General features: G+C 47.0%; 132 protein-coding genes, 1 other RNA gene and 1 riboswitch (1 of these 134 running past the window's edge). Of the genes, 61 read left to right on the forward strand and 72 right to left on the reverse strand.

From position 1 onward, the window contains the following. A protein-coding gene (locus AWU77_RS14995) for an Ig-like domain-containing protein (RefSeq protein WP_062064941.1) crosses the window boundary here: on the reverse strand, positions 1–4163 show its 5' portion. It extends 322 nt beyond the left edge of the window; the window shows 4163 of its 4485 coding nt (coding positions 1–4163); its start codon is at positions 4161–4163; its stop codon lies off the left edge, out of view. Between the two features lie 510 nt (positions 4164–4673). Between AWU77_RS14995 and AWU77_RS15000 the strand changes: the two genes are divergently transcribed. The 5 genes from AWU77_RS15000 to AWU77_RS15020 all read left to right on the forward strand — a co-directional run bounded on the left by AWU77_RS15000 (position 4674) and on the right by AWU77_RS15020 (position 13302). Beyond that, the gene (locus AWU77_RS15000; RefSeq protein ID WP_062064943.1) at positions 4674–7421 is read left to right on the forward strand and encodes a TonB-dependent receptor; all 2748 of its coding nucleotides are present in this window, start codon (positions 4674–4676) and stop codon (positions 7419–7421) included. Between the two features lie 115 nt (positions 7422–7536). Beyond that, a complete protein-coding gene (locus AWU77_RS15005; protein ID WP_062064946.1) occupies positions 7537–9090 on the forward strand; it encodes a tryptophan halogenase family protein in 1554 nt (517 codons plus the stop codon). 37 nt (positions 9091–9127) lie between these two features. Further along, a complete protein-coding gene (locus AWU77_RS15010) occupies positions 9128–9889 on the forward strand; it encodes a SapC family protein (protein ID WP_062064948.1) in 762 nt (253 codons plus the stop codon). Beyond that, complete coding sequence (locus tag AWU77_RS15015; RefSeq protein WP_238582457.1) at positions 9876–10922, forward strand: SMP-30/gluconolactonase/LRE family protein; 1047 nt, start codon at positions 9876–9878, stop codon at positions 10920–10922. Before AWU77_RS15010 ends, AWU77_RS15015 begins: the two co-directional genes overlap by 14 nt. A 67-nt stretch (positions 10923–10989) precedes the next feature. Next, positions 10990–13302: a beta-galactosidase gene (locus tag AWU77_RS15020; RefSeq protein WP_062064950.1), complete on the forward strand. Its 2313-nt coding sequence runs from the start codon at positions 10990–10992 to the stop codon at positions 13300–13302. A gap of 222 nt (positions 13303–13524) precedes the next feature. On the opposite strand, the gene AWU77_RS15025 is transcribed toward AWU77_RS15020, so the two are convergent. The 6 genes from AWU77_RS15025 to AWU77_RS15050 form a co-directional block, all read right to left on the reverse strand. After that, complete coding sequence (locus AWU77_RS15025) at positions 13525–14133, reverse strand: GntR family transcriptional regulator (protein WP_062064952.1); 609 nt, start codon at positions 14131–14133, stop codon at positions 13525–13527. A gap of 170 nt (positions 14134–14303) precedes the next feature. Beyond that, the gene (aldA, locus tag AWU77_RS15030) at positions 14304–15749 is read right to left on the reverse strand and encodes an aldehyde dehydrogenase (protein ID WP_062064954.1); all 1446 of its coding nucleotides are present in this window, start codon (positions 15747–15749) and stop codon (positions 14304–14306) included. Between the two features lie 5 nt (positions 15750–15754). After that, positions 15755–16519: an SDR family oxidoreductase gene (locus AWU77_RS15035; RefSeq protein WP_062064956.1), complete on the reverse strand. Its 765-nt coding sequence runs from the start codon at positions 16517–16519 to the stop codon at positions 15755–15757. Positions 16520–16527: 8 nt separating this feature from the next. After that, positions 16528–17547, reverse strand: coding sequence for a zinc-binding dehydrogenase (locus tag AWU77_RS15040; protein WP_062064958.1), 1020 nt, complete (start codon positions 17545–17547; stop codon positions 16528–16530). Positions 17548–17560: 13 nt separating this feature from the next. Beyond that, positions 17561–18700, reverse strand: a complete 1140-nt coding sequence (locus AWU77_RS15045; RefSeq protein WP_062064960.1) for a mandelate racemase/muconate lactonizing enzyme family protein — start codon at positions 18698–18700, stop codon at positions 17561–17563. Positions 18701–18941: 241 nt separating this feature from the next. Beyond that, on the reverse strand, positions 18942–20519 hold the full coding sequence (locus AWU77_RS15050; RefSeq protein ID WP_062064962.1) for an MFS transporter: 1578 nt from the start codon (positions 20517–20519) through the stop codon (positions 18942–18944). A 293-nt stretch (positions 20520–20812) separates the two neighbouring features. Between AWU77_RS15050 and AWU77_RS15055 the strand changes: the two genes are divergently transcribed. Next, on the forward strand, positions 20813–22954 hold the full coding sequence (locus tag AWU77_RS15055; protein ID WP_062064965.1) for a cellulase family glycosylhydrolase: 2142 nt from the start codon (positions 20813–20815) through the stop codon (positions 22952–22954). Positions 22955–23007: 53 nt separating this feature from the next. Here AWU77_RS15055 and AWU77_RS15060 read toward each other — a convergent pair whose 3' ends face one another. Next, positions 23008–23841, reverse strand: a complete 834-nt coding sequence (locus tag AWU77_RS15060; RefSeq protein ID WP_152625369.1) for a hypothetical protein — start codon at positions 23839–23841, stop codon at positions 23008–23010. Between the two features lie 296 nt (positions 23842–24137). Here AWU77_RS15060 and AWU77_RS15065 point away from each other — a divergent pair, with 296 nt between their 5' ends. The 7 genes from AWU77_RS15065 to AWU77_RS15095 all read left to right on the forward strand — a co-directional run bounded on the left by AWU77_RS15065 (position 24138) and on the right by AWU77_RS15095 (position 35307). After that, a complete protein-coding gene (locus AWU77_RS15065) occupies positions 24138–25076 on the forward strand; it encodes a sugar kinase (RefSeq protein ID WP_062064969.1) in 939 nt (312 codons plus the stop codon). Positions 25077–25322: 246 nt separating this feature from the next. Continuing rightward, positions 25323–26753 (forward strand): carbohydrate-binding protein, encoded by a 1431-nt coding sequence (locus tag AWU77_RS15070; protein ID WP_062064972.1) that lies wholly within the window; start codon positions 25323–25325, stop codon positions 26751–26753. A gap of 206 nt (positions 26754–26959) precedes the next feature. Next, positions 26960–28129, forward strand: a complete 1170-nt coding sequence (locus AWU77_RS15075; protein WP_062064974.1) for a cytochrome P450 — start codon at positions 26960–26962, stop codon at positions 28127–28129. 51 nt (positions 28130–28180) lie between these two features. Further along, entirely contained in the window at positions 28181–28489 is a 309-nt protein-coding gene (locus AWU77_RS15080; protein ID WP_062064976.1) for a 2Fe-2S iron-sulfur cluster-binding protein, read from the forward strand. 53 nt (positions 28490–28542) lie between these two features. Beyond that, entirely contained in the window at positions 28543–29802 is a 1260-nt protein-coding gene (locus tag AWU77_RS15085; protein WP_062064978.1) for an NAD(P)/FAD-dependent oxidoreductase, read from the forward strand. Positions 29803–30134: 332 nt separating this feature from the next. Beyond that, entirely contained in the window at positions 30135–33434 is a 3300-nt protein-coding gene (locus AWU77_RS15090; protein ID WP_062064980.1) for a carbohydrate-binding protein, read from the forward strand. 136 nt (positions 33435–33570) lie between these two features. Next, the gene (locus tag AWU77_RS15095; protein WP_193747546.1) at positions 33571–35307 is read left to right on the forward strand and encodes a carbohydrate-binding protein; all 1737 of its coding nucleotides are present in this window, start codon (positions 33571–33573) and stop codon (positions 35305–35307) included. Between the two features lie 313 nt (positions 35308–35620). On the opposite strand, the gene AWU77_RS15100 is transcribed toward AWU77_RS15095, so the two are convergent. The 3 genes from AWU77_RS15100 to AWU77_RS15110 all read right to left on the reverse strand — a co-directional run bounded on the left by AWU77_RS15100 (position 35621) and on the right by AWU77_RS15110 (position 40091). After that, complete coding sequence (locus tag AWU77_RS15100) at positions 35621–37075, reverse strand: sulfatase (RefSeq protein ID WP_062064984.1); 1455 nt, start codon at positions 37073–37075, stop codon at positions 35621–35623. 40 nt (positions 37076–37115) lie between these two features. Continuing rightward, positions 37116–38540 (reverse strand): sulfatase-like hydrolase/transferase, encoded by a 1425-nt coding sequence (locus AWU77_RS15105; protein WP_062064986.1) that lies wholly within the window; start codon positions 38538–38540, stop codon positions 37116–37118. Between the two features lie 195 nt (positions 38541–38735). Further along, positions 38736–40091, reverse strand: a complete 1356-nt coding sequence (locus AWU77_RS15110; protein ID WP_152625370.1) for a helix-turn-helix transcriptional regulator — start codon at positions 40089–40091, stop codon at positions 38736–38738. A gap of 162 nt (positions 40092–40253) precedes the next feature. On the opposite strand from AWU77_RS15110, the gene AWU77_RS15115 reads away from it, so the two are divergent. Continuing rightward, a complete protein-coding gene (locus tag AWU77_RS15115; protein WP_062064990.1) occupies positions 40254–42491 on the forward strand; it encodes a tetratricopeptide repeat protein in 2238 nt (745 codons plus the stop codon). Positions 42492–42586: 95 nt separating this feature from the next. Here AWU77_RS15115 and AWU77_RS15120 read toward each other — a convergent pair whose 3' ends face one another. The 6 genes from AWU77_RS15120 to AWU77_RS15145 all read right to left on the reverse strand — a co-directional run bounded on the left by AWU77_RS15120 (position 42587) and on the right by AWU77_RS15145 (position 54500). Continuing rightward, positions 42587–44377, reverse strand: a complete 1791-nt coding sequence (locus AWU77_RS15120; RefSeq protein WP_062064993.1) for a carbohydrate-binding protein — start codon at positions 44375–44377, stop codon at positions 42587–42589. Between the two features lie 83 nt (positions 44378–44460). Beyond that, entirely contained in the window at positions 44461–45891 is a 1431-nt protein-coding gene (locus AWU77_RS15125) for a carbohydrate-binding protein (protein ID WP_062064997.1), read from the reverse strand. A 260-nt stretch (positions 45892–46151) separates the two neighbouring features. Next, positions 46152–48509, reverse strand: coding sequence for an alkaline phosphatase D family protein (locus AWU77_RS15130; protein WP_062064999.1), 2358 nt, complete (start codon positions 48507–48509; stop codon positions 46152–46154). 118 nt (positions 48510–48627) lie between these two features. Then, positions 48628–50826 (reverse strand): glycoside hydrolase family 3 C-terminal domain-containing protein, encoded by a 2199-nt coding sequence (locus tag AWU77_RS15135; protein WP_062065000.1) that lies wholly within the window; start codon positions 50824–50826, stop codon positions 48628–48630. A 93-nt stretch (positions 50827–50919) separates the two neighbouring features. Then, a complete protein-coding gene (locus AWU77_RS15140) occupies positions 50920–53322 on the reverse strand; it encodes a beta-galactosidase (RefSeq protein ID WP_238582459.1) in 2403 nt (800 codons plus the stop codon). A gap of 311 nt (positions 53323–53633) precedes the next feature. After that, positions 53634–54500 (reverse strand): helix-turn-helix transcriptional regulator, encoded by an 867-nt coding sequence (locus AWU77_RS15145; protein ID WP_062065004.1) that lies wholly within the window; start codon positions 54498–54500, stop codon positions 53634–53636. Positions 54501–54679: 179 nt separating this feature from the next. Here AWU77_RS15145 and AWU77_RS15150 point away from each other — a divergent pair, with 179 nt between their 5' ends. The 3 genes from AWU77_RS15150 (at position 54680) to AWU77_RS15160 (ending at position 58274) form a co-directional block, all read left to right on the forward strand. Then, positions 54680–55795, forward strand: a complete 1116-nt coding sequence (locus AWU77_RS15150) for a Zn-dependent alcohol dehydrogenase (protein WP_062065006.1) — start codon at positions 54680–54682, stop codon at positions 55793–55795. Between the two features lie 5 nt (positions 55796–55800). Further along, positions 55801–56607, forward strand: a complete 807-nt coding sequence (locus AWU77_RS15155; RefSeq protein ID WP_062065008.1) for an alpha/beta hydrolase family protein — start codon at positions 55801–55803, stop codon at positions 56605–56607. A 146-nt stretch (positions 56608–56753) separates the two neighbouring features. Continuing rightward, positions 56754–58274, forward strand: a complete 1521-nt coding sequence (locus AWU77_RS15160) for a tryptophan halogenase family protein (protein WP_062065010.1) — start codon at positions 56754–56756, stop codon at positions 58272–58274. A gap of 46 nt (positions 58275–58320) precedes the next feature. On the opposite strand, the gene AWU77_RS15165 is transcribed toward AWU77_RS15160, so the two are convergent. The 12 genes from AWU77_RS15165 to AWU77_RS15220 all read right to left on the reverse strand — a co-directional run bounded on the left by AWU77_RS15165 (position 58321) and on the right by AWU77_RS15220 (position 74348). Then, positions 58321–59916 (reverse strand): tryptophan halogenase family protein, encoded by a 1596-nt coding sequence (locus AWU77_RS15165; protein WP_238582461.1) that lies wholly within the window; start codon positions 59914–59916, stop codon positions 58321–58323. 185 nt (positions 59917–60101) lie between these two features. After that, on the reverse strand, positions 60102–63938 hold the full coding sequence (locus tag AWU77_RS15170) for a TonB-dependent receptor domain-containing protein (protein WP_084618473.1): 3837 nt from the start codon (positions 63936–63938) through the stop codon (positions 60102–60104). A gap of 280 nt (positions 63939–64218) precedes the next feature. Continuing rightward, on the reverse strand, positions 64219–65253 hold the full coding sequence (gene galE / locus AWU77_RS15175; protein WP_062065012.1) for a UDP-glucose 4-epimerase GalE: 1035 nt from the start codon (positions 65251–65253) through the stop codon (positions 64219–64221). Between the two features lie 31 nt (positions 65254–65284). After that, positions 65285–65599, reverse strand: a complete 315-nt coding sequence (locus AWU77_RS15180) for a hypothetical protein (protein WP_152625371.1) — start codon at positions 65597–65599, stop codon at positions 65285–65287. A 37-nt stretch (positions 65600–65636) separates the two neighbouring features. Then, on the reverse strand, positions 65637–66506 hold the full coding sequence (locus AWU77_RS15185; protein ID WP_062065014.1) for a hypothetical protein: 870 nt from the start codon (positions 66504–66506) through the stop codon (positions 65637–65639). A gap of 209 nt (positions 66507–66715) precedes the next feature. Continuing rightward, the gene (locus AWU77_RS15190) at positions 66716–67810 is read right to left on the reverse strand and encodes a family 43 glycosylhydrolase (protein ID WP_062065015.1); all 1095 of its coding nucleotides are present in this window, start codon (positions 67808–67810) and stop codon (positions 66716–66718) included. A 73-nt stretch (positions 67811–67883) separates the two neighbouring features. Further along, on the reverse strand, positions 67884–68813 hold the full coding sequence (locus AWU77_RS15195; protein WP_062065016.1) for a 2-dehydro-3-deoxygalactonokinase: 930 nt from the start codon (positions 68811–68813) through the stop codon (positions 67884–67886). A gap of 51 nt (positions 68814–68864) precedes the next feature. After that, positions 68865–70022, reverse strand: coding sequence for a galactokinase (gene galK / locus AWU77_RS15200; RefSeq protein WP_062065019.1), 1158 nt, complete (start codon positions 70020–70022; stop codon positions 68865–68867). 13 nt (positions 70023–70035) lie between these two features. Further along, positions 70036–71088, reverse strand: coding sequence for a UDP-glucose--hexose-1-phosphate uridylyltransferase (locus AWU77_RS15205; RefSeq protein ID WP_062065021.1), 1053 nt, complete (start codon positions 71086–71088; stop codon positions 70036–70038). A 276-nt stretch (positions 71089–71364) separates the two neighbouring features. Further along, the gene (locus tag AWU77_RS15210; protein ID WP_062065023.1) at positions 71365–72231 is read right to left on the reverse strand and encodes a hypothetical protein; all 867 of its coding nucleotides are present in this window, start codon (positions 72229–72231) and stop codon (positions 71365–71367) included. Between the two features lie 174 nt (positions 72232–72405). Then, positions 72406–73485 carry a hypothetical protein gene (locus AWU77_RS15215; protein ID WP_062065026.1) on the reverse strand — a complete coding sequence of 360 codons (1080 nt, stop codon included), beginning with the start codon at positions 73483–73485 and terminating at the stop codon, positions 72406–72408. 98 nt (positions 73486–73583) lie between these two features. Continuing rightward, positions 73584–74348 (reverse strand): phytanoyl-CoA dioxygenase family protein, encoded by a 765-nt coding sequence (locus AWU77_RS15220; protein WP_062065029.1) that lies wholly within the window; start codon positions 74346–74348, stop codon positions 73584–73586. 280 nt (positions 74349–74628) lie between these two features. On the opposite strand from AWU77_RS15220, the gene AWU77_RS15225 reads away from it, so the two are divergent. Together AWU77_RS15225 and AWU77_RS15230 are read left to right on the forward strand one after the other, a co-directional pair. Continuing rightward, positions 74629–75399, forward strand: a complete 771-nt coding sequence (locus AWU77_RS15225) for an IclR family transcriptional regulator (protein WP_062065032.1) — start codon at positions 74629–74631, stop codon at positions 75397–75399. Between the two features lie 151 nt (positions 75400–75550). Further along, on the forward strand, positions 75551–78673 hold the full coding sequence (locus AWU77_RS15230) for an FG-GAP-like repeat-containing protein (protein WP_238582463.1): 3123 nt from the start codon (positions 75551–75553) through the stop codon (positions 78671–78673). Positions 78674–79002: 329 nt separating this feature from the next. On the opposite strand, the gene ytfE is transcribed toward AWU77_RS15230, so the two are convergent. Then, positions 79003–79683 (reverse strand): iron-sulfur cluster repair protein YtfE, encoded by a 681-nt coding sequence (gene ytfE / locus AWU77_RS15235; protein ID WP_062065035.1) that lies wholly within the window; start codon positions 79681–79683, stop codon positions 79003–79005. A gap of 172 nt (positions 79684–79855) precedes the next feature. On the opposite strand from ytfE, the gene AWU77_RS15240 reads away from it, so the two are divergent. Together AWU77_RS15240 and AWU77_RS15245 are read left to right on the forward strand one after the other, a co-directional pair. Next, positions 79856–81040 carry an NnrS family protein gene (locus AWU77_RS15240; RefSeq protein ID WP_062065288.1) on the forward strand — a complete coding sequence of 395 codons (1185 nt, stop codon included), beginning with the start codon at positions 79856–79858 and terminating at the stop codon, positions 81038–81040. A gap of 11 nt (positions 81041–81051) precedes the next feature. Further along, positions 81052–81489 carry an Rrf2 family transcriptional regulator gene (locus AWU77_RS15245; protein ID WP_062065039.1) on the forward strand — a complete coding sequence of 146 codons (438 nt, stop codon included), beginning with the start codon at positions 81052–81054 and terminating at the stop codon, positions 81487–81489. A gap of 19 nt (positions 81490–81508) precedes the next feature. On the opposite strand, the gene AWU77_RS15250 is transcribed toward AWU77_RS15245, so the two are convergent. Beyond that, positions 81509–83380, reverse strand: a complete 1872-nt coding sequence (locus tag AWU77_RS15250; protein WP_062065043.1) for a histidine kinase — start codon at positions 83378–83380, stop codon at positions 81509–81511. A 145-nt stretch (positions 83381–83525) separates the two neighbouring features. Between AWU77_RS15250 and AWU77_RS15255 the strand changes: the two genes are divergently transcribed. The 6 genes from AWU77_RS15255 to AWU77_RS15280 all read left to right on the forward strand — a co-directional run bounded on the left by AWU77_RS15255 (position 83526) and on the right by AWU77_RS15280 (position 91903). Then, positions 83526–84014, forward strand: a complete 489-nt coding sequence (locus AWU77_RS15255) for an HPP family protein (RefSeq protein ID WP_062065046.1) — start codon at positions 83526–83528, stop codon at positions 84012–84014. Positions 84015–84352: 338 nt separating this feature from the next. Continuing rightward, a complete protein-coding gene (locus AWU77_RS15260; protein WP_062065049.1) occupies positions 84353–88075 on the forward strand; it encodes a nitrate reductase subunit alpha in 3723 nt (1240 codons plus the stop codon). Positions 88076–88141: 66 nt separating this feature from the next. Next, positions 88142–89677 carry a nitrate reductase subunit beta gene (gene narH, locus AWU77_RS15265; RefSeq protein ID WP_062065052.1) on the forward strand — a complete coding sequence of 512 codons (1536 nt, stop codon included), beginning with the start codon at positions 88142–88144 and terminating at the stop codon, positions 89675–89677. Positions 89678–89682: 5 nt separating this feature from the next. Further along, on the forward strand, positions 89683–90417 hold the full coding sequence (gene narJ / locus AWU77_RS15270) for a nitrate reductase molybdenum cofactor assembly chaperone (protein ID WP_062065054.1): 735 nt from the start codon (positions 89683–89685) through the stop codon (positions 90415–90417). Positions 90418–90428: 11 nt separating this feature from the next. Further along, positions 90429–91118, forward strand: a complete 690-nt coding sequence (gene narI / locus AWU77_RS15275) for a respiratory nitrate reductase subunit gamma (RefSeq protein ID WP_062065057.1) — start codon at positions 90429–90431, stop codon at positions 91116–91118. A gap of 17 nt (positions 91119–91135) precedes the next feature. Beyond that, positions 91136–91903, forward strand: a complete 768-nt coding sequence (locus tag AWU77_RS15280) for a peptidylprolyl isomerase (RefSeq protein WP_062065060.1) — start codon at positions 91136–91138, stop codon at positions 91901–91903. 143 nt (positions 91904–92046) lie between these two features. Here AWU77_RS15280 and AWU77_RS15285 read toward each other — a convergent pair whose 3' ends face one another. Further along, positions 92047–92430, reverse strand: coding sequence for a hypothetical protein (locus AWU77_RS15285; protein ID WP_062065063.1), 384 nt, complete (start codon positions 92428–92430; stop codon positions 92047–92049). Positions 92431–92651: 221 nt separating this feature from the next. On the opposite strand from AWU77_RS15285, the gene nrdG reads away from it, so the two are divergent. Both nrdG and nrdD read left to right on the forward strand, forming a co-directional pair. Then, entirely contained in the window at positions 92652–93119 is a 468-nt protein-coding gene (gene nrdG, locus AWU77_RS15290; RefSeq protein WP_062065066.1) for an anaerobic ribonucleoside-triphosphate reductase activating protein, read from the forward strand. A 37-nt stretch (positions 93120–93156) separates the two neighbouring features. After that, the gene (gene nrdD / locus AWU77_RS15295; protein ID WP_062065069.1) at positions 93157–95001 is read left to right on the forward strand and encodes an anaerobic ribonucleoside-triphosphate reductase; all 1845 of its coding nucleotides are present in this window, start codon (positions 93157–93159) and stop codon (positions 94999–95001) included. A gap of 63 nt (positions 95002–95064) precedes the next feature. Here nrdD and AWU77_RS15300 read toward each other — a convergent pair whose 3' ends face one another. Then, positions 95065–95580: an SCP2 domain-containing protein gene (locus AWU77_RS15300; protein ID WP_062065073.1), complete on the reverse strand. Its 516-nt coding sequence runs from the start codon at positions 95578–95580 to the stop codon at positions 95065–95067. Positions 95581–95667: 87 nt separating this feature from the next. Here AWU77_RS15300 and AWU77_RS15305 point away from each other — a divergent pair, with 87 nt between their 5' ends. The 9 genes from AWU77_RS15305 to AWU77_RS15345 all read left to right on the forward strand — a co-directional run bounded on the left by AWU77_RS15305 (position 95668) and on the right by AWU77_RS15345 (position 102569). Then, positions 95668–96675 carry a peptidase U32 family protein gene (locus AWU77_RS15305; protein ID WP_062065077.1) on the forward strand — a complete coding sequence of 336 codons (1008 nt, stop codon included), beginning with the start codon at positions 95668–95670 and terminating at the stop codon, positions 96673–96675. 18 nt (positions 96676–96693) lie between these two features. Beyond that, positions 96694–97587 (forward strand): U32 family peptidase, encoded by an 894-nt coding sequence (locus tag AWU77_RS15310; protein WP_062065080.1) that lies wholly within the window; start codon positions 96694–96696, stop codon positions 97585–97587. Between the two features lie 249 nt (positions 97588–97836). Continuing rightward, positions 97837–99096 carry a nitrate/nitrite transporter gene (locus tag AWU77_RS15315; RefSeq protein ID WP_062065083.1) on the forward strand — a complete coding sequence of 420 codons (1260 nt, stop codon included), beginning with the start codon at positions 97837–97839 and terminating at the stop codon, positions 99094–99096. 104 nt (positions 99097–99200) lie between these two features. Continuing rightward, positions 99201–99593 (forward strand): putative zinc-binding protein, encoded by a 393-nt coding sequence (locus tag AWU77_RS15320; RefSeq protein ID WP_062065086.1) that lies wholly within the window; start codon positions 99201–99203, stop codon positions 99591–99593. 56 nt (positions 99594–99649) lie between these two features. Beyond that, a riboswitch (molybdenum cofactor riboswitch) is annotated at positions 99650–99769 on the forward strand. Next, complete coding sequence (moaA, locus tag AWU77_RS15325) at positions 99758–100744, forward strand: GTP 3',8-cyclase MoaA (protein ID WP_062065089.1); 987 nt, start codon at positions 99758–99760, stop codon at positions 100742–100744. It overlaps the preceding riboswitch by 12 nt. A gap of 27 nt (positions 100745–100771) precedes the next feature. Then, on the forward strand, positions 100772–101317 hold the full coding sequence (gene moaB / locus AWU77_RS15330; RefSeq protein WP_062065092.1) for a molybdenum cofactor biosynthesis protein B: 546 nt from the start codon (positions 100772–100774) through the stop codon (positions 101315–101317). A 14-nt stretch (positions 101318–101331) separates the two neighbouring features. Continuing rightward, on the forward strand, positions 101332–101847 hold the full coding sequence (moaC, locus tag AWU77_RS15335; RefSeq protein WP_062065095.1) for a cyclic pyranopterin monophosphate synthase MoaC: 516 nt from the start codon (positions 101332–101334) through the stop codon (positions 101845–101847). Continuing rightward, a complete protein-coding gene (locus tag AWU77_RS15340) occupies positions 101840–102088 on the forward strand; it encodes a MoaD/ThiS family protein (protein ID WP_062065098.1) in 249 nt (82 codons plus the stop codon). The genes moaC and AWU77_RS15340 overlap by 8 nt, the downstream gene beginning before the upstream one ends. A 10-nt stretch (positions 102089–102098) precedes the next feature. Next, positions 102099–102569, forward strand: a complete 471-nt coding sequence (locus AWU77_RS15345; RefSeq protein ID WP_062065101.1) for a molybdenum cofactor biosynthesis protein MoaE — start codon at positions 102099–102101, stop codon at positions 102567–102569. Between the two features lie 12 nt (positions 102570–102581). Here the strand turns inward: AWU77_RS15345 and AWU77_RS15350 are convergent, their stop codons facing one another. The 3 genes from AWU77_RS15350 to narL are packed head-to-tail and all read right to left on the reverse strand — an operon-like array spanning position 102582 to position 105259. Then, complete coding sequence (locus AWU77_RS15350; RefSeq protein WP_062065105.1) at positions 102582–103319, reverse strand: sulfite exporter TauE/SafE family protein; 738 nt, start codon at positions 103317–103319, stop codon at positions 102582–102584. A gap of 18 nt (positions 103320–103337) precedes the next feature. Beyond that, positions 103338–104594: a gephyrin-like molybdotransferase Glp gene (gene glp / locus AWU77_RS15355; RefSeq protein ID WP_062065110.1), complete on the reverse strand. Its 1257-nt coding sequence runs from the start codon at positions 104592–104594 to the stop codon at positions 103338–103340. Between the two features lie 20 nt (positions 104595–104614). Further along, positions 104615–105259, reverse strand: a complete 645-nt coding sequence (gene narL / locus AWU77_RS15360; protein WP_062065113.1) for a two-component system response regulator NarL — start codon at positions 105257–105259, stop codon at positions 104615–104617. A 233-nt stretch (positions 105260–105492) separates the two neighbouring features. On the opposite strand from narL, the gene AWU77_RS15365 reads away from it, so the two are divergent. Beyond that, positions 105493–107109 carry a hypothetical protein gene (locus AWU77_RS15365; RefSeq protein ID WP_062065117.1) on the forward strand — a complete coding sequence of 539 codons (1617 nt, stop codon included), beginning with the start codon at positions 105493–105495 and terminating at the stop codon, positions 107107–107109. Positions 107110–107254: 145 nt separating this feature from the next. On the opposite strand, the gene hemN is transcribed toward AWU77_RS15365, so the two are convergent. Next, on the reverse strand, positions 107255–108646 hold the full coding sequence (gene hemN / locus AWU77_RS15370) for an oxygen-independent coproporphyrinogen III oxidase (protein WP_062065120.1): 1392 nt from the start codon (positions 108644–108646) through the stop codon (positions 107255–107257). 286 nt (positions 108647–108932) lie between these two features. Between hemN and mutS the strand changes: the two genes are divergently transcribed. From mutS to AWU77_RS15385, 3 genes are all read left to right on the forward strand, one after another. Next, positions 108933–111578: a DNA mismatch repair protein MutS gene (mutS, locus tag AWU77_RS15375; protein ID WP_062065122.1), complete on the forward strand. Its 2646-nt coding sequence runs from the start codon at positions 108933–108935 to the stop codon at positions 111576–111578. A 183-nt stretch (positions 111579–111761) separates the two neighbouring features. Further along, a complete protein-coding gene (gene fdxA / locus AWU77_RS15380) occupies positions 111762–112085 on the forward strand; it encodes a ferredoxin FdxA (protein ID WP_040391760.1) in 324 nt (107 codons plus the stop codon). 249 nt (positions 112086–112334) lie between these two features. Then, positions 112335–112643 carry a PilZ domain-containing protein gene (locus AWU77_RS15385; protein WP_062065124.1) on the forward strand — a complete coding sequence of 103 codons (309 nt, stop codon included), beginning with the start codon at positions 112335–112337 and terminating at the stop codon, positions 112641–112643. A 54-nt stretch (positions 112644–112697) separates the two neighbouring features. On the opposite strand, the gene AWU77_RS15390 is transcribed toward AWU77_RS15385, so the two are convergent. Then, entirely contained in the window at positions 112698–113435 is a 738-nt protein-coding gene (locus AWU77_RS15390; RefSeq protein WP_084618477.1) for a VacJ family lipoprotein, read from the reverse strand. Positions 113436–113798: 363 nt separating this feature from the next. Here AWU77_RS15390 and AWU77_RS15395 point away from each other — a divergent pair, with 363 nt between their 5' ends. From AWU77_RS15395 to AWU77_RS15405, 3 genes are all read left to right on the forward strand, one after another. Further along, entirely contained in the window at positions 113799–115472 is a 1674-nt protein-coding gene (locus AWU77_RS15395; protein ID WP_062065130.1) for a hypothetical protein, read from the forward strand. Between the two features lie 106 nt (positions 115473–115578). Further along, on the forward strand, positions 115579–118284 hold the full coding sequence (locus AWU77_RS15400) for a TonB-dependent receptor domain-containing protein (RefSeq protein WP_062065132.1): 2706 nt from the start codon (positions 115579–115581) through the stop codon (positions 118282–118284). 330 nt (positions 118285–118614) lie between these two features. Continuing rightward, the gene (locus tag AWU77_RS15405) at positions 118615–119340 is read left to right on the forward strand and encodes a hypothetical protein (RefSeq protein ID WP_062065135.1); all 726 of its coding nucleotides are present in this window, start codon (positions 118615–118617) and stop codon (positions 119338–119340) included. A 77-nt stretch (positions 119341–119417) separates the two neighbouring features. Here AWU77_RS15405 and AWU77_RS15410 read toward each other — a convergent pair whose 3' ends face one another. The 19 genes from AWU77_RS15410 to ffs all read right to left on the reverse strand — a co-directional run bounded on the left by AWU77_RS15410 (position 119418) and on the right by ffs (position 141023). After that, entirely contained in the window at positions 119418–119864 is a 447-nt protein-coding gene (locus AWU77_RS15410) for a hypothetical protein (protein ID WP_062065138.1), read from the reverse strand. Between the two features lie 109 nt (positions 119865–119973). After that, entirely contained in the window at positions 119974–120900 is a 927-nt protein-coding gene (locus AWU77_RS15415; RefSeq protein WP_062065141.1) for a porin, read from the reverse strand. A 295-nt stretch (positions 120901–121195) separates the two neighbouring features. Then, the gene (locus AWU77_RS15420; protein WP_062065145.1) at positions 121196–121936 is read right to left on the reverse strand and encodes a DUF2063 domain-containing protein; all 741 of its coding nucleotides are present in this window, start codon (positions 121934–121936) and stop codon (positions 121196–121198) included. Further along, the gene (locus AWU77_RS15425; protein WP_062065148.1) at positions 121933–122790 is read right to left on the reverse strand and encodes a DUF692 domain-containing protein; all 858 of its coding nucleotides are present in this window, start codon (positions 122788–122790) and stop codon (positions 121933–121935) included. Before AWU77_RS15425 ends, AWU77_RS15420 begins: the two co-directional genes overlap by 4 nt. Beyond that, positions 122790–123320, reverse strand: coding sequence for a hypothetical protein (locus AWU77_RS20935; RefSeq protein ID WP_307126021.1), 531 nt, complete (start codon positions 123318–123320; stop codon positions 122790–122792). Before AWU77_RS20935 ends, AWU77_RS15425 begins: the two co-directional genes overlap by 1 nt. Further along, positions 123307–127269, reverse strand: coding sequence for an ATP-dependent RNA helicase HrpA (gene hrpA, locus AWU77_RS15435; protein WP_062065151.1), 3963 nt, complete (start codon positions 127267–127269; stop codon positions 123307–123309). Before hrpA ends, AWU77_RS20935 begins: the two co-directional genes overlap by 14 nt. A 117-nt stretch (positions 127270–127386) precedes the next feature. Next, a complete protein-coding gene (locus AWU77_RS15440) occupies positions 127387–128403 on the reverse strand; it encodes a cupin-like domain-containing protein (protein WP_062065154.1) in 1017 nt (338 codons plus the stop codon). Between the two features lie 240 nt (positions 128404–128643). Beyond that, positions 128644–131559, reverse strand: coding sequence for a TonB-dependent receptor (locus AWU77_RS15445; RefSeq protein ID WP_062065158.1), 2916 nt, complete (start codon positions 131557–131559; stop codon positions 128644–128646). A 479-nt stretch (positions 131560–132038) separates the two neighbouring features. Then, the gene (locus tag AWU77_RS15450) at positions 132039–132506 is read right to left on the reverse strand and encodes a Dps family protein (RefSeq protein WP_062065161.1); all 468 of its coding nucleotides are present in this window, start codon (positions 132504–132506) and stop codon (positions 132039–132041) included. Between the two features lie 142 nt (positions 132507–132648). Next, positions 132649–133059, reverse strand: a complete 411-nt coding sequence (locus tag AWU77_RS15455; protein WP_062065164.1) for a GNAT family N-acetyltransferase — start codon at positions 133057–133059, stop codon at positions 132649–132651. Positions 133060–133124: 65 nt separating this feature from the next. After that, entirely contained in the window at positions 133125–135134 is a 2010-nt protein-coding gene (locus AWU77_RS15460) for a VWA domain-containing protein (protein ID WP_062065168.1), read from the reverse strand. A gap of 192 nt (positions 135135–135326) precedes the next feature. After that, positions 135327–135812 (reverse strand): hypothetical protein, encoded by a 486-nt coding sequence (locus tag AWU77_RS15465; protein ID WP_238582474.1) that lies wholly within the window; start codon positions 135810–135812, stop codon positions 135327–135329. A 49-nt stretch (positions 135813–135861) separates the two neighbouring features. After that, entirely contained in the window at positions 135862–136305 is a 444-nt protein-coding gene (locus AWU77_RS15470; RefSeq protein WP_062065173.1) for a YcgN family cysteine cluster protein, read from the reverse strand. Between the two features lie 33 nt (positions 136306–136338). After that, positions 136339–136635, reverse strand: a complete 297-nt coding sequence (locus tag AWU77_RS15475) for a YcgL domain-containing protein (protein WP_062065175.1) — start codon at positions 136633–136635, stop codon at positions 136339–136341. Positions 136636–136652: 17 nt separating this feature from the next. Continuing rightward, positions 136653–137804 (reverse strand): ribonuclease D, encoded by a 1152-nt coding sequence (gene rnd / locus AWU77_RS15480; protein ID WP_062065178.1) that lies wholly within the window; start codon positions 137802–137804, stop codon positions 136653–136655. A 5-nt stretch (positions 137805–137809) separates the two neighbouring features. Continuing rightward, a complete protein-coding gene (gene recR / locus AWU77_RS15485; RefSeq protein ID WP_062065181.1) occupies positions 137810–138403 on the reverse strand; it encodes a recombination mediator RecR in 594 nt (197 codons plus the stop codon). Between the two features lie 47 nt (positions 138404–138450). Continuing rightward, complete coding sequence (locus AWU77_RS15490) at positions 138451–138771, reverse strand: YbaB/EbfC family nucleoid-associated protein (protein ID WP_062065184.1); 321 nt, start codon at positions 138769–138771, stop codon at positions 138451–138453. 22 nt (positions 138772–138793) lie between these two features. Continuing rightward, positions 138794–140752 carry a DNA polymerase III subunit gamma/tau gene (dnaX, locus tag AWU77_RS15495; RefSeq protein ID WP_062065294.1) on the reverse strand — a complete coding sequence of 653 codons (1959 nt, stop codon included), beginning with the start codon at positions 140750–140752 and terminating at the stop codon, positions 138794–138796. Positions 140753–140927: 175 nt separating this feature from the next. Then, positions 140928–141023, reverse strand: an RNA gene (ffs, locus tag AWU77_RS15500) — signal recognition particle sRNA small type. Between the two features lie 276 nt (positions 141024–141299). Between ffs and tpx the strand changes: the two genes are divergently transcribed. Continuing rightward, complete coding sequence (gene tpx, locus AWU77_RS15505) at positions 141300–141797, forward strand: thiol peroxidase (protein ID WP_062065187.1); 498 nt, start codon at positions 141300–141302, stop codon at positions 141795–141797. Between the two features lie 60 nt (positions 141798–141857). On the opposite strand, the gene AWU77_RS20525 is transcribed toward tpx, so the two are convergent. After that, complete coding sequence (locus AWU77_RS20525) at positions 141858–142022, reverse strand: hypothetical protein (RefSeq protein ID WP_193747547.1); 165 nt, start codon at positions 142020–142022, stop codon at positions 141858–141860. A 36-nt stretch (positions 142023–142058) separates the two neighbouring features. Between AWU77_RS20525 and AWU77_RS15510 the strand changes: the two genes are divergently transcribed. Genes AWU77_RS15510 through AWU77_RS15520 form a run of 3 tightly spaced genes read left to right on the forward strand, consistent with a single transcriptional unit; the run spans position 142059 to position 146442 of the window. Then, on the forward strand, positions 142059–143522 hold the full coding sequence (locus tag AWU77_RS15510; protein WP_062065190.1) for a PAS domain S-box protein: 1464 nt from the start codon (positions 142059–142061) through the stop codon (positions 143520–143522). Beyond that, a complete protein-coding gene (locus tag AWU77_RS15515; protein ID WP_062065192.1) occupies positions 143515–143946 on the forward strand; it encodes a response regulator in 432 nt (143 codons plus the stop codon). The genes AWU77_RS15510 and AWU77_RS15515 overlap by 8 nt, the downstream gene beginning before the upstream one ends. 27 nt (positions 143947–143973) lie before the next feature. Next, complete coding sequence (locus AWU77_RS15520) at positions 143974–146442, forward strand: EAL domain-containing protein (protein WP_062065194.1); 2469 nt, start codon at positions 143974–143976, stop codon at positions 146440–146442. Here AWU77_RS15520 and AWU77_RS15525 read toward each other — a convergent pair. After that, entirely contained in the window at positions 146439–147356 is a 918-nt protein-coding gene (locus AWU77_RS15525; protein WP_062065196.1) for a LysR family transcriptional regulator, read from the reverse strand. The two genes, AWU77_RS15520 and AWU77_RS15525, sit on opposite strands and share 4 nt — an antisense overlap. A 262-nt stretch (positions 147357–147618) precedes the next feature. Between AWU77_RS15525 and metE the strand changes: the two genes are divergently transcribed. Together metE and AWU77_RS15535 are read left to right on the forward strand one after the other, a co-directional pair. Continuing rightward, the gene (gene metE, locus AWU77_RS15530; RefSeq protein ID WP_062065198.1) at positions 147619–150039 is read left to right on the forward strand and encodes a 5-methyltetrahydropteroyltriglutamate--homocysteine S-methyltransferase; all 2421 of its coding nucleotides are present in this window, start codon (positions 147619–147621) and stop codon (positions 150037–150039) included. Between the two features lie 146 nt (positions 150040–150185). Further along, positions 150186–152567 carry a TonB-dependent siderophore receptor gene (locus tag AWU77_RS15535; protein ID WP_062065200.1) on the forward strand — a complete coding sequence of 794 codons (2382 nt, stop codon included), beginning with the start codon at positions 150186–150188 and terminating at the stop codon, positions 152565–152567. Between the two features lie 48 nt (positions 152568–152615). On the opposite strand, the gene AWU77_RS15540 is transcribed toward AWU77_RS15535, so the two are convergent. The 4 genes from AWU77_RS15540 to AWU77_RS15555 all read right to left on the reverse strand — a co-directional run bounded on the left by AWU77_RS15540 (position 152616) and on the right by AWU77_RS15555 (position 160466). Beyond that, positions 152616–154610, reverse strand: coding sequence for a TonB-dependent siderophore receptor (locus tag AWU77_RS15540; RefSeq protein WP_193747548.1), 1995 nt, complete (start codon positions 154608–154610; stop codon positions 152616–152618). A gap of 132 nt (positions 154611–154742) precedes the next feature. Further along, positions 154743–157202, reverse strand: coding sequence for an EAL domain-containing protein (locus AWU77_RS15545; RefSeq protein WP_062065206.1), 2460 nt, complete (start codon positions 157200–157202; stop codon positions 154743–154745). Next, the gene (locus AWU77_RS15550; protein ID WP_062065209.1) at positions 157199–159910 is read right to left on the reverse strand and encodes a response regulator; all 2712 of its coding nucleotides are present in this window, start codon (positions 159908–159910) and stop codon (positions 157199–157201) included. The genes AWU77_RS15545 and AWU77_RS15550 overlap by 4 nt, the downstream gene beginning before the upstream one ends. Before the next feature lies 1 nt (position 159911). Beyond that, positions 159912–160466 (reverse strand): YfiR family protein, encoded by a 555-nt coding sequence (locus AWU77_RS15555; protein ID WP_193747549.1) that lies wholly within the window; start codon positions 160464–160466, stop codon positions 159912–159914. Between the two features lie 262 nt (positions 160467–160728). On the opposite strand from AWU77_RS15555, the gene AWU77_RS15560 reads away from it, so the two are divergent. Then, positions 160729–161583: a 6-carboxytetrahydropterin synthase gene (locus AWU77_RS15560; protein ID WP_062065216.1), complete on the forward strand. Its 855-nt coding sequence runs from the start codon at positions 160729–160731 to the stop codon at positions 161581–161583. A gap of 109 nt (positions 161584–161692) precedes the next feature. Here the strand turns inward: AWU77_RS15560 and AWU77_RS15565 are convergent, their stop codons facing one another. Beyond that, positions 161693–162061 carry a DUF6164 family protein gene (locus tag AWU77_RS15565; protein ID WP_062065297.1) on the reverse strand — a complete coding sequence of 123 codons (369 nt, stop codon included), beginning with the start codon at positions 162059–162061 and terminating at the stop codon, positions 161693–161695. Between the two features lie 163 nt (positions 162062–162224). Here AWU77_RS15565 and AWU77_RS15570 point away from each other — a divergent pair, with 163 nt between their 5' ends. The 5 genes from AWU77_RS15570 to AWU77_RS15590 all read left to right on the forward strand — a co-directional run bounded on the left by AWU77_RS15570 (position 162225) and on the right by AWU77_RS15590 (position 167060). Beyond that, positions 162225–163355 (forward strand): ABC transporter permease, encoded by a 1131-nt coding sequence (locus AWU77_RS15570; protein ID WP_062065219.1) that lies wholly within the window; start codon positions 162225–162227, stop codon positions 163353–163355. Between the two features lie 2 nt (positions 163356–163357). Next, positions 163358–164125, forward strand: coding sequence for an ABC transporter ATP-binding protein (locus tag AWU77_RS15575; protein ID WP_062065222.1), 768 nt, complete (start codon positions 163358–163360; stop codon positions 164123–164125). Next, a complete protein-coding gene (locus AWU77_RS15580) occupies positions 164125–165129 on the forward strand; it encodes an MlaD family protein (RefSeq protein WP_062065225.1) in 1005 nt (334 codons plus the stop codon). Before AWU77_RS15575 ends, AWU77_RS15580 begins: the two co-directional genes overlap by 1 nt. Position 165130: 1 nt before the next feature. Beyond that, positions 165131–165715 (forward strand): membrane integrity-associated transporter subunit PqiC, encoded by a 585-nt coding sequence (locus AWU77_RS15585; RefSeq protein ID WP_062065228.1) that lies wholly within the window; start codon positions 165131–165133, stop codon positions 165713–165715. 172 nt (positions 165716–165887) lie between these two features. After that, positions 165888–167060, forward strand: coding sequence for an MFS transporter (locus tag AWU77_RS15590; RefSeq protein WP_062065231.1), 1173 nt, complete (start codon positions 165888–165890; stop codon positions 167058–167060). Positions 167061–167151: 91 nt separating this feature from the next. Here the strand turns inward: AWU77_RS15590 and purU are convergent, their stop codons facing one another. Genes purU through AWU77_RS15605 form a run of 3 tightly spaced genes read right to left on the reverse strand, consistent with a single transcriptional unit; the run spans position 167152 to position 168560 of the window. Continuing rightward, the gene (gene purU, locus AWU77_RS15595; protein ID WP_062065234.1) at positions 167152–168012 is read right to left on the reverse strand and encodes a formyltetrahydrofolate deformylase; all 861 of its coding nucleotides are present in this window, start codon (positions 168010–168012) and stop codon (positions 167152–167154) included. 42 nt (positions 168013–168054) lie between these two features. Then, on the reverse strand, positions 168055–168309 hold the full coding sequence (locus AWU77_RS15600; protein WP_062065239.1) for a Txe/YoeB family addiction module toxin: 255 nt from the start codon (positions 168307–168309) through the stop codon (positions 168055–168057). Further along, positions 168306–168560 carry a type II toxin-antitoxin system Phd/YefM family antitoxin gene (locus AWU77_RS15605; protein WP_062065242.1) on the reverse strand — a complete coding sequence of 85 codons (255 nt, stop codon included), beginning with the start codon at positions 168558–168560 and terminating at the stop codon, positions 168306–168308. The genes AWU77_RS15600 and AWU77_RS15605 overlap by 4 nt, the downstream gene beginning before the upstream one ends. 240 nt (positions 168561–168800) lie before the next feature. On the opposite strand from AWU77_RS15605, the gene AWU77_RS15610 reads away from it, so the two are divergent. Beyond that, on the forward strand, positions 168801–169292 hold the full coding sequence (locus tag AWU77_RS15610) for a hypothetical protein (protein ID WP_062065245.1): 492 nt from the start codon (positions 168801–168803) through the stop codon (positions 169290–169292). Positions 169293–169308: 16 nt separating this feature from the next. Continuing rightward, positions 169309–170100: a peptidoglycan-binding protein gene (locus tag AWU77_RS15615; protein WP_062065248.1), complete on the forward strand. Its 792-nt coding sequence runs from the start codon at positions 169309–169311 to the stop codon at positions 170098–170100. A gap of 114 nt (positions 170101–170214) precedes the next feature. Here the strand turns inward: AWU77_RS15615 and ilvE are convergent, their stop codons facing one another. Beyond that, on the reverse strand, positions 170215–171111 hold the full coding sequence (gene ilvE / locus AWU77_RS15620; protein WP_084618480.1) for a branched-chain-amino-acid transaminase: 897 nt from the start codon (positions 171109–171111) through the stop codon (positions 170215–170217). Beyond that, a complete protein-coding gene (locus tag AWU77_RS15625; protein WP_062065252.1) occupies positions 171104–171895 on the reverse strand; it encodes a PhzF family phenazine biosynthesis protein in 792 nt (263 codons plus the stop codon). Before AWU77_RS15625 ends, ilvE begins: the two co-directional genes overlap by 8 nt. Positions 171896–172209: 314 nt before the next feature. On the opposite strand from AWU77_RS15625, the gene AWU77_RS15630 reads away from it, so the two are divergent. Then, positions 172210–173607: a PLP-dependent aminotransferase family protein gene (locus AWU77_RS15630; RefSeq protein WP_062065255.1), complete on the forward strand. Its 1398-nt coding sequence runs from the start codon at positions 172210–172212 to the stop codon at positions 173605–173607. A gap of 29 nt (positions 173608–173636) precedes the next feature. On the opposite strand, the gene AWU77_RS15635 is transcribed toward AWU77_RS15630, so the two are convergent. The 3 genes from AWU77_RS15635 to AWU77_RS15645 form a co-directional block, all read right to left on the reverse strand. Then, on the reverse strand, positions 173637–180965 hold the full coding sequence (locus AWU77_RS15635) for an Ig-like domain-containing protein (protein WP_193747550.1): 7329 nt from the start codon (positions 180963–180965) through the stop codon (positions 173637–173639). Between the two features lie 245 nt (positions 180966–181210). After that, positions 181211–181846, reverse strand: coding sequence for a phage tail protein (locus AWU77_RS15640; RefSeq protein ID WP_062065261.1), 636 nt, complete (start codon positions 181844–181846; stop codon positions 181211–181213). A 288-nt stretch (positions 181847–182134) separates the two neighbouring features. After that, entirely contained in the window at positions 182135–182617 is a 483-nt protein-coding gene (locus AWU77_RS15645) for a GNAT family N-acetyltransferase (RefSeq protein WP_062065264.1), read from the reverse strand. A 430-nt stretch (positions 182618–183047) separates the two neighbouring features. On the opposite strand from AWU77_RS15645, the gene AWU77_RS15650 reads away from it, so the two are divergent. Further along, positions 183048–185081, forward strand: coding sequence for a nucleoside hydrolase-like domain-containing protein (locus AWU77_RS15650; RefSeq protein WP_238582467.1), 2034 nt, complete (start codon positions 183048–183050; stop codon positions 185079–185081). Positions 185082–185137 lie beyond the last annotated feature (56 nt).

The following is a 185137-nucleotide window of genomic DNA, read 5'->3' on the forward strand; positions in this document are numbered from 1 at the left end:
CCCGCCGCAGTGGTGTACTTTTGGAAGCCCTGATAGGTTCCGCCAGTTGCGATGTACGACTCAGCCTGCATCACTACCGGTACTGCCGCTGGCGCCGAACTTGAAGCACGCGATGAAAAGGAAGGAGTAGCGACTGCCACTTGAGTGAACTCAATGCGATCTGCATTCCATTCCCAAGTCGATGCGGTAGTGCCCGCCGAGATAATGCGCACACTGTGCGTACCGGCACTTAATTGCACGCCACTCGCTACCACTAACTTGGCAAACACATCCCAATTGTTGTTATTGGCAACGGTTTTTTTCGCGACTGACACACCGTCAATCAACACCTCTATAGCACCACCGTCTTGTGTGGTACCCAGGAAGGCATCAATGCTATAGGTGCCCGCACTGGTGACATTCACGGTGTAATCGGCCCAATCGCCACGTTGATTGTAGTTAATAGCCCCTACTCCAGCTGCCGTTGTGTATTTTTGGAAGCCTTGATAGACACCGCCCGTCGCGGTATATGCTTCAGCCTCCAACACCAACTTCAAGCCACCCGTTGCCACACTGGATGCAACCGACGAGCTTGAAGATACAGGTGTGGATGAGCGCGATGATAAACTCAATGGAGCCGAAGACGGCAATGACGATGACAGCGGCGTTGATGAACGTGAAGAAGATGCTGGTGTCGATGCAGCAATTGACGATGCACCACCAGTCGTTGCTTTCAAAATACGATAGCCAATCTTATCCAGATTCCACTGATACGCACCGCCAGCTCCCACACTGATCAAGCGCAGCGTATGAGTACCTGCAGAGTTAATCTGCAGACCATTGGTCACTACCGTAGTCACGTGCTGATCCCAATTGCCATTGTTGGGCAAGGAGGAACGGCCATTGGAAATACCATCCACCAGGAACTCCACACCCGCACCATCCAGAGGTGTACCGGTTGCCAATACCAATTGATAAATACCCGCCTGCGCAAAGTTAATATCAAACTCCACCCAGTCGCCGGTTTGGTTATCGTTGATATTGCCAGCACCAGTAGTGCTTTTCACAAAACCGCCATAGGCTCCACCGGTGCGATTAAAAGCTTCGGCTTCGATGTAGGTCAGTGTGGTATTGGAGGCAACAACTTCCACTTGGGTTTTACCGCTAAAGCCACCGTCGTTACTGCGCCCGGTAATCTCGGCCACACCCAACCCAACACCTTTTACCAATCCAGTACTGCTCACAGTCGCGACTGCGGTATTACTGGAGGTCCAAGTGACCGACTTATCACTGGCATCAGCCGGAGTGAAACTGGTCTGGATTTGTAGGCTGTCATTTTGTGGGATCAAGGTGCTCGCGGGCGATATGGCCATCCCGGTCAATAACTTGGCTTTCACCTGAATGTTTGCCGTGCCCACTATGTTGTTAGCGACCGTTTTTGCGGTAATGGTGACATTGCCTGCCTTAAGGCCAGTGACCACCCCTTGGGCATCCACAGTTGCAATGGTGGTATTAGAACTGCTCCAAGTCACTTTACGGTTAGGCGCATGAATTGGCGTAACTGCCGCGCTTAGCTGTTTGCTCGCGCCTATATAAAGAGGGTTAGGCAAACCCACCACAGAAACTGCAGCAGGCACCAACTGGCTGACAGATACCGAAGCCGTAGCAGTTAATGCACCGTCCACTGTTTTTGCGGTGATAGTGGCAGAACCTGGCTTGTTACCGGTCACCAAACCATTTTGATCAACACTGGCCACACTGGGGTTAGATGAAACCCAAATGACGTTTTGGTTGGAGGCATTAGCCGGGCTAACACTTGGTTGAAGCGCTACCGATTGAGTCACCAACAGATTGCTGACGCTGGTTTGGCTCAGGCTCAAGCCAGTAACGGGCGTGCATGGGCTACAAGCTGCAGGAATACTACGGGTAACCTGAGTATCCATATCCCACACCTGCAGGCTCACCGCCGCGACTTCACCCTGGGCAATTGTCGTTAACTGAATGTTGTTATTGCCGCTTGCGCTTAAATAACTCACATCAAACGGAATCTCCAAGGTTGCCATGGAGCGCCCGCTTCTTCTTGACTCATCGCCGCGCCAATCGGTTTTCACCGGCACTGTATTACCGTTAATTTTAAGCGATACGCGACTGTCGGAAGAACCTGTCGCTATGCCGTTATTCATAAAGAAAGCACCAGTCACACGCAGTTGCGCTTCACCTTTAGCCGGTTTAGGCACACCGTTCACCTGGGTATTCACACTGGCAGCCGCAACGCGGTAGGGGGCATTGGCAGTCAGTGGTTCAGCTGGGTATTTTTTCTCTTTGCTGTTAAGTGTTGGGGTTGGATTATTGGTGTATTCAATATCCAAAATCACCGTTGCATCTGCGCCAATAGTGATGTTTTTAGGCAGACTGGTCAGAGTGGCATCAGCCAGAATTGGCTTACCTACACCGTTGGCTGGATTGCTATCATCATCAATGGCCTCGTCTAAATACAAGTGGCGCATTTTGATGCTCTTGATCGCATTACCGGTAATGCCCGCAAAATTCATATCAACAGTGGTCGCCTGAGCTTCCAAACTATTCAAAATGACATATATGTGTTTGCCCTTCACATAGGCATCCACTTGAATGTCGCGGTCACTGGCATAGGTATCTACACGGGTGCCGTCAACGTCACGCCACAATTCATACCATTTAATGGAAGGGTTAAAGTTCCAGGTACAGTTGGTATAAGCCGTAGGTGTTTCGGTACAGGTTGAGTAATCGCGATCCAACAGACTTTGGCCGTAAGGATGGGTTTTATCCTCATCGCCCCACTCACCCTTAACCACGATGAACGGCATGGACAAAGTAATGTAATCAGGGCGCTCCATAAATTGCATCATCATCTGCGAGAAAGGCTTGAGCACTTCCCAACGCATACGCTGACGATCCAGCTTGGTGATATCGGTGCCGGTAATATTGCCGTATTCCGACACAACAACTTCTTTATGCTCACCAAGCATTTTCATGTCGTACCATTCCATCAAATCCATTACGCCTTCCGTTTGAAAGCCGGTGCGCAATGCACCATTTTTGCTGGAGGCGCCATCCCAAGCGGACCAGTCATACAAGTGGATGGAGTAAAAATCCATGTTTTTACCGGCGGCATCCATAAAGCCTTTCCAGATGTAATCCCACTGGTACCAATCAGAACTCGGGCTTGGGCCATTGAGTGACATAGTGGGCGATTTATTGAAGCTGTTGATACGGATAGCATTCTTAATCGCTTCACTGCCCGCATCTGTGCCATAAAACATATTCAATAGCGCATCACCACGATTGCGCGGCGAACCTGTTGCGGTTGCATCGCCTTTTTCCAAATCGTGCAGACCCCAGGTCATACCGCCGATTTTGGGCGCCTTATTGCCCAGCTTGGCGCGTACGGTATCGGCGACCACGTTGTGGAACTCAAACAAGTCTTCCCAAGTAGAGAGATGCCCCTCGTGACTGGGCACATTCATCAACATATCGGGTTCGTTGACTACCTCCCAATATTTGGGCATAGGAATAGCCGTAGGATCATTCTCGTATTGCACAAAAAATTTATTTAAAAATTCCGCATACCATTCTGCTGCATCTTGTGCGGTGCGTGGTCGCCACGGAGTTTCACTGGTCAAGCCACCACCAAACCATGAATAGGAGCTCCAGTTAGGGTAAGCAGGTCTGGGTTGCGAGCCCATAATCAACGAAGAGGTGCGCCCAAAATATTCCTGTGCATCGGCGTATTTGGTATCCAAATTTTCTTTGTATTGCGCAGAAAGGCTAGTCAACTGTGCCAGATTAGGTTTGTTCGCATAACCAAACGGAAATGGGCTGGGTGTATCGGTAGAGCGCGCCTTATCACCACCGGTTTGGCCAAAATAGTACATAGACAAACCGTTATCGCGACCAAAGGTCACACCCAGACTCATGAGGTAATCGAGCTTGTCTTTTTCTCCCAGGAAATCATTTTCCATTGGGCTGGCATGAATTGTAATGCGTCGCTCGCGTCCAAAATCAGAGACGCCATTGACCGAGTGTTTAATATTCGCGTTGATATCAACCTTAACGTTTTGCGCCAATGCTAAAGTCGCCATGCTACTTAAAACCCCAGTAGTAATGGCGGCAACAGCAAGGCGGAGTTTATGTTGTTTAAACATAATTGCCTCTTTGATGAAATGATAATTATCGTTATTGGGAAAAAACAAAAAAACTGAAGAACATATTATTGTTATGAATAGTTGGCCAAGACGATTCTGATTAACGCGAACCCCAAGCCCCTGCTGGTGAAGCTGTGCCAGTAGCAGAAATAGAATATTACTCCGATATTTTTTGCATTAACACAACTTTGTTAACATTTTACAGTTAATCTTTATCTTTCATTACACTCTACCCACCCTCTACACGCGAACGGATACTCCACCCACATCGCCGCCCTAGCCATGCGCTATCACACCGCTCCACAACCCGACATTTTGTTAACATTTAATGTTTGACATTAAAAAGAAGTAGGCAGATGATGCCTGCGCAAGGCAAGAAGCGGCAATCAGGCTTTTCAAGCTTTAGCAAGCCGCCCTTACTTTCACATCAACCATAAGGCCCATTTTGATTCGAGCATAAACAAAACAGGTCAATAAAGAAAAAATGAAAGACCATTAGGAGAGTGTTGTATGGCGATGATTATTCAAGACCGCTTCAAACTTAAAGTACTTTCAGCTGCAGTGATCGCAGCATCCAGCATCAATATTTATGCGCAAAATTCCGGCGCTGTCGAAGAAGTTGTAGTAACCGGGATTAGAAGCTCGCTCACCGGCGCAATGGAAACCAAGCGCCAAGCCAGCGGCGTAGTAGATGCCATCAGTGCCGAAGACATAGGTAAATTTCCCGACACTAACCTCGCTGAATCTTTACAACGCATTACCGGTGTATCCATCGACCGGAGCAACAATGAGGGTAACCAAGTGACCGTTCGGGGCTTCGGCCCCAGTTTTAACTTGGTGACTTTAAATGGCCGTCAAATGCCTAACTCATCCGCTTTGGACAGCACACCAATTTCGCGCAGTTTTAATTTCCGTGAAATTGCAGCAGAAAGTGTTTCCGGCGTAGAGGTGTATAAAACCGGCAAAGCAAACGTAGCCTCAGGTGGATTGGGCGCAACCATTAATTTGAAAACTGCCAAGCCATTTGATTTTAATGAATTGGTTGCTCACGCGAGCGTGAAAGGTGTAATCGAGCCCACTGTTGAAACTGGTGATGAAGTAACACCGGAAATTTCCGGCATGATTAGCAATACCTTTGCCGATGGAAAGTTTGGTGTACTCGCGTCTTATTCCTACGCCGAACGTAACTTCCATGTCGATCGCATCGGCACCCAAAATGGTTGGAGCCGCGGCTACCCCGGCCAACAAAATCCTGACACCAGCGCTATTGATACTGATCGCAACCCCACTAAAGCGACATGGCGCATTCCCACTGTCGATTTGGAAAATGCCAATTACGAACGCACCCGTCAAAATGGCCAACTCGTATTGCAATTTGCCCCAATCGACAACCTGACCACGACCGTTGATTACACCATGTCGCGCCTTGAAGAAGACGGCGCGATGAACCGTATGAGCTTTTGGTTTGATAATGTACAAACCGGTAAAGCCGATGCCAATGGCACCATCATTAACCCGGCGCGCAACAACGATGAGTTGAACTTTTGGGCTTGGGAGTATGGTTTTAACACTGAAAATGATTCCTTCGGTGTAAATGTAGAGTGGGACGTTAACGATCAATTATCTTTCACTCTGGACGCACATGACTCCACATCTCATGCAAACCCGGGCGCACAACCTGCTGAGCGCATCGCCAATACCAAAAACCCTTTTGGCGCAGTGGATATAGCAGCGGATTTCTCTGGCAAATTGCCCAGCGTTTCCTATGACGACTCAGGCTTAGCTGGCGGCGCATATAACAAAGCCAATATTGTCGGCGACCTGTATCAAGAGCGCGGTCATGAACTGGAAAATAATATTCAGCAAGTTCAATTGCACGGCGTTTGGAAAAATGCAGATGCAGGTGCACTCTCTGCAATTAATTTTGGTCTAGCGCAAACACAAAACACCGTAGATGTAAAAGATATTTACAGCGCGAACTTTGCATTAAGCGGTATGGACCTGAGCAATCTAAATCTCAGTTTTGATAAAGGCGACATCGGCTTTGAATATGTACCTGTATTTAGTGCCAATGAGTTTATTGATTTGGTGTATGCACAAAATCTGAACAACCCAATGAACTACGGCACTAACGGCTTAGAGGAAGATACCAGCGCACTTTATCTATCATTTGATTTTGATGCGGAATTTAACCAAATGCCGGTTAAAGCCAATGTTGGCCTGCGCTACGAAGAAACCGATGTTAGCTCCTACACCATCACTAAACCAGTGGTAGGTTTTAACTGGGTATCGCCACTGGAGATGTCGAAGATATACGCTGATACCGAACAGTCGGACACACTCAAAGGTAATTACGACAATTTTTTACCTAACTTCGATTTAAGTCTAAATGTAACAGATGATCTGGTAACACGCTTCTCGTACAGCAAAACTATTGCGCGCAGCAATATCGATGCAATGTATCCAGGCACTGACTTGGTTACTCACTTATCAACCGGCCCATTCAAAGCCAATCAAGGTAACCCAGGTTTATTACCATTCGAATCTGAAAATCTCGATTTATCACTTGAGTGGTACTACGGTGAAGGCAGTTATGTATCTGGCGGTTACTTCCGCAAGAAAGTGGATAACTTTATTGCTGTAGGCCAAGAAAATCGCATCATCAGCAGCCCCAATGGCCCGCTGACTAACCCCAGTGCCAATCCGCGCCCCGGTTGCCCGGGCGGCTCAGTGGCCAACCCAACTCCAGCCTGTACATCGCAACCTGGCGATCAAGCAATTGTCTGGGAAGTTTCCACACCAAAAAACCTGAATGACTCTTTGGTTGATGGTTGGGAATTTAATGTGCAGCACATGTTTGGCGAATCAGGCTTCGGCACCATTGTTAACTACACCATGGTAGATAGCGATGACAGTTACGATGTCTACAGTTTGGAAAATGACTTGGCGCTGCAAGGCTTAAGCGATTCCGCTAACTTTGTCGGTTTCTACGAGAAAAATGGTTTCCAAATTCGTATTGCCTACAACTGGCGCGACAAGTTCCTCTTGGCTTCTGGTACTGAACCTACCTTTACTGCGGCCTATGATCAAATTGATATCAACGCAAGTTATGAAATCAATGAGAATCTATCCGTGTTTATTGAAGGTTTGAATGTAACCGATGAAGCAACCCATCGTTACGGCCGCTGGACTAATCAAATCAAAGATTACGAGCAATACGGTTCTCGTTACAACGTAGGTGTGCGTGCGAAATTCTAATTGTCAGTGTTTAACACCCAATTATGATTGAGCATAAAAGAGGTCGCCTAGTATCGGCGACCTTTTTTTTAACAACAGAACAGATCAAGCGGATAATAAAAATAGCGGTGCAAATATGACAACAGCCATAAAATCCATTGTCATTGTGGGTGGTGGTGCAGCCGGTTGGATTACCGCTGGCACACTTGCAGCCAAAATACGCAGCCAGCATAGCGAAGGCATACAAATTAGCCTCGTAGAATCACCCAAAACACCCATCATTGGCGTCGGTGAAGGAACCTGGCCCACTATGCGAAACACCTTAAAAAAAATGGGTGTACGTGAGACAGATTTCATTCGAGAATGTAATGTCTCCTTTAAACAGGGTGCGAAATTTGTACATTGGTGTACCGGACAAGAAGACGATTTTTATTATCACCCTTTAGTATTGCCGCAAGGCTTTTCCGAAATTAATCTTGCGCCCCACTGGTTAGCTAATCCACAGAATCAATCTTTCTCCAACGCGGTCTGCGTGCAGGAAACCCTTTGTGAAGCAGGCTTGGCACCGAAATTAATTACCACACCGGAATATGCCGCCGTTGCAAACTACGCCTACCATCTGGATGCAGGTGCATTTGCCGAATTTTTGAGAAAACACTGTACAACCAATCTGGGTGTCACCCATTTATTGGCTGATGTTATTCATGTAAATACCGCCAACAATGGCGACATAAGCTCAATTACTACAGACACACAAGGCGATATTGCAGGCGATTTATTTATTGACTGCAGTGGATTTAATTCACTATTGCTGGGCAAACACTACGAAGTGCCGTTTATATCCTGCAAAGATGTTCTTTTTATCGACACAGCCTTGGCAGTCCACCTGCCCTATGAAAACGACCAAAGCCCAATCGCCTCACATACCATTTCTACCGCACAGGATTCCGGTTGGATTTGGGATATAGGCCTGCCAACTAGGCGCGGTATAGGCCATGTATTTTCCAGTGCACACACCAGCACAGAGCAGGCCGAAGAAAAGTTGCATCAATACATCAGGCAACAATCCTCCAATAGCGAGCACCTTTCGGTGCGAAAAATCCCCATAACACCTGGATACAGAGCAAAATTTTGGGAGAAAAACTGTGTCGCTGTGGGCTTATCCGCAGGGTTTCTTGAACCGTTGGAAGCATCGGCATTGGTACTAATCGAGATATCCGCCGCGATGATTGCCGACCAACTACCAACAACACGCACTGCGATGGACATCATTGCAAAACGATTTAATGAAACTTTTTTATATCGCTGGCAACGCATCATTGATTTTTTGAAATTGCATTACACCCTCAGCAAACGTGACGACAGTGATTTTTGGCGAGACAATCGATGCTTAAGTAGCATCCCAGAAAGCTTGCAAGAGTTAATGATTTTGTGGCGCTACCAACCGCCCTGGCATATGGATTTTGATCGCGCGGCTGAGGTATTCCCCGCTGCCAGCTATCAATATTTACTGTACGGAATGGGCTACACAACAGAAGCCAGCACTCTAGGTATGTCGCAACACAATCAACAATTAGCGCAAGTGTTATTCAACAAAAATGCAACGTTGGCGCAACAACTCAAAAGCCAACTTCCCAGCAACAGAGCGCTTATTAACAAAATAAAAGAATATGGATTACAGCCCGTTTAATTTGGACTCTATAATCCAATTAGGATAGCGAGAAGATATGAGCACCTCTATTGAAATACTGAGTCACCAAACACACGCGCAATTGAAAGTGATTACAGAGCATGGCGCAGAATACGGTGAAAATATTAATAACATTCCGGTATTGATCCATGAGCTAAAAAACTTGGCCCAGGAATACCCACTGTGTTTTATGAAAGACCCAGACACAGGTCAGTTTAATCTATATGCCCTGTTAGGCTTCGCGCCTGAAGAGAATCTTTATTTAGATCAACACCAATGGAACGCCAATTACATTCCGCTCCATATCCAACGTCAGCCATTTATTGTTGGGCGTTGCCATGCTACTGAGAATACCCAAGCACCCAACACAGAACACGACAGTGGTTTTATTAGCATCAACACTCAGAGCAAACGTATTAGCCACACACAAGGAGAGTCGCTTTTTAATAGCGACGGAACACCCACCGCTTATTTAAATTCCATCAATGAATTACTGAGTCAATTAACACCCAGTGAAACCATGACAAAAGTATTTATTGCACAGCTATTAAACCATCAGTTGCTGGAATCGGCGCGCATTAACATCGCGCTTAATGACGGATCAAGTTTTAGTTACGAAGGTATCTATACCATCAACACCGATAGATTGAATGGTTTAAGTGAAGTGGAAATAAACCGGTTACAAGAGCAACATTTTTTGGCTCCCATAAAATTTATTATCCAATCCTTACAGCAATTACAACGTCTAATTGATTTTAAAAATAATCGCCTGCAAGGATCAACACATGAAACAGCTTAATGTAATTGCAATACTTTTCTTGATGACCTGCACTATTGCTGCTTGCACGACAAAAAAATGGGATAAAAGTGAAGGTCACTTAGCGCCAGAACTCAACCAAGCGATAGGATCCATTGAGATTATTAATCCCCGTGCTCTGCAGCTGATCGACCCAACGAAAAAAATCCTTATTCGTGCCGATGGATTTCGCTGGACTGAAGGGCCGTTTTGGGTTGATGAATTGCAAGCATTGCTATTCTCAGATATTCCCAACAATCGCATTATGCAATATCAACCCGGCATAGGAACTCGCCTTTATTTAGAGCCCGCTGGTGCAACTGCACTCTTTCCTGGCGATGACAATGGTGGTTCCAACGGATTGCTGCTCAACAACAAAAATGAATTAATTCTATTGCAACAAGGCGACCGACGCGTCGCACTTATGGCTACTCCATTAAATCACCCTGCCCCAAAGTACAAAAGTATTGCCAGTGAATTTCAAGGAAAACGGCTCAACAGCCCTAACGATGCCGTATTCAGCCGCAGCGGAAATTTATACTTTACCGACCCTCCCTACGGCTTGGCAGGCGGCATGACCGACCAACGTAAAACTCTAGAATTTCAAGGAATTTATAAAGTTACCTCATCGGGAGAACTGGCACTACTGGATGATCAAGTGAAATTTCCCAACGGTATTGGCCTCTCAACAGATCAGAAGACTTTATACATAGGCGTATCCGATCCGGAGCATCCCCATTGGTTAGCCTACGATCTGGATGAGCAGGGAAACACACGGAACAAACGTGTTTTTTATGATGCGAGTGAATTCAAAAATAATGCCAAACACCAAGGCGTTCCCGACGGCATGGCGACACATTCATCCGGCGTTTTATTTGCGACAGGCCCCGGTGGCGTGTGGGTCTTTTCTCCGGCGGGTGAAGTACTCGCCAAAATTCACACTGAAAAACTCACCGCCAATTGCACACTTTCCAGCGATGAAAAAACTTTGTTTATTACCGCCCACGACACCTTAATGAGCCTGTCATTAAAATAGTGCAGCTCTCCGATATTCAACAAATTTGCAAATATAAGACGTGACAACAAAAAAAGAGGAGATAAATATGAAAACAAATCAACTACGTTTAATCAAGCAGATGCTTGCTGGCACTCTGGCGGGGTTGTCACTCGGCTGCGTCGCCAATCAAAATTCGCCACTAGGTAGCATTGAAAACTTTGATAGCTTTTCGCTGAATAAAGCTGTGGAAAATAACGTCAAGGCAAGCTTAATAGAGGGGCAAGAGAAAAAATATGGCAAGGCATTAAAACTGGTATTCGAGCCGCGCGAGGAATCCACAATTGAGCTACCTACTCCCGCGCAAGGTTATTGGAATTGGGATTACGCAGGTGATTTAAATCTGGCACTGGATGTTACCAATCCAGGCAGTCAATCATTTCAATTTTGGCTGACATTAATGGATGCAAAAGGCCGCAAACAAGAGCGCAGCGCAGTGATTGATGCAGGTCAATCAGCTCGTTTTTATGCCCCTTTAACCGGGCGTGTTGCCAATGCACAAACCGGTATGCGCGAAACCCCACCAGCATGGCAAACCAGCGAAGAAAAGTTAGCCTGGCGCTCAGGCGATCGCGATTTTGATTTCACTCAAGTCACTAAAATTATTTTCAAAGCCTACGCCCAGTTTGAAACCAACACCCTAATTGTGGACAACCTTCAGCTGCGTGTTAATCCCGCCCAAGATCCGGAATATCTGGTAGGGATAGTCGATAAATTTGGCCAAGCCGCCAAAAAAAATTACCCCACTAAAATTCATTCTGAAAAAGAACTAAAAGCCGCTGCCGATGCGGAACTGGCTGCACTGGCCAACGCCAAACAACCGGAAGACAGATCGCGTTTTGGTGGCTGGAGCAAAGGCCCTAAATTGGAAGGCACAGGCTATTTCCGCACTGCAAAAGTGGATGGCCGCTGGTGGATGGTAGACCCGGAAGGCTATTTGTTTTTTTCCAGCGCTATCGCCAATGTGCGCATGGCCAACCTTGAAACCATCACCGGTTACGATTTCAACGATGCCAGCGTGCGCAAAATAGATCCTGAGGAATTAACCCCGGAAGACTCGCGCGATATTATTCCAGTCGGCAAAAAATCGTTGAATTCCCGCTTTCTTGCATCGCCCTTGCGCCGTGAAATGTTTGAATGGCTGCCCCCCTACGATCACGAACTTGGCGAACACTATGGTTACCGACGCACAGTGCACCAAGGCGTATTGGAACAGGGTGAAGTCTACAGTTTTTACAAGGCCAATCTGGAGCGCCGCTACGGCCAAAGCTCACCCAATTCCTACATAAAAACCTGGCGCGATGTCACTTTGGATCGCATGGTGGATTGGGGCTTCACCTCATTTGGCAATTGGATTGATCCGATGTTTTACGACAATCAACGCATGCCATTTTTTGCCAACGGTTGGATTATTGGCGACTTTAAAGTGATCTATTCCGGACAAGATTATTGGTCACCACTACCCGATGTTTATGATCCTGAATTTAAACGTCGCGCACATTTGACCATCAAACAAATTGGTCGCGAAGTAAAAAATACCCCCTGGTGTGTTGGTGTTTTTGTTGATAATGAAAAAGGCTGGGGTTCGATGAAAAATGACCGAGCTCACTTCGGCGCTGTCTATTACGCACTCAGCAGATCTGCCGATGAAAGTCCTGCTAAAAAACAGTTCACCCAATTACTCACTAAAAAATACGGTGATATAGCGGCGCTTAACCAAGCCTGGGGAACAAAGATTGATTCATGGTCAAGTTTTGCAACTGGCATCACTATGGACAAGTTGAATGATGCTTCTCGCGCAGATTTTTCTATGCTCTACGCCGACTATGCAGAAACTTATTTCCGTATTGTCAGCAGCGAAATTAAAGACGCCCTGCCCAACCATATGTATATGGGCGTGAGAATCGCCGCCGAATGGGGTATGCCGGTTGAAGTGGTCGCCGCCGCAAAAAAATACAGCGATGTATTGAGCTTTAATAATTATCGCGAAGGCATGCACCCGGATACTTGGGCGTTTTTGAAAGACTTGGATTTCCCCACCATCATCGGCGAGTACCACATAGGCTCAACATCGGATACAGATTTCTATCACCCTGGTTTAGTCATTGCCGCCAACCAAACCGACCGCGCAAAAATGTATGAAAACTACATGAATAGCGTAATCGACAACCCTTACATGGTCGGCGCGCATTGGTTCCAATACATTGATGACCCAGTCACCGGCCGCGCCTACGATGGTGAAAATTACAATGTAGGCTGGGTAAGTAATACCGACATTCCCTATCAACCCATGGTGGATGCAGCCAAGCGGGTGAATAAATCACTCTATAAACGTCGCAGTAAAATCGCGCCCATTCAATAATTACTGGAACTCCTTACGGTAATAAAAACGCCAGACCCACGACTGACTCAATAATCGAACTTGAGTAAGTTGTGAGTCTGGCGTTTTATGACCAGCGGTCATCGGCAATATTCAACTAAACACTTAAACAAACCAAAAAAAACCCGAGCTCAAAGTGCCACCTGTTATCAGGTAAGAGGCAATTTAAGCTCAGGTAGTTTTTAATTTATTAGCTAGTTTAACTTAGCGAATATTCGCTTTAAGCGCGGCAGTGGCTTCGCGAATATTGTCTTTGCGCAGTGCATCACTTATCGCTCTATGCTCATTAACACAATCCACTGGCTTGGTGATACGTTTGTAGTTCATCCGCATGCGCAAAATGATAGGTTGCCACAAGTTAACCAGTTCCTCACCGCCCGCTTTCATCACCAGATAGCGATGAAAGTCCATGTCAGCCTTTGTCACTTCTGTGTAATCTTCGTTATCAAATGCATCTTGGAGGCGATCCAGAATTGCATCAATTTCGGCAAAATCTGCCTCCTGCAACTTGCCTTTCAAGCTTTTTACTGCATGAAGCTCAATCTTGGTGCGGATGTCGATCATCAGCTCCTGCAGTTCTGGTGAGAGCACGCTATTCACCGACACACCGCAATTATTTTTGGCGACCAATAAACCTTCTTTGGTGAGTTGCAGCAATACATCGCGAACCGGGCCGCGTGAGACACCAAAGCGCTCCGCTAGCGCGACTTCATTTAATTTAGCATTGGGCGGCATATCGCCAGCAATAATGTCTGATCTGATTTGATCCGCAATTTGATCCCGAACCGGAATGATTTTTTTTGTTTCTTTCATGATTTGGGTGACCTTTCGCAAATAGCCTTATTGGATAGTGATATAAGGCTAAGCTATTTGCAGACATTAGACAATAATCTGAACAAATAACAATGGGTAGATATGACCATTTGTTTCCAAAAAGCACATCTACCCATTGAGCCCGGCCATTATATACGGCAGGTTAACGACTAGTATTTCTCACTTAAATAAACTGTTTTCTTTTCCAAATATTGTTCCAAACCATACTTGCCATCTTCGCCGCCAGCACCGCTCATCTTCCAACCATTATGGAAACCCTGATGCTGCTCGCCAATGCCGCGATTGACATAGACCTCACCTACTTCCATTTCTGCAATAGAACGATGGATATAATTCAGGCTCTGGGTAAATAAATAGGCCGACAGACCATATTCACTGTCATTGGTGTAAGCGATGGCCTCATCGATACTGCTGATTTTCACGATTGGTAATATGGGGCCAAAGGTTTCTTCATGAACCAAAACATTATCTTGTTTAACATTAACCAGAACCGTAGGCTCGTACCAATTGCCCTGCTCAAAACCGGGCACTACCGCAGGTTTACCGCCACAGGCTAATTCCGCCCCCTGCGCCAAACCCTGTTTTACCAAGCCATCAATCTGCTCGATTTCACGGCGATTAACCTTGGGGCCCATTTGCGTTGCAGGGTTCATTGGGTCGCCCACCACCAAGGCCTTCACCTTGGGTACAAACTTGGCGACAAACGCGTCGTATACCTTTTCATGCACATAGAGACGCTCGGCACAGGTACAAACTTGTCCGCAGTTGGCAAAACGCGCCCAGAGCGCCTCTTCAGCGGCCAATTCCAGATCTGCATCTTCCATCACGATAAAGGGGGCTTTTCCGCCCAACTCCAACATGACAGGGGTTAAATGCTGCGCACTGGCCTTGTAAATGATTTGTCCGGCACGAGTACTACCAGTCATGGTAATTAAACGGGTGATGGGGCTTTCACATAGGTGCTGCCCTACTACCGAACCAGAGCCATTCACAATATTTAATACACCAGCAGGAATGCCGACATCATTGGCAATACGACCCAGCTCCAATGTTGTTAAAGGCGTTTCCTGAGTCGGCTTAATAACAATGGTGTTGCCTGTTATTAACGCAGGGCCAATTTTGCGGCCTGCCAATGCCAGTGGAAAATTCCAGGCAGTAATCGCCACCACAACACCGCGCGGCACTTTGTGGATATAAATTTTTTCATTGGGTTTATCGGAAGGCAAAATATCGCCTTCAATGGTGAGTGCATTGTCGCAGGCGTATTCAATAAATGTGGCCGTTGCAGTTACTTCACCGCGCGCCACATCGAGCAACTTGCCCTGCTCTTGCACCAACATAGTGGCAAGCAATTCAGTTTCATTGCGAATGGCCTGTGCAAACTTACGTAGCAATGTTGCACGCGCACGCGCCGTAAGGGCAGCCCACGGCTTTTGTGCTGCCTGCGCAGCCTCTAATGCGTCTTGTGCATCTTCTTTGCAGCCTTCCGGGATACGGCCAATTTCAGCACCCGTGCTTGGGCTGTAAACAACAATATGCCCAGCGGCTTTTGATGGCACATATTGGCCATTAATAAAATTGAGATCATTTTTCATCGTGTTTATCTCCCCATCCAGCCGCCGTCAACCAACACGGTGCTGCCGTTCATATAGTTAGATGCGCTTGATGCCAAAAAGACAACCGGACCTTTAAAGTCTTCCGGCGTGCCCCAGCGGCCTTGCGGAATACGACTAAGAATAGACGCAGAACGATCTTTGTCATTGCGCAAGGCTTCAGTGTTATCGGTAGAGATATAACCGGGCGCAATGGCGTTCACATTAATCCCGTGCGATGCCCACTCATTCGACAGCGCCATCACCAACTGGCCTAAAGCACCTTTACTTGCGGCATAGCCAGGCACAGTCACGCCACCTTGATAGGTTAACAATGAAGCGGTGAAAATAATTTTTCCGCTTTTGCGCGCAAGCATGGTTTTACCAATTTCACGGCTCAAAATAAATTGTGAATTCAGGTTTACATTAATCACCTGATCCCAGTATTCATCGCTGTGTTCGGCCGCAGGTGCACGCAAAATTGTACCGGCGTTATTGACCAGAATATCAATCACCGGATGCTCTGCTTTTACTTTTTCAATAAAGGCATAAAGACTGTCGCGATTAGCAAAATCACATTGATAAGCACTGAATTTTTTTCCGGTAGCCGTTACCGCTTTTTCAATCTCTGAGCCTTGCAACTCCAGTGATGCCGAGACACCAATAATATCTGCACCCGCTTCTGCCAGGGCCACCGCCATTGCTTTACCAATACCGCGTTTGCAGCCAGTGACCAAAGCGACTTTACCGTTTAAGCTAAATTGTTCCAACATAATCGTGATTACTCCGCGCAAGACACAAGGGCTTTCATACCAGCAGGATTGTTATCCATGCTCGCAAAAGCGCTGCCAATGTTGTTCAAGCTAGATACCGAACTAATGAATGGCTCCAGCTTGACTTTACCGGATGCAACCAATTCAATGGCCATATCAAAATCAGCCGCCTCGTAAACGCGTGCGCCCACTAACTCAAGTTCTTTCCAGAAGAATTGGAACAGATCCACTTCAGGCTTTTGCGAGTGAATCGCCACCATACAAATACGACCGCGCACAGAGGCAATCTTGGTCATAGCTTCAATCGCCGCTTTCACACCAGACACTTCAAACACAACATCTGCGCCCTTGCCGTTGGTCCACTCTTTGACTGCTGCATCTAAATCTTGCTCAAGCGGATTAACGGTTTTAATACCATTTTTCTGGGCAAATTCATTGCGCACCTGATTCACTTCCGAAATCATGACCTCAGCGCCAACACTTTTTGCCACCAGTGCAACCAACTGACCAATGGGGCCGCCACCAATAACAACTGCTTTTTCACCAGCCTTTAAACGCGCACGGGAAATATCGTGCACCGCTACAGAAAGTGGCTCAATCAGCGCGCCTTGTTTTAAGTCGATATTCTCAGGCAGTTTGTGCAAAGTGCGCGCTTTTACAGTCCATGAATTTTGGAAAGCGCCTGGGCTATCGATACCCATAAATTTTAATTTGTGGCACACATGGCTGTGGCCTGCAGTGCACGCAGGGCACTCGCCACAATAATCGAGCGGGCGCACCACAACGCGATCGCCAATAGCAAAACCTTTTACATTGGCTCCCATCTCAACAATGGTGCCCGACATTTCATGGCCGATAATTTGCGGCGGTGCAACGCGCTGATCCATAACACCGTGATAAATGTGCATGTCTGTTCCACAAATACCTACAAACCCTACTTGCAAACGCACTTCATCCGCAGCAGGAGCAACCATTTGACCTTCAACAACCTGAAAGCCTTTATTACCAACATATTGAGCAGCTAACATAATTTCGATCCCCTCAGGATTGTTTGATTAAATGTGGACGTAGTAATTTTTCATCAAATGTCACACCGGTTCCCGGCTCATCGGAAGCAACCGCAAGACCATCGGCGATCACAATTGGACGCGTGGTGTAAGCATCTATAGGAAAGGAGTGAACTTCGAGATATCCCGCATGTGGCTGGGAAGACATCAGCGACACATGCAACTCATGCATACCGTGACTGCAAACAGGCAAGTTGTGTGCGTAGGCTAGCTCGGCGACTTTTAACCACCCGGTGATGCCACCAATATTGGATGCATCTGGCTGCAAGAAACCTAATTTGGCTTGTCTGATGGCATAGGTAAATTCATGAATGGTGTGCAGGTTTTCACCCATCGCCAAAGCGATGTTAATGCTGTCCGCAATGCGGGCATAACCTTCATAGTCATCGGGAATGGTTGGCTCTTCAAACCAGGTGATATCGTACTGCTCTATCGCCCGGCCAAAACGAATAGCTTTTTCAACGGTCATTGAGTAATTGGCATCGACCATAAAGGTGGTGTGTTTACCAATTAATTCGCGCACCGCAGCAACGCGCGCAACATCTTCTTTGTAATTGTCTTTACCGACTTTAATTTTTACCGCGTTAAAACCGCGATCCAAATAACTATCGATATTCTTCAACAGTTTTTGTTCGCTGAAATTCAAATCAATACCGCCCGCATAGCAACGGGTTTTATTACTCGCGGCGCCCGCCAATTTCCACAACGGTAAATTCAGACGCTTGCAGCGAATATCCCACAGGGCGATATCGACCGCAGAAATAGCGAAACTAACCAAACCGCCGCGACCCACATAGTGCAGGTGCCAACCCAAATCTTCCCAAATTGCATGAATATCCGATGCATCACGACCAATCAGCATTGGCTTTAGCTCATCATCCAAAAGTGAGTAAATGGCGCGTCCGCCCTTGCCGCCGGTATAGGTGTAACCAACACCTTCGGTGCCATCCTGACAATAGATGCGGCACACCAGCAATTCAAAACAGGTGTGATCGCCGTGTTTTGCATCGGATAACACCTCGGCCAATGGCACTTGGTAGTATTCAACTTTGACGGCTTTGATATGTGTTGCAGAGAGTTCGTTGTGACTCACGCAAGAAATTGTATTTAGCATAGACCTATCCCGATGCATTTGTTTATTGTTAACAATCTACACTCAGGATAAACACTTGTAAAGGAGAAAAGTCTGATAATTTCAAAAGTGGGATACGGAAATGCAATAACGATAAAAAAGCACTAAAGCGCGAGGTAATACTTACCAATACGGCCAGATGGCGGCACTTTTTGCCTACATCTGGCGAGCGATAAGAGACTAAACAGAAGAGATAAAACAGCGGCGATCAATAACCAGGGTTTTATTTGACGGCGACAAGTTGACTCTCGATTTCCTCCAAACTTTTCCCTTTGGTTTCCGGCACCATTTTTAGAACAAAAATAGCACCCAACACGCAAAAGCAGGTATAGATCAAAAATGTGACCGCAACACCCTGAGCCTCTATCTGCCACGGGAACAATGTAGGCACCAATACGCCACCAAAGAGTGTACAGACCAGCGCACAAGCAGGAATGGCAACACCCCTGATGCGCGTAGGAAATATTTCGGAAAACAAAATCCACATGACTGGGCCTAAGGAAAAGTTAAATGCCGCCACAAAACTAATTAATCCAATAAACACCAGCACTCCCTGCATATGCGCAGCCGTATTCAGCAAATCAACCTGCAATGAACCCAGCGCTGCAGACCCTAAATGGGTCACTAATGCCCGTTTAAATTCCAGATCACTGGCATACTCAACCCCAAACATAGGAGCCAATAGTGACGTATCAATCCGATCAGCGAAGGCTGCGACAGATTCTGCGCTCAACATATAAGTCGCACCTGCAAAACAATAAGCCACCACACCCATGCTCACAGCAGCCCAGACCGAACCCCAAAGCAAAATAGGACGGCGCCCCATGCGATCAATCATCACCAGCGCCAGGAAGGTAAAAAATAACCCTATAGCACCAACCCATACGGTTTGCTGGAAAGCGCTGGCATCGCCCCCACCCACCTGCGAAAAAATAAATGGCATATAACCTAAAACAGCATTCATACCGCATAGAGATTGCAACATGGCCGCACCAGCACCAATAAAAAGCGCGATACGCAACCTGGATTTAAACAACAAACCCAACTGCTCACTTACACTCAGCGAATGCTCAGCACCTTTTAAGTTGTCACAAATCTGATTAAATTGCTGGGCAACCATCTCAGCAGGTGCAATTTTGGCAATTACCGCTTCCGCCTTATGCTTCTTACCATTCATCACCAACCAACGCGGGCTCTCCGGAATAAAAAAGAGCAATAAAAACCAGACCAACGCAGGCAAAATTTCTAACCCTAACATCCAACGCCAACTGGTTAACTCGGTTAAACCAATCCAATTTGCCCAAGCGGGCTGCGAACTAATTACGGTCACTATGTAGAAATTTAATAGCTGCGCGATAAAAATCCCCACCACAATATTCATTTGATTCAGTCCCACCAACTTGCCACGCAAGTCTGGCGGGGCAATCTCACCAATGTACATTGATGCCAGCGTGAGCGATGCAAAAGCTAAACCGCCCAAAAAGCGCGCAGCAAAAAGCGTCTCAAAACTAACGGCAAATGCCGACCCCAACGCGGAAATTAAATACAACGCAGCAATGACTAATAAGGTGTTTTTCCGCCCAAAGCGCTCACAAAAATAACCCGCGCATAGCAACGCAACAATTGACCCCAACCCCGTAGCACCACCGACAATGGCACCCACTTGAAAGGCCGTTAAACTAAATTCAGCAATAATGTATTTAATGGTGCCGGAGATCAGGGCTATATCCAGGCCAAATACAAATCCACCCAGAGCCACAATAAAGGAAAAGAAAAATGCGTTTCTATTTGCTCTCTGCATATCTAATTACCACTCAATAGTTATTATTTGAACTGATCGCCCAGCCCATCAATACCGACAAAACCAAGCCTATTGCAAGGCTATCGCCACCTTTCAATAGAACAACTGCAATTACTCTGGTGCATCCAGGGCAGATCTGCAGAACACACACCACTTAAATAGAAACCCTGACTCAAGTGTAACACGCGCCATTTTTGTTAACAATTAAATATATACATTTATATGGAGTACTGTTAACCTTCGCAATGCAGCCAATCAGTTGGCCAAATAAACATAACCATTGCAGGTGTGATATGAAATTCACTCAACTAATTAGCATCGCAACCTATACCCTTATTTTGGGCGGCTGTGGCGGTGGCGGTGGCGGTGGCGGAACATCAACCCCCCCAGCATCAAGCAAAGCCAGTGTCAGCCCCACAAAATCGTCCACCGCCGTTAGCAGTTTAGTCGCAAGTAGCAGCACTAGCCTGTCGAGCACACCGAACAGCTCAGTCGCTTCAACTGACAGCAGACCGAAAATCAGTTTCAATAGAGACATCAAACATATTGTTGGCGGTATCGACAGCTTTGACCGGCGCAAATTCATCACCATTCACTCGTCCAATACCGAAGCCGATTGGTTTGGTTCAAACGCCCAAAGTTTGGGAGCCCCCAACGCCTCACCTGACCTGATTACCGAAGTCATGGACGGCTATGATGTGTATTTCGGCCGCGATACCGGCGGCATTACCTGGCAACTCGGTGAACTCAATCAAGACCCCGCTCGCCCGGGTTTTGTCAGCGAGAGTCACGCACAAACCAAAGGTGGCGACGCACGCTGGGTGTATAGCAACAATGCCAACAGCACCAAAATTCGTCAGTTTGAAAACCGGCTAACGGATATGATTATAGGGGCACAGCAACACCCCTTCTGGCCAGATGGCAAAACTACCCGCAAAGGCTGGGCACTCTCACAGACCGATACCCCAAGTGAACCTTTTGGAACTGCCACTGGCCACTACATGGGGCAGTATCTCGCGAAATACTTTAATAAAGGCGCAGGCGATTTATATGGTCAACCTAAGCCGCTCTATGTTGAGGTTATGAATGAACCTCTTTATGACCTGGTGGATGCTAGTGCATCACCAGTGCCAGTAGAAAAAGTATTCCAGTTTCACAACACAGTGGCGGCAGAAATTCGAAAGACCAATAGCGATGTTTTAATTGGCGGCTACACAGTGGCCTTTCCCGATTACGATAAAAATGACTTTCAACAATGGCTAAACCGCGACAAAGTTTTTATTGATCTGGCCGGTGCCAATATGGACTTTTACTCAATCCATCTCTATGACTTTCCGGCGCACAATAATCGCGAGAAATATCGTCGCGGCAGCAACGTCGAGGCAACCCTCGATCTGCTCGAGCAATATGACACGATTAAATTTGGCAAGATCAAGCCCTTAGTGATATCGGAATATGGCGCCAGCATTCACTCCATGTTTTCTGATCCCTGGACCCCACAGCGCGACGGATTACGCCTGATTGCATTTAACGGTCTATTGATGAGTTTTCTTGAACGCCCCAACAATATTGCTAAAACGATTCCGTTTCTGCCGATAAAAGCCGAATGGGGCCGCGTTAATGGCATACCCTACAATGACCGCCTTATGCGTCAACGTAAAGAGGCACCCGGCGAAACTGGTGACGAATGGGTTTTCACTGACATGATCAAGTTTTATCAATTGTGGTCAGACGTAAAAGGAACACGTATTGATATTACCTCTAGCGATCCCGATCTGGTCGTCAATGCTTATGCCGACAATAAGCGGGTGTATCTCATCATTAACAATTTGGAATTTAACGCGCAAGAATTCACACTGAATGATTATTCATTAAATAATCCTGCCTTTGCCAATGCGACGATTAAACACTTACATCTGGATAGCCAAAACGCGCCTGTCTTAAGCGAAACGGTTAGCGACAAGTTTCCAGATTCGTTAAGCATTGGTGCTAGTGGCACCATGATCATTTCCATGAACTATGAAAGTGCAGTAGTAATCGATCAAACTAAAGTTGAACAGAAAACATATGCAACAAATTATTTGCAGGCAATTAAAACCAATAGTCCCCTTAACTTTGCGATAAACGGCATCACTCCAGCAGCATTTGGAGAAGCCACGTTACGTTTGGGCATAGGCAGGGATCACGGAAAGTCATTGCAGCCTAAAGTGATCATTAATGGCACCGAAGTAACTGTGCCAAAAGATTATCGCGGCTATGATCAATATCACCAAGGCAAAGGGCGGGAAAACTTTTTTGGTGTAATTGAGATCCCCGTACCCTATTCAACCCTCAAAGCTAACAATCAGATTGAGGTGACCTTTGCAGATGATGGCGGCCACATAAGTTCAGCGGCATTAAGAGCGTTTCACTACAGCCGAAACTTCACCCACTAAACATTCTCTGTCGTGCCGTTTGCCATACTCACCCGAGTATGGCTTTTTTATTTTTACTGATTATTTTTTACGGAAACATCAATTGTCTTGGCAATTTCTGGCAATGGTGCAAAGTAGTATTCGTAGGCAGAATTTAAATTTGCATTTAACGGATTGTTGAGCGAAAACATTCTTCGCTTACTCAACTGTATAAACTTCAAGCTGGCTAAAAATTTTTTATCCCATAGCGTCTGTAAACTTTTATCCTTATAGGCAGCCAGCAACCCCTGTTCAATTCTGGCTTTTAATATCTTATTCTGCACGCTAACGAAAAAAAATCGTGGCAACTTATAATAAAAATAAAAACTGTCATCAATAGTCAGATGCAAACCTGAATTGTTATGCAGATACTCATTCATAATCTGGCTAGCCCCCAAACAAAATAAATCCGCCCGGCCAGAGGCAACCATACGAAATGAGCTTTTGTAAGCTGGCACCTCGATTGTTTTAAATCCGTTGGCATGCAAAATTTTTGTATCAGCCCACTTAATACCCTGCAAAATACGGTACTGCTTGAGCTCATCAGAAGTCTTCGCCGTTGCCACTGCTTGGGCCACACCCGGATTGACAAAACATACCCTATAACTCAAAACCCCTAAATCGATGGGAAACTCTATGTAAGTAATAGCAGAGCGCTCGACCCCATCATAACTATCTTCAATAACTAAATTAGGGTACTCATTACTTGCAATCGCTTGTTTGGCTCTAAGCCGATTAACACCCTTAGGCAAAGGCTGAAGTTCATAGTCACCATAGCTAGCGCGAGTTTTTTCAAGGACCAAGGTCAGTAGCTCAATCGTATAGTTTTCGTATTGATCTACAGGGGTGCTGGGGACACGATAATTCACAACCTGCATGCCCAAGCAGCCGCAAGAGACCCCCACTCCCGAAAAGAATAGAATTCCGATTATATGGCGCAGATGTAAGCACACAATCCCTCTCCCGCTGAATTCGCTGTTAACCGGCAATATCTCTTATACACAAGAGTAGATCATTGTTCACTAAACGGGTAAGCATCGCCTGGGTACTACAATTCTTTCCAATATGCACCCAGGCCGCATTTTGTCAACATTTTACATAAAACCGATACATCTATAGAATAGAAAGCAACCCCTTAACCCTGTCCCAAATAAGCGAATATGCGATGAAACGAATTGTGATTATTGGCGAAAGCATGCTGGAACTAAGCCCCGCTAGCCCAGATTTATGGCAACAATCATTTGCGGGGGATGTGCACAGTTTGGCGGTATATTTAAAACGCTGCGCGCCTGAAGCAATACAAGTATCGTTCATGAGTGCGGTCGGGGTAGACGCCGCCAGCACCAAACTAATCTCCAGCCTGCAGCAAGAGGATATAGATACCTCTTTGATCTATAAGCACCCAAGTAAAACCTTGGGGCTCTATATGATCAACAATACCCCCAGTGGCGAGCGTAGTTTTCAATATTGGCGCAATGACTCAGCGGCAAAACAGGTCATGCATTTACATCAGGCGCAAGTTTCCGCTGCGACTTTCACAGTTCCCGATCAAGTGTTTTTTTCCGGCATTTCTCTGGCCATATTAGAAAAAAATAGCCGCACCCTTTTTTGGGATTTTATTCACCACCTGAAAAAAAAGGGCACACAAGTCATTTTTGACCCTAACTATCGCGCAAAATTATGGGATTCTATTGAGGATTGTAAAGCCCAATACGAACTCGCTTTTCATGCAAGCAATTTGGTTTTACCGAGCTTGGAGGATTTCACCAATCTTTATCAGCTAGACTCCGCAATCGCGGTTAGCAAATTTTTAAGTGCTTATGATATTGATGAAATTATTATTAAAGATGGCCCTGCTCCTATTATTTATCAGTCAAGCCAAGAACAATTGGAAGTTGCTATTGAGCCCGTCACTCAGGTTATAGATACAACTGCAGCAGGTGATTCTTTTAATGGCAGCTATCTAGCGGCGCGCGCACGCGGGCTAAACCCCGAAAATGCCATTCGTTTTGCAGCAAAAATATCTGCACTGGTGATTCAACACAAGGGAGCCATTCTCAATCGCGAACTCTTTATGCACCACCTCAGCAAATCAACTCATTAACATCGCCTTTTACGCTACTTTTTCACCTCACACTCAAGCAAACAAGCTCCAGTTCCGCTGGAGCTTTTACTAAGCAGATCACAAATAAAATAATTATAGAACCGAATAATTTTTTTAATTCTAATCCTTGCGAACAGCAACACAAAATAATTCTATCATCAGCATAGACTCAATCTGTTAGCGGATTCCGCTACACCTATTCAAACGCACCCATCTACTGTCAGCTCTAGCTAAAAGGAGATAAACATGAATAAAATAAAATTTTGTTTTTCTATTTCTGCATTATTGTTTTCAAGCACATTATTGGCACAGGATCAGTGCAACACTACAAGCGAGTGTAAAAACACCTACGGCAGCTCTGCGACAGATTGTGCCAACAGCAAATCCAGCCTTAGTATTTGCATGTGCGGCACACTGCGCTGCGACAGTTTTGGTCAACCTACTATCAGCTACATCAATGTCCCAGCCAAAATTCAGGCAGAAGATTTTTTAACAGCATTTGATACAACACCCGGCAATCAAGGCGGGCAAGGGCAATCCGGCAATGTCGATATTCAAATAACAAGCGATACTGGCGGTGGCCTCAACGTCGGTTGGATTAATAGTGGGGAATGGCTGGAATACCCCATCAATATCACTAGTGCAGGTGAATACCAACTTCACCTCCGCATTGCATCACCCAACGCTTCCGGCGCACTCAGTATTGATATTGATGGCGCGCTACTTGGTAGCACACTAACTATTCCAAACACAGGCGGATGGCAAAGCTGGCAAACAATCAGTTCGGCTAAAAAAAGCCTAACCGCAGGAAAAAAAATGCTGCGTTTAAATATGCTCACAGGTGGATTCAACATCAATTGGGTCGATATTAAAAAAGTAGAACCAGACACCAACAATCCACCAGTGGATCATGTCATTCTCGGAAAATTTAATACAACCAAGGATTTATTACTCGCACACTTCGATCAAAAACCTGATCTAGATGATGTGCACGCAGTTGCTGCCCTTGCCACCATGTTGCACGACTCACGCTTTAATAATGTGAAATACCATGCAGTAGCTGGAACTATCGGCACTCAAGGTGGCCGCTATATAGATGCACCACAACTTTTTAACTTAGCGTTTGGAAGCAATTGGTCTAACGCTTCTACCAACTGGAATGCTGCCGTTAATAACGTCACGCAAAAAGCCTTGGCAACATTGAATGCCGGCGGCGACATTTGGGTACAAGAAGCGGGTCAATCGGATTTTACCGCCGATGTACTCAGAGCCATTCAGCAGGCTAACCCCGGCATAAATTTAAAAACGCGCTTTCATGTTGTTCAACACAGCAACTGGAACGAAGATAAAACAACACCCGCCGATTTAACCTATGTGAAAAATACTGCGCAATACAACAAAATTGCAGACGGCAATTCAACGGGTAACGGCACACCGGGATTTAACACCAAAGACGGTAGTGATTGGCAGAGAGCAAAAGCCGATGTTGGCGTAGGCAATATCTGGAGTGAAGCGCAACGAGTTGCGGATGCAAACAACAATATCAGCGGATACGAAAACCCCTCAATTAAAGCCGGTGGTTTTGATTTTTCCGACTGCGTTGAAAATGCCTGGATATTTGGATTTGTAACACTCAATAATTCCAAAGCATTTTTTGATGAATTCTTAAAAAAGTAAGCTTTTAAATAAATTAATGGCACTTTCAACCAGCCGTTGAAAGTGTCTTTTTTCTACTCGCGGCGTATCAGCGGCTCTGTATTAGAGTAGTTAGCCCAATCAAGCTCATGTCAAATTTCTGATATTTTTTCACCTTATCTGTGTATTAGCCGCAAGGTCTCCGCTCTATCATGAAACCTATCAATGATCGCTGGAGACTCCCAATCATGAGCAAGTGCCCTTTTAATCACACTGGTATTCCCGACCCATTTGAGCAAGCTCGCGCAGAGCAAGGCGTTGGGTTTGTTGATGATCAAAATGACCCGGTGATGATGGTGCTGCGCCATAAAGATTTACGCAAATGTGCGCACGACTGGAAAACCTTTAGCTCTGCCGCCACACCCGGCAGAATTGTGGTGCCGTCCGAAGTCAATATTCGCGATATTCGCCAGGTTCCCTTTGAAGTAGACCCACCCCTACACGGCGATTACCGTGCTTTTTTAGAGCCTTGGTTTAAACGCCCTCTTGCGGAAAATTATCGCCAGAGTTTGCGTCAACAAATTTCGGCATTAGTGCAAGAATCTCTACAACAGGATTTCATTGAAGCCATTTACGATTTTGCGCTGCCGCTACAATCTCGCGCCTTAACCCTACTGCTTAATATTCCTTATGCAGAAGCAGAGGTATTTATCAGCTGGGGAACCCACGTATTTCGCAGTGAAGACAATCCATTAGATGGCAGCAAAGCCCAGGTACTTTATAACTATATTGATAAAAAAATCGCCGAGGCAGAAAAATCGCCCAGCGACGATATTTTTTCGGTGTTATTAGCCACTGAAGTGCAAGGCAAAAAATTAACTCACGATGAAATTAAAGGCATCATTGTGCTCACCTTTGCTGGCGGCCGCGACACAGTGATCAATATGGTCACCAATACTCTCGCTTATTTGGGTGAAAACCCCGAATCCCTGACGCGTTTACGTAAAGAACCTGAAATTCATAACCGTGCGATTGAAGAGCTCATACGTTATTTCTCTCCCCTCACTCATATGGGAAGAGTTGCGACTAAAGACAGTGAAGTTTGTGGCCATGCAGTCAAAAACGACACCCGAATTTCACTCTGCTGGGCCTCCGCCAACCGCGATGCAAGCGTTTTTGAAAACCCTAACGAGGTAGTGTTGGATCGAAAATTAAATCCGCACGTCGGTTTTGGTTTTAGTCATCACAATTGCCTTGGTGCAACTCACGCACGGGTAATCATGCAAATTCTGTTGGATGAGCTGTGCCAACAAGTCGATAAAATAACCCTGGGTGATGCACAGGAAAATATTGAAAACTGGGGTGAATTTCAGCGCAAGGTTGGCTACCACAAGTTGCATATCCAATTATCCAAATAATGTTTTGTTCAAACAAAGATTGAACCCAACACTTTTACGCGAGAATACAAAATGGCAAAAATTACTTTTATTACCCCCAACAAAGACAGCATCACTTTGGAAGCAACTTCCGGCAGCGCAATGGAACTGGCGGTTAACAATGGCATTCCAGGTATTGGCGGCGACTGTGGTGGCGTCTGCTCCTGTGCAACTTGCCATGTATATGTCCCCGCAGAACATGCCAGTAAATTGAACGCCGCAAGTGAAATCGAAAAAGACATGCTGGAGCTGGACGACAATGTAAATGAGTTCAGCCGCTTGTGTTGCCAAATTGAAATCACCCCTCAGGTAGATGGCTTGGTACTCGAAGTTGTTGGCTAATCCAATCAACAACATTCAAACAACCATAAACAATTATTTGTGGGTTAAAGGCTATGACTAAGCATCCGCTTACAACACCAACTTGTATTATCGTCGGCGCCAGTCACGCTGGTGTTAACACTGCCTTTGCACTGCGCAAAGAGGGCTGGGCAGGGAAAATCATCCTAATCGATAGCGACCCAAGGCTTCCCTATCACCGCCCACCACTGTCAAAAGCTTATATCACCAGCGATGATCCAATCGAAAAACTGGCGCTCAAACCAGAAGCCAGTTACACGCAAGATGAAATCGAATTATTGCTGGGTGTTACAGTCACCCAGCTGGATGCCAAGGCAAAAAAAGTCTCTATCCATAGTGGCGATGAACTCTATTACGACAAATTAATTCTCGCGACCGGCGCAAGCCCTATAGTGCCGGCGATTAGTGGCTTGACTGATGCGCACAATCTGTTTTTTATGCGTAATCTGGAAGATAGCATTGCTATCAAGACCGCAATTCACAACAGCTCAAACAAACGTGTTGTGATTATTGGCGGTGGTTATATAGGCTTGGAAACGGCGGCCTCGTTAAAAAAAATGGGCGCATCCGTGTTGGTACTAGAGCGCGAAAATCGTATTCTCGCCCGTGTCACTGCACCGGAAATGTCGGCATTCTTTTTACAATTGCACGAGTCTCATGGAGTAAACATTATTACCGATAAAAATGTCAGCGCCATTACCACTGACGCGGGTGTTAATAATGTAATCACCACTGACGGCGCGGAATATCCAGCCGATATTATTATTGTGGGTGTCGGGGTGCGAGTAAACAAAACTCTCGCCGAACAAGCGGGCTTAACCCTTGAAAATGGTATTTGTGTCGACGCACAGGCGCGCACCAGCGATGAAAACATCTATGCCATTGGCGACTGCACTTATCACTTTAATCCGCACTATCAACGCCACATACGTTTGGAGTCGGTACAAAACGCTGTCGATCAAGCTAAAATTGCCGCCTTAGCTATTTGCGGCAAAGGGCAAGATTACAATGCACTACCCTGGTTTTGGTCAGATCAGTACGATGTAAAATTACAAATGGTAGGGCTCTCCAGTGGTTATGATCAAATCATAATTCGGCGCGAAAACACCACTGAACAGAAATTTTCCACTTGGTATTTTGCAGGGGATGAATTGCTGGCGGTAGATGCAATTAACAATGCCAAAGCCTATGTTCTCGGAACCAAATTGATTAAAACAAATAGCAAAATTAACAAAACCAACCTAGCTAATTCTCAGTGCGAATTAACACAAGAAAATTTACTAACAACATGTTAGGTATTATTGATGAGCGCGCATACATGCGGTACTGAAACGTCTGCGCATTGAGTTTATCGGCGCGAGCGAAAGTGGCCAATGGGAAATTGATTACATCCATACACGATAACTACCTGCCGCCCCAACCCCCTCAAAAGCAATAAAATGTTACCTGAGTAGCATTTTATTGCCTAAAAATACCAATTACTTGCCCTACCCCCTGCATGTGGCTTACAGTGTCAGCCCCTGTCGATTGTCAACATTTAATTGTTGGTTATTTGTCTCGTGCGGTTTTAACCTCAATGAAGCATTTGGCAGCCGGCGTTAATAATTAATAATACCTGGAGCCAACTGTGAAAAAACTATCTCGCCCCCTATTCTGTGTGGCGCGATCACTCGTTGTGATTGCCGCAAGTACAGCCATATTACCCACCGCGTATGCAGCAAAATCTACTGCGTGGGAAGGTAACTTCCACGATTACCGCGTTGAAAGTGTCAATTATTGGGACCAAGAAAACCCAGCAGCCAAAGCCGATGACTTTAGTGGCGGTGATCCTTGGTCTTATAAATTCAAGTGCGATGGTTCCCCTTGGAATCTCAACACCTATTGGGATAAAGACGGCCACTCAGTCACCGAAGCCTATGAATACCCTTATATGCGTATTCGCTCACCTTGGTCTGCTACAGAAGCCATAGTGCGCGATAACACTCCCGCCGCACAAAGCTTCCCGCTGTCTGATTTGAGCAACAAAGCGGGTTGGCGTTTTGTTCCAACCGCAAGTGATGAATTTAATCAAGCCACCTTAGATGTACTTAAAAGCCCAAGTGACAGCACCGGTAAATGGGTGACTAATAACCACACATGGGGCGGGCGTGAGCCAGCGCCTTTTTTGCCAAAAAATGTGCGCCAGGAAAGCGGCCTACTAAAACTCAGCCTTAAACAAAAAGTAGAGTCGCAAATTTATGGTTTTTTGAACGCTAACTTTATGAATGGTTGGAGCGCAGCCACCGCCATGAACGCTACACCTGTGCGTTATGGTTATTTTGAGGTGCGCTCTAAAGTAGGGGTCGGTTCTAGTGCTTTTTGGTTGTATTCAAAATCAATGGAAGATGTGCGCTACATCAAAGGCGAGCGAGTATTTACCAAAGCCTTGGTAGACCATAATCTTGAAATCGATGTATACGAACAAGCGGGGCGCCGTCCTGAATGGGCCCCTTATTACAATATGAATACTTGGGTATTTGAATACCAAGGTGACGATCACCGTATTTTCAGTAAAAAAGCTTCTGGTCAAAGTTGCGGTCGTGAAGGCTGGCAAGGTGGCGATGATCTGCTGCCCCATTCAGCTGGGCTACAAAACGGCGGCCACTGGAAAGCCGACATAGATTTTGCTGCCGACTTCCACGTATATGGACTCTATTGGGGTCCAGATGAACTTCGCTGGTATGTAGATGGTAAATTAATTCGCTCGATGAAAAACCGTTATCACCATACTCCGCTGTATATTTTGCTCGACACCGAAACCATGCCCGATTGGTTTGGCTTGCCTACTCCAGCTGAACTACAACATGACCACGAAATTGATTATGTGCGTGTATGGACAACCGACGCCCTCGAAAATCACAACGGTAAAGGCTGGCGTGCAATTCAAGCAGACGGTAACGCACGTTACAGCATGCGCGTTGCAGCTCGCGATGGAGATGGTCATCAAAACGGCAAAGGTGCCAATCAACCATTAGAATATTTACAACAACATAGCAAACCCTTTGGCACGGTCGAAAGTTATATTGGCAGCGCAACATCTGGTACCCAAAACCCGGTAAAAGCCACTGCAGTGAATTTTAAAACAACGGATTTGTTAGTGCTTTCTGAGCGCCGTCTTAGCCCTTATCGCGCAGCAGCTGACAATATTCGTTACTACTACGCGCATTACGGCCACGTGATTGATGCCATCATCACGCCAAGTAATGCCACCAACAAAAATATTAAATGGGTTTCTGACAACCCCGCAATCGCAACAGTGACTGCTTCCGGTGTGATAGTTCCTGCACAAACTTATGATGCTGAAACCGGTAGCCTTACCCATATCGCATCAGGTGAAGTTACATTAACCGGCACTCATGCAGATTTACCGGGTAACGTTTTCACGCTGCGCGTTAAATTGGTTGAAGTGGGCAGTGAAAATAGCATCACCCTTGCGAACTTTAGCACCACCGGGCGCAATGCGACCGTTGCTGAAGGCTATGCAGCGAGTGCTGTGGGTTGGGGTACAAAAGGTTTTCCATCAGCCATCACCGACAATACTCGCGGTGAGTTTGGTAGTTATCAAATCGATTTTGGTAGCGGCGGTAAATTTAGTTTTATGCTCAGTGCTGGTACGCCTATTCAAACTGGCACCGGGGTAAAAGTATTTATTGATGACGAAGAAGTGCTGTCTGAAAATTTAAATAATATTTCAGGCGATTGGGATGCACACTTTGAAAATTGGTTTCCAACTACCTTTACAGTAAGCCCAGGCAAACATTGGGTGAAAATTATGAGTGCGGGCGCATCGGAATGGCAGTGGTTTGGTCACAGCGCGCAATTTTTACAATTATTGGACGGCACAAATTCTCCTTCCAGTTCAGCGGCAAGTGCATCAACAATGTCATCGCGCTCATCCGTGGCACAGTCTTCCGTTGCAGCATCGTCAGTACCTACGTCATCGGCAGCTCCGTCCTCAGTAGCTAAGTCATCCATTGCGCCATCCTCAGCCGTTAATTCGTCAGTTGCATCAAGCATTGGTGGCATAGGTGCTAAAGTGATTGTGCAAGCAGAAAACTTCATTGCAACGGGCGGCACTTATCAAGGCTTCCAAAAATACACCACTGCAAATGGTATTGGGGCAATCAATTATAACCAACGTGGTGATTGGGCTGATTACAGTTTCACTATCGGCAGTGCCGGCACTTACACAATTAATGCTTTCTTAGGTACCACACTAGCGGATAGTGCAATTGAGCTTTTCATCGACAATGTTTCGGTCGGTAAAAAGACAGTACTCAATAACAATAATTGGGATGCGTTTGTGCCATTAACCCTAAACACCGGTGTGCAGTTGAGTGCAGGCACTCATACGCTGCGCGTTGTGTCGGCAGGCACTACTGCCTCAACGTGGGAGTGGAATGCAGATCGCATTGAATTTACTCAAATAGCGGCAACATCTTCATCACGCTCATCAGCCGCGTCTAGCTCATCTGCTACTCCAACTCCGATAGTGGTTCAAGCCGAGTCTTACACCACTACCGGCGGCACCTATCAAGGCCTACAAAAATACACCACCGCAACGGGCGTAGCTGCAGTTAACTACAACCAACGCGGTGACTGGGCTGACTACACCATCAATGTCACCGCAACCGGCAACTATCGTATCAATGCTTATTTGGGTACCACTCAAGTTGGTGGTGCGATAGAGATATTAGTTGATGGCATTTCGGTCGCGAAAAAGACAGTACCGAATAATAACAATTGGGATGTGTTTGCCGCCTTAGAAGTCAGTAACAGTGTTCGCCTCACGCAGGGTATGCACAACGTGCGTATTATTTCTGCAGGCGCCACGGCTTCAACTTGGGAATGGAATGCAGACCGCATTGAGTTTGTGCCAGTAAATTAAATGTAGATAAAAATTAAATTGAGGTATTTTCCCGCCTCTTGATTGAAGCGGGAATTTTTATACCTTTTAAAAGAGCAGGATAATATCCCGCAATGTTTAAATGCAGTTAATAGATAATAAAGAGGAAAACATTAAAATGAAAAAATTAACACAAAGAAAGTTGTTTTATATACTGACACTAACATTGTTCAGTACCAGCATTTTTGCACAACCAACGCCTCCTGCGGGAAAAATGTGGCAGAAACAAAGTAATCTTTCGGATGATTTTAATAGTGGCTTTGACACGAGCAAATGGCAGAAGCCTTTATGGAATTATGGCGAACCCGTTAATATGGTGGCTGAAAACTCTGGTGTTTCAAACGGAAACTTATGGATCAAGGGAACGCTTGGCACTGGTGCAAGGTGGTTTAATGGTTCTCGGGTAATGTCTAATGCACAAATTAAATATCCCTACTACACAGAGGCTAGAATTAAAAGCGCGAACATTTCTGCGTACAGCACCTTTTGGTTGAATAACGGGGACATTAACAATCGCGATGAAATAGACATCATCGAAAACAATCCTAATCCTTCGTGTAACTGTCAGCCTAATTTTCCATGGCAAATGAACTCTCAGTATTTTCATGTTGTAAATGGCGATACCCAAAGAGCCCATGGCAACTTTGATAACCGAAACCTGCCGGATGGCGCGCCAGGAAAAGGCGTTAGATGGAACGAGGCTTATTTTACGTTCGGTGTATGGCAAAAAGATGCCCGAAATATTCAATTTTATTTAAATGGTTATCCTGCAGGTAGCGTTGTTTCTGCACGGGATTTCACCAGAGATATGAATATTATTTGGGATTTATGGACTGCCGATTTTTCTTGGCTGGGTGGCCTTGCTGTTCAAAGCCAACTCAACGATGATTCAATTAATACCATGTACGTTGATTGGATTAATACTTACAAGTTGGTCGATGGTGTTGCAAGTAGTTCATCCAGCTCTAGTGCACAATCAAGCTCTAGTGCCAACAGCAGTGTTGCCAGTGGCGCTACACAAACCATCGATTTCGCTAATTATTTTGATACCGGTAAAGCAACCAGTGCGGTAGCGGGCGATACCATTATCGGTTTCAATAAATCCGGCGGCGGCAATATTAATTACAATTCTGTTGGTGATTGGGGCGATTATTTAGTCACACTGCCAACAGACGGCCAATATAAAATTGAAATTGTTACCGCATCACCTATGACCAGCGGCATTGGTGCAAAACTGAGCATTGATGGTATTGCGGTGGGTACAATTACCCTGGGCACAACCGGCGACTGGGAAACATACACTACAACCACACTTGTCAATAATCTGTCTATTGGCGCAGGCACCCATACTCTGCGTATTGAAAGCACAGGCACCAGCGCATGGCAATGGAATGGGGATGTAATTCGAGTGGCCAAAGTAGGCAGTGATCCTATAGGTTCACCGGTTACTCCCACACCCGTAAGCATGACCTTACAAGCCGAAAATTTTGCCGCAACAGGCGGTGTATACGATGGTTTTAAAATCTACACGGTTAATGGCGTGAGCGCGGTTAATTACAATCAACGTGGCGATTGGGCGGATTACACCGTGAATGTAGCTGCCGATGGTAACTACAGTTTTAATGCTTACGTAAGTTCACCTATGACTGACGCCGCACTGGAAGTGACCGTAGATGGCGTAAAAGTATTAACCCAAGCTGTGCCGAATAACGGCAGTTGGGATAACTTTCAAAAAATAAGTTCAAGTAACAAAATCGCACTCACCAAAGGCACGCATACCATTCGTGTGGCCAGTGCGGGTACTACCGCATCTACATGGGAATGGAACGCGGATAAATTTGAATTAGTACCCTAGTAAATTTCACACACGTAGAAATTACCCATTATTTTAGTGGAAAATAACTGACCCGCTTCAACAGGATAGAGATTTATTCTGTAGGCGCGGGCTTTTTTTAGAGTTTCTTTAAACGCTTCAACTCCTACCACCTAAGTTCTTCATCAACGATGAACTCTTATTTATCTCTGTGTGTTATTTTTAAGTCATTAAAATTTTTATGTCTCCATAAAAACCAGAACTCTCCATATCCAATGTTTATTCTCTTATCTGCAAACGGCTAAGTTTATCGCCTGCCTCAGAAAACGTGCTGATGAAGACATTATGCGTAGCATTATTGGATATACCACTGCGGTTTTTGCGCTTCCTTCAGGCTTTCTTGATACAAGGCATCATAAAAACTATCCCGTCTTTTTTCGTAAGCCTCGTTTTGCAACAGCACATTGCGTTGATTCTTTTTATTCCAATCGTTCCAAAGTTTGGCTAGCTGCTGTTCTTGCTTCGGCCTTTGTCCGAGAATATTGTGCTGTTCAATAGGATCTTTAACCATATCAAAAAAAGCGAGACCTAAATCTGGCAACGGCTGGTTTAAATATTTTTCTGTTTGCGTGCGCACAGCCCATAAATTATCGGCTTCTTCCATACGCCAAAATAAGGCTTTGTGCGGTGATTGTTTACTTTTACCGGTAACGTAAGCGGTGAGATCTACGCCATCGAGTTTGGCGTCTTTAGTATTAGCGCCCGCCAGAGCTAAAGAAGTAGCGGCAATATCCAAGGCGGAAACCAATCCGTTTAAACGTTTACCTTTGGTAATTTTTTTGGGCCAGTAAGCAATGAAAGGCACATGCACTCCGCCTTCAGTAAGCGCTACTTTACCGAAACGGAAAGGGCTGTTATCGGCCCAGGTATAGTCAGGCCACCATGAGTAAGGATAAAGCCCACCGTTATCGCTCAAGAAAAAAATGAGCGTATTGTCCAGCTCACCGCTTTTATCCAAAGCGTCGATCAGCATACCAATACCTTCATCCATGGCATCCACCATAGCGGCATAGGTGCGGCGTTTTTCATCTTTAATATGCGCGTATTTCTCAAGATAATTTTGTGGCGCCTGGAGCGGTGCGTGGGGCGCGTTGTAACTCATGTAAATAAAAAATGGCGCCTGTTCTTTGCTGGTGCGTTCAATATAACGCGCTGCATCGCGGCTTAAGGCTGTGGTTAAGTATTCATCAAATTCAGCAACACCTTTGTTGCGCATAATGGGTAGCAGATAGCCGCCAGCCCCCAAATGAACCTCTCCAGGCATATAATTGTGGCCGCCATCCAAGAATCCGTAAAAATAATCAAAACCGCGTTCATTAGGCTGAAAGTGTGGCGCACCACCTAAATGCCATTTGCCAAAAATAGCGGTTTTATAACCGACTTCTTGCAGCCGCGCCGGAAAGGTTTTTTCCGTTAAGGGTAAGCCCATGTATTTGTCGTCAGGGGAGTAAGTCACATTATTTTCCATACCAAAGCGCGCTTGATAGCGCCCAGTAATTAGACCCGCACGGGACGGCCCGCAATAGGGATGAGTGACGTAGCCGTTTTCAAAAACCACCCCCTCGTTGGCAAGTGCATCAAGACGCGGTGTTTTAATTTCTGTTTGGCCATTGGTAAATCCAACATCGTTATAGCCCAAATCATCAGCCAATATCACTACAATATTCGGGCGTTTATCCGCACCCAGTGCGCTGCAACTAATCACCACCATAAATGCGGCCTGCATTAACCGCTGGCTTAGTTTCATCATTTTAATACTCCTGTCAGTCACGGGTTTTACATTAATGTTGTTATTCGGGTTTATGCCAGTAATCATCCATACGTTTAATTACCGCACCTAAAAATTCGGGTTTTAGTTGCCACGCGGGGCGATCCAGCGTTAATTCCCATGCAAATAGCTGGCGATAAAGTTGGCTAACTTTAGCAGGATTTTGCAGCGCCAAATCAGTTAACTCGGAGGGATCTGTAGCAATGTTGTATAACTCTGCCGGGCGATCAGGAAAGCGCAGTAATTTCCAATCGCCCTGCCGCAGAGCGGCAATTGGCCCCTCACGCCAGAATAAATTTTTGTGTGGCGACTGACTATTTTTCCCCTGTAAAAAGGGTTTAAGGTCAACACCATCCCAATCTGTAACCTGACGCACATCGCCTCCGGCGGCGGCATAAAAAGTGGGTAATAAATCCAGAGTGGAAACCATAGGGTCATAACTACTACCGGGCTTAGTTACACCCGGCCAGCGCATAATCATTGGCACCCGAATACCGCCTTCTAGCAGATTGGCCTTGGTGCCACTCAAGGGGAGATTAATCGAGCCATTGTGATCGCTGGGGCCACCGTTATCGTTGGTAAATATCACCAGCGTGTTCTCACTTAAACCTTCCTGTTGCAGTGTTTGCAACACTCGGCCTATAGCTCTATCCATGTTTAACATCATGGCAGCATATATTTTTCGCTCCCCAGTAAGATGAGGAAATTGGTCGAGATCGCTCTTCTCTGCCTCCATCGGATAATGAGGTGCAGACAACGATAGAAAAGTAAAAAAAGGTTGGTGTTTATTGCGCTTAATAAACTCGATAGTCTCATTCGCTAGCGCATCAGTCAGGTAGAGTAGGCTTTCGCCGTAATTATTAAAATTGCGCTCTAAAAAATCTTCCCGGCGCGAACTGGGGTGTGCTTGGGTAAAGGGAAAATAACTGCGCGCACCGCCGCGAAAACCAAAAAATTCATCGAATCCCCGCTTGAGCGGATGAAACCTATCCTCATTGCCTTGGTGCCATTTACCTATAAGACTGGTGCGGTAACCGCGTTCAGCTAAATAATTAGCCATGGTGAGCTGATCCAAACGCATGCCCATATCATCGCCAGTGGCGCCTGAGCTGCTCATATAACCCGGTACATTGTTTTCTTCAAAACCAAAACGTTGCGGATATTTACCGGTGAGTAATCCAGCGCGCGAGGGACCACAGACCGAGGCGCTGACATAAGCCTGTTTAAATACCACGCCCTCTTGCGCTAATTGATCCAAATTGGGCGTGGGAATTTCAGTGCTGCCCTGAAAGCCAAAATCGGCATAACCGGCATCATCAGAAAGAATAAAAACGATATTGGGTTTTGCCAGTTCGGCGCCATAACAGGCCCAAGCACTACAGATGAGTAATGCTAAGCCAAGGTAAGAGAGGTAGTTGTGAATAGAATTGCGCTGATTTTTATGCATGGTATTTGGCTCGCAGCAAAGGACTAATCATTATTAATAGCTTAATGATTAGTTCAAAACTCGGCTTTCAGAATCCTGCACCACGCCCTTCAAAATCCTGAACCACGCCCTTCAGAATCCGGAACAAGCATCTAAGCAATTGATTAACAACGATTAATTACTTAGGGAAACATTCTATGCGCCAAATTAATTTGCTTAAGGTGACTGATGGTTCTTTTGAAAATCAACCGGTGCTTGCCCGGTTTCTTTTTTGAACACAGTGCTGAAATAATTTGCGCTGTTAAAACCGACATCAAAGGCAGTAGCCGTGACGGACTGGAGTAGAAGTAATTTTTTAGCCTGATTAATGCGAGTGCTGACTAAATACTGATTCAAGGTTTGGCCCGTATTTTTTTTGAACACTCGCATAAGATAAGACGGACTAACATTGAATTCTTGCGCGATACGCGCCACATCGATTTCATCGCGATAATGTTGATTGATAAAGGCTTGCGCGCGTGCAGCAATTGAATGTTCCTGCTCTTTGGGCAACTGAGTAATCAGTTTGGAAAACGCTAAGGCTTCATCCGTAACAATCGCGCGCACTGCGAGCAAATCGCCACTATTTTCAAGCGCCTGATTGCGCTCCACATTGCGCGCCAGAAGATTATCGAGATTGCCACCGGCTTCAATCCCTAAGCCCGTTAGACGATCGATAGTTTCGCGTACTTTAAGTTTATAAAGTGCAAGATTGCCGCGAGTGCTGGCCTCCAACAGCCCTAATAAGATATCGATCTCTTGCTTTGAGGCGCTTTTGCCCGAACCAATTAATAACTGCAACTCCTCCTGCAATAACTCGGCTCGCCCTTTGATGTAGCGAATGTCTTGATACACCGCCCAGCACCAACAGCACACGGTCACTATGGCACCAAGGTAAAGCAACCAATAGGCCTGCTGAAACAAAGTAGTCGTAGCATGAAACACCCCGAAGCTAATACTACCCGCCAAAAAACTGAGTGCTACGGGGCTGCGCCGCCCTTGGAGCTGCTGGTAGAGCAAATAGCAACAGGGGGCGATAAGTGCGAGCAGAAGGTAAAACGTTAAACTCCATTCAGCGAGCTTAACACTCGGAGTAAACGGCAGCAGCGCGCTAAACCCATCAGGCACTAACAACTGCCCCGTGGTCGCATCCATTATGACAATGTAACCACCACTCGCGAGCAAACCCAACGAATACAGCAGCACTTGGTAGCGCCTGGTTACATGCGTTCCAGTTTGTAATGCCGTAGCAATCACCATTGAAGGTATGCCCAACGCAAATAACACCAGTACGCGAAAAAATAAAATCCCTAATTGTGAATCAGCCTCAGCAAAATTTTGCAGCGCTTTGCCCAACAGATAAATAACATAACAAACGAGATAACAAACATGAAAACCATAACCCGATAAAACTCGCCGACTCACCAATGAAAAATAAACCAGGACCACCAAGATCAACTGTGCCGATAATATCGGTAACAAAACAAAAAGAATGGTATCTATGGGAATATCAATCATAATATTGGTCGACACGTAAACAGGTATTCGCGCTAGTATAACCCCATAAGCTTAGTCTACATTCAAGTAACAGGGCGATAACAATCAACTTCCACTACACCCAAAGCAAGCGAATTTTTTTCTGGCGCTAACTGCCTTGCTTTTGTATTTTAACATTCTGTACATGCTACACCGCTTATGATTCGTATTATTACAACCACCTTGAGTATTTTTTCGTTAATGGCTTATGTACTGAATGTCAGTGCAGCAAGCCCTACCCGCCCTGCCGAGAATTTTATCGGTGCAGAGGCCTGCAAAGGCTGCCATCTTAAAGAATACCAACAGTGGCAAAATTCCGATCACGATTGGGCTATGCGCGAAGCCTCAGAACAGTCGGTGTTAGGGAATTTTAATAATCAAGTGTTTGAACACTTTGGCAGCAAATCGCGTTTTTATCGCAAAAATAACGAATTCTGGGTAGAGACCGAGAATGCTGAGGGAGCTCAGCAAAATTTTAAAATTAGCTACACCTTTGGTTTTTTTCCGTTACAGCAATATTTGATCGGTTTTCCCGATGGTCGTTATCAAGCATTGAATATTGCCTGGGACTCGCGCCCTAACGCTGAGGGCGGGCAACGCTGGTATCACCTCTACCCTAATGAAGCTATTCCACACAATGATGTATTGCACTGGACTGGTCCATACTTTAACTGGAATAGTCGCTGCGCCGCCTGCCACTCCACCAACCTTGAGCGCAATTACAATGCAACCAACAATACTTACAATACCCGCTGGTCAGAAATTAATGTGAGTTGCGAAGCTTGCCATGGGCCAGGAAAAAAACATTTACAACTAATAAAAGAAGGAGCGACTAAAAAATATCCGCACAGTGGTTTTGATCTATACCTTAGCCCTGTTGGCGCTTGGTTAAAAACCCAAGAAAACCCAACCCTGGTTCACACTGGCGAGCGAGATGATAGTCAAGTAGATGTGTGTGGTTCCTGCCATGGGCGACGCGCACAAATTAGCGAAGCACTGCCTTATGGCGCGCCCGCTACTGAATTTCATAATGCTTTTGATTTATCACTCTTGGAAGAACCGCTCTATTACCCAGACGGCCAAATTCGCGACGAAGTATTTGAAATAGGTTCTTTTGTGCAAAGCAAAATGTTTCATAAGGGTGTGACCTGCAGCAATTGCCACGAGCCTCATTCACTCAAATTGCGTGCACCGGGAAATCAAGTTTGCGCCCAGTGCCACGCGCCCGACTATTTTGATACCCCCAAGCATCACCATCACACATCTAAGAGTGAAGGTGCACAATGTGTTAACTGCCATATGCCCAGCACAAATTACATGGTGGTCGATGGGCGCCGAGATCACAGCATTCGTATTCCGCGTCCCGATTTGAGCGATGCATTAGGTGCGCCTAATGCCTGCGTTAATTGCCATCAAAACAAAACAAATCCCTGGGCTGCAACAGCACTACAAGGTTGGTTAGCACAACAGGATAAATCCCTACCCGCCCACTACGGCCAGACCATTCACGCTGCGCAACAGAGACAAGCCAGCGCCGAACCAGCACTCATAAAACTAATTAATTCGCCCACTAGTGCTGCAGCACCCGCACTGGTGCAAGCCACTGCACTGACTTTACTGCCACCCACAGCAGCAAGTTTAGCCAGTGCCCAGCAGAAATTAACAGCTAAAGAACCATTGATTCGCAAAGCGGCGGTAAGTTTTTTTGCAGCGCTGCCTGCCGCTCAACGCCTAGATTATTTATTACCACTGGCCAAGGATAAAGCCAAAGTCGTGCGATTAGAGGTGGCACGCTTGTTAGCAGAAATAAATAGTCAAAACTTAAACAAAGATGTTCAAGCGCAACTGGGCAAGTTATTTGCGGAATATATTCAAGCCCAACAAGTAAATGCAGACACCCCCGAAGCACAAATGAATTTGGGAATTTTTTACACCCGGCAACAAAACCTCACCGCAGCGAAAACCGCCTATGAGCTTGCGATTAAATTATCGCCCCAGTTTGCCAATGCCTATTTAAACCTGGCCGATCTTTACCGCATGCAAGGGCTAGAAGCGGCAGCCCAAAAAAGCTTGCAAACAGGCATCGCCATAAATCCCACTAACGCTGCCTTGCACTATGCCCTTGGATTAAGTTTAATTCGTCAAAAAAATTACATTGCGGCTGAAAAAGCGTTGCACCGCGCTACTGAATTAGACAGCACCAATCTTACTTACTTACAAGCTCATGCCCTAACGCTGGAGCAACTAGGACGCAGACCCGATGCCATCAATTTATTGATCAATGCACCTGAACAACGACGTGATAATTTGAGTTTACTCGTTACTTATTTGAAAAAAGAAAATCGGTTAGAAGAAGCGCAGCTGTATACCAAAAAATTGCACTTAATACAGGAATAAAAAATAATCTGGCAAGCCACCTCCAATAAAAAACCTAATGTCTCTAGGAAAAATACTTAGAGACAATAGGCTTTCTTAAACTAGAAAATAATTAATTAAGGAACCAATTCAAACTTATCCGCATTCCACTCCCAAGTGGATGAGGTGGCGCCAGCACTAGTGACGCGAATGGTATGCGCACCTTTGGTTAAGGCAATTTTGCTGACAGAGCTGACTTTTTGGAAACTATCCCAACTGCCATTATTGGGCACGGCTTGAGTTAATACTTTTACTCCATCAACACTGACTTCCAGCGCAGCACCCGACATGGGTGAACTGACATAAGCGTTGAAGGTGTAGCTGCCGTCGGCCGCTACATTAATGGCGTAATCTGCCCAGTCGCCACGCTGATTGTAATTAATCGCACTTACTCCATTTACGCTATAGGTCTTAAAGCCATCGTAAACACCGCCCGTTGCTGAAAAACTTTCCGCTTGTATGATCATGGCCACCGGTGCTGGCGTAGTCGGCGAACCGACAGCTGCGCTGCCTACTTTGGTCACGCGAATTTCATCACCATTCCATTGCCATGTACTAGTACCGGCACTTTCAATACGAACCGTATGGGTGCCTGCACCAATTGACAAATTATTTGCCAGCGTGGAGGCACTATATAACTCCCAACCACCGGTTGCAGCCAAGCTAGTGGTGCTGACATAAATACCGTCAATACTGAGTTTTGCACCTATACCGCTAATCAATGGTGATGCAGTGGTAACTTCAATTTTGTATTGCCCATCACTCGGCAAAGTAACCAAATAGTCAGCCCAATCACCGGCAGTATTGTAATTAATATTGCCGCTACCGGACTTGTTAAAACCAACATAGGTATCACCCGCTACACTTGCTGTTGATTTACCTGTATCAAAATAATTTGCAAAATCAATAACCGTAGTAGCACTACTGCTACTTGAGTTGCTCAGGCTACTACTTGAAGAACTTACACTATTACTGGAACTAGTCGCGCTGCTGGTAACCGGCTTGTATACGCGAATCCAATCCACAAACATTATGCTCTTACTAGTATCAGCCAACTCTGCTGCTGTTGGTCGTACATCGCGCCAATCCTGATGTTCCACATCAATAATAATGTGCAAAGATTTATTGATGCCTGTGCCACCCGTAAAGTTATTAGGGTCAATCATTGCCGGACCGGAAACAGTACGAACTTTTACACCATCAATGTAGTAATCCAGATTCCAGGGATCTTTCCAATGCACACCATAAGTATGCATAGCACCGCGCCACGTTCCCGCACTATTTAAAATCCAGGACCCCGCATCGGTTGGTTGATAATCTTGAAAGGGAGAGCGAACAAATACGTGGTGACTCACATGCATACGCTGATCAAACCACTCCTGCCCAACACGATCACTACCGTAGGATTCCATTGCATCAATTTCTTGTGTGGAATCAGCACTTAGCATCCATACCGCATTGGCCAGCGTATTGCCGGTATGTTTTACCCGCGCCTCTAAATACAACGGATAAGTAAACGTTTCCTTGGATGAAATAATGCCGGTATAGATTTTGTTGGTGCCCGCCTTTGCACTTGATTGCAAGGCCAAAGAACCTCCCGAAGTATAGGAATGACCAGCGTTAAATTCACTATCGCCCGGGCCAGTCCAACTATTGATAAAAGAAGGAACCCAGCGCGAGTTAAACTCAGCCGGTTTAACGGTGGGGCTAGCAGTGTAATTAAATTCGTCAGATATTGACTGCAACTGCCACGTTTTACCTGTTCCAGCTGCTGCAGGAATAGGAACTGAATCCCAATCGGCAGCGAATGATGCCAAAGGAGCCGACAGCAACAAAGCTGCAGCAATGCATGAAGTGATTTTTTTCATTACAAAAACTCCAAAAAATTATTTTTATTTTAACGAAACCATAAAAAACACAATCAAGATTTGATAAACAACCTCGCTAAAGGTTAGAGCGAACCAACTCGAGTAATTCGGATTTGGTCACCATTCCATTGCCAGGTACTACTACCCGTGCTTTCAATGCGCACAGTGTGAGTGCCGGCGCCAATGGAAATACTATTAGCCAGCGCAAATGCGCTATAGACTTCCCACCCACCGGTAGAACCCACACTGATAGTTCCCACATAAATCCCATCAATAATGAGTTTTGCACCAAGACCGCTGGTCATAGGGGATGCGGTAATAATTTCAAATTTGTATTTACCATCGCTAGGCAGCGTCACCAAATAATCACCCCAATCGCCTACCGTGTTGTAATTAATATTGCCACCACCGGATTTATTAAAACCAATATAGTTATCGCCAGAAACACTCGCCGTAGATTTACCCGTATCATAATAATTGGCGAAATCGATCAGCTGAACTGTATTGCTTGAAGCACTGCTAGCAGCGCTACTACTAGACGATGAACTGGTTGTTGCGGTTACAGGCTTATAAACACGAATCCAATCCACTTTAAAGGTGTGATTACTTGTATTAGTAATTTCAGCATCAGTCGGTTGGCGCCCTTGGGCTGCATTCCAATTTTGATCTTCCATATTGATAATGATATCCATCTCTTTAGTAATGCCTTTTCCACCCGTGATATTCCACGGATCTATACCATCAATGCCGTTGACGGTATTCAGTTTGTCCATCACTTTAACTAACTGGCCATTTACATAATATTCCAGGCGGGTTGGACTAACCCAATTCACACCAATACGAACCCAATTATCAGCCCAATAAGTTACGCCATCCCCTGCATACCAAGTGCTGGCATCGCGCGGTTGGTAATCGGTAAATGGATTGCGAATAAATAAGTGATGGCTTAAATGCAAGCGTTGCGCGAACCAATCATTGCGCGCCGCTTTGCCACCATAAGCCTCAAGAATATCAATCTCTTCTGTGTCGTCAGGGCTGAGCATCCACACATCAGATGCCATTACCGCATTGGCAATTTTTACCCGCGCCTCAACAAATACCGGATATTTCACTCTAGTCGTTGAGGTGATGCAGCCAGCACGCGTAGCAGGAGAAGTGAATTGCTCATTAATCCCATCGAGATTTAAATCCACATCGTAAGTTTTGGTTTCACCCGCAACACGTGTTGCTTTTATTTGCAATTGCCCGTCGGATACTGAAGTATTTTCGCGCATCCACCGAGTAGGCCCTGGCCCTTCCCAGGTGTTGTGATAAAAATTAGTCCACTTACCACCGAAGGTTGCAGCAGATGTAGTAGCAGAGAAGTTGTAATTAAATTCATCCGACTGAGGCTGTAGCTGCCAAACTTTCCCAGCACCTGCACTAGCGGGCACAGGATATACATCCCAATCAGCTGCCAACGAAGCCACTGAAGTCAACATTAATGCTATACAGCATGAAATATGCTTTTTCATAACAGAACTCCACGAAATTATTTTTGTACGGGACGGAAAACGCTTGTTGATATGACGTTAATTGAACTAGGTTAATTATTATTTTTATAAGTCAGGCGACATCTATGTCTAATCAATACAGCACTCAATATATGTTAATTGTTAACATTATTCAAGCACAGGAAAATAACCTTTTCGTCTAAACAAAAAAAGCTGCGGCATAAGGCCGCAGCTTTGAGAAGGGAAAAACATGTGGAAGATCAGCTATAGCAATTAAACAATTAGCTCAAACTATTCACCCCGATATTTTCGTCTTGATGAATAGTCACCGGCCAACCCAAAAATTGATTTTCTGGGCTGTTACTTGCGACGTCCACTAAGAATTTAAAGGATTGGGTTGTATAGGTTTTAGCGGCGGTGTCAAACACAATAAAACCAAAACCACTGCCTTTTTCATGAGCTTGAATATAACGATTATTGGACTTGCCCACCTCGGGATTACCAACGGCATAAACATAAATTTTATTACCGAAACTATCCAAATATTCACCGGTTTGTGAGTGACCATGGGCAGGACGATGAGCAAAAGGAATTTTTATATCGTCAGGGCGCCACCATCTTGGCCAGCCCGCAGCAATAGCCGGTGTGCAAAATGCCCAGTTACTATCGCGCTGTGCATTCACACCGTATTGACACAACGAACCCAGGTGTGTGTCGCCACAAATGTGCAACGCTTTTGATATGCGCATGATTTCAATCGCACGATTGCGTGCACTGGCAGGCCAACCGCTGGAGTCAAAATCATATTTTAAATATTTGGTAGGCAGTGGTTGATGTGTTGATATACCAGCAAAAACAGTTTGGCTTAACACAGCTTTTAATGAATGACTGCGCCAATCATTCGCCCATTGCGCTAAGAACTCTTCTTGCTTGGTTCCTAACAGGTGTAAATCGGCGCGATCAAATTGGGGGTTGATATAGGTTGGAGCTTCGCCCTCGCCGGTCACACCCACTTGAATATTTAACCGTTCCGGACCGCTCTTCCACTGACGATCAGCAAGAATTGCAAAGCCTACATTGCCGTATACTAAATCGGTGTAATAAACACTTATGCCACGCGGCGTAGGGGTTGCATCATAGGGTTCCGGGTGATGCGCCGTATTGGTTTTGTGTACCACATTAACAACACGGACTGGCGTTACATAACCACCCCAAGCATCTACATTGCCAGCAATAGGTGCATCTGTTGGCGCAGCAGCACCGCCCTCACCCCACAAATTACCTTGCAATATATCGTGATCATCAGGCAAACAAATAGTTGGCGCATTGCGCATCACATCTCTAAACGCCCAACCAAACTGATAAAATTTACGCAGATAATTTAAAATGGCAGGCTCCGCTGGCGTGCGAATAAAGCCAAAACCGCCATGATTTTCATAGAGTTGGTCACCGGAAAAAAATACTAAATCCGGATTCAACTTGGCAACATTATTTGCTACCGGCGCATAAGGAAATGCATAATCATTTTGGCAAGTCAGCGCTGCCATACGCAAATCCCTTCCCTCAGGATTGGCTTTAATAATGCCAGAAAAATAATCTGGCACATGACTGCCATCACGACGCTGCTCGCGATAAACCACACGATAATTTACATCATCCTTTTCATTCCAATGGGCAATACGAAATGTTGCCAACCAGGCATCTGAATCAAGCGTAGCGTTTGCCAAAGATTTCCAATGACCCGACTTTTCAATTTGTAACTCGACCTCGTTGCTATCATTCACACCCATAGGTCCAGTTAATACACTTAACTTCAATACAAAGCCTTCATCTGTACGGGTATCGTTAAGTGTATACATAGTCCATAAAATAGGACCAAACTTCTGTTCTGGAACATAGTTAAATGCATCACCTTGCAATGTCCACTTTGAAAAACGATAGCTTGTGCCTTTCGGGTTCGCGGCAATTTCCGAAGAAATTGCAAAGTTGCTGACCACAGCGACATTACCCATGATGCTATCGGTTGCTACCAAATCATCTATTTGGCCAATTAATTTTCCACTGCCGACTAACCTTGCTTCAAACTTTAATGCGTATACACCAATACGCGGCTCACCAGAGAGTTTCAATTCAACTTCAGCATCGCCCAAGGATTGCAGCAATTCGACGCGCTTAGCGCCTAATGCAAGTTGATTGTGGATAATTCCAGCATCAAAGCCTTTTTGTACAAAACAGTTACTGCGATACTCTTTAATATCGCTATTCACACCAATGCGAATACCGGCACCGCCATCTTGCTCACCGTGTTTAACTCGCTTAAGGCGAACTGAAAGAGAAAAAATTCCCGAAGCGTTAGTCAGCTGATGAGTTAGGGAGTGAATACTACGATTACCACCGGTACTCAAACACTCTGCACCGCCATTAACAATACGCCAATCCTCCATGGGGTTAGCCCAATAGCTACCACCGATCCATACCCGATCATGGCTATTGCTCCAGGTATCAGCTACCGATGAATCACGCAGTTGTTGTGTTACTGGCTTATCATTGCCCGTGTTTACAGAACAGCCAATAGCACTAGTTGCCAGACCTGCAACTGCCAGTTTTAATGCATCGCGACGTGAAAAAAAATCAGTCATATATCACCTACTTATTCATTAAATATAATTTTAGTGAGCAAAAATGTTCACTAGAAAAATGTCGGGCAAGCACACACCAAAGTGTTGAATGAAACCCAATGATCTATACAAACAAAATTTAATGAAACTCTATTACTTGATGCTGGGGTACAGCCGCACCTAAGTCAAGACTGCGCTTAGATGGTAAAGAATCCCCCACCCATAACGTGTAGCGCCCCGAGAGCCTAACCTTATTTCCTTCCTGATTAATTCTGTATAAATCTTTTTTATCTATCTCAAATTGTACGCGCTGTTTTTGATTAGGCTCAAGCAATACGCGCTTAAACACTTTTAATTCCATTATCGCCTCACCTTCAATAGGCGATAGAGGTGAAAGGTAAGCTTGAACCACTGTTTCTCCAGCCATCTTTCCAGAATTTTCTACATCAACATTAAATATCAACGACTGATCTTCAGTAATTTTTTGTTTATCCAACTGCAATTTTTTAAATAAATATTTTGTATAAGAAAGACCAAAACCGAAAGGGTACAGAGGGGTTTTGGTCATGTATTTATACGTTCTGCCCGCCATCGAATAGTTTTCAAATGGAGGCAAATCATTAATTGAAGCGGGAAACGTTAAGGGTAAATGACCCGATGGGTTAGCATCACCAAATAATACATCGGCAACCGCATTACCGCCCTGCTCACCCGGATACCAAATCCACAAAATCGCATCTGCCAGCTCATGCAGCTCACCCAAGGCAACAGGGCTGCCCGCTGCAACAACCAAAATTAATGGGCCTTTTTTGTTTTTTGCAATTTCTTTTACATAGTCGATTTGATTTTGAGGCAGGGTAATATCTACGCGATCACCTCGGTCTGGAGAAGCAATAGCATCTACTTCTTCACCTTCCATATCCGCAGTCACCCCGACTACCGCTATAACTGCATCCGCCGCTCTGGCTTCGTGCGGAGCCCAATTTAGGGGGTTGATATTTTTATGAAATGGCAATGCACCGCTGCGATAATTAAGTGATGAACCCAGTGAAACCTTGCCGGCAACACCTTCTAACACTGTTACCAAATTATCCGTAATGCCGTAATAATTTCCGATCAACATGTCAGATGAAGCAGCAAACGGCCCAGTAACGTAAGGTAATTTAATGGTTTTTGACAGCGGCAGCGTATTGTTTTTATTTTTTAACAATACGATAGATTTAGCCGCCACCTCACGCGATAGCTGAATATTTTTATCGCTGTGAATAATATCGGGGGATAAGTTTGTATAAGGATTTAGTTTCTCCGGATCAAAAAAACCTAACCGAAACCGAATTAATAACAATTGTTTTAAGCGTTCATCAATCAACGTCTCGGTGACCATCCCTTGAGCAAAGGATTTTTTTAGTGACTGTGTATAAGTGTCACCACAATTTAAATTTATACCCGACTTCAATGCCAATGCCGCCGATTCAACGCCGCTCTTAGTCACTTTATGACCGGCCTGAAAATCGTTGAGTGCACCACAATCAGAAACAATATAGCCATTAAAACCCCATTGCTGCTTAAGCAAATCATCAAGTAAATAACTATTTGCACAGGCAGGCGCACCATTCACCGCATTGTAAGCACACATAACACCGGCTACTTTGGCATCCTTAACCAAGGCTTCAAAAGCGGGCAAATAGGTTTCCAACAAATCTTTTTTTGAAGGAACCACATCAAAATGATGCCGCAGCGACTCAGGACCGGAATGCACTGCAAAATGTTTAGCAACACCGGCAGACTTGAGATATTTTGGATCATTTCCTTGCAACCCTTTTACAAATGCAGTGCCGATTCGTGCGGTCAATAGAGGATCTTCACCATATGTTTCTTGCCCTCTACCCCAGCGCGGGTCGCGAAAAATATTGATATTGGGCGTCCAGAAACTCAGGCCTGCATACTGGCCATTATTACCAATTGATTGTGCAATTTTATATTTAGCTCGCGCCTCATCGGAAATTGCCGACGACACTCTATAAGCAAGGTCCAAATCAAAAGTTGCAGCCAAACCAATCGCCTGGGGGAAAATCGTGGCTTTGCCATTGCGCGCCACGCCATGTAATGCCTCATTCCACCAATTATATTCAGGCACATTTAGCCTAGGAATCGCGGGAGTAGCGTGAGAGAGTTGTGCAATTTTTTCATCCAGCGTCATTGCGTTTACTAATAAATCGGCACGATGTTCGAAACTCTTTTCAGCATCAAACCAAGGGAGCTGGCTGAGTGATTTTTCTGCGCAGTACGCTTGTTTCGCCACAACTAACAGAATGAATACCAGTATATTTTTTATCATAAACAAGCCTGCTTTTATTAATTGTTAGTTTTTTTAAAAAAAGAGCCAGTCATTGCTGACTAGCTCCTTCGTTTTGAAACAATCATAAAGCTATTATTTTTTCGCGCGGCGAGTATACATTTCGCCATGCAACTCTTTGGCGGCTTTCACCATAGGTGCATAGGGTGTGTCAGTAACCGACACAAAACCTACATTGTAGTTTTCACCATCATAGGAGCGGCCAGTTACTGGGGAATCCATATATTGGAACCAATGTGCGCCAATAAAATAGGGATTATCGACAACCGTTTCCATGTACTCTTTATACATTTTTGCACGATCTTCCTGATTGGCCGCATGCACCAAGCCGGGGTGAAACAGACCTGATTCCGTTGTGCCTATGTGGAATTCACCGATAATACTGGGTTTATCCAGCTCCGCTAAAAACGTCCATTTATTTTTGGTTAAACCTTCTTTATAGAAGTTATAGCTAACAACATCGGCGTATTTTGCCGCTGCTTTAACTACATCTTTTGGCATTCCCCAATCTGCAAAACGCACACCCAGGTACAGGTGATTAGGCATATATTGTGTTAAGGCGCCCTCAACAATTTTGAAATACTCTTCAGCATACTGAGTAAATAACAGACTGAAATCCTGCAATTGAACATCGTTGTTAATGCCAGTTTTTACACCTTTTTGGAATGCATCCCAAGATCCAACTGAGGTTCCCCATGCGGTATTTAATGCTGCTATATCCACATACTTTTCTTTCATCAACTGGGTAAATTTATTTTTCGTTGGCGAGTCTGCTCCATCGCGAGTCAGTGTATTTAACACTATGCCATATTCAGACTCTTTGCTTTCTGAGCGCCCCCAACTTTTTTCGTTATCAATAAATACACCGACACACCAAGGGCTATTTTTAGTTTCTGCAGCAATAGCCTTGGCTGTGGCAAGTGCACGCTCTTTAAATACTGGATCAAATGGATCGGGCAAACCGCCCCAAAAATCATTGCCACTGGAAACTGTTTTGAAGTTACCGATAATCCAACCATTGGCAAAATATGGAATGCGTTGATTATTGTAAAATTTTGGATCAGTCCAGTTTCCTAGCGAGGTAAACCCCCAATTCAACATGCGATCCACAGTAACTTTTTCCCATTGACGCAAATAAGAATCAGGTTCTGTTTCACCGTATTTACGCTCGAGATTGGCACTATAGAAACTAAAGGCTTCGCCTTTTAGCAGTGGGCCTGAGTGGGCATCACGATTGTAATCATAGTGATTACCCAAAGGGTCAGTGTGCTTGGGCAACCACTCAAACATGTCGGCGCGAGTTTTAGAAACCAAATGACGGGTTTTTTGCGCCTCTTCTGAAATAAGGATTTTTCCTTTCGAGTCTTCGGGAGTCAAATCATCGGCACTGCGCTGCTCAATAGTTGAAGCATCGTAATCATAGCCAGTCATAGTGTAGGCATTGGCCAAGCGTATGATGTCCAATCCTGTAGCAAAATAGAGATATCCTTCTGGATCAACCAACCACCATTTTCCATCAACTTTTTTAGGATAAAAATAGCCTGTTGCAGGTTGTTTCGGGCCATTTTTCCATCCGCCAAAAGTGGATCTATCAGCCAATGGAGCACCGTTATTCAGCTCTTTCAATTCGCTCTGGGTTGCTGCTTGCAACTCTGCCTCAGAATGAATTTTACCGGCAAAATCCACTTTGGCTGGCTGGCCAAATTTATCGACCAGATTGACCAGGAAATCTTTATTCATTGCAGGGCTTTTAATAACCCGAATATTGTCGAGGGTGATTTCTTTATCGTGCAAAGCATATTGAACACTTAAGGATATGCGCTTAACAGCGGATAAATCCAAATTCATAACACCCCACATCCAGATGAACTGCACATCATCTCCAGACCAGGTCGGCGGGTTGCCACGCAATCCTGAGGCTGCATTCAACTCCACTTTGGAATCCGGGTTTGCACTGACCATATCGTGGCCACTTAACTTGGAGTAATAAACACGAGACTTACCTACCGGTACACTGACACTGCGGGTAAAGTTATTACCTTTTGCATCAGACACATCCAGAAATAGCTGTACGGAATGTTCGCCGTCATTGGCAATATCAAAGGCAAGGCTGGCATCGCCGATATCGCTCCAATTCCACGTATCTGATTTTGGCTGGATAACCAAGGAGGTGTATTCATGATCAACAGAGTTGTACTTTACTTTTAATGCTTGCGATGCGGAGGTATCACTCGCTGAGGATTTAACCAAACTTCCCTGAGCGTTAAAAAAACTAATTTCTGCCGGTAACTGATCGCCCTCGAAATCAAACAATACTTGCTCAGCGGCGGCGGTTTGGGCTTGGGCTGGGGTTCCAGCAGGATCTTTATCTACCGCTTTATCTTGACAGGCAATAAGGAACAATGCAGCCACACTAAGCACGCTGGTTTTCAGAAACAAAGTAATGGGCCGATCAAGCTTATAACTCGAACACATCATGAATCACCTATTTTTAATTTATATATTGAAGTGTTATCAATAACTGCGATTTCTTAAAAAAACCTTATGAAACAGCCAATTCTCTAGTTTTGCAGTCATTGTTTTGTCAACAATAAACAATATACACCATGCTGGCATTTTATCAACCTTGGTAATCACCTCTTAACAAATCAAGACATGGCTGCATTCCGAATGTCAAATAAATGACATTCCTGGTTTTATTGGTGCCATTTATGACAAGCGCATTTTGCTACATTGAGTCGAGTCAGTGCGGATATCTATTGCGGCGCACCAATAATAACGCGCCAAACTTAGAGCTCAGTAACTCGCTGCTGCATGGTGGTTTTGAATTTTTTAGGCGTTACGCCAAATAGTTTTTTGAATTGGGAAATAAAGTGAGAAGGGCTGGAAAAATTGAGCTCGTAACTAACTTCGGTAATCGAAAACTGACTTTGACTTAACATTCTGGCCGCACTGTAAAGCCGATGTTTAACATTGTAATCAGAGTAATTACAGCGAAACACCGATTTAAACATACGCGAAAAATAGGCGGGCGAGATACAACACAACTCCGCCGCCTGCTCCAAGGAGAGCTCAACACTTTTATTGTGGCGAAATAAATTAATTACCGGCTCCAGTTTTACATAGCCAGAGGATTTTAATAGCGTGTCATAGTGCGGTGGTTTTAGCGGAGTTGCGCGCTCTGCCACCCAAGTTAACAGCGCACGTAACAATGCCTGACTGCGATTACTTGAGGGCGATTCACTATAAGAGTCCAGCAGCCATTTTGACAGGGTTTGAATAGCACTTGCATCCTCAGGCCTCAGGCGTAAGTGCATTCCATATTTAAAGAAATCCTCTGCCTGCTCTAACCCAGGGGCCAGCAAAAGAGCAGGTAAAAACTGGATGATATACCAGGATTTATTGCGCGATGACAGCTCAAAATCATGGGTTTCCAATGCGGGAGTGAAGACGAGATCCTGATCGCACAAAGCTGACTTACCCTGGCTGTAAAAAAAAGTTCCATCAATAGAATCAAAGACGATAAGTTCGTGAACTTCATGAAAATGCATAAAACAGGAATAGGGAGAATCCTCCGAATACACCACATGATGAATTTCAAAATCATAACCATGCTGTATGCAAAACGGCTCACAATATACGTTGTTCTTGCCCATGCTCATTTTCCAGTAATCAATATTCTTGGAACAAAGTTGATTATATTTTTAATGCGATAGCAATATTTTTTTAGCTGTGGCCGATTATCAACAATGAAAATCAAACTAATTCTAGTCTATATATTTCGTTTTTAACCCATTCAACACCTACTTCACGAACATTACTGGAGCTAACTTTTATGATTCATTCAAAAGCCATATTGTCTGATGGCAAAGGAAACTTCCATTTAACCACAATTGCCATTGGTACTCCGGCACAAGACGAGGTGCTGATTAAATTAAAAGCATCGGGCATTTGCCACACCGACTGGGACTCCATCAATACCTGGAACAAACCTTTTATTGTTGGCCATGAAGGTGCAGGCATTGTTATGGCCGTTGGTTCAGCAGTAACCAAAGTAAAAGCTGGCGATAGAGTCATCTTAAACTGGGCAATTCCCTGTGGTCACTGTTTTCAATGCCGCGAAGGCAATACCCATATCTGCGAAATAAATTCACCGGTTTGTGGGCAAGGTCTTTGCGGACATGCACACCCAAATGCTGCAAGCCATCAGGGCGCGCCGATTGAACGCTCTTTTCATCTCGGCACTATGTCTGAACATACTATTGTTAAAGAATCTGCAGTGGTCAAAATTCACTGCGACATCCCCTACGCTACCGCATCAATTATTGGTTGCGGTGTTATGACGGGCTGGGGCTCTGTAGTCAATGCCGCCAACGTGAAGCTGGGCTCATCCGTCTGTGTAATTGGTTGTGGTGGCGTCGGCTTAAATGTTATTCAAGCGGCAAAATTGTCAGGCGCCAATAAAATTATCGCCATTGATATCAATAGCGAGCGCTTGGATCAAGCTAAAAAATTCGGTGCGACCCACGGTGTCATAGCGACACGAGATGATAAGGATTTTAACGAAGTTGCCACGCAAGTACGTGCGATCAACTGCGGTCGCGGAACAGACTATGCTTTTGAGTGCACCGCTGTTCCCGCGCTTGGCTCCGCACCACTCAAACTTATTCGTAGTGCCGGAACAGCGGTGCAAGTCAGTGGCATTGAGCAGCGCATTGATTTTGACTGTGAATTATTTGAATGGGACAAAATTTATATCAATCCACTTTATGGCATGTGCAATCCCGACCGGGATTTTCCACGCATTTTGGATTTATATAGCGCGGGTCAATTAAAATTGGATGAGTTGGTCACTAAAACCTATAGCATTGAAGATGTAGCGCAGGGTTTTGATGATTTAATTAATGGCCGTATCGCCAAAGGTGTTGTTGTCTTTGATGACGAGGAATAATTCAAATGGCTGTTATTAGAATTGAACAATCCAACCCGGAATATCTTGCCGAACACTTTCAATTACTCACCGTTCAGAGCTCACACCTAAACCGACGCTGCGATATCAGCGTCTTTAACGCTCATCCCGACAGCAAAGATTTACCAATTGTAATTTTGTTGCACGGTGTTTACGGCAATCACTGGGTATGGTCGGGCTTGGGCGGCGTACACAAGGCCTATATCGATGAATACGCCAAAGGTGGCCTCAGCCAAATGATATTGATTATGCCTTCCGATGGCGGCTTTTATGGCGGCTCAGCTTATTTGCCGCTGGCAAACGGTGAGAATTATGAAAAATGGATTGTGGAAGATGTGATTGCTGCAGTTATAAAGTGCAATCCGTCCGCCTCAATCGCCTCCAACGTTTATATTGCTGGCCTATCTATGGGCGGTTATGGCGCACTGCGCCTTGGGGCTAAATATCCCACTCTATTTAAAGGCATATCGGCGCATTCGTCGATTACAGACATTCGAGAAATGACGCTATTTGTCGCTGAAGACTTATCGCTTTATAACACTCATTTAACTTATGAAAGCGATATAGCGCATTGGTTAGAGGTGAATAAAAACCACCTTCCACCAATTCGATTCGATTGCGGAACTGAAGACACACTCTATTCAGGCAATCTAAAGTTTAATGAGCAAGTAAAACAACTCGGTATTCACGCGCAATTGGAATCACTACCGGGGAGTCACTCTTGGGAATACTGGCATCAACATGTCTCCAAGACATTCCAATTTTTTGATGGTATTGAAAGAACCCTAAAGTAATTCCTTCAATTGAAAAAAATTAAGAAACAATGGGTACTATTAACTACAAAGATAAAAATAATTTTAGCCATAACATAGGGCAAGATCGGATTAGCCGAGTGTTTGAGCTATGATACAAATAACCAAACTTACGCCGGACTCAATTTATGTCGATACGCGAATCAAAAAAAATCATTGTATTAGGTGGCGGAACCGCTGGCTGGGTGACGGGCGCTACTTTATCTAAAAATTGGGAAACACATCGCTATCAGGTTGTAGTAGTTGATACAGCAGAAATTCCAACCATAGGCGTTGGGGAAGCAAGTATTCCCACTATTTACGATCTCTTAAATTATCTAGAAATAAGCGATCGGGATCTGGTTAAGCACTGCCAAGCAACATTTAAATATGGCATCCAATTTGAAAACTGGTCCCGTCCCGGCGAACGTTATATGCATGGTTTTGGCAACATGGGGCACAACCTAGGGCAGGCTGAGTTTTTTAAAATTTGGTTAAGTACCGCAAGCTATTTTAAAAAACCTGACCTCACACCCTTTATCCCTTCCGCGGTTGCAGCTTATTCAGATAAGTTTTCTCGCGGTTCAAAAGCGCCCGAAAACACAAACGGCCTCTTCTACCCTTTAAGCAACCTACTTTACGCACTCCATTTTGATGCATCTCTTCTGGCTCGATTACTTCGAGAAAAAGCGTTACACAATGGCGCAACCCACATTTCCAAGCACATAGTAAAAGTCGAAACAGATGAGAACGGTATATCCGCACTTATTGCGGAGGATGGCGAAACACTCAGCGCCGATTTATATGTAGACTGCTCGGGAATGCATGGCGCCCTAAATAAACAAGTATTAAAAGCAAACTTTGATAACTGGCAAGCATACTTGCCTTGTGATACTGCAATTGCAGTACAAACAACATTGGATAAAGCGCCTCGTTTGTACACTCGCTCAATTGCCCACGCAGCCGGATGGCGCTGGGAAATCCAGCTTCAGAACCGCACCGGTAACGGCATTGTCTATTGCTCAAAACACATGGATTACGACACAGCAAAACAACATCTATTAGAGGGTGCTGAAGGCGAGCCGTTAACTACACCACGCAAAATTGAATTCACCACCGGACGATTGTCATCGCCTTGGATGCTCAACAGCGTGGCCATAGGTTTATCCGCAGGATTTTTAGAGCCATTAGAATCCACCAGCATTCATTTAATTTGCGCCTATGCGAGAAAATTGCGCGATAGTATCGACAATAACGAATTAAATGCGGTGGGCAGAGATAAATTTAATCAGTCCTGGCGCGCAGAGACCGAGGGAGTGCGCGATTTTTTAATGGTGCATTACCTCTGCAATCAACGCGATGAGGACTCGTTCTGGCAAGAGCGAAAGTCAGGGCCTCGTCCGGAATCACTTGCTCAGTTACTCGATGAGCTTTCTAAAACTGGCTGGATATCACCACCGGAAGCGTCCATTTTTGGCACCGATAGTTGGCTAGAAGTATTAATAGGTCAAAAATTTTTCCTCAATTATGAAAAATTTTCTATGCCTGCCGACAAAGCCCCCCACTATATTCAATTTTTGCAGAATGTATCCTACGCCATTAAAAATGAGGTGAATAAAATTCCTGATTCGCATCAAAGCATATTGGGGACTCTGCGCGCAGAAATATAACTCGCCCTGCATTCACTGTTTCACCCGCACCAAACAGTGAATATACCTAGGATGAAACAGCGAAGCTAAGGCCAAGCAAACGCGCAAGAGCCTGCTCTTTACTCGCTTTATTGCGACCTTCTACAGAAAATGGACTCGCACCAGTGCGCAGAATATTTAAGGCTTCTACTTGCGGCATATGATTTAACGCGCACCGCTCAAAAAAATCGACAATTGAATCCAACGGTACTTTAGCCAAATCATCCGGGCTGGCTTGCACCAGTTGATGCTCGGGAGGAAATATTCCCATGCCACTTAATAAGTACACCCATGAATTCACTTTGTAGTGACGATTAAGCCCCGTGCTTTGCAGCGCCTCACTAATATCCGCACCACTCAACCAAGCTTGCAACACCAGTTTAAGGCGATTAGATGCCGCTGCTGAATTGTGGCGGCAGGCGCGCCAGTAAGGTGTATCCTCACGGTCAGACGTTAAATAATGTGTATGTATATAGTCCTTCACATTGTCAAACGCTTCTGCGATTTCTGAATTCAGTTGCTCTGCGTATTGATTGGTATATGCACCCGCTTTATACAATTTAACAAACCTAACAAGCGTTAATTGCACCAACGCCAATGCCGTTGCTTCTAATGGCTCTAAAAATCCTTGCGACAAACCAACTGCCAGGGAATTTTTATTCCACATAGTTTTGGCTCGCCCAACCCGCATTTTTAAGTGGCGCACTTCGCCTTCGCCATTATTCATATTCAGATGCGCGCGCAGTTCCGCTTCTGCTTCTGCTTCGCTACAAAAATCTGAACTATACACATAGCCATTTCCCACACGATTTTGCAGAGGAATTTCCCAAGCCCAACCATTATTTAATGCGGTAGCTACAGTTTGCGTTGAAATAACCTCTTCCACTGGAGTAGCCAATGTGACCGCACGATCATTAAATAAAACATCGCTATAAGAAATAAAAGGAGTGCCGAGTGTTTTGCCAGTAATAAGCGATGCAAAGCCCGTGCAATCAACAAAAAAATCGCCCTCAAGTATTGCCCCACCCTTGAACGTCAGGTGTGCAATATCACCTTCTGCATTTAATGCAATGTTTTCGACATGCGCACTTTTCCATACCACTCCCCGCTCAATGGCTTTTTCTTTTAAGAAAGAACCTAACATAGCTGCATTAAAATGATAGCCATATTGAACTTCAAATGGAAAAGCGTATGGGGTAATCGGGCACAGAGAATTCGCAGCCAAGTAGCTTGCATAACTAAACAAATTAGGATGCGCATGCACACGTTTACCTGCACGTCGCAATTCGGAATTAAATATAAGCGCTTTAATATGGTCGCGATCAAAATGAGAAAAAAATGGATGAAAATATTCTTCAAACCCATTTCTTGTTGACCAACCCCTAAATGATATACCCGATTTATAGGTTGCCTGACAAGCTGACATCCATTCGCTTTCACTGATGCCTATAGCATCCATAAACGCTTTTAATGCCGGTGTAGAGCCTTCACCTACACCGATAATTCCGGTAGCGGCAGATTCAACAAGCGTAATCGTACAATCCTGAAACGCATGTTGGAATAACATTGCCGTCATCCAACCCGCCGTTCCACCGCCCACTATGACAAGTCGTTTCGATGACAAAACACTACACCTGTTAGATATTTAATTGCGTGATTTTGCGCAATGCGCCCGAATATTGATAATAGTCTCACCAGGCAACATTTTCAGTTAAAAATATTTATCCAAAAAAAAGCGCCTTGAGATAAACCCAAAGCGCTTCATTTTTATCAGACTAACAAATCAAGATTTGTCAGCCCTTCCATCACTTAGAACTCCGCACGAATACCTACACGGAATGTTCTGCCAACAGTGTATTCATCAAGAGTACGGTTGGTAGGTGCATTGCCGTTAATAGCCGAGCCCTCATTAAAGGTAATTGGATTACCATTGGCATCAGGCAATACCAAGGTACGACTAGTGAAGTAAGTGCGCACAGTTTCGTTAGTCAAGTTGGCTACGTCAAATTGCAGGCTGATCGAGTCAGTTAATGCATAGCTGCTGGACAGATCCAATGTTTGACGACCTTCTCTCCACCGTGAACCACCGGCAAAGGCTGTTTGTTCTAACACATCACTCGCACCAGACCAAGCAAGGCGAATTTGGTGACCATCTTGCGCCCAGTAAACAGTTGCGTTATAAGACTCTTTTGGTGCACCTGGGATAACTTCATGAGACTTATCGAACTCACCTTCTTGATAGGTAAAGTTCATAGAGGTGCCCAAGCCAGACCAGATGCCCGGTAAGAAATCAAAGTTTTGAACGTAGTTCAATTCAATACCTTCAACCGAAGCCTTAGCAGCGTTTACGTTTTGTGTAACAGTGTACTGATTACACAGATATTCAGGGTTGTTTCCATAAATTAATTCAGGTGTACCTTGAAGTGCTGCTTCACCTTGCAGGCGACGAGGCATACAGGCATTCACATCAGCTGCTGACAACAGCAAAGGAATATCCTGACCATCAACACTGAATACTCCGTTACTGTAGCTAGTACCATCTGGGTTAGCCGCAGTTTTACGCAGATCTCCAATATACGACAAATAATCCTTCACCTCGATCATGTTTTTAATATCTTTGGTAAAGATATTTGCCGAAACCATGCCCGAGTCATTGAAGTACCATTCAACCGACAAATCCAAATTGGTTGATTCAAGCGGATCAATTTTCGCGGTAAACAGTTGCACGGTGGAGCTTGGACGCAATGCTATGCCTGAACCAAAAATATCCCCTTCATTGGTGCGCGCACCCGCACGCAAATCATCAATTGGTGGGCGAGCCATGGTTTTAGACGCAGCAAAACGGGTAATCAAATCCTCTCTCGCGGCAAAACTCACGTTCAAACTTGGCAGAATAATGTCGTAGGTGTGATTATCAATCGCTGCAACAGAATTTCGGCTGCGATCGTTCGATACAATATTGCCTGACTCAGTCAATTGGCGAACACCATTGGCATCAAACGGATAGGTCAGATCAGTAGAGATATCAGCGTATCGAACCAAATTCCGCTCAAAGAAAGAGTTTGGAATGACACCTGGCTCTAGGATTGGGTCATAGCAAACACCGTTATTGGTAGCAGCAATTGCTGTGTCATCGCTATAGTCAAACGGCGTACCGTTGGTGTTGAAACCCGTACCATCAACTCGCGCCCAACGATTGCGCTCAAAAAATTGCGTCAAATTGTAGTTAGTACCTAGCGTAGTATCTGTACTGCCATTCTGCGGATTCCAGAAAATCGAATTTGTGCCATAAGCCATTGGACTTGGTGTTTCTGCCAAAGAAGGACACTTGACGCCACCTGCCCCAACTTCACGCATTCTCATCAACTGGATTGGGTCTATAACCCTCCCACCATTTGAACTGGTAGTACCAAATACAGTACCTGCGAAACCGTTGGTTTCCACCTCAGTGCGAACGTGGCGGAAGCCGACATCACCCTGAATTCGCTCATCCATAAATTCAAAGTTTGCCTTAATGTACGCAGACACATTGTCAAACTCAGCACCACGGGTTTGAGTATTATCCAAAGTAAAGGCGCGCTCACCTTGGGATACAGCATTAATCGCAGCAATTGGGTCGAAGCGGAGCCAGCCATCAGTGATGTTATCTTTCGCGTAACCCAAACCGCTCAAGAAACCGTTTGCATCCACTTTACCATCCGCAAAATTGGTTACCTGAATCAGGTTGATATTACTGGCATCGATCGATAAAGTTTCACCGGTGAATGGACTAATGCTCTGAACTCGTTCATCACTTGGACGCGGCGTGCCCGATTGATTATTTACAAACTTTTCACGATGCGTAACTTTCGCACCGAACTCTACAGTTGTAATGCCGTAGGCATCCAAATCAAAATCAAAATCAACAAACGCCGTTTCTTGTTTATCACTCACTTCAGTGATAGTTGCCTGAATATAACTTAGCGTGTGGTTTTCAAGAACGTCAGGGTCAAAACCTGAGGTGCCTATGTTATCCCACAAATCATTTAAGCTAGGATCCAAATCAACATTGCTTCCTAAAGAGGCCGGCGCAGTGTAACCACCATTTAAGCGGCAATTACCGCTGGAACAGTCGTAACCCGCAGGATTAAGCAAGTTTGCGGGTACGTGGTGCAAGTTCCAAGGACCCACTACACGACTAGTGTTCGCCGTTAAATACACATTGTTTTTTGGTGTTTGGATGGATTCATTTGCAGATGCGCCCGCAACCATACGGAAACGATCCGAAAAATCATGATTAAGCTCTAACGCGTAGAGTGAGTTTTCAGTTTCGTAATTATTTACCGAAGCCTCAATAGAACCAATGCTTTCGCGATTCAGCAAGGTAGTCCAAGTACGGGTTTTTGGATCAAGCACATGCCAATTTTGTTGCGGATCAGTCCACTGCATCTGGTCGTTGTCACTTGGTGAGCCGCCTTGAGTGCCTCCGTAAGCCACTGGGTTATTATCATAAAAACCTGTACGGTTATAGAAAACCCCAGGCAAACCTAGCCCTTGCTGTGACGCACCGTCAATAAAGTTGCTCATACGAGATGTATTTACAAAAACCCCATCAAGACGGTTACTCACTTCTGCCTGACTATGATTTACAGACAGAGTAACGTCGGTTGTATCGCTGGCTTGCCATTGAATCGACAAATCAACACCTTGACGCTTGTAATCATTTTCAAATAATTGATAACCCATCTGATTGGGCGCCAAGCCCTGAACTATTGAGCGGTTATGCTCAGCACCACCATGAGTCCAAAATAGAGGATTCGCGTATGGATCTACCGCCTGAGCACCTTCAAATGCAGGAGCGCGCCCTGCAGCCTTAGCTGATGCGGCATCAATAGCCATCGCAGCTGAGTTAGCATAGACTTGCCCTGTGCGTCCATCTGTATAAGCATTTGAACCAAATGTACTGTAATCCTGCGCATGATATTGATCGCGACGAAGTTTATTTTCTTCATCATTCACCGTAACAAGAACACCAATTGAGTCATCGGCGAACTTCTGCGAAAAAGTACCTACAAATTTATGATCAAACTCATCTGATTGATCATCCATACGCCCCTGCAGGGAAACGGTACGAACATCTTCTTTAATATCCAACGGCTTGCGAGTGGTTAAATTCACCAAGCCGCCAAGCGAACCTTCTTCATCATCTGCTGATGGCGTTTTGATAACTTCAATTTTTGAAAGGATGTCGGCTGAATAGGAAGACAAATCAACACCCTGAGAAAAGCCGGTAGACCCCAACGCCGTACCATTCATAGTAACAACGGTCTGATCCGCGTTTGCACCGCGGATAGAGACAGTCTTACCCTCACCATCAGAGGTATTCATACTAACGCCTGAAACGCGGTTCAATGCTTCCGCGATATTTTGGTCGGTTGATTTACCAATATCTTCAGCGTTGATGGTATCGACAATTTTGCGTGCCTCACGCTTGTCATCCACAGATCTTTTGATAGACCCGCGAATACCAGTAACCACAACTTCTTCCACATCTTGATCTTGCTGTGCAGAAACTCCTTCTTGTTGCGCATAGACAACACCGCTGTTAACTGCACAGATTGCCGCTGACAGCGCCGTAATTCTAAGGCGGTGAGTAATGTTTGACATCGTAAAGCCCCCATGTAAGGTATTTATTGTTTTATTTTATGTCGCCCTTTTCCAGAGAGCGAACATAAAAGACAAGTTTTAACGCCAATTACAATACTACTCAGCCCATCGTTATTGTCAATAATCAATTGTAGATTGTTAGCAATTTACACTTTGAGATCAAAGAGTGTGAAAAAAGGTAACCATCAGCCATACAGCACAATAGCCATAAAGACAAAAAGGAAATAAAAAAGGGAGGCACAGGCCTCCCAAAGAACACAACAGCAAGCACAGAGAAAACTTACTCGGCAAAACCATTTGGGTTGTGCGATTGCCAGCGCCAAGTATCTGCCATCATTCGCTCTACACTGTATTCAGCAGCCCAACCTAAACGCTCCTTAGCCAGAGAAACATCGGCATAACAACTGGCAATATCGCCGGGGCGCCGCGCACTAATCACATAGGGTATAGATTTGCCGCACGCCAGCTCAAACGCTCTCAACATCTCCAATACAGAATAGCCAGTGCCAGTACCCAGGTTATAGGTCGAGCAGCCTCGCGACTGCTGCGTCAAACCATTAAGTGCTGCCACATGACCTCGCGCTAAATCCACGACATGTATGTAATCGCGCACGCCGGTACCATCGGGAGTCGCATAATCATTGCCATAAATAGTAAGCGCCTCACGCTTACCTACAGCCACCTGAGCGATATAAGGAATCAAATTATTAGGTACACCCCTAGGGTCTTCGCCAATTAGACCCGATTCATGCGCACCCGCAGGATTAAAGTAACGCAGAATTGAAAAATTCCAGTGGTTTTCCGGCGCCTTGGCCATATCGCGCAGAATATCCTCCACAATCAGTTTGCTGCGACCATAAGGGTTAGTAGCTGACAGAGGAAAAGATTCATCAATGGGTACCGATACGGGATCGCCATAAACAGTCGCCGAAGAACTAAATACAAAATCAAAAACGGAGTGTTCTTCCATGACCTCCAGCAAAGACAAAGTACCTGCCACATTATTCCGGTAATACTTGATAGGTATCTGGGTAGATTCACCTACCGCCTTCAGGCCCGCAAAATGCATTACGCAACCTATTGCATAATCAGAAAAAACTTGATGTAAAGCTGTTTTATCATTGATATCCAACTGAAAAAAATCCGGCTTAACACCGGTAATTTTTTCAACTCTGACCAGCGACTCCAATTTTCCATTGGATAGATTATCGACCACTATCGGAAAATAACCATTATTGATCAATTCAATACAAACATGACTGCCTATGTAACCTGCACCTCCGGTTACCAGAACCTTCCTAAGATACGATTTCATTAATTTCTCTCACCACCAACTCGATTAAACACTAGTTGACACAGACAATTTCAAATACATTGCCATCAGCATCTGTATAAAATAAATTCCCACTAATAGATTCAACCTGAAATAATTCTCTTTCTTTAATCAAACTATCAAGCACTGTAAAAATATCTTTTTCTGGCATGCGCAATCGAATCCGTTTTTTAGCTTCAGCATCAACTCCTTGAACGCACACCAATTTCAACGAGGCGCCAGCTAAGCTTATAAAAAAGCTACTACTTCCAAACGGATTCTTTAACTCCATCACATGAGCCGAAAATAGCCGCTGATAACGCATGGCGGACTCAAGAGGATTTTTCACATTAACTGACTGCCACCGCATGACCCGCTCCAAAAAACTATAGCAACTCAGGGTTTATGACAAACTGCTCATAATTTTTACCCAGCGAATCAATTAACGGGTTTTCAAAGCGAAATATTTTCCGCTTATGCAGTGCAGAAAACCTCACCGCCTCACCGTAGTACTCATCCCACAGCTTTCTAACGGCACCAGATTCATAGGTAATATGAAGCCCCTTTTCAATACGATCAGCCAAGGCTCTATTTTTTTTATTCAAGAAAAAGAATTTTGGTAGAGGATAATAAATACACACATGTTGGTCATAGTTTAAATATTTAACATCCTGGTTTTTCTTCCACTCCCGCTCCAATTCATTTGCACCAATCAAAAATATATCGCCACGATCATTAGCAGCCATATAGAACAAACCTTTGATATTGCCACCCTCAACAACTTTAAACCCAATTTTCTTGAGTATTTCGCTATCTAACCATCCACGCCCTTGAATAATTTTAAGCTGTTGCAATTCAGCCAAGGTTTCAATTTTTTCTAGCTTTCGTTTAGACTCGGGCGACACAAAGCCAATGCGATAGCCGGTCACACCCAAATCTACGGGAAACTCTACCCCATGTAATTTTTCAACAATCTCATTGGAAGCCGAATCTTTATAGACAAAATTTTCAAACTGATTATCTTCAGCATAAACCCGCAGGCGCGAGTAAGTGGGCACATCGCCTTTAGGCAAATCCCTAATTTCATAGTCTCCGTATTCCGCCTTGGTGGCATCCAGCGCGAGGCGCAACAGGTGGTATTCGTAGATTTCCTCTTTTGGCGCTATCTCCCCCGACCCAAAGGTAATAACGGTAGGAGCCGCAGCAAATACATTTAGCGCAAACATGGCGATACTTAATATTATTATACGCAACATACACCACCTGTTAATTGTTAACATTTTACACAATGCTAGCGCCAATACAGGTAGATTGCAATGCCATAAGCGGGAAGTTTTTGCGGAAATTTAAGACCGTTTACGCGAACCTAGGCAGATAGAGGCACGGCGGGAATATGCCTAAAAACGAAAAAAGCACTGCGACATGTGGTATCGCAGCGCCTTTAGAGATATAGATGAAGGACTTATCAGGATGCTACATTCTGAAAGGTACCTGGGTCCAATATTTGCCGACGAGTCTTGAAGCGGCAAATATAATTCCAGTTCCATGAGGGATCGTACTTGTGGCACAGCCCCCATGCCAATCCAGCCATAGGATCTTGAGTGTCCGCAGCGGGATCGCGATATAAACCCAACGCCTCTGGTGCACCTTTAATATGCGCCATGATGTCAAAATTAATACCATCCGATGACCATTGGCAGGTATTTTTTTCGGGCCCATCGGTAGTCAACAAACTGGCGATGCCACCATTCACATGCCATACAACAACCTCATGCCCACTGTTGGTGATCGGATTAAATTCCGATTTCACATAGGGTCCCTCGATCTTATCGGCAATCGCTACACCATGTTTAATTTCCCGGCCACCAAAGTTCATGCGCTCCCCCATAATTTCACCTTTGTAATAAAGATAAAATTTATTTTGATAAAACATCAAACATGGGTCATGCACTTTATGGCTGTCAAAATCGCCGCGAATTTTGCAATGAAAGCGGTTGTCTTCATCACCATCCCAGACACCATTATCGGCTGGCGTTAAAATGGGAGCTGGACTTTTAACCCAAGGGCCGTAAGGCGAATCTGCACTGGCAAGTGCAATGCATTCTTTGGTGCGATTTAAATAAGGTGCCTGAACAGTTTGATAAACCAAATAATAGCGGCCTGCATGAGCCAGAACCTCAGGTGTAAATACCGCGCGATCATCATAGGAACCAGGCGTACCTGCTACGATCGCAGCACCCTGCTCTTTCCAATCCCAACCATCGCTGGAGGTTGCATGCCACACTTCAGTTTTATCCCAGGGAAACACTTTAGCGTCAGGATTATTGCTACCAAATCCAACAGTTTCTCCCTCGCCTTTGGTGTACCAAACATGATAAACACCGTCGACACTGATAACCGCTGAAGGGTCGCGGCGAATCACGCCTTCTTGATATGCAAAATCACCGCCCAAAGGCTTCACATCAAATTCAAATACCCAGTCTGCATTTTTTTGGTCGTAGCCGCGCTCAATAGCGCGTAAACTGGCTTTGCTTAATTTTTTTTCTGGAAGATCACCCATATCTCACTCACTTTTTAAAATGATGACTTGAACTATTTTTGTCAGGTTCAGTGTTTATCAGGAGCAAGGCTTATCAGGCGCGACGTTCTAGCGAATGATTCCTGAAAAATCGATTCGCCAATAACATTGCCCCCTGCGCTGCTATCAAAGCTCCCTGATACTTAACCGATTTGCCTTGGTAAATTTGTATTGCTTTAGCATAGCTATCCACTAAATGATCAGCACCGACCAGATGTATTTTTTTTCCTTTACCATAAAGATGCATTGCCGCTTTTACCTCAGCGCCAATCAATACACCCGATAAGTATGCGGCACTCACATTTTTTTCATGCAGACCTGCTAACATTCTGGAGCGGGCACTGAACATCAAATTCAATAAAAAAGTATCTCTCGTATTGGCCTTAACGCCTTGAACAAATGCAGCTTCATCGTGAATTTGTGTACCACTCACCAACAAACTCTGCGCACATAAACTGCCAAAGAGCTCGCCCGAAAATGCTGTGTAAAAATCAACGATTTCTCCCTGCTTAAGCAGCACCCATTTCGAGTGGGTTCCCGGTAAACATATGAGCGCCTCTTTTAACTCTGCTTTGCTCGCCTGCTGCATCCAGCCCACTATTTGGGTTTCCTCCCCGCGCATGACATCGGGCAGGCCTGCTCGCACAAGAGTTTTCACGCCTGGGACTATATAGGCATTCACTGCACCCACTTGAATGTTGATTAACTGCTCAGCCAATTGATAAGGATTCACGGGGCATTCAATATAAGGCGTTTCATACAAGCCAACATTGGAACCCACCGCCCCGCTCATTACAATCGGCGCATTCGCATACTGCGCGGGCAACTGCGCAATCGCATTCATTAAACATTGCTCAAGTTCAGCGCGCGATGAATGATTAACACCTATAGCCTGGGTAAGGTTATACACAATATCGCCCAGGGTGTTTACCACCTGCAGCCGAAAATTGGTGCCGCCCCAATCAATGGCAATTATTTCACCCAAGATATAACCCTCATGCACGCAAGCATTAGTACAAAATTGGCGAAGAGAATATTAACTTTCCAAGGCCACTAAACTAGCGCCCTGCTCTGACGTACAAATAAAAGGAGTTGCAATTAAACCCGTTTTTAATTGGTAATCCGCGAGAATGGGCGCCACTATAGACAGCTTTTGTTGTGGCACCAAAGCGACAATACAGCCACCAAAACCGCCGCCGGTCATACGCACACCGCCATCAAAGCCCAATTCTTTATCCAGCGCTGCCACTAAATAATCAATCTCAGTTGTGGTGATCTCAAACAAATCGCGCATGGACACATGGCTCTCTGCCATAAGCTGACTTAACAGCGCAACATTATTGGTTGCCAAGGCCTCAGCTGCTTTCAGGGTTCGCTCATTCTCTTCAATTACATGTTGCGCGCGTTTGCGCACCAGGTCAGGTAATTGATGCGCAGCACTAAAAAACTGGTCTTTAGTTACATCACGCAAAACGGGTTGATTAAAAAATTTTGCTGCTGCCGCACATTGCTCACGACGTAAATTATATTCGCTGTCAACCAAACCTCTTTTTACGCCCGAGTTGATGATAACAATCGACAATTGTGACGGCATAAGGATTGGTTTAGTTTCCAGACTGCGGCAGTCGATGAGTAATGCATGACCTTGTTTTCCGCCAGCCGATACCAGTTGATCCATAATGCCGCAGGCGCAGCCGACATAATTATTTTCCGCTGCCTGACCAATTAAGGCCAATTCGGTGGCCGGAATTTGAATGCCAGCAACAGTTAAAAGCGCCTGCGCTAAGGCCACCTCCAATGATGCTGAAGAACTTAAACCTGCGCCTTGCGGGACATTGCCCGACACCACCAAATTACAACCTTTGAGCTGATAACCGCGATCTATCAGAGTGCGCACTACGGCACGGACATAATTACTCCACATCTGGGTCGGGTGAGCTTCATAGAGAGAGTTCAACGCAAACTCATCGGTCTGCCCGGCGTAATCCAGCGCAATCACTTTAATTAAATTATCTTGCCGCACAGAAGTGGCAACCAGCGTGAAAAAATCAATCGCTGCTGGCAATACAAAACCATCGTTATAGTCTGTGTGCTCGCCGATCAAATTCACTCGCCCCGGCGCTTTGGAAACAAAATCCGGCAATTGATCAAAATGCTCGGTAAAACACTGGGTAACATTTTCCAACATAGTCATAACCAATTACCTTTTAATCTGTAGATGCCGCATTTTTATAGTGAATAGCGGATTGATCGCGCAAATACTGCGCCGCTTGTTCAGGAGTAATATCGCGCTGAACTTCACCCAGCATTTCGTAACCCACCATGAATTTTTTGATAGATGCCGAGCGCAATAACGGTGGATAAAAATGGGCGTGCAACTGCCAATGGCTATGGTCTTCTGCGGTAAAAGGTGCGCAATGCCACCCCATGCTGTAGGGAAAGGAGGTTTTAAATAGATTGTCGTAACGCGTTGTTAATTGAATCAAAATATCGGCCAGTGATTCACGCTCCAACAAAGAAAGGCTCAACATATCAGGCACATGACGCAGTGGTAAGAGCAGCGTTTCAAATGGCCAGCTGGCCCAATAAGGCACGACCACTAACCAATCCTGATTTTGCACCACAATACGTTCTTTAAAGGCCAACTCTTGCTGCGCATAATCCAACAACATAGGACGTTGATGCTTATGTTGATACGCAAGCTGCTTTTCATCTTCCCGCTGCGGCAATGTCGGCACAGAACCTGTTGCCCAAACTTGTCCATGGGGATGAGGGTTAGAGCAGCCGTTGATCGCGCCTTTATTTTCAAAAATCTGCACCCAAGAATGATTCTCACCCAGTTCGCGATACAAATCGCACCAGGTATCGATAAGCTCTGTCACTGCCGTCTGGGACATTTCTGGCAGGGTTTTATTGTGACTTTCGGAATAACAAATCACACGGCTGGTGCCGCGCTCACTCTCGGCACAAAACAAATCGCTACTGCTTTGATAATCCCTATCTTCCGGCTCCAGTGCCGCAAAGTCATTGGTAAACACATAAGCACCGACATAATTGTCATTCACCGTACCATTGATGCGGGTATTGCCCGGGCATAAATAGCAAGACGAGTCATAGGCAGGTTTATCATCCACCGCCAGCTCTTCAATTTGCCCCTGCCATGGGCGCTTGGCCCTGTGGGGTGAGACCAATACCCAGTCACCCGTTAGCGGATTAAACCGACGGTGCGGGTAATCACTCAATACAAACACTGGTTTCATATATCTATCCAACTAATGCCAATTATCCGACTGAAGGACCACCATGCAGATGTACCACAAGCCGCCAATATTGCCTATTGTTAACAATTTACACCATTAAAATAAAATATGCACCTACAATAAGCCGATAAATCACACATTCTTACCTGCCACACTTCACGAGCTCACCAATACAGGTTAAATGGCCAGCAGCAAGCGCGAAAAAAATAATGCCAAGTAAACTCACCCAATCCATGGCGATAAAGAAGCCTATTAATAGCAGAGAGGTGTATTCACTTACATAAGTGATGGCAGCGGGAACCAATATTTGGGATTGGTAGGCAGGAGATTCGTATCGATTAAAGGATTGTTAATATAGATAACCTTGCGCGTAGAAAGATTGACGCGCTCAACTACAGCCTGAATCATGCGGGATTGATAAAACAAACGATCATAGCTACCGTCATTGAGCGCACGCTCCATACCGGATGAAATCAAATCGTAAAGCACTTTATTTTCTGTCGACACATAAAAAAACATTGCAGATGGATAAACTAATAGCAGATTTTTTTCCACCTCAAGCTGAAGCTCGGCGCGATGTTCAAGATCCAGCCAAGGTTCATGCACCGCCAAGGACATATAATCAAAACGATGACTGGCCAACATCGACCATAGGTTTCGCCCTTGTGCTGCCGTGACAACCGGAATTCCAGCGGCTTGCAGTATTTTTGTATCAGACCAAAAATAACCCTGCCCCGCCGTTAACTTACGCAAATCCTCTAGTGTTTTTATAGAATCAAATCGACTCTGATCACCCTTGCGAATTACAAAAATTCGATACCCCAGCAACCCTTTAAAAATAGGGATTTTTATTGGTTGCAGATTTTTATCCAAGGGGTTAGATGCCGACGACCACTTTAGGCTTAAGCTTCCCTCTTCTACGCGGCGGGTTTTTCTCGCATCAGTAATAACTTGCCCTAATTGGGTCAAGCAAACATTGATGCCCGTTTTTGACAAAGACAACACCAAAAGATCATAGATGAGCTGATCTTTCTCTGATTCAATTAGTGGAATCGTTGCTGTTACAGAACAACCATGACAGATATAACTATTCAATAATATGAAACAAAAAAAAGCATAGTTTATTATTGTATTTTTACGCATCGGCAACAATTGACCTTTGTGATAGTGAAATCACCTATAACAACTGATTACACCCATTGATTCTTTATCCTTATAGAATATACCTGAATATATAATTGTCGAACGTTTAAATTTTTCATTAAACGCTCGCAACAGACTCAAAATGGAATAACACTTTAGAATGAGCGGCTAGCCTTACAGCCGCTCCAATTTAAACGGATAGGTTTGATTTGCTCGCCACTGACCCACATACAAGTTTTCATCCTCATCCACACAGAGTGCGTGACAGTGGTTGAATACATCCCAGGTGCTGCGCATAGGTTGCAAAACACCATTGCGATATTCAGGTTGAGTACCACCCAGATTGGCGACAACACGATTATTGCGATCGAACACACTAATAAAACCTGAATCATCGGCATTTTTTCCATCGATGTGCGACCAACATACCGGGGCAAAAAAATGATCGGCGCTAAACACCGGCCCACCTATGTAAGCTCCGGCTACATCGATTGCTCCGCGATAATCGCCATTGAGTTCAAATAATTTTAATGCTCGCTCTGCCCGTGAGCTCACCATCAAATGCGGATCTTGCGGATTGCGTAAATCCACTTCTATGCCGTGGGTGTTTTTTAAATTGTGTGCAGGGTTGGCATTATCGCCACCACCCCAGTGACGAATGTAACGCCCGTTGGCGTCGTACTGCAGAAGATAATCCGAGCCGTAGCCATCGGTAATGTAGAGATCGCCATTGGGCGCCACCGCTATGTCGGTCGGGCGAAAAGGTTGATCCGGGCGATAGACCCCAATGGTTTGTGGATGGCCAATGGTATAAATCAAACGGCCATCCAAGGTGAGTTTGGCAATAAAGCCGCTTTGCGCAATGACTTTATTATAGGGTGATGCCCAATCGTCGGTAGATTTGCCATCCCAATTGCGATTCAGCACCCAGCCGCTATCCACCAAATAAATAACATCTTCACCGTTTTCATTAACAATGCGCAGCGCATGTGCTCCCGGAAATTGCGTGCCCCAGGCATCGAGCAATTTGCCGTCCTTGTTATACACAATCACGTTATTGCGCGGATGATCGGTCACCATCACTATGCGCCCCTGCGAATCCATCGCCAAGCCATGACAATTTTCTACCGGCGTTTTTTGCGCATCAAGCAAACCCCAGTGACTATTAACGCGATATTGAAAATCGCCCTGCCCTACAATCAGACCATGTGGATCAATATTGGATTTGGGCAAGGGAATATTTTGCTTAATCATTGGCGGGCAAGCTCCAAATAAAACAATAAAAAAGCTCTGCCGAACACTACTCCGGCAGAGCAATAACCAACAACAACAATAACAACAGCATGAAAAAACTATGCGGCTTTCCAATTCAGAATGGCGTCATCATCAACGGGGTACAAAGGATAATAAATCGCTTCGTTTTCCTGGAACGCCTGATTGGTGATGGCGTTGTAGGCACAAATCATGGACCAGCGCGGTTCGGATGAGCGATTCTCATTGGATTTGTGCAGCAAATTGCAATGGAAAAACAAGGTATCACCCGGCTCCAATTCAACATTGATCAGCTCGTGATATTTCATTGCTTCGTTCACAAACAACATATCAGCACCTTTTTGATCACCGGTTTTGCTGTGATCCAAACGCCCTAAATGATGCGATCCTTTCAACACTTGTAAACAGCCGTTCTCTACCGTTGCACGGTTAATTGCCACCATACAACTCAAGGACTTTGGATACAGCATAAGGTTATCGCGATGCCAGTAACCAAAATCCTGATGCCATTCCCAAGCGCCGCCCACAAAGGGTTCTTTCATCATAATTTTGGTACTGGTGTGATAAATCGGCTCGCCAATTAAGGTTTCTGCCGTATCTACCAAACGACGACCACGGGAAAACATGCTGTAAAAATCATCGCCCGTTTGTTGCCACAAGCACACCTTGCTCACCTTTCCTGTGCCATCTTTTTTCTGCCAGGCGCGCTCATTTAATGAATCGTCATTAAAGGCGGCATCCTGTAAGCGTTTGATTTCTTCTGGCGTGTAGTAGCCACGCACAATCACATAGCCATCGCGATGGTAGGCATCAATCTGTTCTTGAGTCAGTTTTCTTGCGTTCATTATCTGGTCTCCAAGGGGTTATGTCTGCACGCTCGCATTGTCAACAATCATCATTCAACAAATAGCAAAAGGCAAGCATTTTATTTATATATGAATATTCTATTTCTATAAAAATAAAGATACCTATACTCAAAACCGGTAATTTCTGTTTATTTGAGGGCGGATAGGGTATTTTTGTGAATGAACTAATTTGCGGGTACGCCAGTTGATGGGCAAGAATGCATGGCTTACTTCACCCTGAAAAATCGAGCTAAAAACCAGACAACAGGACCGAACGACTTTGACTACTGCAAGCAATAAATACGCGGTTCCCGCGCTGGATAAAGGGCTGGATATATTGGAATACCTGGTGACTCAGGAGCTGCCCAAATCTCAAACCGAGATCGCCCAGGGCTTGGGGCGCAACCCCAATGATATTTATCGGGTACTGGTTGGTTTGGAGGCGCGGGGTTATTTAGTGAGAGATGAGCTATCAGGGCGCTATCGGCTGTCGCTCAAGCTGTACAACCTATCGCGCAGTATTTCGCCTATCGATCAAATGCGCCAATGCGCCCTGCCCTATATGGAAGATCTGGCGGTCAACATTGGCCAATCCTGCTATTTGGCCATGCTCTACCAAAGCCAGACCATGATTATTGTGCACGCGCGCGGCCACAGCCCTATCTCGCTCAATATGAGCGAAGGCTCCCTATTCCCCACCATGACAACCACAGCGGGCAAGGTATTACTTGCCAATAGCAACCCAGCCGTGCGCGATATGATTTTGGAGCGCGACGCCGACTACGCCAAACTCAGTAAAAATAAACGCGCGGCACTTATCGCCGAACTGGAAACGATAAAACACCATGGCTATCTCGCAGCACAAAGCCCTTTTATTGAAGGCGCCACCGATTTTGCCGCGCTCATTGGTAGACCAGAAGGCAAAGTAATTGCAGCACTGGCTATTTCACCACTCAAATCACACTGGAGTACCGATATAGCCCAGGAAGAACTGCACACACGAGTAGTGACCACTGCAAATAAAATTGCTCAACAGTTGGGGGATTTGTAACTCGCAGCCTCCCGTCATCAGTTTTTTGTCAACATTTAACTATCGCCAATAAAGACACTAGGTTAAAGTTTAGGCTCGGCCGCACCAAGTAGCACATAAAAGCGCTGTTTTATGCCGCCATACCTACGGTTATAACTTTATGGTGAGTTAGATGATGATAAAAAAAGTACCCTATTCCTGCCTTCAATACCTATCGTTTCTCTGCATAGTTTTGCTCCTAAGCGCAATCAACAGTCAGGCCGCCTCCGTTGTCAGCGATATTGATCTCGACCCTGCAACGCCGAAAATAATTCAATATCAGGTTCAAGGCAGTTTGATAAAAAAAATGGTGTTAGTCGTCGACAACCCAAAAAATTATGCCAACTTTAGTCTTTACGCCAACGATGAATTACTGCTCGACAATATTGATATTCCGCACTCTGGTCAGCAGCAATTAACCGCGCTCATCAAACTTCCTGCGCCGGGAAAACTTAAGCTCAGCCTTAGAGCCAACAATGCAATACTCAACATTCATCGTCTTGAATTTATAGACCTCCCCGATCAGCATGTACCTCAATTCGAAGACATCTCCGTTAGCGCAGGCATAGATAAAGTCAGCTCAATTAAATACGGGGGCCCCACAATCGCCGATATAGATAACGACGGCGATTACGATTTTATTGTGAATAATCACAATGAAGAGAGCAGCAAACTTTATTGGAATAATGGCAACGGCACTGTAACCAAACACAGTCAAAATCTGGCGCGCTGGTTTATGCACGATCTGCACGGCACTGCTGCTGGCGATTACGATAATGATGGCGATCTGGATTTGGTTGTCACCCAAGGTGGCGGCAATGGCACAGATCCTTCCAAAGCCAATTTCTATACCAATGACAATGGCACGATGATACTCACCACAGGTGATGTGGGTATCAACAAAGGAGGCCGCGGCCGCGCCGCGCAATGGTCAGATATGGACTTAGATGGCGATTTGGATTTAATGCTCATTAACGAATCCAGCCTTACCCATGAAAAGCCGCAACATTTTTTTTATGAAAATAAAGGTGATGGAACCTTTACGCAACGCACAATCGCAGGCTTGCAAGATCAGGAGCCATCGCGCTCTTTGATAACGGATTTAAACCACGACAACATTGATGATGTAATTTTATTTGGCCCACTTTCGGTTTGGCTGGGCAATGGCGATTTCACTTTCACCGATATTACCGCGCAATTCCCCGCAGATGTCATTGCCTTACACAACATAATGGCAGTCGCCGATTTGGATATCGACAATGACGGCGATCAGGATCTTTACCTCGCACGCGGCAAAGAAGTTGAACACGGCAAAGGCGAAGCACCCGCAGTTGATCACGACCCCATCACGCAGGAGTTTTCGATCAAACCACGCGGCTTTAAAGGTGTGGATAAATTCGAATTCACCGCTGCAAGAAAAATCAAATTGCACAATTATTATTTTCTCGCGCAGGGTGAATTCAGAGGAAAAGATTATCCTTTTTTTCTGGGCAGCAAAAAAACATCGAAAGTACTTTCTGCTGGGCAGGAGCTGGAAATAGACCCAAGCGAAGCGCAAGGCTGGCCGAATAATATTGCGGAAAATGGTGTTTATTTTGGTTACTTGGGCAAAGGCCGCTGGAAAGCCGCATTAGTTCGCAATGGGGATATTTTTTGGAATTTTAAATTTAGTCTCGCTGGCGTCACTAGCGCCACTACCGAATTTATTCCAGAGAATCGCAACATGAATGACATTCTATTGCGCAATGACGGTGGAAAATTCACTGACGTATCACGCGAATGGCAGATTCAACCCGGCGGCAATACATTGGGTGTCACCACGGGTGATTTTAATAACGACAGTCATCAGGATTTATTTCTTTACCGCTGGGGCAATATTAGTGCGCGCATTTCTGATTACATACTATTAAACGATGGCAAAGGTCATTTCTACACCCTGACACAACACGGCGCCAATGATGTTGGCGGCCCCGGCAATGGTGATATGGGCCAAGCCTTTGATTTTGATTTGGATGGCGGCCTAGACCTATTAAATGGCAGTGAAGGTGGTGAGTGGTATCTTTATCGCAACCAAAAAAATGAAACCGGACAATATGCATTAGTACGAGTGGGCTACTCACCTAAAGCCCATGTGGATGCCATAGGCGCTGAAGTTAAAATCACCACCGCGCAAGGTGTTTATCGCAAACGAGTAGGTTCAGCGGGAGGAATTTTTTCCCAAAGCCTGCTAAACATTGTGCATTTTGGTTTAGGGAATGCACAAACAATTGAGCGCATTAGTATTAGATGGCGCAATGGTGAAACACAACATTTCACCAACAAACCTGCCAATCAATTATTTGATACAGACAAAGCAGATGTAGAAAGTCTGCAGCTTGAACCGGCACAAACAAATCTTCGCCAAGGTACAAAATTAAATCTCTCCAGTCACTTAACTCCAGCGAATGCAGACACCCGGCTGCAATGGTCATCCAGCGATGAAAATATTATCGCTGTAGATCAGCAAGGCCAAATTACCGCGTTGGGTAACATTGGCCAAAGCGCGACCATAACAGCCACCAGCCCCACTAATGGAGTAAATGCGCAGAGCAACATTACCATTGAGCCTTGGTTTGCCGTGCCCGCAAAATCGCTAACACTCGAACCATCACCGACAAAATTATTGGTGGGTGAAAGCCTTACACTCACTGCAACTTTATTTCCAGCTCATGCCGACAACTCGGAACTCATCTGGAGCAGTAGCAATAAAAAAGTCGTGCGGGTAGATGCAGCAGGAACATTCACCGCACTACAACCCGGCACTGCAACTATCAAAGTAGCTTCCGCAAAAAAACCTACTGTGAAAGACACCATAAAACTGCACGTGGCGCCGACCATCGCACCCTTTATAAAATTTACGAATGAGAAAAAATTGCGCGATAAGGTATGGACTCAAAAGGATAAAATTACTTTAATCGTCGAGTACCACGCCGGATCAGGTAATAAAGTCATTGCGTCAGATGAAGGGGGAATTCGCTTTTGGCTGCGCCATTTTCAATCCAAATGGATCCCCGTGAAAGACAGAGTCTTAATAGATACAAACGCCTTAAAAACCGAATCAGGAAAATCCACCATGACCTTTACGCTTGAAGATCTAATCCCCAGCGCCGAGCTACCCACAGGCCAGTTTTACCAATTGCGCGCTTCATTTGTATCAAGCAATGGCAAAATGTATGACGCCACTATTGATGATATAAAAATCGTGCCCGCGCATTAGCAATTCCGATCAGCCGATTTGAAGCACGTCCCCTCCCCCTCAGACTGTAGGATAATGCCCACCACGTAATAGAAGCCGCGACAGGCATAAACCTGTCGCGACAACAAAATTCAATTAAAAAAATCAATAACTTAAAAGGTTTTCCCGCAATGAATACCATAGAGCCAATAGACTAGCACCCACCAGTGAGTCATCAATAACCAACCCTTTCGTTCACAACCTATACCAGGATCGGTGATGCGTTGCGATAGACCTCGATACCAAAATATCCGAGCAGCGAAAATGTAATGGCGAGCACGCCAATCAAGATAAACCACAGTTTGCGATACTCACCCATGATTCACCTTCAAGGCACCATCAATACGATCAAATAAAATATTATTTTCCAAATGGATGTGATCCATTAAATCGGCTTTTAATGTTTCCAAACCGAAATACAGCGCGCGCCAGGTATTACAGGCACCCTTGGGGATAGTGATACCGCGCGTAAGATGTTCTATATCCGCAAGTGCGGCACCGTGGTCATCGTGTTCACTGCGCATCATCGCAATTGGCTGAATAGCCATGCCGGTAATGCCGCGGCTAATCATGGGAAATAAAATCTGCTCCTCTTTTTGCATATGGTTTTCCAGCTCTTGCAACATAGTTTCAAGATGTTGCGCTAAACCTGCCGGGCACTCCGTATGCCCGCCATGAACCAACTCTACTCGCTGGGCAAGACGAATTAATTCTGGCAACTGTTGCCGATGAACATCGTGATAACGTGTCAGTATGTGCTCGATCAACTCAACGTCTGGCACATTGACCCACTCCTGCGCAATCGACGGCTGTGCTTGCAGTGCCTGCAACTCAGCAACAATCGCAGCAGGATTCAGCTCGCGGTCACTGAGTGCATCGCGCAGGCTTTTTTTCCCACCACAACAAAAATCCAACTGGTATTTATGAAAAACCGCAGTACCTCCCGGAATACTCCGGGCAAGTTGGCCAAGGCTTTGATCGAGAATCATCATAATGTCACTCTCCGGCTGCAAAAAAATGCTACTTATTTAAGGCCATTTGGCATCTCGCCAAACAGCCCTATAACATGCATTGTAAATGCACCTTTTAAAGATGTAAAATAAATACATGTTTAAAGTAAAAGATTTTTCGCTTTGCCGCGCTTTCGCTACCACAGAGGTTTTCATGAATCACTCTTTCCCAGCGTCCGCACTTCTTGCGCATCCCTTTCGTCCCTTTTTTCTATTAGCAGGATTGTATGGCGTTATTACCATTGCCGCCTGGATAGGTTTTTTATTTGGTGGCCTATCACTGCCCCTTGGCTGGTCGCCGGTACACTGGCACAGCCATGAAATGTTATTTGGTTTGATTCCACTGGCTATCGCTGGTTTTTTATTGACTGCCGTATGCAACTGGACTGGTGCGGCGCCCCTGCACGGCAAAGCACTAGCTGCACTGATTGCACTCTGGTTCGCTGGCCGTGCGGCGATGTGGACTGCAAGCTGGTGGCCGGTAGCTGTAGTGGCCGCCATTGATTTATTATTTATGCCGGTGATGGCCATTTATATGACGCGCGTTTTATTGCAGCACGGAAATACGCGCAATTTGCCCATCGCCGCGATTTTAATCTTACTTAGTCTCGCCAATCTGTTTATGCATATTGGTTTTATCGCAACCAATCCACTGTGGTTACAGCGCGGCGAATTAATGGCACTGGGCCTAATAACGTTGATGATGATTGTTATCGGCGGCCGAATAATTCCGCTATTTACCGCCAATTGGCTGCGCAATCAAGGCATGCAGGCTGATGCAATAAAATCATTTTCTTTACTGGATCGCGCGGCAATTATTGCCACACTACTGTTAATTCCCCTCGATTTTTTCAGCGGTTTACCTTGGTTAACTGGCATTGCCGCGTTAAGTGCCGGTGTACTTAACACACTGCGTTTACTCGGCTGGTCGGGTTGGCGCACGGCGCGGGAACCACTACTGTGGATTTTGCATCTGGGTTATGGCTGGATTGTGGTTGCACTCTTGCTCAAGAGCGCTGCAGCCTTTAACCTCATCGCCCCTACCGCCTGGCAACATGCACTCGGCGTGGGCGCAATGGGCACTCTGATTCTGGGGGTAATGACTCGTGTCGCTCTTGGGCACACTGGTCGCCCGCTCAGTTTGCCGCGCTTTGGTGTAGTGATTTATCTCGCGATTAGCACAGCCGCATTAGCCCGTGTACTGGCCGCAGTACAATTATTGGATTACCGTACTGGGCTGTTCACCGCCGCGTTCTGTTGGTCGCTCGCTTTTGGCGTATTTACCTTGATTTACTGGCCAATACTCACCCGCCCACGCGCAGATGGCCGCCCTGGATAAAAGAGAAAGTTATGCATATAACCCGTTATACCGACTACTCCCTGCGTGTCCTTATGTACGTTGCCCTCAAGGGCGAAGAAATTTCTACCATTGGTGAGATTGCCGATAGCTACCACATTTCTAAAAATCATTTAATGAAAGTCGTGCAGGAACTTAACGCCAAAGGGTATTTAATTGCCGTGCGAGGGAAAAATGGCGGGCTGCGTTTAAATGGCCGCGCTGAAGATATTAATATCGGCGGCTTGGTGCGAGACACAGAACAGGATCTAGCACTCGTCGAATGTTTCGCTGGCGCTCAGGGCTGCACCATCACACCGGCATGCCACCTTAAATCTGTTTTTGCAGAAGCCTTGGAGGCGTTTTTCAAAGTGCTCGATCAATACACTCTGGCCGACCTACTGCCTAAACAAAAACAAGCGACGCTGATTAAATTATTAGGTATTAATTAATTTCAATTTCAGCAAACGATTAGCGCGATTCATTCAATATATCGGATGTGATAATGCCATTCTTTTGCCGAACCTTAATAAAATCAGGCATAAACTCAAAACTAACCAGCACACCGCCATCTACCAGGTTAGATACCAACAGCTCACCGCCCAAATGTTTCGCCCGCTCTTTCATAATGGCCAAACCATAATGATTCACTTTTTCCGGTGAGTCCGGCAGGCCGCTGCCATCATCGGCGATCGTTAAACTGATCGCCTGCTCCGCACTTTGCCACAGCCGTATCGCCAGGTTTTTTCCACCGCTGTGATTGATCGAGTTCTGACTGGCCTCTCGAATAATTTGCAATAAATGAATTTCCTCATTGGGGGTCAGCGGAATATTACTGAGGGCAAAATCAAAGTGAATGTTCATTGAATTTTGTGCACGCAGCTGTTCAATACTGGACTCAAGCGCAACCTTTAAACCGCTGCCATCAATTTTCAAGCGGAACGTGGTTAACAATTCGCGCAATTGGCGATAAGCATTATTTAGTCCTTCACGCAATTCATCGGCCACATCTTCCATAGTGATTTTATCTTCGCGATCAATTGCCCGATTGAGGCGAGTTACTTGAATTTTTAAGTAGGACAGCGCTTGGGCGAGCGAATCGTGCAGCTCGCGGGCAATGGCATTGCGCTCCTGTAGAACCGCCAGCCGACGGGATTGATCTTCATCGGTTTTTAAACTCATGCCAATCGCCAATTGATCGGTAGTTGATTGGATTAACTGCTCTTGCCAAGGCGACAGTAATTGCTGCTCACTGACACGGCACACAATCAAGCCATAGTGCCGCTCATTACGCATTAACTGAAAGCGATATGTTGCCATACCACTCGCTTTTTCTACCACGCCCCGGCTGGATAAACATTTGGAGCAATTTTGTTTTTTACAAAGCTCGGCATTAATATCAGTGGCCGGCTTAATTTGCAGATAAGGGCTATTACCCTCGGTTGTCATCAAACACAATTCTAAATCTGAAATGCCAATAGTTTCCCCCAGATGAGAAATAATGGCATCGTAATTTATTCCCTGTGGATTGTGTTCGATAATAATTTTTGCGGTTTCATATAAAAATTGCAGAGAGCGATTGGACTGTTGTAGCGCCTTGGTTTTTTCATCCACCTGTTGTTCAAGGTGATCGTAACTATTAGCAATTGAGCGGCTCATAAGATTAAATGTGCTGGCCAGCACACCCAGCTCATCTTGATTATGAACCGGTATTTGGTGGCGAAAATCCCCTTGGGAAATGCGCTTAGCCATGGTCGTTAATTGATTCAGCGGCTGCTCCACTTTAACTCTCAAGGAATACATCACCAGCGCCGACACTAATAAGGTGGCAAATAATGCAATAATTTGCACCAAACGAAAACTGCGGACTTTTTGTTCTGCATCTTGCTGAATGGTTTGCACCAGTGCATCCAGCAACTGAATGTGTTCATCCAGCAGTAATTGTAAGTGTTGCTCAGCCGCCAAACCCTGCTGCTGTTTCATACGGTTAAATTCCGGCAATAAATGCACCCGCCAATTTTCAACGGCACGGTTATACAACTCGCGAATTTTTGGCTTCTCGTGCAAAAAGGGAATAAATACCGGGTTGTTCCAGGTGTCTTCAATTTTCTGCTGCGCACTGTGCCATTGCGCCATATCGGGCGTGTCATCCATCGCCAGCAAACCCAAGCGATAACTTTGCATACGTAAAGAGCCCGCAACATTGATCGCCAAGGAATCGCTTTCAGCGCGCTCCGACAGCCAATAAGAAATCAACATTGTGCTCATGCCCAACACGACTATGCCAGCAAGCGCCACACTGACGCGCACAATAATGGAAGATTTGGATGCAAGTGAATTCATAAGGCTGCTTCATGTAAAAAAGATAAATACCTCTTTGTGGGTATTTTTTTAGACTCATCTAGCCATTCAGGGAAATTGCTAAAAAGTATTTTTTAGCCGATAAGTTTTATTACCTAGCGCTAATCAAACCACACGAGGCTCAATGATGAATACTACCAATACTAGCGGCTCTTGCGCCAAAGATATTATGAGCAGCACATTATTAACCGCCTATGAGGGCTGGACGATCAGCCGTTTGGCGGATTTTTTTATTAACCGAAAAATTTCCGCCGCGCCGGTCATAGCATCAGACCACGAATTAGTAGGAGTGGTAAGCATAAGCGACGTATTTAAATTTAATAACCTCACCGAGGGCGATAAAAGTAATGCACTGCGCAATCACTATAGGGATAGCTGCGGTCAGGAAATAAATGAAGAGGTGTTGCGCTCCTGGGTGAAGGATGCCGACAAAAACTGCACGGTGCATCAGATAATGACCCATGAAGTAATTGCAATCGACCAGCGTGAATCAATTAAATCAGTCGCACAATTGCTGCTTGAACAACATTTACATCGCGTATTTGTCACCGACAACAATAAAGTAATCGGTGTTATTACTGCTATGGATGTGCTAGCCGCCCTCGCCCCGCATTAATTTTTTTATTCTTATTATCCTATTTTTTTAAGGCCGCTCCCCACATGCTAGAGCGGCCTTTTTATTGGAGTACTCCTTCTGCACTAGGGTGTATTTTTTTACTTTAACCAGCCTTATAAAAAATACAATAAATGTAATAAATTCATAAGGTTAGCCTAACAAATCAAATACTCACTAAGAGGTAGTTAGCGCCGTTTTTGACACTTTTCCCTCACTGGCAGACAACTCATGAATGGCGCAGTATTCAAGTGTCAACCGTGAACCGAAAGCGCGCCATTAACATAACCACCTTAGGGCTGTAATGGATTGACGCGCACACTTTTAGGAGCTGCCGAAGAATGAGTCATCTACTCGACAAATTACGTTTTTTTAAAAAACGTCAAGAACCCTTTGCTGATGGGCATGGTGCTACCACCAATGAAGATCGCACTTGGGAGCAAGGTTATCGTCAACGCTGGCAGCACGATAAAATTGTGCGCTCAACCCACGGAGTCAATTGCACCGGTTCTTGTAGCTGGAAAATTTACGTGAAAGACGGTTTGATCACTTGGGAAACCCAACAGACAGATTACCCGCGCACACGCCCCGATTTACCAAACCATGAACCGCGCGGCTGCCCTCGCGGCGCCAGTTACTCCTGGTATATTTACAGCGCCAATCGCTTGAAATATCCCAAAGTGCGTCAGGCATTAATTGAACTTTGGCGCGAAGCGCGGCAGGAATATTGCGACCCGGTAGAAGCCTGGGGTTCCATTGTGGAAGATCCCGCACGCGCAAAAAAATATAAATCCCGTCGCGGTCTGGGCGGTTTTGTGCGCGCCCACTGGGGCGAAGTCAATGAAATTATTGCCGCTGCAAATGTGTACACCGCAAAAACCTATGGGCCAGATCGCATTAGCGGTTTCTCGCCTATTCCCGCTATGTCGATGGTGTCCTACGCGGCTGGCTCGCGCTACCTATCATTAATTGGCGGCAACTGTTTAAGTTTTTACGATTGGTATTGCGACTTACCACCTTCATCACCACAGGTGTGGGGCGAGCAAACCGACGTTCCTGAATCGGCCGATTGGTATAACTCCAATTACATTATTGTATGGGGCTCTAACGTTCCGCAGACACGCACACCCGATGCGCATTTTTTATCTGAAGTTCGCTATAAGGGCACCAAAACCTGCGTCATCACTTCCGATTATTCAGAAGCATCAAAATTTGGCGACACTTGGCTGGCGCCCAAACAAGGCACCGATGCAGCGCTGGGCATGGCGTTTGGCCATGTCATCTTAAAAGAATTTCACATCGATAATCCCAGTACCTATTTTACCAACTATGTAAAACAATATACCGATATGCCCATGCTGGTAATGCTCGAACCACATGGCGAGCATTTAACCCAAGGGCGTTTTTTACGCGCAGCAGATTTAGTGGACAATCTTGGGCAAGAAAATAATCCCGACTGGAAAACCATTGCTATTAATTCACAGACACAAGAATTAATCAGCCCCAATGGTTCGATTGGATACCGCTGGGGGCAAAGTGGTAAGTGGAATCTTGAACAGCGCGACGGAAAAAACGGCGCTGAAACAGATACGCTTTTGTCGTTAAAAAATAACTGCGATGAAATTATTGACGTTGCCTTCCCCTACTTCGGCGGCAACGAACACGAATATAACTATTTTAAACACACCGATCACAGCGATATTCAATTGCGCAAAGTGCCAGCACGCAAAGTGCTGCTGGCCAATGGTGAAACCACTTGGGTAGCCAGTGTGTTTGATTTGATGGTTGCACACTACGGTGTAGACAATGGTTTGGGTGATGCCAATGTAGCCAAGAGTTTTGATGAGGACGCGCCCTACACCCCCGCATGGCAAGAAAAAATTACCGGCGTAAAACGCGAAGATGTTATTCGGGTTGCACGTGAGTTTGCGCGCACCGCTGATAAAACCCATGGCCGCTCAATGGTGATTGTAGGCGCTGCACTCAATCACTGGTACAACATGGATATGAATTACCGCAGCCTGATTAATATGCTGATGATGTGCGGCTGCATTGGCCAAAGTGGCGGCGGTTGGGCACATTATGTCGGCCAGGAAAAACTGCGCCCACAAAATGGTTGGCTGCCACTTGCGTTTGGTTTGGATTGGCAGCGCCCACCGCGCCAAATGAACGGCACCTCATTTTTCTATAATCATGCCAGCCAGTGGCGCTACGAAAAATTGGATATGAGTGAAGTAGTTTCACCACTCGCCAACAAAGAAAAATGGAGCGGCAGTATTATCGATTTTAATGCGCGCGCTGAGCGTATGGGCTGGCTGCCTTCTGCTCCACAATTAAAAACCAATCCACTGAGCATTGTTGCAGCCGCAACTGCCGCAGGAAAATCGCCCAAGGATTATGTAGTTGAAAAACTCAAAAGCGGTGAAATTGAATTTTCCTGTGTCGACCCCGACGCACCGGAAAATTTTCCGCGCAACCTCTTTATCTGGCGCTCCAACTTATTGGGCTCTAGCGGTAAAGGCCACGAATATATGCTGCACCATTTGCTCGGCACCAAACACGGTTTGCTCGGCAAAGACCTGGGTGCAGATGGCAAAAAACCGGAAGATGTGAAATGGCATCACGAAGGTGCAGAGGGCAAGGTGGATTTATTAGTCACACTGGATTTCAGAATGTCCACCACCTGTTTGTATTCCGACATAGTGCTGCCAACCGCAACCTGGTATGAAAAAGACGATATGAATACCTCGGATATGCATCCGTTTATTCATCCACTCACCAAAGCCATTGATCCGGTATGGGAATCGCGCAGTGACTGGGACATTTTTAAAGGTATAGCCAAAAAATTCTCATCACTTTGTGAAGGTCATTTGGGAGTCGAGCAAGATTTTGTTACGCAACCCATGATGCACGATTCACCCGATGAACTCGCTCAACCCTACGGTGTTAAAGCCTGGTGGAAAGGTGAATGTGAAGCCATACCCGGGCTGACCATGCCCAATATGGTGGTGGTAGAACGCGATTACCCCAACACCTATAAACGTTTTACCTCCGTTGGCCCGCTGCTCGAATCACTCGGCAATGGCGGCAAAGGCATTAAGTGGGATACCAAAGAAGAAGTGGAATTCCTCGGTAAATTAAATCGCATTCACCATGAGGAAGGTGCGCATCAAGGTCGCCCGAAAATTGAAACAGCAATTGATGCCTGCGAAGTTATTTTATCGCTCGCACCAGAAACCAATGGGCATGTTGCGGTAAAAGCCTGGGATGCACTTTCAAAAATTACCGGGCGCGACCACACCCATTTAGCCAAACCCAAAGAAGAGGAAAAAATTCGCTTTCACGATATTGTTGCCCAGCCGCGCAAAATTATTTCTGCACCCACCTGGTCAGGTTTGGAAGATGAACATGTGTCCTACAACGCGGGCTATACCAATGTGCATGAATTAATTCCGTGGCGCACCATCACCGGCCGCCAGCAGTTTTATCAGGATCATGAATGGATGCGCGATTTTGGTGAGCAACTGTGCTGTTATAAACCGCCGGTCAATTTAAAAACCATCGGCCCGGTGATGAACCGCACACCAAACGGCAATAAAGAAATTGCCTTGAACTGGATTACACCACACCAAAAATGGGGCATTCACAGCACCTACAGCGACAACTTGTTAATGCTGACTTTATCGCGCGGTGGCCCGATTGTTTGGATAAGTGAAATAGATGCAAAAACCGCAGGCATTGAAGATAACGACTGGATCGATATTTTTAATGTGAATGGTGCCATTGCTGCTCGTGCAGTGGTATCTCAACGTGTACCGCAGGGCATGAGCATGATGTACCACGCACAGGAACGCATTATTAATATGCCTGGCTCGTCGCTCAGTAAAACACGGGGTGGCATGCACAACTCGGTAACCCGCGCCATTATGAAACCAACCCATATGATTGGTGGCTATGCACAACAGGCATACGGGTTCAATTATTACGGCACCGTTGGCTGCAACCGCGACGAATTTGTGGTTGTGAGAAAAATGACAGAAGTGGATTGGCTGGATACGCCCTAAACCAAGGCGATCGCTGTTAAAAAATCGTAGCTTCTTAAATTATTATTCTCGACCGGAGAAATTAACATGAAAGTTCGTGCCCAGATTGGCATGGTGTTGAACCTGGATAAATGTATCGGTTGCCACACTTGCTCTATTACTTGCAAAAATGTTTGGACCTCTCGCGAAGGTGTTGAGTACGCCTGGTTTAATAACGTAGAAACAAAACCTGGCGTTGGCTTCCCCAAAGAGTGGGAAAATCAAGATAAATGGAAAGGCGGCTGGCAGCGCAGTGCCAACGGAAAACTAACCCCGCGCATTGGTGGCAAACTGCGTGTACTCGCCAATATTTTTGCCAACCCGGACCTACCGGAAATTGACGATTATTACGAACCTTTTGATTTTGATTACCAGCACCTGCACACCGCCGGTAATAGCCAGCACCAACCCACCGCGCGCCCGCGCTCGCTCATTACCGGCCAGCGCATGGAAAAAATTAACTGGGGTCCAAACTGGGAAGAAATTCTCGGCACCGAGTTTGCAAAACGCAAAAAAGATAAAAACTTTGACAATGTAGTGCAAACCGAAATTTACGGACAATTTGAAAAAACATTTTTGATGTACCTGCCGCGTTTATGTGAGCACTGCTTAAACCCGGCCTGTGTTGCCTCCTGCCCTTCCGGTGCAATTTACAAACGCGAAGAAGACGGCATTGTGTTAATCGATCAGGATAAATGTCGCGGCTGGCGGATGTGTGTATCTGGCTGCCCTTACAAAAAAATCTATTACAACTGGAAAAGTGGCAAATCAGAAAAATGTACTTTTTGTTATCCGCGCATTGAAGCAGGTCAACCAACCGTTTGTTCAGAAACCTGTGTGGGCCGCATTCGCTATTTAGGCGTGCTGTTATACGATGCAGATCGCATCGCTGAAGCGGCCAGTGTGGCGAGCGAAAAAGATTTGTATCAAGCACAGCTGGATATTTTTCTTGATCCCAACTCACCCGGTGTCATTGCCGCCGCACAAGCCGAAGGTATTCCGCAGGCGTGGATTGACGCTGCACAGCGTTCGCCGGTCTACAAAATGGCGGTTGATTGGCAAGTCGCACTGCCTTTGCACCCTGAATATCGCACCTTGCCAATGGTGTGGTACATACCGCCGCTATCGCCTATTCAAAATGCAGCGCAAGCAGGTCATATCGGCATGAACGGCGAAATTCCCGATTTAAAATCGCTGCGTATTCCGCTGCGTTATCTCGCCAACTTGCTCACCGCAGGTGATGAAAAACCAGTGGAATATGCGCTGGAGCGCATGATTGCCATGCGCGCCTATATGCGCAGCAAACATGTAGATGGCGTGCAGGATTTAGCAGTGTTGAAACAAGTCGGTCTCGATGTCGCCACGGTTGAAGAAATGTATCGCTATATGGCCATCGCCAATTACGAAGACCGTTTTGTGGTGCCGACCAGCCACCGCGCCTATGCCGAAAATGCCTACGATTTAAAAAGCAGTTGCGGTTTTAGTTTTGGTAATGGCTGCGGCGATGGCAACAATGATGTGAGCTTATTTGGCACAAAAGCCAAAGGGGTTCGCCAAGTCATTCCCGTATCGACTCAGGAGTAATGCATATGAAATTGTTAAGGGTTTTATCACTCCTGTTAGATTATCCGCAAGACAACTCTGCCGAATTGGTGGCGGAGTTGCGAGCAACCGTGCAACAGATGGCAGTGCCGGATCATCAGCAACAACTGCACAGGTTTTTAGATAAATTTTTAGCACACTACAGCCACAGTTCGCTGCTGGATTTGCAATCAGACTATGACGGTTTGTTTGAGCGCGGCCGCGCGCTTTCACTGCATTTATTTGAGCATATCCACGGTGAATCGCGCGATAGAGGGCAAGCCATGGTGAATCTCCAACAACAATACCGGGATGCAGGTCTGGATATAGGAGTAAAAGAATTGCCGGATTATTTACCGCTGTATCTGGAGTTTTTATCCACCCAAGGTGAAGAAAATGCACGCATAGGTTTAGAGGAAGTAGCGCCGATTTTAGCGGTATTGGCCTGCCGCCTGGAAAAGCGCGACAACCCCTATGCCGGGCTATTCCACTGCCTGATTTTGCTTTCGGGTGTCGAGGTTAATATCGACGAACTGCACGCACAACTAGAGCAAGAAAAACGCGATGACACACCCGAGGCATTAGATAAGGTCTGGGAGGATGAAGTGGTGAATTTCGGCGCTGAAAAAAATGCCGATAGCTGCAGTAATACAACGGCGCGCCCCACCCCACAACAGAGCCGGGATCATGTCGAATTTCTCAATGTCGATGAATTAGTAAATTTACAAGCCAGTGCGCGGTAATAGGAGCAGTTATGAATTATCTCAACACATTATTATTTGGCCTCTATCCCTATCTGGCATTAATTATTTGTTTTATCGCCAGCTGGATTCGCTACGACCGCGAGCAATACACCTGGAGAGCCAGCTCCAGCCAATTGCTGGAAAGCAAACAACTCAAAACCGGTAGCCGTTTATTTCACGTAGGTATCATCACGGTATTGCTGGGTCATTTTGTCGGGTTATTAACACCCGTTGAAGTGTGGCATGTGCTCGGCATTCACGCGCATCACAAACAATTGATTGCGATGACACTCGGCGGTGTATTTGGTGTTATTTGTTTTATCGGACTGACGATTCTACTGCGCCGCCGTTTATTTAATCCGCGCATTCGCGCCACCAGTAGCACCATGGACATCACCGTATTGCTGTTACTCTACGCACAATTGATTTTGGGGTTGGGTTCGATTTTTATTTCTGCGCAACATACCGACGGCGAAGAAATGTTGTTGTTAATGAGTTGGGCGCAAAACATTGTCACCTTTGATCCTGCGCAAGCGGCAACGGCTATAGCTTCAGTACACTGGATTTATAAACTCCATGTGTTTTTGGGAATGAGTTTATTTGTGGTATTCCCCTTTAGCCGCTTGGTACATGTATTCAGTGTGCCGGTGCAATACCTGGGGCGCCGCTATCAAATTGTGCGCAAAAAAGCCTGGCATTAATCGCGAAGGAGAACCCTATGATTCAAGTCAACCAAGCCACTATTAATGAGCAACATATTCTGGCTGAAATGCAATATCACCCGGCAGCTTCGCAGCGCGAAGCCATGATTAAAGCCGCTGAGGCATTAATCATCAGCGAATTGCTGCGCCAGCGCGCAGCGCAACTTGAACTGCAAGTGGGCGACGATAACGCAGAGGCTTCCGATGAAGATTTTATTGAAGCCTTACTTGCGCAGGAAGTGCAATTGCCAACGGCGGATGAACAGGCCTGCCAGCAATATTATCGCGCTAATGCGCAGCGTTTTATGAGTTCACCACTGCTTGAATTGCAGCATATTTTAATTGCTGCAGCACCGGACGATGAAGCTGTGCGTATTACCGCAAAACAAGACGCTGAAGCGCTGTTAATAAAATTACAGCTGGGGCAGGATTTTGCCCAGCTGGCACAAACCCATTCCGCCTGCCCGTCCAAACATGAGGGCGGCGATTTGGGTGTTATCAGCCGCGGCCAAACAGTGCCAGAGTTTGAACGGCAGTTATTGTTATTGCCTGTGGGTTTACATCACCAACCACTGGAAAGCCGCTATGGTTTTCATATCGTAAAAGTCAATCGCATCACCCCGGGGCAAGCACTGCAATTTGATGATGTCAAAACCAAAATTGCACACTTTTTACAGGAGCGTGTACGCCACAAAGCTATCGCCCAATATATTCAGCAATTGATTAATGATGCAAAGATAGAAGGTTATGATTTTTCTGTGCCTGCATCACCGCTCATACAATAAATTTTAATCATTGATTTGTGGTGCAAGGTGAAATGAAAAAGCCTGGCACCGTTCATACGATGACAGTCTTAGTGGAACCAATACGCGCGCAGATTCCGTTTGATGAATTGGATGGTGCACGCGTCTGTTCTGGTAAATTCGCGCTACTCGTTGGCCGTTAACGACAAAATATCCCCCTGCTTATCAAATACCAAATACTGCTGAATCATACCGGTATTAATACCTGCAATCATTGCATCAAGGGGTTTGTTGGCATCGCTGCTGCTTGGTGCATCAGCGCCTTTACCGGCAAGGCTGGCAGCAAACACCAGCGACCAAACCTGACCCGTCTGCGCCGCTTCCGCGATCAGATCATTGAAGCTGGTAATTTCATTCGGCGTTTTATCAACACACATTTTAGGGGTTAGAAAACCGCCCTCCTGTGTATTGTTATTTGCCACCTCATCTACCGCCACAAATACCAACAATAAACGTTGCGCATCTGCTTGCGCCCGTGCAGCTGTTAAAAAATCATCAAAATGTTCCATTGGCTTAACCTCGTCTAATTACCCAATCACACAATCTACGCACTCCACCCGAGCGGTTAAATACCCATTAAGGTTTAGCTACCTCCCCGCCAGCCACCTACTCCTTTGTGGGTAGCAGCGCCCAAGGCTTGATGTAGATCAATTATTTAAGCCAGCTCACAGACTAGTCTTGCACCACATATAGATGCAAACCAAAAAATAAATACTAGATATGGTGTTTTATGAAATTCTTACGTTTTGTGAACGAACAGATTGTGTGGCAGGAAGTGCCCGGTGAAACCTCACTGGCTTACACCATTACTGGCTGCCCCCTGCGCTGCAAAGGCTGTCATAGCAGCGAATACCGCAACCCCAAGCTAGGGGAGCCACTCTACAAAGACTATTTTCAGAGCCGTTTGGACGAGTATCGCGGGCTCATTAGTTGCGTCGTTTTTTTTGGCGGGGAATGGCTTCCCGCACTTTTACAGCCCCTGCTTGAACAAGCGCAGCGCGCCAACTTACACACCTGCCTCTACAGCGGTTTTGATTTGATTCCCAATTGTTTATTACCGCACTTGACCTATGTAAAAACCGGCGCTTGGACTGCAGCGCGCGGCGGTTTGGACAACCCTAATACCAATCAGCGCTTCATCGATTTACGCACCAATGAATTATTGAATTACAAATTTCACGCCACTGCCAATTGTTAATTACACGTTAGTCATCATCTATCACGAGGAGTTTTTTATGCTGCGCCTGAACCCTGCTCAACTCGATGAAAAATTAAATTTTATTCAGCATTATTTAGCGGCAGAAAATGCCGCTGACGGTTCCACCATGGACGCCAATGCCAATGTCACGCAAAAAAATATTGCCACATTGGAAGCGGAGTTAATGAAAGATTTTTTTGTGCAGGTTAATCGCGCGCAAGTCAGCCGGAAAATTTCCGAATTGTTTGGCGATAAAATGGCAACTGAATATATTCGCCAAATTGAGCAACATGAAATTTATGTGCACGATGAAACCAGCCTAAAACCCTATTGTGCATCGCTCACCATGTACCCATTTTTATTGGATGGGCTGACCAAGCTGGGCGGGGAATCCCGCGCGCCACAGCACCTGGAATCTTTTTGCGGCACATTTGTGAATTTTGTTTTTGCAGTAAGTTCGCAGTTTGCCGGTGCAATAGCAACCGTCGAATTCCTCACCTATTTTGATTATTTTGCGCGCAAAGACTATGGCGACAATTACCTCACCACCCACACCAAACAAATTGCCAACCACTTGCAACATGTTGTTTATGCCCTGAATCAACCGGCGGCAGCGCGCGGTTATCAAAGTGTGTTCTGGAACATTTCTATTTATGACCAACACTATTTCGATTCGATGTTTGGCGAATTTGTATTCCCGGATTTCACCAAGCCCGAATGGAATAGCGTTGCCCAACTGCAAGATTTTTTCCTGCATTGGTTTAATGCCGAGCGCAACAAAACCTTACTGACCTTCCCGGTGGTGACCGTTGCCATGTTAACTGAAGATGGTCAGTGTAAAGATCAGGTCTTTGCTGCCGCTATAGGTTCACATCTCGCGCAAGGCAGTGCATTTTTTATGTACCTGTCTGACAATGCCGATTCGCTCGCCTCTTGCTGCCGCCTGCGCAATGAAATTAGCGACCACACATTTTCTTACACCCTCGGTGCTGGCGGTGTCGCCACCGGTTCAATTAATGTCATCACCCTTAATATGAACCGTTTGGTACAAGACAAACGCGACCTCCTCACCGAAGTGAAAAAAATTCACTGCTACCAGGTCGCATATCGCCAATTAATGGAAGATTATTTAGCCGCTGGCATGCTAAACGTGTACTCCGCAGGTTTTATTAGCCTTAACAAACAATTCCTCACCATCGGCATTAACGGCATGGCGGAGGCCGCTGAGTCACAAGGCATAAAAGTCAGCAATAACAAAGAGTATATTGCCTTTGTCCAAAATCATTTAAAGGTGATTTACAACGCAAACAAAGCGGCCAAAGCAGAATTCGGATATTTATTTAATACCGAATTTGTTCCCGCCGAAAATTTGGGAATTAAAAATGCAAAATGGGATAAGGCCGATGGCTATGAAGTGAAACGCGACTGTTATAACTCGTATTTTTATATAGTAGAAGATGAGGCGACCAACCCGCTTGATAAGTTTATTTTGCATGGCCGCGAGTTGATTGATTATCTCGATGGTGGCTCGGCACTGCATTTAAATCTGGACGAAGCATTAAGTGCAGATGCCTATCTAAACCTGATTAATATCGCCGCTAAAACCGGCTGCAACTACTTCTGCATCAACGTAAAAATCACAATCTGTAATCAGTGCCAGCAGATTGATAAACGCACCCTGCACCACTGCTCCGCCTGCGGTTCAGACGATGTGGACTATGGCACTCGCGTAATTGGTTATTTGAAACGTATTTCGTCATTCAGTGCCGGGCGGCGCAAAGAGCACAAATTGCGTCACTACCATGTGAAAAAAGCGCGCACCAGTTCAGCAAATAGCGCGCAATATCAAGCTGAGCCATATGAATCAACCGCTACCGCTTAGGATAATTAATTAGCCAATTCTGCACCCGGCACCTGTAGCCGGAGTGCAGTTTTTTTGCTTAAGCTATTTTCGATTACGCGCAATAGTTCCGGCAACTTGCTGTATCACGCTAGCGATACGCGGGGGCAATTGGGCATTTAACTCAATACTGGCCAATAAGTTTTTAATCCCCAAACCCAATTCAGTATCGCCATTCATTTCCAGCCGCCGCTGAAAAAACAACATGTCCGGATCAAGCTGTTGTGTTGCAATCAGTAGCAGATCATAACTGTTTGCACTAAAACGCAGATCCGGTTCCGCCACTGCATCTGTCACCACCAACTTATGGCGGTGATAGCGAATGCCAAATTGCACATCTATATCCTTCACACAAATATGCAGTAATTTATTGCAAAAAAAATCCAATTCATCCGCAGCAATAGCCTCGCGCAGGGCATAGTTAAGGCTGCGCGCCAAAGCTACTTGCTGCAGCCGATCTGGCACCCGTCGCGCCGCCCAATTCATTGCACTTGGCAGGCGTGGAATCATCGCCTGTGCGAGCGCATCTACCCCCTGACTTACCCTTTGTTGGTATAACATTTTTGCACCTCATGATTGACAATAGAGCAATGCAAAACATCATGACAAGTCAACCGCAGGCTGGCTATTAACCATTGGAGGTAGACGATGGAATTGTTATGCCCGGCAGGCAATATTCCTGCACTTAAGGCCGCCATTGAAAATGGTGCGGATGCGGTTTACCTGGGGTTGCGCAACAAAACTAACGCGCGCCATTTTGCCGGTTTGAATTTGGATGCGCTCAAACTAAAAGAAGCAACACACTATGCACATCAACACCAATGCAAGGTGCATCTGGCAATTAATACTTTTGCCCACCCGGATACCTGGCAGCATTGGAGTAGCGCTGTAGATGAGGCGATTGCCTGCGGAGTTGATGCATTAATTATTGCCGATCTGAGCATTCTGCAATATGCCGCCGAGCGCTATCCAGAAACAGAACTGCATTTATCTGTGCAAGCATCCGCAACTAACGCAGCCGCTATCGATTTTTATACGCAGCAATTTAATGTGCAGCGCGTGGTATTGCCCCGTGTATTGTCTATCGCACAAGTAAAAATTTTGGCGCGTTCCTGCACTACACCGCTGGAGGTATTTGCCTTTGGCAGCCTCTGCATTATGGCGGAGGGACGCTGTTATTTAAGTTCCTATTTGACCGGGCAATCGCCCAATACATTTGGCGCCTGCTCACCGGCTGAATTTGTGCGCTGGGAAGATCGCAACGGTGTATTGGAGTCGCGCTTGAACAATGTGTTGATTGATCGTTTTGGCGCGCAAGAAACGGCGGGCTATCCCACACTGTGCAAAGGTCGCTTCGCACTCGCCGATGAAACCGACACTGCGCCCTACCATGCACTGGAAGAGCCCACCAGCTTAAATACAATGGAATTATTGCCAGAATTATTAGTGCTGGGAATTCGCTCATTAAAAATCGAGGGGCGTCAACGCAGCGCCGCTTATGTCGCGCAGGTTACCCGCGCATGGCGCGCAGCGATTGATTGCTGTCGCGCCGATCCTGCAAAATTTTTAGTGCAAGCGGAATGGCAAGCTGCGCTCGCACAACTGGCTGAAGGTAGCCAAACTACACTGGGCGCCTATGAACGGCAGTGGCGATAATAATAAAAGGTTGCGATTATGAAATTTTCACTCGGCCCTATTTTATATTTTTGGGATAAAAATAGCGTATTGGATTTTTATCGCACTGCCGCTGAATCCCCGGTGGATATTATTTATTTAGGTGAAACTGTGTGCCCCAAGCGGCGCGAGTTGCGCTTGGAAGATTACCTCACCATCGCCCACCAACTACGCGAAGCCGGTAAAGAAGTTGTGCTTTCCAGCATGACCCTGCTGGAATCACCCGCCGATTTACGCGAACTAAACCGCTATTGCGACAATGGCGAATTTTTAATTGAAGCCAATGATGTAGGTGCGGTGGGTTTATTAAATGAACGCGGGCTGCCATTTGTAGCAGGCAATACACTGAACTGTTACAACCAGCACAGTTTGCGCTACCTAATGAAAATGGGCATGCAGCGCTGGGTAATTCCAGTGGAATTGCCGCTGCGCTGGATCAATGCCATGTTGGCCAGCAGCGAAATAAACGATGTGCGCGAATGTTTTACAACCGAGTTATTTGCCTTTGGCCATTTACCGCTTGCGTGGTCGGCGCGCTGTTTTACCGCGCGCGCCGAGGGAAAACCAAAAGACCAATGCGATTTATGCTGCAATAAATATCCAGCGGGGCGCACTGTAACCAGTCAGGAAGGCGAAATATTATTTACCTTAAATGGTATTCAAACCCAGTCCGGTTACCGCCACAATCTTATTAATGATTTGCCAACGCTGCATAATAGCGTGGATATTATTCGCTTAAGCCCACAGCCCCAAGACACCTTTGTCTGGCTCGAACGCTTTCAACAACAAGCGAAAAATCCAATCCTGTTTCCGCTACAAAAACCTGACTGCAATGGTTTTTGGCACGAACAAGCGGGCAAAGAATTAATCATCGCCAGCAGCGGAGCACATTAACGGAACAAGCGATTCCCTGGTATTGGCCGATGACCAATCACGCAAATGGGTGCGCAGCGAAATCATATTCGGCTTATCCGTAACAACTTTCTTATCACGATAGACCCGCCATTTTTAATTACCTCATTGTGGGTAGCGCCTACCTATTCAAACCACCGCGCAACCATAACAAGCCTAGTAAACTGCTGTTGAAGAGCACCACTTAATGATACTCACACTGCAATTTATTGGCATCGCTAGGAGATAGTTATGGGAAAAAGTGAATACAAAGCTTGGTCGGTGGTTATCGCCAGTACGTTTTCATTTACCATTTGTTTTATGATTTGGATGATGTTTGCGGTTATCGGCATTCCCATCAAAGAAATGCTCGGGCTCAATGAAACTGAATTTGGTTTATTAATTGCTATGCCGGTATTGACCGGTTCTTTAATCCGATTGCCCATGGGTATGTGGACCGATCGCTTTGGCGGCAGAATTGTATTTTTAATATTAATGCTCGCCACTGTACTGCCAATCTGGCTAATTTCTTACGCAACAGTTTACTGGCAATTTTTAGTACTGAGTTTATTTGTGGGAGTCGCCGGCGGTTCATTTACCGTTGGTATTGCCTATTGCGCACGCTGGTTTAAAAAAGAGCGTCAAGGTTTGGCGATGGGAATTTTTGGCGCGGGCAATACCGGTGCTGCAGTGACCAAATTGGTGGCACCATTAATAGTAGTTGCCTATGGCTGGACAATGGTACCCAAAGTCTATGCCGTGTTAATGCTGATTACCGCAATGCTATTTTGGTTTTTTAGCTTTACCGATAAATCCCACAGCGCAACCAGCAAAGTCACCATTAAACAACAGCTCATGGTATTAAAAGATCCCCGCGTATGGCGCTACAGCCAGTATTACTCCATTGTATTTGGCGGCTATGTGGCGCTCTCACTATGGATGACAAAATACTACATCACCGAATATGGTTTTGATTTAAAAACAGCGGCACTGCTGGCAGTTGCATTTAGTTTACCCGGCGGCATGTTGCGCGCATTGGGTGGCTACTTCTCCGATAAGTTTGGCGCTCACACGGTTACCTGGTGGGTACTCTGGGTATCACTTGTGTGTTTATTTTTTCTATCTTATCCACCCACTGAAATTGTCATCACCACACTTAAAGGCCCAATGAGTTTTCATCTTGGTCTGGGGGCAGCCAGCTTCACGATTATTATGTTTGCCATGGGCATAGCCTTCGCGGTGGGCAAAGCATCAGTATTTAAATATATTGCCGATGGTTACCCGCAAAATATTGGTGTAGTGTCTGGTATTGTTGGGCTCGCAGGCGGTTTGGGTGGATTTATTTTGCCGATTATATTTGGTGCGCTGGTCGATTTAACGGGTGTGCGCTCATCTGCATTTATGTTTATGTTCGGCATTATTTGGACATCATTGATGTGGATGTACTTTACCGAAGTTCGCCCAGTACATGCCAAACAAGAATTACAGCGCAATGCGCTGCAACAAGGTTAATACTATTCAAGCGGGCTTGATGCAGATCAAGCGCAACAAGCCCGCCATTTTTATACTGATTACAGTTTATTTTCACCATTGTATAAACGTATCAGGGCACAATCATGACCAACAAAAATACCGACGTACCATTAGTCTATTCCTGCTCAGGTTGTTCAAATGTGGCGCAACTGGCCAATGATGTTGCCGTTGTACTCGACCGCGAAGGGCATGCACAAATGTCTTGTATTGCGGGCGTAGGCGGCAATGTAAAAGGCTTAGTTAAAATCGCAAAATCCGGGCGCCCTATTCTCGCCATTGATGGCTGCAGAATAGCTTGTGTGAAAAATGTATTGGGAAACCATGAGATTACACCCCGCTGGCATTTGGAACTAAGTAGTTTGGGCTTGAAAAAAATTGAACACCAGAGCTGTTCTGTTGGCGACATGCATAAAGCCTTGAGCAGCGCACATAAATTATTAGCTTCAACAAAAAGCGACCTACCTACAAAGGGGTAATCGCACACCCATTTACGGCAATAACACCAACAGCGCAAACCCGCTAGTATAAATCTCACTAGAAACAACGCCGAGCTTCATGACCTAACGTCATCCCGACTATGGCATTAAGCCAATGGGTCTGTTTAGAAATGAACAGGCCTCCCGGATTGGAAAGGTGTTTTATGTTGATTGAACCACCCTTGACGGACAGGTTTGCACGCGCCTTTGGTTACCTGCGCCTATCGCTCACCGAAAAATGTAATTTCAGTTGCAGGTATTGCCTGCCCGACGGCAGTGAATGCCACTCTATGAATGGCGATTTAAATCCCACTGAAATTCGCCGCCTAGTCACCGCTTTTGCATTGTTAGGCACCCAAAAAATTCGCCTCACTGGTGGTGAACCCAGTTTGCGCCGCGATCTATGCGAGATAATAACTATCTGCAAAAGTGTTGCGGGAATTACCTCTGTAGCACTCACAACCAATGGCTTCCGCTTGGAAAAAGATGTCACCAGTTGGCGCGCCGCTGGTTTGGATGCACTTAATGTCAGCATCGATAGTTTGCGCCCGGAGATGTTCCAATTAATCACCGGCAGCGGAAAATTGCGCAGTATTTTAACCGGGCTGGAACAGGCTCAGGCGCTTGGTTTTACACAAGTTAAAATCAACACTGTATTGCTGCGCGAACAAAATGCCAGTGAGCTGGATGATTTTCTCGCATTTATTAAAACGCGCAAGCTGACGCTGCGTTTTATTGAATTAATGCGCACCGGCGACAATGCCGATTTTTTTGCGCGCCAACATTTAAGTGGCGAAAGTATTCAGCAGCGTTTGTTAGCCGAAGGCTGGACACAGAAAATTCGCAGCGCCAATGCTGGCCCCGCCAAAGAATTTATCCACCCGGATTATGTCGGCGCCATTGGGCTGATCATGCCCTACAGCAAAAATTTTTGCGCGGATTGCAATCGCCTGAGGGTATCCAGCAAGGCAGAGCTGTATTTATGTTTATTCGCCGAACAACATCAATCCATGCGCGCACTATTACAAAGTGATGATCCGCAACCGCTAATGCATTTTTTGCGCGCCGCACTGCAACATAAAACCGCCGGTCACGATTTACACCATCAGGTCACTGGCTCAACCCGCCACCTGGCCATGATTGGCGGCTGAACCCTGTTAACAACAAGCGAGCTATTTATGGGACACCACACCACTGACACTACACTACCGCTGGCAATTGCAGTTCTAACCGTATCTGACACCCGCACCATGGCCACTGACACTTCCGGTGCCGCATTAATTGAGCGGCTGCAAGAAGCGCAGCACCAATTGGCTGCGCGCGCATTGGTTATTGATGATATTTATCAAATCCGCGCCCAGTGTTCGCAGTGGATTGCGGATCAAACCATTCAGGTTATTTTAATTACCGGCGGCACCGGTTTTACCGGACGCGATTCAACACCCGAGGCGATGACACCGCTGTTTGATAAAACAGTGGAAGGTTTTGGTGAATTATTTCGCCAGATTTCTTATCGCCACATAGGCACGTCAACTATTCAATCGCGCGCGGTTGCAGGGCTTGCAAACAACACTCTCATTTTCTGCTTGCCTGGCTCTACCAATGCCTGCAGAACTGCCTGGGATGAAATTATTAAATACCAACTGGATTCAACCCAGGGGCCTTGCAACTTTGTGCCACATTTAAAAAAGACCGAGCGCTCACCCTGCGGCACACGAAGCTAATCAGGCACCCACCGATGAACCAACAATACCTAACACAAAACCCATCAAGCCTGACGCATCTGGATCAAACCGGTGCTGCCTGCATGGTGGATGTCAGCGATAAAGCGGTCACCAAACGTATTGCCGTTGCCAGTGCGATGCTGATCACCCGCCCAGATGTGATTGAACTCATCAACAGTGCCAGCTTGAAAAAAGGCGATGTATTAGCCACCGCGCGTATTGCCGGCATTATGGCAGCAAAAAAAACGGCCGATTTAATTCCACTTTGCCACCCTTTGGCGCTCGCCAAAGTCAGTATCGACTTTGATTGCAATCTCGCTCTGGGCTCTATCGCTATTCGCGCGCGCTGTATCACCAATGGTCAAACCGGCGTGGAAATGGAAGCGCTGACCGCAGCCAGTGTTGCCGCGCTAACCATTTACGATATGTGCAAAGCGGTAGATAAACACATGGAGATCAACTCTATTTATGTAGAACAAAAATCCGGTGGCAAAACAGGGGATTGGCAAAAGGAGAGCGAGCATGATTAAAGTATGTTTTTTTGCCGACTTGCGCGAGCGCCTCGGTTGCGCGGACATGTTGGTCGAGCATTTTTCAGGTGAAAACATCGCCCAGCTGAAAGATTTTATCGTTAAACAACATCCGCAGTGGGAGAAAATATTTTTAGAAAAAAAATTGTTGATCGCCGTCAATCACGCCATGGCCAACAATAACTCTGCGATTGTAGCAGGTGATGAGGTCGCTTTTTTTCCGCCAGTGACAGGTGGCTAAGTAGGTATATATGAGCAATTCAGTGCGTGTACAAACAGAAGATTTCGATTTAAATAAAGAATACAACCATTTAAGAGCGGCGCATTACCCCTGTGGTGCGGTGGTACTCTTTAGCGGACTGGTGCGCGATTTCTTGCCGCCACAGCAGCTAATTAGTCTTGAGCTGGAACACTATCCCGGCATGACCGAGGCGATGCTTCAGCAGCTCAGCACAGCGGCAACCGCACGCTGGAAATTACTCGGCACAACAATTATTCATCGCACTGGAAAGCTGTTGCCGGGCGACCAGATTGTGTTGGTGGGTGTATCCAGCGCACACCGCACCGATGCTTTTGAAGCCGCTCAATTTATTATGGATACATTAAAAACCAGCGCACCGTTTTGGAAAAAAGAAACGCTTAAACAATACCCGGGCAGCGCTCCGGAATCTTACTGGGTTGCCGCCAAAGACAGCGACGAACAACTTGCACAGCGCTGGTAAACACTGCTGCACTCACCCCAAAAACATTTTTCCGCCTGCAATTAACAGCACTACTGCCATCACTTGCCGAATCACGGTGCCGCTAAAACGCTTGCTGCCAAATTCGGCGCCCAGCCAGCCGCCCATAATCGCGGCAATTGCCCAGTAGCTAATGCCCTCGGGCAAAACCGGATGTTTGGCAATTAGCCCCAGTAAACCCGCGATAGAATTCACTAAAATAAATACTGCCGCTACGCCGGAAATAATGCGCGTTTCACCCCAGCGGAGAAATAACAAAATGGGGCTCAGAAAAATGCCACCACCCACACCAATCAAGCCAGACAAAAAACCAATGATCGCACCCGTGCCAATTAGCCACAGTTTTTGTGGTGTTTTGGATTCTTGTAAAACAGCGGCTTTAGCAGTGAAAAATGAATGGAACGCAGCATAAATTAAGACTGCGCCAAGAATGGGTTTGTAGTAATGACCCGGTAGCGTTAAACCGCCACCGATGAAAGCGCAGGGAATTGAAGTGATAATTAATGACCACAGCAGCGGCCAGGAAAATGCTTTGGCCCGAATGTATTTAGTGCTGGCGATGCTCGCCACCAAAATATTTAATACCAGCGCGGCGGGTTTTAAACTTTCCGGAGCCAAGCCCGCAAGCGCCATAATGGCAATATAACCAGAAGCCCCTGCATGCCCCACCGAAGAATAAAGAACTGCGGCAATAAAAATTCCACATGCGATCAAAATAAAAACCAAGTCCAAGAAAAAACCTCTTTGTCATTAGCTAATAAATTTATCAAACGGGATAACAGTAACGGTTTCACCGGGTTGCACTGTGCCCCGCTCCGCTTCCAAGCGAATATAACAATTGGCTTTTGCCATGCTGCTTAACACACCGGAACTTTGTGAACCAGCACTGACAACGCGATTAACACCTTGGTCATTAATTAAAATTCCGCGCTGAAAATCCATTCGCCCCGGCTGTTTTTTTAATCGCTGTTCGGCGATGGCACTCAACTGCATAAGCTCAAGCGTTTTTTCACCGGCCAAATATCGCACCGCAGGCACCACCAATTGGTGATAAGTCACTGCCGTTGACACAGGGTTGCCCGGCAAACCAACAAACCAACCCGCGCCCAAGCGGCCAAATGCAAATGGCTTGCCCGGTTTCATGGCGATTTTCCAAAAATCGATTTCACCTAATTCTGCTAACACGGCTTTGGTGTAGTCCGCATCCCCCACCGATACACCGCCGCTAGAAATAACCAGATCGGCCCATTGCATGGCTTGAGTAAACGCCGTCCGCAATGCGGGCAGATCATCGGCAACTATGCCGACGTCTTTAACCTCCACCGCTAAACGCTGCAAGAGTGCACAGAGTAATGGGCGATTGCTGTCATAAATTTTGTCGGCATTGTGCGGCGCGCCCGGTGGCAATAATTCATCGCCGGTAGATAAGACCGCGATGCGCAATTTCCGCCAGACTTTTACTCGCGCAATACCCAGCGATGCCAGCAGACCTATATCCAGCGCACTAATGCGATGGCCTTGGCTTAGAATTTCACTGCCGATTTTTATATCTTCACCCGCGCGGCGAATATTATCCCCCGTCACAACCGCTGTATTTAACTGCAGGGTTTCGCCGGTGCGCGTAACATTTTCTTGCATCACTACTGTATCGGCACCGGCAGGAATCATTGCACCCGTCATAATGCGAACTGCCTGCATGCTACCAAGTGCAGATGCTGCACCCTGTTGCGCTGCAAAACAAAATGGGTGCCCGGCCAGCGACTGCCCAATCACCTCAAACAGCGCGCCATCAGTTTGAGCATCGGCACCGCGCAGTGCGTAACCATCCATCGCCGAATTATCACTGGCAGGAACATTAATGCTGGCCAGTACCGCTTCAGCAAGCACACGATCTAACGCAAGCGCTACATCAACCCATTCCGTTTCTTGCACTGGAATTAATTGTTGCTGCATACGCAACAGCGCATCTTCTACCGGTAACAAACCAAGTTGTGCACAACAGTCCATTAATAAGCCTCTACTGAATATTAGTTTTGCTGATTAATCATCCACACTGCGGCTTCCACCCGTGAACGCAAATGCAATTTTTTTAACAAATGTTTAACGTGTACTTTAACGGTGCCGTCGGAGATATCCAATTCGCGAGCAATCACTTTATTGCTCATGCCCTTGGCAATTAATTTTAGAATTTCCAATTCGCGCTGGGTGAGACTGTCGCTCCCCTCGGCGGCTTTAGTGGTGGGGTTGCGAATAGCGGTAGCCAACACTTGTGTAACCGCTTCACTCAATACCATTTTGCCCGACAAAGCGCGTTCGATTTGCACCAGCATATCTTCCGGCTCCATGTCTTTCAGTAAATAGCCATCGGCTCCTGCTGAAATTGCACTGAGCACATCTTCATCGGCATCGGAAACGGTCAGCATCACAATGCGTGACGTGACACCCTCATCGCGCAAATGGCGCAGAGTTTCCAATCCATCCATGCCCTGCATATTTAAATCTAACAGAATTAAATCCGGGTCGAGCTCACTCGCCAATTTAATTGCATCTTTGCCATTACTCGCTTCGGCTACCACTTCCATATCGCCCGCCAGGGTTAACAGTTGACGCAAACCTTTGCGCAATAACGGATGATCGTCCACCAACATGATGCTCGCGGCTGTCTCTGTCACAAGATTCTCCTCTTCTTATAAATAGCTCAATAACGGCAGTTTAACTGCTTGTAGTACTCAATTGCAGCTCCTGCCCATTTGTAGGTAGGCATAGCGCGCACAACTACCCCAACTGGGTAGGCCAGCTAACACCTCTAATACGACAACTTAACACTGAGGTTGAATAGTTTACCTAGCGGTGCAGCGCCATAGTGATCTTTGCGCGATAACAACTTTTTGACCGAGGATTTCACATGTCTGATCTAAAACAATGGGAACCGGAACAGCAAGCCTTTTGGGATTCAAGCGGGCGAACAATTGCAAATCGCAATCTGTGGATCTCGATTCCAAGTTTATTGTGTGGTTTTGCCGTATGGATGCAGTGGAGCATTATCACGGTACAAATGCTAAACCTTGGCTTTCCTTATCAGGCCGGTGATTTATTTAGCCTTGCCGCAATTGCTGGTTTAACCGGGGCGACACTCCGTATTCCAGCAAGTTTTTTTATTCGCCTGTGCGGCGGGCGCTACACCATTTTTTTAACAACCAGTTTGTTAATGGTACCGGCAGTGGGCACCGGCCTCGCATTGCAGGATCAAAACACACCCTTTTGGGTATTCCAATTAATGGCGCTGCTATCGGGTATTGGCGGCGGTAATTTTGCTGCGTCTATGTCTAACATCAGTTTTTTTTACCCGCGCAAACAACAGGGATTAGCACTCGGCCTAAATGCCGGGCTGGGCAATTTTGGAGTAACCAGTATGCAAATTCTGGTACCGCTATTTATGACCTTTGGCGCTTTTGGTGCATTGGGCGGCGACCCGATGATTTTGAAATCTGCAAGCGGCACACTCATAGGTTCAATTCCAGCCGGTACTGAAACCTGGATTCAAAATGCCGGTTTTGTGTGGTTGCTCCTGCTGATTCCGCTGGCCTTTGCGATTTGGTTTGGCATGAACAATATCAACACCGCCGACGTTACCCCCAACCTGGCTGGTGGGGCACCGCGCTCTTTTGCCATCATCATTGCCATGATGTTAATTGGTTTTGCCACTTCTGTATTCGGGCTGTGGTTAATTATGCCTGCCAGTGTAAACGGTTCCGGTTTTGGTATTCCTAAAGAGCTTGCACTCGTACTGGTATTGTTTGCCACCGTGATGTTACTGAAAGCACTGCCGGGTACAATTCGCACCAGCCTGGATCGGCAATACAAAATTTTTAACAACAAACACACTTGGGTCATGAGTGTGTTGTATGTGATGACGTTTGGCTCCTTTATTGGATTTTCAGCGGCCTTTCCTCTGTCGATTCAAGTGATATTTGGTTTTAGTCATGTCGCGATTGATGGAGTAATGACTCACAACACGGTCAACCCAAATGCGCCGAGTGCATTGACCTACGCCTGGATTGCTCCCTTTATTGGCGCGCTTATTCGCCCTGTAGGCGGCTGGGTATCAGACAAATTTGGCGGCGCACTGGTCACCCAAGTGTGTGCGATTAGCATGGTAATTTTGTCGGTGGCAGCAGCTTATTACATGCGCCTGGCCTATCAATCCGCTCACCCTGAACATTATTTTGTCCCTTTCTTTTTAGTCTTTTTAGGGTTATTTGCCGCAAGCGGCATGGGCAATGGTTCAACTTTTTGCTCTATCGCCAATATTTTTCCGAAAGAACAAGCCGGGCCGGCATTAGGCTGGACTTCAGCGGTTGCAGGTTACGGCGCGTTTTATATTCCGCAGGTTTTTGGTGAGCAAATAAAAGCGGCTACACCTGAATATGCAATGCTGGGTTTTGCCGTATTTTATTTGGTTTGTGTGTTATTAAACTGGGGCTTTTATTTACGCAAACAGGGTGAATTTTATAACCCCTAATTCTGGCTGCTTCTTTTCATATCACTAACACAACAGCACCAACATCACACGACCAATTTCGCCAAGTGAAGTTGGTGCTGTTTTAACTCTAGCGATTAACACTAGCGAAAGAAACAATAATCAATAACAACGCAGGGATTTTGAATTAAATTACTTTGGAGTAGCGAATCGCGGATGAGTTGTTGAGGTAGGCATCAAACACCATGCAAACTCTGCGAATTAATAAGCGCCCGGCATTTAGCACTTCTATTCCTGTATCACTAACTGTTAACAGGCCATCATCAACCATGGGTTTTAATTGCGATAACTCCGCAGCAAAATGACGCTGCACATCAATATCAAATACCTTTCCGATAGCGGCAAAATTTAACTCAAAATGACAAATTAATTGATTGATAACACGCTGGCGCAACAGATCTTCTGTGCTGAGTACCACACCTTTAATAAAAGGAATAGCGCCTTCATCAATAGCTTGTTGATAGGGCTCAACGCGTTTTGCGTTTTGTATATAGGCATTTCCAAATGCGCTAATTGCAGAGGCGCCAAAAGACAGCAAATCGCAATCGCCATGCGTGGAATAGCCCTGAAAATTGCGCTGCAATTTCCCAGCTCTTTGCGCCTGCACCAAACTATCTTCCGGTTTGGCAAAATGATCCATCCCGATATAAATATACCCAGCGTTTTGCAAACGCTCTATCGCCATATACAAAAGTTCGAGTTTTTGTTCGGCAGATGGAAGATCCTGTTGATTAATTAATTCCTGACTCTTAAACAGATGCGGCATGTGTGCATAATTAAATAATGACAAACGATCAGGAGACAGCTCAATCACTCGATCCAATGTTTCGCCAACACTGCTCAATGTTTGCATGGGCAATCCATAGATTAAATCCATACTGATTGAATGATATTCCTGCTGCCTTAGCGCTTTTACCAGCGCACTGACCTCTTCAACACTGTTGTAACGATTAACTGCTTTTTGCACCTGGGCATTAAAATCCTGCACGCCCATACTGACACGATTAAAACCAAGCTGGCGCAGGTGCGCCATAGTGTTAGCCGATACGCGCCCCGGATGAATTTCTATGGAGTACTCGCCTGCGTCATCATCCAGCAAGGTAAAGTGCTTACGTGTTGCATTCATCAGCCAAGTCATTTCTTCATCGCTAATAAATGTGGGCGTACCGCCACCCCAATGCAATTGAGTGACAGGCCGCGCGGTATCAAATAGCGCCGTCTGTAGCGCCATCTCCTGCCCCATACGCTCCAAATAAGGTTGCGCACGGCCTTTATTATTAGTCACTACCTTGTTGCATCCGCAATAAAAACAGAGCGTATCGCAAAAAGGAATATGAAAATAAAGCGACAGCGGCCTACCGCTTGCATTGCTACGCGCAACCGCTGCGTTAAAATCAACCGCCGAAAAATTTTCATGAAATTGTGGTGCTGTGGGGTAAGAGGTATAACGCGGGCCGGTTAAATCGTACTGGCGAATTAGATTGGAATCCCATTTAAGCGGAGCTTGAAAGTGTGCCATAGCTAACCTTGTGTTATTGGGTCAGAGTTATTTGTGCGCAATAATCTTTCAGCATACCTGCGTCATTTTGAATGCCGTTGACTTGCGTCAAGTCGCCATGTGTTACAAAACATTTAACCGCGTAATCATCCCAGCTAGCTTCCACACATTTGCGCGCCCTTAGCCACTCAGACTATGGGATAATGCCCGCCATTTATAACAACCATGACTACCGCCAGGACAGCCACAGACCTGCCAAAGGCAAGTAAATTCAATTAAAAATCAATTACTTAAAAGATTCTCCGCAATGAATACCATAGAGCCAACAGACCAGCACACACCTATGATGCAGCAGTATTTGCGCATTAAAGCCCAGCATAAAGACGAGATTGTGTTTTATCGCATGGGGGATTTTTACGAGCTGTTTTTTGATGATGCCAAACGCGCCTCGGAGATTCTGGATATCACCCTGACCGCGCGGGGCAAATCCAATGGTGAGCCGATTCCTATGGCGGGGATTCCGTTTCACTCGGCGGATGGCTATCTGGCCAAGCTGGTCAAAGAAGGCATTTCCGTTGCCGTGTGCGAGCAAGTGGGCGATCCGGCTACCAGCAAGGGACCCGTAGAGCGCAAGGTGATGCGCATAGTGACACCGGGAACGGTAAGCGATGAAGCTTTACTGGATTCGCGCCGCGATAATCTATTGGTGGCACTGCATCAAGCGGGTGAGACATTTGGTATCGCTTCGCTGGATATGGCGAGCGGCCGCTTTTTGGTGTTGGAAGTGGAAGGCCTGGAATCGGCGCTGGGTGAATTGCAGCGTTTAAGTCCGGCAGAGTTATTAATCAGCGATCACATCACCAACCCAGCGCTGGTGGAGAATCGCAAAGGTTTGCGCCGTCGCGGCCCCTGGGAATTTGATTTGGAAACGGCGGAACGTTTGCTCATCCAACAATTTTCTACCAAAGACTTAGCCGGTTTTGGTTGCGACCATTTAAAAACCGCACTCTGCGCCGCCGGTTGTTTATTAAGTTACGCGCGCGAAACCCAGCGCACCGCCCTGCCCCATGTGCGCAGCCTTGCCCATGAAAACCGCGATGAAGCGGTGATTATGGATGCGGCAACGCGGCGCAATTTGGAATTGGATATCAACTTAACCGGTGGCGATGAGCACACCTTATTTTCCGTATTAAATCGCGCCGCGACCAGTATGGGCAGCCGCTTGTTGCGCCGCTGGTTAAATCGCCCATTGCGCGATTTGGATTTACTCATCGGCAGGCAAGATGCCATCGCTGAGCTGCAACACAATTATGCGTTTGAAATTTTTAATGGAATTTTAAAACGTGTTGGCGATATGGAACGCATTCTCGGCCGTTTGGCATTGCGTTCGGCGCGCCCGCGGGATTTGTCGCGCTTGCTGATGTCAATTGGCACCTACCCCGAATTGCAAAATGAACTCGCCGCAAAAAAATCGCCGCAGTTAAAAAATCTTGCCCAACAAATTTCTACTTTTCCTGAATTGGTGGATTTGTTATCGCGCGCGATTATTGAAAATCCACCCGTAGTGATTCGCGACGGCGGAGTGATTGCTGAAGGTTACGATGCTGAGTTAGACGACCTGCGCAACATAAGTACTAATGCTGGCCAATACTTAATTGATTTGGAAACTCGCGAGCGCGAGCGCACGGGAATCCCCACACTCAAAGTCGGCTACAACCGGGTGCACGGTTATTTTATTGAGCTGACTTCGGCGCAATCGGACAAGGCACCGGCGGATTATATTCGTCGCCAGACTTTAAAAAATGCCGAGCGCTACATCACGCCGGAACTAAAAGAGTTTGAAGATAAAGCACTCTCCGCACAGAGCCGCGCGCTCGCACGCGAAAAAGCGCTTTACGAAGAATTAATTGATATTTTGAATGTGCAATTAATTCCGCTGCAAGACTCCGCTGCAGCCGTTGCCGAACTGGATGTGCTCGCCACGCTCGCCGAACGCGCTGATGCGTTGGGTTTTTGCAAACCGGAATTATCCTTGCGTGCCGGTATTAACATTGTCGGCGGTCGTCATCCGGTAGTTGAGCAAGTGACTAGCGCGCCCTTTGTGCCGAATGATCTGCAATTTAATCCGCAGCGCCATATGCTCATCATCACCGGCCCGAATATGGGTGGTAAATCGACTTATATGCGGCAAGCGGCGTTAATTACGCTGCTCGCACATATCGGCAGTTTTGTCCCTGCACAGAAAGCGACGATTGGCATTGTGGATCGCATTTTTACCCGCATAGGCTCGGCGGATGATTTAGCCGGTGGCCGTTCTACGTTTATGGTGGAGATGACCGAAACCGCCAATATTTTGCACAACGCCACCGAGCGCAGCCTGGTGTTGATGGATGAGATCGGGCGCGGCACCAGTACCTTCGATGGCCTTTCACTCGCCTGGGCCTGCGCCAAACATCTGGCTGAAAAGGTACGTGCCTATACGTTGTTTGCCACACATTATTTTGAAATTACAACGCTACCAGAAACAGTTCCGGGCATCACCAACGTGCATTTGAATGCAACGGAGCACAAAGACAATATTGTGTTTTTGCATAAAGTTCAGGAAGGGCCAGCGAGCAAAAGTTATGGTCTGCAGGTAGCTAAACTGGCGGGCATTCCGGCGCAGGTGTTGGCAGAAGCGCAGCAACAGTTACACCTGCTGGAAAATGGCGAACATCCGCATTCGATTAAATCGGCACCGGCGTTAGCGGCTAACCCGGCTCCCGTTTTAGACCCCGTAATTGCTGTTGCAACTGCTCCCGTAATCGACTCACCGGCACAATCCGGTTTGTTTGATGCACTGCCTAACCCAGTGTTAGATGCCATCAAAAAAATCAACCCTGACAACTTGACACCGCGGGAAGCCTTAGAGCAGTTGTATCGTCTAAAAGAGATTTATTCAAAAGGTAAGTGATATTTAAAAAGAACCATTCTCAACAATGGCTTATCGCAGGGAAAACAGGTGTTTTTCTAGGGACTTTAACCGGTTAAAGCCTACCAAAATGGGTGTAGGCTGTTTAGAATGCGCGCTCTTGTTTTGGCGCTGCCCTTGTGATCTGCGCTGACTGTCGAATTTAGTTAATTGTGGGAGTCTCCTATGACTTTTGTAGTTGGGGAAAATTGCATCAAATGTAAGCACACAGACTGTGTGGAAGTCTGCCCGGTTGATTGCTTTTACGAAGGCCCCAATTTTTTGGTGATTCACCCGGATGAGTGTATTGACTGCGCCCTGTGCGAACCAGAATGCCCGGTAGGCGCTATTTTCTCGGAAGATGAACTGCCAGAAGATCAAGCCGTGTTCCTGGAGCTAAATGCCGAATTGGCACAGGTCTGGCCAAATATCACCGAGATTAAAGATTCGCCTGCAGACGCAGAAGAATGGGATGGTGTGCCAGGTAAGCTGCAGTACCTTGAGCGTTAATTGCGCAGCGTCCAAACTCGCCGATATATTAAAAACCGTGCCCTGCACGGTTTTTTTTCGCCTTGAATTTGTCACGCAATTAGCACGCAGAAATCCGTTACTGACCACTGGCTATTCAAAGGGCTGTGCTACACTCAGTTGTGTTTGGGTCAGACCATATCCACAAGCAGTAGTCTTTTATCGCTCTCAAATGAAAAAGCTACTCAAGCATCGATAACCAACACCACAATCAATAACGAGGAACAAGCTATGGGGACTAACGATAAGCCTTACAGCGAAAAGCGCGATTTTATCCGGATGAAAATTGGTGCACCGTTGAGTGCCAAACTGGCTGCCGCTGAAGACATTATTGAGGGATTATGTCTGGATTTGAGTGGTGGTGGCCTGCAAGTCGAGACCAAAAAGAGCCTTGCTGTGGGCACCGAGGCCGAGGTTGAGGTTTCCTCCGACCATGGTCATAACCCGACGCTAAAAGCAAAAACTAAAGTCGCGCGGGTGTCTACCAACGAAGCCGGTGACTACGTGATTGGGCTGGAGATTCTGCAAATCCTACCCTAAAGCAGGATATGTACCCCCTAATACAACAACGGCTACTTTACAGTAGCCGTTTGGTTAAAACTCTCCGTCAAACTCCTCTTCGCTGAAATCTTCGGTACCGAACTCATCGGCAACGTCTCCGTTATTAATCAAGTAGTCACGTCGCTGCAAATACACATCGCGCACAAACACATAGCGATCGCCGGTAATATTCTTCTCCAACTCCAGCAAACCTGCGCGAGTATCTAACAAGGACAAGGCGCGTACAGTATTTTCAGTCGGCACATGCTCGATATAAGCAGTCGGATTGGTGTAAAAATCGACAGGCTTACCAAAACCATCACGCAACGTGCTGGGACCTAACAATGGCAGCACCAGATAAGGCCCCTGCCCCACACCCCACACCGCCAGTGTCTGACCAAAGTCCTCCGGGTCATCGGCGGGCAAATTCATATATTGCGCAACATCCAGCAAACCGCCAATCCCGATGGTGCTATTTACTAACAAACGGCCGGTATCGTGGGCGGCGCCTTTAAAGTCCCCTTGCAATACACCATTCAGGGCGTTGGGAACCTCCAAGACATTGTTGAAGATATTGCTTACACCAACCTCCAAAGGGTCGGGCATGACAAACTTGTAGGTTTTCGCCAAGGGCTTTAGTGTCCAGCGATCAACAGCATCATTAAAGGTGAACATTGCACGATTAAACCCTTGCCACGGGTCGGAGTTCTGTTCGGTTTGCGCCAAGCTGACATAGGGCGCAGCAAAACCGAGCGATAGCAGAGCCACTAAAGGCTTAAGAATGGATTTCATATGATCCCTGTACGCAGTCAATATGCGATTAAAGCGCCCCATATAACGATGCGCGCAAGAGCGGGCACTTTAGCGAATCGCCCCTGCTTGAACAACCCACTTTAGGCCAATCAATTCCCCGTAGTTACAGATTGCAACAAATAAACACACGTAATCTGGGTTAACCACCTCTTTACTACATCGATTTTAAAGTATCAGCCCACAAGGTTTTGACACAAAACTGCCACATTATCGAAATAAATCTTTCATTAATCTGTCGTCTAAGTTTCACATTTGTCACCCAAGATAGCGCCACTAACGCAAAGCAAGAACGCGTTCACGATTTCCTTACCCCTCCTGTGAAACTGAGAAGAGAGTGTGCTCATGAAACTGAAAAATCTTTTTGCATTGAATGTATTAGCTGCAACCCTGGCTGCTTGTGGCGGCGGCGATGTAAACCTGAACCCAAGCAATAGCATCACAGATTCAAATAACACCACTGTAAACAACCCCCCAACAACTACCCCTGCGGTAAACCCTTGCGCACAATACGAGCAAGATGGTCAAAAATTGCAGGGCACCCAAGATGGCAAAAACTGTGTGTATAACACTTCATTTGCATCAAGCAACAAGCAACTTAAAGTAAGTTTGTTTATTCCAGAGTTGGCTGATGGCGGTGTACATATTTTCCAAGGCGCTTTGTTTATTGGTGAAGACGTAGACAGCAACGTAGCCGCAGCAGGCAAGCGTATTCCACAGGAAGGCGAAGGCGCTGTTTTGACAGTTGCTGCTGGCGCCAAGATCGCATTTGAACGCGGCGAAGATTATGTACGTATTGCGCGCGGCTCAAAAATTCTCGCTGAAGGCACCAAAGCCAAGCCAATTATTTTTTCTGGCGTAAAAGATCTGCGCGATAACGCCGCTACTATTGCTGATCGCGGTTTGTGGGGTGGCCTCCAAATTAACGGCAACGGTATCACTAACAAATGTACCGATACTCAACGTTTACCAACTGCCAACAACGTTCACGGTTGCCATATCACTTCAGAAGGTTTGCCTGGAACCTATGGTGGTGCTAACAACGCTGAAAGTTCAGGTACTCTGAAGTACGTAATCGTTAAACATGCCGGTTATAAGGTTGTTGAAGGTAACGAACTCAATGCAATCACACTTAACGGTGTAGGTTCAAAAACTATCATTGACTATGTTCAAGCCTACTCAGCACAAGACGACGGTTTTGAGTGGTTCGGTGGTGCAGTAAGCGCTAAACACATTGTTGCCGTTGGCACATCGGATGACTCTTTTGACTTTACCGATGGTTATGTTGGAAACATTCAATTTGCACTCTCTGTTCACCCAACTGGTGTGGGTGGCAACCACTGCGTTGAAGCTGACAATACTGGCGGTGGTCGTGCAGATGATATAGCACCACTGACTAAATTGCGTATTTCCAACCTTACCTGCGTTACCAACAACATTGCCAAAAACCAAGGCACTGTTCCATCACCAGATGGCGACTCACTGGGCATTTTGATTCGCGAAGGTTTCTTCATTGAACTCTACAACAGCGTTGTTACTGCAAATACCAGCGGAATGGCTTCTAAATCACTATTCATGTTTCATGACACTGAAGGCCCGCAAACTATTAAAGGTGCCGTAGATGGTTGGTCAGTAGCCAAAAGTAACTTGTTTGCCGGTACTGCAGGTGTTGCACAGACTAAAGTTGACCCATCGAACGCAGGCTTTACAACTACAGCATGGATGGCATCAGCAACCAACACTAACAACCAAATAATCACTGCAGCTAACCAATTGCCAGTTAACCTGCTGAAAAACTTGGTATCCAATGACAAGGCTTATCTGACTTTAGCCAATATTGCCGATGCAACCACTGCTGCCATCACTATCCCAGTATTTGATGTCAGCAAACTGGCAGACAAATTCCAAGCAGGTGCAGTACCAGCAACCGGCACCAGTACTTTCTTTGTAAACCCAACCCATATTGGCGCGGCATCTGAAACCAATGACTGGGTATCTGGCTGGACTGTAGGCCTCTAATTGAGATTACACAGTTACTGATTGTTGTGATCCCCGAAAGAGGCGCCTCCGGGCGCCTCTTTCATAGAAGCTACCCCTATCGCCTGCTTATACAAGGTTTTTCACCATGCAAAGATTAAATACCAAGCGACGCCAGCTTTTTCTGGCCATCACCGCTGCTTCATTGGGTATTTGCCAAATCGCCTCTGCCCAAGAAAGCCAGACTATTGAAGTTCCTAAAGTCGAACTGCTCCCGATTGAAGCTCCCGTAATCGAAGAAATGCTAGTAACTGGCCGCCAGCAAAGTGCCGCGCAATCCGTTGTAACTGAGCGACTGGAAGAAGCGTTCGCGGCAGACTTAATGAGCTCCGACCAAATTTCCCGCACCGGCGACTCAAACGTAGCCGTTGCGTTAACACGTGTTACTGGTGTGACCCTACTTGACGGTAAATACGTTTATGTTCGCAGCTTGGGTGAGCGCTACTCCAGTACCACCTTAAATGGTGCGGCAGTCCCATCGCCAGAGTTAACACGCAACGTACTTCCACTGGATTTGATTCCCTCTTCTATCGTGGAATCACTCAAAGTACAAAAAGCCTACTCTCCCGAACTGGCAGCCAACTTTGGTGGCGGTGCGGTAGACATCCGCACCAAGGGTGTACCGAGCGAATTTGTTTTCAGTCTTTCACTTGGTTCAGGCATGAATACAGAGAGCGACGACGGCCTGACGCACGCCAGCCATGGCGAGACGTACAACATGCCAACGGAAATACGCAATGCACTGAATCTTTATCAGGGAAATCTCAGTGAGCAGCGCATAGGTGATTTTTACAAGCGCAGCAATCAATCTGTATCGAATAGCGAACGCGATCTTTACGCGGCGCAAACAAACCGTGATTTATTGCTTTCGTTAAATCGCGATGTTGAGATTTACCAAAAATCACTACCTGCGGATTACTCCGGCAGCCTCGCACTTGGCAATAGCTGGGATCTGAGCGATGACCTTACTTTCGGAGCGATTATTAATTTTGGCCAAGACACCAAGTGGCGCAATAAAGACCAGGAACGTCATGACATAGGCTCACCGGAAGACCGGTTTTCCATCACTCAGCGCACCAGCGAAGAAACCCGTCAGATAATCTCAACCAATTTAGGCCTTGATTATCAGGATATGCACAAGTTGCAAGCGAGTGTTTATCACATCGAAAACATTCACGATGAAGCGCGTATCAAAACTGGATTCAATGGTAGTAACTACACCCTTGCTGAGGGTAGCGAATATGTATTTTATGAGACACGCTTGGAAAATCGCGAGCTGGAAGTTGGCCAATTAACCGGTGAACACAAGCTCGACCAATTGAATCGTAGCTGGCTGGACTCTATCGTATTTGATTGGTTCTATTCAGATTCAACTGTGAAAACAGACGTTCCCAATCACGTAACAATATCGGGTGACAACACCGTTGATCCAGCTACCGGCGCGCTAATCAGCACCCAGTTATCACCGCGTGCCGCCATGGCCAGTTTTGAATTCCTCAATCTGGAAGACAACGTAATTAGCAACGGCTGGAATGCCAAAGTTCCATTGGTATTTGATCGCCTCGAACTCACCTTATCAGGTGGATTTAATTACAACGAAAAATCCCGCGAGTACTATGGCTACACCGCCAATATCGATGCGACTGGCAATCAAAGTGCGGTGCTTAGCGGCAACGTAAATGATGTTCTTAACAGCGACCGAATTGCCGATCTCAATAATAATTTTGAATTGAATGTGGGTGGAGGTTTCGGTACCGAGAGTTATGTGGCCGGACAAATTGTTGAAGGTGCCTATGGCATGTTCGACGCCAAGTGGGATGACACCTGGCGGTTTACCGGTGGCGCCCGCAAAGAAACCTTTAAGCAAGGGTTATTGCCTGTAGATTTACTCGACTACACCGGTAACAGCATCGTCAAAATTATTGATGACATTAGCAACAATCCGGATCAGCGCTACGGCTTCTCTCAGGATGACTGGTATCCTTCGCTCGCCATCACATATATGAACGAAGGCTTTATGAATACCGAAGCCTTTCAAATTCGTTTGAGTGCGAGCGAAACGGTTGTGCGCCCTGACCTGCGCGAAATGTCCGATGTGGTTTACATCGATACAGAACTTGGCATGAAAGTAAAAGGAAATTCACGCTTACAGTTTTCAGAACTGACGCACTATGACCTACGCGCAGAATGGTTTTTCGATAGCGGCAATAACTTTACTGCAACCCTCTTCTATAAAGATATTGCCAATCCTATTGAAAGCACGCGCCTGCCTGGTTCAGACGATGACGTAATTCTTACGTTTGAAAACTCACTGAGCGGTGAAATATACGGCTTGGAACTGGAAGTATTACGCGATTTGGGCGCAGGATTCTTTGCTTCATCCAACTTAACACTAAGCGATTCAGAAATTATATCGCCAGAAGGTCAAGGCTACACCAACAGCACCCGCCCAATGACTGGTCAATCTGAATATGTACTTAATGCACAGCTGGGTTTTGACTCTGAGGATGGCAAGCACAGCGCATCGGTAGTGTATAACCTTTTTGGTGAGCGCCTATTCTTTGCCGCACGCAACATAGGTAACCATCAAGACGCCTATGAACAACCATTTAACTCGCTGGATTTAACTTACTCTTGGTACGCGACCGACAATGTCACCACCAAAATCAAACTCGGCAACATTCTCAATGAAGAGCGAGTTTTTGAACAAGTTAACTCGAATGGTGTAAATGTAGATATTTTAAAACAACAAGTAGGAACCAGCTTCAGCCTAGACGTGAAATACACCTACTAACACAACAGAGCCAACTTCAAGGAAGACGATACAGCTCTGTCAAAGATTAAGCGTTCAAGCCACCTTCGGGTGGCTTTTTTGTGCGCACCTCCAATCAGTCACACGCACCTAATAAAACAAAAATAATAATTACTGCACTAAAAAGACATGGCTTGGAAATAAAAATCGATAAATAACCAAAAATTTTTATATTTTCGCTGCTTAAAGCAAAAATTGTCACAAACTATTCACATTGATGTGCTAAGCCGAGTGCTAATCTAACAATGAAGCCGGAAGTCAATGCTCCATAAGGGTGAAGATTGCCGTTTAATGATTCACGAGGAACACACTATGACTAAAAATATCCTTAAAAAAGCCATTCGCTCTCTGTTAATAGTAGCGGCAATCACCCCAATTGCGAGCTATGCCACCGCCTATACACCGGCAAAATTCGGCAACGCGGTAGAAACACTGGGAAAACAAATCACCCTACCCACTTCATTTGGTGAGGGCGTAAAAACCGTTGCGGTTTATTGCCAGGCAGATGTAATGACAACGGGCAACATTAACAGCGTTAACTGTTACGAAAATAGCCCGTTAGTGTCTATGCAAAATGTTACTGAATCTGCTCTCAAATCAGCGACTTTTGAGCCCGCAACTATCGACGGCAAAGCCGTTCCGGTCAGAATGCAAATGCGTGTTGTCTACTCACTTGGCGGCACTCAGGCGCCAATTGTTTTGCTGCCAAATTTAGGCACTCTACAAGCACAATATGGTACACATTATTTTGCGCCGCAAGAACGTTTAGACACCAATGACTGGTATGCAAATTACACCGGCAAAGAGCGCGGCGATGGCAAATTATTTTTCGCTGAAGGGAAGATGACCCGTGTAATGGCTAACGTTGAAGCTAACGGAAAAGTAGAAACCGTAAGTACTCTCGAAGCCGCGCTACGCAAAAAAGCAGACGCGGACAGCATTGAAAGCTCACTGAAAAAATCAAAGTTTATTCCTGGTTTTGTACAAGATAAACCTACCGCCATGCATTATATTGCCGTAGTGAATTATCAAAAATAACTGAACTGTTTTCTGGTAAACAAAAAAGGCCACATTATTTGTGGCCTTTTTAATTAAAATAGTTTTTAACAAAAATGTTAATTATCGCATTCAAACTGTAAGCTCAATTCAATTCTACCCATTGCCAAACTGCGATAATGTTCTCCAGTTACGGCAAAACCTTTACCGCATCGCTCTAAGGCTTTGGGAAACAACTGCGTACGTGCAAGCGGTACATTCGCCCACTGATCCACTTCAACACTCAATGTAAAATAATGGCTGTCACTTTTTTGTACCTTAGCCAGCGCCGGCTGAACCTTTCCAGTAGAATTTTTTTCTGCACTACCGGTTTCGAGTACCGCACCCTCTTCACCTTTTTTAAAGGCTTTTTGCAAAAACCCATTCAACCCTTTGTCGCTGTAATCGCAATCTTGTTGATTGACATTCATTGAGTCAGCAGCATCGACTGCTGGGTCGCAATCATCTTTTGCCGATACAGAAACTGCAGCCATCAAGCCCAGCATCATGATTATTGAACGCTTCATCATTTTCTCCCTTCAATTATAGGTGCATAATCATTAGAAAAAATTCCACTTAAAACAACAAAGGGTGCCGAAGCACCCTTTGTTGTTTTAAACCCGTTCACTTAGTGAATTAGAATTTAAAATCGATACCAACACCAACATAGGTATCGTCACGCTCAGCCGCTAATGCCAAGTCATTTTCTACGCTAGTTACGTAAGAGTACAAAGTGGCAGCTTTAGTCATTTTGTAATCCAGACCAATGCTAGCACTCTCGCCATCAGCCATTTTCACATCTGACGAACCGTACTGACCTTTCAATGCCCACTTGTCATTCAGATTCCACAATGCAGAAACAAAAGCGCCATCTTCATCAGCACCAGTGTTGTCGTTTTCATATTGCTCAGCCAACACACCTAATTGTACTGGGCCAAATACAACACGCGCTACTGCACGAACCAAGTCAACACCTTCCGCTTCAACATCTTGATCAACAGCAACTGCTGCATAAAAAGCAGGAGTGTTGTAAGCAACAGAAACAGAAACGCCATTATCAACACCGTCAGCTTCTTTAGTTACATAGGCAACAGAAGAAGTGAACGCACCCCATGAAGCAGGTGTTACGTACTGAACGATATTACTTGCGCGAATTTCGCCTTTAAAAATTTGATTGATGTCGCCTTCCAAATCATTGAACAAGTCAACTTTCTCTTGTGCAACTTTGGTGGGAGTATCGAAGTGGCCGCCCATTACAGTACCGGCAGAACCTTGCAAACCGATAAAGATGTTACGTTGACCAAAAGTTTGGCTGCCGTTAGTGCCATCATCTACTTCAGTTTGGTATTCAAATTGGTAAATCACTTTCAAACTGGAATTTACTTCCTCACCGCCTTTCAAACCAATGCGAGAAGCATTGCTCACCAATTCGATTTTGCTGCCAGACACTTCTTCGTCAGCATTTTGCAACGATACATTCGCTTTACCATAAACAGTAACATCAGCAAATGCAGCCGCTGGCAACAATGAAGCTATAACCAAAGCCAATAATGATTTTTTCATGGAGTCGTCTCCTGGATGTGTGTTTTAAGTGTTCAGTTCCTGGACACCGGGGAATCAGGTTTTATTGAAATCGTGATACTTGTGTTTCAGTAGTATTGCCATTATGTGACCGAAAGATTACAAAATTATGACAACCCTCTAAGTATCGGCGGGTGATTATATAAAGAAAAAACAGAGAGTTTTGTGATTAAACGTGGTTTTAGATCAAATTCACTAAATTTTTGCACTAATTTTGCGCTTTTGGTAATCAAAACATCATATATGAACAATTAGGCGACTCAATAAAGCGCAATATTTAGTCAAAGTGGCTGACTACCCCAGAAGAATAAAATGATTTGATTAAGGTTTGAGCATCGCCTGCCAGTTCATCATATGAACGCTGCTGTAATTCTTCCGCGATGAGGCCAAGGGTTTCATCCAATGATAACGAGTGTGATTGCAGCAAGGCCAAGAGCCGTTGGCTTAGCGGATTAGCCTGGATAAAACAGACCTTATCGGTACGGTTGCGATAAACCACAAGTTGAGTCGGTGTAACGGTTTGAGGCTGAAAATTAGGGGAGACTTTATGTACCGGAAACTGATAGCTCAAATTGGCAACCAAAGGGGAAATGCGAGGTTTGGCCAGCATAAGATCATCAGGCAAGCGACCTGCATCAGGAATTATTTCTTCGCTGACATCAAGCGCTAACTCAATCCATTCGTAGTGCGCAAGCTCCAACAAAAATGGCGGATCACCTTCACGCAAACCGCGCTCCTGCGCTAGATATCGCAAAAATTCTTCGCTGATTTCCAAAAAATACGGTGTCTGACACTGATGGCGATGAATAAAATCCCGCACCATTACATGCCATTGTTGATCCTTCAGAATTGAGCGCAATACAGGAAATACAGTCGCAATCAAACTTTCAATATTGTTATAAATCAACTCGCGATAAATTCCCATACGCCGGTCTTCCATATCGGCAGGTGCAGGATACAGCGCTGGCTCACGCAAGTGTTTGGCAAAGAGCAATTGGGTTTGCTGAAAACTTTTCATCTTGTTACCGATAAAAATTTCTGCTGGCGCTGCTTTACCTCACCCAGCTCATCCATTAGTTCAGGCAGCGGAGGAATATTAAAATCCCGTTCAAGTAAGGTAGGCTTCACCCCAAACAACTCATAGGATTTTTCCAGCAATTGCCACACTGGCGAAATTACCGGCGCGCCGTGCGTATCAACCCGCAAATCTTCTGCTTCTTTATAGTGACCAGCGATGTGGATATAGGCAGTACGCTCTCCGGGTAAACTGGCCAGAAAATCATAGGGGTCATACTGATGATTAATGCTGTTAACGTAAATGTTATTAACGTCGAGCAAAAGCGCACAATCCGCCTTTTTGATCACGGCATTAATAAATTCACTTTCGCTCATTTCTTGTTGCGGGGCGCAATAATAAGAAGAATTTTCCATCGCAATGCGCTGGCCAAGAATATCCTGCGCGCGCTGAATACGCTCTGCAACATAATCTACCGCCTCTTCCGTAAAAGGAATCGGCAACAAATCGTACAGCTGACCTTGATCGCTGCAATAGCTTAAATGTTCACTGTAATAGCGAATGCCATGCTCACGCATCAACTGTTTAATCGCCAACAACAACTCAGTATTTAACGGCGCTGGCGAACCAATGGATAAGGACAAACCATGACAAACAAATGGAAATCGTTCAGTGTAAGCGCGAAATTTTTTACCGAGGCGGCCGCCAATATTAATCCAATTTTCCGGCGCCACTTCCATAAAATGAATATCGGCTGGAGTAGATTGCTCAAAGGTATTGAGCAAGGTGCGACGCAGGCCTAAGCCTGCGCCGCTGACTGCAGCGGTATAGTCAACAGCGGTAAACTGAATGGTCATTATTCAGCTTTTTTCTCTTCTTTTTTATCTGCACCGCATTTAGCTTCACCACACTTGTGCTCAGCATCGGCTTTTTTCTCTTCTTTTTTATCTGCACCGCATTTAGCTTCACCACACTTGTGTTCACCTTCGGCTTTTTTCTCGGCGCCGCATTTGGCTTCACCACACTTATGCTCGCCTTCGGATTTTGCAGCATCATTTTCTGCCAAGGTATAACCCGCATTCAATGAAGTAGCAGCGAAGCCAACATCTGCAGCAGATGCTAAAGGAGCCAAAGCAGCCGATGCAACAACAGCAGCACCAAACAATGCAGACATAGAAGAAATCTTGTTATTCATAATAATTAACTCCAGTGGATTAGATATCGTTGGGGTTTTAAGCCCGTGAAAAACTAACATAGCCAAGACTGCAGAGCCAGTGATTACCTCTACTTTCCGGTAAAGGTAAACGGCATCCCGCCAAATGGTAACAAGTAGACGCAACAAAACCAGCTTTGTTACACGCTCTATACACTTTTTAACTTTGCGCATCCTGCATTGCCTGTTCCCATTGTTTATCCATACGTTTATCGGATACCGGAACTTGGGTTTTCAACGTTTGTGCAAAAAGGGAAATGCGCAGCTCTTCAATCCACCAACGGTAATCCAGTAAAGCGTTATTTTGCGCCAAGCGATAGTCGCCCTCCTTCTCTAGATAGTCCACCAAACGCTGCCAATGTGGTGCAACCTCTGCCAGTTGCAGTTTATCTTTTTGCGGATTGAGCGCCGCTTTTTCCAAGCGCTGCTGAATACCACGCATATATTTAGGGTATTGCTGCAACCATTGCGCAGGGGTTTTATACACCAAGCCCGGGTAAAATAATTGCGTGAGCTGTTGATTAATATCGCTAATAGTAAAAGCCAACATAAGCATATTTTTTTGCTGCTTAAGTTGTTTTTTGATATCCACCAATAACTTCAAGCTCGTCACCAGGTGATTGGCCAGCTCTTGTGCATAGGCAATTAATTTATCTTTTATCAGATTAACCCGCTCATCAAACACAGCTTGTGTACGCGGCAAATTGTGCTGTTCGGGCAGTGCTAGCTGTTTGATCGCCGCCATAATTAAATCATTGGCGACTTGTTCGCGGTTACCAATGCCTGCCAACGTCAACGCGACCTCTTGCCCTTTTAATAATTCTTTTTGCAAATACTTTACTGTTTGCGCCAGCGATAAAGACACCAACCGCGCAAGCCCGCGCTGGGTTGCATCCAGCGCCTGCATAGGATTGTCCAACACCTGCAATGCCACTGAAGTCTGTTTATCAACCAGTGCCGGATAGGCGCGAATACTAATACCGCCACGCGGCAATTGAATGGCTTGCGGCAGCTCGGCAAAATCCCACGCGGTAATACCTTCGCGCTCAATATTGGTTGCAGCTGATTGGATATTTTGTTGCACGCGCTCGCGATACTTTTCGCGCAGCGGCGTTAAATCGCGACCGCTAGCAATGATTTTGCCTTTGTCATCTACCACATGGATATTAAATCGGTAGTAATCATCCACGTTGGTTTCAAGCCAAGCCTCTTTTGGGACATCGATACCGGTCAAGCGTTTTAATTGCAGCCCCAAGGCTTCCGTTAAGGGTTTATTATCTGGCGCCAGGGTTGCGAGAATTTTATCCACCACATCCGGTACGGGAACAAAATGTTTGCGCAGATTTTTAGGTAGCGATTTAATCAAGCCAATACATTTTTCGCGCAACATGCCGGGCACTAACCATTCCAAACGCTGTTCTGGCACCTGATGCAAAACGCTCATCGGAACATGAATGCTCACCCCATCAAACGCGTGATTGGGTTCAAAATGGTAGCTGAGCGGAAACACCATGCCGCGCCACTCCAATTCATTGGGAAATTGCGCTTGGGTAATATCGCCAGCGCCATGGCGCATTAAGGTTTCGCGGGTGAGAAATAACAATTTGGGATTGTCTTTCTCGATTTTTTTTCGCCAGGCCTCAAACCCGGCCAGATTGAATATATTGTCTGGAATGCGCTCATCGTAAAAATCAAAAATGACTTGCTCATCCACCACAATGTCGCGGCGGCGAGCTTTGGATTCCAAATCTTCCAGTTCAGTTAACAACTGTTGTTGATGTGCAAAAAAATCTGTCGCAGGATTTTTATTGGGCAAACTTTTGCGTTTTGGATGCTGGTCATACTGGCCTTCCACCAGCGCAGCACGAATAAATACCTGGCGGCACTGTGCAGGGTCTATATGGCTGTAGCTGACTGACTTTTTCTCAACAATGGTCAAACCATAAAGGGTGATTTTTTCAAACACCATTACCTGCCCGCTGCGGCTATCGTAATGGGTCTCAAAATGTTGGCGTTTCACCAAATGTTCGGCGGCTTCAATCACCCACTCGGGTTCTATTTTGGCCACGGTATGGGCAAATAATTTAGAAGTCTCAATCAGCTCCGCTGCCATAATCCACTTGGGTGTTTTTTTCGCGAGCGATGAACCAGGAAAGATTGAAAATTTGCGATTACGTGCGCCTGAGTATTCACGCTCTTCGTGATTAAACCCCAAGTTACCTAACAATCCCGTCAACAAAGCTTTGTGAATAGACTCATAATTGGCTGGCTCGCTATTCACGCGAATACCCAAGTCCTTTACCGCCACACACAGTTGGTGGTGTACATCGCGCCACTCGCGCAAACGTAAATAGGAGAGAAATTCTTTTTTACAAAGTTTACGCAATTGGTTTTGCGTGAGCGCCTGCCGTTGGGTTTCAAAATAATCCCACAGGTTTACAAAACCAGCAAAGTCCGTGTGCTCTACCCAAAAACGGCGATGACTCTGGTCTGCTGCTTGCTGCTTTTCAACCGGGCGCTCACGTGGATCTTGCACCGAGAGCGCACTGGAGATAATTAATAACTCGCGTACACAGCCGTGCTCCTGCGCCGAGAGCAACATGCGCGCAAGCCGTGGATCAAGCGGCAATTTACTCAGCTGCTGTCCTACTGGCGTCAATTGATTTTTACTATTTACCGCGTGTAACTCTTCCAACAATTTAAAACCATCGCTAATCAAGCGATGATCGGGCGCATCAATAAAGGGGAATTTATGTATGTCGCCCATACGCAATTGCAGCATTTGCAAAATAACTGCCGCAAGATTGGTACGCAGAATTTCTGCATCGGTAAACGCCGGGCGCGAATTAAAATCTTCTTCACTATACAAGCGAATACAAATGCCTTCGGCGACACGACCACAGCGGCCCTTACGTTGATTAGCGCTGGCCTGTGAAACCGGTTCAATCGGCAAACGCTGTACTTTAGTGCGATAGGAATAGCGGCTAATACGCGCAAAACCCGGGTCGATCACATAGCGAATGCCCGGTACGGTAATTGAGGTTTCAGCTACGTTGGTCGCCAATACAATGCGCCGCCCCGTATGTGGCGCAAATACTTTTTGCTGCTCCGCCAAACTCAGCCGCGCATAAAATGGAATCACTTCCATATGCGCAAATTGTGCTTTGCGTAAGGCTTCAGCGGCCTCGCGAATTTCACGTTCACCGCTTAAAAAAATGAGAATGTCGCCGCCGCGTGCGCCGGAACCGGTTTTTTCGTGCAGCTCAATTTCATGTACTGCATCGACAATTGCGGCGTACTGATCGGGTTCATTTTCATTATCATCGTTGTTTTCAAATTCATACAGCGGGCGATACCAGACCTCTACCGGATAAGTGCGACCGGAAACCTCAATAATCGGTGCATTATTAAAATGCTGCGAAAAGCGCTCAAGGTCGATAGTCGCGGAGGTGATAATTAATTTTAAATCCGGGCGCTTGTTTAACAGTTGTTTTAAATAGCCGAGCAAAAAATCGATATTCAAACTGCGCTCATGGGCTTCGTCGATAATGAGCGTATCGTATTTATTCAAGAAGGGATCATGTTGAATTTCGGCCAGCAAAATACCATCGGTCATTACTTTGATGAGGGTGTTCTCGTTCGACTGATCGCTAAAACGAACTTGATAACCCACCTTTTCACCGAGCGGCGTTTTTAATTCTTCGGCAATGCGGTTAGCCACCGTATTGGCGGCAATACGACGCGGCTGGGTGTGACCAATCAAACCACTTACACCGCGCCCGATAGTTAAACAAATTTTGGGGATTTGGGTAGTTTTACCCGAGCCGGTTTCACCCGCTAATACCACCACCTGATTATTGGCAATGATTTGGGCAATCTCGTCGCGTTTTTCACAGACGGGCAAGTTGGGAAATTCAATCTCGGTGGGCACCAGCAATTTGCGGCGTGCCACCGCAGCTTGTGACTGCGCCAATTGGCTGTGCCACTTTTCCAATGCAAGATCATAGGGCTTTTCGGCACGCGCGAGCTTTTCAATTTCACTCAAACGGCGCACCAGTTTGTGCCTATCTTGCCCCATCACATCGACGATGGATTGTTTATAACTTAACCATATATTTGACATATCGACCCGCATGCTGCACTTGCTAGCCGACGCGATGCGAATTCATCGCGCCGGTAAATAGGCGGGGGGATAATACAGCGGGGACTAACGCAGATTCAAACACTTAGGATTGATCAATTACCGATTCAAGCGATTGATTAACCAGGCGCGCAGCTGACGGGCCTGCAAATCATCCATTGGTGCCAATACACCTTGCGCCGCAGGAGGAATATTTTCCGCTGCATGGGGTTGCTCGCTGAAAATGTAATAATCAAACAGGGCTTTCCAAGCGGCTTTTTCTTTTTCAGGTAAATCGCGAATGCTGAGCATGGCATGTTTCAGCACGTTGATCGCAGGCCCCATAAATTTCGGCACGTTGCGCCACCAGTAATTGACCAACACATTAAAAGTGCTCAAGCCTTCGACGTGATGCCACCACATACTAGGCACAAACAAAGCATCGCCCGGTTCCAGATTGGCCACCTGCCCCGCCTCCATCGCGAGACGAAAGCGTGGAAATTTTTCAAAATCCGGTTTGGCAAAATCAACCAAGCTGATTTGCTGCCCAGCCGGATTAAAATCCAGTGGCCCCGGGTACAAATTTTCTACCTGCTCCGGTGGGAACACAGTAAAGCGACGCTTGCCAACAATGCTGCAGGCCAAGTTATCCGGCGCGTCATAATGACAGGCGATACGGGATTTATTACCCATCCAAATACTGACCAGCGCATCGGGAAAAGGGATAGCCACATTATTATTTTGCTCGCGCATTCCCGGCAAGCAAACATCAACCGTGGTGGAGCCTACATAAAACGTCGGCGGTTGGGGGTCATTTTTATGAGCAAGAATCGCATCCAGAACTGCGTCGAGACGCGCTCGCTCGCTGCGATAGTTCAAGCCGCTCATATCGGCGTTATAGAAATAGTAGCCTTCGTTTTCGGGTGCGCCAAAAAACGCCCCTACGGTTTTATCCTCATAAAACGATCTTAAGTAAGCAATCGCCTCCTCATCAGAGACCAGGCCTGCTTGGGTTAGCGGCCAATGACTGGCCAGCCCTTTGAGGATAAGAGGCTGTTCCGAGGCCAGAATTTCAGGGGGAATGTTGTTTGGATCTATACCATGAACTTCTTCTACGAGGGTCTTAATTGCCAACATGGAATTTACTTCGCTTATTTTGTGATCGATTACGTATTAGCAGAGGGATAGATTTGAACATTAATCGAGGCCCAAACTCAATTGATTTGAATCAGAGTTAAATGACTTCACGCTATTACCCCAGCTAGACAATCAAAATAGCAGTACAGATGCCTGGGCTACACAGGGTTATTTATACTTGGTTTCGCAATAAAAAAGCCGCTGTCTCCAGCGGCTTTTATCAAACACTTCTAGGTTGAATTAGAAGGTATAACGTGCACCCAAGGTATAACGTGGGCCAAGAATTTCAAGGTTCCACAGTTGCACTTCAGTGCGGCCGTGGCGACGCTTGTCTTCACCAAACAAATTCAATGCTTCCAGTGACACAGTAACATTGTCGTTAAAGTCATAGCTGATACTTGCATCGACAGTTTCAAACGCCTCGGTGTAACCCGGTTCGTTGTTGTACTGGTTAGTTGTATCAAGGAACTTGTCACGCCAGTTATAGGCAATACGTGCAGCAACACCGTAGTTTTCATAGAACACTGCAGCGTTTGCAGAGTCGCTCATGCCCACCAGCGCAAACTGAGTGCCCAACTTGTTGTTGTCGTAGGCAATATCGCCATCTACGGTGGTGTAGTTTGCTGATACACCAACACCTGACTCACCAAACATATGTTGAAAGGCAAATTCAAATCCGTCGATAGTGGCTTGTTTGTTGTTGATCGGCGTATTGATATGCCATATCGCCAATGGATCTTGATCGTTTGGAATCACGTTTCCGTTTGGACCAACATCGCCTTGGTTTGCCAGCACTTGATCGTACACTTGTTGTGCACTTGGAGTGGTATTGCCTGCCGCCGCTAATTGTGCACGCGCCGCTTCTGCACGCGGGCCTTTGGTGACATCGCGCAAACCAAACAGCGTGCCGTCGATTGCCTGGGTGCTGTTGAAGTTATCTACTTTCTTTCTGTAATAACCAACAGAAACGTAGCTGGTTTCGCCGTAATACCACTCTGCAGACAAATCAAAGTTTTGCGATTCTAGCGGTAACAGACCCGGGTTACCTTGGTCAGCGGTGTAACTGCGGAAGTCGCCTACACCTATATCCGCACGCAGATTGCCGTATGTTGGGCGCGCAATAGTCTCACTTACCGAGGCACGGGCTTTGATGTCGTCGGTCAGATCAATATCGAAATCCAAACTTGGCAAGGTGTGGCTGTAGCTGGCTTTACGACTAAAAGCGCTCAGCTCGGATGAAGCATCAGCAATAAAGTCGTCGTCGCCGGTCCAGCGAATACGGGTAGGGTTTGCCGCATTGGTACTGGAGGTAACATCGGTTTTTTCATAGCGCACACCGGCCAACAGGTTGTAGGGCAATCCGGCGATTTCATTGCTCAACTTATATTGCAAGTAGGCGGCTTGCACTTCTTCTTCGATACCGCGATACGTTGAGATGCGCGGTTTAGCTTCGAACTTACCACTCGGTGGAAAATCACGGAAATTAGGCAGCTTGCCATTTTGGCTCTCAACCCATTGTGCAACTTCATCGAAGTCATAATCTATGCCTTGGGTGAACGAATTGCCCAAATTGTAGCCATCGAAATCCTTCAGGAAGTTGCGGGAACTCCAGAAGCTGTCCGGCACGTCGTTGGCATTTGCGCCACCCCAATCGCCAAACACAATACAACAGTCGCCACGCGCTCGGCCCAGGTAATCATTGGTACGGCTTTCGATACCAAATTCCAAACTGCTATTTTCAAACTTGTACGCACCGTCTAAACGCGCTTGTTCTATATCATTTTCTACCCAGTTGTAGTTGGTAGTACCTGCTGTAGTGGTCATGTCAGCAGCATCCAATACACCGTTGCCGTTACCTGACACGCTATCGTCAATGATGACGCTCATAATCGGTAAGCCGGTGTTCCACTCCAAGGTTTGCTCTTTCACCACGTTCGCCGCAACAGACAGGTTCAGATTACCGCGTGGATCGTATTCTTTGGTGGTGGCTTCCGCCGTGAAATAATCGAAAACGAAACTCAAATCATCGGTTGCTTCAAATTCAAGATTAAAACCAACCGCATTGTTCTCGCGGATATTGCCCTGAACCTGACGAGCAAAGCTGATGTCTTTGGGTGTATCAATCAATTCAGTCATCAAAACCGGGGTTTTAACTGTTTGATCGTCAAACACGATGTGAGTGCCAGTAGAAACAAACCACAGCGATTGCTCAATACGTTGCTGATGCCACTCCAGCTCCGAATAGGTGTAATCCAGAGTCGCTTTTAATCTTTCTGTCGGTGCGTATTGCAGCGTCAACTGGCCGTTTGTACGCTCGCGCTCTTGATCGCCCAAGGTTAAACGGTAGTCAATAGGAGTAGAGAAGAGTTGCTTGTCTGCCGGGGCATTTTCGACCAGCGCTGTAGGTCTTGATGTGATGTTGGCTTTACCGTTTGCGGCATCCCACACCTTGGTATTCCACTGCTGGCTGTATGCGCCGGAGTTGCCTTGATCGCGTTTTTGGTAACTGCCGCTCAAGCTTACCCCAATGGTATCGTCAGCGAAGGTATTGCTAAACAAGCCTGAAATTTCGGGGGTGATTGAGTCGCCTTCGCGCACAGTGGTGTCGTGTACGCCCTTGGCGCCAACGGTCATCTTAAGACCTGGAGCATCTAATGGCCGCGCTGTTTTGATATTGATTGTTGCACCGATACCGCCACTGGCTACGTTCGCTCGGCCCGTTTTATATACTTCAAGACCACTCACACTTTCAGATGCCAAATCAGCGAACTCAAAAGAGCGCGAATCAAACCCTGAGGATGGCATAGCACGACCATTCAAGGTGACCAGATTGTAATCCGCACCAAAACCGCGAACTGTGACTTTGGAGCCTTCACCGCCAGCACGATCAATCGATACGCCGGTAATCCGCTGTAGCGATTCAGCCAAGTTGGTGTCTGGCATCTTGCCAATATCTTCTGCAGAAATGGCATCAACCACACCAGCAGCGGAGCGTTTGATATCCATCGATGCCTGCAACGATGCGCGAATACCCGTCACCACGACTTCTTCGACGGCACCGTCTTGTGCTGCAACCATACCGCTGAAACCAGCCAGCGCATAAGTAGCTATAGCACTTGCGATTATCTTCTTTTTAAAACTGTTTGGGGTTTGCATGAACTTAATCCTCGAACTGTTTATTGTTATCGTAACTCGCTGTTATGGGTCTGCCGCCGATGGGGCATCCTTAGCCAGTTACCCTACTGGTCTTGCTGTCGTTTTTACCGGGATCAAATAATTATTTCTTAGATCCCAGTGCATGTTTACAGGTTCGCAAGAAGTGAGGCGTCCGAGTAACCCAGGTTTTTACAACGTGGGAAGTTCAGATAAATAAAACTTATCCGTATCAACAATAAATCCGTTTAAATTCATAAAGTTAACAAAAAATATACCAATGAAGACAAAATATAAACCGATCGAATTTAGCGCCCGTCTCATCCTTTTTGCGGGCGTTCTGAAAAAACAAACCAAGTCGTACGGTTATCTTTCAACCAAAAAAACCTCTTTGACGAGACAACAATCAATTTATTCCAGGCAATAAAAAAGAGCCCGAAGGCTCTCATTTTAATTAAACATTACTGTGTCCGTGCTTACTGTCACTCCAGCAAACTGCGCAACATCCATGCGGTTTTTTCATGTAATTGGATACGCTGGGTGAGCAGATCAGCGGTGGCTTCATCACTGGCCGCTTCTACTGATGGGTAGAGCGAACGCGCGGTGCGCACAACAGCTTCTTGCCCTTCCACCAGCAACTTAATCATCTCTTGTGCCTGAGGGATTCCCTCTTGCTCTTTGATGCTGCTCATTGCTGCGTATTGTTTATAGGTGCCGGGGGCAGGAAAGCCCAATGAGCGAATGCGCTCGGCGATTACATCCACCGCCAGTGCCAACTCGGTATATTGTGTTTCAAACATTAAATGCAGTGTCTGGAACATGGGGCCAGTCACATTCCAGTGAAAGTTATGGGTTTTTAAATAAAGGGTATAGGTATCGGCCAACAGATGAGACAGCCCTTTGGCGATATCCTCGCGATGGGCTTGAGAAATCCCGATATCAATATTCATAGTGACTCCTTATTACCGATTAATAACTGACTGAACAATTTAATAACTGACTGAACAATGACTAAAACTTGAAACGACTATAGGCAGCGACATGCTCCGCTACTAGTTGCCTTTCTCTATGGTGGGGATAAATATCTTTGATTCAACCCTGAATAAATCCCATCAGCACCCAATCTCGCCCACGGGCGCGATAAGTGGTGTAAGTGCGGAGAATATCCTCAGGGCAATGTGTGGGGTTTTGCGTAAAATCCAATGCGCTGTAAAAACCAGTTAAATGCGGCAGCGCAAAACAGTAGCAGCCCTGCGGTGCCAAGTTCGGCAAGAGCTGCTGCATCAACCCTGTTGCTATGCCTTGCCCGCGCCAATCATTCGCCACTAATAGATTACGCAACCAAAAATGCCCTGAAGTTTGCGGCAGCAAGCGGGCAGCAGCGATAAAACCTTCACTCTCGGCAGCTATAGCGTACACAAGCTCACTCGTCCCGCATTTTACTTTGTAACCCTGCGCACGATAGAAACGGTCTATTAATGGAAAACTCGCAGGTTCAACCATACGAAAGCCATGGTTTACGCTAGCCGTATCTGTAGCAGCTGAATTTTTTACAGGCATATATGTATTTATTTTTTATCACCATCGGAATCGTCCATATTATCCAACGGAAATAAATTATCTGCCATTAAATCGTCCGGCATAGTCATTTCTGGAGGTGACGACTCCTCCATCGGAATATGCGCCGTCTCATCATCTGCTACATCAATGGTGGTTTTTTTATCTGGATCCTTCTTCAAACTGGCAGTATCTGTAGTTAAGGTTTTTTCAATCTCGGCTAATTCGTCTTTACTGCCCTTGCCAGAAATTAAACGATAGGCAAAGTAGCCTAACAACACCACAATCAGATTGCCGATTCCCAGACCAAGGTATAACCACAGATTGCTGGGATTATTTTCAGCGGGTTCTGCTGCAGGTTCTTCCGGCTCAACTGCAACTTCAGGTTCACTTGCGGCGGGCTCTATCTGAGTCGGTTTAGGTTGTACTTCTGCCGATACAGTGGCCTCATCGGGAAAATAAAACTGATCAGCTTTAATTATTTCGCTTAACGGACTGCCATCGATTTGCTTACCCTCTACCTGCAGTTCTATTTCATATTTAGCCGCCTGCACAGGTGCAAATGAAAACTCCCAATACTCTTTTGCAATCGTATTGAGTTTCTGCTCTAAATTTTTTTCTTTAGAGTTTTTGATTTTTGCTGTGACATGGGTATTGGCAACATCAACACTCTCCAAATCAGCAACCAAGCGATAACTCCAGGTCTTTTTACCCGCTTGTTCAGATTGACTTTTCTCCAATTTGAACGCGGAATCGGTGATATTGAGGTGATGAATAAATTCGCGTTTGAAGGTTTTACCGTCGATAACAAGCGTGACATCATACTCACCCTGCCCGGTAAAACCGTTTAACTCCTGCTGGAAAATTCCGTCTGCGGGCACAGTATTAGCCAGTTCAATTTCGGTAACCTCGTGCGAGGACGGATTAGCAATTAATGCTTTTCCCGTCAGTAACCCCAGAAAGTCTTTGTTGGTAATGGTTTGATTATTTTCCTGAAAAGAGTAGACCAGCCCCAAGGATTGATTAGGGCGGATATTACTTTTTAGCGGTTGCACAACCAACTGTAAATTACTCACCACCGTGACGCGGCTACCCGGATCCATATCTGTTTTGACTTTCCACTGACCTGAAACAGGCTTTTGTACAGTAATCAAATCGTATTTGCTGGTGCGGTACCAGTTGACGTTATTGCTGGGGTCAGTATCGCTGTACTCCTTACCATCTGGGGCAACAATAATGGTGGCAGGCACTTCAGCCCTGCGAAAAATCAGCGCGGTAAATTCTTGAATGCTCGCATCAACCAGAAAACCATTTTCATCGAGCGGGACACGTTCAGCTGGTACTGCCTGATCAAAAATTCGCAAAAAAGTGCTCATCAATTCATCGGCTGTCTCGGCCACTTCAAAAATACCATCGGTGGCAAGCGACAGTTTTTTCATCAATTCATGATCTGCATCGGCAGAGAGCGCAATGGTGTGAATGCGATAGTCTGATGCTTTTAAACGTGGTAACAATTCAGTCAGTATACGTTTGCGTTCATTTAAATTAACGACCGCTTCTTTGCTGACATCCACTACACCATCAGTGAGTAAAATAATATTGCGGCGATAATCTTTTGCAGGCGTTGCGTAATCTTCAGTCGCTTTTTCCAGTGCGGCGCCAATATTGGTAAACATGGCCACCGAATTAATTGAAGTCGCTTTTTGGGTGCCTTCACTGCGCCATTGGGGGTCAACTACTCGATGAGGCATCAGCATATTAACTGACTGGCCAAAGGTCCACAGACCCGCCTTGCTGTTGTCAGGCAAGAGCCGCACGATTAAATCCACCGCAGGTTTGCGCAAATTCTGTGGATCCGTTTTTTTCATGCTACCGGAGATATCAATAATCACCCTGACATCGGCAGGCAGAGGTTTGGCCAGCTCATTAGCCACCGCCAGCGCAGCTGAAAAAAGCCCCGGCGCCAAAACCACGGTAATGAGTGTTAGTAGACGAATAATATGTCGCATGAGAGTTTCCATAGTAGTCACTCCAGCGCAAATGCAGCGGTAACCTGCCGCTTTTTTGTGCTGATATCGCCATTAGTTATAGCAGCTCACAGCTATTTCGCCATTTTGAGCAGCAGCGAGACTTTTAGGAATGGAAGGGGGAAAACTAAAAAGCCAGCGCTGAGGCTGGCTTTAATATCGCGAATCAATCAAACAGGCTGATGGCTAACGAACCGCGCGTATTGGCTCTTCATGCATCAACTCATCCCGCGCGATTCGCTCTTCCCGTGTTAAAGGGCGAGTAGACGCACGGCGCGCACTTTCGGCGTATTCCTCATCATAGTGACGCTCTTTGGTATGCTTTTGCCGATGAACAGCTTGGGGTTGCGCCCGACCGCGATTGCGGGTCAGTAATTGATAAATAAGTGAGAGCACTAATGTGCCAATCCAAAGCCCTAACATCACCTTCAATACCGGTTTGATCGCAGTAAAACCGCCCTCCATAAACCCGAATAACAGCGTATAAACGGCGGGCGCCATGGTCATGGTTTCTGCATCAACGGCATAGGGCGTAAACAAAATTACCATCACGGTGATAACCACAAAATGCACCCATGCGCGACCAGCGCGGCGAAACAGCAACCAAGCGGCAAGGCTGCAACCAACCGCACCGATCAGGTACATCATCCAGGCATATTGATAGTCAGTCATATTTTCCACGAACAAGTCTCCTCTCGCCCCTAATCAGGCTCTTAGCCGGTTAATTAACCCAACGTACAACATGATCTTCCAGATCATCTGGATTCACGCTATTTTCATGCACCACCCTGCCGCGCACCGATATACCCGCCGTGTGTACCGATTCAGCATCACCAGAAATCAGCGGATGCCAGTCAAATAACGGTATCCCTTCCGCCACCAAGCGGTAAGCGCAGGTTTCTGGCAGCCAGTAAGTTTCTTTCACAGATTCCGGCGATAACACCGCACAAGCTTCTACCAAGCGCTGGCGCTCAGTGTATTCCTGACAACGGCAGGTGTCATGATCCAAATAGCGGCAGGCGACATTGGTGTAATACACCGCGCCGTCGTCTTCATCTTCTAATTTATGCAGGCAGCACTTACCACAACCATCGCAGAGGGATTCAAATTCCTCCGCAGACATTTGCTCCAGTGTTTTTGCTAGCCAAAAAACCTGTTGTGCCATGATCGTTCCAAGTGAGTAACAAAAGTATCCGAATTATTGACCAGACAATTTTGAATTGAGCGCACGCAAACGCTCAGCTTCCGGGTCGCGCTCATTGCGCGGCGGCAATTGCAAATAAAAGCCCTGCTCGTCTAAACACTCTGCCACTTTTTCTACACTGGCATGCGCCAATTTTTTACCCGGCGTTAATAACAGCACCATCGCCTGCTGCGGTTTGCCAAAAATCTTTAACAGTTCCTCTGGCACTTTGGTTAAACCCTCTTCTTTTTTAACGTAGAGGTACATGCCTTCTTCTTTGGGGCTGCGGTAAATTTCACAAATAATTTTCATAGTCAATATCCGCTACGTTAATGTGCTTCAGTGTGTGGCGCTTGAGAGTTCACCAGATTAAGCAGCCCCTCCCCGATCAACGCAAAGCGCCAACCCAACAGCCGTTCCGGTAATTGGTATTGACCGCCATGCATGCCCGAGCGCACTAAATATTCATAATCCTTTTTACGGATTAATACTTCCGGCGGTAACTGTGCCTGCTCTGCATATTCACGCACATAATTTTTAAGTGTTTTCATCAGTGGCCCTTCGCTCTGCGCTAAGGGCGGATCGAGACGCGCCGGCCAACTGGATTCATTTAGCTCAAGCGCATCGCGCACAATCTGTAAAATTGTTTCAGCGTCGTTTTTTAATGTGCGCGATGGAATATCCGCCACTTTGGCCAAGTGCGCTACATCCTGAATTCTTTTACGGGCGATTTCCCACAGCGATGGCTCTTTTATCAAACGATTGCGCGGCAGGTCGCGCGCGCGCGCTTCGCGTTCACGCCAAATACACAAGTGTTTTAAGATCGCCAACTCTTGTGGGCGCAGCTTCCAGGCAAATCCCACTTTTTGATAAGCATCGCTGTAATCGTCTGTTTTGCGTGCATTGGTTACCAAGTCGGCACAATCGCTTTTCACCCACTCCAAACGCTCGCTGGTTTTAAGCAGTTGCAATAATTTTCCGTACACAATCAACATGTGTGCAACATCCAATGCAGCGTAATTTAATTGCGCCACACTGAGCGGGCGCTGCAACCAATCGGAGCGGGTTTCGTCTTTGGGGATTTCAATCGTTAATAAACTCTTAACCAATCCCGAATAACCCAAACTAAAACCCAAACCGGCAAACGCAGCGGCGATTTGTGTATCAAACAAAGGCGCAGGCACTACACCCAACCAGCGTTGAAACACTTCCAAATCTTCCGAACAGGAATGCAGCACTTTGGTTACCGCAGTGTCGAGCATCAGCTCGCGCAGCGGCGCAAGGTTTTGTATCGCCAGCGGATCAATTAAATAGCAGCCTTTGCCATCGCCGATTTGCAGCAAGCCAGCGATTGGATAAAAGGTATCGCTGCGCATAAATTCGGTATCCACCGCAATTGCCGCTTGTTGACGCCATGCAGCGCACAACTCGGCCAATTGATCGTCCTGATCAATCCAGATTGGTTCACTCGGAATTAGCATTAAGATTACAAACTTCTGCGAGAGGAAAAGGCATGAGCAAGTGTACCGCCGTCGATAAATTCCAACTCGCCACCGAGTGGAACACCATGGGCTATACGCGAAACAGTCACATTTAAATTCTTGGCGCGCTCACTAATGTAGTAAGCCGTCGCCTCACCTTCTACGGTGGGATTGGTTGCAAGAATCACTTCGGTGATCGGTTCTTGTTGTAGCAAACTAATTAATTGATCAACACCTATATCTTCAGGGCCGATACCATCGATCGGCGACAAATGGCCGAGTAATACAAAATATTTTCCCTGATAAGTTCCCGCCTGTTCAATCGCCAACACATCACCCGGGGTTTCAACGACACAGAGCAAACTGTTGTCGCGGCGATTGTTCGCACAAATACCACAGTGTGTTTGCTCGGTGAGCGTGCGGCAGCGCTGGCAGCGGCCCACACCTTCAACGGCTTTGTGCAAACTCTGGGCAAGACGCTCGGCGCCCGCGCGGTCGCGCTCTAACAAATGCAGCGCCATTCGCTGGGCAGATTTGGGGCCCACGCCGGGTAAACAGCGCAGGGAAGCCATGAGGTCATCGATTAGCGGGCTGAACATAAAACACTTTGCACTCAGAAAAGAAAATAATTACGCACACTCAACCATCAAAATGGCATTTTGAAACCCGGTGGAATACCCATGCCAGATGTCATTTTTTCCATCTGCTCGCGATTTTGCGTTTCAATTTTACGCACTGCATCATTCACCGCGGCGGCTAATAAATCTTCCAACATTTCTTTGTCTTCAGTCATCAAGCTTGCATCTATGTTCACGCGTTTTACATCGTGACGGCCGGTCATCACCACACTGACTAGACCTGCACCAGCGGAACCGGTGACTTCTGCTTTGGCCAAGTCTTCTTGCATTTTCTGCATATTGGCTTGCATTTCTTGCGCTTGTTTCATCAAATCGCCAAGACCTTTCATAGCATCCTCTTTCGTAAAATAATTAAATGGGTTGAATCGTTTCTTCGCGCAGGGTCGCACCAAATTGTGCGATCAGTTGTTGCACTATGGGATCATTGTGGATTGCGCTAATCGCATCTTGCAGGCGTTCTTCGCGCAGACGAATGGCCATGGCCGATGGCGTTTCGGCGGTAATATCACCCAGTTGGATATGAGCGCGCACCGGTTCGACAAAATAATCGCTAAGTAAATCGGCAAGGCGCTTTTCATGGCCTGTGTCATACAAGGTGCTGTTGTTTTTATCCAATACAAAATAAAAATCATTGCCCTGACGTTTAGTCATCTGACAATTCGCCACGGTACTTTGCAAAATACCAGTCACACCCAAACCTAAATAAATTTCAGTCCAATCAGCTGGGCTGGCTTGCTCATAGGGCACCTTGCGCAGTGTTTTTGGCGCAGGCGCTTTAGCAGGTTCAGCTACATGTTGTACTGCAGTAGGAGTGACTTCCGGGATTGCCGCCGCTGTAACTACCGGCGGCTGCGCCGCCTCAGGCTTTTTTGGTTCATTTACCTCGGGCGCGGCGGCAACAGGTGCTTCGTAGTACGCTGGCGCTGGCTCGTATTCATCTTCCTCGGCAGGCACGTAGTCATCAGTCGGAACATCGCCGTATCCCGCTTCGATCACCGGCGGGGCGGATGCAGCCGGTGCAGATTGTGGAGCAGAACTGGCAGCCGAAGCCGGAGCAACAGGTGGCGCAGCTTCAACCACTGGAGCAACTGCAACAGGTGAGTTAATGACTTGTGGCGAGGGAGCCGGAGCGGCCACTGGCACTGCAACAGCAGCTGCAGCTGCAGCGGCGGGTTTAATCTGTGTAGTTGATTGTGGCAATGCTTGCGTGGGTACTTCCATTACACCCTGCGGCTTAAAGGCCAACATACGCAGCAATACCATTTCAAATCCGGCGCGGGGATCTGGCGCGAGCGGTAAATCGCGGCGGCCTAATAAAGCGGTTTGATAAAACAGCTGTACATCTTCCGATGGCAATTGCTGTGCGAGTTGCATAATGCGCTCGCGATCACCGTGGCTGTTGTCTACCGCTTCCGGCAGCGCTTGGGCAATCGCAATACGGTGCAATACCGCCAACATTTCTGCGAGCGCACTGGCGTAATCTGGCGCCTGCTCCGACATACGCTCCACTGCTGCCAATACCGCGCGACCATCCAATGAAACCAACGCGTTAACTATGTCGTAAACCGCAGTCTGGTCGATGGTACCGAGCATGGTGCTGACTTCGGCATCGGTAATTTTGCCTGAACCATAGGCGATAGCTTGATCGGTCAGGCTCATTGCATCGCGCATACTGCCGTCGGCAGCGCGGCCAAGATGCCAGAGTGCCGACTCTTCAAACGGCACCAGTTCTTCGTTCAACACAAACTTCAGGTGTTGCACGATCCGCTCGGGGTTCATGTTTTTAAGATTGAATTGCAAACAACGCGACAAGATTGTCATCGGTAACTTTTGCGGGTCAGTCGTCGCCAGCAAAAACTTTACATGCGGTGGAGGCTCTTCCAGGGTTTTCAGCAGTGCGTTAAAACTGCTATTAGAGAGCATGTGGACTTCGTCGATCAGGTAAACCTTGTAGCGACCACGGGTCGGCGCATATTGGACATTTTCCAGCAGCTCGCGGGTATCTTCTACTTTGGTGCGCGAGGCAGCATCGACTTCGATCAAATCGACAAAACGACCTTCGGCGATTTCGCGGCAGCTGGAACATTGGCCACAGGGCTCCGAGCTAACACCGGTTTCGCAGTTCAAGCATTTGGCGAGAATCCGCGCGATAGTGGTTTTACCCACCCCACGGGTACCGGTAAAGAGATAGGCGTGGTGCAAGCGGTTGTGATCCAGCGCATTAATCAATGCCTGCAGGACATGCTCCTGCCCTACCATTTCGCGGAACACTCTTGGGCGCCATTTACGCGCCAGAACTTGATAGCTCATGCCGATTGCTGCTCTCTCGTCAAAAAGGAGGCGGTTTGCCAAAAACAGGGCGCGATTATAGCGGCCAATGGTGGAAATAGACACCAACGGGCAAGCAGGCAAACGGGGATGAGATCGCCAGCGTAACCGGCAATGAAGCGTAAAAATGAACAAAGGGAGGGAGATTAGGTGGCAATCTAACCAGCCACACCCCGGCACATAACTTACTGCTACCGTTGCTCCCTTCCGGGCCTGGCGGGGTTTACAGATCATTATTGCGAGGGGACCGGCTAGATCACCATTGCAGCTTGCAAATACCTGTACCTGAGTAAAACCGGGAGAGGTCAATGCAAGAGGCGCGCATTATCATCACTTTGCCCGACCAATGCAAGGCGCAATGTTGGAAATTATATATAGACTGATGCGAGCAATCGCTTGTTATTAAAAGATTTTATTATAGTGGCGCCCATTGCAATTTCTTTTTTCGCCACTATCAACTAGGCTTCATGCAGCAATTATTTACGACAAAAACCACAACAAACCCATCCCCTCGTTTAGGAGTATTTCAATGGCAACAGTCACCCTCAAAGGAAATCCATTCAACACCAACGGCAATTTGCCCACCGCAGGCAGCAAAGCACCAGCGTTTAAGCTGGTTAAAACGGACTTATCCGAAGTTTCTTCTGCCGACCTTGTTGGCAAGCGTGTAGTGCTGAATATTTTCCCGAGTGTTGATACCCCAACCTGTGCACAATCTGTCCGCACCTTTAATGCTCAAGCAAGTGCTCTGGAAAACACCGTTGTTGTATGTGCATCCCAAGACCTGCCCTTTGCTCTGGCACGTTTCTGTGGTGCGGAAGGCCTGGACAAAGTAATTCCAGCCTCCGCATTCCGCTCCGAATTCGCAGCTGATTACGGCGTAAAACTGGTTGATGGCCCATTGACTGGTTTGACCGCTCGCGCCGTTGTAGTACTTGATGCCGAGGGCAAAGTATTACACTCTGAACTGGTTAGCGAAGTAGCGCACGAGCCAAACTATGACGCAGCATTGAAAGCATTGGCATAAGCTAACGCAAGTTTTAGCACACCCCGACGCCAGCTACATGCTGGCGTTTTTATATCCGCACTATTTTTCTGCACCACAAAAAATTAAAAATATTTTTTTAATCGCTAAAAGCTCTGAAAAAGACCTTATTTTTTTATCTTCTTCCGCACCTCCAATAAAGTGCTGCCTATACTCAACAATGAACAGTTCTTGTTGTAGTCGCCATACTGATCGACGACGACGCACAATATGCAGGCTTTTCTATAAAGGGAGAGTGAGAGGATGCCCCCTCAGGACGACGGCCAGAAAGCTCAACCCGGATACGTCCGGGAATTATTAGATGCAGTGCCCGCTGGAATTATTGTTACCCATCAAGATGGGCGCATCAATTATCTCAACGCCGAAGCAGAACGTTTGTTTGGGTATCTGCGCGACGAACTGGTTGGCCGGTCAATCGATATCTTACTGCCCGACCGTTTCAGCGGTAATCACGCACAACTGCGCCAAAGTTATATCGATCAACCATCTACTCGCTATATGGGTGCAGGGCGTGATCTTTATGGGAAACGCAAAGACAAAAGCGAATTTCCTTTAGAGATTGGCTTGCGCTCGCTAACGGCTGATGACGAACAATTCATTGTTGCCACTATAGTCAACATCACTCGCCGCAAACAATTAGAAGAACGGCTAGTAAAAGTGATTGAGGCTTCACCCTATGGCCAGCTATTAGTCGATGAGCGCGGCATCATCCAGTTAATCAATCCGAGTTTACTTACTCTTTTTGGCTACAGCAAAGATGAACTGCTGGGCAAATCCATGGATATTTTATTACCCGAACGCTACCGAGAAGGGCATGAAAAACTGCGGGCGGGCTATGTGCAAAAACCCAGTTTGCGCGCTATGGGTTTAGGGCGCGATCTCACCGGGCGCCACAAAAGCGGAACAGAAATCCCCATTGAAATTGGTTTGAGCCCAGTCGAAAGCGATGCAGGTAACCTCACACTTGCGGTAGTAACTGACATTTCTGAACGCAAACGATTGGAGTTAAATCTCAAGCAAGCCAATGCCCACCTTGAAGAATTTACTTATGTCGCTTCACACGATTTGAAATCACCACTGCGCGGCATTAGCGACTTGGTTGAGTGGATCAAAGAAGACTTAAGCACACTGGCGCCGGAACCAGTAACTAAAAATATTGAGCGCATAAAAGTGCGCATTGGCCGCATGGAGCAACTGATTGATGATTTGCTGCTCTATGCCCGCGCGGGCAAACGCGCCAAAGAATCCACCGCTATCGATGTCAGTACACTAATCAATGAAATCATCGAATTGCACCCCGTACCGGCTCATTTCGAAATCACCCAAACCATTAGCATTAAAGAAATTTACGCTGCAAAAATACCATTAGAAACGGTACTACGTAATTTATTTACTAATGCACTTAAACATCATACTGGTGTAGAACCCAAAATTTCTATCAGTGCAGAGGCCAGCGGTAGCTATTGTTTATTCAAAGTATGCGACAACGGCCCCGGTATTCCGGTGGCAGCACAGGAGCGCGTTTTTAGACTATTTCAAACCTTAAACAATACCCCCGCCAGCGGCAGCGGGATCGGCCTGGCACTGGCTAAACGCCTGACGGAAAGTCACGGCGGGCAAATAGAACTTATCAGCAATACTAATAATACCGGCTGCAGCTTCCATGTTTGGTGGCCACGTTTTGCGAGGAAAGACATAGATGAATAACCCGATTAAAGTCAACATTCTTATTGTTGAAGATGATGATGTCGCCGCAGAGTCCGTAGTGCGCAGCCTGCGCAAACACGCCATGGACTTTCCCATCACACTCGCACGCGACGGCATGGAAGCCTTGGAGATTTTACGCTCCACACACAGTGAACTCACAATCGAAAAGCCCTATTTGATTCTGCTGGATTTAAATATGCCACGCATGAATGGTTTTGAGTTTCTACACGAGGTTCGCAGCGACGATAATTTGCGCGATGCCATTATTTTTGTATTGACAACATCAGATGCCGATTCAGACAAGTCGCATGCATACCAAGAGAACATTGCGGGTTATATGGTGAAGTCTGCCGTTGGCCCACAGTTTTCCAAGCTTGCCACCCTATTGGACAACTATCGCAACACCATTGCATTTCCGCTCTAAACACAGCAATCAACAGGAATAGTTGCAATGATCATCAACACCAAGAACAAGAAAACCATTAAGCTTCTTCTGGTAGAGGATGATGACGTTGATCAGGAAAAAATTACCAACCTTTTGCTAAAGTCTCCAGCATCAATCAACATTGTAACCGCCACATCTGCCGAAAAAACTGAACAACTCATAACTCAACACAATTTTGATTTTGTTATTCTGGACTATCACCTGCAGGACACCTCCTCATCTGAAATTATTGAGAAAATTCGCAACCACAAAAACACGCCAACCCCGATTATTATGATCAGTGGTAACGATAATGAGCGGGTGATTGCCAACGTTATGCGTGAAGGTGTTTTCGATTACTTGCCCAAGCGAGGCTTAAATGCCCAACAACTAATACAAAGTCTGGATGATGGCTTACTCTGGGCCGAGTCAGAACAAACCATAAAAGAAAATCGTACCCGACTCAATCAGCTAGCCGAAGGATTACCCCAACTAGCATGGACTTGTTTGCCCAATGGTGATTGTGATTTTTTAAATCGTCGCTGGTGCGATTACACCGGCATTGGCTTGGAAGAACAATTGGGTAATGGTTGGCTAAATCAAATCCATCCAGACGACCGTGAACAGCTTACTCAATCATGGAAAAAAGCAGTCCGCACTGGCGAAGAGATGTACATAGTATTTCGCATCCGCCGCCATGATGGCGAATATCGCTGGTTTGATTCACGCGCCGTCCCACAAAAAAATGACCGCAATGAAATTGTCCGCTGGCTCGGCAGCAATACCGACATTAACGATATTGAAATAACCCGGCAGGCATTGGCCAATAGCGAACAATTATTCCGTGCTGCATTTAATTATGCGCCATTAGGGATGATGATTGTCACTCTCGATGGCACCATCATGCAAGCTAATCCAGCGCTGTATCAATTACTGGGACACCCAAACTCATCTTCAATCACTTCGCTACCCGGTTTTTTATCATTAATTCATCCAGATGATCTGGACAATACCGAATTTCAAATGAAAAAAAATCGTCTGGACAAAGACTCATTTATTCAGTACGAAACCCGCTTTATTGCCAAAGATGGCCATGCCGTGCCAGTATTGATCAGCCTTGCTTTTATCAAAAAAATTGACAGCGAACCCTGTCATCTCTTACAGGTATACGATTTATCAGAGCGCAAGCGGTATGAATCACAGCTCATTAAATTGGCTCACTATGACTCGCTGACAGGCCTAGGCAATCGCGCGAAACTGCAGGAAGAAATCACCCATCTTATCCAAAAATCACGCCGATCTTCGTCTCCCTTTGGGGTACTTTTTGGCGATATAGATCACTTTAAAAACATCAACGATAGCCTTGGCCACGAAGCTGGCGATCAACTGCTCAGAACAATTGCGCGCCGTTTACAAAGATCGCTGCGCATTGAAGACAACATCTGTCGATTAGGTGGGGATGAATTTGTTGTACTGCTACAAGATATCAATAAATTTGAATCAGTCGTTACAGTTGCAGAAAAATTATTAAAAAAAATCAACAAACCTATTCGCCTCGGCAGCAACAAAATCCACATAGGTATGAGCTTTGGTATAGCGCTTTACCCAACGGATGGCGATGACGCAAAAACACTACTGCGCAACGCTGATAGCGCACTTTACGATGCCAAAGCTAAAGGGCGCGGTTGCTACCAGCTCTATCGCAAAGAACTGACAGAATATGTACATGGCCGGTTGCGGCTTGATAACGATTTACGTAAAGCCATTACCAACCATGAATTTGAATTACATTATCAACCTATTGTTAATTTAAAAACCCAGAAAGTTGTCTCCGCTGAAGCGTTGCTGCGCTGGCACCATCCGACTCGCGGAACCATATCGCCCGATGAATTTATTCCCTACGCACAGGAAAGTGGCTTAATTGTGCCGATTGGCGACTGGGTAATCCAGCAGGCTTGCGCTCAAGCCAGTCAGTGGCATGCTGCAGGTTTTCCCATCGCTGTATCTATCAATGTATCGGCACGGCAATTTGAACAAGAAAACTTAACTAACATTTTTATGCAAGCGCTATCAAAAAATCAGTTTTCTGCCAGGTATTTGATTGTAGAAATTACCGAGCAAATGTTTTTACAAAATACTGAACACAATTTAAAACATATCAGTGAGTTAAAACAAATCGGCATTAAGATTTCACTGGATGATTTTGGTGTTGGTTATTCGTCCCTGAGCTACATAGTGCGCTTTGCACCGCATTATTTGAAAATTGACCGATCTTTTATCAACCGCATAGGTACGGCAAAAGAACATGATGAAATGGTAAATGCCATTATTGGGCTGAGCAATATTATCCCAATGCAAATCGTCGGCGAAGGTATAGAAGAAATAAGTCAGCAGATTTTTTTGTCGGCGCGCAATTGTGATTTAGGCCAAGGCTATCTGTTTTCACACCCACTTTCACACAGCGACTTGTTAACTTTTTTGCGCACTCACTATTAAATCACCTGCACCACACCCTGTAGATTTTTCAAACAATGCGCCTTGGCTAACTGCAAAAAATCCTGCACAAAAGGTTTACTCAACTGCTCTTCGCGCAATGCTGCATAGAGCGTAGGCCAGATCCCCTCCTGCCCCGCCGAGCGCACACTGATTAACCCCTGGGCCACATACTCATCCAACACCCAGTTGGGCAAGGCACAGACACCGCGCCCACTCGCCACTAACTGCACCATCATCAAGGTTAATTCAGATGTTCGTATGGCTTTGGGTTCAATGCCGGAAGGTTCCAAAAATTGTTTAAACACATCCAGGCGATTGCGCGCGACGGGGTAACTAATCAGCGTTTGATCGGCTAAATCCTCTGGTTGCAAAAATTTCTTGGCGATAAGAGAGTGATTATTCGCCAGTGCGATTTGCATTTCGTAGCCAAACAGCGGGACATATTCCACGCCTTTAATCGTTTGCGGATCAGAGGTGATGACTAAATCTATATCGCCCTGCGCCAGTGCAGGCAGCGGCTCAAAGGTAAAACCGCCAGAAAAATCCAATTCAATGCCCGGCCATTGATTGCGATAAATATCAATCGTCGGCATCAGCCAGTTAAAACAGCTGTGGCACTCAATCGCCATATACAAACGCCCCGCCTCACCGTGCACGAGTTTTTTTACATCGCGCTCCGCTTCGCTGACTTTGGCCAACACTTCTTCAGCCAATAACAAAATGCGTTTGCCGGCTTCGCTAAAACGCAGCGGGCGACTTTTGCGGATAAACAGCTCGCACTCCAAACGCGACTCCAACTCCTTAAGCTGATGCGAAAGCGCCGACTGGGTAAGGAACAAACGCTCAGCGGCTTCCACCAAGCTGCCGCTTTCGCGCAGGGCAATCAGGGTTTTTAAATGGCGAATTTCGATCATGGTGGGCTCCGTAGGTTGCTGGTGAGCTTGCGAACCGCAACATGTCCATCTTGCCCCGTAAACCAAAAGGCAAAATAAACCATTGAATACAAGTCGCCCCAGCTGGGTAAACAGTCGTGTTGCGGTTCGTTCCTCACCAGCAACCCACCAACAATACATTAATAAAATTCATGTTTAAACTGAAAATTACCAGTTTGATTCATATTAAGCCCTGCGGAACAATGGCTCTACTGTCCAAATGAATCGAAAAAGGTAATTTCACATGAGCCAAAACATCACCACACACAACCTGGGTTTCCCCCGCATCGGCGGCGACCGCGAACTAAAAAAAGCGCAAGAGGCCTATTGGCGCGGGGAGATAGACCAAGCGCAGCTTGAGCAAACTGGCCGCGAACTGCGCAAAGCCCACTGGCAATTACAGGCCGATGCGGGTTTGGATTTAATTCCCACCGGGGATTTTGCCTGGTATGACCAGGTGCTGACCCTCTCGGCTACGCTGGGCAATATTCCGGCGCGCCATCGCAAAACGGCGGCGGCAGCAAAGGGGCACAGCCACCATGACGATCTCGCCTGCTGCCCACAGCGCGATTACCCAGTGCGTGAGTTTGCGACTACAGCTTGTACCGATATAGATCTAGACACCCTCTTCCGCGTCGCCCGTGGCCGCGCGCCAACCGGTAATGCCACGACGGCATCGGATATGACCAAGTGGTTCGATACCAACTATCACTATCTGGTGCCGGAATTTCACTTGGGCCAAACCTTTCAGCTGAGCTGGACCCAAATTATTGATGAAACTGCCGAAGCCATCGCCTTGGGCTATAAAGTTAAGCCGGTTATTCTCGGGCCGCTGAGCTATTTGTACCTTGGCAAAGAAAAAGGCACAGAGTTTGATCGCTTTGATTTGCTGGAAAAACTCCTGCCCGCCTATCAACAACTATTGACCGCATTGGCCGCCACTGGCGCGAGCTGGGTGCAAATTGATGAGCCGATTTTGGTGCTGGACTTACCCGCAAAATGGCAGCGCGCCTTTGAGTCGGTTTACAACCGTTTGCAGCACCCGAAATTAAAACTGTTGCTCGCCACTTATTTCGGCGCACTCGGCGATAATTTATCAACCGCCGTAAATTTACCCGTGGCCGGTTTGCATATCGATGCGGTGCGCGCACCGGAGCAATTGATCAGTGTGATCGACCGTTTACCTGCACATAAAATTGTGTCGGTCGGTGTTGTTGATGGTCGCAACATTTGGCGCAATGATTTGGAAAAGTCGCTTGCGGTATTAAAACAAGCACAGGAACGTTTGGGTGATCGTTTGTGGATTGCACCTTCCTGCTCGCTATTGCACTCGCCAGTTAATTTGGAACGCGAAGAAAAATTACCGCAGGATATTAAAAGCTGGTTTGCCTTTGCCAAACAAAAAGTGCAGGAAGTAGTCACCTTAAAAACCCTGCTGACGCGCCCCTTTGACGCCATAGCACAAGAGGCATTAGCGGCCAGCAATGCGGCGGCACAAGCACGTTTGAGCTCCAGCAAAATTCACAACCCGGAAGTGCAAACACGTTTAAAAGCCATTAAACCAGAGCAGGCACAGCGCCAATCGGTATTTGCTGAACGCATCGTTAAACAACAAGCGCTGTTACAACTACCGGCTTTCCCTACCACCACCATTGGCTCATTTCCGCAAACCGACTATATCCGCCAAACCCGCAGTGAATTTAAACAGGGAAAAATTAACGCGGTGGAGTATGACAACCGCATCCGTCAGGAAATTGCGGACTGCATCGCCAAACAGGAACAACTGGATATTGATGTGCTCGTGCACGGCGAAGCCGAGCGCAATGACATGGTGGAATATTTTGGTGAGCAATTAAACGGCTATGCCTTTACCCAATTTGGCTGGGTGCAAAGTTATGGTTCGCGCTGCGTAAAACCACCGATTATTTTTGGCGATGTATCGCGCCCCACCCCCATGACGGTGAGTTGGGCGCGCTATGCCCAATCGCTCAGCAAAAAGCCGGTAAAAGGCATGCTCACTGGCCCGATTACTATGTTGTTCTGGTCTTTTGTGCGCGACGACCAACCGCGCGCCACCACCGCATTGCAAATTGCCCTGGCGCTGCGCGATGAAGTAGTCGATTTGGAAACAGCAGGTATTCAAGTCATCCAAATTGATGAGCCCGCCATTCGCGAAGGTTTACCGCTGCGCGAAAAAGATCGCAAAGATTATTTAGCCTGGGCAGTCAACGCCTTTCGTATTGCCGCCAGCGGCGTGCAGGATGAAACCCAAATTCACACACACATGTGTTACTCGGAATTCAATGACATTATTCAAGCGATTGCCGATTTGGATGCGGATGTAATCACTATTGAAACCTCCCGTTCCGATGGCGAATTACTACAGGCGTTTGAACAATTTCATTACCCCAATGATATTGGCCCCGGCGTTTATGATATTCACTCGCCCAACATTCCGGAAGTTAACACCATGGTGAACTTGCTCAAACGCGCAGCGCGCGAAATTCCGGCAGAGCGTTTGTGGGTAAACCCGGACTGCGGCTTAAAAACCCGCCGCTGGCCGGAAACTGAAGCCGCCTTAGCGCGCATGGTGGCAGCGGCAAAGGTCTTACGCAGTGAGGCGAATCGTTCAAACGTCCTCGATCTGGAACAAGAATTGGCCTAACCTCCACAACTAGACACCGCTCAAGGATGAGCGCTTTTCAACCAACTCAGCGTTTTTTTCATTGGTTCAGGGTTTTAATTTGCGCGATGGTCGTAGGTGCTCAATACTGAGTAGATAACCCCACAATAAAACCACCACATGACCAGATGAAAAAAAAATTACCCCGCATTTTTACCCTTTACACGCTCATTGGTCTTGGTGCGAATACCGCACTAGCCTCTGGCACAGATGATGATTATTTCGCCCTGTCCTTGAAAGACCTTTTAAACATAAAAATAAATACAGGCAGCTTGATCGAGGCAGCAGAAAAAGAATCCGCTGCGGGCATAACTATTATCGATAAACAAGAAATTGGTCTTTCCGGTGCGAAAAACCTAGCCAACCTGCTTGAGCAACATGTACCCGGCCTACTGTTAATGACCCACTCAGAAGGCGATAAGATCGGTTTGCGCGGGCAAATCGCGGCGGAGAATTACAAGTTACTGCTACTGATTAACGGTAGAAATATCACCAACTATGTGTATGAAGGTGTGATTACCGAAATCGATCAATGGGAGCTGGGGGATATAGAGCGAGTAGAGGTCATTCGTGGCCCAGGCTCGGTGACTTATGGAACCGGTGCGGTAGCCGGTGTTATCAATATCATCACCAAAACCGCCAGTACCGACAAGCCAACGCTTTCCGTGGGAGTTGCACGCAACGATACTTATCGCAGCGACGGCATTAATCTGCAATACAACAAGCGCGATGATCAATTAGGGGTATATGGGTTTGTCTCTTATCGCACCAGCGATGGTCTGAACAATCCGGATTACCGCACCATGGCCCCGGCAGAGCCTTCGGATATTCGCTATATCGGCAAAGGCACCATAGCAAATGCGGGGCCGCAGGATTATTTGGCCGACACCTTTGGCCGCCCACAAATCAAAGCGCATTTAGGTGTGGACATTGGTGAGAGCATTAAAACCTGGCTGCGCTACACCCAATCGGGGCAGACACGGTCGTTTAGAGAAAAGGTTTACAGCCTAGATGAAGCAGGCGATCCGATTGCACTTATTAATGGCCGCGGCCTTCAGACGCGCAGTTTGGCAATGTCTGCTGAATATAACTTGCCCATCTCCGATATATCGTCGTTCTCCTCATCCTTAACACTGGATTCGCAAGAGTACATTCGCTACGACTTCAGCAACCGCCAATTCGACATGGATAGCAGCAACAACATTAGAGATTATGCGTTTGCCCAAGATCGCCTACGCGCCGTTTTTATGTACGACCAACAGCACAGCGACGTATTTAACAGTGTTATTGGCTATGAATATTCTGCCATTGCAGTGGGCGCCCCCTGGGGCAAAAGCGATGATTACCTGTGGATCAAAGAAGGCGTAGACATCATCAGTGACGCGAACACCAGCGTTTATTTAAAAAATTCATCCTTGAGTGGCAGACCAAATCGTAACCGGTTGGAACCCGTTGGGGATGGCTTGGATTTTCACACCCATTCACAATTGCTCGAAGCTAACTATTTATTGCCCGACACACACAAGTTGGTTTACGCCCACCGTCTTGATTTCTCTGATGTAGCAAAACAAATGTATTCACCTCGCCTGTCGCTGGTATCTAACTTCAACAGCAATAATACCTTGGTCAGCACCCTGCAGCGCGCCCAACGTATGATGCCCCTACGCGCGCAATATTTAAGTGATAAAAACGGTGATAATTCAAAAAATGAAACGCTCGACAGCTTGGAGCTGTCTTTCACCAATACCAGCCTGCAAAGCATAGTTCTGAACTTACGCGCTTATTACAACGAGATCAGCGCAGTTGGCTACACCGGGGAAAGGCTCGAACTCTTAAGTGAAATGGAGTTATTTGGGCTTGAACTCGACGCTACCTATAAAAAAAATCAAGTCACCTTGAGTGTCAATCACACCTATCTCGACCCGCTCGATGTAACCATGAACCCTGCCTTAAAAACAGGCAATGCACGCAATAACATCTCCTTTGCCGACTACTACTACAACACATCTGGCAGAGTCCCAATCCTGCTTGAGAGCTATGGCGAAGGTTTGAATAACTGGCCGACGAATATCACCAAGTTTTTATACACTCATTCGTTTCTCAATAATCGCCTGAAATTTCACCTCAATGCCCAAATCAATTGGGATTTTGATGGTTCCTATGACGAGATGGAAATGTATCAGCGCGCCTATGATTCGTTTGATACCAACACACTCTCGCCTGCCAACCAAGCCGTCTTTGCGCAACAAAAAGCCGAGTTTGAGCGCGAGCGGTATTTACTTGATCAAGAAGATGCATTTGGCATGGATTACAACCTGAATGCCTCCATCACCTATTTGTGGGCCTTTAATCAGGATACGGATGTGCTGGTTAAACTCAGCGCGGAAAACCTGTTCAATTCCAGCAAGCGCTATAACGTCAGTACCGGTTCAAGCCGATACTACCCCGAGCGCTTAGAATATTTAGAAAAACCGCAAGCCTATAGTTTGTCGCTACTAGTTAATTTTTGATGGGTTACAAATAATTGGGTGGCAAACTAATCAAACAAACGGGAAACGTTAAAACCGCCATTGCACCTCTGCCATCAATTCCCGCCCACGATTGGGGATACCATCTGGCTTAGCCAAACCCTGTGAGGGCGTTGCGTAATCCTCATTGGTGAGGTTTTTGATGTGCAGACTCAGCTCATAGCGCGAATTAAATTCATAGCGCCATTTACTATTGAATACCCAAAAACTATCTAACGTTTGCTGACGGGTATTGGTGACTAATGTCTCACGCTCAGCTTGATAAAAACCGGTGAGATTCCAGTTCCACCGTTCAGCTGAATAATTAATTTCTATTGCGCCCAACTGCTCAGCCTCCCGAAATGCACTATCGGGCAAATCCATGCGGGTATAACTGGTACGCAATGACCAAGCGTCCGACAGTTCCTGCATCCACTCCAACTCCAGCCCTTGGCTCTGCTCTCTGGCACCATTTTCATAGGTGCGAGCATTGCCTGAAAATGCAGTCTCAATCGGTTTTTCATAGCGATTTTGAAAAAGCCCCAGGCTAAGGCTGGTAGATTGCCAATTGCCCATCAGGATGAGATCCCAGGTTTTCACAATTTCATGGGTTAGATCCGGGTTGCCGAATAGCAGCGGATTATTCAGCAAACCCGTTTCAGTTAGCGTGGGTGCGCGAAACGCCTCACCGTATAACAGCTTCAAACTGTAGGTTTGGTTAAGCTGCTCAACTAACCCTAAACGCGGGCTAAAACGGCTGGTGATATCGGGGTAATCGTCATAGCGCCCGCCCAGAGTTAAACGAGTGCTGGGGCGTAGGTTGCGCAGGTATTGGGCATAAATACCAATGTTATCTTGTGAATCTTCCGTACCCAACGGAAACACCTTGCCTTCATCGCCGTAATAGCGAATGGGAAACTGGCCTTGGGTCAGTTGTGCCAAATCAAAATTGGTGCGCGCACTCGCGTTCGTCTCTTCATGCCGCGCCCACTGCAAGCCCCACTGCGCGCTGGAGTCGGTATCAATCGACCAATCATTGCTCAAGGTAAGGCGCCAACTATCACCGGCTAACCGTGCATCGCCCTTGAAGGGGTCCGCACTGTTGGGGCTGCTCACTCGTGCCAATGCCCCCGGCCCAGTGAGGTATAGCCTGAAGTCATAAATAAATTGCTGATAACTCACGGCTAGCTTTGACTGGGTATTGGGCAGCCAGTTAAACCCTTGATCCAAGGCCAAATGCAACAGCTCACGCTCATTGGCATTGAAGTTATTACCGGTATTGTCCGAGAGGTAAAAATCGTCAGTCTCGGTGCGGCTATAGGAGAGATTGATGTTGGTTTCAGCCCGACTAATAGCCAGATCAGCAGCCAGCTGTTGACGCGGGTCACGGGTTGCCAGCGGCAGTCTGGTAAAGCTATCTGCCACCCGATATTCATCCCCTTTATCTTGATAGGCATGAATAAACCCATCCAGCGCCCAATCCCCCGCACCTCCTGACCATAAACTTTCCAACTGCCGCCGCTGCTGGGAGCCATAGCCCACGGCAATGCTTTTTTGCTGCTTGCGGGTAACAATGTTGATAACGCCGTTAAATGCTGAGCTCCCGTAAATAGCAGAACCTGGGCCGCGAATAATCTCCAAGCGCTCTACCCGCGCCAGTGGATAAAGTGGCAAGGTGATATCGGGGCTGCCAGCGCGAGGGTCATTCACCACATGACCATCAATTAATAACAACACCTCTAGCGATTGCTGGGTTAAGCGCCGCCCTCTGGCGCTATAGGTATAAGCCACCCCGCTACCAGCGTTGCGGTTAAATTGAAACCCGGGAACCAGATTGAGTAACTCGTAGAGATAATCCACCCCCAAGCGCTCAATTTGCTCATGGGTGAAAATAGAAACGGCGGCGGGAACGGTTTTGAGTGATTCTGCCCTGAGGGTGGAACCTGTGACGGGCACATCCAGTAGTTGTTCGAGCGTTAGATCGAGATAGGCGAGATCATCCGCGCGGCTGGGGCTGACAAGCAGACAAAAGAGAGCTGCTCCCATAACCAGGGATCGCAGCTGACACAGGTAACCAATGTTCCAAGTGATCATTCCAACTTCTCCCTCTGTGTCATCAAGACTAGTTGATGAAACACATAACGACCAGCCAGACTTGCTAGCCAATAGACACTGCCATTACCCCCCCACCCATTGCTGTATCCAAACTTCAAACTGTTCTGGCGGCAGCGGTTTTGAGAAGTGATAGCCCTGCATCAAGCGACAACCTTGCTGCTCCAGTAGCGCTAATTCTTCGGCGGTTTCAACCCCTTCGGCGATGGTATCCATACCCAGCGAATCGGCGAGGCGAATAATGGAACTAACGATCGCCAGCGAAGCGCTATCGGTCTGCATATCGCGCACAAAGGATTGATCAATTTTGAGGATATTGGCTGGCAGGCGACGCAGATAATTCAGGCAGGAAAAACCGGTACCAAAGTCATCAATTGCAATGCGGTAACCCTGATCGCGGAAGGCTTGCAGCACCTGAATTGAGACCTCCATATCACTCATCAGCATGGATTCCGTTAGCTCTAACTCCAATGAGCTGGGCTTGGTGCCTGCAGCTGCCAGCAACCCTTGCACCTCTGCTAAAAAGCCCGCTTGATGAAATTGCAGAGCGGAGATGTTCACACTCACCACCATATGAGTTAGCCCGGCCTGATGCCACAAATTGACCTGCCGCGCCGCCTCGGCAATAACCCATGCACCCAGCGGAATAATCAGCCCGATCTCTTCTGCTAGCGGAATAAAATGATTGGGTGGAACCAGCCCACGCTCAGGATGACGCCAGCGTACCAAAGCCTCTGCGCCGTACAGTGTTTTACTGCCTGCGACAATTTGCGGCTGATAATGCAGCTCAAATTGCCCCTGTTCCAGGGCCGAACGCAGGTCATATTCCAGCTTCAACCGATCCAGCGTGCGCGCATTGAGCACCGGGGTGTAGAACTGGTAATTGTTGCGCCCTTTTTCTTTCGCCAAATACATTGCTGCATCGGCATTTTTTATCAGCGTGTTGGGGGTGTCGCCATCTTCTGGATAGACCGCAATGCCGATGCTCGGACTCAGGTGCAATGGCATATCTTCGAGGGTGTAAGGCACCAACAATTCTTCGCGCAGCTTAATCGCCACTTCTACCAAACTGCGCTCATCGCGCACGCGCGGCAGCAAGATGACAAACTCATCGCCACCCAAGCGCGCAACTGTGTCGTCGGTGCGGACTGCAGCGCTCAAACGCGCAGCTGTCTGGCGCAAAATTTGGTCGCCCGCAGCATGCCCAAGGGAGTCGTTAATGTTTTTGAAGCGATCGAGATCGATAAATAAAATGCCCACTTTTTCGCCGCGCCGTTTAGCGGTGTTGATTGCCATATCCAAACGATCATTCAGCAGTGCGCGATTAGGTAATTCGGTCAAGCTGTCGTGATGCGCGAGAAAATCAATCCGCTCACGGGATTTTTTGCGCTCGGAAATATCGCTAAAAATAGCAATGTAATTTTCCGGTTGGCCATCTTCATTGAGCACCTGACTAATTGAATACCAAGTGGGAAACTTCTCGCCATTTTTGCGTTTGTTAATCAATTCCCCTTGCCAGTGACCACGCTCTTTGAGGATGTGTACCAGGTTGCGAAAAAAACTGTGCGAATGTAAACGCGTTCCCACGGCGGCGGTATCGACCCCCAGCACTTCACCCTCGGTATAGCCGGTTATTTTTTCATAGGTTTTGTTGACCAGGATAATATTCAATTGCGCATCGGTAATTAGAATTGCCTCGTTGCTGCCTTCAAATACTTTGCCCCACAACCGCAGCTCGGCCTCCTGTTGTTTGCGCAGGGTAATATCGCGAACCACCATCACTACTTCGTCCTGCTCGCGCAGTATTAGGCGCGCTTCCCAAGTGCGCAGCCGCTGTTGGGATTGCGACCAGTCAAACTCTACTAACTGCTCACCCTTACCAGCAAAAACCCGGCGGATTTGCGGTGCCAAAATACGGTATACCGGGCCGGGTAAATGGCCATCACCTGTAGCCGGGTCGTAAATAACCCACTCTTCCATCTCATTTACATAGGCACCGACTTGCATATCAATCACATGCCCATCGCGATCGATACGCAAAATAATGTCGGGGATACCGGCCAGTAACGCACGGGTTTTGCCCTCGCTGATACTGGCGTCGTTAAGCGCCTGTTTGGCGCGCAGAATGAATTGGATGCGGTAAGGTAAGGTGCCCCAGCTAACGGGTTTGGTGATGAAATCGGTCGCGCCGGATTCATAGGCCTGATGGATAGAATCTATATCATCCAACCCCGTTACCATTGCAATGGGTAAACCGCGCCCGCGCGGCTGCGCTAAAAACTCACGGCAGAGACTATAGCCATCACCATCGGGTAAGAGCACATCCAACAGAACAATATCCGGTTTGCGCTCAGCAAAACAGCGGCGGGCACTGGCGCAGTCGGCGGCTTCCATTACCTGATATCCAGCCCGCTCCAGTGTAATGCTGGTGGTCAGGCGTGCAGCTTCATCATCTTCGACAACTAATACCCAGGCACCAGCACCCGCTTCCGGCAAAGCAATACTGGTAGATTCATATTCTTTCACTTGCTTTGCTCCCCTCGCTCCAGCTCAGCCAACCCCTGCAGAGATAAACCGTAAAGTGTTTGGATGCTTTGCAACTGTTGCTCTGCACGCTCCACATTGCCTTGGCGCGCTTGTGCTTCACAGTCGCGACAGGCAGATGCCAACTCTAATAGACCCAGATTGGCGGCACTGTTTTTGAAGTTATGTGCTGTTTTGTATAACAGGTCGGCATCGCGCTGGGCGACAGCCAATTCAAGTTGGGCAAGCAATGGCGGGCTACTGGTGCGGAATAAATCGATAATACGGGGCAATAAACCTTCACGCAGTTCGCGCAGTTGGCGAATAACTTGCTGATCGATCTCTACTGGCGCACTGACTTGAGGGGGGATTGCGGTTGTTGTATTGCTAACCACCGGAGCAGACGACTCAACCTGCGGATTAGGCTCCGGCAACCAGCGCGCCAGCAGTTCATGCAGTTGCTCCTGAGAGAAAGGTTTACTGAGGTAATCATCCATACCCTGCGCCAAGCAGTGTTCGCGATCCCCACTGATCGCATTGGCAGTCAGCGCAACTATAGGCACTGCGGGCAAGCCCAATTCAGCTTCGCGCTGGCGAATACTGGCAGTTGCCTCAAAACCATCCATAACCGGCATTTGACAGTCCATCAACACCACATCAAATTGTTCTACTTGAAGTAAATCAACCGCCTCCTGACCGTTGTTAGCGATTTTCAAACTAACCCCAAGGCGCTGTAACATGGCATTTGCCACCTCTTGGTTGACCGGATTGTCCTCCGCCAGAAGCACCCGTCCCACTAATTTGTTAGCACTTGCAAGCTCACCAGATACAGGTTCATGCGCATAATATTTACGGGTTAGATCACCGGCAATTACCTGTGCAATCAGATTATGCAGCTCCGATTGACGCACTGGTTTCAGCAGTAGCGGCGCCCGCTCGGACACTTCGGGGCGTGCGGCCATGCCAGCAGAGCTAAGTACAATAACGGCCAGATTCTTAAAGCGCGCATCGGCCGCCATCGCATCCAGCAATTGACCGCCGTCCATTTCAGGCATGCACCAATCAGTCAGCATCAATTCAAACGGAGTGCCATCCTGCGCGTGTTGCTGGAGCAGGCTCAAGGCTTGGGGAGCGGATGATGCCATCACTGGCGCCATACCCCAGGATTTCAGCCAGTACTCAAGAATTTCGCGATTGGTTGGATTGTCGTCTACCACCAGAGTGTGCAGCTCGCCAAAACCGGTGACCAATTGATAATCGCGCGGATCATTGACCTTTTGCAGCGTCAATTGAAAATGGAAATAGCTCCCCTTACCCGCTTCGCTGTGCAGCTGGATTTCGCCACCCATCAACTGCGCTAAACGCTGGGAGATGGTCAGCCCCAAACCCGTGCCGCCATATTTGCGCGCCATGGAAGAATCTGCTTGGGTAAAGGATTGGAACAGGCGAATCTGCTGCTCCGGGCTAATGCCTATACCGCTATCGCGCACCCCAAATTCCAACTGCACCAAACCATCCTGTTCAGCCAACAATTGCACATCGATCTCCACTTCACCGGTTTCGGTGAATTTGATCGCGTTACTCAGCAAGTTGGTAAGAATTTGCCCCAAGCGCGCCGAATCCCCAACCACCGACATAGGCGGCAAAGGCGTTTTGCACAGTAACTCCAACTGTTTCCCCTGGGCGATAGGCGCGTAGCGCTCGGCAATATCTTCAACCAACAAATTTAATTGGAACGGGCGATATTCCAGCTCCAACTTGCCTGCTTCGATTTTGGAGAAGTCGAGAATGTCGTTAATGATGAGCAATAAATCTTCACTGGAACGCCGGGCAACGCGGGCGAAGCGTTTTTGCTTGGCATCTAGCTCGGTGTCCATCAACAGACCCGTCATGCCCATGATACCGTTGAGCGGCGTGCGGATTTCATGGCTCATGACCGCAAGAAACTCACTCTTGGCTCTGCTGCCGGCCTCTGCTTGTTCCCGTGCAGTTTCCAGCTCGATGGTGCGCGCAAAAACACGCTGCTCCAACAATTCCTGATTAAGGCGCAGCTCGGTATCCTGCGCCTCGATACGATCTAACATAGCGTTGAAGCGATTCGTTAATTGGCCAACCTCATCACGCACCGCAGGTTCGGGGGCTCGCTCCTGATAACGCCCCTCGCGGCCAATTTTCTGCGCTAATTCGCTGAGGTTGCCCAAGGGGCGTAAAACGGACGAAATTAACGCCCAGGTCAATATGCCGCAGACCAGCAGTGCCACCAGAGCAATCACCAAAACCCAAATCACCTGCCCGTAAAACTGGCTGCGCAGCGGGGCGAGGGTGACATCTAATTCCAACTGGCCGAGATGTTCCCCCTCCCAAAACACTTTGGCGATGATTTGCTCATCGCTGGAAGCAGGTTTCTGTTGCGGTATCTTGTACTGGGCAAGTAACTGATCATCCTTAAGCCGCAGGCGCGCAGCCAATACCTTGGACTCTACCCGCAGCGCAGCGAGGGTTTGTTGCGCCGCGTTGGGGTCGATAAACATGCTCGGCGCAGCTAAATTAAGCGCCGTGGCCTCCGCCAGAATTTGCAGTTGGTTTTTTACCTGATGGGTAATGTAGTTGTACTGCTGCCAAGTACTCGCCAGCGCAGCACCCAATACTGCGATGCTGGTTAATAGCATCGCCAGTAAACTAATCTTGCGCGCAAGAGATGCTTTTTTCATCTTAACGCACCCCCTCTTTACGCTTCTTCGCCAACTTAAGCAGTTGACTGCTCACTTTGACTCCCGCGTGCTGAATGGCCTTCTCGTTGATCACAAACTCGATGCGATTATCGGCGGTGCGCTGGAGTGATATGCCCACCCTTGCATCATTCGCATCTGCCTCATCAACAATCAATAACACACCTGCTGGAAAAGATTCAGGCAATTGAAAATCTGCCCCGGAATAAGGGACATACAGCAACTGACAAGTGTCGAGCTGCAGTGATACATCGCTGGAGGAATCGATATGAACAACCTGAATACGCCGCTGTTGGTACTGTTTATCATCCAGCTGCGCTAATGACTGACGGGTTACATCCTGCGCATTTAGCGCACATAGCCTGAAGTGCTTACTGCCCGACGCAGGCCACTCGATAAATTTGAGGAAATTATAAACAAACGCTACTCGTAAACCCGCCTCCGATGCCTGAGCTGACGCGACCAAACAATGCACGCAGAGAAGTATGCCTACCCCCCATTGCAGCATTAATTTGCCAGCCAACTTCACTTGTCCCACAACCAAGCAACCTCCCCCTGATGCACGCCTCATGCGTGTTATCAGCCAAACCAAACCCTTGCGGCTATGGTCAACAGAACCCAAATAGAGAAACAGAATCGCGCCGTTAATAAATCAGTGCCTTGAGAATAGCCCAGAGTTTAAAACTTAGCGAAAAAGTGTATGAAATCATGTGCATGGAAAAAACAGCAGCGCTGAACACGCAACCGACCCCAAGTGATATCATGCCCTCCCTCGTTGACCTAACCTGAATGGCGCTTTTATGTTGTTGTTTGTCGATAACCTCACCAATGTCGATTTCAGTTTCCTCGATCCGCAGCGCGGCTTGTTGGGGGAAACCTGGCTGGCCAATGTGCAATTGCACGGCGAGTTAGATGAACAAGGCATGGTGTGCGATTTCGGCACGGTTAAAAAAGTCATGCGCCACTGGCTGGATACTGAATTAGATCACCGCTTGGCGGTGCCGGTGCACTCACCCAATATCCGCATTGAAGAAGAGGGTGAGTTCCTGCACATCAACTGGCAATTTGGCAGCGAGGGCGAATTTCTCAGCACCCGCTCCCCGCGCGATGCCATCGCCCTGGTCGATGCCGAAGTGCTCACCCCAGAGAGCATTGCCGCTTGGTGTATCACCCAGCTCAAACAACAATTTCCCATGAGCGTAGCGCGTCTGGAGTTGACCTTCACGCTGGAGGCAATGGACGGTGCCGCCTACTACCACTACAGCCACGGTTTGAAAAAACACTTGGGCAATTGCCAACGTATCGCCCACGGTCACCGCTCGCGTATTGATATCTGGGCCAACGGTCAAAAATCGCCCGCACTGGAACAACATTGGGCTGATGCTTGGAAGGATATCTACTTGGGCACACGGGAAGATTTAACTGGCCAACCAGAACATGGTGGCGTGAGCTATTACCAATTTAATTACGAGGCGGAACAGGGGCCGTTTGCGATCACCCTGCCGCAGCGCTGCTGCTATTTAATCGATACCGAGACCACGGTCGAATTTATCGCCCATCATATAGCGCAAACAACCAAACAGGATCACCCTGATGCTGTTATTCGCGTGAAAGCCTACGAAGGCATTAACAAAGGCGCGATTGCCGAAGCTTGATAAACCCTTCAACGCAGTCATCCCCGCTAGCGGGGATCCATAAAACTTAGCATCACATAAAATAAAAAGCTGGACTCCCGCACGCGGGAGTGACGATGAATTGCTTGTTTTAGATTTTGAGCAGCATCACAAACGGAATGAGCGTTAAGCCCACAACAAATATAATCGCCAGTGCCGACGCAATAAACCGAATCGGCCGCGCACAAAAGAGTTGCCAAACACTGGGCACCTGCCCCGCTTCCACCAACTGCGCATAATTTTGTTGCTGGCGAATAACACGCTCTGTTTGATACTCCTTAATCAGTTCGCGCGCCCGCTCTTCTTGCGTACCATCCGCCAGCCAAATTGCATCCAAACCCACGCGAAAAAATCCGGCATCGGTTTCGTAAAATTGAATGTGATGTTCGTGCAGTAGCGCGCGAATCTCAGCAGCTTCGTCATCGGGTACTTGCGCGAGTTTGAATAATAATCTGGCCATAATGTCCGGTAATCTTGTTGAAAACAGTGTTAAGCGCGCAGGATAACAGTGTTGGGCACCGCAAGCAGCGGAGAATTGCTCTGCATAGAGGCACCGCATGCTGCGCCCTAAACTTGCCGATTTGTATTATGCTGCCCCCTATAGTTTGCTTGAAAAATAAAGGATGGATGTTTTGCATTTTCGCATCGAAGCCGTTGATAACACGGAACCTCAACCCGCAGCCGCAAAACTCCGGCTCAGTGGCGACTGGCAATTGGGCGATAGCCCCGACGGCGAAAGCCTCTGCGCCGCCGTACCTGAAAACTGCAAAACACTCGTTGTGGACACAGATGAACTCGGCGAATGGGACTCCAGCCTAGCCAGTGCATTGCTGCAATTGACCCACTGGTGCGAACAACAGCATATCGAACTCGACACCCAACAACTGCCCGACACATTGCAACAATTGCTCGGGCTCGCCACCGCCATTCCCGCTTATCAACCCAGTAGCAGTAACGCGCGCGAACATTTTTTAATTCGTGTGTATAAAACCGCGAACAGCCAATGGCAAGGGCTGGCACGCACGCTTATTTTTATCGGCGATGCCAGCTTCGCACTGGGCAAATGGCTGCGCGGCGATGCCAAAACCCGCACCCAAGATATTTTATTTTTTATCGACCAAGTCGGCCCACGCGCCCTCGCAATTGTCACCTTGATTGCACTGCTAGTCGGCATGATTCTCGCGTATTTAGGCTCAGTGCAATTGCGCCAACTGGGCGCGCAAGTGTATGTGGCTGATTTGGTGGCGCTGGGCATGGTGCGCGAGATGGGCGCGCTGATGACCGCCGTCATTATGGCGGGCCGCACCGGCGCCGCTTACGCCGCACAATTAGGCACCATGCAAGTTAATGAAGAAATTGACGCACTCAAAACTATGGGGGTGTCTACCATGGAATTTTTGGTGCTGCCGCGTTTGTTGGCACTGGTATTTATTATGCCGCTGCTATGCGTTTACGCCGACGTAGTCGGCATGTTGGGCGGCGCGTTGGTCGCCACCGGAATGGATGTGAACTTCAGCCAATATATTTTGCAAACCCAAGGCGCGGTGGATTGGGCAGACATAGCCACAGGCCTTATCAAAAGTGTGTTCTTTGGAATTTTGATTGCGGTTGCCGGTTGCCAAGCGGGCATAGACTGCGGCCGCAATTCCGATGCGGTGGGCATGGCCGCCACTAACGCCGTGGTGCGCGCCATTGTCTATTTAGTCGTAGCCGATGCCGCCTTCAATATTCTTTACGACAAGCTGGGAATTTAACGATGAGTACTACGCCCTTTATTAGCGTACGCGACCTCAGCATTGGCTACGGCGATCGCGTAGTACAACAGGGTTTGAATTTTGATATTCATAAAAATGATATTTTTTTTGTGATTGGCGGCAGCGGCTGCGGCAAAACCACACTGCTGAAACATATGATTGGTTTGATCGCGCCGAGCAAAGGTGAAATTCTTTACGAAGGCGTCAACTACTATGACTCAGACGATGAAACCCAATTAACGCTGTTACAAAACTGGGGCATCACTTATCAGTCTGGCGCGCTGTTTTCCAGCATGACCCTCGCCGAAAATGTCGCCCTGCCCTTACAGTTGTATACCGATTTATCGGAAAAACAAATCGCCGAAACTGTCGCCTACAAATTAGCCTTAGTCGGCTTGGCTGGATACGAAACCTTTTATCCCGCTGAAGTCAGTGGCGGCATGCATAAACGCGCTGGCCTTGCCCGCGCCATTGCACTCGACCCGGAATTGTTATTTTTTGATGAGCCCTCCGCCGGGCTAGACCCCATCAGCTCCCTGCGGCTCGACCAATTAATTGTGCAGATCTGTAAAGCCTTGGACTCCACGGTCATCATCGTCTCCCATGAGCTGCCCAGTATTTTATCCATTGGCACCAATTGTGTATTTCTCGATGCACAAGCAAAAACCATGTTGGATGCGGGCGACCCAAAACACTTGTTACACCACAGCCCACAAGAAAAAGTGCGGCAGTTTTTAAGCCGCGCCGGAACCGCGGAAACGGAGCGATAATGAATAAAAACCTGAAATCCAAAAAAAGTAAAAACAACAAAGCCCTGGCGATAGGTGCGTTTATTGTCGGCGCTTTAACATTGATATTTTTTGCGCTGATATTTTTTTCTGGCGGCAATATGTTTGCGCAAAAAGAGCGTGTCATCATGTATTTTGAGGGATCAGTACAAGGGCTGCAAATTGGCGCACCCATCAAATTAAAAGGCGTGATTATTGGCGAGATAACCGACATTCAAATCAACTTTGACAATAACGAGCAAACCACCAACAAGGGCAATGTACTCACTGCCGTGACTGGTGAACTGGCGTTAAAACATATCAGCCGCAAAGGTACAGAAGTAAAACGCGAGTTTTTTGAAGAGGCGATTAACAAAGGCCTGCGCGCGCAATTAAATTTCCAAAGTTTTCTTACCGGCCTGCTGTATGTGGAGTTGGATTTTTTTCCCGGCACATCAACCCTGTTATACGGCGCCAAAGATGATTCACTGGAACTGCCCACCGTGGGCACCGGGTTTGAAGAAATCACCAAAAACTTACAAGAACTGAACCTTAAAGGTATAGCCAAAAACCTTGAAAAACTAACTTCGCGGTTAGCAGCAGTCGCAGCAAGCGGCGCGATAGAAGACACCTTAAGCAGTGTTCAAACCGCTGCCGATACCTTTTCACAAGCGGGGCAAGATGTGAGCAGGCTCAGCAAAAATCTGGACAAAACCAACAGCGAACTGCGCCAGCTGCTTGCCAATCTCAATCAACAAACACCGGCAGTCGCCGGTGAATTAAAAGCCACTATGGTGCGAGTACAAAAAAGTTTGGATGAGTTGGATAAAGCAACTAATAGCATCCACCATAGTTTTTCAGAAGACTCGCCACTGCTCTATCAACTCAACGAAACCCTGGTTGATATAAGCCAATCCGCACAAGCCTTTCGCTCGCTCAGTGAAACACTCGATCAACAGCCCGAAGCGCTATTGCGCGGCAAACAGCTAACCGATAAGGACGAATAATATGATACGCACATTCATTCTCACCATTATCACCACGAGCCTGCTGTTGGGCTGCCAGCACTCACCGCGCAAACAGTTTTATCTATTGAGCGCAACAAACAGCAACACACAAGCAACGGCGATAACACACTCAGTTGGATTGGGGCCGATTGTGGTTGCGGATTATTTACAGCGTTCACAACTGCAGGTGAATAACAGCGAAAACAGTTTGCAACTGACCGAAAACGCCTATTGGGGTGAACCCTTACAAAAAGGCATCATCCGCGTGTTGGCGATCAACCTGATGAACCAAGACCCAAGCCGCGCCATCGAAATGTTTCCCTGGCGTCAGGATAGCGCGCCCAAATTTAGCATTCGTTTACACATCCACGAACTACAAGTCATCAACGGCAAAGCCGTCATTAACGCCAGTTGGAAACTTATCGATAACAGCGCAAAAAAAACGGTGAGCCAACATCATTACGTTAACACGCATGATTGCAACGGTTCGCCCAGCGATATAGCACAGGCTTATAGCGCGCTTTTAGTCACCTTGGCGGATGCAATCAATAATGCGCTACAACAGCATTCTCAGTTGCCCATGTGAATTCACCTCCAGAAAACACCGCTGCTTGCACTAGATCACTTACCCACACAATCAGCGCCCAGCAGCGCTTTACAATTCCTCACCTCAGCGCGCCATGGGGATTGGTATAGTGCGCGCGTTTTATCTGACTAACCCCCTATGCGCCCTTTATTTCCTAGTCTGACGAATTTTTATGGCTGTTACTGATTTATCTCTCCCTCAGGCTGCACACGCTAGCAAAACACAAATATCCACTCGTTTTGCTTTTTTGATCACCGGCCTTGCCATGTCTGCCTGGGCGCCACTGATTCCGTTTGTTAAAACACGGCTGGCGATTGGCGAATCCACCCTCGGTTTATTGATTCTGTGTTTTGGCGTCGGCTCGCTGCTGGCGATGCCCGTGACCGGGCCGCTGGTAAACCGGTACGGCTGCCGCCGAATAATCACCGTCAGTTTGTTACTTATGTGTGTAAGTTTGATGTGCCTCGCCGTTTCCCCAAGCCTTCCCATCATGGCCATAAACCTGCTGGTGTTCGGCATGATGCTCGGCGCCACCGACGTGGCCATGAACATGCAAGCCGTGATCGTCGAAAAAGCCAGTGGCCGCGCGATGATGTCGGGCTTCCACGGTTTTTACAGTCTGGGCGGGATCTTTGGCGCAGTGGTGATGAGTGGGCTTATGTGGCTAGGTTTATCGCCCTTTCACGCCCTGCTCTGCCTCACTGCCGTGTTATTGCTGATGTTGGTCTACAGCGCAAAGGATTTATTACCCAAATCGCCTTTAGACAATAACAGCGGCGGACGCGAACCGTTTTTTGTAATACCGCGCGGCAAGGTATTACTCATCGGCGCACTCTGTTTTGTCGCCTTCCTCGCCGAAGGTGCAGTGCTGGATTGGAGCGCGGTATTCCTCAATACCTTGCGTGGTATAGATCCAATTTACGCCGGTTTGGGTTTCGCCTGTTTCTCCGTCGCCATGACCATTGGCCGCTTCACCGGCGACAAAATCGTCAACACCCTCGGCGGCACCCGCGTAATTTTTTGGGGCGGGCTTTGCGCTGCACTCGGTTTTTTGTTGGTAGTGTTTATCCCTTTTACCGCCGCTGCATTTATCGGTTTTACGCTGGTCGGTGTTGGCGCGTCCAATATAGTGCCGGTATTATTTACCGCCGCTGGCAATCAAACGTCCATGCCGATGGGCTTGGCGATTGCGGCTGTAGTCAGCATGGGTTACGCGGGATTATTGGCGGGGCCAGCGGTGATTGGTTTTATCGCAGAGCAAAGCAGTTTGAATGTATCGTTTGGCATTGTTGCGCTGGGCTTATTGGCGTTGGCGGTGTCGGCGAAAAAGGCGACGAGCACATAACTTAATCAAATTTTTATTCCAACAAAAAAGGCGCGAAGGTAATCACTTACCTTCGCGCCTTTTTTACTGATTTTCGTGATCAGATTTTTGCCTATCGTGAAAACACTACCGTCTTAGTGCCATTCAACAACACCCGATGCTCCGCGTGCCAGCGCACGGCGCGGTTTAGTACTACCGCTTCAATATCGCGGCCAATTTCGGCCATATCATCGGGCGAATTGATGTGCGATACACGCTCGACAGATTGTTCGATAATCGGGCCTTCATCCAAATCGGCAGTGACAAAGTGTGCTGTAGCGCCGATCAGTTTAACCCCGCGCTCAAAGGCTTGGTGATAAGGTTTTGCACCTTTAAAACCCGGTAAAAATGAATGGTGAATATTAATCGCACGGCCATTTAACTTTTTACACAAATCGTCAGAGAGAATTTGCATATAGCGCGCGAGCACTAAAAAATCCGCCTGTAAATCCTGCATCAATTGCCAGAGTTGCGCCTCTTGTTCTGCTTTGGTGTCGGCAGTGATTGGCAAATAGTGAAAGGGCAATTGATACCATTCGGTGAGATCGCGCATAACATTGTGGTTAGATACCACACCGACAATATCAATCGGCAGCGAACCATTTTTCCAACTGTTAAGCAGCGCGTTTAAGCAATGCCCCCATTGGGAAACTGCAATCAACACACGCGGTTTGCTGCCACTGTCAAAAATATCCCAATCCATTTGGTATTGTTCACCCAGCGGTTTAAACAGCGAGCGAATTTGCCCTAGGTTATAACCACTCGGGCACTCAAATACGGTACGCATAAAAAAGCGGTTGCTTTGCACATCTTCAAACTGCGAAGACTCTTTGATGTTAAAACCCAAGGTTGCAAATAATGTGGCAACAGCGGCCACCAAGCCTTTGGAATCCTGACAACTAAAGGTTAAAACGATTTCCTTAACAGCAGACATGTGATTTACTCTTTATCTAATTCAATTTAAAAAATGCATTTATCAATGGTGATAGCAGCATTGCACCACAAAAATCATTTCTTTTTCAACGCGATAAACCAGCCGGTGCTCGCGATCAATGCGCCGCGACCAATAATCTGACCAATGATGCTTTAGTGGTTCAGGGTCACCTATGCCGATGAAAGGTTGTGTTTGAATTTCTTTGATCAGGGTATTGATGCGCTTCAGTGTTTTGCTATTCGTTTGCTGCCAGTAAAGATAATCTTCCCAGGCATTATCCGCCCACGCCAACATCATTCCTCGATCAACCCCCGCTTAGTTGCCTTCCCTGCGGCAACCTGGTTAATTGCATCATTCAATCGCGCGGCATTTTTCGGGCTAGCCATCAAATACGCGGTTTCTTCGTAAGCCTGAAAATCCTCCAGACTAATCACCACCGCTGGTTTGCCATTCTGACGGGTAATCAGCACCGGCTTATGATCATCATTCACCTTGTCCAGCACACTAGCCAGATCATTGCGAAACGCGGTGTAACTCATGGTATCCATAGGTCATCTTCCCGAGGACAATAAAGGTCTCATCCTACCTGTACTTATTTCTGTACACAAGCTACCAAAGGATGCCATTTAATACCAGACCAAATAACTATAATCAGGATTTGAAAAATCTTTGCGCACCTTTCTACAAATGAAAATGTGAGCAAATTAGCTTAATCATGATCTTTCATTTGTAGTATCAACTGAATGGCAGTATAAGCCTCGCTACCGTTTAATTATGGAGGATTAACCTTGTTCAATATCAATCAAAAAAGTGTGTTGTGTGCAGCAATATTTTTGCTGGGCGGTTGCTTGAATAACCACAATGTCGCAAGTGAAACAAATACACCTGCAAAAGAAATACCCGTCCAGAACTGCAGAATTCCCACAAATGCATTCAGCCAATTACCAACGGATGTACTGGATGGAACCGAAGTGGTTCATATTAGCAACTTCAAACCTGCAATTATGTCAGCCACACATTTCAATATTGAAATCGGTGGTGCCAATATCAACATTGATGTGCAAGCCTTGGGCGGACACCACAAAGCGCAACGCAATTACATTGAACCTGGGCTGGAAAATAGCACATCTACTTTTGATCAACTTTGCATAAAAGAGGATCGCTTGTATGGGGAAACGGTTCGAGGCATATTTACTGAAAAAGGTATCTTATGGCTTGAGCTAAATTCTGAAAATGAATTCATATCATCGGACTTGTGGATCTATTTAGAAAAAAACTAACAGAAGGAACTTACATATGTCTCAAATCACATTACGCAAAGGTTCAATTGGTGAATCTGTACAGCAGCTTCAAAAACTACTCAATGCATACAATAAAAACACCGCTTTAATAGTGGATGGCGATTTCGGAGTAGCTACTTTAAATGCAGTCAAGCGATTTCAACAAAGTAAAGGACTAACACCAGATGGTGTAGTCGGCCCAAAAACATGGCAGGCGCTATCGCTAGGAACACCGATCATCCCTGCCGCAAGTACAGCACCTTCACCACAAGGTTTACTTGCCGACATTGCAGCTAAATACATTGGGACAAAAGAAACCGGAAATAACAAAGCAGGAGACAGCAAAGCACTACAAGCTATATTTAAATCAGATTCCCTGGTGGTGAATGGAGTTACTGATGGTTATCCTTGGTGTGCTGCATTCGTGTCATTCTGCGTACAAAAACTTCTAAACTATTCTCCCTTTTTCCCCACCATCATTCCCCCTCGAGAAGCCTCGGTAAGCCGTTTTTTGAATATCTGGGCGAAAAACAATAATTGTTTAATCTTTCCAGCAAGCTCAACAATTTTTACACCTCAAAAAGGAGATATTGTAGTTTTTACTTTCTCACACATAGGAATTGTCGAAGGTGTTAACGGTAGAATGATCACAACCATTGAAGGTAATACTAATGATGCGGGAAGTAGAGAAGGTTCAGTTGTAGCAAGAAAGATTCGAATCAGCTCAATTATCAAGTCCTATATACGACTTCCAGTAAGCATATCGGTTAGCACGTCCCGCATGGAAGAAATTTCACGTTTGTGTTGAACCCTCAATCAATTCCGCTTAGGCAGATTTGCTTTAATTAATACCACACTGGCCTTTTAACCTAGCAATTTGTACTGTAGAGCAAAGTCGGACTATAACAAGTCCGACTTTTTCCTAACTTACCAACTCCCTAAATGCCGCCGCCAAGCGCGTATAAATCGGCCCGGGACATTGAGGAATTTTTCGGCCATCCGCATAACCAACCGGAATTAATTCCGCGCCGGTGCCGGTGAGAAAACATTCGTCTGCCGTGAATAAATCGTAGGGTGCGAGCGGAATTTCGCGTGATTTTATGCCGAGTTTTTCAGCGAGTTCCAATACCACCTGGCGGGTAATGCCATCGAGCGCGCCTTCAATTACTGGCGGAGTTAATAATTCGCCGCGCTGTACGATAAAAATATTGTCCGCACTGCCCTCGGCGATTCTACCGGCGCTGTTGAGTAAGATCGCTTCATCGGCGCCTGCGTGTGTGGCTTCCATGCGCGCGAGAATATGATTGAGATAATTCAAACTTTTAATGCGCGGGTCGAGGCCGTCGGCACCTAAACGGCGCGTGGCGGCGATGATGACTTTTGCACCTTCACTGCGTACCCGCTCGCTCACCATATGCAGACTGTCCGCAATAATAAAGAGCTGCGGTGAATGGCAGCGCGCGGGGTCTATACCCAGTGGCCCAACACCGCGAGTCACCACCATCCGTAGATAACCATCCGTATCTGGCGCGGCGGAAATAGTGTCTATAACGGCTTGTGTTAATTGTTCGATGCTATACGGAATATTTAATGCAATCGCGCGTGCTGACAACAACAATCGCTCCAGATGCGCCTGCAAACGAAACGCTTTGCCGTGATAAAAACGAATGCCTTCAAATACGCCATCGCCATACAACAAGCCGTGGTCGAATACAGAAACCCTTGCCTGTTGCGCAGGCATTATTTTTCCGTTCAACCAACAAATAGGGGTTGGAGATACACCTGTCGTCTGCTGACCGGTAATCGCTAAATCAACCATGAAATTCTCCCGTGAGCATAGTGCGGGCTTTGCCGCTTAATAGAACCCGTTCGCCCTGCCAATCCAAGGTTAATAAGCCGCCGCGCGGTGAGGCCTGTTGCGCGCGCAGATGAGTTTTGTCGAGGCGATTCCCCCAGTAGCAGGCAAGTAAACAATGCGCTGAGCCGGTGACTGGATCTTCCGGAATACCGTGATTGGGTGCGAAAAAACGCGAGACCATATCAACGCCTTGGTCGCCCGCTGCGGTGAGTATTAATCCAATTGGAGTAAAGACGGCGATTAGCTCGTTGTTGGGAATAAAGTTGCGCACTGTATCCGCATGGTCCACTACCGCGAGCAGATACTCTCGCCCTTGGCCAAACCAATGGGGCTGCTGCCCCAACAACTGAACCAACTGCGGTGGAACCTGAGCGATGGACTGGGGGAAATCGGCGGGGAAATCCAGCTGAATTTCATCGCCAATCCGAGTCGCCGTTAAGCGACCGCTGCGCGTGTGGAATTCGAGGGTTGCGGCGGTTTCACCCGCGTGGTGCCAAAGAGCATGAGCGGCAGCGAGTGTCGCGTGGCCACAGAGGCTCACTTCCACCGTCGGGGTAAACCAGCGCAGGTTCCAACTGCCATCGGCACGTTTATGCACAAACGCGGTTTCGGCTTGATTCATCTCCAACGCGACATTTTGCATCCAACTGGCGGGCTGTTCCCGATCGAGAATACAAATACCGGCGGGGTTGCCGCTAAAAGGTTGATCGACAAAGGCATCGACCAAAAACAATGGGTGACTCATAGACTCCTCCTGATATGTCCTTACTGGGATAAATAGTGACTGTTTTTACGAGAAAGCAGTGTATTTCCTGTACAGCAACCATTACAGTTTCAGAAATGTAAAATTGATACGGTACAGTTCTACTTAAACACATCTGTACCTATTACTTTTCACCAAAACTGTATCTACCGTCATCCCCGCCTGCAAGGATCTATAGGTACTGAAATCAATTGCTGGATTCCCGCAAGCGGGAATGACGATGTGCAGGAAAAAGGGAGTCGTCATCCTCGCGCAGCGGGGATCCATAGGTCTTAAACTGAACATCAGGAGCTGTGATGGAGATTCTCTACCGCAAACTTGCCGATGAGCTGGCCAGCCTGATCAACGCAGGTGGCTTTCAAGCGGGCGACCGTATGCCCGGTGTGCGTGCGCAGGCGCAAGCGCGCGGTGTAAGTATCGCCACTGTGATTACCGCTTATCGCCAATTGGAGGATTGGGGGTTGCTGGAGGTGCGCAATCGCTCGGGGTTTTACGTCAAAACCAAGCCCTCGCTCGCGGTTGCGCCGCCGCGTATTGTAGTGACCACCATGCGCCCTGCCCCAGTGACCGGGCAGGATATGGTGTTGCAACTCATTAAAGCGGCAAACAACCCCGCCATAGTGCAATTGGGTGCCGCTGTACCCGCTGCCGAATTTTTACCAACTCGCGCTATTGAGCAGGCACTGACCAAAGCCGCGCGGCACTATCGGGTGCGCACCGCGAATTATGAGTTTTCCCCCGGCGCGCCGGAATTGCGCCGCCAGCTATCGCGCCGTTTGGCCGATGCCGGTTGCGCGGTGCACCCCGACAATCTGGTAATTACCAATGGCTGCCAAGAGGCATTGACGCTGGCATTGCGCGCGACCACATCGCCCGGCGATGTAGTCGCCATCGAATCGCCCACCTTTTATGGCTTGCTGCAGGTAATTGAATCGCTTGGGCTGGAGGCGCTGGAAATCCCCACCAATCCACATTCCGGCATGTCGTTAGAAGCGCTGGAATTGGCACTCAGCCGCTGGCCGGTCAAAGCCTGTGTGGTCACCCCCAACTTCAGCAATCCACTCGGCTGCCTAATGCCCGACGAGCACAAACAAAAACTGGTGGCGATGCTCAAGGCGCGGGAAATCCCGTTGATTGAAGATGATATTTATGGCGATTTAAGTTTCAGCCATGCGCGCCCATCGCTACTAAAAGGGCTGGATGAGAATGTACTGCTGTGCAGTTCTATTTCTAAAACTCTATCGCCCGGCTTACGGGTGGGTTGGATTGCGCCGGGGCGCTATCAAGATAAAGTGGAGTACATGAAATATGTGCTGAATTTGGCCACCACCACCATCCCGCAATTGGCGGTGACCGAATTGCTGGAAAACGGCCAATACGAGCGCCATGTGCGCCGGGTGCGCGGTGACTACGCACAATCAGTCGCGCGTATGACGGAAGCGGTGATTCACTATTTTCCCGAGGGCACCAAAATCACCAAACCGGAAGGCGGTTTTGTGATCTGGATGGAATTACCGGGCGAGGTAGACAGTTTTGCGCTGGCGAGGAAGGCATTAGCGCAAGGGATTAGTATCGCCCCCGGGCCAATTTTTTCGGCGAGCCAAAAATACCGGCAATTTATCCGGCTCTCGTGTGCCTGTGTGTGGGGCAATCGTATTGAGCGAGCGTTAATGGGGTTGGCGGGGTTGATGTAAGCACAGCAACCCCGCGTGCATAAAACACACTAGAAGCGGAGAGTACTGCCAAAAGAATACAAATCTATATCCTGACCGCCAAAGAATATGCGGCGCCCACTGAAACCAAGACTGAAGGCATCACTCAACGCGAGGTCAATTTTTACACCTAGCAATGGATCAACGCCGTCATCGTCTTTTAATGCAAACACTGCATTATCCAATTCAACTTCACCTCTCCAGATAAAAGCACCGGCCTCTGCTGAAAGCGCAATGGCCGGGCTAAAGTTGTGGCTAAAGCCTTGTACCAAAGTCGCACCGGTCGCAGTGATTGGATACTCTTTGGCGAAATCGCGGGCAAAGGCATCCAGATCGGTATCGCCATCCAGCGTCAGCTGAACCTCTACCTTACCCAGATCGAGATACCCAACTTCGGTATAGGTTAGTGCGCTCCACTGATAACCCAGTGTCAGCTGAAAACCGGTGCGACTGTCATCGTAACGAGTAAGCGTGAACTCGTGCCCGGCATCTTCCAATGCGCCGGTAAAATCGGCCTCACTGTGGCTGCTGTTGACTGTGAATAGATCCAACCGTACATAGGTATCTTCAAGCGCCTGAGTGTTGAGAGAAAACACTGTGAGTAGGATTGCCGCCAGACGCGCGGGAGTCGCGCGTCTGAAAATCACCAATCCACCCAGAAGGAACAACCACAGCGCAGGCACTGCACCACCACCTTTGGAGTTGACTTGCACCGGCGGTTTTGGTGGCTCAACGGGAGGTTCAACCGGTGGCTGTACCGCTCTGGCCTTACTAACAGCACCAGGGTCTACTACAGCTGAGTTCACCAAACCATCGTCATCATTCGGGCCGCCGTCTTCTATTGTCAGTTGCACGCACACATGGCCAGCGGTTAAACCGGGAATCCATTCGGCTGCGCCCGGAGGTGGGCAATAGCCAGGGTTACCTGCGGCTGAAGCAACTCTATTGTTAGCATTTTCAATAAAAGTGACCCAACGCCCTTTTTGGAATTTACGATACTGAGCTTGTGCAGGAATGGGAGCCTGTTGAGGTATAACCACACTTATGCTTTGCCCCGGGGTGGGTAGATCGTTAATCGCAAAATCAAAGACTCCACCTACGGGTTCAAAAGCAGGATCCGCCACCAGATTGTCCAAACTGCCGAGCTCTTCATTCAGTATCTGCACCCCGCCAGATTTACTGCCGCGGGCGTATAAACCAAGGCCACAGCGCACACCTGGGTCACATTCAATCAGATAGGAATTCGTGGTTTTACCGGTCTGCGGCAGAATATTGGACGATGGCATGTTGTCGAGGTAGTCAGGAATGCCGTTATTGTCGCTATCGCCGGTACCTTCCAGCGCGTCGTTGATCCCGTCCTGGTCCGTATCTACATTACCATCCAATACCGGCAAGCTGGCAACCACACGGAAATAGACTTGCGCTGACACTGCAGCACCCGCCGAATCTGTCACAGTCACCTGCACCTGATGACCACCCACCAAACCAGCAGGATCAAAGGTGCGGCTGGCATTGACCGGATTGCCATCGGTATCCGCCAAGCCACTGGTGGCCGACCAATCGAACGAATGGGTATCCTGCTTATTTGGATCTTTTACTGTCGCCACCACAGTGACTGGCCCGCCATTCGGTGTCACCAGGCTGGTAGCAATCCCACCTTGACTGAGACTCATGCTGACCACAGGCGGTACATTGCCTTCACGAATATCAATGCTGTGGCGGTTGTTTGCACCGGCATTGATTCCGCCGCCCAATGCAACCACCAACTTGCTATCACTCAGCCCTGCTGCCGGCGCAAGAGTCACCGGAACGGTCACTTCCAACTGGCCTGCCTGAGTAAAGCGCGCCACTCCGTTAACAAGATTGTGTTCGCTGCCGGTTGCAGTGCTGGAGGCATCGATAACATAGGGAATATCCAATGGATAGGTGGGTGACTTGCCATTGAGGATCACACTGAAGGTCACATTGCTCCCGCGCACAGCAATTTGCGATTTACTCAGGGAGACCAACGGTTTCACATCCACCACTTGCATCGCCTCGCCACTTACACCCACCGCATTGGTGGCCTTCCATTTGATTTGATGGCGGCCAGGAGCCAAAAGTAAGCGATTGCCGGTCACCCCTTCCGCATTAGTAACGCAGCAGGTATTCCCGCTCACCCCATCACTCGCCAAACCTTTCAACGCCAAGTCAATCTCTGCCTGTGTTGCCGATGAACTCAGCCCCAATAACGTGTTAACAGTTACAGGCGTAAACAAACCGGTCGCGTTGATCTCCAGATTGGCGGGAGCAGTGACTACAGGTTGTAAGGGGTCAATAGTCGCGATGACTTCGATCTCGAACACGGGTAAAGAGACGGTTGCAGTGCCATCGCTAAGGCTAATCACTATTCCACCTGAGATACCCGCATCGGCATTGGTTGGAGTGCCAGTCAATGCGCCAGTTGCAGTATTAAAACTCGCCCAAGTGGGTTTGTTAGTGATGCTAAACGTCAGTGTATCGCCCACATCCACATCACTTGCGCCAGGGGTAAAACTGTAAGCAATATCCTGTTCTACCGAGATCGCTGGGGTGCCGCTAATAACCGGTGCGTCATTTACCGCAGTGATGGTGACGTTTACCGTGATGCTCGCACTATCTGTACCGTCACTCACCTGTACGACAAAACTATCGCTACCGTTGTAGTTGGCGGTTGGTGTGTAGCTGACGCTGCCGCCAGACACGCTGGCACTGCCGTGTTGAGGCCCAGTGCTGATACTCCAAGTCAAGGGGTCACTATTGCCATCGGTAGCGGTTAACGCCAAGGCGAAAGGCGTTGGCGCACCATCTTCACTCATGGTCACACTGGTCGAGGAACCCTGAGTAATCACCGGCGCCACATTAGGTGCAGGATTCACTAAAAAAGACTGACTAACGGGTGCAGCCGCCGTAAATGCCGCATTGCCCGCCTGACTCGCCGTGAGGCTACAGGTGCCCGCAGCAACCAAGGTTACCGCACCACCTGAGGTGACCGTACATACAGAGGGAGTAGTCGAGGTAAAAGCCGGCGTTAAGCCCGATGAAGCGGTAGCGGTCACCGTCAGGGAATTACCTACCGTCTGAGCGCCCGGACTGGTGAAAGTGATAGTTTGTGGCCCTTGTGGAGTTACTGAGCCAGACGCAGCAGAAGCTGACCCTGTGCCTGTGGCATTGGTTGCGGTCACCGTAAACGTATAGGCAATACCATTAGTTAAACCCGTCACACTGATGGGCGAGGCAGCACCTGTGGCCGTTGCACCACCAGGGCTGGCGGTAACGGTATAACCGGTAATGGCCGAACCACCTGTCGCCGCAGGTGCACTAAAACTGATCTGCGCTGAGGTATTACCCGCCACCGCACTCACCCCGGTAGGAGCACCAGGCAGCAAGGTATTGGTAAGGCTTAGATCATTACCCGAACCCGCCGCATAACTAACAATCAGGTTGCTGGAGTTGCCGCCCGCAATAAAAGCACCTCCTTCGGCTATGCCAGTGAAGGTTCCAGTAATCGCATCCACCCCATCATTAACAATCACTTCATAGGTATCACCATTAGCAGCAACATAACTGTGAGTCACTGCAATAGACGCCCCAGCGAGCGAGACGGTACCGGTCACATTCAATTGATCGTATTGAGTGCCCGCCGTAGTACCGGCTATGTCCAACAACAGATTGCCGCCGGAGTTGATCGTTAAACCATTAGCGATAGACAGTATGCCCACACCTGCATCACCGGGTGACAGGTTGCCGCCGTTAGCGACTGCCACATTAGGCAGGGTACCTGTACCACCGAGGGTTGCAGCTGATGCAACAGTCACGCCCGAACTGGTCGCGATAGCACCGTTCACTATGAGGCTACCAGCAGACACTTGAGTTGCACCTGTGTAGCTGCTAACACCAGCCAGTTTGAAGACGCCAGTTCCGCTTTTGATAAGTGAACCAGTGCCGCTGACAACACCGGCTAAGGTAGTACTACTGTTGTTGCCACCCAAGGTTAGGGCGCCGTTTAACACCAGGTTTCCAGCACCCGCTAGTGAGCCTATGGTTTCGCTACCGCTGGGCAGGGTTAAGGTCGCGCCTGAATCCACAGTAACGGCAACCGCATCTGCCAGCGCACTGCCGCCCGAGAGTGTCACGCCACCTGCCGCAATAGTCAGTGCACCAGTTGCTGTATTGGCACTCGTGAAAGTGAGCACCCCTGCCCCGGCTTTGGTTAACGCATCCGAGCCACTGATAACACCACTGATAGTCATTGCATTGGCATTACTGATGGTTGCATCGCCCGCTAACGCAATGGCATTAGTGATTGTTTGAGCCGTACCTGTAAGGGTTAACAGACTGGAAGGATTGATTGTGACTGTACCCGAGCCAAGGTTGGATGAATCCGTCACCGACACCCCATTGGTACCAGAGATGGACAAACCACCCGAGAAACTATTAGTACCACTTAGAACTAAAGTGCCACCGCTAGTTTTATTCAAAGCGCCGCTGCCACTGATATTGCCTGACAGGGTAAAGGTTTGCATTGCGTTTAATACTTGAACCCCGCCACCGCTAGCCCCCAAAACGATTGGGTTGTCGAAAACAAAGCTGCTCGAATTATTGCCAAGCACCCCACCATTTAGCGTGAGAGTTCCCGAAGAGAAAGCGCTATCGCTGCCAATCCACAACTCACCCGCCGTTACCGTGACGTCTCCGCTGTAGCTGGTCGAGTTATTTACATTAGTGAGAATTAAACGGCCTGCTCCGGTTTTGGTTAAGGCGCCAGTGCCAGTCAATTCACTGCTCAGCGTTAAACGGTCGCCGCTGCCATTATTCAAACCAAGGCTACCCGCCAAAGTGAACGTGCTGCCGGTGATAGTGGCGATGCCCAGTGCATCTGCATCCAAGGTAATGCCCGCTGGAACCGTTAAAGGTGCGCCCAAGGTGATAGTAGTGCCGCTCAAGCCCACCGCAAAATCAACGGTGCCACTCGCCGCTACATAGGCAAGTGCTTCACGCAGGGATAAGCCTGCACCGTCCGTAAGATCAGTTGCCAAACTGCCATCGATAGTTGCATCCGCTCCTGAATCAGCATTGGTCGTGACTGTGACTGGGCCATCAATAGTCACTGCCAAGGCCGCCGACGCAACACTGACATTACCCGCAGCGTCAGTCGCCGTCGCGGTAATGTTATGAACGCCATTGGCCATAGCACCGGCGGTGTAACTCCAGTTACCGGAGCCATCGGCAGTCGTGCTGCCAAGGGTGCCACTCAATGAGGATATAACCGTCACTGTGGCATTGGCTTCAGCAGTACCGTTAAACGTCGGGGTGTTATCGCCGGTGATATTGTCGGTATTGGACACACCGGTATCGGAAGCAGCATCCAAGTCTGGCGTGCTGGGCGCGGCAGGCGCATCGCGATCTACTGTATGACTGGTACCGCTGCTATAGGCGGCTACGCCGTTGCCAGCGACATCCGCAATATTGGTTGAGCCGTTAAGATTCAACCTGAGCGTTCCTGTACCTGTGATGGTATTAACCGTGACGGTGATACTGGAGCCAGAAGCAGCCGATACGCTGGCAATAGTGCCCGAGGCAGTGCCTGCGGTGACCAACGTAAAGTCATCAGTAGAGATATTGCTGACAGACTCATCAAAGGCCACCGCAAAATCCATGCTTGCCGCATTGGCAGCAGGTGAACCCGTTGGGGCGATATTGGTGACAGTGGGAGCAACAGCATCCACCACCAGCGCTTTGTTTGCACCCAGGGAATTGGCTGCGCCAGGTGTCGCCAACGTCAAAGTTGCATTATTACCCGCCGCATCCTGAATAGTGCCGCCATTGAGTACGAGAGAGTTGGTAGCCAGGTAATCCAGATCGGCAGAGTTATCGTCCGCCTGAATCGTATAGTTGAAAGTCAGCGTGCTGCTGCCACTGCCACTCACATAATTAATCGTACGATCAGTTGTACCGGTTTCGAGTGTTAACTGGGGAGTGCCGCCACCGGTGTTTACCGTAACGGTTTCACTAAAGTTGACCTGAATACTAATGACATCACTTGCTTTGTAGGCGCCATTAGCCGTGCTGGAATTAACCGATGTCACTGTAGGGACAACACCATCTACCACCAGCGCTTTATTCGCCCCCAAAGAATTGGCGGCACCGGGGGATGCCAGAGTTAAGTTAGCGTTATTCGCAGCAGCATCGCGAATGGTGCCACCGTTGAGCAGGAGTGAGTTGGTCGCCACGTAATCCAGATCTAAAGATGTATCGCCTGCCTGCACGGTATAGCTAAAGGTCAGCTGGCTAGAACCCGAACCACTGGTATAGCTCGCATTACGATCCGTAGTGCCAGTTTCCAGCGTCAATTGCGGCGTGCCGCCACCGGTGTTTACCGTAACGGTTTCACTGAAGTTGACTTGAATACTGATGGTATCGCCGACTTTGTAGGTACCATTGGCAGTGCTCGCAGTCACGGAAGAAACAGTGGGTGCGGTACTATCAACAAGAACACTGGCGGTGGAGCCAACGGAATTCAGGGTCAGTGTCATATCATTGTTAGCGGCATCCTTCAGTGTTCCGCCATTGGCAGCGAGAACACCAACATCAATACCATCCGAATCCAGCAAGCCGCTCTCTACGACATAACTAAAAACAAGTGCCGAGGTTCCAGTACCCGATGAATAAGTTGCATATTTGGTTGTGGCGCCAATGGTCAATGCAATTCCAGGCGTACCACCACCAGTATTCACGATCACATTTTCGCTGGTGTTAACGGTGAAACTCAGTGATTGCCCAGTGCTATAAGTTGCGTTCGAGGGAGCGCTTACACTGGTGACCGTAGGTGGGGTAACATCAGGAACCGTATTAAATACGAAACTGTCAAACACATCAAAATAGCCGCTGCTGTTTGAAGTGATAACTACTTTGTCAACATTATCAAAGGGATTGTTATTTAACGTTACAGTATATGCTCCACTAAGCTGACCGAAGCCCGTTCCTGTGCTTTGAGTGCCTACCGAAGATCCATTTCTAAAACCTTCAACTGAAGCAAAACCACCACCAAATGCATTGATGTAAAAACTAACGAAATCGAACTCATTGCCCGAGGTGGTTTCGACAGTAATTGTTTCAACTCCACTATACGCACCTGCAAATAAACCTGCGGAAGCACTTTGACCATCATCCGTATCTTGAAACCAGTTAGCGGCGCTGTAAGTTATTTTAAAGTCACCCTGCGTAAAAACGTGTGACCCATGATCCGCGCCCTCAGTAAAACCAGAAGCATCAAAGTTAACTGTGACATTAGACGGAATTGAAGCTGCATTGCTGCTCACTCCCAGCAACGCGACTGCTGCAAAACATAGTTGAACGATCCACTTAATACCCGTATTTATATTTACGAATCTACAAGCAGGTGTTTGATATCGATCACTGGGATGATCTGTTTTGCAGCGTGACATATTAAGCCCCTTAAAGCTGTACACAAAAATTGATTTAGCTCAAGGAGCTAAAACTAGTAATCCAGAAGGTTTACTCCCCCTCCAGATTACTAACGTGTTTTAATAACAATTACCCGGCATTAACTACGCGACGGATAAATGCCTTCCAACGCAATAATAAAATTCATCCCCAGATAGGGGTTGCGAATTCCAACAGACTGCCCTTCACCAATTGGATTGACGGTTACTGTACCTGTAGGTGTCACACTACCCTGTACTCCACCAAGACTGGCCTTTGTAGAGTCTGGCGCAGTGCCGGTAAACAATCCACTGAACGCAACATTTGTTGGTCCCGCCTTGGCGGCAGTTGCTGAGAGATAGGTAGTAACCCCCGCTGCCGGAGGTACCATTGCGGTTGCGGTTGTGGTGGCAACATCAACCGTAGCTGTCACGCTACTTTCATTTCCAGTAAAAGTGGCTGTTGGAGTGTGAACAGGCAATTGATTAGTAGTGAGGTTCACATTTTCAACGCCGCCAAGCTGCCCCAGATCAACATGACTCAACCCTGCCCCAGTACCGATACCCACCGGGGCGCGGCTTTGCAAGTTAGGTAGCGCAAAGGTAGTAGTTCCGTTGCCACCATAGGTTGTGCCCAAAATAGAGAAAAGCGCACTGTTGCTGGAAACAGGGAGCAACTGGCCCTGACATAAAGCCCATCCACGTGGTGCAAAGTTGCCCGCAAACATGCGGATTTCACCTAGAAACGGATCTGACATAAAGATTCTCCTTAACGAGTTTTAGGATGATTGTTACGTTGGTTAATGCTCCTTGTATTTTCGAAAAGCCCGATTCTCATCCCGCCAATCAAAAACTGCACCACTCCTAACAAAAGTATTCCTTTGTAAAAGTCTGATTCAACTTAGGTTGATATTCACACATCGCCATAGGATGTTTTTTGCACATGCTCCATAGCCAAAGGAACCCACCCGCAAGTCTATTAACTTTTAGTCATAGATCCTATTACGCCTCATAACAGCAGCATCCGATTTTGGAGTTCACTTCGTTTACCAAACCAATGTGTCATGTGTAGTAGACGAATCCAGTAATGTAAAACCAAGGCTCAAATAAAGTTTTTTGGCACGGGGATTCTGCTGGTCAACCGCAAGACGAACCGGCCGATGGGTTTGATCTGCCAGACGCTTAAGTGCACGCAATATACTTGTCCCGTAACCCTTGTTGCGCATGCTAGGTATAAACGCAATATCGATGATATGCAGGCTATCAGACGTATTATTCAAAACGAGTTTTCCGATAGGCTCGGCAAAAATGTTGACGATAAAGGTTTCTGCGGTGGGAAATGAAGTGCTGTATGAAGCCTGCTGCAACATAAATTGCTGCTTAATTAACAAGTCTACTTGTGGTTTTGCCAGCGGCATTTGATAGAGAAATTCGCGGGTAGAAAAAAATAAAGCTTCTGCAAATACTTGGTCTTGCGGCTGCAGCTCACATAACCGCAACCCAAAGGGTAAAGAAATCCCATTAAACATTTATATTTTCCCCTACCCGGTTATTGGACTTAGCTAACAAGCGATTATATACAGCTGCTAAAGACATACGTATTGCTTCCGGCTTTTGTCGCGTAAATGAAGAATTCTTTAGCCATCTAAATCTTGCACATAAAAAAACTGATGCACAAATTTCCAGTCTGTGAAGTAGCACAAGCCAGGAGATTTCATTTCTTTGAATACGAGCGATTAACAAAAATTTTCAGGAAGTGATTTGCTGATTCGCAAATTACTCTGCTTCAACTGCTGCACGCCACACGCAGATGGTGTGCAAGTCTGTGCAGTATTTTGTAAAACTCCAACATTCACTAATCGCAATGTATTTTTGTGCATAGCGAACACCTCTCAAACCGTGCGCCGCACCACAAATTTCCCGCATGGTTTTAAAAAAATAACAGCGAGTGTAATGACAATGAAACGAAATTTTTTAACATCAACAAAACAGGCAGGATACTCATTTATCCTTTCTGGATTAGCGCTAGCTATTTCCACGTCATCCTGGGCGGCCACCTCAACGTTTGTACTTCAAGAACAGCAGCCGGGGTTTTGTAGTGTCGATGGCACTATTGATAGCAATAACGCAGGCTTCACGGGAAACGGTTTTGCTAATAGCAAAAATGCAACAGGCGCCATGATTAAGTGGGCAGTCAATGCATCTGAAAGCAGCCGTTACACCTTAACCTTCCGTTATGCCAATGGGGGTAGCGGTAATAGAAAGGGAACTTTGCTCCTGAATGGTGGCACTAACGGTAGTTACACTCTGGATATGCCCTCTACAGGTAGTTGGACAAAATGGCAAACCGTGTCAATTGATGTAGATCTGGTGCAAGACAACAACAACCTGCAGTTAACCGCATTAACAGCCGATGGTTTGGCTAATATCGATTCACTTAGCATCCTCGGGGCGAAAACAAGCGCCGGTATTTGCGGTGCTGTTTCTAGCAGTTCCAGCAGTAAATCAGCGGTAAGCAGCTCCTCGGTTGCGCTTAGCAGCAAGCCAGCAGTAAGCAGTTCCTCGGTTGCGCTTAGTAGTAAACCGGCAGTTAGTAGTGTGGCTGCCAGCTCAGCACTAGCAAGCTCTTCCAAGCCCAGTAATTCTTCCACATCCAGTAGTTCCAGCACCGCTCCAAGTGCGCCACACAAAACCCGCGTGATAGTGACCAGCGACGGAGAAATTGACGACGAATGCTCTCTGGTTCGCTTCCTGCTTTATACCAACGAATGGGACGTTGAAGGGATTATTACCACTAGCTCCCAGTATCACTGGCAAGGGCATAATTGGGCTGGCGATAATTGGCAAGATCGCTATCTTGATGCTTATGAAAAAGTCTATCCAAATCTGATTCAACACGACCCTGCCTACCCAACACCCAGCTATTTAAGATCCCAGTCATTTTTGGGTAACGTCAAAGCCGAAGGTGATATGGAAAAAGCGTCAGCAGGATCAGACCACATTGTGAAAGTTCTGCTTGATGCCTCAGACCCTAACCCTGTGTGGCTACAAGCCTGGGGAGGTGTGAACACCATCGCACGCGCACTTAAAACTATTGAAGAGCAACACCCAGAGCGCATGCAAGAAGTCGCGGGGAAAATCCGGCTGTTCCTGATCTGGGAGCAGGACAAAACTTACCAAGATTACATCCGCAAAGTGTGGGGTAAGTACAATATTCCAACCATTATTTCAGATCAGTTCATTACCCTGGGCTACTGGTGGGAAGATTGGGACTTTCCGGCTGAAATCGCGCCTTATTTTGAAAAGTCATGGTTTAGTGAGAACCTACTCGTTAACCACGGCCCGCTGATGGCGTTGTATCAAGCCGACAAAGGAGCATTCCGCTCAGAGGGTGACTCACCAGCATTTTTACACACCATACCAAACGGGCTCAGGAGCACCGAGTCACCTGGGTGGGGCGGCTGGGGCGGACGTTACAAGCTAGTGCGCGAAAACACTTGGCTCGACCCTGTACCCGTTAAAGGTTATACCTACCCAGCGGGCCGTTGGTACACAACAACCGGATGGGGGCGCAAAAGTCTGCGCGACAATTCAGCAACTCAGGATCAGTACCGCGAATACTTCAAGCCCATCACCCGCTGGATAGCTGTTATGCAAAAAGATTTTGCAGCGCGCGCAGACTGGACAATTAAACCCTACAAAGACGCCAACCATGAACCCAAGGTCATGCTCGGCCATGCGGCAGATCTTGATGTTAAACCGGGAGATCTTGTAGAACTCAGCGCAATGGGCACCTACGATCCGGACGGCAACAAACTTAGCTACACCTGGTGGCAGTATCAAGAGGCTGATTCAGCCGAGTCTGAGGTAACTATCTTTAACCCCAGCGCGAAAACTGGCGTCAAAGTAAAAGTGCCCGATGAACCAGGAAAACAAGTACACATTATCCTCGAAGTGATCCCTACCGCGAATATCGGACACCTTAGAAACTGAGTAAACTTACTCCAGAGGTGATCCATGAGCAAGAAACAATCCACGCAAACGAACAA

The organism is Cellvibrio sp. OA-2007, assembly GCF_000953825.1.
Lineage (GTDB): Bacteria > Pseudomonadota > Gammaproteobacteria > Pseudomonadales > Cellvibrionaceae > Cellvibrio.

Bases quoted from the DNA above. Each gene is read 5' to 3' on its own strand.
- purU (WP_062065234.1), bottom strand. From the start codon at position 168,012: ATGTCTGCTGTTAAGGAAATCGTTTTAACCTTTAGTTGTCAGGATTCC.
- galE (WP_062065012.1), bottom strand. From the start codon at position 65,253: ATGAAATCGTATCTTAGGAAGGTTCTGGTAACCGGAGGTGCAGGTTAC.
- AWU77_RS15570 (WP_062065219.1), top strand. From the start codon at position 162,225: ATGGATGTTTTGCATTTTCGCATCGAAGCCGTTGATAACACGGAACCT.
- AWU77_RS20935 (WP_307126021.1), bottom strand. From the start codon at position 123,320: ATGCGCAAAGTTAAAAAGTGTATAGAGCGTGTAACAAAGCTGGTTTTG.
- AWU77_RS15150 (WP_062065006.1), top strand. From the start codon at position 54,680: ATGATTCATTCAAAAGCCATATTGTCTGATGGCAAAGGAAACTTCCAT.
- AWU77_RS15470 (WP_062065173.1), bottom strand. From the start codon at position 136,305: ATGGCACAACAGGTTTTTTGGCTAGCAAAAACACTGGAGCAAATGTCT.
- AWU77_RS15075 (WP_062064974.1), top strand. From the start codon at position 26,960: ATGAGCAAGTGCCCTTTTAATCACACTGGTATTCCCGACCCATTTGAG.
- AWU77_RS15345 (WP_062065101.1), top strand. From the start codon at position 102,099: ATGAGCAATTCAGTGCGTGTACAAACAGAAGATTTCGATTTAAATAAA.
- AWU77_RS15100 (WP_062064984.1), bottom strand. From the start codon at position 37,075: ATGATGAAACTAAGCCAGCGGTTAATGCAGGCCGCATTTATGGTGGTG.
- AWU77_RS15245 (WP_062065039.1), top strand. From the start codon at position 81,052: ATGCATATAACCCGTTATACCGACTACTCCCTGCGTGTCCTTATGTAC.
- AWU77_RS15020 (WP_062064950.1), top strand. From the start codon at position 10,990: ATGAAAACAAATCAACTACGTTTAATCAAGCAGATGCTTGCTGGCACT.
- AWU77_RS15535 (WP_062065200.1), top strand. From the start codon at position 150,186: ATGAAAAAAAAATTACCCCGCATTTTTACCCTTTACACGCTCATTGGT.
- AWU77_RS15255 (WP_062065046.1), top strand. From the start codon at position 83,526: ATGAATACTACCAATACTAGCGGCTCTTGCGCCAAAGATATTATGAGC.
- AWU77_RS15630 (WP_062065255.1), top strand. From the start codon at position 172,210: ATGGAGATTCTCTACCGCAAACTTGCCGATGAGCTGGCCAGCCTGATC.
- AWU77_RS15460 (WP_062065168.1), bottom strand. From the start codon at position 135,134: ATGGAAACTCTCATGCGACATATTATTCGTCTACTAACACTCATTACC.
- moaB (WP_062065092.1), top strand. From the start codon at position 100,772: ATGGGACACCACACCACTGACACTACACTACCGCTGGCAATTGCAGTT.
- AWU77_RS15565 (WP_062065297.1), bottom strand. From the start codon at position 162,061: ATGGCCAGATTATTATTCAAACTCGCGCAAGTACCCGATGACGAAGCT.
- AWU77_RS15085 (WP_062064978.1), top strand. From the start codon at position 28,543: ATGACTAAGCATCCGCTTACAACACCAACTTGTATTATCGTCGGCGCC.
- AWU77_RS15510 (WP_062065190.1), top strand. From the start codon at position 142,059: ATGCCCCCTCAGGACGACGGCCAGAAAGCTCAACCCGGATACGTCCGG.
- AWU77_RS15310 (WP_062065080.1), top strand. From the start codon at position 96,694: ATGAAATTTTCACTCGGCCCTATTTTATATTTTTGGGATAAAAATAGC.
- AWU77_RS15105 (WP_062064986.1), bottom strand. From the start codon at position 38,540: ATGCATAAAAATCAGCGCAATTCTATTCACAACTACCTCTCTTACCTT.
- nrdD (WP_062065069.1), top strand. From the start codon at position 93,157: ATGCTGCGCCTGAACCCTGCTCAACTCGATGAAAAATTAAATTTTATT.
- rnd (WP_062065178.1), bottom strand. From the start codon at position 137,804: ATGCTAATTCCGAGTGAACCAATCTGGATTGATCAGGACGATCAATTG.
- AWU77_RS15625 (WP_062065252.1), bottom strand. From the start codon at position 171,895: ATGAGTCACCCATTGTTTTTGGTCGATGCCTTTGTCGATCAACCTTTT.
- nrdG (WP_062065066.1), top strand. From the start codon at position 92,652: ATGAAATTCTTACGTTTTGTGAACGAACAGATTGTGTGGCAGGAAGTG.
- galK (WP_062065019.1), bottom strand. From the start codon at position 70,022: ATGACTATGTTGGAAAATGTTACCCAGTGTTTTACCGAGCATTTTGAT.
- AWU77_RS15015 (WP_238582457.1), top strand. From the start codon at position 9,876: ATGAAACAGCTTAATGTAATTGCAATACTTTTCTTGATGACCTGCACT.
- moaA (WP_062065089.1), top strand. From the start codon at position 99,758: ATGTTGATTGAACCACCCTTGACGGACAGGTTTGCACGCGCCTTTGGT.
- AWU77_RS15315 (WP_062065083.1), top strand. From the start codon at position 97,837: ATGGGAAAAAGTGAATACAAAGCTTGGTCGGTGGTTATCGCCAGTACG.
- AWU77_RS15035 (WP_062064956.1), bottom strand. From the start codon at position 16,519: ATGTTGGAACAATTTAGCTTAAACGGTAAAGTCGCTTTGGTCACTGGC.
- AWU77_RS15250 (WP_062065043.1), bottom strand. From the start codon at position 83,380: ATGAATTCACTTGCATCCAAATCTTCCATTATTGTGCGCGTCAGTGTG.
- AWU77_RS15185 (WP_062065014.1), bottom strand. From the start codon at position 66,506: ATGTTGCGTATAATAATATTAAGTATCGCCATGTTTGCGCTAAATGTA.
- AWU77_RS15440 (WP_062065154.1), bottom strand. From the start codon at position 128,403: ATGTTGGCAATTAAGACCCTCGTAGAAGAAGTTCATGGTATAGATCCA.
- AWU77_RS15050 (WP_062064962.1), bottom strand. From the start codon at position 20,519: ATGCAGAGAGCAAATAGAAACGCATTTTTCTTTTCCTTTATTGTGGCT.
- AWU77_RS15340 (WP_062065098.1), top strand. From the start codon at position 101,840: ATGATTAAAGTATGTTTTTTTGCCGACTTGCGCGAGCGCCTCGGTTGC.
- mutS (WP_062065122.1), top strand. From the start codon at position 108,933: ATGAATACCATAGAGCCAACAGACCAGCACACACCTATGATGCAGCAG.
- metE (WP_062065198.1), top strand. From the start codon at position 147,619: ATGAGCCAAAACATCACCACACACAACCTGGGTTTCCCCCGCATCGGC.
- AWU77_RS15560 (WP_062065216.1), top strand. From the start codon at position 160,729: ATGTTGTTGTTTGTCGATAACCTCACCAATGTCGATTTCAGTTTCCTC.
- AWU77_RS15400 (WP_062065132.1), top strand. From the start codon at position 115,579: ATGCAAAGATTAAATACCAAGCGACGCCAGCTTTTTCTGGCCATCACC.
- aldA (WP_062064954.1), bottom strand. From the start codon at position 15,749: ATGAAAAATGATCTCAATTTTATTAATGGCCAATATGTGCCATCAAAA.
- AWU77_RS15045 (WP_062064960.1), bottom strand. From the start codon at position 18,700: ATGCTAAATACAATTTCTTGCGTGAGTCACAACGAACTCTCTGCAACA.
- AWU77_RS15650 (WP_238582467.1), top strand. From the start codon at position 183,048: ATGAAACGAAATTTTTTAACATCAACAAAACAGGCAGGATACTCATTT.
- AWU77_RS15135 (WP_062065000.1), bottom strand. From the start codon at position 50,826: ATGATAAAAAATATACTGGTATTCATTCTGTTAGTTGTGGCGAAACAA.
- AWU77_RS15010 (WP_062064948.1), top strand. From the start codon at position 9,128: ATGAGCACCTCTATTGAAATACTGAGTCACCAAACACACGCGCAATTG.
- narH (WP_062065052.1), top strand. From the start codon at position 88,142: ATGAAAGTTCGTGCCCAGATTGGCATGGTGTTGAACCTGGATAAATGT.
- hrpA (WP_062065151.1), bottom strand. From the start codon at position 127,269: ATGTCAAATATATGGTTAAGTTATAAACAATCCATCGTCGATGTGATG.
- AWU77_RS15070 (WP_062064972.1), top strand. From the start codon at position 25,323: ATGAATAAAATAAAATTTTGTTTTTCTATTTCTGCATTATTGTTTTCA.
- AWU77_RS15065 (WP_062064969.1), top strand. From the start codon at position 24,138: ATGAAACGAATTGTGATTATTGGCGAAAGCATGCTGGAACTAAGCCCC.
- tpx (WP_062065187.1), top strand. From the start codon at position 141,300: ATGGCAACAGTCACCCTCAAAGGAAATCCATTCAACACCAACGGCAAT.
- AWU77_RS15645 (WP_062065264.1), bottom strand. From the start codon at position 182,617: ATGTTTAATGGGATTTCTTTACCCTTTGGGTTGCGGTTATGTGAGCTG.
- AWU77_RS15285 (WP_062065063.1), bottom strand. From the start codon at position 92,430: ATGGAACATTTTGATGATTTTTTAACAGCTGCACGGGCGCAAGCAGAT.
- AWU77_RS15585 (WP_062065228.1), top strand. From the start codon at position 165,131: ATGATACGCACATTCATTCTCACCATTATCACCACGAGCCTGCTGTTG.
- AWU77_RS15320 (WP_062065086.1), top strand. From the start codon at position 99,201: ATGACCAACAAAAATACCGACGTACCATTAGTCTATTCCTGCTCAGGT.
- glp (WP_062065110.1), bottom strand. From the start codon at position 104,594: ATGGACTGTTGTGCACAACTTGGTTTGTTACCGGTAGAAGATGCGCTG.
- AWU77_RS15300 (WP_062065073.1), bottom strand. From the start codon at position 95,580: ATGTTATACCAACAAAGGGTAAGTCAGGGGGTAGATGCGCTCGCACAG.
- AWU77_RS15145 (WP_062065004.1), bottom strand. From the start codon at position 54,500: ATGGGCAAGAACAACGTATATTGTGAGCCGTTTTGCATACAGCATGGT.
- AWU77_RS15515 (WP_062065192.1), top strand. From the start codon at position 143,515: ATGAATAACCCGATTAAAGTCAACATTCTTATTGTTGAAGATGATGAT.
- AWU77_RS15395 (WP_062065130.1), top strand. From the start codon at position 113,799: ATGAAACTGAAAAATCTTTTTGCATTGAATGTATTAGCTGCAACCCTG.
- AWU77_RS15210 (WP_062065023.1), bottom strand. From the start codon at position 72,231: ATGCGTAAAAATACAATAATAAACTATGCTTTTTTTTGTTTCATATTA.
- AWU77_RS15170 (WP_084618473.1), bottom strand. From the start codon at position 63,938: ATGTCAAACATTACTCACCGCCTTAGAATTACGGCGCTGTCAGCGGCA.
- AWU77_RS15305 (WP_062065077.1), top strand. From the start codon at position 95,668: ATGGAATTGTTATGCCCGGCAGGCAATATTCCTGCACTTAAGGCCGCC.
- AWU77_RS15450 (WP_062065161.1), bottom strand. From the start codon at position 132,506: ATGAATATTGATATCGGGATTTCTCAAGCCCATCGCGAGGATATCGCC.
- AWU77_RS15590 (WP_062065231.1), top strand. From the start codon at position 165,888: ATGGCTGTTACTGATTTATCTCTCCCTCAGGCTGCACACGCTAGCAAA.
- recR (WP_062065181.1), bottom strand. From the start codon at position 138,403: ATGTTCAGCCCGCTAATCGATGACCTCATGGCTTCCCTGCGCTGTTTA.
- AWU77_RS15385 (WP_062065124.1), top strand. From the start codon at position 112,335: ATGGGGACTAACGATAAGCCTTACAGCGAAAAGCGCGATTTTATCCGG.
- AWU77_RS15140 (WP_238582459.1), bottom strand. From the start codon at position 53,322: ATGATGTGTTCGAGTTATAAGCTTGATCGGCCCATTACTTTGTTTCTG.
- ytfE (WP_062065035.1), bottom strand. From the start codon at position 79,683: ATGATGATTCTCGATCAAAGCCTTGGCCAACTTGCCCGGAGTATTCCG.
- AWU77_RS15120 (WP_062064993.1), bottom strand. From the start codon at position 44,377: ATGAAAAAAATCACTTCATGCATTGCTGCAGCTTTGTTGCTGTCGGCT.
- AWU77_RS15640 (WP_062065261.1), bottom strand. From the start codon at position 181,846: ATGTCAGATCCGTTTCTAGGTGAAATCCGCATGTTTGCGGGCAACTTT.
- narJ (WP_062065054.1), top strand. From the start codon at position 89,683: ATGAAATTGTTAAGGGTTTTATCACTCCTGTTAGATTATCCGCAAGAC.
- moaC (WP_062065095.1), top strand. From the start codon at position 101,332: ATGAACCAACAATACCTAACACAAAACCCATCAAGCCTGACGCATCTG.
- AWU77_RS15445 (WP_062065158.1), bottom strand. From the start codon at position 131,559: ATGCAAACCCCAAACAGTTTTAAAAAGAAGATAATCGCAAGTGCTATA.
- AWU77_RS15000 (WP_062064943.1), top strand. From the start codon at position 4,674: ATGGCGATGATTATTCAAGACCGCTTCAAACTTAAAGTACTTTCAGCT.
- AWU77_RS15080 (WP_062064976.1), top strand. From the start codon at position 28,181: ATGGCAAAAATTACTTTTATTACCCCCAACAAAGACAGCATCACTTTG.
- AWU77_RS15190 (WP_062065015.1), bottom strand. From the start codon at position 67,810: ATGGGTGATCTTCCAGAAAAAAAATTAAGCAAAGCCAGTTTACGCGCT.
- AWU77_RS15605 (WP_062065242.1), bottom strand. From the start codon at position 168,560: ATGGATACCATGAGTTACACCGCGTTTCGCAATGATCTGGCTAGTGTG.
- ilvE (WP_084618480.1), bottom strand. From the start codon at position 171,111: ATGGTTGATTTAGCGATTACCGGTCAGCAGACGACAGGTGTATCTCCA.
- AWU77_RS15615 (WP_062065248.1), top strand. From the start codon at position 169,309: ATGTCTCAAATCACATTACGCAAAGGTTCAATTGGTGAATCTGTACAG.
- AWU77_RS15115 (WP_062064990.1), top strand. From the start codon at position 40,254: ATGATTCGTATTATTACAACCACCTTGAGTATTTTTTCGTTAATGGCT.
- AWU77_RS15230 (WP_238582463.1), top strand. From the start codon at position 75,551: ATGATGATAAAAAAAGTACCCTATTCCTGCCTTCAATACCTATCGTTT.
- AWU77_RS15240 (WP_062065288.1), top strand. From the start codon at position 79,856: ATGAATCACTCTTTCCCAGCGTCCGCACTTCTTGCGCATCCCTTTCGT.
- AWU77_RS15410 (WP_062065138.1), bottom strand. From the start codon at position 119,864: ATGAAGCGTTCAATAATCATGATGCTGGGCTTGATGGCTGCAGTTTCT.
- AWU77_RS15425 (WP_062065148.1), bottom strand. From the start codon at position 122,790: ATGACCATTCAGTTTACCGCTGTTGACTATACCGCTGCAGTCAGCGGC.
- AWU77_RS15405 (WP_062065135.1), top strand. From the start codon at position 118,615: ATGACTAAAAATATCCTTAAAAAAGCCATTCGCTCTCTGTTAATAGTA.
- AWU77_RS15490 (WP_062065184.1), bottom strand. From the start codon at position 138,771: ATGAAAGGTCTTGGCGATTTGATGAAACAAGCGCAAGAAATGCAAGCC.
- AWU77_RS15205 (WP_062065021.1), bottom strand. From the start codon at position 71,088: ATGAAACCAGTGTTTGTATTGAGTGATTACCCGCACCGTCGGTTTAAT.
- AWU77_RS15415 (WP_062065141.1), bottom strand. From the start codon at position 120,900: ATGAAAAAATCATTATTGGCTTTGGTTATAGCTTCATTGTTGCCAGCG.
- AWU77_RS15215 (WP_062065026.1), bottom strand. From the start codon at position 73,485: ATGATTAAGCAAAATATTCCCTTGCCCAAATCCAATATTGATCCACAT.
- AWU77_RS15365 (WP_062065117.1), top strand. From the start codon at position 105,493: ATGTCTGATCTAAAACAATGGGAACCGGAACAGCAAGCCTTTTGGGAT.
- AWU77_RS15475 (WP_062065175.1), bottom strand. From the start codon at position 136,635: ATGAAAATTATTTGTGAAATTTACCGCAGCCCCAAAGAAGAAGGCATG.
- AWU77_RS15550 (WP_062065209.1), bottom strand. From the start codon at position 159,910: ATGAAAAAAGCATCTCTTGCGCGCAAGATTAGTTTACTGGCGATGCTA.
- narI (WP_062065057.1), top strand. From the start codon at position 90,429: ATGAATTATCTCAACACATTATTATTTGGCCTCTATCCCTATCTGGCA.
- AWU77_RS15040 (WP_062064958.1), bottom strand. From the start codon at position 17,547: ATGTTAGCTGCTCAATATGTTGGTAATAAAGGCTTTCAGGTTGTTGAA.
- AWU77_RS15155 (WP_062065008.1), top strand. From the start codon at position 55,801: ATGGCTGTTATTAGAATTGAACAATCCAACCCGGAATATCTTGCCGAA.
- AWU77_RS15055 (WP_062064965.1), top strand. From the start codon at position 20,813: ATGAAATTCACTCAACTAATTAGCATCGCAACCTATACCCTTATTTTG.
- AWU77_RS15525 (WP_062065196.1), bottom strand. From the start codon at position 147,356: ATGATCGAAATTCGCCATTTAAAAACCCTGATTGCCCTGCGCGAAAGC.
- AWU77_RS15455 (WP_062065164.1), bottom strand. From the start codon at position 133,059: ATGGTTGAACCTGCGAGTTTTCCATTAATAGACCGTTTCTATCGTGCG.
- AWU77_RS15260 (WP_062065049.1), top strand. From the start codon at position 84,353: ATGAGTCATCTACTCGACAAATTACGTTTTTTTAAAAAACGTCAAGAA.
- AWU77_RS15420 (WP_062065145.1), bottom strand. From the start codon at position 121,936: ATGAAAAGTTTTCAGCAAACCCAATTGCTCTTTGCCAAACACTTGCGT.
- dnaX (WP_062065294.1), bottom strand. From the start codon at position 140,752: ATGAGCTATCAAGTTCTGGCGCGTAAATGGCGCCCAAGAGTGTTCCGC.
- AWU77_RS15465 (WP_238582474.1), bottom strand. From the start codon at position 135,812: ATGACTGACTATCAATATGCCTGGATGATGTACCTGATCGGTGCGGTT.
- fdxA (WP_040391760.1), top strand. From the start codon at position 111,762: ATGACTTTTGTAGTTGGGGAAAATTGCATCAAATGTAAGCACACAGAC.
- AWU77_RS15005 (WP_062064946.1), top strand. From the start codon at position 7,537: ATGACAACAGCCATAAAATCCATTGTCATTGTGGGTGGTGGTGCAGCC.
- AWU77_RS15220 (WP_062065029.1), bottom strand. From the start codon at position 74,348: ATGAACGCAAGAAAACTGACTCAAGAACAGATTGATGCCTACCATCGC.
- AWU77_RS15600 (WP_062065239.1), bottom strand. From the start codon at position 168,309: ATGATGTTGGCGTGGGCGGATAATGCCTGGGAAGATTATCTTTACTGG.
- AWU77_RS15160 (WP_062065010.1), top strand. From the start codon at position 56,754: ATGTCGATACGCGAATCAAAAAAAATCATTGTATTAGGTGGCGGAACC.
- AWU77_RS15390 (WP_084618477.1), bottom strand. From the start codon at position 113,435: ATGAAATCCATTCTTAAGCCTTTAGTGGCTCTGCTATCGCTCGGTTTT.
- AWU77_RS15520 (WP_062065194.1), top strand. From the start codon at position 143,974: ATGATCATCAACACCAAGAACAAGAAAACCATTAAGCTTCTTCTGGTA.
- hemN (WP_062065120.1), bottom strand. From the start codon at position 108,646: ATGGCACACTTTCAAGCTCCGCTTAAATGGGATTCCAATCTAATTCGC.
- AWU77_RS15125 (WP_062064997.1), bottom strand. From the start codon at position 45,891: ATGAAAAAGCATATTTCATGCTGTATAGCATTAATGTTGACTTCAGTG.
- AWU77_RS15280 (WP_062065060.1), top strand. From the start codon at position 91,136: ATGATTCAAGTCAACCAAGCCACTATTAATGAGCAACATATTCTGGCT.
- AWU77_RS15540 (WP_193747548.1), bottom strand. From the start codon at position 154,610: ATGGGAGCAGCTCTCTTTTGTCTGCTTGTCAGCCCCAGCCGCGCGGAT.
- AWU77_RS15580 (WP_062065225.1), top strand. From the start codon at position 164,125: ATGAATAAAAACCTGAAATCCAAAAAAAGTAAAAACAACAAAGCCCTG.
- AWU77_RS15130 (WP_062064999.1), bottom strand. From the start codon at position 48,509: ATGACTGATTTTTTTTCACGTCGCGATGCATTAAAACTGGCAGTTGCA.
- AWU77_RS15095 (WP_193747546.1), top strand. From the start codon at position 33,571: ATGAAAAAATTAACACAAAGAAAGTTGTTTTATATACTGACACTAACA.
- AWU77_RS15025 (WP_062064952.1), bottom strand. From the start codon at position 14,133: ATGAAAGAAACAAAAAAAATCATTCCGGTTCGGGATCAAATTGCGGAT.
- AWU77_RS15575 (WP_062065222.1), top strand. From the start codon at position 163,358: ATGAGTACTACGCCCTTTATTAGCGTACGCGACCTCAGCATTGGCTAC.